184 protein-coding genes and 2 tRNA genes (1 of these 186 only partly in view) are annotated in these 214459 nt (G+C 46.0%); 115 read left to right on the top strand and 71 right to left on the bottom strand.

The genetic code is table 11. The features are described 5' to 3' along the window. Positions 1 to 114 precede the first annotated feature (114 nt). From I5M27_RS11995 to I5M27_RS11975, 5 genes are all read left to right on the top strand, one after another. A complete protein-coding gene (locus tag I5M27_RS11995) occupies positions 115 to 564 on the top strand; it encodes a hypothetical protein (protein WP_200506455.1) in 450 nt (149 codons plus the stop codon). Between the two features lie 135 nt (positions 565 to 699). Then, complete coding sequence (locus I5M27_RS11990) at positions 700 to 1488, top strand: alpha/beta fold hydrolase (protein WP_200506454.1); 789 nt, start codon at positions 700 to 702, stop codon at positions 1486 to 1488. 394 nt (positions 1489 to 1882) lie between these two features. Then, a complete protein-coding gene (locus tag I5M27_RS11985; RefSeq protein WP_200506453.1) occupies positions 1883 to 2857 on the top strand; it encodes a T9SS type A sorting domain-containing protein in 975 nt (324 codons plus the stop codon). Between the two features lie 85 nt (positions 2858 to 2942). Beyond that, complete coding sequence (locus tag I5M27_RS11980) at positions 2943 to 3302, top strand: hypothetical protein (protein ID WP_200506452.1); 360 nt, start codon at positions 2943 to 2945, stop codon at positions 3300 to 3302. A 191-nt stretch (positions 3303 to 3493) separates the two neighbouring features. Continuing rightward, on the top strand, positions 3494 to 4141 hold the full coding sequence (locus tag I5M27_RS11975) for a hypothetical protein (protein ID WP_200506451.1): 648 nt from the start codon (positions 3494 to 3496) through the stop codon (positions 4139 to 4141). A 29-nt stretch (positions 4142 to 4170) separates the two neighbouring features. Here I5M27_RS11975 and I5M27_RS11970 read toward each other — a convergent pair whose 3' ends face one another. Together I5M27_RS11970 and I5M27_RS11965 are read right to left on the bottom strand one after the other, a co-directional pair. Further along, entirely contained in the window at positions 4171 to 5079 is a 909-nt protein-coding gene (locus tag I5M27_RS11970) for an NAD(P)/FAD-dependent oxidoreductase (RefSeq protein ID WP_200506450.1), read from the bottom strand. Continuing rightward, positions 5052 to 5366, bottom strand: a complete 315-nt coding sequence (locus tag I5M27_RS11965; RefSeq protein WP_200506449.1) for a hypothetical protein — start codon at positions 5364 to 5366, stop codon at positions 5052 to 5054. The genes I5M27_RS11970 and I5M27_RS11965 overlap by 28 nt, the downstream gene beginning before the upstream one ends. 31 nt (positions 5367 to 5397) lie before the next feature. Between I5M27_RS11965 and I5M27_RS11960 the strand changes: the two genes are divergently transcribed. The 4 genes from I5M27_RS11960 to I5M27_RS11945 all read left to right on the top strand — a co-directional run bounded on the left by I5M27_RS11960 (position 5398) and on the right by I5M27_RS11945 (position 13751). After that, positions 5398 to 6630, top strand: a complete 1233-nt coding sequence (locus tag I5M27_RS11960) for an OmpP1/FadL family transporter (protein WP_200506448.1) — start codon at positions 5398 to 5400, stop codon at positions 6628 to 6630. Positions 6631 to 6645: 15 nt separating this feature from the next. Next, positions 6646 to 7956, top strand: a complete 1311-nt coding sequence (locus I5M27_RS11955) for an SGNH/GDSL hydrolase family protein (RefSeq protein WP_200506447.1) — start codon at positions 6646 to 6648, stop codon at positions 7954 to 7956. A 654-nt stretch (positions 7957 to 8610) separates the two neighbouring features. Then, positions 8611 to 12831: a T9SS type A sorting domain-containing protein gene (locus I5M27_RS11950; protein ID WP_200506446.1), complete on the top strand. Its 4221-nt coding sequence runs from the start codon at positions 8611 to 8613 to the stop codon at positions 12829 to 12831. A 440-nt stretch (positions 12832 to 13271) separates the two neighbouring features. Beyond that, positions 13272 to 13751 (top strand): DUF5004 domain-containing protein, encoded by a 480-nt coding sequence (locus I5M27_RS11945; protein WP_200506445.1) that lies wholly within the window; start codon positions 13272 to 13274, stop codon positions 13749 to 13751. A gap of 539 nt (positions 13752 to 14290) precedes the next feature. Here the strand turns inward: I5M27_RS11945 and polA are convergent. From polA to I5M27_RS11915, 6 genes are all read right to left on the bottom strand, one after another. Next, positions 14291 to 17128 (bottom strand): DNA polymerase I, encoded by a 2838-nt coding sequence (gene polA, locus I5M27_RS11940; protein WP_200506444.1) that lies wholly within the window; start codon positions 17126 to 17128, stop codon positions 14291 to 14293. Between the two features lie 126 nt (positions 17129 to 17254). After that, entirely contained in the window at positions 17255 to 18715 is a 1461-nt protein-coding gene (locus I5M27_RS11935; protein ID WP_200506443.1) for a hypothetical protein, read from the bottom strand. A gap of 294 nt (positions 18716 to 19009) precedes the next feature. Beyond that, positions 19010 to 19636, bottom strand: a complete 627-nt coding sequence (locus I5M27_RS11930; protein WP_200506442.1) for a c-type cytochrome — start codon at positions 19634 to 19636, stop codon at positions 19010 to 19012. Between the two features lie 219 nt (positions 19637 to 19855). Beyond that, positions 19856 to 20626 (bottom strand): TPM domain-containing protein, encoded by a 771-nt coding sequence (locus I5M27_RS11925; protein ID WP_200506441.1) that lies wholly within the window; start codon positions 20624 to 20626, stop codon positions 19856 to 19858. A gap of 63 nt (positions 20627 to 20689) precedes the next feature. Beyond that, positions 20690 to 21124, bottom strand: coding sequence for a TPM domain-containing protein (locus I5M27_RS11920; protein ID WP_200506440.1), 435 nt, complete (start codon positions 21122 to 21124; stop codon positions 20690 to 20692). A gap of 152 nt (positions 21125 to 21276) precedes the next feature. After that, positions 21277 to 21855: a LemA family protein gene (locus tag I5M27_RS11915; RefSeq protein ID WP_200506439.1), complete on the bottom strand. Its 579-nt coding sequence runs from the start codon at positions 21853 to 21855 to the stop codon at positions 21277 to 21279. A gap of 297 nt (positions 21856 to 22152) precedes the next feature. Between I5M27_RS11915 and I5M27_RS11910 the strand changes: the two genes are divergently transcribed. Then, positions 22153 to 23154 (top strand): sugar phosphate nucleotidyltransferase, encoded by a 1002-nt coding sequence (locus I5M27_RS11910; RefSeq protein ID WP_200506438.1) that lies wholly within the window; start codon positions 22153 to 22155, stop codon positions 23152 to 23154. A gap of 136 nt (positions 23155 to 23290) precedes the next feature. Here the strand turns inward: I5M27_RS11910 and I5M27_RS11905 are convergent, their stop codons facing one another. From I5M27_RS11905 to I5M27_RS11895, 3 genes are read right to left on the bottom strand one after another with little or no spacing between them, the layout of a single operon-like run. Continuing rightward, entirely contained in the window at positions 23291 to 25276 is a 1986-nt protein-coding gene (locus I5M27_RS11905; RefSeq protein WP_200506437.1) for an OmpA family protein, read from the bottom strand. 21 nt (positions 25277 to 25297) lie between these two features. Next, on the bottom strand, positions 25298 to 26242 hold the full coding sequence (locus I5M27_RS11900) for a PorP/SprF family type IX secretion system membrane protein (protein WP_200506436.1): 945 nt from the start codon (positions 26240 to 26242) through the stop codon (positions 25298 to 25300). 33 nt (positions 26243 to 26275) lie between these two features. Then, positions 26276 to 31279: an ice-binding family protein gene (locus tag I5M27_RS11895; RefSeq protein ID WP_200506435.1), complete on the bottom strand. Its 5004-nt coding sequence runs from the start codon at positions 31277 to 31279 to the stop codon at positions 26276 to 26278. A 659-nt stretch (positions 31280 to 31938) separates the two neighbouring features. On the opposite strand from I5M27_RS11895, the gene radA reads away from it, so the two are divergent. The 5 genes from radA to I5M27_RS11870 all read left to right on the top strand — a co-directional run bounded on the left by radA (position 31939) and on the right by I5M27_RS11870 (position 37861). Further along, complete coding sequence (gene radA, locus I5M27_RS11890) at positions 31939 to 33318, top strand: DNA repair protein RadA (RefSeq protein WP_200506434.1); 1380 nt, start codon at positions 31939 to 31941, stop codon at positions 33316 to 33318. A gap of 253 nt (positions 33319 to 33571) precedes the next feature. Further along, complete coding sequence (locus tag I5M27_RS11885) at positions 33572 to 34999, top strand: TlpA family protein disulfide reductase (RefSeq protein ID WP_200506433.1); 1428 nt, start codon at positions 33572 to 33574, stop codon at positions 34997 to 34999. A gap of 260 nt (positions 35000 to 35259) precedes the next feature. Then, complete coding sequence (locus tag I5M27_RS11880) at positions 35260 to 36282, top strand: SPASM domain-containing protein (RefSeq protein ID WP_200506432.1); 1023 nt, start codon at positions 35260 to 35262, stop codon at positions 36280 to 36282. A 194-nt stretch (positions 36283 to 36476) separates the two neighbouring features. Then, entirely contained in the window at positions 36477 to 36713 is a 237-nt protein-coding gene (locus I5M27_RS11875; protein ID WP_200506431.1) for a putative signal transducing protein, read from the top strand. Between the two features lie 146 nt (positions 36714 to 36859). Then, a complete protein-coding gene (locus tag I5M27_RS11870; protein WP_200506430.1) occupies positions 36860 to 37861 on the top strand; it encodes a mechanosensitive ion channel family protein in 1002 nt (333 codons plus the stop codon). Positions 37862 to 38120: 259 nt separating this feature from the next. Here I5M27_RS11870 and I5M27_RS11865 read toward each other — a convergent pair whose 3' ends face one another. The 6 genes from I5M27_RS11865 to rsmI form a co-directional block, all read right to left on the bottom strand. Then, positions 38121 to 38456: a hypothetical protein gene (locus I5M27_RS11865; protein ID WP_200506429.1), complete on the bottom strand. Its 336-nt coding sequence runs from the start codon at positions 38454 to 38456 to the stop codon at positions 38121 to 38123. 196 nt (positions 38457 to 38652) lie between these two features. Next, positions 38653 to 38826 (bottom strand): FeoB-associated Cys-rich membrane protein, encoded by a 174-nt coding sequence (locus I5M27_RS11860; RefSeq protein ID WP_200506428.1) that lies wholly within the window; start codon positions 38824 to 38826, stop codon positions 38653 to 38655. A 46-nt stretch (positions 38827 to 38872) separates the two neighbouring features. Continuing rightward, entirely contained in the window at positions 38873 to 40165 is a 1293-nt protein-coding gene (locus I5M27_RS11855; RefSeq protein ID WP_200506427.1) for a carboxypeptidase-like regulatory domain-containing protein, read from the bottom strand. Positions 40166 to 40920: 755 nt separating this feature from the next. Continuing rightward, positions 40921 to 41712 (bottom strand): inositol monophosphatase family protein, encoded by a 792-nt coding sequence (locus I5M27_RS11850; protein ID WP_200506426.1) that lies wholly within the window; start codon positions 41710 to 41712, stop codon positions 40921 to 40923. After that, entirely contained in the window at positions 41690 to 43345 is a 1656-nt protein-coding gene (lnt, locus tag I5M27_RS11845) for an apolipoprotein N-acyltransferase (RefSeq protein WP_234462502.1), read from the bottom strand. Before lnt ends, I5M27_RS11850 begins: the two co-directional genes overlap by 23 nt. Beyond that, complete coding sequence (rsmI, locus tag I5M27_RS11840; RefSeq protein WP_200506425.1) at positions 43323 to 44003, bottom strand: 16S rRNA (cytidine(1402)-2'-O)-methyltransferase; 681 nt, start codon at positions 44001 to 44003, stop codon at positions 43323 to 43325. The genes lnt and rsmI overlap by 23 nt, the downstream gene beginning before the upstream one ends. Positions 44004 to 44222: 219 nt before the next feature. Between rsmI and I5M27_RS11835 the strand changes: the two genes are divergently transcribed. From I5M27_RS11835 to I5M27_RS11825, 3 genes are all read left to right on the top strand, one after another. Then, positions 44223 to 45080, top strand: a complete 858-nt coding sequence (locus I5M27_RS11835) for an SDR family oxidoreductase (RefSeq protein ID WP_200506424.1) — start codon at positions 44223 to 44225, stop codon at positions 45078 to 45080. Between the two features lie 128 nt (positions 45081 to 45208). Further along, the gene (locus I5M27_RS11830) at positions 45209 to 45601 is read left to right on the top strand and encodes a hypothetical protein (RefSeq protein ID WP_200506423.1); all 393 of its coding nucleotides are present in this window, start codon (positions 45209 to 45211) and stop codon (positions 45599 to 45601) included. A gap of 112 nt (positions 45602 to 45713) precedes the next feature. After that, positions 45714 to 46295, top strand: coding sequence for a sugar O-acetyltransferase (locus tag I5M27_RS11825; protein ID WP_200506422.1), 582 nt, complete (start codon positions 45714 to 45716; stop codon positions 46293 to 46295). Between the two features lie 54 nt (positions 46296 to 46349). Here the strand turns inward: I5M27_RS11825 and ligD are convergent, their stop codons facing one another. Next, positions 46350 to 47261, bottom strand: coding sequence for a non-homologous end-joining DNA ligase (ligD, locus tag I5M27_RS11820; RefSeq protein WP_200506421.1), 912 nt, complete (start codon positions 47259 to 47261; stop codon positions 46350 to 46352). 196 nt (positions 47262 to 47457) lie between these two features. Here ligD and I5M27_RS11815 point away from each other — a divergent pair, with 196 nt between their 5' ends. The 7 genes from I5M27_RS11815 (at position 47458) to I5M27_RS11785 (ending at position 60662) form a co-directional block, all read left to right on the top strand. After that, the gene (locus tag I5M27_RS11815; RefSeq protein ID WP_200506420.1) at positions 47458 to 47694 is read left to right on the top strand and encodes a hypothetical protein; all 237 of its coding nucleotides are present in this window, start codon (positions 47458 to 47460) and stop codon (positions 47692 to 47694) included. A gap of 455 nt (positions 47695 to 48149) precedes the next feature. Then, positions 48150 to 50204 (top strand): T9SS type A sorting domain-containing protein, encoded by a 2055-nt coding sequence (locus I5M27_RS11810; protein WP_200506419.1) that lies wholly within the window; start codon positions 48150 to 48152, stop codon positions 50202 to 50204. Positions 50205 to 50386: 182 nt separating this feature from the next. Next, a complete protein-coding gene (locus I5M27_RS11805) occupies positions 50387 to 51664 on the top strand; it encodes a serine hydroxymethyltransferase (RefSeq protein WP_200506418.1) in 1278 nt (425 codons plus the stop codon). 172 nt (positions 51665 to 51836) lie between these two features. Next, positions 51837 to 52649 (top strand): twin-arginine translocase subunit TatC, encoded by an 813-nt coding sequence (gene tatC / locus I5M27_RS11800; protein WP_200506417.1) that lies wholly within the window; start codon positions 51837 to 51839, stop codon positions 52647 to 52649. Further along, positions 52639 to 53076 (top strand): ribose 5-phosphate isomerase B, encoded by a 438-nt coding sequence (gene rpiB, locus I5M27_RS11795; protein ID WP_200506416.1) that lies wholly within the window; start codon positions 52639 to 52641, stop codon positions 53074 to 53076. Before tatC ends, rpiB begins: the two co-directional genes overlap by 11 nt. Positions 53077 to 53841: 765 nt before the next feature. After that, positions 53842 to 57012 carry an InlB B-repeat-containing protein gene (locus I5M27_RS11790; protein WP_200506415.1) on the top strand — a complete coding sequence of 1057 codons (3171 nt, stop codon included), beginning with the start codon at positions 53842 to 53844 and terminating at the stop codon, positions 57010 to 57012. A 776-nt stretch (positions 57013 to 57788) separates the two neighbouring features. After that, positions 57789 to 60662 carry an InlB B-repeat-containing protein gene (locus I5M27_RS11785; RefSeq protein ID WP_200506414.1) on the top strand — a complete coding sequence of 958 codons (2874 nt, stop codon included), beginning with the start codon at positions 57789 to 57791 and terminating at the stop codon, positions 60660 to 60662. 99 nt (positions 60663 to 60761) lie between these two features. On the opposite strand, the gene ymdB is transcribed toward I5M27_RS11785, so the two are convergent. The 5 genes from ymdB to gpmI all read right to left on the bottom strand — a co-directional run bounded on the left by ymdB (position 60762) and on the right by gpmI (position 68606). Next, on the bottom strand, positions 60762 to 61301 hold the full coding sequence (ymdB, locus tag I5M27_RS11780) for an O-acetyl-ADP-ribose deacetylase (RefSeq protein ID WP_200506413.1): 540 nt from the start codon (positions 61299 to 61301) through the stop codon (positions 60762 to 60764). Positions 61302 to 61338: 37 nt separating this feature from the next. Further along, positions 61339 to 62826, bottom strand: a complete 1488-nt coding sequence (locus I5M27_RS11775; protein WP_200506412.1) for a M43 family zinc metalloprotease — start codon at positions 62824 to 62826, stop codon at positions 61339 to 61341. 179 nt (positions 62827 to 63005) lie between these two features. Then, positions 63006 to 66131, bottom strand: coding sequence for a PKD domain-containing protein (locus tag I5M27_RS11770; RefSeq protein ID WP_200506411.1), 3126 nt, complete (start codon positions 66129 to 66131; stop codon positions 63006 to 63008). A gap of 206 nt (positions 66132 to 66337) precedes the next feature. Continuing rightward, positions 66338 to 66925 (bottom strand): hypothetical protein, encoded by a 588-nt coding sequence (locus I5M27_RS11765; RefSeq protein ID WP_200506410.1) that lies wholly within the window; start codon positions 66923 to 66925, stop codon positions 66338 to 66340. A 154-nt stretch (positions 66926 to 67079) separates the two neighbouring features. Next, positions 67080 to 68606 carry a 2,3-bisphosphoglycerate-independent phosphoglycerate mutase gene (gpmI, locus tag I5M27_RS11760; RefSeq protein ID WP_200506409.1) on the bottom strand — a complete coding sequence of 509 codons (1527 nt, stop codon included), beginning with the start codon at positions 68604 to 68606 and terminating at the stop codon, positions 67080 to 67082. A gap of 140 nt (positions 68607 to 68746) precedes the next feature. Here gpmI and I5M27_RS11755 point away from each other — a divergent pair, with 140 nt between their 5' ends. Next, positions 68747 to 69151 (top strand): DUF4783 domain-containing protein, encoded by a 405-nt coding sequence (locus I5M27_RS11755; RefSeq protein WP_200506408.1) that lies wholly within the window; start codon positions 68747 to 68749, stop codon positions 69149 to 69151. Between the two features lie 121 nt (positions 69152 to 69272). Here I5M27_RS11755 and I5M27_RS11750 read toward each other — a convergent pair whose 3' ends face one another. Continuing rightward, the gene (locus I5M27_RS11750; RefSeq protein ID WP_200506407.1) at positions 69273 to 70373 is read right to left on the bottom strand and encodes a T9SS type A sorting domain-containing protein; all 1101 of its coding nucleotides are present in this window, start codon (positions 70371 to 70373) and stop codon (positions 69273 to 69275) included. A gap of 484 nt (positions 70374 to 70857) precedes the next feature. On the opposite strand from I5M27_RS11750, the gene nadC reads away from it, so the two are divergent. The 9 genes from nadC (at position 70858) to I5M27_RS11705 (ending at position 79885) form a co-directional block, all read left to right on the top strand. Continuing rightward, the gene (nadC, locus tag I5M27_RS11745; RefSeq protein ID WP_200506406.1) at positions 70858 to 71721 is read left to right on the top strand and encodes a carboxylating nicotinate-nucleotide diphosphorylase; all 864 of its coding nucleotides are present in this window, start codon (positions 70858 to 70860) and stop codon (positions 71719 to 71721) included. Positions 71722 to 72751: 1030 nt separating this feature from the next. Continuing rightward, positions 72752 to 73252, top strand: a complete 501-nt coding sequence (locus tag I5M27_RS11740) for a YcxB family protein (protein WP_200506405.1) — start codon at positions 72752 to 72754, stop codon at positions 73250 to 73252. Between the two features lie 43 nt (positions 73253 to 73295). Continuing rightward, entirely contained in the window at positions 73296 to 73643 is a 348-nt protein-coding gene (locus I5M27_RS11735) for a hypothetical protein (protein WP_200506404.1), read from the top strand. 94 nt (positions 73644 to 73737) lie between these two features. Next, complete coding sequence (locus I5M27_RS11730) at positions 73738 to 74037, top strand: heavy metal-binding domain-containing protein (RefSeq protein WP_200506403.1); 300 nt, start codon at positions 73738 to 73740, stop codon at positions 74035 to 74037. Between the two features lie 133 nt (positions 74038 to 74170). Beyond that, on the top strand, positions 74171 to 74905 hold the full coding sequence (locus I5M27_RS11725; protein WP_200506402.1) for a class I SAM-dependent methyltransferase: 735 nt from the start codon (positions 74171 to 74173) through the stop codon (positions 74903 to 74905). Between the two features lie 105 nt (positions 74906 to 75010). Next, a complete protein-coding gene (locus I5M27_RS11720) occupies positions 75011 to 75784 on the top strand; it encodes a ZIP family metal transporter (RefSeq protein WP_200506401.1) in 774 nt (257 codons plus the stop codon). 804 nt (positions 75785 to 76588) lie between these two features. Next, positions 76589 to 77089 (top strand): RNA polymerase sigma factor, encoded by a 501-nt coding sequence (locus tag I5M27_RS11715; protein ID WP_200506400.1) that lies wholly within the window; start codon positions 76589 to 76591, stop codon positions 77087 to 77089. Then, positions 77073 to 78998, top strand: a complete 1926-nt coding sequence (locus tag I5M27_RS11710; protein ID WP_200506399.1) for a hypothetical protein — start codon at positions 77073 to 77075, stop codon at positions 78996 to 78998. The genes I5M27_RS11715 and I5M27_RS11710 overlap by 17 nt, the downstream gene beginning before the upstream one ends. 158 nt (positions 78999 to 79156) lie before the next feature. Beyond that, entirely contained in the window at positions 79157 to 79885 is a 729-nt protein-coding gene (locus tag I5M27_RS11705; protein WP_200506398.1) for a hypothetical protein, read from the top strand. Between the two features lie 234 nt (positions 79886 to 80119). On the opposite strand, the gene I5M27_RS11700 is transcribed toward I5M27_RS11705, so the two are convergent. The 4 genes from I5M27_RS11700 to I5M27_RS11685 all read right to left on the bottom strand — a co-directional run bounded on the left by I5M27_RS11700 (position 80120) and on the right by I5M27_RS11685 (position 85400). Next, positions 80120 to 83692 carry a DUF7948 domain-containing protein gene (locus I5M27_RS11700; protein WP_200506397.1) on the bottom strand — a complete coding sequence of 1191 codons (3573 nt, stop codon included), beginning with the start codon at positions 83690 to 83692 and terminating at the stop codon, positions 80120 to 80122. Between the two features lie 229 nt (positions 83693 to 83921). Next, on the bottom strand, positions 83922 to 84287 hold the full coding sequence (locus I5M27_RS11695) for a hypothetical protein (RefSeq protein WP_200506396.1): 366 nt from the start codon (positions 84285 to 84287) through the stop codon (positions 83922 to 83924). A 172-nt stretch (positions 84288 to 84459) separates the two neighbouring features. Beyond that, the gene (locus I5M27_RS11690) at positions 84460 to 84840 is read right to left on the bottom strand and encodes a septal ring lytic transglycosylase RlpA family protein (protein WP_200506395.1); all 381 of its coding nucleotides are present in this window, start codon (positions 84838 to 84840) and stop codon (positions 84460 to 84462) included. Positions 84841 to 84896: 56 nt separating this feature from the next. After that, positions 84897 to 85400, bottom strand: coding sequence for a thioredoxin family protein (locus I5M27_RS11685; RefSeq protein ID WP_200506394.1), 504 nt, complete (start codon positions 85398 to 85400; stop codon positions 84897 to 84899). Positions 85401 to 85805: 405 nt separating this feature from the next. Between I5M27_RS11685 and I5M27_RS11680 the strand changes: the two genes are divergently transcribed. The 3 genes from I5M27_RS11680 (at position 85806) to I5M27_RS11670 (ending at position 87750) form a co-directional block, all read left to right on the top strand. Beyond that, entirely contained in the window at positions 85806 to 86090 is a 285-nt protein-coding gene (locus tag I5M27_RS11680) for an SH3 domain-containing protein (RefSeq protein WP_200506393.1), read from the top strand. A 595-nt stretch (positions 86091 to 86685) separates the two neighbouring features. Beyond that, on the top strand, positions 86686 to 86952 hold the full coding sequence (locus I5M27_RS11675) for a hypothetical protein (protein WP_200506392.1): 267 nt from the start codon (positions 86686 to 86688) through the stop codon (positions 86950 to 86952). A 531-nt stretch (positions 86953 to 87483) separates the two neighbouring features. Then, on the top strand, positions 87484 to 87750 hold the full coding sequence (locus I5M27_RS11670) for a hypothetical protein (protein ID WP_200506391.1): 267 nt from the start codon (positions 87484 to 87486) through the stop codon (positions 87748 to 87750). 8 nt (positions 87751 to 87758) lie between these two features. Here I5M27_RS11670 and I5M27_RS11665 read toward each other — a convergent pair whose 3' ends face one another. The 4 genes from I5M27_RS11665 to I5M27_RS11650 all read right to left on the bottom strand — a co-directional run bounded on the left by I5M27_RS11665 (position 87759) and on the right by I5M27_RS11650 (position 89818). Continuing rightward, positions 87759 to 88073, bottom strand: coding sequence for a hypothetical protein (locus tag I5M27_RS11665; RefSeq protein ID WP_200506390.1), 315 nt, complete (start codon positions 88071 to 88073; stop codon positions 87759 to 87761). Between the two features lie 65 nt (positions 88074 to 88138). Continuing rightward, the gene (locus I5M27_RS11660) at positions 88139 to 88444 is read right to left on the bottom strand and encodes a hypothetical protein (protein WP_200506389.1); all 306 of its coding nucleotides are present in this window, start codon (positions 88442 to 88444) and stop codon (positions 88139 to 88141) included. Positions 88445 to 88604: 160 nt separating this feature from the next. Continuing rightward, positions 88605 to 89132, bottom strand: coding sequence for an Hsp20/alpha crystallin family protein (locus I5M27_RS11655; protein WP_234462500.1), 528 nt, complete (start codon positions 89130 to 89132; stop codon positions 88605 to 88607). 305 nt (positions 89133 to 89437) lie between these two features. Next, positions 89438 to 89818, bottom strand: coding sequence for an Hsp20/alpha crystallin family protein (locus I5M27_RS11650; RefSeq protein ID WP_200506388.1), 381 nt, complete (start codon positions 89816 to 89818; stop codon positions 89438 to 89440). Positions 89819 to 90025: 207 nt separating this feature from the next. On the opposite strand from I5M27_RS11650, the gene I5M27_RS11645 reads away from it, so the two are divergent. Further along, positions 90026 to 90496, top strand: a complete 471-nt coding sequence (locus I5M27_RS11645) for a thioredoxin family protein (RefSeq protein WP_200506387.1) — start codon at positions 90026 to 90028, stop codon at positions 90494 to 90496. Between the two features lie 206 nt (positions 90497 to 90702). On the opposite strand, the gene I5M27_RS11640 is transcribed toward I5M27_RS11645, so the two are convergent. Then, positions 90703 to 91701, bottom strand: coding sequence for an NADP-dependent oxidoreductase (locus I5M27_RS11640; RefSeq protein WP_200506386.1), 999 nt, complete (start codon positions 91699 to 91701; stop codon positions 90703 to 90705). Positions 91702 to 91961: 260 nt separating this feature from the next. Here I5M27_RS11640 and I5M27_RS11635 point away from each other — a divergent pair, with 260 nt between their 5' ends. From I5M27_RS11635 to ygiD, 3 genes are all read left to right on the top strand, one after another. Beyond that, on the top strand, positions 91962 to 92369 hold the full coding sequence (locus tag I5M27_RS11635) for an RrF2 family transcriptional regulator (RefSeq protein WP_200506385.1): 408 nt from the start codon (positions 91962 to 91964) through the stop codon (positions 92367 to 92369). A gap of 70 nt (positions 92370 to 92439) precedes the next feature. After that, complete coding sequence (locus I5M27_RS11630) at positions 92440 to 93093, top strand: NAD(P)-dependent oxidoreductase (protein WP_200506384.1); 654 nt, start codon at positions 92440 to 92442, stop codon at positions 93091 to 93093. A gap of 226 nt (positions 93094 to 93319) precedes the next feature. Next, complete coding sequence (ygiD, locus tag I5M27_RS11625; RefSeq protein ID WP_449500869.1) at positions 93320 to 94153, top strand: 4,5-DOPA-extradiol-dioxygenase; 834 nt, start codon at positions 93320 to 93322, stop codon at positions 94151 to 94153. 73 nt (positions 94154 to 94226) lie between these two features. On the opposite strand, the gene I5M27_RS11620 is transcribed toward ygiD, so the two are convergent. Continuing rightward, a complete protein-coding gene (locus I5M27_RS11620) occupies positions 94227 to 94718 on the bottom strand; it encodes a hypothetical protein (protein ID WP_200506382.1) in 492 nt (163 codons plus the stop codon). 235 nt (positions 94719 to 94953) lie between these two features. Between I5M27_RS11620 and I5M27_RS11615 the strand changes: the two genes are divergently transcribed. The 4 genes from I5M27_RS11615 to I5M27_RS11600 all read left to right on the top strand — a co-directional run bounded on the left by I5M27_RS11615 (position 94954) and on the right by I5M27_RS11600 (position 99188). Next, positions 94954 to 95631, top strand: coding sequence for a response regulator transcription factor (locus I5M27_RS11615; RefSeq protein WP_200506381.1), 678 nt, complete (start codon positions 94954 to 94956; stop codon positions 95629 to 95631). Positions 95632 to 95640: 9 nt separating this feature from the next. Further along, positions 95641 to 96912 carry a sensor histidine kinase gene (locus I5M27_RS11610; protein ID WP_200506380.1) on the top strand — a complete coding sequence of 424 codons (1272 nt, stop codon included), beginning with the start codon at positions 95641 to 95643 and terminating at the stop codon, positions 96910 to 96912. Positions 96913 to 97765: 853 nt separating this feature from the next. After that, positions 97766 to 98203 carry a PepSY-like domain-containing protein gene (locus I5M27_RS11605; RefSeq protein WP_200506379.1) on the top strand — a complete coding sequence of 146 codons (438 nt, stop codon included), beginning with the start codon at positions 97766 to 97768 and terminating at the stop codon, positions 98201 to 98203. Between the two features lie 85 nt (positions 98204 to 98288). After that, the gene (locus tag I5M27_RS11600) at positions 98289 to 99188 is read left to right on the top strand and encodes an SdiA-regulated domain-containing protein (protein ID WP_200506378.1); all 900 of its coding nucleotides are present in this window, start codon (positions 98289 to 98291) and stop codon (positions 99186 to 99188) included. 88 nt (positions 99189 to 99276) lie between these two features. Here I5M27_RS11600 and I5M27_RS11595 read toward each other — a convergent pair whose 3' ends face one another. The 11 genes from I5M27_RS11595 to I5M27_RS11545 all read right to left on the bottom strand — a co-directional run bounded on the left by I5M27_RS11595 (position 99277) and on the right by I5M27_RS11545 (position 109059). Then, the gene (locus tag I5M27_RS11595; RefSeq protein ID WP_200506377.1) at positions 99277 to 100584 is read right to left on the bottom strand and encodes a T9SS type A sorting domain-containing protein; all 1308 of its coding nucleotides are present in this window, start codon (positions 100582 to 100584) and stop codon (positions 99277 to 99279) included. A gap of 252 nt (positions 100585 to 100836) precedes the next feature. Then, a complete protein-coding gene (locus I5M27_RS11590; RefSeq protein ID WP_200506376.1) occupies positions 100837 to 101241 on the bottom strand; it encodes a hypothetical protein in 405 nt (134 codons plus the stop codon). Between the two features lie 207 nt (positions 101242 to 101448). Next, positions 101449 to 101754, bottom strand: a complete 306-nt coding sequence (locus tag I5M27_RS11585; RefSeq protein WP_200506375.1) for a type II toxin-antitoxin system RelE/ParE family toxin — start codon at positions 101752 to 101754, stop codon at positions 101449 to 101451. Further along, the gene (locus tag I5M27_RS11580) at positions 101736 to 101972 is read right to left on the bottom strand and encodes a hypothetical protein (RefSeq protein WP_200506374.1); all 237 of its coding nucleotides are present in this window, start codon (positions 101970 to 101972) and stop codon (positions 101736 to 101738) included. The genes I5M27_RS11585 and I5M27_RS11580 overlap by 19 nt, the downstream gene beginning before the upstream one ends. A gap of 152 nt (positions 101973 to 102124) precedes the next feature. Beyond that, a complete protein-coding gene (locus I5M27_RS11575; RefSeq protein WP_200506373.1) occupies positions 102125 to 104023 on the bottom strand; it encodes an ATP-dependent nuclease in 1899 nt (632 codons plus the stop codon). A 134-nt stretch (positions 104024 to 104157) separates the two neighbouring features. After that, the gene (locus tag I5M27_RS11570) at positions 104158 to 106551 is read right to left on the bottom strand and encodes a ribonucleoside-diphosphate reductase subunit alpha (RefSeq protein WP_200506372.1); all 2394 of its coding nucleotides are present in this window, start codon (positions 106549 to 106551) and stop codon (positions 104158 to 104160) included. Between the two features lie 198 nt (positions 106552 to 106749). After that, complete coding sequence (locus tag I5M27_RS11565; protein WP_200506371.1) at positions 106750 to 107100, bottom strand: hypothetical protein; 351 nt, start codon at positions 107098 to 107100, stop codon at positions 106750 to 106752. Continuing rightward, positions 107097 to 107423 (bottom strand): hypothetical protein, encoded by a 327-nt coding sequence (locus I5M27_RS11560; RefSeq protein WP_200506370.1) that lies wholly within the window; start codon positions 107421 to 107423, stop codon positions 107097 to 107099. Before I5M27_RS11560 ends, I5M27_RS11565 begins: the two co-directional genes overlap by 4 nt. Next, complete coding sequence (locus I5M27_RS11555; RefSeq protein ID WP_200506369.1) at positions 107420 to 107752, bottom strand: hypothetical protein; 333 nt, start codon at positions 107750 to 107752, stop codon at positions 107420 to 107422. Before I5M27_RS11555 ends, I5M27_RS11560 begins: the two co-directional genes overlap by 4 nt. Before the next feature lies 1 nt (position 107753). Continuing rightward, positions 107754 to 107933, bottom strand: coding sequence for a hypothetical protein (locus I5M27_RS11550; RefSeq protein ID WP_200506368.1), 180 nt, complete (start codon positions 107931 to 107933; stop codon positions 107754 to 107756). A gap of 166 nt (positions 107934 to 108099) precedes the next feature. Further along, positions 108100 to 109059, bottom strand: a complete 960-nt coding sequence (locus I5M27_RS11545) for a ribonucleoside-diphosphate reductase small subunit (protein WP_200506367.1) — start codon at positions 109057 to 109059, stop codon at positions 108100 to 108102. Positions 109060 to 109449: 390 nt separating this feature from the next. On the opposite strand from I5M27_RS11545, the gene rplU reads away from it, so the two are divergent. Together rplU and rpmA are read left to right on the top strand one after the other, a co-directional pair. After that, the gene (rplU, locus tag I5M27_RS11540) at positions 109450 to 109755 is read left to right on the top strand and encodes a 50S ribosomal protein L21 (protein WP_200506366.1); all 306 of its coding nucleotides are present in this window, start codon (positions 109450 to 109452) and stop codon (positions 109753 to 109755) included. Positions 109756 to 109831: 76 nt separating this feature from the next. Further along, a complete protein-coding gene (gene rpmA / locus I5M27_RS11535; protein WP_200506365.1) occupies positions 109832 to 110104 on the top strand; it encodes a 50S ribosomal protein L27 in 273 nt (90 codons plus the stop codon). 860 nt (positions 110105 to 110964) lie between these two features. On the opposite strand, the gene I5M27_RS11530 is transcribed toward rpmA, so the two are convergent. The 5 genes from I5M27_RS11530 to hemW all read right to left on the bottom strand — a co-directional run bounded on the left by I5M27_RS11530 (position 110965) and on the right by hemW (position 115115). Next, positions 110965 to 111312 carry a hypothetical protein gene (locus I5M27_RS11530; protein WP_200506364.1) on the bottom strand — a complete coding sequence of 116 codons (348 nt, stop codon included), beginning with the start codon at positions 111310 to 111312 and terminating at the stop codon, positions 110965 to 110967. Between the two features lie 13 nt (positions 111313 to 111325). Further along, positions 111326 to 111802, bottom strand: a complete 477-nt coding sequence (locus tag I5M27_RS11525) for a hypothetical protein (protein ID WP_200506363.1) — start codon at positions 111800 to 111802, stop codon at positions 111326 to 111328. A 571-nt stretch (positions 111803 to 112373) separates the two neighbouring features. Continuing rightward, the gene (locus tag I5M27_RS11520; RefSeq protein ID WP_200506362.1) at positions 112374 to 113132 is read right to left on the bottom strand and encodes a cyclase family protein; all 759 of its coding nucleotides are present in this window, start codon (positions 113130 to 113132) and stop codon (positions 112374 to 112376) included. A gap of 61 nt (positions 113133 to 113193) precedes the next feature. Next, entirely contained in the window at positions 113194 to 113946 is a 753-nt protein-coding gene (locus I5M27_RS11515; RefSeq protein ID WP_200506361.1) for a hypothetical protein, read from the bottom strand. A 32-nt stretch (positions 113947 to 113978) separates the two neighbouring features. After that, positions 113979 to 115115 (bottom strand): radical SAM family heme chaperone HemW, encoded by a 1137-nt coding sequence (gene hemW / locus I5M27_RS11510; protein ID WP_200506360.1) that lies wholly within the window; start codon positions 115113 to 115115, stop codon positions 113979 to 113981. A 254-nt stretch (positions 115116 to 115369) separates the two neighbouring features. Between hemW and I5M27_RS11505 the strand changes: the two genes are divergently transcribed. The 5 genes from I5M27_RS11505 to I5M27_RS11485 all read left to right on the top strand — a co-directional run bounded on the left by I5M27_RS11505 (position 115370) and on the right by I5M27_RS11485 (position 118392). After that, the gene (locus I5M27_RS11505) at positions 115370 to 117310 is read left to right on the top strand and encodes a BamA/TamA family outer membrane protein (RefSeq protein WP_200506359.1); all 1941 of its coding nucleotides are present in this window, start codon (positions 115370 to 115372) and stop codon (positions 117308 to 117310) included. Between the two features lie 71 nt (positions 117311 to 117381). Further along, positions 117382 to 117454, top strand: a tRNA-Met gene (locus I5M27_RS11500). 76 nt (positions 117455 to 117530) lie between these two features. After that, positions 117531 to 117602, top strand: a tRNA-Glu gene (locus I5M27_RS11495). Between the two features lie 256 nt (positions 117603 to 117858). Next, positions 117859 to 118050 carry a cold-shock protein gene (locus I5M27_RS11490; protein ID WP_200506358.1) on the top strand — a complete coding sequence of 64 codons (192 nt, stop codon included), beginning with the start codon at positions 117859 to 117861 and terminating at the stop codon, positions 118048 to 118050. Between the two features lie 114 nt (positions 118051 to 118164). Then, positions 118165 to 118392, top strand: coding sequence for a hypothetical protein (locus tag I5M27_RS11485; protein WP_200506357.1), 228 nt, complete (start codon positions 118165 to 118167; stop codon positions 118390 to 118392). Between the two features lie 844 nt (positions 118393 to 119236). Here the strand turns inward: I5M27_RS11485 and I5M27_RS11480 are convergent. Beyond that, positions 119237 to 119590, bottom strand: a complete 354-nt coding sequence (locus I5M27_RS11480) for a thioredoxin family protein (RefSeq protein ID WP_200506356.1) — start codon at positions 119588 to 119590, stop codon at positions 119237 to 119239. A 62-nt stretch (positions 119591 to 119652) separates the two neighbouring features. Further along, positions 119653 to 119970, bottom strand: coding sequence for a thioredoxin family protein (locus tag I5M27_RS11475; RefSeq protein ID WP_262896450.1), 318 nt, complete (start codon positions 119968 to 119970; stop codon positions 119653 to 119655). A gap of 330 nt (positions 119971 to 120300) precedes the next feature. Here I5M27_RS11475 and I5M27_RS11470 point away from each other — a divergent pair, with 330 nt between their 5' ends. The 7 genes from I5M27_RS11470 (at position 120301) to fumC (ending at position 127286) form a co-directional block, all read left to right on the top strand. After that, the gene (locus I5M27_RS11470) at positions 120301 to 120612 is read left to right on the top strand and encodes a YMGG-like glycine zipper-containing protein (protein WP_200506354.1); all 312 of its coding nucleotides are present in this window, start codon (positions 120301 to 120303) and stop codon (positions 120610 to 120612) included. Positions 120613 to 120912: 300 nt separating this feature from the next. After that, positions 120913 to 122016 (top strand): hypothetical protein, encoded by a 1104-nt coding sequence (locus I5M27_RS11465; protein WP_200506353.1) that lies wholly within the window; start codon positions 120913 to 120915, stop codon positions 122014 to 122016. Positions 122017 to 122130: 114 nt separating this feature from the next. Then, positions 122131 to 122658 (top strand): hypothetical protein, encoded by a 528-nt coding sequence (locus tag I5M27_RS11460; RefSeq protein ID WP_200506352.1) that lies wholly within the window; start codon positions 122131 to 122133, stop codon positions 122656 to 122658. Positions 122659 to 122884: 226 nt separating this feature from the next. Then, a complete protein-coding gene (locus I5M27_RS11455) occupies positions 122885 to 123721 on the top strand; it encodes an outer membrane beta-barrel protein (RefSeq protein WP_200506351.1) in 837 nt (278 codons plus the stop codon). Between the two features lie 125 nt (positions 123722 to 123846). Next, complete coding sequence (locus tag I5M27_RS11450) at positions 123847 to 124635, top strand: outer membrane beta-barrel protein (protein WP_200506350.1); 789 nt, start codon at positions 123847 to 123849, stop codon at positions 124633 to 124635. A 177-nt stretch (positions 124636 to 124812) separates the two neighbouring features. Next, positions 124813 to 125688 (top strand): outer membrane beta-barrel protein, encoded by an 876-nt coding sequence (locus I5M27_RS11445; RefSeq protein ID WP_200506349.1) that lies wholly within the window; start codon positions 124813 to 124815, stop codon positions 125686 to 125688. 203 nt (positions 125689 to 125891) lie between these two features. Continuing rightward, positions 125892 to 127286: a class II fumarate hydratase gene (fumC, locus tag I5M27_RS11440; protein ID WP_200506348.1), complete on the top strand. Its 1395-nt coding sequence runs from the start codon at positions 125892 to 125894 to the stop codon at positions 127284 to 127286. A gap of 90 nt (positions 127287 to 127376) precedes the next feature. Here the strand turns inward: fumC and I5M27_RS11435 are convergent, their stop codons facing one another. Further along, entirely contained in the window at positions 127377 to 128183 is an 807-nt protein-coding gene (locus I5M27_RS11435; protein WP_200506347.1) for a hypothetical protein, read from the bottom strand. Positions 128184 to 128323: 140 nt separating this feature from the next. On the opposite strand from I5M27_RS11435, the gene I5M27_RS11430 reads away from it, so the two are divergent. Then, positions 128324 to 129010 (top strand): hypothetical protein, encoded by a 687-nt coding sequence (locus I5M27_RS11430; RefSeq protein WP_200506346.1) that lies wholly within the window; start codon positions 128324 to 128326, stop codon positions 129008 to 129010. Between the two features lie 54 nt (positions 129011 to 129064). On the opposite strand, the gene I5M27_RS11425 is transcribed toward I5M27_RS11430, so the two are convergent. Beyond that, positions 129065 to 129865, bottom strand: a complete 801-nt coding sequence (locus I5M27_RS11425; protein ID WP_200506345.1) for an alpha/beta hydrolase — start codon at positions 129863 to 129865, stop codon at positions 129065 to 129067. Between the two features lie 209 nt (positions 129866 to 130074). Between I5M27_RS11425 and I5M27_RS11420 the strand changes: the two genes are divergently transcribed. From I5M27_RS11420 to I5M27_RS11410, 3 genes are read left to right on the top strand one after another with little or no spacing between them, the layout of a single operon-like run. After that, entirely contained in the window at positions 130075 to 130476 is a 402-nt protein-coding gene (locus tag I5M27_RS11420) for a diacylglycerol kinase family protein (RefSeq protein WP_200506344.1), read from the top strand. A 46-nt stretch (positions 130477 to 130522) separates the two neighbouring features. Next, positions 130523 to 130927, top strand: coding sequence for a DUF6970 domain-containing protein (locus tag I5M27_RS11415; protein ID WP_200506343.1), 405 nt, complete (start codon positions 130523 to 130525; stop codon positions 130925 to 130927). 5 nt (positions 130928 to 130932) lie between these two features. Continuing rightward, positions 130933 to 131406: a DinB family protein gene (locus I5M27_RS11410; RefSeq protein ID WP_200506342.1), complete on the top strand. Its 474-nt coding sequence runs from the start codon at positions 130933 to 130935 to the stop codon at positions 131404 to 131406. A gap of 107 nt (positions 131407 to 131513) precedes the next feature. On the opposite strand, the gene I5M27_RS11405 is transcribed toward I5M27_RS11410, so the two are convergent. Continuing rightward, positions 131514 to 132326 (bottom strand): DUF4382 domain-containing protein, encoded by an 813-nt coding sequence (locus tag I5M27_RS11405; protein ID WP_234462499.1) that lies wholly within the window; start codon positions 132324 to 132326, stop codon positions 131514 to 131516. 470 nt (positions 132327 to 132796) lie between these two features. Further along, the gene (locus tag I5M27_RS11400) at positions 132797 to 135772 is read right to left on the bottom strand and encodes an AsmA family protein (RefSeq protein WP_200506341.1); all 2976 of its coding nucleotides are present in this window, start codon (positions 135770 to 135772) and stop codon (positions 132797 to 132799) included. A 232-nt stretch (positions 135773 to 136004) separates the two neighbouring features. On the opposite strand from I5M27_RS11400, the gene I5M27_RS11395 reads away from it, so the two are divergent. Both I5M27_RS11395 and gldJ read left to right on the top strand, forming a co-directional pair. Continuing rightward, positions 136005 to 137021 (top strand): PorP/SprF family type IX secretion system membrane protein, encoded by a 1017-nt coding sequence (locus I5M27_RS11395; RefSeq protein ID WP_200506340.1) that lies wholly within the window; start codon positions 136005 to 136007, stop codon positions 137019 to 137021. A gap of 65 nt (positions 137022 to 137086) precedes the next feature. Continuing rightward, a complete protein-coding gene (gene gldJ / locus I5M27_RS11390) occupies positions 137087 to 138271 on the top strand; it encodes a gliding motility lipoprotein GldJ (RefSeq protein ID WP_200506339.1) in 1185 nt (394 codons plus the stop codon). A 133-nt stretch (positions 138272 to 138404) separates the two neighbouring features. Here gldJ and I5M27_RS11385 read toward each other — a convergent pair whose 3' ends face one another. Next, positions 138405 to 139094, bottom strand: a complete 690-nt coding sequence (locus tag I5M27_RS11385; RefSeq protein ID WP_200506338.1) for a ComF family protein — start codon at positions 139092 to 139094, stop codon at positions 138405 to 138407. Between the two features lie 104 nt (positions 139095 to 139198). Here I5M27_RS11385 and I5M27_RS11380 point away from each other — a divergent pair, with 104 nt between their 5' ends. From I5M27_RS11380 to I5M27_RS11330, 11 genes are all read left to right on the top strand, one after another. Then, the gene (locus I5M27_RS11380) at positions 139199 to 139540 is read left to right on the top strand and encodes a carboxymuconolactone decarboxylase family protein (RefSeq protein WP_200506337.1); all 342 of its coding nucleotides are present in this window, start codon (positions 139199 to 139201) and stop codon (positions 139538 to 139540) included. A gap of 55 nt (positions 139541 to 139595) precedes the next feature. After that, entirely contained in the window at positions 139596 to 140246 is a 651-nt protein-coding gene (locus I5M27_RS11375; protein ID WP_200506336.1) for a hypothetical protein, read from the top strand. A 167-nt stretch (positions 140247 to 140413) separates the two neighbouring features. Beyond that, positions 140414 to 140785 carry a hypothetical protein gene (locus I5M27_RS11370; RefSeq protein ID WP_200506335.1) on the top strand — a complete coding sequence of 124 codons (372 nt, stop codon included), beginning with the start codon at positions 140414 to 140416 and terminating at the stop codon, positions 140783 to 140785. Next, on the top strand, positions 140766 to 141530 hold the full coding sequence (locus I5M27_RS11365) for an exodeoxyribonuclease III (RefSeq protein ID WP_200506334.1): 765 nt from the start codon (positions 140766 to 140768) through the stop codon (positions 141528 to 141530). Before I5M27_RS11370 ends, I5M27_RS11365 begins: the two co-directional genes overlap by 20 nt. A gap of 153 nt (positions 141531 to 141683) precedes the next feature. After that, positions 141684 to 145004, top strand: a complete 3321-nt coding sequence (locus I5M27_RS11360; RefSeq protein ID WP_200506333.1) for a coiled-coil domain-containing protein — start codon at positions 141684 to 141686, stop codon at positions 145002 to 145004. A gap of 43 nt (positions 145005 to 145047) precedes the next feature. After that, positions 145048 to 145455 carry an ATP-binding protein gene (locus tag I5M27_RS11355; protein ID WP_200506332.1) on the top strand — a complete coding sequence of 136 codons (408 nt, stop codon included), beginning with the start codon at positions 145048 to 145050 and terminating at the stop codon, positions 145453 to 145455. After that, positions 145448 to 145879 carry an rRNA maturation RNase YbeY gene (gene ybeY / locus I5M27_RS11350; RefSeq protein ID WP_200506331.1) on the top strand — a complete coding sequence of 144 codons (432 nt, stop codon included), beginning with the start codon at positions 145448 to 145450 and terminating at the stop codon, positions 145877 to 145879. The genes I5M27_RS11355 and ybeY overlap by 8 nt, the downstream gene beginning before the upstream one ends. Before the next feature lie 50 nt (positions 145880 to 145929). Continuing rightward, positions 145930 to 147792, top strand: a complete 1863-nt coding sequence (gene mnmG / locus I5M27_RS11345; RefSeq protein ID WP_200506330.1) for a tRNA uridine-5-carboxymethylaminomethyl(34) synthesis enzyme MnmG — start codon at positions 145930 to 145932, stop codon at positions 147790 to 147792. Then, positions 147793 to 148680 carry a class I SAM-dependent methyltransferase gene (locus tag I5M27_RS11340; protein ID WP_200506329.1) on the top strand — a complete coding sequence of 296 codons (888 nt, stop codon included), beginning with the start codon at positions 147793 to 147795 and terminating at the stop codon, positions 148678 to 148680. A 229-nt stretch (positions 148681 to 148909) separates the two neighbouring features. Continuing rightward, entirely contained in the window at positions 148910 to 150514 is a 1605-nt protein-coding gene (locus tag I5M27_RS11335) for an Ig-like domain-containing domain (RefSeq protein WP_200506328.1), read from the top strand. A 528-nt stretch (positions 150515 to 151042) separates the two neighbouring features. Further along, on the top strand, positions 151043 to 151501 hold the full coding sequence (locus I5M27_RS11330) for a hypothetical protein (RefSeq protein ID WP_200506327.1): 459 nt from the start codon (positions 151043 to 151045) through the stop codon (positions 151499 to 151501). A gap of 248 nt (positions 151502 to 151749) precedes the next feature. Here the strand turns inward: I5M27_RS11330 and I5M27_RS11325 are convergent, their stop codons facing one another. Beyond that, positions 151750 to 153153 carry an inorganic phosphate transporter gene (locus I5M27_RS11325; protein ID WP_200506326.1) on the bottom strand — a complete coding sequence of 468 codons (1404 nt, stop codon included), beginning with the start codon at positions 153151 to 153153 and terminating at the stop codon, positions 151750 to 151752. Positions 153154 to 153363: 210 nt separating this feature from the next. Between I5M27_RS11325 and I5M27_RS11320 the strand changes: the two genes are divergently transcribed. From I5M27_RS11320 to I5M27_RS11220, 21 genes are all read left to right on the top strand, one after another. Further along, entirely contained in the window at positions 153364 to 154863 is a 1500-nt protein-coding gene (locus tag I5M27_RS11320; protein ID WP_200506468.1) for a glycine--tRNA ligase, read from the top strand. A gap of 721 nt (positions 154864 to 155584) precedes the next feature. After that, the gene (locus I5M27_RS11315) at positions 155585 to 158077 is read left to right on the top strand and encodes an efflux RND transporter permease subunit (protein WP_200506325.1); all 2493 of its coding nucleotides are present in this window, start codon (positions 155585 to 155587) and stop codon (positions 158075 to 158077) included. Further along, positions 158067 to 161414, top strand: coding sequence for an isoleucine--tRNA ligase (gene ileS / locus I5M27_RS11310; protein ID WP_200506324.1), 3348 nt, complete (start codon positions 158067 to 158069; stop codon positions 161412 to 161414). The genes I5M27_RS11315 and ileS overlap by 11 nt, the downstream gene beginning before the upstream one ends. A 131-nt stretch (positions 161415 to 161545) precedes the next feature. Continuing rightward, the gene (locus I5M27_RS11305) at positions 161546 to 162169 is read left to right on the top strand and encodes a lipoprotein signal peptidase (protein WP_200506323.1); all 624 of its coding nucleotides are present in this window, start codon (positions 161546 to 161548) and stop codon (positions 162167 to 162169) included. 243 nt (positions 162170 to 162412) lie between these two features. After that, positions 162413 to 162826, top strand: coding sequence for a hypothetical protein (locus tag I5M27_RS11300; protein WP_200506322.1), 414 nt, complete (start codon positions 162413 to 162415; stop codon positions 162824 to 162826). Positions 162827 to 162869: 43 nt separating this feature from the next. Continuing rightward, entirely contained in the window at positions 162870 to 164678 is a 1809-nt protein-coding gene (locus I5M27_RS11295; RefSeq protein ID WP_200506321.1) for an ABC transporter ATP-binding protein, read from the top strand. Positions 164679 to 164832: 154 nt separating this feature from the next. Beyond that, entirely contained in the window at positions 164833 to 166248 is a 1416-nt protein-coding gene (locus I5M27_RS11290) for a phosphoribosyltransferase-like protein (protein WP_200506320.1), read from the top strand. A gap of 1 nt (position 166249) precedes the next feature. Further along, positions 166250 to 166846: a leucine-rich repeat domain-containing protein gene (locus I5M27_RS11285; protein WP_200506319.1), complete on the top strand. Its 597-nt coding sequence runs from the start codon at positions 166250 to 166252 to the stop codon at positions 166844 to 166846. A 3-nt stretch (positions 166847 to 166849) separates the two neighbouring features. Next, positions 166850 to 167680, top strand: a complete 831-nt coding sequence (locus tag I5M27_RS11280; RefSeq protein WP_200506318.1) for an NADAR family protein — start codon at positions 166850 to 166852, stop codon at positions 167678 to 167680. A gap of 129 nt (positions 167681 to 167809) precedes the next feature. Further along, a complete protein-coding gene (locus I5M27_RS11275; protein ID WP_200506317.1) occupies positions 167810 to 168136 on the top strand; it encodes a hypothetical protein in 327 nt (108 codons plus the stop codon). A gap of 162 nt (positions 168137 to 168298) precedes the next feature. Then, entirely contained in the window at positions 168299 to 168733 is a 435-nt protein-coding gene (locus I5M27_RS11270; RefSeq protein WP_200506316.1) for a DUF1801 domain-containing protein, read from the top strand. Between the two features lie 74 nt (positions 168734 to 168807). Beyond that, complete coding sequence (locus tag I5M27_RS11265) at positions 168808 to 169392, top strand: zeta toxin family protein (RefSeq protein ID WP_200506315.1); 585 nt, start codon at positions 168808 to 168810, stop codon at positions 169390 to 169392. After that, positions 169379 to 169525 carry a hypothetical protein gene (locus I5M27_RS11260; protein ID WP_200506314.1) on the top strand — a complete coding sequence of 49 codons (147 nt, stop codon included), beginning with the start codon at positions 169379 to 169381 and terminating at the stop codon, positions 169523 to 169525. Before I5M27_RS11265 ends, I5M27_RS11260 begins: the two co-directional genes overlap by 14 nt. Positions 169526 to 169583: 58 nt before the next feature. Then, positions 169584 to 170060, top strand: coding sequence for a VOC family protein (locus I5M27_RS11255; protein WP_200506313.1), 477 nt, complete (start codon positions 169584 to 169586; stop codon positions 170058 to 170060). Between the two features lie 249 nt (positions 170061 to 170309). Then, entirely contained in the window at positions 170310 to 172778 is a 2469-nt protein-coding gene (rnr, locus tag I5M27_RS11250) for a ribonuclease R (protein WP_200506312.1), read from the top strand. A 102-nt stretch (positions 172779 to 172880) separates the two neighbouring features. Then, positions 172881 to 173243: a hypothetical protein gene (locus I5M27_RS11245; protein ID WP_200506311.1), complete on the top strand. Its 363-nt coding sequence runs from the start codon at positions 172881 to 172883 to the stop codon at positions 173241 to 173243. Between the two features lie 350 nt (positions 173244 to 173593). After that, entirely contained in the window at positions 173594 to 174856 is a 1263-nt protein-coding gene (locus tag I5M27_RS11240; protein WP_200506310.1) for a PAS domain-containing protein, read from the top strand. A gap of 32 nt (positions 174857 to 174888) precedes the next feature. After that, positions 174889 to 175248, top strand: coding sequence for a histidine kinase (locus I5M27_RS11235; protein WP_200506309.1), 360 nt, complete (start codon positions 174889 to 174891; stop codon positions 175246 to 175248). A gap of 112 nt (positions 175249 to 175360) precedes the next feature. Continuing rightward, entirely contained in the window at positions 175361 to 176332 is a 972-nt protein-coding gene (locus I5M27_RS11230) for a polyprenyl synthetase family protein (RefSeq protein WP_200506467.1), read from the top strand. A 269-nt stretch (positions 176333 to 176601) separates the two neighbouring features. Continuing rightward, on the top strand, positions 176602 to 177225 hold the full coding sequence (locus I5M27_RS11225; protein ID WP_200506308.1) for a rhomboid family intramembrane serine protease: 624 nt from the start codon (positions 176602 to 176604) through the stop codon (positions 177223 to 177225). A 107-nt stretch (positions 177226 to 177332) separates the two neighbouring features. Further along, the gene (locus I5M27_RS11220; protein WP_200506307.1) at positions 177333 to 177794 is read left to right on the top strand and encodes a fasciclin domain-containing protein; all 462 of its coding nucleotides are present in this window, start codon (positions 177333 to 177335) and stop codon (positions 177792 to 177794) included. Between the two features lie 577 nt (positions 177795 to 178371). Here I5M27_RS11220 and I5M27_RS11215 read toward each other — a convergent pair. The 4 genes from I5M27_RS11215 to I5M27_RS18810 form a co-directional block, all read right to left on the bottom strand. Further along, positions 178372 to 178980, bottom strand: a complete 609-nt coding sequence (locus I5M27_RS11215) for a DUF2939 domain-containing protein (RefSeq protein WP_200506306.1) — start codon at positions 178978 to 178980, stop codon at positions 178372 to 178374. A gap of 154 nt (positions 178981 to 179134) precedes the next feature. Continuing rightward, positions 179135 to 180118, bottom strand: a complete 984-nt coding sequence (locus I5M27_RS11210; RefSeq protein WP_200506305.1) for a T9SS type A sorting domain-containing protein — start codon at positions 180116 to 180118, stop codon at positions 179135 to 179137. Positions 180119 to 180295: 177 nt separating this feature from the next. Continuing rightward, on the bottom strand, positions 180296 to 180850 hold the full coding sequence (locus tag I5M27_RS11205) for an acyl-CoA thioesterase (RefSeq protein ID WP_200506304.1): 555 nt from the start codon (positions 180848 to 180850) through the stop codon (positions 180296 to 180298). Positions 180851 to 180932: 82 nt separating this feature from the next. Further along, positions 180933 to 183851, bottom strand: a complete 2919-nt coding sequence (locus I5M27_RS18810; protein WP_200506303.1) for a T9SS type A sorting domain-containing protein — start codon at positions 183849 to 183851, stop codon at positions 180933 to 180935. A gap of 302 nt (positions 183852 to 184153) precedes the next feature. Here I5M27_RS18810 and I5M27_RS11195 point away from each other — a divergent pair, with 302 nt between their 5' ends. After that, positions 184154 to 184549 carry an SET domain-containing protein gene (locus I5M27_RS11195; RefSeq protein WP_200506302.1) on the top strand — a complete coding sequence of 132 codons (396 nt, stop codon included), beginning with the start codon at positions 184154 to 184156 and terminating at the stop codon, positions 184547 to 184549. Positions 184550 to 184553: 4 nt separating this feature from the next. Here the strand turns inward: I5M27_RS11195 and I5M27_RS11190 are convergent, their stop codons facing one another. The 3 genes from I5M27_RS11190 to recF form a co-directional block, all read right to left on the bottom strand. Then, entirely contained in the window at positions 184554 to 185288 is a 735-nt protein-coding gene (locus I5M27_RS11190; RefSeq protein ID WP_200506301.1) for an energy transducer TonB, read from the bottom strand. A gap of 125 nt (positions 185289 to 185413) precedes the next feature. Then, a complete protein-coding gene (locus I5M27_RS11185) occupies positions 185414 to 185743 on the bottom strand; it encodes a DUF721 domain-containing protein (RefSeq protein ID WP_200506300.1) in 330 nt (109 codons plus the stop codon). A 565-nt stretch (positions 185744 to 186308) separates the two neighbouring features. Beyond that, positions 186309 to 187424 (bottom strand): DNA replication/repair protein RecF, encoded by a 1116-nt coding sequence (recF, locus tag I5M27_RS11180; protein WP_200506299.1) that lies wholly within the window; start codon positions 187422 to 187424, stop codon positions 186309 to 186311. Positions 187425 to 187558: 134 nt separating this feature from the next. On the opposite strand from recF, the gene pdhA reads away from it, so the two are divergent. From pdhA to ribH, 3 genes are all read left to right on the top strand, one after another. Continuing rightward, on the top strand, positions 187559 to 188599 hold the full coding sequence (gene pdhA, locus I5M27_RS11175; RefSeq protein ID WP_200506298.1) for a pyruvate dehydrogenase (acetyl-transferring) E1 component subunit alpha: 1041 nt from the start codon (positions 187559 to 187561) through the stop codon (positions 188597 to 188599). Positions 188600 to 188663: 64 nt separating this feature from the next. Next, on the top strand, positions 188664 to 189413 hold the full coding sequence (locus I5M27_RS11170; protein ID WP_200506297.1) for a tetratricopeptide repeat protein: 750 nt from the start codon (positions 188664 to 188666) through the stop codon (positions 189411 to 189413). 341 nt (positions 189414 to 189754) lie between these two features. Beyond that, the gene (gene ribH / locus I5M27_RS11165) at positions 189755 to 190231 is read left to right on the top strand and encodes a 6,7-dimethyl-8-ribityllumazine synthase (protein ID WP_200506296.1); all 477 of its coding nucleotides are present in this window, start codon (positions 189755 to 189757) and stop codon (positions 190229 to 190231) included. Between the two features lie 668 nt (positions 190232 to 190899). Here the strand turns inward: ribH and I5M27_RS11160 are convergent. Beyond that, positions 190900 to 191814 carry a hypothetical protein gene (locus I5M27_RS11160; protein WP_200506295.1) on the bottom strand — a complete coding sequence of 305 codons (915 nt, stop codon included), beginning with the start codon at positions 191812 to 191814 and terminating at the stop codon, positions 190900 to 190902. Positions 191815 to 192270: 456 nt separating this feature from the next. Between I5M27_RS11160 and I5M27_RS11155 the strand changes: the two genes are divergently transcribed. The 11 genes from I5M27_RS11155 to recJ all read left to right on the top strand — a co-directional run bounded on the left by I5M27_RS11155 (position 192271) and on the right by recJ (position 207249). Next, the gene (locus I5M27_RS11155; RefSeq protein ID WP_200506294.1) at positions 192271 to 192654 is read left to right on the top strand and encodes a TraR/DksA family transcriptional regulator; all 384 of its coding nucleotides are present in this window, start codon (positions 192271 to 192273) and stop codon (positions 192652 to 192654) included. Between the two features lie 143 nt (positions 192655 to 192797). Continuing rightward, on the top strand, positions 192798 to 193364 hold the full coding sequence (scpB, locus tag I5M27_RS11150) for an SMC-Scp complex subunit ScpB (protein WP_317193587.1): 567 nt from the start codon (positions 192798 to 192800) through the stop codon (positions 193362 to 193364). A gap of 59 nt (positions 193365 to 193423) precedes the next feature. Continuing rightward, positions 193424 to 195382 carry a pseudouridine synthase gene (locus tag I5M27_RS18585; protein WP_234462497.1) on the top strand — a complete coding sequence of 653 codons (1959 nt, stop codon included), beginning with the start codon at positions 193424 to 193426 and terminating at the stop codon, positions 195380 to 195382. A 745-nt stretch (positions 195383 to 196127) separates the two neighbouring features. After that, on the top strand, positions 196128 to 196847 hold the full coding sequence (locus I5M27_RS11140; RefSeq protein WP_200506293.1) for a type III pantothenate kinase: 720 nt from the start codon (positions 196128 to 196130) through the stop codon (positions 196845 to 196847). Then, complete coding sequence (locus I5M27_RS11135) at positions 196840 to 198120, top strand: hypothetical protein (RefSeq protein ID WP_200506292.1); 1281 nt, start codon at positions 196840 to 196842, stop codon at positions 198118 to 198120. The genes I5M27_RS11140 and I5M27_RS11135 overlap by 8 nt, the downstream gene beginning before the upstream one ends. A gap of 84 nt (positions 198121 to 198204) precedes the next feature. Then, positions 198205 to 198771, top strand: coding sequence for an LPS export ABC transporter periplasmic protein LptC (lptC, locus tag I5M27_RS11130; protein WP_234462496.1), 567 nt, complete (start codon positions 198205 to 198207; stop codon positions 198769 to 198771). Positions 198772 to 199020: 249 nt separating this feature from the next. Beyond that, a complete protein-coding gene (locus I5M27_RS11125; RefSeq protein ID WP_200506291.1) occupies positions 199021 to 199209 on the top strand; it encodes a hypothetical protein in 189 nt (62 codons plus the stop codon). A 15-nt stretch (positions 199210 to 199224) separates the two neighbouring features. After that, entirely contained in the window at positions 199225 to 200505 is a 1281-nt protein-coding gene (locus tag I5M27_RS11120) for a hemolysin family protein (protein ID WP_200506290.1), read from the top strand. 89 nt (positions 200506 to 200594) lie between these two features. Continuing rightward, complete coding sequence (locus I5M27_RS11115) at positions 200595 to 202703, top strand: peptidylprolyl isomerase (RefSeq protein ID WP_200506289.1); 2109 nt, start codon at positions 200595 to 200597, stop codon at positions 202701 to 202703. A 187-nt stretch (positions 202704 to 202890) separates the two neighbouring features. Further along, a complete protein-coding gene (locus tag I5M27_RS11110) occupies positions 202891 to 204723 on the top strand; it encodes a tetratricopeptide repeat protein (protein WP_200506288.1) in 1833 nt (610 codons plus the stop codon). 810 nt (positions 204724 to 205533) lie between these two features. Further along, a complete protein-coding gene (recJ, locus tag I5M27_RS11105) occupies positions 205534 to 207249 on the top strand; it encodes a single-stranded-DNA-specific exonuclease RecJ (RefSeq protein ID WP_200506287.1) in 1716 nt (571 codons plus the stop codon). Positions 207250 to 207956: 707 nt separating this feature from the next. Here recJ and I5M27_RS11100 read toward each other — a convergent pair. From I5M27_RS11100 to I5M27_RS11085, 4 genes are all read right to left on the bottom strand, one after another. Beyond that, complete coding sequence (locus I5M27_RS11100) at positions 207957 to 209174, bottom strand: right-handed parallel beta-helix repeat-containing protein (protein WP_200506286.1); 1218 nt, start codon at positions 209172 to 209174, stop codon at positions 207957 to 207959. Between the two features lie 173 nt (positions 209175 to 209347). Continuing rightward, positions 209348 to 210229, bottom strand: a complete 882-nt coding sequence (locus I5M27_RS11095; RefSeq protein WP_200506285.1) for a T9SS type A sorting domain-containing protein — start codon at positions 210227 to 210229, stop codon at positions 209348 to 209350. A gap of 133 nt (positions 210230 to 210362) precedes the next feature. Continuing rightward, on the bottom strand, positions 210363 to 211283 hold the full coding sequence (locus I5M27_RS11090; protein WP_200506284.1) for a hypothetical protein: 921 nt from the start codon (positions 211281 to 211283) through the stop codon (positions 210363 to 210365). A gap of 394 nt (positions 211284 to 211677) precedes the next feature. Continuing rightward, positions 211678 to 212385 (bottom strand): YebC/PmpR family DNA-binding transcriptional regulator, encoded by a 708-nt coding sequence (locus I5M27_RS11085; protein ID WP_200506283.1) that lies wholly within the window; start codon positions 212383 to 212385, stop codon positions 211678 to 211680. Between the two features lie 205 nt (positions 212386 to 212590). Here I5M27_RS11085 and I5M27_RS11080 point away from each other — a divergent pair, with 205 nt between their 5' ends. Beyond that, positions 212591 to 213640, top strand: coding sequence for a hypothetical protein (locus tag I5M27_RS11080; protein WP_200506282.1), 1050 nt, complete (start codon positions 212591 to 212593; stop codon positions 213638 to 213640). A gap of 64 nt (positions 213641 to 213704) precedes the next feature. Continuing rightward, on the top strand, positions 213705 to 214085 hold the full coding sequence (locus I5M27_RS11075; RefSeq protein ID WP_200506281.1) for a VOC family protein: 381 nt from the start codon (positions 213705 to 213707) through the stop codon (positions 214083 to 214085). Positions 214086 to 214375: 290 nt separating this feature from the next. On the opposite strand, the gene I5M27_RS11070 is transcribed toward I5M27_RS11075, so the two are convergent. Continuing rightward, positions 214376 to 214459, bottom strand: partial view of a GreA/GreB family elongation factor gene (locus I5M27_RS11070; RefSeq protein WP_200506280.1) — the 3' end only. Its footprint extends 435 nt past the window's final position; only the last 84 of its 519 coding nucleotides appear in the window; the start codon falls outside the window, past its right edge; its stop codon occupies positions 214376 to 214378.

The following is a 214459-nucleotide window of genomic DNA, read 5'->3' as shown; positions in this document are numbered from 1 at the left end:
ATAGAAAAACACACGCCAACAAGGTATAAAAATCATTATTCGGCCGACGGCCTCACACGCTTTTTATACTAGCCGTTAGGTATAATTGTAACCATTAATAGGAACAAAAAAGAAATGAGCTTGAGACGAAAGGGAATATTATCTTCTTATTTAATTGGTACACCTTTAGGCCTAATTACCATTTTCTTATTTTTTTCTATACCTGCAATGCTGACAGGTGAAGGACTTGCAACAATGTCTTTGTTTGCGGTTTATGGCAAAGCTGTTGTAGGTCTGATAATATCATTTCTGATAGCACTTGGACTTGCAGGATATTCAGCCGCAGTTGACCTTGAGAATCAAAAAACACTTTTAAAATCCTCCTTCAAATTCTCACTAATTGTAAATTCAATAATCTGGTCGGTTTTTATCTTATTGACTATTTTGGATAATGATGGTAAAAACTTCTGGTTATACTTAATACCGCCAATCATTGCATTTTTGGTTTGCACAGCGATTACAACCTTTACAATTGGACTGTTAATTTGTAACTCAATTAAACAAAAGATTAACAACTTAAATTAAACTTCAAGCGTCCAAAGAATAACAATTGGTAACCAAAGCTAAAAACCATTAAAACGTTTGTTAGCCCAGACGTTACCTTTTTTAAAACCGACAATCAAAATTTATATTCAAGCAATTAATAAAGAAAATAAATAGATGGAGAAAAGTATTTTATCTACTGACAAGGTAAACATTCATTATAAAGAAACAGGAAACGGAAACACCTGTATTGTCTTTGTACACGGTTGGCTCGGCAACCTAAACTGGTGGAATGATCAGGAAGCTTTTTTAAAAGAAAAATACAACATTGTTCAAATTGATCTTGGTGGTCATGGCAAATCAGATAAAACAAGAAAAAATTGGACAAGTGAACAATATGCCGATGATATAAAAGCCGTTATAAATCAGATTAACGCTTCCGAAATCATACTTGTTGGTCATTCTATGTCGGGAGCGTATGTGCTCGAAGCATTTACGGATCTGCCTAAAGTAAAAGCTATTATTCTGGTGGACACGTTAAAAGACTTAGACCAGGATTTTACCCCGGAGCAGGCAGAAGCGCTTATGTTTAGTCATTATCGTGAAGATTTCAAATCTGCAGTAGAAAATATGCTGCCGCAATACCTTTTTGCAGAAGAAACGCCTGCCCTTATAAAACAGCAACTTCAAAACGAATTCCTTCAGAATGATGCTGAACTAGCTATAAATGCGCTTAAACCTCTATATGAAATGGATATCCGCAAAATAGCTGCCCTTGTAGATATTCCGGTAAGGGCAATTAATTCTGACGCAAGCCCAACCAATTTTGAGAGCAACCGAAAATATTTTAAGGACTATAATTACAAAACTATAAAGGGAACAGGCCATTATCCGATGCTTGAAAAACCTGCGGAATTTAATAGTTTGTTGCGTGAATTTCTTGAGGAAGTAACTATTAATGAATAAAATATAAAGCACGGAAGTTAAAAACCGCCTGGCAGGGATTATAAATATCAAATTAAAAAAAGCTACGGTAATGCGTAAAGTTAGCACAGCGCTTTACGCATTACCGGTAAGCCAACCTCCCGATGAGCGTAAACCTGCGGCGAGATTGGTCTTCCGAAAGTGCATAGAAACGCTTCGCTTCATTCTATGCATTACGAATTTATTCTACGCACAACGAAGGAATACCGGTCTGGAGAAAGCTTAAGTGCAATTTTGAGTTTTCCGGGCCAAAACCATAGCGTTTTTATTATTTTTTTGATTGCGCAAGCAACGGATAAGCATTGTCTATACGTCCTGTAAACAGGTGCGTACATTCCTGAAAATCACACCTTTTCAAGACAAAAAAAATAATGCAATGATCAAAGCGCTACTCATCTTCCTGCTTTTTTTCGTGACAACTTTTGCACAGGCACAAACGGTTTCTTCTACTTGTTCGGCGCCCGATAGCATTATTGGCTTGTACCACGAAGATGCCAGCCGGCTGGCTTTAAGAAAGATACAGGCAAATAATCTGCCTGAAAAGGATTCGGTAGCCATACCGGCAACCCATGCAGACACGGTATTGCATGCGCTGCTTGCGGTTTATAATGCAAACTTGGCCGCCCGCGATACGGTGGTTTCGCTTCTGAATATTCATACTTTCCCGAGCCCGGTAATGAATTCTATCGTGATCTCTGCCTATGGTAATTTACCCTGGATGCAACAACTTCAGCTTGGGAACATGAATACCGGGGATGCTTACGTTGATCATCTGATAACCCAATACCAGCTAACTTTTGACCGGACATTCACGATCTTCAACCCGATCGTTGTTTTAAAATCTGGCAGCAATTACAATATTCGCGCTTTGAGCAATATGTTTGAAACCCTTAACGGCGTACAATATGCAGTACCAAACAGCTATGCCGGCGACGGCAATAATATTCAGGATTCCATTTATGCCGATCACGTGGAATTGACCTATTCTCTTGGCTGGGGAGATTGCCCGAGCGGTTGCATTAACAGGCGGTTCTGGAAGTTTAAAGTGTATTATGATTGCACGGTTGAATTTGTGGGCAGTTACGGCGATATCTTCCGCTATTTTGGAATAAAGGAAACAAATAGCCCATCTTTATCCCTTTACCCGAATCCTTTTAAAGACATGCTTTCGGTTGAAGGTGTTGAAGGCCCTTTTAATTACACCCTTTCAAACGTAACCGGGCAGGAACTTATAAAAGGATCTGCTACTGATAACCAGATAGAAAACCTGGATAAATTGCGCGCCGGGCTATATTTATTGACTATCCAAACCAAAAGCAAAACCTCCCGATTCAGAGTTTACCGGCAATAAATACTGCACCCGTAACTGAAAAATCAGTAATTATGAAATTAGGCGAAGAATAGGTAATTTACCTTTTCAACCTAAACCTATACAAATGAAAAACCTTCGCCTGTTCCTCGTATTCTTTGGTCTTGCCTTTTATTTCAGCAGCTGCGATGCCCTGGAAAAAACCGACCGGGTACGCAGCGAGGTAATTACCGAAGTGAAAGGCAAAAACCTGGTTTACGAAATGTGGCTGACCGGCACCGAAAAATTCCATTACAAGTTTATGTTGGCCGGCCCGCAGGATACCACGCAGCTTTTTGAAGCCAAATTTCAGGACCCTACCGCCAGCGAAGCCATTATGGAAATTGAGCAAACCAATTCCGGCCTGAAGATCGTGCTCGATAAGCAGATTGAAAAGCAAACCAAAACCGTGGACGGCGTAACTTATGAACTGGAAGGCAAAAAGTAAAGCCTGGTTTCTGCAACAGCTCCATGTAAATTGTAGCCGGCTATACTTTTCGGCCCTGAAAACATAGCGTTTTTCAGGGCCATAAACCTGAAGGCATGCCAACAAAAAGCATCGGTCATTTTCATAAAAGCCTTTGCCAATTCTTATATTTAAAGCCTCATTTGCATATAGATCCCAAATCCATCTTCTTTATGAAAAATGCATTTCTGCTTTTCCTTTTTTGCTTCCTGATGCAGGCAGCCTCCGGGCAAAGCAGGAATGTGAGCAAAAGCTATTGCAACTGCCTGGAAACCGAAACCGGTGTAGATTCGGTGAAGTTTAAGCGGTGCTTTACCAAGGTGCTGGAAAAATCTTTTGTCAGGGCCGAAGATGAAGCCGAAAAACTGGAACTGGCCCGCAACCTGGATATTGAACTGCAAAAGAGCTGCGCCGCATACGTAAGCATGCTCGACCGCCTAAAGCCGGTAAAAGGCGACTGGGTGTTGCTTAAAACCAACCCGGAAACCAAATTAACGAACGATGTTTGTCAGCAACTTACCGGCCACCGCCAGTTATTTTACATAGAAGGAAACGGCGATACCACCCGGGTGGCTTTATCGGGTGGCACCTGGCAGGAAACCGTGGGCAAAGCCAAACACGTTTCCCGGCTCGATTTTAAACCCAAAGACAACTGCGAATTCGTTTTAACCTTCCAGGAAAGCACTGACCCCAACAAAGGGAAGTTCAGCCGGAAAGGCGACCAGTATAAATACCGCATCCTGGACAAAACCGCCAGCTATTACGTGGCCACGGCCTCGTATGGCGAGATCGTTTACCAGTTCAAATTGTATTTCAACTAAGACTTTTTACCCTTCAAACCCTACCGTTTTTACTTCCGGCTTTCTTCCTGAAGCTCCATGTTGATGGCTACGGCGGCTTTGGTTCCTTCGGCGGCGGCCACAATTACGAGCTGCACATCGCGGGCGGCATCGCCGGCTACAAAGAGGCCTTTCACGTTGGTTTTCTGCAGTTTGCGGGTTTTCACTACGCCCCGGTGGGTAAACTCACAACCCAGCATTACGCCCAGTTCGCATTGCTGCTCGGTGCCGGTACTGAAGAACATCGCTTCGCATTTTTCGGAAGTGCCGTCGGCTAAAACAATTTGCTGCAATTGGGCTCCTTCCCCCTCCAGCTTGGTGATCTTTTTCGTGTTCAGGGAAATGCCGTTGCGCTGCAGCTGGGCAATATCGGCGCTGGTAAGTTTATTGGTGCCGTCGGTGAAAAGCGTTACGTACGGGCTCCAGCTTTTCAACGATAAAGCCAGGCCTACGCCGTTGCGGTTTTTGCCGTAAGCCGCCAGCGATTTGTCGCGGCTTTCCCAGCCATCGCAATACGGGCAATGGTGCACGCTTTTGCCGTACATTTCTTCAATGCCGGGAATTTCGGGCACGCGGTCTTTTAACCCGGTGGCCAGCAGCAGTTTCTTCGACCAGAATTTTTCGCCGTCTTCGTCTTCGGCCTCAAAACCGCCTTTAATGTGATGCACTTTTTTAATGGCGCAGGCGCGTAAAACCACGTCGTATGCGGCCAGTTCTTCGCGGGCAATCTCTATGAATTTCGAAGGTTTAATGCCGTCGCGGGTAATAAAACCGTTCATGGCATCGGAAAAGCGGTTGCGTTGTTTGTGGGTATCGAAGAGAATTACTTTGCGGCGGCAGCGGCCTAAAACCATGGCTGCGCTCAAACCAGCCGGTCCGCCGCCAATGATCATTACGTCGTATTGATGTTCGTTTTGCATAGCATTCGCTTAACGGAAATTCCTTTTTTTTGGCCGAGTTTTTCAGGTGAAAATGATAGCGTTTTTGATCGCGGATTTAAAGGATTTTGAGATTTCGTGGAGTTTTGATGGCTGAAACCATAGCGTTTTTTATTTGGGAAAGTCATAAAGAAACAGTTGCAATCAGGCCGCATACTTTTTTGCGCCGAAATCATAGCGTTTTCAATTCTTCCATGAAAAAAATAAACATCGGCAAGCAGCATAAATTCAGGGAAAGCATATGGAAATGCAGAAATAGTTTTATACATTTAGCGGACTACTTTATCATTATTCTTAACTATGAAACGAAAATTACTCACCTTTCTGGGTTGTGCTTTGCTTTCGGGTATGGTGCAGGCCGGCGGTTTCCAGGTAAACCTGCAGGGGCAGAAACAAATAGGCATGGGCCACACCGGCACCGGCCTGGCATTAGACGAGGCCAGCGTATTTTTTAACCCTGGCGCCATGAGCCATCTGCGGCAAAACGGCTTTCAGCTGGGCGCCAGCGCCATTATTTCTAAAATTGCCTACCTGGAAACGGCGCCCGGCAACACCACCGCCAAAAGCGATAATCCTACCGGTACGCCTTTCGCGGCTTACGGCGTTTTTGGCAAAGAAGAAAGCAACCTCAGGTTCGGCCTGGGCGTGTACACGCCTTTCGGCAGCAGCGTGAAATGGGGCGAAGAATGGATAGGGCGTTATGGCTTGAATGAACTGAGCCTGCAGGCCATTTTTATTCAGCCTACGGTTAGTTATAAAATCGGCGATAAGATCGGGATCGGGGCCGGCGTGGTTTACAGTACCGGCGGGGTAAATCTGCAGCGCAGCATTCCGGTGCAGGACCAGCAGGGCAACGACGGCCACGCCGAACTGGACGGTAACGCCAGCGGCTGGGGTTATAATGCCGGTATCTATTTCAAGCCTTCCGATAAGTTTTCGGTGGGTTTAACCTACCGTTCTAAAGTAGAAATGAAGGTTGACGACGGCGATGCCACTTTCCGGGTGGCTTCTTCGCTGGCTTCGCGTTTTCCCAACACCAGTTTTGAAGCAACCCTGCCCCTGCCAAGCAACATTACGCTGGGTTTAGGCTTTATGCCCTCCGAAGACCTGACCATTGCGGTTGATGTGCAGCGGGTGAACTGGAGTGCTTACGACAAACTGCGCTTTGATTACGGTGCAGCCGTGAACGGCAGCACGTTTACCGAAAGCGCGCGTAATTACGAAGATGTTTTTATTTACCGTTTAGGTGCCGAATATAAAGTTACCGATGCGTTTGCCTTGCGCGCCGGCGGCTACTACGATAATACGCCGGTGCAGGAGGGTTATTTAACCCCGGAAACGCCGGATGCGAACGCGATCGGAATTTCCGGTGGATTGGGTTACGCGATCAGCGAAAATTTCCAGATAGATGCCTCGTTCCTTTACATCAGCAAAGAAGAACGTACCGATCTTTCCAACCTTTCCGGCGGCATTGGCGGCACGTATAAAACCAACGTTTATATTCCGGGCCTGGCCGTTAGTTACAAATTTTAATTGCAGCAGAAAACCATGAAAAAATACTTTAAAACCTCAGGATTAGCCGTTTTGGCAGCCGCAGCTTTTTTAACGGCCTGCGACCCGGAAATTGACGCCCCGGAAATTAGCAAAGGCGACGCCGATTTTACGCGGTACGTAGCTATTGGCAACTCTTTAACAGCGGGCTTTGGCGACGGCGGTTTGTACCGGGAAAGTCAGTTGAATTCTTTCCCTAATATTCTGGCCGGGCAATTTAAGCTGGCTGGCGGCGGAGAATTTACGCAGCCTTTATTTTCGGAAGACCAGAAAAACGGCTCCGGCTACCTGAAACTTACCGGTTTTACCGCAGGTGGTTCACCAATAATTACCAGAATTCCTGCCGATGCGGAACGGCCTAATACACCTGCTTTGCCGGGCGGAAAGGCGCTTACAAAATACACCGATCCGGTAAATAACCTGGGGGTGCCGGGCATGTCGGTAAAAGGCAGCGCAACTCCTTTGTTTGGCGCCATAAACCCTTATTTTGAACGCTTACTGGAGCCAAACGAGGTAGGAACAAAAAGCTATCAGCAGGTTATTGGCGAGTCGAACCCAACATTTTTTACCTGCTGGCTGGGCAATATCGACGTACTGACCTATGCTACTTCCGGCGGGGTAGCTAGTCCGGCCAACCCATTTTCGGGCATAACCGATCAGCCGACCTTTAATGCCGTGTATAACAGCATGATCACCAATCTGGTTAAAAATGGCGCAAAAGGTGTGGTAGCAACTATTCCGAATGTTACCCTAATTCCGTTCTTCACTACTGTTACCGTGCCATTGGTTCGGGCTGCAGCCAACAATGCCCCTTTATATATCACCACTGACACCGGCGTAAGAGAAGCTGACAGCAACGACCTGATCTTGCTGACCACCCAGGCAGCGATTGGCCGCCCTGACAACGTGGGTGGTAATACTATTCCGCACGGTTTTCACCCGGCTAACGCCCTGACCGATGCCGAAGTGCTTGATAAGGCTGAAGTAGGCGAAATTAAAGATGCTACTATTGCTTTTAACAACATTATTATTTCGGCCGCCAATGCTAATAACCTGGCTATTTTCGATGTGAATGCCTTCTTCCAATCCATTCAACCGGTTGATGGCAAGGCTGTTCTGGTGGTTAACACTGTAAATTATACCCCTGCTTTTATTTCCGGCAACCTGTTCAGCCTCGATGGCGTACACCTGACCCCGCGCGGTTATGCATTGGTAGCCAACGAATTCATTAAAGTGATCAATACGAAATACAACGCCAAAATTCCGACCGTGAATGTGAACGCTTACAACGCGGTGCTTTTCCCGTAAGCTGCAAAAAAACGGTATAGTTTTACCTTTAAAAAGTCGCTCTTAACGGGGCGACTTTTTTGGGTTTAAAGGGTAGCGTCTTTCCCCCAAAAAGGGTTTAAAGAAAAATAAAAATATGGCCTGGCTTACCATAAAGGCCACTTACCTGGTTGCAAATTGATTAATTAAGATTATTTAATATATTTGGAGGCTTGTTATAAGATTTTCAAAAGAATTAACAAGATAAATCTGATAACACAACTTGCATTTGCAGCGTCCTGTTAACCAACCCTAAACAAGTATGGAAACATAGTTACACCCTTATTTTTACGGGCATATGCCCCGGGAAATTACGCGTTTGGGAACAGTCACTTTTCAGCGAGCGGACCAGCAGCTAAAAATAAAGCTGATTACAGGTTTAAAGAAAAGCTGGTTGTTTTACAAAACTAACACCCCGTTAAATTCAGATCATTCATAACCCTGCCCAGGAAACTTTATTCAGGTTTTCTTTTTACCAAGCCTGCCTGCAATCTCAACCGCGCAGCAGCTTCAGTTACGCTCCGATACGCCGGGGTTTACCGGAACTTTACTACGAATGAACTTCTGACAAGGAAGTGCTCCATTTCCGCGAACGGGTTCATCATCAATCTTCTTTTATCACTTATCCAAAACAAAATGAACAAACTTCTATCGCTTAGCAAATTATTGCTCCTGCTACTAACCGTGGGTTGGGCAAGTTTTATGCAGCAAGCTCAAGCCCAGCAACAGGTAATAGTTGGCACTGGTACGACATCGAGCACAACTGCTTCTATCTTTAGTACCAGCACAACCACAAACAAGTATTCCAAGAACATTGCCATCTATTCTGCAGCCAATATTCTGGCCGCGGGCGGCATGCCCGGAACAATCACCAAATTAGCCTGGCAAAAAGGCGGAACTGGTGAATATACAACAAATGATATCGCTTTAACGGTTTCTATAAAGCCGGTTTCCTTTACCCAACACGCTGCCTCCCCCATTACTTACGCAACCGAAATTACCGGCGCCACGCAGGTATTTACTTCCACCGCTTATTCCTTTATGACCGGAACCGGCTGGAACGAGATAACGCTGCAAACGCCATTTGTGTGGGACGGAACCAGCAACCTGGAAATTTTCGTAGAATTTTACCGCCCTGGAACCCCAACAGGCTCCATTGATTGGTTTTACACTGCTACTACCGATGCCAATGCTTCGCAGGTTAGCGGCACCGCCCCAACTACTGCGGCCCGCAACAGCAATTTACCCAACCTGCGGTTAGCCATTATTCCGGCGTTTCCTTGTACGGCACCCCCAACTTCCGGCACCGCTACCAGCAGCGTGAGCACCATTTGCGCCGGCTCCAGCTTTAACCTGAACGTAACGGGTTTAACCTTCGGCTCCGGCCTGACCATTCAGTGGGAAACTTCCGCTAACGGTACTACCGGCTGGGCACCTGTTGGAGCAGCTTCTACCTCGCCTTCTACCACCACTTCGCAAACTGCGGGCACGCATTACTACCGGGCAGCCGTTACCTGCAGCGGTCAGACGGCCTATTCTACTTCTGTGTCGGTAACTTCGCCGGCCCTGATAACCGGTAATTTTACAATTAATAAAAACGCACCGGCCAGCGCTACCAACTTCCAGACGTTTGCCAATGCCCTCAGTTCGCTTGCATGCGGCGTTGGCGGACCGGTAACGTTCGATGTGGTTACCGGCAGCGGCCCTTACGCCGAGCAGGTAGTAATTCCGGAAATTTCAGGCGCCAGCGCAACCAATACCGTTACTTTTAACGGCAACGGCAATACCGTTTCTGCAAATCCGGTTTCTGCTACCCGTGCCATGTTTAAACTGGACGGCGCTGACTACTTAACCCTGAACAATTTTAACATTGTAACTACCGGAACAGGAACTACAGATTTTGGCTGGGGAATTCATTTTATAAACGGTGCCGATAATAACACGATCAGCAACAATACCATTACTATTGGTTCTACCAGCACAACAGAATCAAATTCCGTTGGCATTGTATTTTCGAACTCTACCACCGCTGTAACTTCCAACGGCAACAATGGCAACAACAACCTGATAACCGGCAACACCATCTCTGGAGGCCATAAAGGTATTCACGTGAATGGCAACGCTTCGGCGGCAACGCCAGGCGCCGGCGGCAACCAGATCATTAACAACACCATTCAGAATTTCTACGGTACGGGCATTGAACTGGATCAGGCTAATAACACGGTAATTCGCAGCAACAATATCAGCCGGCCGGCAAGAGCTACCGTTACCACCTTCTACGGCGTTTACATGGGCGATAACTCGACTGGTGTGACTGTAGAAAATAACCGCATTCATAATACGCACGGCGGAGCAACTTCGCTTACGGGTATTGCTTATGGTATTTTTACCACCGGCAGCGATGCGGCGGCTGGTTCAGAGAATATTATCAAGAACAACCTGATCTACAATTTCAACAATACCGGCGCTGCTTACGGCTTACACAATACCGGCAGCGATGGGGCTTATTATTACCATAATACAGTTTATTTTAATAATGCAGCCAGCACCGGTATTTCCCGCGGTTTTCATCAAACCACTGCTGCTACCAACATCAAGTTCATTAACAATAATATTGCAATAAACACCGGCAGCCCTTTTGCTGACCAGCGGGCATTATTCTTCAACACGACTGCATCTGTTATTCAAAGCAACAACAATAACCTGTGGGTACCGAAAGGCACCATAGGCATTTACGATGGTACTACTTACGCTACGCTGGCGGCCTGGCAAGCAGCAAATGCTACTACTCCATTTGATGTAAACAGCGTTTCTGTGAACCCGCATTTCGTAAACGCAGCCACCGGCAATCTGCAACCAACAGCCTATGCGCTGAATAATACCGGCCAGCCTTTAACTACTGTTACCACCGATATTACCGGAGTAACCCGTAATACCACCACCCCGGACCCGGGCGCGTATGAATTTACTTTACCAGCCAACGATGTAGGAGTAACTGCTATTTCGGCACCGGTTTCCGGTTGCAGCTTAACTGCCCAGCAAAACGTAACCATTACCGTTTTCAATTCGGGAACAGCTTCGCAGACCAATATCCCGGTTCGTTATAGATTGAACAATGGCACGCCGGTAACGGGTATTGTACCGGGTCCGGTGGCTTCCGGCGCTTCGGTTAGCTTTACTTTCCCTACAACGGCTAACCTGTCCGCTACCGGAACTTATACCTTGTCAGCAGTTACCACGCTTTCCGGCGATGCTCTGGCGTATAACGATTCTGTAGTAACTACCATTCAATCTGCACCGGTGATAGCTTCCTTCCCTTACACCCAGAATTTTGATGGCGGTAACGGTGGCTGGACAGCAGGCGGCAGAAATTCTTCCTGGGCTTTAGGCACTCCGGCCGCTACCATTATTAATTCGGCAGCTTCCGGCACGAACTCGTGGGTTACCAACCTTACCGGCAAACATAATGCTTATGAAAGTTCTGCCGTAACCAGCCCATGCTTCAATTTTACCGGCTTAACCAACCCCGGAATTTCGATGAAAGCCTGGTGGAGCGTTGAAACAGACTGGGATGGTGCCATATTGCAATCTTCTATTGATGGTGGCACAACCTGGCAGACTGTAGGGGCATTCGGGGATCCGAACAACTGGTATAATGCCGACAGCATTGATGCAAATCCGGGCAATCAGCCAGCTTCGCTTAACGGCAACTTTATTGGCTGGTCCGGCACGGCCACGGCCAGCAGCGGTGGTTGGGTTACAGCGTCACACGCTTTAACCGGTCTTGGCGGCCAGGCGAACGTGCGTTTACGCATTGCTTTCGCTTCGGACTTATATACCGAAGAAGAAGGCTTTGCTTTTGATGATGTTATGATTTATGAGCTACCGACTACTCCAACGATTACAGCCGGCGGTCCTACTACTTTCTGCCCTGGTAGCTCAGTAGTTTTAACAGCTGCTTCTCCTACGACAGGTGTTACGTATCAATGGTTAAATAATAACGTTGCCATTACCGGTGCTACGGCCTCTACCTACACGGCAAATGCCGCCGGCAGTTACACAGCTGTTGCAACTTTGGGAATAGCTACCAGCGCTCCATCGCCGGCTATTACGGTAACTTTATCGCCTGTACCAGCCAAACCTACTATTTCTGCCAGCGGCACTACCAGTATCTGCGCCGGCGACTCAGTAATACTGACGGGTGCAACCACCACTACCGGGGTAACTTACCAGTGGTTACTGAACGGAACAGCTGTAACCGGCGCGACTGCGGCTAACCTGAACGCCAAAGCTGCCGGTAATTACAGATTGGTAGTATCAAACGCTTCTGGCTGTACCGACACTTCTACCGTAACTGCGGTAACCGTAAATCCGAAACCGGCTACGCCAACCATTACCCAAGGCGGTAACTCGGGCCAGGAGCTGACTTCTTCTGAAGCTACGGGCAACCAATGGTTGCTGAATGGTACGGCCATTACAGGCGCAACAGCTCAGACCTACCAGACTACTGCCAACGGTAACTATACTGTTGTGGTAACCAATGCCAACGGTTGTACTTCTGATACTTCCGCCGTGGTAAACATTACCAACACGGGTATAAAAGGAGCAATGGCAGGCATGAGCGTGAGCGTTTACCCGAACCCAAGCAAGGGTAAATTCAACGTGAAGCTGGTTGGCTACAAGCAGGATGCTGCTTTAGAGCTTTATTCGCTGACTGGTCAGCTGATCGCCAAGGAAAACGTGAAAGCGGGCCAGGAAATTACCAAAGTGCAGGTGAAAAACCTGGCAGCCGGTACTTACCTGCTCAAAGTAGTTTCCGAAAAAGGCGTACAGATCAATAAACTGATCGTGGAATAACCTGATTCTGAATTAAAATTGAAAAGCCCCGGCAAATTGCCGGGGCTTTTTTTATGTCCCTACTTTTTCAAGCTGAAACCATAGCGTTTTGAACCGGGCTGTTTTCAAGGTGAAAAGTATAGGGTTTTTCAGTTGAATTGATGGCAAATGTGCCGTTCGTACAGAAACGCTCCGGTAGGCCATCTCTACTTTTCAGGCGGAAAACCATAGCGTTTTGAACTATGCAGTTTTCAAGATGAAAAACATAGCGTTTTCTGACTTTTAAGGCCTGATTCCATAGCGTTTTCTATTAGTAAAAATTAGCGGGAACGTTAAAAAGCAAGCCAACTGTACTGCTTAACTCCGCGCAAAACAGCGAACAAACATTCTTTTAGCAACCTTGTTCTTAATCAAGAACATTCGTTGTGAATGCATTTTCAACCGGTTTCTTAAAAAATATTATGAAAAACACTTTCCGTTTGCTGACAGTTGCCTGTGTATTTCTTTTTGCGGCCTGCGATGATGAAGATGAAGAGGCAAACCTAAACAGAACGCAGTTGCTGACTTCAGGAGCCTGGCAGATTTCGTCGTCTACCGTAAATCCAGCCCGCGATTTTAATGGCGATGGTACCCCTGAAACCGATCTTACGCAATTTATTAAACCCTGCAACCTGGACGATATTACAATTTACAAAACCGATAAAACGTATTCGGAAGAAGAAGGCGCTACCAAATGCAACCCGGCCTCCCCGCAGGTTTATGGCACCGGAACCTGGAGTTTGGGAAACAACGACACGGAACTGACCACGACAGCCACCGGTGCTTCTTCTTCCATAACCTACAAAATAGAGGAAATATCTGCCAATTCTTTAAGGCTTAGCCAGGAGGTTACAGATAGCAGCGGCGCGACCTATACGTTTACTTCCACCTGGAAACATTAAGTACAATTATGCGGCTTTTAGCTGGTACTGCGGTTCGTTGCGGTTCAAAAAGCAGAAGACTGGCCTTCGCTTTTCTGTTTATCGGCCAAAAACGGTACCAAATAAAGGGCAAAAACTATTTACCCGAATTTTAAGAAGTGAACGGCGGGAAAAAGTGAGCCAGGTTTGATCTATAGCCAAATGCGATTTCGTATTTATTACTATAAATTATGTACAAGCTCTTAAACCAACAAACTTATGAAAAACCTAATATTTACTTTAGCGGGCATCGCGTGCCTCACGCTTTCGGGTTGTGTTCATGACAACGAAAGCAGAACGCAAAACCAAACGCAAGGCGTTTGGAATTAATTAGCGGCCAGAAATGAATGCGGAAAAAGAATAACGATACCCCGTTTTATTGGCACCATTGAAGAACGAACCATTTCTGAATCGCTTTAATTGAAACCCTGTTTTTTTGCAATACCAGTGAATTAAAAAGCGAAGGTCTAGGCCTTCGCTTTTTTGTTTACTGACTTTTTAGGCTCAAAACCATAGCGTTTTTAATGCGCTTCGAGCCAGTTAGAACCGGTACCGATGCCGATTTCCATGGGTACGCTCAGCGGCAAGGCGTTGCGCATCAGTTCTTCCACTTTGGGGGCTACAAGTTCCACTTCCGGCAACGGCACATCAAATACCAATTCATCGTGTACCTGCAAAATCATGCGGGTTTGCAGCTTTTCTTTGTCGAGCCAGTCCTGGATGTTGATCATGGCAATTTTAATAATGTCGGCGGCCGTGCCCTGAATCGGAGCATTGATGGCGTTGCGTTCGGCGTACCCGCGCACGGTTTGGTTCCGGGAATTGATGTCGCGCAAATACCGGCGGCGGCCTAGAACGGTTTCTACGTATTCCTGTTCGCGGGCCTGGTTTATCACTTCATCCATGTATTCTTTAATGGCAGGAAATTCCTGGAAATAGGCTTCAATGATATCGGCAGCTTCGCGGCGCGGGATTTTCAGGCGTTCGGCCAGACCGAAAGCCGAGATACCGTAAATGATGCCGAAGTTGATGGTTTTGGCTTTGCGGCGCATTTCCGGATCAACTTCCGAAGGTTTCACGTGGTACACTTTGGCGGCCGTACTGGTGTGAATATCCATACCGGTCCGGAACGCTTCTTTCATGGTAGCATCGCCGGAGAAATGGGCAATGATCCGAAGTTCGATTTGGGAATAATCCGCGGAAAGCAGCACGTGGTTTTTATCGCGCGGCACAAAGGCTTTTCTGATCTCTTTGCCTTTATCGGTCCGGATCGGAATGTTCTGCAGGTTCGGGTTGGTGGAACTTAAGCGCCCGGTAGCAGCCACCGCCTGGTTGAAAGACGTATGCACGCGGCCATCCAATTTGCAAACCAGTTGCGGCAGCGCATCGATGTACGTGCTTTTCAGTTTGGAAAGTTGCCGGTAATCCAGGATCAGCTGCGCGATTTCGTGTTCGGCTGCCAGCTTGGAAAGCACTTCTTCGCCGGTGGCCGCCTGCCCGGTTTTGGTTTTCTTCAGTTTCGCGCCGCCCAAACCCAGTTTATCAAACAGAATTTCGCCTAACTGCTTGGGAGAACCGATGTTGAATTCCTGGCCGGCGATGTCGTAAATGCGTTTTTCAATTTCGGCAATGTAGCCTTGCAGTTCTTTCGAGCTTTCGGCCATGGCTTTGGAATCGATGGCGATACCCTCTTTTTCGACTTCGGCGAGTACCGTTATCAAAGGCATTTCCACTTCGTCGAAAAGCTTTTTGAGGTTATTTTTCACCAGCAGCGGCTCGAAATAATGCTTCAGCTTTAAGGTTACATCGGCATCTTCGCAAGCATAATCCGAAATCTCTTCCGGCGTTAATTCTGCCATGGTGATCTGCTTTTTCCCTTTTTTCCCGATCAGCTCCGTAATGGAAATGGGTGTGTAGTTCAGGTAGGTTTCCGAAAGCAGGTCCATGTTGTGGCGCATGTCCGGCTCGAGCAAATAATGCGCGATCATGGTGTCGAAAATGGGCTTTTTCACCGAAATTCCGTACCGTTTCAGCACCAGGATATCGTATTTAATATTCTGCCCGATCTTTAAGATCGTTTCGCTTTCCAGAATTTCACGGAATTCATTTACTACTTTTTGCGCTTCTTTTTCGTCCTCCGGAATGGCTACGTAATACGCTTCGTTGGGAATATAACTGAACGACATGCCCACCAGCCGCGCCGTGATCGGATCGATGCTGTCGGTTTCGGTATCCCAGGAAATTTCGGTTTGCTGCTTCAAATAATTGATCAGGCTTTTTCGTAATTCCGGGGTGTTGATCAAATGGTAATCGTGGGGGGAATTGGTAATGTCGCGGCGGAAAGTTGGGGCTGTTTCTCCATCTTCTCCAACTTCCATTTCAGCCGTTTCCGGCGAATCGAAAATGGACATTTGCTGGTCCGATTTCTGGCCTTTCACCAGTTTTGCCGGTGCCGCTTTGGGAGCTTTTGGCGTAGCAACCGTAGCGTTTCCGAAGATGCGTTGGGCTAAGGTCCGGAATTCCAGTTCATCGAAAAGCGCTTTCAGTTTCTCTTCGTCGGGGCCGTTGTATTCAAATTTTTCTTCGTCGAAATCTACCGGAACGGTTAAATGGATCGTGGCCAGTTCCTTTGACATTAAGCCCTGTTCCGCGTATTTAATCACGTTTTCCTGCTGCTTGCCTTTCAGCTCGTGTGCATTGGCAATCAGGTTTTCTACCGAGCCGTATTTCTGAATTAAGGTCTTCGCGGTCTTCTCGCCAATGCCTGGAATGCCGGGAATATTATCCACCGCATCGCCCTGTAAACCCAGAATATCGATAACCTGCTTTACGTTCGAGATCTCCCATTTTTCCAGCACTTTCGGCACATCAATAATATCGATGGCATTGCCTAAAAACGCGGGTTTGTAAACAAAAACGTGTTCGGTAACGAGCTGGTAATAATCCTTATCGGGCGTCATCATGTACACATCGTAGCCGGCTTTTTCAGCCTTGCAGCTCAGCGTTCCAATGAGGTCGTCGGCTTCGTAACCCGGCAGAATGATCATGGGAATATTGAACGCTTCCACAATCTTTTTCACGTACGGAATAGCAACGCCAATATCTTCGGGCATAGCCTGGCGGTTAGCTTTGTATTCGGTAAAACTTTCGTGCCGGAAAGTCTTTTCCGGGCCATCGAAGCAAACGGCAATATGATCGGGTTTTTCGCGGTTCAGAACATCTACCAACGTATTGGTAAAACCGAGCGCGGCGCCCGTGTTCATGCCTTTGGAATTGATGCGCGGATTTTTGCTGAACGCAAAGTGTGCCCGGAAAATAAGGGCCATTGCATCGAGCAGGAAGAGTTTTTTACGTGCCATTTCCAAAGGTAACGAATAATTAAAAATTAGAAATTACGAATTAGAAATTGGTTGGAAAACGGTAGGGTTTTGGGGTGAAAAAGTCGGGTGCGTGGTTGGCAACGTAGCGAAGGCAATGCCTTGTTTCTATAGGTTATTTTTTCTGAAAAACTTCCGGTAGGAAATGGTAACAGCAGCGTTTTGCAGTCTAGCCGTTGAAACGATGGTTGGTTGCGGAACACCGTTATAATCGTAAGCGATTTCATGTAAAGCAAAAGGCTTGTTACTGAAATTATCCGAAAAACGGTAGCCAATTCCAAGCTCGGAATGTTTGCCGACTCTTCCGAGAAGACTTAAACCCCCATGATAGCCAATATTATAATCCTGACCGAGGCCTTTTAAATGCGATATAATATTACTATAAGGGCCGCTTGTATTAGGAGAACCATAATAATCTGTTTCGGCCACCTTATGGATATAACTCATCCAAAAGCCGGTTTCCGGTACCAGGTGAATTTTATCTTTTAGCAGTGGCAACGCATATTTTACCGAAACCGGGGCAGTAAGCATTAGTAAAGACCAGCTGGAACCTAAACCTAAAGTTTCTATGGCATCTACAGAAACGCTGCTGGCTCCTAAACGCAAACCTCCTTCCAGCATCAGTCGGTTCTTAAATTGATAGCCCTGGAAATATGTTAAAGAGGGCGTTACGTGAGAAGGTTTCATTCTAAGGGTATGATCCGGAAATTCCTGCACCTGATTAGAGTAAAAATTTTGCCCGCCAATTTCCAGTCCCCAATACTTACCATTAAACCGGCTTTGCTGCATATAATCCGGCTCAGGATCAGGCTTAGGCTTGGGATTTTTTATGGCCGAATACAGGTTTACAAATTTCTGCAGCGGCATGCGGTAACCAAGCCGGAGTTCCAGGTAATCGCCTTTGGTTTTTAAAGAAGATTCGTAATGTATCTGGTATGGAGCCTCGTCTATTTCCGCGTCCATCTGGAAATCGAACTGCCAGAGCGTACTAAATCCTTTATAATAAGCAAGCTCCAATAAAAAGGCATTATCGCGCCTGGTTTTATATTCTAACCCAATAGCGCCATTCAGTAAAACTGACCTTTCTTTTACCTGATCTACGCTTACCGTTACATCGTAGGGGCCGGCTTTGCTTGCTTTCTGAACAGGCAAGTTCCATCTTTCAAAATCAATAAAAGTTGCTCCTAAACTACTGGTAAAACGCAGTCCTTTGTAAATTTTTTTCCGGTAGCCAGCACTCAGTTCCAATTGTTTGTTATCGGGCCCGATTCCGTAAGTATATCCTTCATAAAAAGAGGGCTGGTAATTATGCTCTAAACTAAGCGCTGCTTTTTTAAATGAACTTCTCGCATAAAAATTCTCAGTCAGCTCGTATTGCAGGAAAACTCCTTTAGAAAGATCGTGGGTGCGGATCGGTTCTAAAGTATTGGGTTGTTGGCCTTCAACCTGAAGGCCCCTGGCAGTAGTACGGCCGGCTTGCAAACCAATACTTAATTTCTCCGGGAATTGGGTCTGCGCATTTGCCGAAAAACTCAAAGCTGCGGCAACTAAAAATAAGATGCGTTTCATTTGCTCAAAATAAAGAGCAGGCATGTTTGTACCTGCTACAATCGAAATTTCTCTTTGTTTCAAGGTTACCGGAAATACCCTCCTGATCGGCTGCTTTGATGCAGAACCGTTTTGCTGCCTACACGATAAAACAAAAGATAACGCAAGATAAAGCAAATGTTTCCACCGGCAATAAAATGTTATTCACAAAAAAAAGCATTCGGGTGAACAGGCATTTTTAGAAGGTAAGCACAAGTAGAACAAATACAGCAGCCAGCCAGCATCTAAAAACGCTATCCTTTCAGCCTTAAAAACTCAGGCCCCTTTTGGCGGAATTGGGGCCGGCACGGCATTTTTCACGGCCGGAACAGATTTCAGGTACGTAAAAATTGCTTTAAGCTCTTCGTCGGTGAAGTGTTTAAAATTTGGCCAGGGCATAGGCGGCAGGATCATACGCCCATCTTTCAGGCCATGGTACTTCCCTTCGCGCATAGCCAGGAAAAATTGTTCTTCGGTCCAGTTGCCAATGCCGGTGGTGGCATCGGGCGTAAGATTCGCGGAAAAAGAAGTGCCCCAGGGGCCCACCCAGGCGGTAAAATGTTCGTTGCCTAGTACCCAGCCGTTCTTTACCGTTTTGGCATCGTAAGCCGGCAGTTTCAGGTTGGCCGGGTGGCCGGATAAACGCTTGTCTTTGTCGGGTTCGGGCATGCCGTTTTTGTATTTTTTTGGCGAATGGCAATCGTCGCAGACACCAACCGTTACCAGGTGTTCACCTTTTGTAACCAATTCTTCGGCACTCAGCGTTTTTTCGCCGGAATCTGCTAATTGAACGGAAGCATTGTTGTCATCTGTTTCTGCCTGGTTACCTGCATTATTACAGGAATTCAGCAATACTGCGCCGGAAAAAAGCAGCCCTGTGATTGGTAAAAAAAGCTTTTTCATAGAAAAGGATCTTTTAAGTTTTGAATGCATTTCTTTTTCCAGCCGGCGCTTCATTTATATTTTCACCGCAAACCCTCCGGAACCAATAAAACCATTTCCTTTTCCTGAAGTTTTGCCATCAGCCCTTCCGCAACTCAAAATTTAAGGCAGTTGGCATAAAAAAAGCACCGGAAAAATCTTCCCGGTGCTTCTGCATAGCAATAGTTTCAACCCAGAATCTTACCAGTCGCCGCTGGCACCGCCGCCGCCGAAGCTGCCACCGCCGAAGCCGCCAAAACCGCCACCTCCGCCAAACGGACCGCGTCCGGAAGAGAAATCACCGAAGGTACCAAAGCCGCCGTACGGATTCATGAGGGTACGCATGCCGCCTCCGCGACGCCCGCCGCCTTTTCCGCCGCCAAACATGCGGGAGAGAATGAAAATTACCAGAATAGCAATGATCACCCAGAAAAGCAAGGGGGAACTGCCGCCGTTTCCGTATTCTTTCGGTTCGGCTTTGTATTCGCCGCTGGCCAGCAAAATGATCTGGTCCGAAGCGCTGTTAAGGCCATGATAAAAATCGCCACGGGCAAAAGCCGGTTTTATGATCTGCTCAATAATGCGCTTGGCGTAAGCATCGGGCACCACGTGCTCCAGGCCATAACCGGTAGAAATATTGACTTTCCGCTCGTTTTTCGATACCAGTATCAGGATGCCGTTATTCTTGCCTTTGCCGCCGATGCCCCAGGTTTCGCCGATGCGGTAAGCAAAATCCGCAATTTCATAAGGCCCTAAAGACGTAACGGTTACAATGGCAATCTGGGTGGAAGTAGAATCGTTGTAGCTTACGAGTTTCTGCTCCAGCATCTGCACTTCCTGCGGATCGAGCATATTAGCCAGGTCATTCACCAGTTTGGGCGGGTTCGGGCGCGGCGGAATATCGCTTACATCCTGCGCAAAACTCAGTAAAGCCAGAAACAGGAAACAACAAAAAAGGAAATACTTTTTCATAAGGTACTTGTTGGCAACTTCGCCTGAAAAAAGGAAGTTACGGGTAAAAAACTGCAGGTCGGTTTATTTCCCGAAGGAAACATCGTTGTGCAGCTCGTTGGTATCGGTTTCGGGATCGTGCGGAAAAAAGGTGCGGAGTTGTTCGCCGGCCATTAAAATGCCTTTTACCAAACCTGCGCCGTAATTCCCGTTCTTAAACTCGGAAAGCACGGTGGTTTTGGTTTCGTCCCAGAAATTATCGGGCACGGCCGCGTTTATGCCGGCATCGCCAATTACGGCAAATTTATGGCTTTTCAGGGCTACGTAAAACAATACGCCGTTGCGCAGTCTGGTCTGGTGCATGTGCAGGCTCGCAAAAACCTCCACGGCCCGGTCCAGCGGATCTATCGCACAATTGTTTTCGATATGCACCCGAATTTCGCCGGACGTATTGGCTTCCGCCTGCGCAATCGCCTCCACAATTTCCTTTTCCTGCTCTTCGGTTATAATGTCGCGCATGTTTTTTTTAATGTATAGTGATTAATGAATAATGATTAATACTCGTTAAAAGCAAAATTACAAAAGTACTTTTCTGGCTTTGAACCATAGCGTTTAACCTGGCTATCTTTCAAAAAACAACGGTTATCAATCATTATTCATTAATCATTCAGTTAAAATTGAACCGCTGGCGCTTTCTGGGCGGCGGCATCGGCGGCGAACGGCGTTTTGCGCTCAAAATCGAACCAGCCGGCTATAATGTTACGCGGGAACGAACGGATGTAGGTATTGTAATCCTGCACGGCCTCGTTGTATTTCATGCGTTCTACCGAAATGCGGTTTTCCGTACCTTCCAGCTGCGCCTGCAATTCCAGGAAGTTCTGGTTCGCTTTCAGTTCCGGGTATCTTTCCACGGTTACCATTAAACGCGACAGCGCGCCGCTTAACTGCGCCTGGGCATCCTGAAATTTCTGCAGGTTTTCCGGGGTTAAGTTTTCCGGGCTTATCTGCATGCTGGTAGCTTTGGCCCGGGCCTCGATTACCTGCGTAAGGGTTTCCTTTTCAAAGTTGGCGGCGCCTTTCACCGTATTCACCAGGTTGGGCACCAGATCCGCGCGGCGCTGGTAAGCGTTCTGCACGTTAGCCCATTTTCCGGCCACATTTTCGTCTTTCTGCACCATTTCGTTGTAGCCACACGAAGTCTGCGAAAGCAACACCACCAGGCCAAAAAAGTAAAGCAATAATCGTTTCATAGTTTTTGAGTTGATTTGAATATTTTAGTTCTGCAATATACTCAAACGGTAGGGTTTTCGGGCAAAAAAGTACCCGGCCCGCCGTTCTGCGCTTAACGTACGGATTTGTGGGTTTGCAGTTATTTTAAAGTTTGCGGAGCAGGTTTTCAGCTATTAAAAAACGGTAGGGTTTAAGGTCTGAAAAGTGTAAAAGCCGGTTAGCGCAACGGCCGCCCCATATTAAAAGAAGGCAAAATCCTGCCAATGTACCATCGAAACACATTTTAATTGTTTATATTGCGTAAAACCCTGAATTGTATGAAGGCTGTAATTCCGGTGGCTGGCAGCGGTAAAAAACTTCGCCCGCACACCCACACCCAACCTAAATCGCTTATCCCGGTGGCCGGCAACACCATTCTGGGCCACATTATAGAAAGGCTGCAACAAGCCGGCATTCAGGATTTTGTTTTCATTATCGGCTACCTGGGCGGTAAAGTAGAAGCCTACGTAAAGCGGAATTACCCCAACATCCGCGCCGAATTTGTGGTGCAGGAACCGCGCGAAGGCCTGGGGCATGCCCTTTGGGTTGCCCGCGAAAATTTCCGCCACGAAGAAAGTATGCTCATCATGCTCGGCGATGCGATCATAGACGTAGATATGCAGAAGATCCTCGATTCGCCGCAATCGGTGCTGTGCGTAAAAAAAGTAAACCAGCCATCCCTGTTCGGCATCATCGAAACCGACGAAAATGCCTTTGTTACCAAGCTGGTAGAAAAACCAAGTTTCCCCAAATCGAATTACGCGCTGGTAGGTTTGTATAAAATTGCCCACCCCGAAAAACTGGCCCAAAGCCTGGAATATATTATTCACGAAGGTATTAAAACGCAGCACGAATACCACCTCACCGATGCGCTCGCCCACCTGATCGAGCACGGCGAAAAGATCAGCACCTGCGAAGTGGACCATTGGTACGATTGCGGCCGCAAATCAAGCCTGCTGCAAACCAACGCCATTCTGCTTAACCGCCCCGAATTCCTGCAGGCCGAAAAGCCCGAATTCCCGAATACGATCATCATTCCGCCGGTAAGCATCGGGCCGGGCTGCACCATTTCCAACTCCGTGATCGGCCCGAACGTAGCCATCGGCCAGAATACCATTATAGACTATACCGTACTACAAAATTCCATCATCGGCGAATACAGCGAACTCCGCAATACCGTTATGCACGATTCCATCATCGGCAACGATTCCAGTCTCAAAGGCCTGAGCCACAGCCTCAACATTGGCGACAATACCGAGATCAATTTCAGCGAACGGTAAAATTATTTATCAAAACAAAAGCGCCTGCTATATTAAAAATAGCAGGCGCTTTTGTTTTGATAACGGTATGGTTTCCGGCCGAAAAACTGCAGAACGACCTGAAAAACGCTATGCTTTTGGCTCCTAAAACTCAGGTCTATTTAATAAGCTTGAATTCAGTACGGCGGTTAAGCTGGTGTTCATCTTCCGAACAGTTCACCCCGTCTTTACAGCGGTTACGCAACTGGCTTTCGCCGTAGCCTTTGGCCGTTATGCGTGTGTAATCAATTCCTCTGGAAATAATATATTTCACGGCCGCATCGGCCCGCAACTGCGACAACATCTGGTTATAATGGTCGGTCTGGCGGCTATCGGTATGCGAACTGAGCTCAATTTTCACTTCCGGGTTATCCTGCAGCATCACCACCAGCTTATCCAGCTCGCGGGCCGCATCCGGCCGGATCTCGCTCTTATCCAGATCGTAATAGATATTCTCTACAATGTAAGAGCTGTTCACTTTGTTCTTGTTCAGCGTCAGGGCCAGCTTGGCCAGGTCCAGCACGCTTTTACAGTCGGCCATCACCTCTACCGATTTGGTTAAATAACCCTCTTTAGAGCCTTTTACCATGTATTTCACGCCCCCCTGGATCGGAAAATTGAACTTGCCTTCTTTATCGGAATAAGAAACCAGCGCCGATGTATCGCCAGCCCGGTAAAGGCGCAACGTTACGCCGCTCAGAGGTTTGGTAACGGTTTGTGCCTGTTTGGCTTCCGGCTGCTCAACGGTTAAACCCGCCAGTGTACAAGGTACCCGGCTCGATTTGAACGAATAAATATTATCGGTGCCGTTTTCGCTGCCGCGGTTCGAAGAAAAATAACCGGTTTCGCCTTTGCCTTCCGGATCAAAAATGATCCCGAAATCGTCGCCGCCCGAATTATAAGGGGTTTCGAGGTTCGTGATAGCCTGCCATTTCGTTTTAGCGCCTTTTGCCGAAAACAGATCCAGTCCGCCCATGCCCAAATGTCCGTCCGAAGAGAAATGCAAGGTACCATCCGGGGAAAACGTCGGGAAACATTCTTTACCGGCCGAATTTACGGCATTGCCGCAGTTTACCGGCTTGCTCCAGCTGCCATCGGCTTCTTTGGTGCAGTAATACAAATCCGTTTCACCAAATCCGCCCGGCATATCCGAAGCAAAGTAAAGCACATTACCATCGGGCGAAAGCGCCGGATGCCCCACTGAATATTCCCGTGGTTTATTATAAACAAACGCTTTGGGTTTGCTCCATTCGTTATTTTTAAACTGTGAAATGTAAATTTCCAGGCGGCTTACCGGCATATCTTTAATAGGCGGGTTAGCCCAGCTGGTAGGATCGGTATTTACTTTCTTCAGTTTGAATTTCTCTTTGTTGGTGCGGGTATAAAAAACGGTATTCCCATCGGCCGAAAAAACCGCGGCGCCGTTGTGGTACGTGCTGTTCACAGGCTCCGGGAGCGGCTGCACCTGCCCCCAGTTCTTATCTTTGTCTTTTTCTAAATAATAAAGCTGCAGATACGGTTTACCGGTCCAGGCATAAATCTCATTATCTGCTTTTTTTTCCTGTTTGCCACGGTCTGAAGTGAACACCAGGCCGTTTTTATAAAACACCGGGCTGAAATCCGAATTTGTTGAATTGAACGTTTCGGCGGTTAAAGCTACCGGCTGCGGATTTTTGGTCCAGTATTGTGCCTGGTCGCAGGCGTAAGCCAGTTTCATAGCCATGGCCTGGTCCGATTTTACCTGGTTGCCGTATTGCAGATAAAGTTGTTTCGCCTTTTCGTAATTCCCGTTCCGGCGCGCCGCTTCGGCATAAAAGAAAGTGTTTATGCTGGCTGCCCCCGGAAAAGCAAGTACCTGGGCATACCAGAATTCGGCTTCCTTACTCACATTCATCAACCGGTAGCCATGCGCAATCCGCTGAATAATTTCCAGGCTCGGCTCATTTTTATCAAGCAGCTGTTTGTATGCTTCAGTAGCCTGCGCAAAGGCCATTTCATCGTAAAGGCGGTCGGCAGTTTTCAGATCGGCCTGCCCGGAAACCGGCCGCGATAAACCAAGGCAAAAAAGTAAGGTAAAAGGCAGAAAAAGTAAGCGTAATTTCATGTTTAATGGCACAGGGGAATTTTAGAAATAGCGCGGCGAAAGCATATTGGTCTCTTCTTTTTTGAGGAAGAAAAAGCCCAGCGAAATTTCGTGGCTGTCGTAATTATTAAGGCCGGTCAGGGTAACATCATAAGCGTATCCCAGTTTCAGCTTTGGGGTAACATACAATTCCACAATGCCTGCCCAGGCGCTCGAAAGGTTTACTTTATCTTCGGTAGAAACTTTATGGATCAGGTTCAGACCGGTGCGGTACGAAGACCCCACCCAGATCCGCTCGGCAAAAAGCACAAAGGCATTCAGGTCGAGGTTGGTAGGGCCTTTAAAATCTTCTTTCAACAAAAAGCTCGGTTTGAATTTCATGTGCTGGCCCAGGTTAAACACGTAACCCGAAGTCAGGAAATAATGCCGCGTGGGCGTGAGCACATAATCGTTTTCAACCGGTATTAAATTTGCCGCGGAAAGGCCTGCATAAAACTGTTCGGTATGGAAATAAACCCCGGCTTTCAGGGTTGGCGAAATAGCCGTTTCCTTCGTGCCCGGGTTAACCTGGTCGTTCATATCGGTCATCTTGATTTTGGTCCAGTCGCGGGAATACTGCGTTACGCCCCCCGAAATGCCAAACCGGAATTTACTGGTTTCATTTACATCCAGCTTTACCGCCGCACTTCCCATCAGGCTAAGTTGCCCGTCGGCCCCGATGCGGTCGTTAATGGCCTGAAAACCCAGCCCGATCTTATTATCTTTTATGCCGCCATCCGCACTAAAAGTCTGGGTAGTAGGCCGGCCTTCCAGCCCGGTCCACTGATCCCGGTAAATCGCGTTCACATTCCAGATCTCCTTGCTCCCTGCATAAGCCGGGTTCACGATCAGACCGTTAAAAATATACTGGGTATACTGGGCACTCTGCTGCGCGTATGCACTCCCTGCTACCAACCAGATCCCTAAAACTACTATAATACGGCGCATTTTTTCAGTAATATTTAATACCATTTTCCTGGGTTAACGAACAATCATCACGTAACCCTTCATCGTTTTTTCTGAATTATCGCAAACTTTCACTTGCAGAATATAATAATACGTTCCCGGGCTCAGGCCCTGACCGTCCCAGTTATTCTTATAATTCTTCTGCCGGAAAACCTCATTACCCCAACGGTTAATTACGGTCAGTTCGTTTTGGTCGTAATTCTCCAGATTTTCTACCACCCATTTTTCGTTCACCCCATCATTATTCGGCGAGAAAGCGTTTGGAATTTTCAGTTCAGGATCTGAGGCACTGGCTTTCATGTTTGCTTCTATTGGCAAGCCCTGGCAGGTAGCTGTTTGCGCTACTACCGAGATCTGCCCTTCCGCCGAGCCTGCTTTTACCGAAATGGATGTTGTACCAGCACCGCTGAGTATCTGCCAGCCGGCCGGCACAGTCCAGTTATAAGCCACCGCTCCCGGAATCGGATCTACGGTGTAACGCAAGCCAATGCATGGGGAGCTTTCATCTTTAATTTCAGTTGTGAAAACCAACGGCACCTGAACCGTTACTGTTAAACGGCTTGCTACGCTGGCGCCGCAACCGTTCATTGCAATTACAGTTACTTCACCGCTGTTCGTACCGCCATTTACCACAATCGAATCAGTACCCTGGCCGCTTACAATATTCCAGCCCTTCGGCACGGTCCAGGTATAAGTATCGGCATTGGTAGCGCCGGATACACTAAAAACAACTCCCTTAGCATCAGCACAAAGTATTGTATTTCCAGCTATATTCCCAGCCATAACCGGCGGTTGGTTTGTAGGATTAACATTTAACTCACTTGGCGTACCGGCTCCGCAACCATTGTATGCAACTACGCCTACATTCCCGGTTTTCGTGCCGGCAATAACCGTAATTTCTGTAGTTCCCTGCCCGGAAGTAATCTGCCAGCCTAACGGCACGGTCCAGGTATAGCCTGTTGCACCATTAACGCCCGAAGTTTTATAGGTGGTAGGAATATTACCGGTACATGGGAATGCAGGACCTTCTATTACTCCGGAGGTTAATGGCGTGCTGGTAGTAGGCGTAGTAGCCAATACACTAGCGCTTCCGCTACCACAACCATTAGAAGCCACTACAGAAACTAATCCGGAAGAATTGCCGGCCGTTACCTCTATAGAAGTTGTTCCTTGCCCGCTTACAATGCTCCAGCCGGTTGGTAAGGTCCAGGTATAAGAAGAAGCGCCGACTACCGGACTAATGGAATATACTAACCCGGTTTGGCCGGCACAAGGACTTCCGCTGAATGGAGCCGTGATTTGCCCCGGCATTGGAGGTGCTGTAGTAGAAATCATTACATTCAGGCTTGAGGCAGAACTAGTGCCGCAACCATTTGTCGCTGTTACGGTAATAGCGCCGGCACTACTGCCCGGCGTTACGGTTATACTATTAGACCCCTGCCCGCTCACAATGCTCCAGCCGGTTGGTACCGTCCAGGTATAAGCATAGGCACTATTAACAAGCAACACGGAATAGGTTAAATTCCCTCCCGTAGCGCAAGGCACACTGTTCCCGATAATATTACCCGGCGCAACCGGCGGAGTAAAGGTTGGTTGCACGGCCTGAGTGCTGGCAATACCGGTTCCGCAACCGTTGGCTGCCACTACCGAAACATTACCGGCTACGCTTCCGGCCGTTACCTGAATGGCTGTAGTACCCTGGCCGCTGGTAATAGTCCAGCCCGCTGGCACCGTCCAGTTATAGCTGGATGCTCCCGCTACTGCCGTAATGGAATAGGTTAATCCTGTCTGGCCAATGCATGGAATGGCAATACCGGTAATCGGGCCGGGGGCAGGGGCAGCGGTTGAAGAAGGAGTAATGTTCAGGGTGCGGGGAGATCCAGGACCGCAACTATTGGTGGCACTTACACTCACATTACCCGAATTATTGCCGGTGGTAACAGTAATGCTGGTAGTTCCCTGGCCGCTGGTAATGGTCCAGCCGGCAGGCACCGTCCAGGAATATCCGGTTGCCCCGGTTACTGCAGCGATCGTGTAGGTTACATTCGATTGGCCGGTACAAGGCACCAGGTTACCGGTAATGGCGCCAGGCGTGCCCGGCGGATTTGAAATTGGCGTTAAAGCTAGTGCCGTTGAAAGGCCACTGCCACAGCCGTTGGAAGCAACTACCGAAATATTGCCCGGAGTTGAGCCAGCCGTAACGGTAACAGTATTAGTACCCTGACCAGCAGTAATATTCCAGCCGGCAGGCACAGACCAGGTATAACCAGATGCATTGGTTACCGGTGCAATAGAATAGGTAATACCTGCTTGGTTAACGCACATATTAACATTACCGGTTATAGGTCCGGGAACCGGAGGTACACTTGTGGCTGCAATTACCAGCGAAGTACTGGCCGATCCGGCGCCACAGGCATTAATAGCCGATACACTGATACTTCCATTTGAATTTCCGGCGGTTACGGTAATTGTGTTGGTCCCTTGTCCGGAAGTGATCGTCCAGCCGGCTGGCACCGTCCAGTTATAAGAAGAAGCGCCGCTGACTACCGGTATACTGTAAACATTCAGGGTACTGCCGGCACACGGAACGTTGTTACCAGCAATATTACCCGGCACTGGTGGCGGAGTAGTAGTTGGGGTAAGTCCTAAGGTACTGGCAGCACTCGAGCCGCAGCCATTTACTGCTACTACTGAAATTGGCCCGGAGGCAGAGCCGGCAGTTACGGTAATTGAAGGCGTTCCCTGGCCGGAAACGATCGTCCAGCCGGCAGGAACGGTCCAGGTGTAAGTAGAAGCACCGCTTACAGGCACTAAAGTATAAACCAGATTGGTCTGGCCGGCACACGGGTTGCCACCACCACTGCTTACAATGGCTCCCGGAGCTGGCGGAACAGTAGTAGCCGGGGTAACCACCTGGGTAACGGCCGATCCGGTTCCGCATCCATTTGTAGCAGTTACGCTTACCGCGCCGGCATTACTGCCGGCAGTAACTGTAATGCTGTTCGTTCCCTGACCGGCAGTAATGGTCCAGCCAGTAGGCACGGTCCAGTTATAGGAACCAACCCCGCTTTGAGCCGGTACAGAATAAGTAATGGAAGTCTGCCCGATACAAGGAACAAACTGACCGGAGATCGGACCGGTTACAACCGGAGGGGCAGTAACCGGGTTTACAATATAAGTAGCTACCGGGCTGTTGCCGCAACCATTAGAAGCAAATACCGAAATTACTCCCGGATTCGCGCCGGCCGAAACAGTAATGCTGTTGGTTCCCTGGCCAGCGGTAATGGTCCAGCCAGTGGGAACGGTCCAGGAATAGGTAGCAGCATTTGCCAGTACAGGCACCGAATAAACCAAACCGACCTGCCCTACACACGGATCTCCGGCATTGGTACTGGTAATCGGACCGGGAAGTGCCGGTGGGCCGAGAGCAGGATTTACGTTCAGGGTTTTCGGCCCACTGGTTCCGCAATCGTTACTAACCGTGAGGCTGATCGTGCCGGCCAGGCTGCCCGCTGTAACAGTAATGCTGTTGGTTCCCTGGCCAGCAGTAATGGTCCAGCCGGCAGGCACAGACCAGGTATAATTATTTACTGCCATTAGCAGCGGGATACTATATATATTACCGGTAGAATTACGACACGGAAAAGGATTGCCGGCAATGGGGGGAAGAACCGGCGGGGGCGGCGGAATAGCCCGGATGCGTTTCGTACTTGGCTCGCTTTCACCGCAGGAATTTACGGCCGTAACCGAGATAATGGCAGAAGCGGTATCAGGGCCGGGCAGTAAGTTTATGGAATTCGTGTTTTGCCCGTTGGTAATGATCCAGCCGGTAGGCACACTCCAGTTGTAACGGGTAGAGCCCGGAACGGCAGCAATAGAATAGGTATTTCCGGTGCCGCCAATGCAAAGCACCGCAGGACCGGTAATAACGCCGGGTTTGGTAGGAACCGCGCAGATCGTTACGCTGGAAGCATTGTTGCTTTGGTTATTATCGATCGCATCGCCGGCTACTGTGGCCGTATTGGTAATAAAGTTAGGCGAAGTAATAGTGGCTACAATGGTAAGCGTATCGGAATCGCCGTTGTTGAGTTCATCTACCGACCAGAAACCGGTTGTTTTACTGTAAGGGGTATTATTGGTAGTAGTAGCGCTGATAAAAGCAAGGCCTGGCGGCAACAGATCGCTTACCAGCAGGTTGGTTTCGTTGTTCGGGCCTAAATTCTTTACTACAATTGTGTAGGTAATTTGGGATCCTACCGAATAGGGACCGGGAGTTTTGGTTTTTACAACAGAAATGTCGGAGTTAAAGCGGGGCGGCGGAATGGTGATCGGGTTATTGTTCAACGACACAAAGCTGTTGAGTGACATGGCCCGACCCTGCATAATGCTACCGTTGCCCATGGTAATACTTTGACTTGCAAAAACAGAACCTTTAATGTTGGTGCCCACGCCCAGGGTTACCGAGTTACCTACCTGCCAGAAAATATTGGGCGAACGTGCTCCCTGACGCATACTGATCAGGGCATTGGGCAATGAGGTAAGATTTCCGAGAACCTGGAAAATGAATACGGCATTCGGATTTCCCTGCGCATCGAGCGTTAGGGTATCGGAAAGTGTGGCATTCCCGTTGAAACGGTAAACGCCCGGCGTAACCGATTTTACCTGCCCGCCCAACGTCTGACCACTGAGGTTTTGAGTAAATGCCTGCGTGGCAACCTGGTTGTATGCGGTTGTAAGATCTGCCATAGCCGACTGATAGGCAGTATTATTAAGATGCTGGGCACCGGTTATGAGTCCGGGGCCGGTTGGCGTGCTTTGGGGCGGAGTGGTAAAAGTAAAACCACTGAAGTAAGTTCCGGCGCCAATGTTATCGTAAATAATGGTATTACCGGTACTGGTAATGTGCGTTCCGGCCAACACGGTAAAATTACCCATTGTACCCAGGTTCGGTTTGGTTTGACCGAGGGCGTTAAAAAGGGTAAGAACAAAAAATAATTTTATGAGTACAATTTTATTCATAAAAGCTACTAGCTACATTTCTTAAATAACTGCAATTCCGGCCAAACAAAACACAAGAATGCCTCAGGCGGAATTTCGTCAATCAAATATCCGCAATTTTCAAATAATTTAAACTACTTCTTTTAAAGTATTTAAAAACTTAACAATATATTTCCTTTCAAACTCAGAAAAGTGAAATTCAATCAGTTAAGTCACCAAACATAAGCAACACGAAAAATTAATTACCATAAACCGACCCGCATTCAGGTAAAAGTTACTGCCGCTTAAAAATTCCGGGACTTTTAAAACGTCCTTAAAAACCGGAATTTATAAAACATCCTGAGGGCATTTTCAGGGATTTTGAACCAGCCACAACAAAGGAAACGCTATGCTTTTTCTGTTAAAAACTGCCTGTTGCGTGTCATACAAAAATTATAAATTCATAATTCCATCTGCCGGTTGAAAATTTATTCGTTGCCCGAAAATTTCAATTTTTTATTCCTGATAGCATTTTCCTTATTCAGAACACAAGAACAACACAAGCGGTTTTTTGTTTTAAAAGCATAGCGTTTTTAAAGCAAAGCCCTCAGAAAAGCAGACAGAAAACTGGCTGTAACCGTTGCCTGGAGCGGCGGCGAAAAAAGGCTGCGCGGCGGCATAATAAATTGTTAAATTTGTGAATGGCTAAGATCAAAACTTCTTATTTCTGTCAGAATTGCGGCGCACAATCGGCAAAGTGGATCGGGCGCTGCCCGGCTTGCGGCGAATGGAACACTTACGTAGAAGAAGTGATTCAGCGGGAAGAAGCCAACACCGTAGCCACCTGGAAACCCGTTTCCACGAGCCGGCAGGTGGCAGCCAAACCCAAACCGCTGGCCGAAATAAGCTACCAGGAAGAACACCGCATCGAAACCTCCGATCAGGAACTGAACCGGGTTTTGGGCGGCGGCATTGTCCCGGGCTCTATGATCCTGATTGGCGGCGAACCGGGCATCGGGAAATCTACCTTAATGCTGCAGATCGCGCTTTCTCTTAAAAACCAGCGGGTACTGTATGTGAGCGGCGAAGAAAGCGAACTGCAGATAAAAATGCGCGCCGAACGTCTTGGCACGCCGCCTAATAATTGTTTTATTCTCACCGAAACCGGCACGCAGAATATTTTCAAGCAAATTGAGCAGCTGCAACCCGAACTGCTGATCGTAGATTCTATTCAGACGCTGCATTCTTCTTTTATTGAAAGCGGCGCGGGCAGCATCTCGCAGGTGCGGGAATGCACGGCAGAACTCTTAAAATACGCCAAGGAAAGCGGCACGCCGGTATTTTTAATTGGCCATATTACCAAAGAAGGCAACCTGGCCGGCCCCAAGATCCTGGAGCACATGGTAGATACGGTGCTGCAGTTCGAAGGCGACCGCCACATGACCTACCGCATTCTGCGCACCACCAAAAACCGCTTCGGTTCCACTTCTGAACTGGGCATTTACGAAATGCAGGGCAGCGGTTTAAGGCAGGTAAGCAACCCTTCGGAAATCCTGATCTCACAGCGCGAAGAAAATTTAAGCGGCATTGCCATTGGCGCTACGCTGGAAGGAAACCGGCCATTTTTAATTGAAGTACAAAGCCTGGTGAGCCCGGCAACTTACGGCACGCCGCAGCGCTCGAGCACTGGTTTCGATGCCAAACGCCTGAATATGCTTTTAGCGGTGCTGGAAAAACGCGGCGGCTTTAAACTGGGCACACAGGACGTTTTCCTCAACATTGCCGGCGGCCTGAAAGTAGAAGACCCGGCCATTGACCTGGCGGTTTGCGGCTCTATTTTATCTTCTTTCGACGATCTGGCCATACCAAGCACCACTTGTTTTGCGGCCGAAGTTGGCTTGAGCGGCGAGATCCGCGCCGTGAACCGGATCGAAAACCGGATAAGCGAAGCAGAAAAACTTGGCTTTAAGGAAATTTATATTTCTAAGTTTAACGTTAAAGGATTAGACCTGAAGAACCGGAGCATTAAGATTCACACAGTTAGCAAACTGGAAGAAGTGTTAAGCGGCTTGTTTGGCTAAGGTTTATTTTCGAAATTTCTTTAAATAATAACATAAGTTCCTGCCAAATTTCCGAAAACGCATTTGGTTCTTAATTTATTTTCTAAACAGAAGAAATAATCGAATTTTTTTAAAAATATTTTGTCTGTGTTTCAATATCTTTAGGAAATAATTTCAGAATACCTTCGCCGCAAACTGCTGAAGCACACTGAATAACAAGGCTCTGAAAATGCTTCCCAGGATAAAGACAAAGCAAAGAGAAAGGCAACGATTTATGAGAAAAGGATTACTCTTCACTATTTTTACAGGCATTTGTTTTTCAGCGACGGCCCAGAACGTAACGCTCACCGGCAAAGTAAGCAACGCCGAAACCGACAGCGTTCTTTTACAGATCCCCGACAATCCCTTCGACGCCCGCACCCACAAAACCTACGCGGCGCTAAATGAAAAAGGCGAATTTAAACTGACCCTGCAACTAGATAAACCCGTATTGGCCGACCTGACCAACGGCGAAGACGGCATTACGCTTTTTCTGCAGCCCGGCGATAACCTGGACCTGAAATTCAGTGCCGACGACGTGGTGAAAACCATAAAATTCAAAGGCAAAGGCGAAGCCGAAAACGTTTATCTGCGCGAACAGGAAAAGAAGTTTGAAGAAAACGAAGATTACCAGGTGCTGCCCGACAATATTTACATGCGCGAAGAGCAGTTCTCAAAATTTATAGACGCCAAGAAAGAAGACCAGGAATATTTCCTGGAAAAATACATCTCCAAAAGTCCGCTTTCCGAAGCCTTTCAGAAATACGCCAAAGCCCAGATCGACTTTACCTGGGCCAACGACCGCTTAACGTTCCCGGACCTGCGCGAAAAGATCGTGTTTGCCGAAAAACGCCTGGTCATGACGCCAGCTTATTATAATTTCCTGAAAACGCTCGATCTGAATAATCCGGCCGCTTTTATGAGCCCGGTTTATAACGATTTTGCAATGAATTACCTGCAGCACCTGGCTACCGAGAAAAATTTCAAAAAAACCGATCAGGATTATTTCTACCAGCTTTTTGAACTGGCTAAAAACAAACTGAGCGGCAACGCCCTGAATTTGGCTCAGGCCCGCATTATTTTTGAATCGTGCAAAACCGGCCACATTGGTTTTACCGACCGCATGCTCCGCGATTTTAATAAAACGAACACCAATCCGAAATTTGCTGCCCTGATAAACGAAGCCTACGAAGCCAACAAGAAATTTGCGATCGGCAGCCCCGCCCCGGACTTTGTAATGACCACCGTAAACGGCGATACCGTGCGCCTGGAAGATTTTAAGGGCAAACTGGTTTACCTGAGCTTCTGGGAAACGAATTGCGGTTTGTGCCTGATGGACATGCCGTATGCGCAGGATCTGGCCAAGAAAATGGAAGGCCGCGAAATTGTTTTCCTCAACATCGGCATGGATAAAGATGAAAAAGCATGGCGCAGTATGGTCACCAAAAAGCAGCTTTTAGGCGTGCACGCTTTCGGCAAAACGGCTTCGCAAGACCTGAAAAAGCTCTACGAGCTGAAAGAAAACCCGGCTTATTTCCTTATTGCTGAAGACGGCACGTTCCTGAATACCAAGCCAAAACGCCCTAGCAGCCACGGCTCTACCGACGAAATTGCCCAGAGCTTTGGCAAAGCGGCTAACACGGCTACAGCGCTGAAAAAATAACCTTAATGGTTAAATGGCTTAATGGTTAAATGGTTAAGGGTATTAACACGTATTCATTAAATCAAAAATTCACCTTGGTCTGTGACGCACAGACAAAGCAGTATTGGAAGAAAACGGCCTAAATAAAACAGAAAGCCTGCCACAAAACGGTAGGCTTTTTGGCTTAAAAAGTATAGCGTTTCAGTAACAACGCCTTGATCAGGATAACGAATTGGGTGCGGCATCTTTTTCTGCTTACATTTACGTAGAAAGCCACTCAGATGAATCCGAAAGTACGCGACGGTTTTAATTTTCTCTCTAAGCTTACGCTGAAACGCAGCTTTAATGCTGCGCAGGTGGTGGGCAGCTACCTGCTTTCTAAAATTACCGGAAAAGCCAACCATTATGGCAGTCCGCTAAGCATTTCTTTCGAACCGACTACGAGCTGCAATTTGCGTTGCCCGGAATGCCCGAGCGGTTTGCGTTCGTTTACCCGGCCTACCGGCATGCTGCAGGACGAGCTTTTCAAGAAAACGATAGACGAACTGCATCAAAAACTGTTGTACCTCATTTTCTATTTTCAGGGCGAACCGTACCTGCATCCGCGGTTTTTAGAACTGGCCAAATACGCTTCCCAAAAAGGCATTTATACCGCCACTTCTACCAACGCCCATTATTTATCCGATGAAAATGCGCGCAAAACCGTAGAATCCGGCCTCGACAGAATTATTATTTCCATAGACGGCGCCACGCAGGACGTTTACCAGAATTACCGCGTAGGCGGCAAACTGGATAAAGTACTGGAAGGAACCCGCAATCTGGTGAAGTGGAAAAAAGAACTGAAATCGCAGACGCCGTTCATTATTTTCCAGTTCCTGGTAGTAAAACCGAACGAGCACCAGATAGAAGAAGTAAAAAAGCTGGGCAAAGAAATTGGCGTGGACGATGTGTGGTTTAAAACCGCGCAGATCTACGATTATCAGAACGGTTCGCCGCTTATTCCTACCATCGATTATTATTCGCGCTACCAGAACAATGGTAACGGAACCTGGTCGTTAAAGAATAAGCTGATAGACCATTGCTGGAAAATGTGGCATAGCTGCGTAATTACCTGGGATGGCCTGGTGGTGCCCTGTTGTTTCGACAAAGATGCCGAATACCGGTTGGGTGATCTGAAAGATCAAAGCTTTAAGCAACTCTGGCAAGGCGAAAAATACCGCAACTTCCGGAGCTCGCTTTTAAAAGGCCGCGACCAGATAGAAATGTGTAAAAACTGCACCGAAGGCACCAAGGTTTGGGGGTAGCTAAATTGTTAAATGGCTGAATGGTTAAATGGTTAATTGTTGATTGCTAGTTGTTAGTTAGTTAAGTAAAACGCTATGATTTAGCGCTGAAAAACTGCCTTGTTGTAAAATAATAATTCATAAATCCTGATCAATCAGGAATTAACCATTCAGCCATTTAGCAATTTAACCATTAAACAATTTAACAATTTAAAATGCAAGACGAACTGGTTACGTTGCTGAAATATTTAATGCCTATGGAGGCGCACATTCTGAAAGGAAGGCTGGAATCGGAGGGCGTTCCGGCGTACGTGATCGGGGAAAACTTCTCTAATATTTATCCGTTTGCCGCGCAGCTTACCGGTGGGGTAGAATTAAAAGTAGCCGCTACGCACCTGGAAAGAGCCCAGGAAATTCTGGCCGATAAACCCCGGCTTTCGGAAGAAGAATAAATGCCGGGGCAGTTTTAAAGCACAAAACGGTAGCGTTTTTGCTATGAAAAGTAGCCGGCCAGTTGCACAGAAATTTACGATGCCGTAAAATCAATTGCCATAAAGCCGTATAGTTGAAACCGCCATTGCGGGGAATTTACCTTATTATGAACGAACTTAACAGCGCCTTAAACCTGGTTTCGGAAAAGCTGAATATGTGGTTGCAGTATTTTATTTTAATGCTGCCCAATTTTATCATGGCCCTGGTGGTGCTTATCATCACCTTTCTAATTGCCAAGCTGATCCGGAAGGGCTCTGAAAAACTACTGATCAGGTTTTCGCACAGCGTTCCGCTCAACAACCTGATCGCCACGCTGGTTTACATGAGCGTGATCCTGATGGGCGTTTTCTTTGCCCTCGGCATCCTGAAACTCGACAAAACGGTTACTTCGTTGCTGGCCGGGGTTGGTATTTTGGGTTTAGCGCTCGGCTTTGCCTTTCAGGATATTGCGGCCAATTTTATTTCCGGGGTAATTATTGCCGTGCGCAAGCCTTTTGGCGTGGGCGATGTAATTGAAACCAACAGTCATTTCGGCACCATCGAACGCATCAACATGCGCACCATCGACATCCGCAGGCAAACCGGCGAACTCGTAAAAGTACCTAACCGCAAAGTATTCGAAAGTGCTATGATCAATTTCACGTACTTTGGGTTGCGGCGGATAGACCTGAATTTCCGGGTTTCTTATCACGAAGACCTCGACAAAGTAGTAGCCGTTACGCTTGAAGCCATGCAGGGCATTACCGGCCAGATAGAAAGCAAGGAAGTAGAAGTTTTTTTCGAGGAATTCAGTGAAAGTGCCATTATTGTGCTGGTGCGTTTCTGGGTGCATTACGCCCGCCAGACCGACTATGTAACTGCGCGCAGTGAAGCCATAATGAAGATCAAAAAGGCTTACGACCTGCACCAGATCAAATTTCCGTTCCCAATTCAGATCCTCGAACTCGATTCCAGCCGGCAACAGGCGGCGTCTTCTTTTGCCGCTTTTACGCCGTCACCGGCACCGCCAACCATCGAGTCCTTTCCTACGCCCGATTCTAACCCCAAAACCGCCAGCCAGACGACCACTACTTTTGAAGAAGAAACCGAAAAGCCGAACGGAAAATAATGGGCGAATGGTTTAAAGTGCTGATTTTTTTGAATGATTGAATGATTGAATGATAGAGTGAGTGAATGAGTAATGATAGCGCTATGGAATATCATGATTTGCAAGGTGAAAATTCAGACGTTTGAAATCAATATTTGAGTTTTCAGCTTGAAAACCATAGCGTTTCCAGCATAAAAAAAACCGGTTCAGCTTTTGCCAGACCGTTTTTTTTATGAAATGCGCTGAAAACAGCACATCAGCAGCTTAAATCATTCGCCCATTATTTATTTCTCTTATCGAGGTTTTTGCCCAGGTCTTCTACCTGCTTCAGGAACTCATCTACTTTGCTGTCGGCGTAGGTGCCGTAAGAATTGGAAATGGTGCCTCTCACGCCATCGGCCGTTTCAATGGCGTATAAAATGCTCATGTCATCCGGGTTGCTTTCCCCTTCAAAACGGTAAAAGTCTACGATCTGCACCTGATCGGCGGGATAAGTTTTGTCGGTGCCCATTACGCAAAGCCGGCCTTCGGTAACTTTAAAGTCAGCAGTGAAGCCTTCCTGGTCCAGGCGCTTTTCTACGTTTATCAGCGAGCGTTCTTCTTCTTTGTCTTGCATAGTTTTATAGCTATTTAGGTTTTACATCGGATAGAATATAGTATGAAAGCTATACGTAAAAACGCGCCGAAGTTTCTAAGCCGGATCAAAAAAATCTAAACTGCCGAAAAACCTATGCTAAAAGCGGTACGTCAGCCAGGCAAAACCAAAGAAAAACGATAGGGTAAAGGCTTTAAAAAGTCGGGGTGGGAATAAATTATTTGCGTTGCGCCGCCTTGATCTGCTTTTCCAGTAAGTCGGGGTTAATGGTACTGCAACCGCCGCAGCCTTTGGCACAGCTTTTCTCGTTGCTGGTAGCCTGTTGCCAGAACATGCGCACCAGGTACGCTACGGCCGCCAGAAAAATAAGAAGTATCAGTATCTCCTGCATCGTAATTCCTTAACGTTTACAAAGGTACAAAAAGTTTATGGGCCGTTTAATTTTGCAGCGGGCTCAAAGGACTTTTGTATAAAAACTGCCGGTCATTTTTCGCCGGGTCTTTGTAAAGAAAATAAACCTGCCCGTTATGCACCGAAATATTTCCGGCAAACGGGTTGGTAAGTTTATAACTATTCAACAGTTCGCCGGTTTGCAGGTTGAGCAGTTTTAACTCCGGAAGGCCGTTTTTGCGGAACAGCACATAGGTTCTCTCCTGCGCCTTGTCTACCACGATCTGCTTATCCCAATTCGGCTGCAAATGATAATTCACCGGCAAAACCCGGCGCAAACTGTCATTTTCATAAAATGAAATTTCCCCGTTCACGTGATCGAACAGACAAATCTGCTTTCCGATCTTCACCAAAGGCACATACGGCGCTTCGAACATGACTTGCCGGGCAAAAAGCGCATTGTTTGCAGCGCTCCGGGGAGTCCGATACATACCGGACAGCATTTTGCTTTTCTGATAATACTTTTCTTCCTTTTGCATCGTTATAACCGCTTCGTCTACTACGGTACGGAATAATCTGGTTTCGTGGGTTTGCTGGTTTACTGCGTAAAAAGACACAATAATTCCCTTATTGATATTCTGCCGGAAGTACGCATTTTTCTCGTCGGTTGTCAGGCAAGGCCGTAGGTATTGCTCAAAAGCAGCTTTAGGTTCGGGCGGATACAAGGCTAAAGAAGCGGAATCGGAGAGGACCTGGTAAACAAAGTTCTCAGTAAGCACGTGCAGGTTTTCCAGGCAATCTACAAACAGTTTTTCGGCAGTAACCGGCAGGCGGCAATTCATGATCAGGCTGTCGTTGTACAGATTCAAAATCTGCAGCGAAGGATTTTTCTGCCCCGTTTCCCAACCCAGCACAAAAAGTTGGTTTTGGGAAATGGCAAAATCCAGCACCGTTTCCGGACGCACTTTTGCCGGTTTCAGTTTTTTGGAAGCCGTAATTTTTACTTCGGAAAGCGTACTGGTTTTAGGCGTTAAATTCACCGTAATTTTCGTTTGCCCGGACTTAAGTTGCAGCGTGAATTTCTCGTAGCCCAGGTGTGAAAAAGTAAGTATTGGCGGCGCAGAAACGGTATCAATCTGCATAGAAAAACTACCGCTCGCGTTCGTAACCGCCGTTTCACCGGAATCATTGAGCTGAATACTTACGCTTTCTACCGGCAAAGCAGTTTTGGCATCTAAAACCCTACCGTTTAGTGTAACCTTCTGCCCATAAGCAACCTGCCCTGCCAAAAGCAGGAAACTAAGCAATCCCCAGAAAGCACTTCGTTTTAAAACCGGCATCGTTTTTCTTTTCTGAACCGTGTTAAGTTACGATTCTGAATGGGAAAACGCTATGTTTTGAAAGGAAAAAGTCAGGATCAGAAAGCTCCAGCAATAATCTAACAGCTAAAGCAAAGGGCAATTGTCTGAACACGATTTTAAGGATTAAGGGAGTGACAGGATTATGCATGTATTTGTCTGTTTCAGATTTCGCAATCAGCAGTGCAAGTCAACCACCCCCAACCCCCTCCTTTTCAAGGAGGGGAGCTTTTCTCCCCTGTAGTACCGTCAGCTGAAGCAAACGGCAATGAATGTTTGTCAGAATCAGGATTTACAGAATTTTAGAATTATCAGAATTCATTTCCTATTTTCCTTTCACGTAAACCGCCAGCGCAGCGAAGCCCGAAAACCACGTATTGAAGAAAACTAAACTAAAAAGAAGCCCACGACGAAGGAGCATGATACCAGTTTCTGTGAGAGCGGCCTCCAAGCTTACCGGTGCCTTCAGGCAGCCCGGTAGGGCAGGTAAGGTTGCAGCCGCGAACGCAGAAACGAAGCCACCCGGCTCGAGGGAGAACGCTTATTTGAAAGTAAAAAGTTAATAGCTAAGAAAGGAAGCCAGCTATGAAAACGGTATCCTTTCAGGCATCAAAAGTCAATTTCAAACTTAACTATTAGCTTAAATAGATCCCTCCTGACGTCGGGATGACGAAAAAAGTGGAATGACGAAGATTCGGGATGACTGAGAAAAAACGCTATGCTTCTCAACTAAAAAGCTACCAGTTACTTTCTTTAATAACGTTCAACATTTCCCCATGCACCGCAGTATTACTCGCTACAATTTCCCGGTCAAAAACGGGATCACCGGCTTCTTTAAACGTGGTAACTTTTCCGCCCGCTTCCTGCACAATTAAAACACCGGCGGCTACATCCCAGGCATTGAGGTTAAATTCAAAGAAACTTTCAAACCTTCCGCAAGCCACATACGCCAGATCTACTGCCGCCGAACCCATACGCCGCACGCCGTGCGATTTGGCCATGAACCCGCCCAGAATTTTCAGGTATTTTTCCGCCTGCCCGAAATTGGTATACGGAAAACCGGTGGCTACTAATGAATCGGCCAGTTTTTCAGCTTTGGAAACGGAAATGGATTTATCGTTCAGGAAAGCGCCGCCGTTTTTCCAGGAAGAAAAGGTTTCGTCGCGGTTTATTTCGTAGATCACGCCCAGCACAATTTCGTTTTCCTGCATCAGCGCAATACTGATCGAGAAGACCGGCAGCGCATGCATGAAATTGGTAGTGCCGTCCAGCGGATCGATGATCCAGTTATAGGTTTGCTGCCGGGTAGTTTCGGTGCCTTCTTCGGTTATAAAACCGGCTTCGGGCAACAGCTTTTTCAGGGCCACTACCAGCTGTTTTTCCGCTTCTTTATCTACGTACGAAACCAGGTCATTAAAGCCTTTGTGTTCGATTTTAGAAGTGTCGAACTTCAGGCCTTCTTCTCTGATAAAAGCGCCAACGCAACGGGTTTCGGAAATAACGTGCTTACAAAGATTTTCTAGGTTCATAATGCGGGTGATGCGGTTTGCGAAGAAGAATTTTATGCAGCAATACGTAAAAGATCAGCGCTAAGGTCAGCCACTGCGCCGCCGGACCAATCAGATCGCCGGTGCGGCTGAAAACGGTTAATTCGGTGTTCAGTTTTACAGTTTCGCGCAAAGCTGCCTGTTTCCACCATTCCGATTTTTGCAGGAAATCGCCGCGCTGGTTTATAAAGCCCGAAATGCCGGTGTTGGCCGAACGCGCAATGCTGCGGCGGTTTTCGATGGCGCGTAACGTAGCGTATTGCAAATGCTGTTTATAACCTGGCGAATCGCTCCACCAGCCATCGTTGGTAATAATGCAGATCAGCGTAGCGCCGTTTCTTATATATTCGCTCACGTAGCCGCCGTAAACCGATTCGTAGCAGATCACGGGTGCCGAAGCTGGTTGCCCGGTTCCGGAATGCGGGAAAACGGTGCGTTCTTCCTGCGTGCCATGCGTGCCCACCATGCCCCCCAGATCAATGGCCAGCGGACCTAAAAACTTGAAGAATTTGGGGTATGGCAGTTTCTCTACGCCCGGCACCAGTTTCGATTTGTGGTAGAGCGAAATTTCGCCTTTATTCGTCAGATACATGCCCGTATTGAACACATCGTAGTAGCCCAGGTCTTCCCGGAAACGCGCCGAAACCGTGGCAGACTTTTCATCCGGATAAAGGGTGTACGAATTAATGCCGGCTAACAGATCCAACCCCGGACGACTGCCTACAAAACTTTTCAGCGTATTAATATTCGGGTAAGAATGGATCTGGTCTTCCTGAAAATTCTCGCCGATCGCCGTTTCCGGCCAGACTAATAATTGGGTTTTGGGCGTAATGGTCTGCTCCGAAAGGGTAAGCAAACGCCCTAGTTGCTGGTCTATAGGTAAGTAATTTTTTCCGTCGCGGAATTTTTCTTCGTAGGGATCGATGTTCGGCTGCACCACCACTACTTCCGCTTCGGCGCCTTTTTCTTCGTAACTGAAATAAATGCCGTAGGAAATCGCTATGGGAATGACCACCAAAAGTGCAGGCAGCAAATACGGTTTCCAGGTTTTAGTTGGGTGATCTACAAATGCTTTGAAGAACAAAATATTCACCACCAGCAACCAAACCGAACCACCCAGAAAACCGGTAAATTCGTACCATTGCACCCATTCCGGCCGCTGCGCAAAACCATTCCCCAACGTCAGCCATGGCCAGGTTAAGTCCCAGCCCAAGTGGAAATATTCGAACGCGAGCCAGTAAACGATAAAACTCGGATAACCGATCTTCGGGCCTAACCGGCGTTTGGTAAAAAAGAAGAGCATGGCCGGAATACACATGAGCAGCGCGTTGCAAAGCACGGCCGCAATGCCGCCCGGCAAGGTAGAATACGATACCCAATAGGTTACAAACGCATTCCAGAGCACAAAAAACAGATACGCGTATTTGAAAAACGTAGCCGCCGGCCTTGTAAAAGAAGGATGCTCGATGATGCGCTCCATTAAAAACAGCGGCACCAGCCCGAAGAACAGGAACAGCGGCAGGGGTTTAACCGGCCAGCCGAGCCAAAGTAAAAACGCGCCGGCAATAGCCAGCAACGGTAAATATTTGCGATTATTTGCAGCCTTCCACAACAAGAACAAACTCTCCTTTTATAGCTTTAGTGGTGAAAATTTTAACCAGTTCTTCCAGGCTGCCGTTCAGCGTTTCCTCAAACATTTTGGTGAGTTCTCTGGAAACCGAAGCCTGGCGTTCCGGCCCGAAATACTCGGCAAACTGGGTTAAGGTTTTTAAAATGCGGTGCGGCGATTCGTAAAAGATCATGGTGCGCTCTTCGTTTTTCAGACTTTCGAGCCTGGTTTGCCTACCCTTTTTCACGGGCAGAAAGCCTTCGAACGTAAACCTTTCGGAACTGAAACCCGATTTTACCAAGGCCGGCACAAAGGCGGTAGCGCCCGGCAGACATTCTACTTTTATGCCTTCCTGCAAGCAAGCCCGCACAAGCAAAAAGCCCGGATCGGAAATACCCGGCGTGCCGGCATCGGAAACCAGCGCCATTTTTTCGCCGCCTTTCAGCCGTTCTACCAGATGTGCCACGGCTTTGTGTTCGTTGTGCAGATGGTGGCTGTGCATGCGTTTATCAATGCCGAGGTGGTGCAGCAATTTACCGCTGGTGCGCGTGTCTTCGGCCAGCACTACGTCTACTTCTTTCAAAACCCGGATAGCCCTTAACGTAATGTCTTCGAGGTTACCAATGGGCGTGGGCACTAAAAATAAGCTGGTTTCTTCCTGCATAGCTGCCAAAGTTACGAAATCTGCGGGAACTGCGTTCAGCGGTTTTTGCCGCTAAAAACCCTGGCGTCTGGAATGGAGGTTTAAACCGGCAGAAAGCAGGAATATTGTTATTAATGTTATTCTTAAAACATTATCCGGCCGGCGGCCTAAACAAACGCGGCTGTAAATGGTTCGTATAGCACATGCAGGTTTCAAAAATTAACAATAAAGAACCACGTTATGGCCAGACCAAAATCTATTTCTAAACAGACGCAAAATACCCAGCCGGGCAAAGAATATAAAATGGAACCAGAACCGGAAGTGATCCGCCGGAATTACCGGGGAAGCGGCAAACTGGAAAATAAAATTGCCCTGATTACCGGCGGCGATAGCGGCATTGGCCGGGCGGTGGCGGTGCATTTTGCCCGCGAAGGCGCCGACGTAGCCATTATTTACCTGAATGAAAATAAAGACGCCGAAGACACCAAAAAGATGATCGAGAACGAAGGCCGCGAGTGTTTGCTGATTGCCGGCGACGTAGGCGACGAGAAGTTCTGCCAGCAGGCCGTAAAGCAAACCATCCGGGCCATGGGCCGCATCAACATTCTGATAAATAATGCCGCCGAACAACACGAACAGGAAAATCTGGAAGATATAACCGAAAAACAACTCGAAAAAACCTTCCGCACCAACATTTTCGCTTATTTTTTCCTGACCAAAGCGGTGCTCGACAACATGAAAAAAGGCGACTGCATTATCAATACCACCTCGGTTACTTCGTTTCGGGGCAGCGATCATTTAATGGATTATTCGGCTACCAAAGGCGCCATTACCACGTTTACGCGGTCGCTTTCGCAGAATTTAGCCGAAAAAGGCATCCGGGTAAATGCGGTGGCCCCCGGCCCGATCTGGACACCGCTGATCCCGGCTTCGTTCGATGGCAAGCAGGTGAGCAAATTCGGCAAGAGTACGCCCATGAAACGCCCGGGCCAGCCGGCCGAAGTTGCCCCGGCCTTTGTGTTCCTGGCTTGCGAAGATGCCTCCTACATAACCGGCCAGGTAATTCACGTAAACGGCGGCGAAATGGTGGGCAGCTAAACTACTTTAGCAAAAATTCAGTACAAGCTAAAAACGCCAGGGTTTCCGGGGTAAAAACTCCGGTAGGCATTTTCAGCCCGAAACCCGGCAATTTAGTTTCACGAATTTTTACTCACTAAAGCAGCATTATGGCAACCGATAAAAAAGACCTCGACAAAACCGGCAAAGAACGCCCGGTACGGATAATTGACAGCACCGGCGAAGACATGGCAGAAATGAAGGCCGGGCATTTGGTACCCGGCGCCGATCCGCCGAAAAACGAACACGCCCGCGGTGGTTTCGGCGACCGCGACGGCAAAACCGGTTTCGGCTCCGATTCCGGCAATGGCCCGAGCGCGGTAACCGTAAACGACGATTCTGCCGAAAGCAGCAATATTATTCCTGACGGAATTCCAACGGCAGAACACGAGCAGGAAGTAGATGAGCCCATTGTGCAAATGCCCTCTACGGAACACATGCAACAAAGCGTTGAGGATATTACCGATGAAATGCTGCGCAACGACGAAGAACCGAACCGCTAAATTCTCATCTTCGCATCGCGCAAAAAGGCCGTTCAGTTCGCTGAATGGCCTTTTGCTTTTTATACTTTTTGTGCGTAAAACCATAGCGTTCTTAACCTAAAAAACAGCAGCCATGATAACCGAGAAAGAAAAAATGCTCCGCGAAGAATTGTATAACGCCACCGATCCGCAACTAACCGCCGAAAGGCATAAAGCCCGGAATTTACTGCAGCAATTCAATAATACGGGGCCGGGAGACTCCGATCTGCGTTTTTTTCTTTTACAGGAACTGTTTGGCAAATGCGACAAAAGCCTGCAAATTGAACCACCTTTTTACTGCGATTACGGCTACAACATTACAGTCGGCGAAAAGGTGTTTTTCAATTTTAACTGCGTAATTCTGGATGTAATGCCGGTTACCATTGGCAACCAGGTTCTTTTCGGGCCCAATGTGCAGCTTTATACTGCCACCCATCCGCTCAACTGGCAGGAACGCGCCAGCGGCCTCGAATCCGGGAAAGCGATAACCATTGGTTCTCATGTGTGGCTGGGTGGTGGCGTTATTGTCTGTCCCGGGGTAAGCATCGGCGACCGGAGTGTGATCGGGGCGGGGAGCGTGGTAACCAGCAATATTCCCGCCGATGTTTTTGCTGCCGGAAACCCCTGCCGCATTATCCGCGATCTGAGCCCCGAGGCACGCACCCTGACTGTTTAACGCTTCAGCATAGTTAAAGCTCCAGACTTTTTAAGCCCTGAACCCTACCGTTTTTCAAGCTTTTTTTTGCTGCATTTCACTTTTTTGTTTGGCAAGTGCTTTGGTTAAACTTATTGCGTTTTTCCGGAAATCCTGCCACGGGTTGCCTCCGTTTTTCAAACGCTCAGGCATAGAAACGATGTTGAATTGCTGGGCTTTCAGGTTTTTATCTGCCAGCTCTTCCCAGAAAAGCGGCGCGGCTACCGGTGCACCCGGCAAAGCTCTTACCGCATAAGGCGCCACGGCGGTTTGCGCATACGAATTCCGCAAATAATCTACAAATAATCTGCCTTTCCGATCTTCTATGCGTTGCTCGGTGGTAAATTCTGCAGGGTGCAAGGCCGAAAGCTGCTCAGCTACCATCAGGGCAAATGGCCTTACTGCATCAAAATCGTGGTTTGGTTTTATGGGAATGGTAACGTGCAGGCCGCTGGAGCCCGTGGTCATTACAAAACAGGTAAGACCGTATTCTTTTTCCAGCAATCCGCGCAGCAGCAAAGCCCCTTTAACCGCCGTTTTAAAACCACCTTCGGCCGGATCCAGATCGAAAATAATTTTATCGGGTTTGTGCAGATCTTTTACCGTGCTGAGCCAGGGGTGGAGCACCACCGTATTCTGATTAATGACAAAACGCAGCGCGGCTTTCGTATTGATAACGGCCTGTTCAATGGGGTCCTGTTTTTCGCGCGCCACCAAAACCCTGGAGATCCAATCCGGGAAAGCATTACCGATATCTTTCTGATAAAAACCGTGGTGGCCTATGCCCTGAGGAAACCGGTGCAGCATGATCGGCCGGTTTTTCAGGAAGGGTAACAAGGAGCCGGAAACGGCCTCGTAATAGTCTGCCAGGTGCTGCTTGGTAAAACCCGCTTCGGGGAAAAGCACTTTGTCGGGATGCGTAATAATTATCTTCTTATCAGCGTTCATATTAAAGAAACGTAATGTTGCCGATTTTTACGGCGAATGGGAATTTTCAGATAAAAACGCTATCCTTTAGCAGGAAAAAAGTGCTTAAACTCAAATATAGAAAACTCAAAACCCTGGAAACGAGTATGTAAGAAGCCCTGCCAGCATAAGGTCGGGGAAATTATTAATCAATTGTTTAACAAAAAAGGAGGTTATTATGCCATACAAAAGTAATTCCACCAACAAACAATCGCGCAGCAATTTAGGCAACCCGGCCGGCAAAGGCACAGGCACGATGAAAGATGCTCACATCGAAAATTTTGATGATCAATATAATGAACTGGAAGCCCGGTACACCGATGATGTAGATGAACCTACGATCGATACCCGCTTAGGCAGTCACCCGAACCGCAACACAAACAAACCTAATATCGATAAACCCCGCTATAGTTAAAATATTAAGCAATAAATCCTGAAAAAAAGCACCTCCAGCCAGAGGTGCTTTTTTATTTCCCTTCAAGCTTTGCCTTTCTTTCCCTGGTGCCAGCCATCTTAAAATATTCCCATTTAAAAAATTCACCCGTAAAAATACGCCAATAGCAATATTTTTAAATAAATTATAAATAAAATAATAATAAATCGTAACTTTTTAAAATCCCATCAGTATTGGAGTTTATAAAGATTGGAATAAGAATATTTAATTATCCAATATTCATATTCACAACCGCAATTTTTAGATTTATTATATTAACCCCAATCCTACAAGTACCTGATTACCAAGCCAAACCTCACAAACCCGATAAACTTCCATTTTATGCCCCAATGCTCCCGGTTTTGATGGAACTGGCTGCATAAGAACGCATAATGGTAGCAAAAAAAAAGCGTCTTTCAACTTTAAATATTACTATTATGCAGAATTCTACCAAACATCCGAGAAAAATCTATCAACAAAACGCAACCAATTACCAACAGAAAAAACACATGCGGTTTTCGTATCGAATTTATCTGCTGCTTGGCCTGTTTTTAAGCTTTACTGCGGTGCAGGCCTGGGCTACAACGTTTGTTTCAAACGGAGGGGGTACCGTCTGGGGTAGCGCAGCAAGTTGGACACGCTCAAACATAGACAACGGCAATACTTCCCCTGGTGCCGGGGATATCGTTACGATCCAGGCAGCGCATAAGATAAAACTAACTTCTGATGCCGTCTGTGGTTCCTTAACGATTGAGAACAGCGTTAATAACGACACATCAAGACTTAAACTTGCTGGTTTTGATTTAACGTTAAGCAATATTACCTTCAGCCCGGGCATGGGTAACCGGAGAGTACGTTTAATATTTGGTTCAGGAACGTTAAAAGTTAGCGGAGCTATAAGCGTAACGGGCACTCCAGGCAATCTGGCGCTTGATTACACGCCAGCCAGCACTATAGAATTTAACGGCACAACCGCTCAGACCTTAAGCTTTAACACGAGCCTGAGATACCCTAACGTTGTTATTAATAATGCATTCGGAGTAACTTCCAACGGAGCCATTACGGCTGCTAATGTGAGTGGCAACTTTATAGTTCAGGGTGGGAAGTTTAGTAATGGCGGCTTTGATGTAACAGGTGCACCAGGCAAAACATTTGAGGTTAGAAGCGGGGCCACCTACATCGCTACAGGCGCTACTACCTTCCCAACCGGATTCACAAACTATACCTTGAGCTCGGGCAGCACGTTTGAATATGCCGGCACCGGCCAGACCATCGCATCCCGGCAATACAGCAACCTGAAAGTTAGCGGCACCGGCACCAAAACCTTAGCCGGCTCCATAGTTCTGGATCGGGCCATGACCATTAGTAACGGCAATGTGATCAATCTGATCAATGGCAGCATAACCTTAGGCGACCACCCGCTTACTGTGGAGCCAACCGGCTCGATCATAAACACCAGTGCTACCAATTACATCAAACAAACCGGTTCCGGCAAACTGATCATAGAGGGAATTGCCGGCGGAAGCACTACGGAAGTAATGTTTCCGGTGGGCTCAGCGAATGCGTATACGCCAGCATATATCATAAATACCGGCGATATCGGCGGCTCAGGAAATTACTCGGTACTGGTAACGCCCGGCATAAACGGCACCAGCGGGCAGGCGGTATCAAACCTGGTTGCAAAGCGAACCTGGAACGTAGACAGAGTTACCGGCTCCGGCTCCGCAGACATAACGCTTCGTTTACAATGGGATCCCACTACTGACGAAGGCATTGATTTTGTTCGTACCAATGTAGGTATTGCTCACTTTACCGGGGGCACCTGGCAACAACCGCCTTTAAGTTCTTTCTCCGATGGAAGTTTGACATATAGCGCCACATTACAAGGCATTTCAAGCTTTTCGCCTTTTGGCGTTGTAAACCCCAACAACCCGCTACCGGTAGAGCTGATCTCGTTCAAAGCCACTAAAAAAGACAACGCGGCTTATCTGCAATGGGTTACGGCTTCAGAAAAAGAAAACCAGGGTTTTCACATTCAGCATAGCAACAACGGCCGGAACTTTGAAGATATTGGGTTTGTAGCCAGCCAGAATCCGAACTCCGCCACCCGGCTGCAATACGATTTCCTGGATAAAACCACTACCCAGACCGGCCTGCGCTATTACCGTCTGAAACAAGTTGACCTTAACGGAACGGTATCGTTTTCGGACATAAAAGTGGTGAATTTCGAAGCACAGCCGAATGCGCCGGTAGTTTATCCGAACCCGTTCACCCAGGAAATCAACTTCAGCATCCAGGCCGGCAGTAACGAAGAAATAAGCTACCAGATAATAGACCTGACCGGCAAAACGTTATATAAGAACACGCAAAAACTCATAGAAGGCAACAATTCCTTACAAATTAATTTTGATAAGGAACACCCGGCAGGTTTTTACCTGCTTCGCACTCAAACAAGCAGCGGTACTACCAGTACCCGGCTTATCAGACAATAATCGGAAGTTTAATACTATAAAGGGGGGAGGCTTTGCTTCCCTTTTTTATTTCCCTTCTGCGTAGCCCAACCCGCCAAACAAGCTTTAAAACCCCGGAAACGCTATGCTTTGAGCCCCGAAAAGTAGTTTAGCAATTTTAGCAACTTTCGTGTAATTTTGGGGAAATTGTGTACAGACTTATCATGCAGAAAGATACCGCTATATTCGACCTTATTCAAAAGGAAAAAGAACGCCAGATGCACGGCCTCGAACTTATTGCCTCCGAAAACTTTGTTTCCGACCAGGTAATGGCCGCCCAGGGCAGCATCATGACCAATAAATACGCCGAAGGCCTGCCGGGCAAACGCTATTATGGCGGCTGCGAAATTGTAGACCAAAGCGAACAACTAGCCATAGACCGCGCCAAAGAACTTTTCGGGGCTGAATGGGTGAACGTGCAGCCGCACTCCGGCGCGCAGGCAAACGCCGCCGTTATGCTGGGCATTCTGAATCCGGGCGACAAAATTCTGGGCTTTGACTTAGCGCACGGCGGACATTTAACGCACGGCTCGCCGGTAAACTATTCGGGTAAATTATACCAGCCGAGTTTTTATGGCGTAGAGCAGGAAACCGGTTTAATTAACTGGGAAAAAATTGCCGAAACGGCCAACAAAGAAAAACCCAAACTGATCATCTGCGGGGCTTCGGCTTACTCCAGAGACTGGAATTATAAAGCCCTGCGCGAAGCAGCAGATGAAGTTGGCGCCTTATTAATGGCCGATATTTCGCACCCGGCGGGTTTAATAGCCAAAGGTTTCCTGAATAATCCGTTCGAGCATTGCCACATTGTAACTACCACTACGCATAAAACCCTGCGCGGCCCGCGCGGCGGCATGATCATGCTGCCGAAAGATTTCGAAAACCCGTACGGCTTCAAAACCCCGAAGGGCGAACTGAAAATGATGTCGGCGGTATTGGATGGCGCGGTATTCCCGGGTTCGCAGGGCGGACCTTTGGAGCACGTAATTGCGGCCAAAGCCGTAGCGTTCTTCGAAGCCCTTACCCCGGAATACAAAACCTACATGGAACAGGTGCGGAATAACGCGCAGGCCATGGCCAAAGCTTTTGTTTCCAAAGGCTACCAGATCATTTCCGGCGGAACGGATAACCATTTAATGCTGATCGACCTGCGTTCTAAAGGCTTAACCGGTAAAGTGGCCGAAAACACGCTTGTAAAAGCCGATATCACGATCAACAAAAACATGGTGCCTTTCGACGATAAATCGCCATTTGTAACCTCTGGTATGCGCGTAGGCACGGCCGCTTTAACTACCCGTGGCCTGAAAGAAGCCGATATGGAGCGCATTGTGGGCCTGATTGACGAAGTGCTGATGAACAACGACAACGAAGCGAAAATTGCAGCCGTGAAACAGGAAATAAACACCTGGATGGAGCAATTCCCGCTTTTCAGCAGCAAGTAAATTAATTATGAATGATTAATGGATAATGATTAATTGAAAATTTACGATGGCCTATAAGCCAGGAGAATCTTACAATCAATTATTATCCATTAATCATTATTAAAACGGTATCAATTTTAGGTAAAAAAGTCAGTTGGAAGCAAAACGAATAGGCACAGGGGAAGAACAGGAGATGAGCTTCGTTGACCACCTGGAGCTGCTCCGGTGGCACATTATCAGGGCGGCGGCTTCTATTGTGGTTTTTGGCCTGGTCGCATTTTTTTCGAAGGATTTTATTTTTCATGATATTATCCTGGCACCCAGCCGCCCCGATTTCTGGAGCTACCGCATGTGGTGCAAACTGGGCGAGCTGGTAAACGCCCCGGAGATCTGCATCGATAAAATAAATTTCACGCTGCAAAGCCGCGAAATGAGTTCGCAGTTTACCACGCACATGTCGGTTTCGTTTACCATTGGCCTTATTCTGGCTTTTCCGTACGCGTTCTGGGAATTGTGGCGTTTTATTAAACCAGGTTTGTATCCGCGGGAACGGAAAAATTCACGCGGGGCGGTATTCTTCGTTTCGGTGCTGTTTATAATTGGTTTGCTGTTCGGGTATTATGGCGCCGCACCGCTTTCCATCAATTTCCTGGCTTCGTACCAGGTAGATGCCAGCATTGCGAACGAGTTCGACCTGAATTCTTATATTTCCACGCTCACTACCATGGTTTTTTCGTGCGCGCTGATGTTCGAATTACCGATGGTGATCTATTTCCTGGCTAAAGCCGGTTTGATCTCTTCCGAATTCCTGTCGGTTTTCCGCCGGCACGCCATTGTAGTGATCCTGATCATTTCGGCTGTGGTTACGCCACCCGACGTGTTGAGCATGAGCTTGTTTGCCATACCACTTTATTTGCTTTACGAAGCCAGTATTATTATTGCCAAAACCGTTAGAAAACGCGACATAGACCGTTTAAATAAAAACCTTACCCGAAATGAAGCTTAAAATTGCCATTGGCGGCGACCACGCCGGTTTCGAATACAAAAAACTGCTCACCAGTCAGCTGGAAGAAAAAGGCCACGAAGTAAAAGATTTCGGCCCGTTTTCCGATGCCTCGGTAGATTACCCGGACCACGTACATCCGCTGGCCAAAGCCATTAACGAAAAAGAATACGATTTCGGGATCCTGATCTGCGGCAGCGGCAACGGCGTAGCTATGACGGCGAATAAATATCCGCAGGTACGCGCTGCTTTGTGCTGGCTTCCGGAACTATCCAAACTTTCGCGCGAACACAACAATGCCAATATCCTTTGCATTCCGGCGCGGTTTGTTTCCGAAAACCTGGCAGCTGAAATGACCAGGCTCTTTTTAGAAACCCCCTTCGAAGGCGGCCGGCACGCAAACCGGGTAAACAAAATTGCCTGTCAGTAATATTTTTACTGAAGAACCTGAAACAAAAAGCGGAGCTGCCGGAAGGTAGCTCCGCTTTTTGTTTTATAGACTTTTTGCGCTTAAAACCATAGCGTTTTCAACCAAAGCCCGCAGCCACAAAAGCTGACCTGAGTTTTTCTTGTTAAAAGCATAGCATTTTTCTTCCCTGAAAAACCAAATATTCACATTTGAGATGTGAAGAAGGCTTTTACTCTTCGGTTAAAAACCCAAAAACTACTCCGTATAAAAATCCTTTCCAAGCAGCGCTGCAGCTTAAAAAGCCAGGAATAATAATATTTACCGCCTTATTCTTTTATAAATACTGCCAGTTTCTTCGCCCTTCAGCCCGAGATTACAATTCCCATATAAACAACAATTTCATAAAGATTAAATAATTGCAATTTATTATATAAATAATTACAAATACAGCATCTATTTTTAAAAACCCAACGTATAACTTTTTCTAGATTAAGATGTAGTAATTTTTATAAATAAAACACGAAAAACGCATACAAAAAAAGCCAAAGAACGCTTTATCTCCTTACGATAAGCTTTCAGGAGGCTACACAAATGTATGGCAGCCCTTAAAAAACGCCTGGCATGCATCATAACTTAAAATAGTAGAGCCGCTTCTGCTGGAACCGGTTTTATAATCCATCGGCTTTTAAACACAGCCGGTCGCTGCACGATTTACCCTGAATTGTTGAGATCAATTGAAATCCCCTACACTGTCTTTCCATCATTAACTTTTAAATAACTTCCAAAATGAGAAATAAGTACGCTATTAAGCAGGGTTTGCTGGCTCAAACCCGGAAAAGTAACAAAAACAAAATTCCAGGAAACGGCAGCTACCTGGCAAAATGCTTATCTGCTGCGGTGTTCCTCTGGCTGTTTTCAGCTTTACCGGGCCGCACACAAGGAACCATAACCGGCTTTAGTTTAATTAATGCAAATACCGATAAGACGATCCAAACCTTAACTCCCGGGGCTGTTTTAGACCTGACAACCTTGCCAACCACAGACCTTAATATCCGGGCGCTGACGGGCTCAACAGCGGTAGGCAGCGTAGTTTTCACTTTAAGTGGCCAGGAATCAAAAACCCTGACCGATAACGGCTCGCCTTATACCTTGCAGGGAGACGACAACTCAGGAAATTACTATGGCTGGAACCCGACCGTTGGCAACTATACCTTAACCGCCCACCCGTATGCAAAGGATAATGCCGGCGGAACAGCAGGCACCCCGGTTACGATCACCTTCAGCGTTACGAATGGCCAAACCAATCCACCGGCCCAGTATACATTAAATTTAAATGCTGTAGGAAACGGAACCGCAGCAGCCAGCCCAAACCAAACAACTTATAGCTCCGGAAGCACTGTTACCATTACTGCTTCTCCCGGCACAGGCGCTACCTTCAGTGGCTGGACCGGCGACGTTAACAGCACGAGCAACCCGCTTTCCATTACCATGAACGGTAACAAAAGCATTACGGCTAATTTTACCACCTCAACTGCAACGCAACCAATAACCGGCTTGTTAATAATGAATGCCATTACGAACCAGGTAATCCAACCGCTTAATTCGGGAATGGTAGTAAACCTGGCTACTTTGCCAAACCAAAAGATCAATATTCAGGCAGTAACTAACCCGGCAACGGTGGGCAGCGTGCTGTTTAATTTAAGCGGGGCAGAAATCAAGACCCGTACGGATAATTCTACCCCGTATTCCCTGACCGGCGATAACAGCGGCGATTATTTCAGCTGGATTCCCACTTTAGGAAATTACACCTTAACTGCCCAATCATTTTCCGGGTCTAATGGTGGCGGTACAGCTTCTCCACCCGTTACGCTCACCTTCAGCGTGATTAATCAGATCTCTCCTCCCACGCAATATACTCTGAATTTAAACGCAACGAATGGCGGCACTATTTCCGGAAATCCGGATCAGGCAACCTATAGCGGTAACAGCCCGGTGGTGCTTACTGCAACTCCCGAGCCCGGCTTCGAGTTCAGCGGGTGGAGCGGCGATACTACCGGGAATACCAACCCGCTTACCATCACCATGAACAGCAATAAAAGTATTACGGCCAACTTCACGGCTTCGGCTGTACGCTATAGCTTAAATGTTATTTCTCCAGGAGGCGGCATTGTAACAGTAACGCCTGATCTTCCAGATTACCCAATTAATTCTATTGTGAATGTGGCAGTTTTGCCAGACAGCGGATACTTATTTTCTGGTTGGAGCGGCGACGCTATTGGAAACATGGAGCCATTGGTTATTAAATTAACCCGCAATATGAATATAACTGCGAACTTCACCCAGTTTAACCCTTCAGGATATTGCGGCCCGAATAATTCAATGAATATCGGCTGCTTTACATCGGTAAGACCCAGAGGCCAAACCGAAATAATTACTTATCCTGCCAGCCATGCTATTCAGCTATTAGCCAAATTTGACCAAACCAGATACACAGCAGGCTCAACGGGCTTACTACCAAGCAATTTCGATTTCTCTGCGTATGTACCAAGAAGTGGCAGCAGCCGAAAAGGCTATTTGTCTTTAAACCATGAAACGACGCCGGGCGGGGTTTCCATTTTCAATTTAGCGTTTAATGATTCTACCAACCTTTGGGAAACTGATTCGATCAGGAAAATAAACTTTGCTCCGGTTGTTAAAACTGAGCGGAATTGTGGCGGTGTTGTTACGCCCTGGGGAACCGTTATCTCTTCAGAAGAATCTTATACAGCCGGCGACTCTAATAAAGATGGCTATCAGGATGTAGGCTGGCACGTAGAATTTAACCCGGCCACCGGGAGCCTGATGGATTATGACGACGATGGGAAAGCGGATAAACTCTGGGCAATGGGCCGCATGCGCCACGAAAACCTGGTTATTAAATCTGACCGCGTGACTACCTATCAGACAGATGATGCCCAAACGAACTGCCTGTATAAATTTGTGGCCGATCAACCGGGAAATCTCTCAGCGGGTAAACTTTATGTATTAAAGCGCAGCGCCTCTGATCCTAAAACGGGACAATGGGTCCTGGTTCCTAATACTAGCAAGGCAGACAGGAATAAAACAGCGGACCTTGGGCCATCATTAGGCGGAACGCAGTGGGATAAACTGGAGGACATTGAATTAGGCCCGGATGGCAAGCTTTACTTTGCCGAAACAAATACCGGAACGATCTGGCGCTTTAAAGACGATGGTGCCGGGATATCGGAACTGGAGCCCTGGGTTATTAAAAAATATTACCCGATCACGTATAGCGGTGGCGTAAATAACGAAGACTGGGGGGTTGGCGCCGATAACCTGGCTTTTGACGGCGATGGCAATCTATGGGTATTACAGGATAAAGGGCGGCATAATGTCTGGGTGGTACGCCCGGACCATACCACTGCCAGCCCTAAAATAGAGCTGTTTATGACTACCCCGAAAGATGCTGAACCTTCAGGACTAACCTTCACCCCCGATTACCGGTATGGTTTTATTTCCTTCCTGAACCCGAGTAACGACAATACGAAAACGATTAAAGACGTAGCCGGCAATACCATACGCTTCGAGCAGGATGTTACGATTGTTTTTGCCCGCAAAGAATTTTTAGGCCCGCAAACGCAACCAGCAGCCAGAGTAGCCCCGGTTAACCTTACCCCATCAAACCTGATGCTGGAGGTGTTCCCAAATCCATTCGATGCAGCAACAACTATTAAAGTAAATTTACCTGAAAAAGCCCGGGTTAAACTTGAAGTTTATAGCACCGATACCGATATCAGGCAAACATTTACCCTTGTTAATGAAGAAATGGAAGCCGGCACCCATAATATTGAATTTAAACCTGCTGAAGACCCAGGTCACCGCTCCGGAATTTACCGGGTACGGCTGAAGGTAAACGACCAACAAATAGAGAAAAGTATTCTGCAAATGAAGGAGTAGCGTTTTAATTTAAACCCCTTATTAATTTCAGAATAAACCAAAAAGCGGGGATGCCGGAAGGTAGTTCCGCTTTTGTTTTACAGACTTTTGCAGTCTGAAAACATAGCGTTTTAAATAAAAATGTAAAGCCGCAAATCAGATCAAGGGTTTTTCTTGTTAAAATCATAGCGTTTCCCTTACCGGGATGGCAGAAGTTTCACCTGAAAATTAAATAGACCGGGCTTTATTTGCTATTAGAAGTCATGCTGTTACGTCTGGGTAGCATAAATCTCGTTTTGAATTTTGCCTCCAAATAATTATAAAAATATCTCCAATACATTTTCATTTTTTGTATAACTTTTTCATGTTTTTTCTGTACTATAATCAACACTCCAATAACAAACTGCTCCCTTTTCTCCTTCCGTCCAACGCAACAAGTGAATTATTTATTGAATCAGCAATTAAAGCGCTGACCAGAAGACTAATCCAAACAAACACAGCAGTTCCTGCTATTACTGTACTTCATAAAATTTCAGAAGTTTAGTACTTGCCGCAGGCCCCAGTTTTGAAAGCATGGCATCGCAGACAATATCTGAAATTTTAACTGCGATTCCCTGATGTATTAAAACCCCATTTTAAAACTTCGTTGGCGCATTTTCAGGTCTTTACATTTTAAAAATATCTTTATGAAAAACAAGTATGAAATAAATTTACTCTTTCCTTATGCAACCTTAAAAATAAACAGGGAAAAAACTTCCGCAAGCCACTACCAATTGGTAAAGCTGTTAATTGTTTCAGTGTTTTTTTGGTTTATAGGCCCCACGTCTGCCACGGCGCAGGGAACAATAACGGGGTTTAATCTTATCAATTCCAGTACCGATACCCCAATCCAGCCATTAAATGACGGTGACGTTCTGAACCTGGCTACACTTCCAAGCCAAAAACTCAATGTTCAGGCGGTAACCAGCCCTTCAACGGTGGGAAGTGTGTATTTTACGCTTACCGGCGCGCAATCGAAAAACCGTTCCGATGATAGCGGCCCGTACTACTCGCTACAAGGCGATAACAGCGGCGATTATTTCAGCTGGACGCCCTCACTCGGCTCTTATACTTTAACGGCACAATCGTACTCGGGCCAAAACAGGCAAGGCACCCCAGGCACCCCAATAACCATCAGTTTTACGGTAATAAACCAAGCCCAGGTGAGCTTAAACGTTACCGTAAACGGTAGCGGAACGGTTAACAAAAACCCGAACCAGACCTCTTATGCTACCGGCGCCACCGTAACGCTAACGGCTGTACCCGATCCCGGCTACCAGTTCGATGGCTGGACCGGCGCCGCCACCGGAACAACAAACCCGCTGACGGTTACCATGAACACCTCTAAAAATATTACGGCCAATTTCTCGCAGATACCCGCGCAGTACAGCCTGACTATAACTGAAAACGGTAGCGGAACAGTAGCCAAAACGCCAAATCAGGCAACGTATACCAGCGGCTCGGTGGTAAGCCTCACCGCTACTCCCGATCCAGGTTTCCGGTTCGATGGCTGGAGTGGAGACATTACCGGAACGACCAATCCGGTAAACGTTACCATGAATGGCAATAAAAGCATTACCGCTACTTTTTCAGCTTTGCCGGTTCAATACAACCTCAACATTACCGTAAACGGTAGCGGAACTGTTGCCAAAAGTCCGAACCAGCCTACTTACGATGCCGGCTCTACCGTAACGCTTACAGCTACTCCCAATCCCGGCTTCCAGTTCGACGGGTGGAGCGGAGATGCTACCGGAACGACCAATCCGCTTATGGTTACCGTGAACAGCAATAAAAATATTACGGCTACCTTTTCACAAATACCGGGGCAGTTTATTTTGAACGTTTCAGTTACCGGCAGTGGCACGGTTTCAAAAAACCCGGATCAAGGTTCGTATTCCGGTGGCTCAACAGTAATGCTTACCGCCAACCCGGCTGCTGGTTTTCAGTTCGACAGCTGGGCCGGCGATACAACGGCAACCACCAACCCGCTTGCAGTTAAAATGTACCGCAACAGGAACATTTCAGCTATCTTCAGCCAGATTCCGGTTACCGGATACTGCGGCCCAAGCAATTCGGATAATATAGGCTGCTTTATTTCGGTTAAACCAGTTGGTCAGACTCAGGTAATTACCTATCCTACAGCCACTCATAGATTCCAATTATTGGCGAAAAATACCGTAACCCGTTACACGGATGGCTCTGGAGGCACTCTATTAAGCAATGCTGATTTTACGGGATACGTTCCAATAAATGGCAGCAGCAAGCACGGATACCTTTCCATTAACCATGAAAAAGACCAGGGCGGCGTTTCTGTATTGAATATGACGCTTAATGAAACAACTATGCTATGGACTGTTGATGCAACCCGCAGAATTAACTTTGCACCCATAGTAAGAACCGAAAAGAATTGCGCCGGCGCGGTTACTCCCTGGGGCACAATTATTTCTTCTGAAGAATCCACAACAGCCGGAGACGCTAATAAGGATGGTTATCAGGATGTAGGCTGGCAGGTAGAGATCGATCCGGCAACCGGGCTCATCCGGGATTATAACGGCGATGGCAAGCCTGACAAACTCTGGGCTCTGGGCCGCATGAAGCACGAAAATATAGCCATCAGAGCTAATGGCATTGTTGCCTACCAGACCGAAGATGGCGGCACTAAATGTATATATAAGTTTGTGGCCGACCAGGCAACCAACTTTTCTTCCGGCAAGCTTTATGTCTTGCAACGCAATGCCAGCAATCCAACCATTGGCCAATGGATACAAGTACCCAATACCACCCAGGCTAACAGGAATAATACAGCCAACCTGGCTGCATCTTTAGGAGGCACCACTTGGGGGACTTTAGAGGAAATTGAACTTGGATTGGATGGGAGAATCTATTTTGCAGAAACTACTACCGGAACGATCTGGCGTTTTAAAGACGACGGCAACACGGTATCCGGAATTGAACCCTGGGTTACCAGAAAATCGTACCCGATAAGCTATAATGGTGGGGTACAAAACGAAGACTGGGGGGTAGGAGCCGACAACCTGGCTTTTGATGGCGACGGCAACTTATGGGTTATGCAGGATAATGGCCGGGCAAACCTATGGGTAGTACGCCCGGACCACACCCCCACAATACCGAAGATAGAATTGTTTATGACTACGCCATTTGAATCCGAACCAACAGGGCTCACTTTTTCCCCGGATTTCCGGTATGGTTTTATGTCGATCCGCGACCCAAAAAGTTCTAATTCCCAAACAATTACAGACGCTGCCGGAAATGCTGTTCGCTTTAATGAGGACCTCACCATCGTTTTCGCCAATAAAAAATACCTGGGTTCGCAAACTCAGACAGCAGCAAGGTTTGCTCAAAACAGCCCGGCAACTGAAATTATGGTACAACCCAATCCGTTTGGCATCTCTACCAACCTGAGCTTTACTTTATCGCAGGCAGGAAACTACAAAGTGGAATTGCTGGATCTGAAAGGCGCTCTAATAAAAGTAATTGACGAAGGCATTAACATAACTGAAAAACAACATGCTTATGAGATCGACGGCCGCAAATTACCCGCAGGCATCTACCTGATACGCCTGGTAACCGCCACCGAAGTAAAGCTGACAAAGATCGTATTGAATAAATAATTTGGAACCAGTATACAAAACGTACTCCTGCATTCATAAAAAATGCCCGGCCATTACAGCCGGGCATTTTACTTTTTCAGCTTAAAACCATACCGTTTTTCAGGGCAATTTCTGCAACAGATCCTGGTAAAGCTGTAAATTCTCTTCATCGAAACAAACGAACGTAACGGTTTCCGGCTGCGGATTTTGCTGTAAGAACGCTACCGTTTCTTTCAGGGCGATCTCCGCGGCCTCAGCTTTGGGATAACCGTAAACGCCGGTGCTCACGTTGGGAAAAGCAACGGTTTTGCAGGCATTTGCCTGCGCCAGCTTTAAACTGTTGCGGTAACAATTAGCCAGTTTTTCGGCTTCGTTCCGGCTGCCGCCATGCCATACTGGCCCTACCGTATGAATAACGTATTTGGCAGGCAGGTTTCCGGCCGTGGTAATCACCGCTTCACCGGTAGGGCAGCAACCCTGCTTTTCCACAATTTGCCGGCAGGCTTCCAGAATTGCCGGACCGCCGGCCCGGTGAATGGCACCATCTACGCCGCCACCACCCAGCAAAGAAGTATTGGCCGCATTTACAATGGCATCGGTCCGCACTTTTGTAATATCGCCTTGTAAAACGTTTATGCGGTTTTTAACTGAATTTTCCATAAAAAAACGGTAGGGTTTTAGGCTTTAAAAGTGTGGCTTAGCGGAAGATCAATAAAAGCTGCCCGAAATTTTCGTTCCGGTTGGTAACGCCGCGCACCACGTATAAACCTTTGGGCAGATCACGCACCTCTATTGTAAGCGTGCGTTCTTCCGCCGGATACTTTCTGATCAGCTGCCCGATTGAATTAAAAATACCTACTTCGGTAAGTTTTTGATCGGCGGGCGCGCCAATGGTAAGCGTCCGGTCGGCCGGGTTCGGGTAAAGCTGCAGCTCATTTTCCGTAACTTTCAGATAGCCAATTTTGGTTTCGGTATCGGAGCCGAAGGCATCGGTAACGGTGAGCGTAACAGTATAAGCGCCGGGCGCATCGTAACGAATATCCTGCGGGTTTTTCTCGGTGGAAGTCCGCGGAGTGCCGCCTTCAAAAACCCAGCTGAAAGTGGTAGGTTGCCGGCCGTTGGAATAATAGAAAAAATCGGTGGTTTCGCCGGGAAAAATCGCATCGGGCACTGCCCGGAAATCGGCGTTCAGCACATTGCTGCAGGTGTTGGATTGCAGCAAAGCCGTACGCGAAGTATGCAGCACCGCATTCATCCTGTCTACCTGGCCAAGGGTAAATAAATTCATGCAGGCATCGTTGGTATAGTCCATGTAATTCATGAACATATCGCCGTTGGGCCCGTTATTGCAGGAAATTCTTGGAAAAACCGGGCAGCCCGAAGATTTGCCATCCTGATTCGGGGTATCTTCAATCAGATCGGAATCGGTGCAGCTGTTATCGGCTTCGCCCCAGATGTGCCGCAAACCCAGCCAATGCCCCACTTCGTGCGTACCGGTGCGGCCGCGGTTATAAGGCCCCGGAAACGGATTGAGCGGCGTGCGCCCTACGGCCCGGTACAGCAGCGTTACGCCATCGGTAGCGGCCGGCCCGCCGGGGAATTGCGCAAATCCTAAAATATTGTTCGTCAGGTTACATATCCAGATATTCAGGTACAGGTTCCGGTCCCAGGCATCGCGGCCACCCTGCGCCGTAAACTTCATTTTGTTTTCGGTGTATTCAAAGGAAGCCTGGTTGGTTTGCGTGCGGGTAATGCCGTTGGTTGGCTTGCCTTCCGGATCGAGCGAGGCTAAACAGAAATATACCTGCGGGTTACCGGCCACATTCAGAAAAGCAGCGGGCGTGTTACTGGCATCAGGGTTGCGGCGGTTAAAATCTTCATTCAGCACATCGAGCTGCGAGAGGATCTGCAGGTCGGAAATATTTTGCTGCTGGTTATTATAAAGCACATGAAAAACCACCGGAATGGTATCGCCGAGGCTATTGGTACGCTGGCCCGGCCGGTTCTGCAGATATAGGGCCGCAGCCTTTTCTATTTCCTGCATGGCTTTTTTATATTCGGGCTGGTTGCGCCAGAGCAGGGCATTTACTTCGTCGGTAGCGCAGTTGCGGCCTTGTTCCTGGGCATGCGCAGCAAAACTGAAGGCAAAAACGGTAGCAAAAAGCAGCGTAAAAGTCTTTATCATAATGGGGCAATATTGGGTGGCTTCCGCCGGTTTTGATACGCGAAAATTACGGCTTTAGCTGAAATGCCTTTCAAAAAAAACCTAAAATATTGCGGTATCGCTTTTCCCGGAAAACTATGTTTAAATAAAACAAAAAAGGCAGCCATATGGCTGCCTTTTTTACTAAAAAACAATAGCGTTTATTGCTCTATGCTTATTTTCTTTATGATACTGCCTTCGGCGTTCGAAATTTTAACGAAATAGATGCCAGCCGGCAGGTTTGCCACATTAAAGCGGGTTGCTCCGGCATCCGGTTTCTGCTTCGCGATCACCTGGCCGATGGCGTTGGTCAGCTGAATGGCAGTTACTTTTTCAGTAGCCGGAATTTCAACCTGCAGGTAGTTTTTAGCCGGGTTCGGGTAGATCTTGATCAGACCGTTTTCGAAGGCTTCATTCAGACCGGTAGTATTGCGTACTACAATGGTATCGCGGTGAATTTCCGTACAGCCGTTTGCCGAAACTTCGAGTTTTACAATAAAGGTACCGGTGTAAGGATACGTAACCGGCCCCGGGTTATACAGGGTAGAGGTATTGGCAGTGCTCAGGCCCGGCTCACCGAAGTTCCACAGATAGAAGGTTCCGTTGGCAGAGTTGTTGGTAAACGTAACGGTAGCAGCCCCGTTGCGGTGATCGAAGTATTTACCGCTCGGCGTAAAATCTGCCGTAATGTTCGGTACAATTACCCGAACGGTATCGGTAGAAACGCAGCCCGCCGAGGTTGTACCGGTAACGGTATAAACCGTGGTTACACTTGGGTTGGCCGTTACAGTGGCACCGGTAGTAGCGCTCAGCCCTGTAGCCGGCGACCATGTATAAGTAGATGCACCTGAGGCAGTCAGTTGCGTTGGGTTTGTACATATCACTGCTGAAGCCGGTGTAATATTTACATTTGGCAACGCTACCACGTTTACGGTCATGGTTTTTGCATTACTTAATGCACACGGACCGGTACCGGCATGCGCCGTTAACGTTACGTTATAAGTACCCGGGGTATTATAAGTAACAGTTGGGCTCTGCAGTGTAGAACTGGTTTGGGAACCACCCTGGAAGAACCAGGCATAAGCAGTTGCCCCGGTAGTAGAAGTCCCGTTAAAGGTAACCGGGCTGCCTACGCAAATGGTAGTGCTTGGTACGGTAAAATTGGCAACCGGCGGGCCTGGCGGCGGAGTGACTACGCTAATAGCATTGGTTTGGGTTACTGTGGTTGTAAGGCTGCAGTTAGAATTTCCGGCCGTAAGCGTTACATTGTAGTTACCCGGCGTGTTGTAGGTAACGGTAGGGTTTGGCTGGGTAGAAGTAGCCGGCGTACCACCCGGGAAACTCCAGTTATACGTATTGGCTCCCGTAGTAGCATTGCTGTTGAAAGTTACCGTATTGCCGGAGCAAATGGTATTCAGGCTGGAGGTAAAACTTACCACCGGCGCACCGCCCGCCACGATCGGGAATACTGCGTTCGAAAGATTCAGGCTCCAGCCGTTCGGATCGGAGTAAGGGATCCAGGCATTGGTAGACAATTGTTCCCAGCCTTTTCCTGCAGGTGCAGTGGTACTGTGGGTATTGGTAATTAAAGCAATGGTATCGCCGGGAGCAGTTGGCAATACCACGCCCATGTAGAAGTTACCCGTTACGGCTACCGGCGTAGTAAAGGTTACTGTAGTAAGCTGGTTGGCAGCAATATTCGCGGCAATGGTGTTGATCGGAACGACCTGGGAAGCGATGATCGTGCCCGGGGCGCCGTTCGTGCCGGTGGCGTTCCAAACGGCCACCGTTACAGTAGAAGCGGCAGTGGCAAATTTAGCGCGGCCAAAGGCAAAAATACCGCCGTTAATGGTTGTAGTATTGCTTACGAATTTTTCGGCTTTGGCTTTGTGGCCGTAAGCGTTATTCCCCGACACATAACCATTTTTCGCTCCGGTAGCAGTCTGGCTTACATAAATTACCGGCGTACCTGCAAATGGCAGATTCAGCGTATCTACGCAGGCAACCGAATTGCCAACGGTAATGAAATTGTTAATGGTGCGCGTATCGGTGGCGGTTCCTTTGGTTACTGTAAGCGTTACGTTGTAAGTACCCGGAGCGCTGTACTGAATGCTTGCCGGGTTCTGGGCAGTAGAAGTGCTTGGTGTACCACCCGGGAAAGACCATGACCAACCGGTAGGTGTACCGGTAGAATTGTCGAAAAAGTTAACTGCGTTACCCGCTGTAATAGTGGTGTTGTTAGCCGAGAAATTAGCCCGTAAGGTATTGGAGCAGGCAGTAGAAGTTAACAGCGAAGCCCGGGAAGTAGTAAGGGCTGCAATCATGCGGGCTTTTTGGCCGTGAGTAAACATGTTCATACAGTTATCATCTGTATAATCCATATAGTTCATGTACATGGCACCCGGACCGGTTGTAGCGCAGGAAGCGCCAGGCCCGGTAAGCAGCGGGAAAGTAGGGCAGCCCTGATTTTCAGCCTTCTGTTGCGGTGTATCGGTTACTAAATCGTCAGCAGTGCAACCAGGTTCATCACCCCAGATGTGTTTCAGGTCCAGCCAGTGGCCTACTTCGTGCGTGGCGGTGCGGCCGCGGTTTATCGGCGCCGGAAAGGTATTGTGCGGAGGTTTCCCTACAGTGGTATAAAGCAATACGACCCCATCTGCGGCTGCCGAGGCACCCGGTGAAGTTGCATAACCCAGAATTTGACTTCCTGCCGGTCCGCCACCGATATTACCGATCCAGATATTCAGGTATTGCGTATTCGGCCATGCGTCTTTACCGCCTTGCGAACCCGTTTTTATTTGGTTTGGGCTGGTATAATAATCAAAAACTGAAACTGTAGTAGCAGTACGGGTAATACCGGTTGTTGGCTGGCCGCTTGGATCTACACTGGCCAGGCAGAATTCGATCTCCGTATCGGCAGCTAATTGTTTGAACGGACCGGGAATAGAGGTAGTATCGGAATTCATTTTCCGGAAATCCTCATTCAACACGTCCAGCTGAGACATGATCTGCGCCTGCGAGATATTCTGGGTAGCATTGGCATAAACCACGTGAAATACTACCGGAATGGTGCGGGTAACGTTGGTACGGGCGTTTGGCTGATTGCTGAAGAACTGCTGAATAGCGCGTTCGTTCTGCGCCCGCCGGGCTTTATATCCCGGGTCGGTTCTTTCAAGATATTTATCTACTTCTACCGTTCCGCAGGTACGATGGGTTGGCACCTGTGCGTTAGCCGTAGAAAAAAACAATGCGCCGAGGGCGGCCCATAGCGTAAAAGTTTTCCTCATTTGTGAGTAAAGGTTAGGGTGAAAGTTATAACTGTTAAAAAAATTCCAGATGATGCAGCACTTCTTCCGTTTTACCTGATACATTCAAATAAATCCGGTTTAAAGCACTTTAAGCCATTGACAGCATGCAATATAGCAAATTGCCAATAAAAAAAATATGAAAGCTGAGGCAACTGAATATAAAAAGAAGGGAAAGGATTAGCGTGTTATTTTAGTTCCCCGGTAGTGGAAGCTTTCGCGGTATAATGCAAAGAATCGAATAAAAGCACTTTCTGGACGCCGGAAACATAATATTTCTGCAATATTTGATCCGTGCCAAGACTCAGGAAGCGTTCTTCACGGTTAAAAAAAAGTGCGTTTTTTTCTTCCGAAACCGCCCGTAATTCTTTTACCGCATTTGCTTTATCGGTAAAGATCTCCAGGGTTTTAATCGGCGTGTTTACGTCGGCTTTGCGGGTGTAAACCGTACGTTTGCCAGCAGCAGTATTATGTTCAGAAACTTCGTAGCCACCCTGCAACGCTTTTTTATTCAGGTCAATTTCCAGGAAATGCTGCAGTTCTTTTTCCCAGTTAATATTTTGCAGTTGCTGCGTTTCGGGTTTTTCATGGTTTACCCATACCGTTTTCTGCAAAGCGGGCTGCTGCTTTTTTAATAAAACCAGTTGCTGCTGCATAAATCCCGGCACATCAAAATACGCGGCTTCGGAAACAGGTTTCACCGGCGCAGAATCGGAGCAGCCGGCCAGCCCTAAAAACGGTATCAGAATGCCGCTAAAAAGTAGTTTCCGAAGCATAATTTTAATGGTTGAATCAGGAAATTGGAGAGTGAGAAAATGACTGAATGGGAGAATAATTGAATAATTGAATGGGAGAATGAGTAATGAAGGATTGCATGAAAGTTCATTTCCACATTTCCTCATTCAATCATTCTCTCATTCAATAATTCCTTTACAAACCCAGCAATGATTCGCCGGTCATTTCAACTGGTTTTTCAAGGCCCATCAGTTCTAAAACCGTTGGAGCAATGTCGCCGAGTTTACCGTTTTTCAGGGTGCCTTTAAAATCGTTATCGGCTACAATAAACGGCACCAGGCTGGTGGTATGCGCGGTATTTGGCGTGCCATCCGGGTTTATCATGCAATCGGCGTTTCCGTGGTCGGCGATGATGATGCAGGCGTAATTATGAGCTAAAGCCGTAGTCACCACTTTTTCGGCGCATTGGTCTACCGTTTCGCAGGCTTTTACGGCGGCTTCGAATACGCCGGTATGGCCTACCATATCCGGGTTAGCGAAGTTCAGCACCACAAAATCGGGCTCCTGCGTTTCAAGTTCCGGCACCAGCGCGTCGCGCAGTTCAAAGGCGCTCATTTCCGGTTGCAGGTCGTAGGTAGCCACTTTGGGCGAAGCGCATAAAATACGCTTTTCACCTTCAAAGTTGGTTTCGCGCCCGCCGGAGAAGAAGAAGGTTACGTGCGGGTATTTTTCAGTTTCGGCCGCGCGGATCTGCTTTTTTCCGGCTCTGGCCAGCACTTCGCCCAGTGTATTGTTCAGGTTATCTTTATCGAAGATCGGTTTTACGCCTACAAACGTATCGTCGTAATTGGTGAGCGTAACGTAGTGCAGGTTCAGCTTGTGCATGTTCTGCTCGTGGAAATCCTTCTGTGTGAGTGCCTGCGTAATTTCGCGGCCGCGGTCGGTGCGGTAATTAAAGCAGATCACCACGTCGTCGTCTTTTATTAAAGCGATCGGGTTGCCGTCGTTATCTACTTTTATAATGGGCATGATAAATTCGTCGGTTACGCCTTCGTTATAGCTTTGCAGCACCGCGTTCATCAGACTTTGGGTGTGGAAACCAGTACCGTTTACCATGGCATCGTAGGCTACTTTTACGCGTTCCCAGCGGTTGTCGCGGTCCATGGCATAATAACGGCCAACTATGGTAGCAATCTTGCCGGAATTTTTATCCATGTGTTCCTCCAGATCACGCATGTATTTCACGCCGCCTTTCGGGTCGGTATCGCGGCCATCGGTAAAAGCATGCACAAATACGTTATGCACGCCTGCGTCGTGGGCAATGGTGCAAAGCGCCTTCAAATGATCGATGTGCGAATGCACGCCGCCATCGGAAAGCAGCCCGATCAGGTGCACGTTCTTTTTATTGGCTTTAGCATACTCCAGGGTTTCTACCAGTACCGGGTTTTTATCGAGCTGGCGGTCGCGGATGGCTTTGTTGATCTTCACCAGATCCTGGTACACTACGCGGCCGGCACCAATGTTCATATGCCCCACTTCCGAATTCCCCATTTGTCCATCCGGTAAACCAACCGCCTCACCGGATGCCTGCAGTTTGGCGTGCGGGAACCGGGTGTAAAGCGAATCGATGAAAGGGGTGTGAGCTTTATCTACAGCCGAAACATTTTTATCGGCGGCAATGCCCCAGCCGTCCAGAATAACGAGCAGTACTTTTTTATTCATGAAACAAAGATAGGCAAATTCAGAAAATAGCGGAATTATTCTTAGTTTCGGCCGCTAATATGCGTAAACAGATCAGGCTTAGAACAAAAGACTGGCATCATTTTGGTATTAAGCCTTTCAACATCACGCTATTAAATAAAATGAAAGTTTTCAAGTTTATATTTTTAACCACTTTCCTGGCATTTTTTGCTACCGTTTTTGCCTTTGCCCAATCCGGCGACGATGCCTTGAACGGAGTAAGATCAGCCATAAAAGCTGGTTCGGCAAAAGAGGTGGCACGCTACTTCAATAACTCCGTAGAAGTTGGCTTAAACGGCGACAAAGCGAGTTACAGCCAGGCCCAGGCCGAGTTTGTTTTAAGAGATTTCTTCAGCAAAACCCCGCCCGCCAGTTTCGAATACCTGCACCAGGGTTCTTCCAACGAAGGCCAGAAATACGCCATCGGTAAATACACCTCCAAAGCCGGTTCGTACCGCGTTTTTGTAGTAGTAAAACAGTTTGGCGGCAGTTATAGAATTGATACCATAGACTTTACCAAAGAGTAATGCTGTTGCCTTCTCTGCAGCTCTGAAAACAAGCTAAGCAAACGGTATGGTTTTAAACCCAAAAAGTCGTTCTGAAGCAATTCGGAACGACTTTTTTTGTGGTTTGGGATAGCGTTTTGGTTTAGCGCTGAACAATAAACTTTTGATTGAAAATCTTTCCTTTGGAGGAAACTTTGATGATGTACAAACCAGCCGGCCAGCTTTCGGTTAGAATGCTCAGATCGCTTCCTGAAAAATAAACTTTTTCCAGCATTTTCTTCCCGGCAACATCAAATATTTCTACGCTTGCATTCCGGAAATCCGGGTTGGAGAGGGTTACTTTGGAAGTTGCAGGGTTTGGATAAAGTTGAAAATGCGTGGAGGCGCCGTTTTCAGAAATTCCCAGCAAAGTAGTATTAAGTTCAGCTAAGAAAAATCCGTTTCCGGTAAAAATATGCTGGTCAAAACTGCTCCCGGAATTAAAATCACCGGCAATCACACAATTCCCGTTCGGTAAACTCACAATGGCGTCGCCGGAATTCCACCCCAAAGTGCCGGCTTGTTTTGCCCAATTGGCGCTTCCATCTACTTCGTAAAACTGGGCTACAAAAAGCGTTGGCCCTGCTGAAGTAGAAATAAGATCTGGCACGCCATTTCCTAAAATCAAGCTCCCGAAAAAGGCCCCGGTTACAACAATATTGCCGGAATACGTGAAAGCAAGATCTCTTCCGGTAACATTCTTTATCCAGGCCAAGGTGCCATTGCTGTTGTATTTTGCCAGCTTATTGCCAACTACAAAGAGGTTGCCCTGGGCATCGGCTACAAGTTTATTGTGAAAAATATATGGAACAGATGAATTAAATGTCCCGGAAAAGTTCTGTTGCCAGATCAAAGAATCATTCACCCCATATTTCTGGAAATATGTTCCGGATTCTATGAAATAACTACCCTGCGGGCCACAGGCGATAGCATAAACCGGATCGTTGAAGAACTTCAGCCATTGAATTTTGCCGGCACTGTTATATTTCGCTAAAAAATAATTATGAGGCGCTAAGTTGCTTAAAGGAATTGTATCGAACTGCGTTAATCCCGATATGGACTCAATATCACCGGACATGTACGCATTACCGGCAGAATCTGCGGCACTGGCAAATAGCGTAATAGTCGGAAGATCGATTGGTGAAATGTATGCAGATACACCTTTGGTCCAGAGACGATTTCCGGCACTATCTAACTTGGTCACAAAATGAGAGGTTCGGGCGGTGAGAGCACCGCCAGCTTCAGCGGTTATATATAAATTGTCATTAACATCAATAGATAACCCCTGTATTGCTCCAATTGAATCCTTAGACCAGATCATAATACCGTTAGGCCTATATTTCGTTAATTTCCCTCCCGCGCTATCAATTCCCGATGCATAGATATAGCCATTCTGGTCAGCAACCACATTTATTAACTCCCGTGGGCCGAAATTGTTGTGGCTTACCCAATTCCAGGATTGCGCATTTCCATAAAGTCCTGAAAAGCACAGCAGAGCAAACAAAAGCATTTTAAAACGGTAGAGTTTCATAGTAAAAAAGTGAGGGTTGTAAATAGAGGTCGCAGAATGTTAGCTTATCGTTGCCTAGCCTTTCGCTGAAAATTAAAAATTTCCCGTATAAAACCCCGTTGCCCGGAAATTCCGGAAAACTTCTTCAGAAACCTGTAGCTTTTAATATCTTTACCCCGTGAAACCTTTCTACCTAACCCCGGAAAACCTGACGAACTTTATTCAGGCAGCGCTGCGCGAAGACATCGGCGACGGCGATCATTCATCTTTAGCTTCTATCCCGGCCGAGGCCCAAAACCAGGCGCGCCTGCTCGTGAAAGGCAACGGCATTTTAGCCGGCGTAGAGCTGGCCGAAATGATCTTCCGCGAAGTAGACCCGAACCTGCAGGTAGAAACGCTATTGAAAGACGGCCAAAAAGTGCAGATCGGCGACGTAGCCTTAACCGTAACCGGCAAAGCGCAATCCATTCTTACCGCCGAACGTCTGGTGCTGAACTGCATGCAACGCATGAGCGGCATTGCCACCTACACCAAAAGCCTGACCGACTTAATTGCCGGGACCAACGCCAAATTATTAGATACCCGCAAAACCACGCCGAACTTCCGGATCTGCGAAAAATGGGCGGTTTTAATCGGCGGCGGCGTAAACCACCGCTACGGCTTGTTCGACATGATCATCCTGAAAGACAACCACGTAGATTACGCCGGCGGCATCGAGAGAGCCGTAAAAGCCACCCAGGAATACTTGAAGCGCCTGGGAAAAGACCTGAAAATTGAAGTAGAAACCCGCAACCTCGACGAAGTAAAACAGGCATTAGAAGTTGGCGGCATCCACAGAATCATGCTCGATAACATGACACCGGCCATGATGAAAGAAGCCGTACAACTCATCGGCTCCCGTTTCGAAACCGAAGCCTCCGGCGGCATTACCGAGCAAACCATCCGAGCCGTAGCCGAAACCGGCGTCGATTATATTTCCGTTGGCGCCCTCACGCATTCGGTAAAAAGCATAGACCTGAGTCTGAAAGCCACAAAACTGTAACCCCACCCCAGCCCTCCCCTGAATCAGGGGAGGGCGTTTTTCCTCCTGTAGTACCGTAAGCTAAAACAGACGGCAATGAAGTCTGAACACGATTTTTAGGATTTATGGAATGGACAGGATTATTTGTCTGAATCTGAATTTTCTGAATTTGCAGGATTTTCAGAATGTAATACAACCACCCCAACCCCCAATATCGTCAACTTAAATAATTATTGGGTCATCCCGAGCATTCCTGAGACGAGAGTCGAAAGGACCACTGCGTAGCAGCCGAGGGAACTAAGGCGTACCGAATCTGCAAGGAATTCACTGCTTCGCTCGAATTCCCTTGTATTTCCGCGTAAGTTTCTTCGACAGGCTCAGAATGACCCAATAATTTTCTATGGATTCTCTTAAGTTGACGGCATTACCCCTAACCCCTATCCCAAAATTCTCCGGGATCTGCGACTTAAAAAGGAGGTGAACTTTTACGCATAATTGATCTTCCGCCTATCGCCAGCGCAGCGTAACTTGAAAATCACGTCATCCAGATAACTAAACTAAAAAGAAGCCAGCTACAGAGGGAAACTGACACCAGTTTCTGTGAGAGCGGCCTCCAAGACTTCCGGTGCCAACGCAGGAGGCAGCCCGGCAGGGCAGGAAGGGTTGCAGCCGCGAACGCAGAAACGAAGCCACCCGGCTGGAGGGGGAAAGCTCAATTGAAAGTTAAGAGCTAATAGTTAGGAACTAAAGCAAGCTATGAAAACGCTATCCTTTCAAGTATAAAAAGTCAATAGCAAACTTTTGTATTCGCTTAAATAGATCCCTCTTAACATCGGAATGACAAAAAGAGTCGGGACGACAAAAAAAACGCTATCCTTTCAAATCAAAAAACCTTCCAAACGCACAAACACCTTTCCGCCCCTTTAATTCAAAAAGAATCACCCCACGAAAAAAACCATATTTTTATTCCGTAGAATTTTTTAACTACTTTTGTGCGCTGAATTTCCGCAGCCGGGCTTCCGTGCCCGAAAAATTTTAGATTTATTACAACGTGCTGATCAAAACCAAAAAGTACAAATTAGAACCTGCGCTTTACATTAAAACCGCAATGCTGGAGCTGCTCAAAAAACAGTGGTGGTACATTGTCGGCCCGGTTGCGCTGGCTTGTTTAGCCTTTATCTGGCCAAGCTGGTGGTTCATTTCCATTGCCATTTTAATTGTAGTGCTATACTTGCTTTTCTGGGCCGTACAATTTGCCGGCGTAACCCAGCTGGAACAAAACAAAATGCTTTTCCAGAAAATGAACTACGAAATAGATGGCCGTCAGATCCTGATGAAAATAAGCGAGCGCCAGGGCATGCCCGTAAACTGGGACATGATCAAGACCGCCAAGAAAACCAAAGACCATTATTTATTAAGTCTTTCCAAAGCCCAGTTCATTTACCTGCCCTTCAACATTTTCACCAACCCAAACGATCTGAAAATGATGGACACGTACCTGAAACGCAAAAACCTTTTAACCGATAATGCGCCTAAAACCGCTGTTAGTTAACTCCTGAAAAACCGTATCGAAAAACGCTATAAAACCTACCATCATGAATAAATCGCTTTTAGTAGCTTTTGCTTTCGCAGGCATCCTTTCGGCTTGCAGCAGCCAACCATCCGATTTCCGTCCGGGCAACAAAGTTTCTGTAAACGAAGTTGCTCCCGGAACCCGCGAAACCGATATTTACAACCTGAACGGTCAGGTAGCCCCGCACCCGGAGCACGGCCATGAAGCAACCGGCCACCAGACCACCGGCCCGGATGCCGGCGGCACCAATACCACCCGCCCGGACGTAATGCTGAACGCGGATGAGCACAAAAGCGACATCGGTGGCAAAAAACAAGTACCAGCCGAAGAAAAAACCACAGACGCCGAGCAGGTAGAAAACCACCAGTAAGCTGGTTAAGCGTTTCAGGTTTGTTGCCAACTGAAAAACGGCAGGAAAAACGACCTGAAAAGTGCTGAGTCGCTTACGATTATATAAACAGAATATGAAGATCAGAAATATTTTCAGCGCATTGGCCCTAGGATTAAGCCTTGCCGGTTTTACCGCCTGCACGAGCCAGACTGCCAGCGATGAAACTCACCAAACTACCGAAACCACCCGCAAAGTAACCGACAAGGCTTATACTTGCCCGATGCATTGCGAAGGCAGCGCCAGCAACCAACCCGGCAAATGCCCGGTTTGCGAAATGGACCTGGAGAAAAATCCGGATTACGTAGCCCCGGTTTCAACCTCGGCCGACATTACGCAGCCAGCTACTATTACCGATACTGCCGCTACCAAATAATTCCTTTGGGAAACGCTATAGAAAAAGGCAGAAAAAGTATCTGCCTTTTTTTGTGCCTTCCGTAAAGTCTTTTTACGCGCGCAAATCCGCTTATTTTTGCACCGCATTAACCGCCCTGTAAACCCCGCAAACTATGTCCCAGCCAGAAGAATGGTTCAGTACCTGGTTCGATTCGCCGTATTACCACATGCTCTACAGCAACCGCAATTACGCCGAAGCCGAGCAATTCCTGCAAAACCTGCTGCAACACCTGCACCCTAAACCCGATGCTAAGATCCTGGATCTGGCCTGCGGCAAGGGCCGCCACGCAATTTACCTGAACCAGCAGGGCTATAACGTAACCGGGGTAGACCTGGCGCCGCAAAGCATTGCCGCCGCCAAACAATTCGAGAACGAAAAGCTGCATTTTGAAGTGCACGATATGCGCGAACCGTTCAAACCAAACCACTTCGACTTTGTGCTGAATCTGTTTACCAGCTTTGGTTATTTTGCTTCCGAAACCGAAAACGTAGTAGCGCTAAAAGCCATTGCTGAATCGGTAAAACCCGGCGGAAAACTGGTGATCGATTTCCTGAATGCTGAAAAAGTAGTGGCCAATTTAGTGCCGCAGGAAACCAAAGTTTTAGAAGGCATTACCTTTCACATCACCAAACGCATGGAAGGTAAGCTGATCGTAAAAACCATCGATTTTGAGGCCGAAGGCAAGCCATATCATTTCCAGGAAAAAGTATGGGCGTTAACCACCGAAGATTTCCACGAATATTTTAAAATGACCGATCTACGGTTGCACGAATGTTTCGGTAGCTACAAGCTCGAACCATTTGACGCGAAAACCAGCGACCGCCTCATTTTCATTCTGAAGAAATAATAACCCAGCATTGCTTAAACCGGAAAAAGTGCGGGCAGAAAACAATTTTATTCGCTTATTTTACCCTGATGCCGGTGTGCTGAAACCGCTGTCTAATTTACTGCCATGATCTTAGCCATTCTGATCCTGTTTTTCACGGTGCTTTTTGCCGGCTGGCTCGTACGCTTTCTGCCTAAAGACAACCAGTATTTCCTCAAGATCCTGCTGGCTTTCAGCGGCGCGTACCTGTTTTCCATCACCATCCTGCACATCCTGCCCGATGTATTGCTGAGCACCGACGATCCGCACCAGGTAGGCTATTACGTGCTGGCCGGTTTCTTTCTGCAATTGCTTTTAGAACTCTTTTCCGAAGGCATAGAACACGGCCACGTACACAAACACGCCCACGACAAAAATACCGGCTACGTGCCTTTCATGCTGCTTTTCTCGCTGATCATGCACTCTTTCCTGGAAGGCAGCATTCTGGTAGAAAACGACCACGGACATAACCACGCCGGCCATAATCACGGCCATAACGATTACCTGGGCAATAACTTTTACAGCGTACTGGTGGGCATTGCCATTCACCATATACCGGCAGCGGTAGCGCTGATGTCGGTTTTAATGTTCCGGCTGAATAATTTTAAGAAAGCATTCGGCTACCTTTTTCTGTTTGCCATTGCCTCGCCGCTCGGCATTCTGTTCAGCAATTACGTAATTCTGGACCAGCTGCAAAACACCAATTTATTCATGATCCTGTCGGGTTTGGTAGCCGGTAATTTCCTGCACATTTCCACCACCATCCTCTTCGAAACCAGCCCCGACCACCGTTTCCATAAAAACAAAATTATTGCCACCGTTGCCGGCACGCTGCTGGCCCTGGCCAGTAATTTTGTTTAACCCCCGGATCAGCATTTTCAGGATTAAAGTTTTTTTGTCTGAACACGATTTCAAGGATTTATGGGATGGACAGGATTATTTTTCTGAATCAGAATTTGATAATTAACAGAATTACACTCCTAAGTTTCATTTCACGCCTATCGCCAGCGCAGCGTTTCCTGAAAATCACGCTATTTGAGAGAGTAAACTAAAAGAAGCCAGCTACGAAGGGAACTGATACCAGTTTCTGTGAGAGCGGCCTCCAAGACTTCCGGTGCCACAGGCAGCCCGCAAGGGCAGGAAGGGTTGCAGCCGCGAGCGCAGAAACGAAGCCACCCGGCTTGAGGGGGAAAGTTTAATTGAAAGTTAAGAGCTAATAGTTAGGAACGAAAAGCAAGCTATAAAAACGGTATCGTTTTAACCTTAAAAACTGCTTACCACCGACGAGATCCTTCACTAACGTTCAGGATGACAGGGTGTAAAACGCTATACTTTCAAACTCAAAAACTCAATAGCAAACTTACTTATTCGCTTAAATAGATCCCTCCCCACGTCGGGATGACCAAAAGAGTGGAGATGACGAAAAGAGTCAGAATGATCGAAAAAACGCTATCCTTTCAACCCAAAAAACTACATAAACCATCCCTTCACCCTTCCCAAAACCCCTTCCCTTAAAATAATTTCAAAAACCCTGCAACAATCCTTAAATTCCGGTAGTCATACCTGTGAACGAAACAATACTACCATAACCTTTTGCGGATCTTCAGGAAAAAATCGGTCAGCGAAGCTGAAATGATTCAGGGCTGCGCGGCTGGAAACCGGGAAATGCAGAAACTACTTTATGAACGCTTTGCCGCCACCATGAAGGGAGTTTGCCTGCGCTACTCGAAAACCAGCTTCGAAGCCGAAGACATCATGCACGACGCTTTCCTGAAGGTCTTCAAAAACATCGACAAATTTAAAGGCGATTGCCCGCTGGAAGGCTGGGTGCGCCGCATTACCATAAACACCGCGTTGTCGCATTTACGGAGCCGCTTGCATAAAACCGAAGCTTCCGAAACCGACGAACTCGTAGAAATTGCCGAGCCCGAAACTGCTTTCAGCACGTTTGCCGCCGAAGAACTGATGGAACTGGTGCGCAGTTTACAACCAAAATACCAGGCCGTTTTCAACTTATTTGCCATTGAAGGCTATTCCTACAAAGAAATTTCGGAAATGCTGAACGTGCCCGAAGTAACCTGCCGCTCGCATTATTTAAGGGCCCGGAACATGCTGCGCGAAATGGTGGAAAAATCTAATAAAATTTATCATGAAAAAATCAGCTGATCCAAATTCCGATAAAATGCAGGCGGAGTTCCGGCAAAAGCTGGGAAATTACCAGGCAGCGCCCACCGATAACCTCTGGGATAAAATTGAACTAAGCCTGGATAAAGAAGAAGCCCTGGTCTACAAAAACCGTTTCCGGGTTTATTCGCGTCTGGCGGCGGCTTGCCTGTTGCTTTTGCTGGCTTTTAGCGCGGTTCTAATTCCCAAAGAACTCAGGCACCTGCAAGAAGAAAGCGCCGAAATGGCAACTACCCAAAAACCTGCGGCAAACGGAAACTCCAACGCGCCGGCCCCGCAGCAGACTGAAAACATGGTTCCGGAAACGGCTATTGCTTCAAGCCCGAAAACTTCCGAAAATGCGCTGCTTCCAAGCGAAAAAACTGCCCGCGCTTATTCCGGAACCGAATCAGCAGAAACAGCTAAACAACTTGCTTTAAATACCGGAACCGCGCAAAATGCGAACGCTGAAAACGAGTTTACCTCAAAAAATGCTGCAGCAGAAAAAACGGTAGCTTTTAATGCTACAAAAGTAAGACCCCAGGCTTCGCAACCCGGAAACGCAGCATCCGGAGCTCCGCAAAACGCTATGCTTTCAGCAGCTAAAACTGCTCCGGCTGGCATTCCCGCTTCAGAAACGGTGGCTAAGGTAACTGAAATTTCCACTCCGGAGGTTACCATTGCAGCAATTTCGGAGCCTATAAATGCAACCCGCAGCGCCGCGCCGGAAACTGCCAATGCGCATCAGGAATCTGCCGCAGCAAGTAAAACAGCTCCTTCCCCAACAACACTAACCGCTCAGCATGCTTCTGTTGCGGCGGCCTTCCAAAACCCAATGACCACTGCCGAAGCGCCGGGTGTTTCGAAGGCAAGCACTTTTACGTCGCAGAATCATAGCGTTTCTCTTAAAAAAGCGAAATTCAAGCCACTGCCTTTTCTGAAACTTAATAACCCCGAACTGCCAAAAGCCGAACAGGGAAAATCAATCCTTCCGGACTCTAACCTGCTGGCTACCATTCCGGTACCCGAAAACCTGACAGAAACAGAAACGAAAGAGAAAAAAACGTCGCAATCCGGCAAATGGCTGCTGGCACTTGCCTATTCCGGCAGCCGCTTTGAGGCGGGCATGCGTCTGGCGAACCAGGTTGTGGCCCAACCCAACGCCAGCCTGATAAGCCAGCAGCAACAAGCCGAAAACATTGCCCAATACGAAGAAGCTATCCGGGAATTTAACCAGGAAACCCGACCGGGCTATTCGCAGGGCGGCGCGCTGCAGGTGGCGTATAAACTTACTAAAAACTGGCTGCTGCAAAGCGGTTTCCGGTATTTCCGCAACCAGGCCCAGACCGCTTCGCATTATGCTTTTTCTACCCGGGAAGTTACCAACACGGGCATAGGATCAGGATTACCCACCCAGCAACATGCCCCGCAAACCGTGCTGGAAACCGTACTGGAAAACAGTTTCGACCCAGACAAAACGCAAATCCTTAATACTCCCGAAAACAAAACCAGCTACGTTTTCCAGCAGATCGGCGTGCCGGTAAACCTGCGTTACCAAACCAACGGCAAAACGCTTTATTACTTTGGCGCAGCCGGTTTTACCATGAATTTACTGACGACTGCCGCCATCGAAACGAAGCATGAACAAACGGTTTATACCAATTCCCGAACCAAAGATGAGGCCGCAACGATGAGCAGCGCGCCGCAGGAACAGGCTTTCCGGAATTGGCTGCCGGCCGTGGGTTTGCAAACCGGTGTGGGCTACCAGCTTTCCCAACATTGGCAACTGGAAATGGCGCTGGAAGGCGAACAATATTTAAAGCCGCTTATTCAGGCTGAAAGAACTGCCGGCGCGAAACAGAAAAATCCGCGGAGCGTGGGCGCCTCGCTGAAACTGGGTTATAGTTTTTAAGCCCGGAAGCCTAGCCTTTTTAACTAAAATTTCTGCCCGTGTTGCAACGTCAGAAAACTTTCCGAAGTCTTCTTTAAAACCGCCGGACGCGGAAAAGACTGCAGCTTTTTCTTTTTTCCGGCCATTACTTCTAAAAAAAATCTTAAAACCGAATTACTATGAAAAATTATGAATGGCTGCGCCGGAACCCGGCAAAATTACAAAGCAGCTTCCGCCCGAAAAACACAATTTACGGTTTCCTGGCTTTGCTCATGCTCGGCCTTTCAGGTTGCGATATAACCCGATGCGGCGAAGACCCGGAACCTAAAGGCGTTTGCAACACCCTGGTAACGGTAGAGGAAGATGGCTGCTGGCAGAGTTCAGAAGGCAATTTCTGGTTCCGCACCGAGCAAGGCAAACTACTCATGCCAACTTCCAGCCTGGTAAACCTGCCCGAACTGAAAAAAGGCATGCAGCTGAAAATTGCCTACGAGGTGGTAGAACAGAATCCCCAAAACGCTATTATCTGCAATTACCTGGTGGCTACTGAATTGCCGGAACAAGCCATAAAAATTACCTGCGCCGAAGCACTTCCTTTTTGCGGCGCCGAACCAGGCCCGCAAAACTGCAGCATCTACGCCACTGCCGAAACCGTAATTTGCGGCGCCGGTGTGTGGGCTAATATCTGGCTGCGCCTGGACGATGGCACCTTGCTGCAGCCCTGGGAAACCAATGTGCAGGGTTTACAGCTCGTGAATGGCCAGCGTTACATAATTGGCTACGAACTGATGCAACGCGACAACCGTTACCAGAATGCCGTTATCTGTCAGGCGGTTCCGCCGGTTGCCAGCGTCGCGCGCATTAACTGCATAGAAGCGGATCTTTCCACGACCAATGGCGGCAAGTAATTATTGGCTGGGGTAAGTTTTTAGCTCGTACCAGCCAATAAGCCAGAATATGAATTCCTTGCTCACGGCGGCATTTGAATTTAGGCAAGCAGATATCCTGGCCTAATGCTGTTTCATAAAAAACCCTCCGGCAAAGCTTTGCCGGAGGTTTTTCTTTTTCAGATCGAGTCTTTAATACGTGATCAACATTTCGGTTTTATAGTTTTAGCGCTGAAAAGCATAGCGTTTTAACGTTTATTTCAGGATTTCGAGCCAGCCTTTCCAGTTGCGGCCCTGCGTATCCAGGATGTGGTAATAGTACGTGCCACTGCTGATCTTATCGGCGTTGAATTCGCCGTTGTAATTTTCGTTTTTATAGATCACGTGACCCCAGCGGCTGTAAATGGTAAGGCTGGTTGGGTTACAACTCACCTGGGGTACAAAGTTATCGTTCAGTTTATCGCCGTTCGGGGTAATAATATTCGGGATCTTTTCTTTTATTACTGTTACCGTGTTTACCGTAGATTCGCGCACGCAGCCCCGGCCAAAATCAGTGGTGAGTTTCACTACATAAGTGCCCGGCTGGGTATAAATATGTTCCGGGTTTGGTTCAGTAGACTTGGTGCCGTCGCCGAAATCCCAGGTATAACTTTTGCCGATCGGCGTATTATTCTGGAAGTTTATTTTTAGCGGGGCAAAACCTGTGGCAGCAGTGTCGGTACCGCAATTCCCGAAATCCAGTTTCGCAAAAACATCCGGAACCGGGTCTACCTGTATCTTTTTGGTAGCGATGTATTTACAAGTACCCAAAGTAATGGTATAGGTAAGGGTTTGCGTACCGATCAGGTTAGGGCTTGGCGTAAAAATTCCGTTTGCCGAAACGCCGTTACCGCTCCATACTCCGCCCGCCGGCGTGGCCCCGGTTAACTGGAACGGATCGGAAATGGCGCAAATACCTTCGTCAGGCCCTGCATTTGGGGTAACCGGCAGCGCTACCCGTACATTTTTGGTAGCGGTAGAAATGCAGCCTACCGTGTCGGTAAAAGAATAGGTTATAATGTGATTTCCCGGCCCGGCCGTAGCAGCCGACCACTGGTTTCCGTTCTTCACGCCGGTACCGCTCCAGCTTCCACCAGTTGGGTTGCCATTCAGGGTTATATCGGGCGAATAAATACAATAAACTGAATCTATCGGATCGATCACGGCTGGCGTTTCGGGCACCACTGTTACAGTTTTAGTAGCAAAACTTACGCAGGCCCCCACAGTAGTGGTGTAGGTGAGCAAGTGCGTTCCGATCAAAGCCTGCGAAGGCGTAAACACGCCCGCCTGCGTAACGCCAGTCCCGGTCCAGACGCCACCTGCCGGGCTGGCGCCCGTGATTTGCGTTGGCCCGGCATTGGCACAGATTTTCTGCGTACCGCCAGCAATGGCACTGGTTACTGCAAAATCGAATTTAAACGCGGCATTGTTGCAGTTGGTGCTGCCATTGGTTGTAGACCAGGCATTTGGCGTTGCCGGGAAATTGCTATTCCCACCACAACCGGCACAAAGAGAATGGTAAACAATGCCGCGTTTATCGAAACGACAGGTTCCGCCATCTACGTGTTCGCCGCTTGTACCGGCTTGATTTCCTCCGAAAAATGTAGCGTATTCCAGCTGAGCAAGATTCTGCGAGAACTGCGCCAGGTAAATATCATTTCCATCGGTAGTCATTTTCATCGCATTCGGGGTTACCGGTAACCCTACAGTGGTGCCTCCAACATAATTTAAACTTAAATTATTGGTTCCACCTCCCCAGCCACAAATAAAAATACGTTCGCAATTATCTACCAGAAAAGCAGTTGGCGAAATATTGAATTGTCCGTTCGGGGAGCCGAAACGGGTAGAGAAAAGAGATGTCGTGAGGTCGGCAGATAATTTCTGAATGAACTGATGCCCGACAGTTGTAGAGAAAAATGTAGCCGGGGCGGGCGTTGGCGGTACTACCGGATAATTTCCGGCCGATTGGCCCAGCAGGTACACATTATTAGCAGCATCGAGCTGTAAGAAATAAGCCTGGTCGTAACCGGATAAGGATCCCGATTGCCCAACCGTAGTGCCTATATAAGATGTACGGAATAAAGCAGGCACGTTGTTGGTCACCGTAATTTTACTCACAAAGCCATCTACCGGAAGAATGCCCATACCATTGGTGGTTTTCCAGGCTCCGGCCGTTTGCGAAAGATTGGTACTTGTAGTTCCGCCGCAAACGTATACGTTATTTTGAGTGTCTATCTGAATAGAATAGGCAGCGTCAATGCCAGAGCCACCCAGGTAAGAGCTCCAGAGCAAATTATTCAGGCCGGGCGAAAGTTTACATACTACCGCATCGTTAAAGCCATTTTGCATCCCCTGAAAGGCATTTTGCAAAGGGAAGTTTAATGAATTAGTAGAGGAAGCAATATAAACGTTGTCGAAAGCATCTACCGTAATGTCGCCGCGAAACTGGTCGCCGTAATTTTTTACCAGCGGCGAAGTGATGGTCAATAAGCCGTCGTTGCCACTCCCGCCCAGGTAAGTAGAACCAACCATTGCCGTTCCGTTAGCATTCAGCTTCGAAACGAAAATATCTGAACCGGTCTGGTATAGCAGGTACTCAGCAAGGCCATTATCCAGCGGATCGATTAAAGTGCCCCCGTTATAACTGGTATCGAAGCCATTGGGGGTTGGAAAGTTATTGGAACTGGTAGTACCCAGGATCAGAAGCTCACTTAAGCTATTCGTGACCAGACTATGCGGCGCTTCAATGCCATTACCACCTAAATAAGTAGCCCAAACACGGCTGGCCGCTCCGGATGCGTTCGGGTTAAATTTCATGAGGCCGATATCAGACATCCCAGACTTCAAGACCTGATAAGCACCTGTAGTTACCGGGAAGTTTCCTGGGCTCGGGCCTCCCCCGAATGGCTGTACGTGAAATACCACGCCACCGGAATAAATATTGCCGGCATTATCGTAGGTAGCCGTAAAGCCCCAGTTATCGCTCGTAGAAGCGCTGTAAGAAGAATAAACCAGGGTCGGGTCAATAACCAGCGGTATTTTTTTGCGGTAGCCTTTCGGGAAAACGAAGGTTACAACATTATCTTTCAGCTGAAATTTGCAGGGTACTTCTTTTTGCTTGCCGTCTACGATTTGGTAAGCATAGGGCTTTTGCTCGGTTACGGTGTTCACGGAAGTTTTAATAACCAAGTCGCCGTTTACCAGCTGCATGTGTTCCGGGCCGTCGTACTGCATCCGGATCTGTTTCGGGTCGGCACCGGCTTCCAGCACAAAATCGTATTTCAGCTTTTGCTCGTGTTCGTAGATTTTGGCGGTGATGCCTTTATAAATTTCCTGGTACTGCACTTCTTCAAACGCCTTTACTTCGGAAGCCCAATGCGAAATATCGTTGCCAATAAAATAATTGCGGTAGCCGGGCGTAGGTCGTTCGGTAGTCAGCTCAGGGTTAGCGTTGCCGCCCAGAAAAGAAACCGTATAGGCATGTGCGCGGATATATTCGCTGGTGTGGCCTACTTTTTCTTTTTTAGGGCCGCCGTGGCTGTGATTGCCTAATTCGGCTCCATCGTAAAAACTATAAACCCACTGGTTTTGCAGCAACAGCAGGTCGCCGCCCCGCAGAGCTGCCCGGTATTTTATGGCGCTATTCCACTGGTTGCGGTTCTGAATGAATTCCAGGCTTTTGGTTTCGCCGAAATCGCCGGAAGGAAGATTGCCGGCAAGGGCTGCCGGATTAATGAACGCAGCCAGCGCAAAGACCAGCAAGCTTAAGCGTGTAAGTGTTTGATACATAAAGGAGGCAGTTTTGTAACAACTAAAGATAGCGTTTTTAAATAAAAATTTCCAGATTAACATATATATTTCGCAGGTTTGGCCGCAACCGTTGCCTGCAACTGTAAACAAAGACACTTTTTAGGGCCTGAACCCTAGCGTTTTTCTGGAAACCGCTCATAAAAAAACCAGCCCTTTCGGGCTGGTTTATGTTTCCAGCAATTACAATTGCTGCGTTACTCTTTTTGCTTTACTCCAGGGGCATACTGGTTAAAACCGATTCAGCTTCTTCGTGCCGGGCCAGGTATTGTTCTACCTGCCTGGCGCTTAAAGCGTGGCGGATCTGCCGCTGGTAAGCATTTTCCGCTTCTTCCAGTTTCAGGCTGCGCAAGGTGGGGTTGTAAGCATAGTTTTCTATGATCTCATTCACGGTCCGCAGTTTTTCTAAGGTCAGGCTTTTTATCTGAATATATTCCTGCTCGTTCAACTGCAGCTTTTTTGCCATTACCCGGCTGATGGTGGTAGCATTGTGGGCCAGTTCAGATTCTGAAATACTGGTTTGGGCGGCTCCGCTAAGGGCCACTCCTAAAAAAACAAGCGTAAATAACGTCTTCATACTCCAACCTCTGATTAAAATAACTTCCTTAAATAACAAGACACCGATTCGCCTCCGGCAGTTGCCCGCCGTATTTATTTTTTAATTTTTATGATAATTTCAGGCAAGCGTTAACCTGCTGAAAAAAAACAACTCCGGGAAAACCTGGCCGGGCAGCCGCAGCGTTGTCAGATCAGGATTCTTTCTTCTTCCCGATCACTTTAATTTTCACCGGCGCCACGCCGGCTTTTATCATATCAACTTTATCGGCCGCTTTATAAGAAAGGTCTACCACCCGGCCCGGAGAAAACGGACCACGGTCGGTTACTTTCACTTTCACCGATTTCTTAGTGTCGAGGTTGGTAACTTTTAAGCGGGTGCCAAAGGGCAGGGTTTTGTGCGCTGCAGTCAGCTTGCCCGGCCGGTACTTATCGCCGTTGGCCATTTTCCGGCCCTCCAGTTTGCTGCTGTAAAAAGACGCTTTGCCGGTTTCGGTATAGGTGCTTGCGCAGCCAGCCAGCAGGAACATTAAAAAGCATGCAGCGGCGTAAAAAAAAGATCTGATAAAATGCATAAGGTTGTTTATTTCGGGCTTAGCGTGAAAGTAAAGGACTTTTGAAGGCATAAACCCTAGCGTTTTTTATAGCGTTCGGGCTCCAGCGCTGGTTTAGACCAATGGCCCAGAAACTCCAGCACCTTTTTTTTGCTGTAGCCTTTGTCTTCTTCCAGGTAAGCCGAATTCTGGGTATGCAAACGTTTGCCTTCGCCATCTAACACTACAAAAACCGGAAACCCGAACCGCTGTGGATAATCCAGCTTCTGCAACACCTCCAGGTTCTGGTTTTCTTTGCTGTGGTTTACTTTCAGCACCACGTAATTTGCCCGCAACGCCGAGTCGAGCTGTGCATCGGTGGTGGTAAAGTTGTGAAATTTAATGCACCAGGAGCACCAGTTTCCGCCAATTTGCAGCAGCACGTGTTTATTCTGGGCTTTGGCAGTTTTTATGGCTTGTTGCATTTCGGCAGCGGCGTTGGCCTGCGGATTATAAATGTTAGGCTTGGCAGTCTGCGCCGAAACGCCAGAACCTATGAACAGAAAAAATAAGGCCGCAAATAATGTTCGTTGTAAAAGCATAATTCTTAAAAATATCAATTCTTTTTGGTGCCGGCTCCGGAAGATTCCTTGTCAGGCAATGTTTGTTTCCGGACACGCTTTTGTTCGCAAACAGTACAACCACAGGACGCTGAAAATAAAAAAACCGCTTTTTTAGCGCGTTTAAGCAGTTTTTAGCTACTGGCACAATGGTTGAATTTCTGGTGTCAGGGCCCTGAACAATAACCGGGTTAAGAACCTGACAAAACCGGGAAGGCCCCGCAATTTTCAAACCATAATACTGCGGAAAGAAAATATTACTGAAAAAATTTACACCCCGGGCAACCTGAACCAGACTGCCGGCATCTTTTAAGCAGGAACCGGTTCAGCTGCCAATTACAGAAAACGAAACATAAATATTATAAAAATTTTTAAAGCCATTAGATTATGAAAAAGTTAGTTGTTGCCTTCGCCTTATCATTACAAGCCGCTTTTGCCTTTGCCCAGGAGCCGGTAAAATTAAAATCAGACAATGTAAATCTTTATCGTCAGCCGAATCCCAAAGGCGAAGTGGTGAAAGTGCTGAATAGCACGGAAGACGTAATGCTGGTGCGCAAATTTGATGCGAACTGGTCTATTGTAACGGCCGGCTCAGAAAGCGGCTACATCCATAACACACATTTACCAAAAATAAAGAAACAACCAGTTACTGCTACGGCTGCCAAACAATAAGACATCCCTGCAGTGAACAGTTAGTAGTGGGTGAAAGTAAAGGCCGTTCTTTTTAGGATGGCCTTTCTCATTTCCGGCATCTTAACCCTTATAGATCTGCATATATAACTTTATCTATATCATGGCAAGATCTGAGGCTCCTGGCACCCGGTTGCTTGCCTATCCGGGGTTTGCCTCTATACAGTTGTTTGTATTTCCGACATCGGGACTTTTCCAGGTGTACTGAAATAGCACATACTTTGCCTGTTTTCGGTACAGTAAAAATTCCAAAACCCATCAAAATACACCTAATAAGCCATTCAAAGCATTTTTATTTTATTGGCATGCCGCTTGAACATCATTAATCAGCTAAAACGGAATTGAAATTCAACCAGATTTAAGAAGTTAATCCGTTTCCGGCTTGGTTCATTTATCTGAAAAACGCTATGTGTTTGGGCAGGAAAACCCGAAAAAACTTAAAAAATATTATTTATAAAAAAACCAAGAAATAATATTCTAACCTCAGGCAACCCAAGGCCCCGGCTTTGCATCTTCTAAGTAATCGTTCCGGATAAAAAAAGGAACCCGTTTTTTTAACACTTTAATGATCACAACTATGAAAAAGCTTTTATTTCTTCTCGCGGCGCTGCTGCAAACTGCCCTGGTAATGGCCAACCGCCCTACCGAACAGCAAATGCCCAAGCAAAAATTCACGGCCGGCAGTGCGCAGCCCAGCTTAAAAAATACCACTCAGCCGGCCAAAAAAGCTATCCGGTCCTGGTTTATTATTTCCGATCAGGATGAAGTTTTGCGGCCTGACCGGGGGCCTTTGCCACAGGGAGTTAAAACGCCGGTGCAGCATATCTTTTACCAACACAAATAACTTTGCCGTTTTGGAAAAATGAATTCCGGAAAGCCGCCCCTAATGGGAGCGGCTTTTTATTTTGCCGTTTCTTCGTTAATTTATTTTCTGAAACGGGCGCAAAATTGCAATATTTAAAGTAACTTATTTGATTTAATTTGAAATAGAAACTTATATGTAGCATATAACCGTTAAAGCCGTATATCCCTGAAAGCGAATATGTGCAATGAATATGGAAATGAATAAAAATATATCTTACCGGCTTTCCCGGATACGTAAAAGAGCAAAGCGGATCTTTAAAATAACCTATGAAGATCTGACCGCTCAAATCTTTTACGATCCCCGGAATACGTTTCAGCTACAGCTCTGCCGCGACGCCCAGTGCCGGGAAGAAATATTATTGACCAAAGAAATTACGCGGGCGCAAGCCTTTCATATTATGAATACGCGTAATTAATTTAAGTTTATGAATTACGGCTTCTAAATTCCCTTTAAAAGCTTCTGTATGATCCCGGTAAAAATGCCGTTCTGTTAGCAGTAAATTTATCCCGCATGTCAGCAACTTCAGAATATATTTATAACGAGAACGATATTCAGCACATGTTTCTGCAGGTAGAAAGCAGCGACTCCATTTGCATGCTGAATGTGGCCGGTCATCCGCTGCGTATCCGCGAAGTGATCTTCCTGATGATCGAGAACGGCTGCCGGGTAATGAAAACCACCGCCGACGCCTACAATGTTTTTATGTTCGATAAAGAAGTTACCGAAGTGTACGATTACCTTTCGACCATTATTAAAGCCCGTTTTCTGAAAGATTAAAAGCTTTTTCAGGCGCTTCGTACCAATTCGCTACCTTTTGCGTTTCCAAAAACCCAGAAAAGCCAGCCTCCGGCAGCGTAGCATATTACGTCAAAAAAATCGGCGGTATAGCGGCTCACAAGCAAGGGAATGACCGCTTCAAACATTACCGAAAAGTAAATTACCACCCACCCGATCTGCCAACCCGTAAGCGCATAGTCAGGCTGCCGGAGCACCAGGTTGCGCTGCAGGAAAACGGCAGTGCCTAAAACCAAGGGCAAACAAAGCAGGTCGTTCAGGTAATTATTCAGAAAGGCGTTCTCAATTTCGATTAGCTTCCGCAAAACGGTATGCAAAACGTATAAAAAACTGAAGCTCTGCAAAAGCGGGTTCCGGAAAACGGCAACATTCAACCGGCTAAAATTGTAACCACCCATATTATAAACGAAATAATGGCCATCAGCGAGATCTGAAAAGCCTGTACAATGCGTTTCCAGAAACGGGTAAACCCCGAATCATACGAATAGATTTCGATCAGGCTGATATTGAACTGGTCTTTTTGCCGGAATTCGTCTTCTTCGCGCGCCTGGCGGGCTTTTAGCCCTTGCGGATCGAGCACGTTACCGCAATATTCGCATTTGTCGTCGGGGTGCTGGTGCCATGCCGACCATTGGCCGCAGCTGGGGCATTTCCTGGAACTGGCGGGTTGTTCCATAATTTTAAAAAGGGTATGATTTTCAGGTATAAAAGTATAACCGAAAACCCGGAATACCTGCATTTTAGCAAAATACTTTTACGGCCTTTGCGGTTAAAGCATAAAACAAAAAGCGCTTTTGCAGCGCTTTTTGTTTTATCTGGTTTTCAGCTTGTAAAGCCTACCGTTTTTGTTTGCCGTCGCCGGAATTGCTTTTACCGGCACTTTCATTTTTACCGGTATTTCCAACATTCTTTTTATCGGAGGCCCCTTTGATCTTGATCTGCTGCCGGGAAATTTTGCGGGTTTCTTTTGGTACAGTGATCCGCAGTACGCCGTCTTCAAACTCTGCATCTATGGCTTCGGAATTTATGGAATCCGGCAGGTAAAAAGACCGGGAAAAGGAACCATACTGGCTTTCGAGCATGTGGTATTTCTTCGTGCGCTTTTCATCCGAAAATTTCCGTTCGCCGGAAATGGTCAGGCGGCCATCCTGAAAATCGATCTCGATCTCTTCTTTTTTCAGCCCCGGCAACGAAACCTCAATCTCGTAACTGTTATCGGTTTCGGAGGTATCTACGTGGGGCGTAAAATTGGCCATAGCCTTACGCGAATTTAAAGAATCGTTGAAGAAACGGTCCAGCATAGTGCTAAAGCTCGACGGGGTCATTTCATCGGCTAAAGGGTTTTGGAATTTTTGAATTGCCATAATTATATTCTCCTTTTTGGGTATAATGAACTAAAAATTACACGCCGGAACTTCTGCCCGGAATAAATTTTATACCCGCAACAAAGCTTAAGGTTTCAGACCAAAACCGCCTTGTAAAGCTTTACCCGGCAATAAGTTGTGAAGCGCACCAAATTTTTAGTGAAGTAGTTTACACCCTTTAACCAGCCCCAAATCCCGGAAACCCAAATCCGGAAATTAAAATAAAAATCCCCTTCTCTATACCTGCATAAAAAAAAGAGGCGCTGTAAAACGGCGCCTCTTTTTCCACTTTAAACAATAAAAAATTACTCAAATTCAATATCTATCTGGCGGATATGGTTTTCCAGATATGGTAGCCGCACCTGCAATTCGCCACCCTCATAAACTGCTTTAATCCGGTCCAGGGCTACGTGCTGCGGCATAATAAATTCCTGGTAGAAAAGCGGGATCTGCAGCTCGTTATTTTCGTTACCTGGCAGGATGGCGAAAACGATAAGCTTGTTCTGGTTCAACTGTATCTGGAAGGCTTCCGGATTTACCGATGGTGCCGAAACGTGAATAATAGCGCCTTTTTTGCGTTTTTCTATCTCTACCTCAGTTCGCACTACACCTCCTCCAAGCGTATTCCAAATGTCGATCTGGCGGGCAATGGTTTGTAAAAATTTCTTATCTTTAAAAAGCTTCATGGCTTAATTTCCTTTCTTTTTGTCTGTGTATTACAAACTATATACCAAACGTACTGCATGCAGCTAAAATTCCCTTCATGCAGCATTCCAGACAGAAAGGCAGTAAAAATAACTGTCGAAATCAACCTTTAAAGCCAAAATGTCGGGATTTCTGAGCCAATTTATGGCGGATTGAACCGTTATGGTGCAAACCCGTATCTTTACGCCATGAAACATTTGCTTGCCCTTCTTTTCACGATTATAACTTTTGCCACCATGGCCCAAACCACCCCGCTTTTAGGTACCACCGATGCCAAACTCTTAACCTTAGAAACTACCTGCACCTGGTTCAACCCAACGTATGAAAGCTACAAACCTGATGCCGCCTCGGTTGCCGGACTAAAAAAAGCCTTATCAGCCAATGCTACGTTCCTGGTTTTTGGCGGCATGTGGTGCTCCGACACGCATAACCTGCTCCCGAAATTCTTTAAAACCATGGATGAAGCCGGTGTTCCCCGCAAGAACATTCAACTCTATCTGGTAGATGAACAGAAGAATTCGCCGGAAAAACTGGAAAAACAATACGGCGTGAATAACGTGCCTACTTTCATAATCCTGCAAAACGGCGAAGAAAAAGGCCGCGTAGTAGAAACTGTGCGCCAGAGCATAGAAGCCGACCTGCTGCAATTGCTGCCATAAAAAAACGGTATGGTTTTAGCCCGAGAAAGTAAAAGCCCGCCCCGGAATTCCCGGAGCGGGCTTTTTTCTATTGAGGATTAACATATGCGTTTACGGTCATGCCAGCAATGACCTGCTCCCTTTTTTAAAAGGTTTGGTTAATCTGAACGGTATGATTTTGAACCGAAAAAGTCGCATTTTGGCAATAAGAACAGGAACCAGGCTTATCAGATCTTCACCAGCATTTTCCCTTTATTTTCGCCCGAAAAAAGACCCAGGAATGCTTCCGGCAGTCTATCGAAGCCTTCCAGAATGGTTTCCTGGTAATGCAGTTTGCCTTCTTTTACCCACTTTACTAATTGCTGAATGCCTTCCGGAAACCGCTCGCTGTAATTACTCACTATAAAACCCTGAATTAAAGCGCTGCGGGTTAAGATCATGGGCAGGAAACGGGGGCCGGAAGATGGCGCGGTTTCGTTGTAAAGCGCGATCTGGCCGCACAAAACAATGCGGGCGTGAAAATTGATGTTCCGGATCACGGCATCGGTAATTTCCCCGCCCACGTTATCGAAATAAACGTCTACGCCGCTGGGACAGGCCGCTTTCAGGGCCGTATCCAGATCTTTGGTCGTTTTGTAGTTTATCACCTCGTCATAGCCGAATTCCGCTTTCAGCAAGGCCACTTTTTCTTCGGAACCCGCCAAACCTACCACCCGGCAACCCTGGATCTTAGCCAGCTGCCCTACCACCAAACCTACCGCTCCGGCTGCCCCGGAAACCACCACCGTTTCACCGGCTTTGGGTTTGCCAATATCCAGCAACCCGAAATAAGCCGTTAAGCCCGGCATACCCAGAATTCCCAAATAATAACTGGACGGCGCCAGCGAAGCATCTATTTTCTGCAGTTTTTCGGCGCTCGCAATGCTTTTGGTAGCCCAGGGAAGCGCGCCTAAAACCATGTCGCCGGCGCGAAGCAGCTCGCTTTTACTCTCCAAGACTTTGGCAACCGCTCCGCCTTCCATCGGGGCATTTACCTGAAACGGCGGCACATACGATTTGGCGTCGCTCATCCGGCCGCGCATGTAGGGATCTACTGAAGCGTAAACCGGCTCCAGCAAAACTTCGCCTTCCTTTAAAGCGGGCAGGGCAATATTTTCAAACCGGAAATTATCCTTCGTGGGCGTGCCCTTCGGCCGGCTGGCCAATACGATCTGCGTTGCTTCCATTTTTGATTTTTAGATTGCTTAACTATGTTTTCAGAAAAATTACCCACGTTACGCCAGGCCAATTCTAAATGCTTAAACTCCGGAATTCCTGATTTGTTCAAGCCTTCTTATTCTAATCACGTTGCTTGTAGCTGCTAAAACGCTATGGTTTTGTCCTGAAAAAGTGCGAATAAACTTCCTGAAAATTTTCTTTTGAAAACAGATTTGCTTTTGAACTTCCCGATCCGTTACTTTGTACTGTAATAAAAACAATTACAGTTATGAATAACGTCCGGTTTGCCACGGCTTTGCACATTTTAACCCTGCTTCATTTGCAGCCGGAAGAACTGTTGCCATCCGAATACATTGCGGGCAGCATTAACGTGAACGCCGCCGTGGTGCGCAAAGAACTCAGCAACCTGCGCAACTGCGGCCTGGTAGAAAGCAAAGAAGGCAAAGGCGGCGGCAGCACCTTGGCCAAACCGGCCACCGAAATTCTACTTTCGGATATTTACCTGGCCGTGCGTCAGCATTCGCTTTTAGGCCGCAGCAACGATCCGAATCCGGCTTGCCCGATCGGGAAACAAATAAACGCGCACCTGGAAGACCTCTTTACCGAAGCTGAACAAGCTATGATCCAGAAACTGGGCAAAAAAACGCTGGCGCAATTTGCCCTGCAGTTCAGCTAAAATTTTTTATCCATAACTGTAACTATCCTTATTACAGAAATAAATATAAAACACGAAACCCTTAAAAAACATGAAAGTAGCATTAATTGGAGCGTCCGGCTTTGTAGGCACGGCCATTTTAAACGAATTACTCGAACGCGGCCACCAGGTAACGGCGCTCACCCGCGATAACGCCAATATTAAAAAGCAGCACGAAAACCTGCAGGTTGTACAAGCCAACGTGGTAAACGAAACCGAACTGGCCGAAAAAGTGAAAAGCCACGACGCCGTGATCAGTTCATTCAACGCCGGCTGGACTAACCCGAACCTGTACGAAGATTTCCTGAGCGGTTCCAAAGCCATTCAGCAAGGCGTAAAAAAGTCGGGCGTGAAACGGCTTATCGTAGTAGGCGGCGGAGGAAGTTTATATACCGCCGAAGGTGTTCAGATTGTTGATACTCCCGAATTCCCCGAACAAATAAAGCCCGGCGCCACCGCAGCCCGCGATTATTTAAACGAAATTAAAAAAGAAACCGACCTGGACTGGACGTTCCTGAGCCCGGCCCTGGAAATGCACCAAGGTACCGCCGGCGTTCGCAAAGGTACTTACCGCAAAGGCCTGGAAAATCCGGTATTCGATGAGAATGGCCACAGCGTAGCCTCGGTAGAAGATACCGCCGTAGCCCTTGTAGACGAACTGGAAAACCCGCAGCACATCCGCGAGCGCTTTACGGTAGCTTATTAATTTAAGCGCAGCGAAGAAAAGTCCCCCTTTGGAGGGGGTTGGGGAGAACATCATGCATTGCTGATAATAATCAGATAAAGTAAAATCCTCCCCCAACCCCTCCAAAGGGAGACAAAAATCGCAACTGTTGGCATTATCACAAATTGCAAGAGCAAAACCATTAACCCGAACAAGAATCATGGATCGGAAACATTTTATTAAAACCTTACTTTTAGGAACCGTGGGAATAACCGGCTTTTCAGCATTCAATAAATTTACCGGCGAGCTTAAAGACGATGGCAACCTGATGCCCGTGCTATTCATCGGTCACGGCTCGCCCATGAACGGCATCGAAGACAATCCATTCAATCAGCGTTGGAAACAGATGGCCAAAGAAATTCCTACGCCCAAAGCCGTTTTAGTTGTTTCCGCGCACTGGCTCAGCCGCGGCACCCGCATCACGGCCATGGATTTCCCCAAAACCATCCACGACTTCGGCGGCTTCCCGCAGGAATTGTTTAACGTGCAATACAAAGCGCCCGGCGATGCGGCCTTAGCCAAAGAAACCGCTTCGATCATTAAATCTACCAACGTTGTAGAAGACCACGACTGGGGCCTCGACCACGGCACCTGGACGGTAGTGCGCCACATGTACCCGAAAGCCGATATCCCGGTTCTACAGCTGAGCATCGATTATTACAAAGATCCGCAGTACCATTACGACCTGGCCAAAGAACTTTACGACCTCCGCAAAAAAGGCGTCCTGATCATCGGCAGCGGGAATATGGTACATAATCTGGGCATGGTAGCCTGGGATAAAATGAACGAACCCGAATACGGCTACGATTGGGCAATCACCCTGAACGCAAAATTCAAAGAGCTCATTGCCAACGGCGATCACAAACCGCTTATCAATTATAAAACGTTAGGCAAAGAAGCGCTGTTAGCCATCCCAACGCCCGACCATTACCTGCCGCTGCTTTACACACTCGGTTTAAAAGGCAGCAAAGATCCCGTTTCCTTCTTCAACGATAAAGCCGTGGCCGGTTCCTTAACCATGACTTCGGTGAAGATCGGGTAAGCTGAAAAGGGTTAAAACGGTAGGGTTTAGACCTGAAAAAGTAAAAGCCCGGTGCAAACGCGCCGGGCTTTTTTTAGTGCAATGCTTTTACCTTCTTTTCTATTTCCTCCAATTCATCTTTATTATAATCGCAATAGCAGAATTGAAAATTGGGATAGGTTTTATTGCGGAGATCAATCCAGGATAAAACCTTGTTATCAGCAATTAAAGCTACATTTTTATCAGAGATTCCATTCGTCTTGCTTCTCCACTTTTGTAAAGCTTTTTCAGACAGTTCAAGTTTAGCTAAAGCAAATGTGTCAGCGTAGATTAAGGAATCATAGCGAAAATTTATAATAAACTCATTTGCGGTTAAAATTGGCTCTTTCTCTACAAAATATTTATCCTGATCGAATACCTTAAATTGCTCGACTTTAATGCCTTTAGCTGCATCCATAAAATATAGCCCATCAGCTAACTTTTCTGGCATTACTTTTTCTTGCTTGGTTACGACTTTCTGCTCTTTTCCTGTTTGGGAACAGCTAGCAGTAAAAATGACAAGTAAAAAGAAAGGGATTTTATTCATGGTTTAAAGATAAATTATCAATACAAAAGCTGAAGGCTTCAACCCGAAAACTCAGAAAGACTCCTATCAAAACTTCCGGTACAGACTTTTTCAGGCCCAAAGCCTACCGTTTTATAGCTTTTTCATTCTTTCATCTTGATACTTATGTCCTGATACTTGCGTCTTTTTCCAAAAATTCCCACATCTTTCCCGATTTCTGCGTTTACTTTACCCAAACTGAACTCCCGAACCCGAAATGAAGATCCTGATCATAGAAGACGAACCGGACATGCTGCAAAACATGGTTACTTCTTTAGAAAAAGAAAAATACCGGATAGAAACCGCCACCAATTTCAACGATGCGCTGGATAAGATCGGAATTTACGAATACGACTGCATTTTATTAGATATTTCACTTCCCGGCGGCAACGGCCTGGACATTCTAAGCGAACTCAAGAAACTGCAGAAAACTGACGGCGTGATCATCGTTTCCGCCAAAAATTCGATAGACGATAAAGTAGCCGGCTTAAATTTAGGCGCCGACGATTACTTGCCAAAACCGTTTCATATGGCCGAGCTGCACGCGCGGGTAAAATCGGTGCTCAGGCGGAAGAAATTTGAAGGCAGCCACGAAGTAATTCTCAATAACGTAACCATCGATCCGGAAAGCCACGCGGTAAAAGTGAACGGAAAAGAACTGCCTTTGAACCGGAAGGAATTCGACGTATTGCTTTACCTGGTTACGAATAAAAGCCGGCTGGTAAGCAAAACCGCGTTGGCTGAACACGTGTGGGGCGACCAGATCGACGAGGCCGACAACTTTGAATTTATTTATTCCCAGATCAAAAACCTGCGCAAAAAACTAAAAGACAGCCAGGCCGAAATCGAGATCCAGGCCATTTACGGCATCGGGTATAAACTGCTGGCCGAATAAATTACTGCAATGAAACTGCTCAACTACACCTCGGCGTACTTTGCGGGCATTCTGCTGCTCATCATTTCCATCTGGGCCGGCTTGTTCTATTTTTCCATGCTCGACGAAATTTACGACAGCATGGACGACGGCCTGGAAAACCAGAAAATCCTAGTGATACGGAAAGCTTCTGCCGATACCACCATATTAAACCAGCCCGAATTCGAAGCCGGCTACTTTACCATCAAAGAAATTCCCTTTCCTAAAGCGCAAACCTACACCGATACCTACCAGGACACGCTCATGTACATGGAAAACGAGGAAGATTACGAGCCGGTAAGGTTACTACGCACCGCGTTCCATCACCCCAACGGCCGCTACTACGAGCTGCAACTCATCACCTCCATGGTAGAAGAAGACGACCTGATCGCAGACCTGCTTTATTCCCTAGTTTGGTTGTACTTAGGCCTCGTAGCCAGCATTTTACTCCTGAACAACTTCCTGCTGCGCAAGATCTGGAAACCGTTTTACCGCCTGCTGGAGCGTTTGCAGAAATTCCGGCTCGAAGATCAGCAACCGCTTAAAACCACCAAAACCAACATCGAAGAATTCAAGCTCCTGAACGAAACCGTGCAAAAGCTCATCAAAAGCAACATCGCCGCCTTCAACAGCCAGAAACAATTCATCGAAAACGCCAGCCACGAACTCCAAACGCCTTTAGCCATCAGCCTGAACAAGCTCGAACTGCTGGTAGAAAACAACAATTTAAGCGAAGCCCAACTGGAAATTTTAGCTTCCATCATCAATAACCTCGAACGTTCCACCCGCCTGAATAAATCGCTGTCGCAGCTTTCCAGGATCGAGAACCGCCAGTTTCCGGAAGTTGCCGCCACAAATTTCAACGACCTGATTAAAAAGCAGCTCGAAGACCTTACTGACCTGGCCGAACACCGCGAAGTAACCCTCCACCTGGAAGAACAAGGAAATCTGCAAGCCCAGGTGAACCCCGACCTCGCAAATATTCTAATTACAAACCTGCTCAAAAATGCCATTTCGCATAACATTTCTGGCGGCACAGTAAAGGTGCAGGTAAAACCAGAAAGCTTAACCGTGCAGAATACTGGCTCCGGAAACGCTTTAGACCCACAGCAGATCTTTAACCGGTTCTACAAAGGCGAGCAAAATTCCGGCAGCACCGGCTTAGGACTTGCCATCGTAAAAGCCATTACTGATCTGTATGGTTTCCGGATCGAATACAGTTTTCAGGATGGGAAGCACCGGTTTACGGTTTATCTTACCTGAATAACTGAGTTGATGGTTTTACCTGGCAACGAGATTCAACCACCCAGCCCTCAATGCCGTCAACTTAAGAATTTATTGGGTCATCCTGAGGGAAGCTGAGGAAACTAACGCGTATCGAACCTGCAAGGAATTCATTGCTTCGCTCGAATTCCCTTGTAATTCCGCGTAAGTTTCTTCGACAGGCTCAGAATGACCCAATAATTTTCTATGGATTCTCTTATGTTGACGGCATTGCCCCCTGCCCTCCTGGAAAAGGCGGGTAACTCTGAATCCGTCAGCTGAAGCAGACGGAAATGAAATCTGAACACGATTTTAAAGATTTGTGGGATGCACAGGATTTTTTGTCTGAATCAACAGATAGAATTTATCTGTAGGGCGCCTCTTGTGGGTGTCCTTCTCAGATTTTCTTCCATCACGCCAATCGCCAGCGCAGCGTAACCTGAAATCAAGGACTGAAGAAAAGTAGACTAAAAAGAAGCCAGCTACGAAGGAGAATGACACCAGTTTCTGTGAGAGCGGCCTCCAAGACTTCCGGTGCCACAGGCAGCCCGCAAGGGCAGGAAGGGTTGCAGCCGCGAACGCAGAAACGAAGCCGCCCGGCTTGAGGGGGAAAGTTTAATTAAGAATTAAGAATTAAAAACGAAAGCAAGCTATAAAAACGCTATCCTTTCAAGTATAAAAACTCAATAACAAACTTTTGTATTCGCTTAAATACACCCCTCCTCTCGTCGAAATGACAAAGAAAAGTGGAGCTAACAAAAAAAATCTTAAAAATCCCAATTCTTCCCAATTCCTTCCCAAATCCCTCCCGACCTTTGAATCAGAAATTAACGATAAACCAAAACATACCATCATGAAAGCACTAACCTTAGCGTTGTTTTTAGGCACTTCTTCCCTGTTTGCTACTGCACAGGATATCAAAGAAACCGAAGTACCCTCGGTGGTGATGAACAGCTTTAAAAGCCAGTTCACCGATGCCCAGAAGCCCGAATGGGAAAAACTGAACGACAAGTACGAAGTAGAATTTGAACAAGGCACTGCCGAACGCTCGGTGGTATTAGACGCTTCCGGCAAAGTGCTGATGCAGAAACTGGAAATTGAAAATACCGAAGTTCCGGCCGCCATTGCCAATGCCCTTAAACAAAACTATAACGGTTATGAGCTCGACGAAGCCGAAAAGATCGAATACAACGGGCAGACGTATTATGAAGTAGAATTGTCGCGCTGGTTCGTTTTAAGCAAAGAACTGGTTTTCAGCGCCGACGGCAAAGAAACGACCCTGCCGTTTTAAGGCTTGGTTTTTGAAAAGGCACGTAAATAAAATTCAGGCTCCGGAATACATTTTCCGGCTGGCTTCCAAATAAAGAAATACAAAGATGAAAAAGATAGCAGCAGGCATTGTAGGATTAGGATTATCGGCGTTTTTTCTGGTAAGCGAAGCTTCCGAAAAACTGCAACCGGAAGCCCTTTGGGAAAACGCTACAGATAAAGGCAAAAAAAGTAAAGCCGCCAAAGAAACAGCTTCCCGCGACGTAAAAGTAATTTCTAAATGGGAAGTGCCCGACGTTTTACGCGAAGTTTCCGGCATTGCTTACCTCAGCCCGAATCGTTTTGCCTGCGTGCAGGACGAACGGGGCACCATTTTTATCTACAACACCGCCACTTCTAAAATAGAGCGCGAAGTAGATTTTGCCGGCCCCGGCGATTACGAAGGCATTACGCTGGTAGGCAAAACCGCTTACGTGGTGCGTTCCGACGGGCATTTGTTTGAAGTAGCCGATTTCGAAAGCACGAAGCCCAAGGTAAGTGAGCACAAAACCGATTTCACCGAAAACAACAACATTGAAGGTTTGGGTTACGATGCTAAAAATAACCGCCTGCTGCTGGCCGTAAAAGACCACGACAGCAACAGCACCGCTTACAAAGGCATTTACAGCTTCGATCTGGAGACCAAAAAGCTGAACCCCGCCCCCATTTACAAGATCGATTTCGGCCATAACGTTTTCGCCGATATCCGGAACGACGAAGAAACCATGATGCCTTCCGAAGTGCAGGTGCACCCGCTCACCGGCAACATCTACGTAACCGACGCCAAAAACTGCCAGATCGTGGTGCTGGATGCCAAAGGCAACATCAAAAACCGCTACCCGATCAGCAAATCCGAATTCTACAAAGCCGAAGGCATCGCTTTCAGCCCCACCGGAGAACTGTTCATTTCCAACGAAGGCAAGAAAACCAAAGGCAACATCCTGCGAGTAAATATTGCCGGTTTGTAAATCTTTAAAAACGGTAGGGTTTTAGCCCGAAAAAGTCAAAAGCCCGGTGCAGCAGCATCGGGCTTTTGACTTTTCCATTTAAAGCAACTTATTGCAATACCAGTTTCCTCGTTAAAGCTTGGTGCCCATTACTCAGGATCCTGAAATAATATATACCTTTCCGTTGCCCGCTAAGGTCTATTCTGGCTGGAATAAACGCAGCATCCTTTGTTTGAAGCACCTGTTTCCCGGCCATATTATAAACCTCCACAGTAAAAGGCTCCAGCGAATTTCCCGAGATGGTAATATTGCCACTGCCAGGGTTAGGCGAAATCAGGAAATCAATCACCGGTTTCGTCTTTGCATTTGCAGTTTCTATCGCATTGCTGCTGAATTTATAAACGATGCTATCGGCCAGGCTGAAACCGGCGCCGTTGTTTACAAATTCAATATCGTGGTGCTTAAGGGTATTTTCTACGCTTGTCCAGCTAAGGCCGTGATCCATGGAAAACGAAGAACCGGATTTGCCGGCACTGATATACACGCCATTATTGCCCGGTATTGCTTCCAGCTCAGAGCCGGCAAAAAAACCGGTATAGGCAACGGTCTGCCAGGTTTTGCCGCCATCAGAAGTACGTTTTAATACCGGGCCGGCACTAACCAAACCATTTTGCAGATCTTCAAAAGCAATGGCCGTGATAGGTACATTTGCCGGCAAACCCGTGTGGCTGATAGTCCAGGTTACTCCTTTATCAGTGGATCTTAAAATGCGGTTACCTTTTACGCACACCCAGATGGCATTGCCCGCCGCCGCAAACTTATGGCCAATTCCAGCATAATCGAGCAACATATCCGGCGCTGGCAAGTTGCCGGCAGGAACCAAAGTCCAGGTTGAACCGCCGTTGCTGGTGGTATAGATCTCGAAATAGCCGGTAGCGTTTGCCCGGTCGGCCACGGTTACGCCATGATCGGGATCGAAAAAATGAATGAGACAAGCCCGGCTGACCCCATACGTGATCTGATCCGGATATACCTGCACCTGATGAACCCAGGTAAGCCCGCCATCGGTGGTTTTGTAGATGCGGTTTACGTAAGAGTGTGTGCGGTAAAATTCGGCCAGAAAATAAGCAGTATTGGGGCTGGTTGCGTGAATAGAATTGATCTGCGTAAGCAAAAATTGCGGATCGTTGATCGCCGGGGTTACGTTAGCCCAGGTGTTGCCGCCATCGGTGGTCCGGTAGATATGTTTCCCGGCATTTACCCAAACCACGTTCTCATTTACAGCCGCTATATTATTGGGAGTGCTGGAGCCAAAATACGTGCCGGCAGGAACCGGAAGCGCCTGCCTGAGCCATTGCCCCTGGGCTGCCAGAACGTTGCACCAGGCAAAAAAAAGAATAAAAAAGAAGCACTTCATTTTAAATATCTTTTCAAAGCTACCCAAGCTTTCAAACCTTTATAGCATACGAAAACCCAGCCACCAATAACGCAACCGGCATAAATAGTTTTTGTTCAATTTAAGCAGGATACTCTGAAAATCAGACATTACTTTTTAGTTTTTACAATCAGGGTTAATTTATGGTGATCGAAAACGCTATGGTTTAGGCCTGAAAAAGTAAAAGCCCCATGCGCTAGCAGGAGCTTTTCGGATTCAGCAGGTCAGAAAAGTTTAACGGCTCAGCAACCATTTTCGGGCTTCTTCTGCCGTATCGAAAAGCATAAACTCCAGTTCGGGCGGAAAGGTAACTTCCAGTTTCTTTACCGTTTGCGGATTACCAATTGCTGGCGGCGTTACATAAGCAAAATACTTTAAGCCGTAAGAAATAGCCTTTGGAGCAAATTCGGTCAATATATAATCATAACCGAAATCTTTGCCGCCAAGCATTCCGGAGTTATCGCTTAAAATTTTGGTACAGCCTTTTTCCCGGATAATTCTGAGTGCTGCCTCGCAGGCCTCCTTTAATACCGGCAACGATTGAAAATCGGTAAACGCGGCATAAATATACCTTTCAGCTTCGCAGTATTCTAAATGAACAATAGTTTGCTTTAAACCATTCTGAAAATCGCGCTGCATAAGAATAAAGTGGTAACGCCTGATACTTTTTAAGTAGTACGCATACGCAGCTTCAAGTGATGGGTATTTTGTTCAGGGTTTTATTTGGTGAACTGGTTTCAGCTTATAGCCAAAGAAGAAAAATGACCTGAAGTTCAGCAGGAAAAACGCTATGGTTTAGACCTTAAAAAGTGAAAGCCCGGTGTAGGTGCGCCGGGCTTTTTACTTTTATTTGATATAATCTGCTAATTCATCCGGATTTCTTCTACCATCCCAAACCATCAGGATCACAATTTCAGCATCTTTCACTTCGTAGAAAATGGAGAACATGCCTTTTACCAAAAGCCTTACATGCGGATCTGACGTTTCACGGCCTAAGAAATTATTGGCTGGAAGCTTTTCTATTAAAGTCAGGATCTCATCGGCCAGTTTGCGGCTGTAATCAGGGCTGCCATTTCTCTTGGTGTAGAATTGAAGCGTGGCTTTGAAATCTGCTTTTGCTTCTTTTGCCCAGACTATGCGCTTTTTAACCATGAGTCTATTTCGCCTTTTACTTCATCGTGGCTGGAAGTTTCACCGTTGGTGTGTTGCTGCCGGGCTTTTGATATTTTCTCCTGTTCGAATTGGCTTAACTGGTAATGGTCGTGTTCAATTTTGGCATCGGTCATAACTTTAAGGGCGTTGAGGAAAGCTTCGTCGTTTATGGACTGGATGCGTTGGATCAGAATATCTTTTAGGCTTTGGGCTGGCATAACGAAAGAAAAGGTGCTTTTAAATTTACTGCCTTTCCAGTAATAAAGTTAACGAAAAATAATTGGGCTTTTGTGCGAAGGAAAACGCTATGGTTTTGGCTCGAAAAAGTAAAAAGCCCAGTGCCTAGGCATCGGGCTTTTTACTACTAAGTCTATTGTTCTTCTTGCGCTCCAGGATTCATCAAAGTAATTTCAGAAACATTACTTAAAATTGATGGCTCGGAATTAGACATAAGTTTTGCTTTTATCTGATTATAAATATCAAGAAACTCATCACCACCTTCGTATTCAAAAGATTCTCTTAGTTCTTCAAAGTTCTGGCTTGTAAAGTGAGTTCTTGCAATTTCACTACCTCCAAGCTTTATTGTCTTTGGATGAGTTTTGCATAAACTCTTTACGTTTGTCCAAGAATCAAATTCGATTTCTAATTCGGTAATCTTTCTTTTTAAGGTTCTTATATTGATGTAATTTTCAATGCTCCTCTTTTTCCAAATGGTAAAATCTATATTTTCTTCGAAGTTTAATTTCAAAAGTTTCGTCAGGTTTGGAGATACTTCATCCTCACAGTTCTTGTCAGAATCTAAAATAATATGATATGGCTTATTAAATTGTTGCAGTAAACTGAAAGTAACCCAGTGCTTAATACTATCACAACCGCCGGCTGGAATTAAAATTACCTTCAAGGCAGCAAAGGTTTCTGTTACTAAGTTATTTTGGCTATAGATTTCTGAAGTGTAATTCATTGCCCTTACATCATCAGGTCCTTCAACCAAAAGTAATAATTGGGCTTTATCAAACTCTGAGATTAACTGATTTTTAAGATTTATTCCTAAATCATTTACTATTTCTGTAAAATCAGAAATGGATTGGTAAACAAAATATTGGCCATCTTCTTTTCGAATATGAATTATTTTGTCCCTATCTGAAAATGAAACTATGGTAGGAGAATGTGTCGTTAAAAATACCTGATAGCCATTTTCACTTATTGATTTAAGCTTCTCAAATAGACCTTCTTGAGCAGAAGGATGAAGAAAGCTTTCAGGTTCTTCAAATCCAAAAATTATATTCTGATGTTCATTTCGAGATTCTTCAGCTAAATATTCAAAATAAGCCATCATTGTAATTCTTCTAAAACCATCACCACGAAATTTTAGCGGAATACTTTTATCTTGATTGGCGCTTTTGAAATTTGTTGTAATTAACTTTGACCAGTCAAATTTAATTTCAGGTTCTACTTTTTCATCTTCAGAAAGTACTTGGTTAATCTTGCTTGAGATCTGGTTCAACACACTACCAATTGAATCTCTTATAGAACTTTCAATTGCATCAGTATCCAATTCCTTAATCTTATTTTCAGAAAGCTTCTTAAAATAATTTTGAATGGCAGTATCTGATTCTGAAAGAGATGCATCTGCTTTAAAGTATTCAAACCTTGGTAAGATTTTTTTTATTGTATCCCCTATAAGCTTTAATCTACTCGTGCCCGATGTAGGAAGCTTTTCATATTCGTACACATAACTTTCTTTTGGCTCAAGGGTAACTAAATGTTCTCTTATTTTAGTCCTTTTTTCAACATTATTAAATGCTTCTCCATTGCCTTTCGATGTTTCAATATCAAATTTCTTGCAGATTGCCATTAAATCTTTTTCAGAAGATAAGACAAAATCATTTGTTAAATATTTCTTCCGTTTTAAATAGGTTTCTGCTGAAACTTTGGAGAGTTGAGTATTCCAAACCTTCTTAATATGTAGAAATCCTTCTTCATTTACCAATTCTTCTTCTTCAAAAGTGGTTTCGACAGAATCATCAATCAGAATTTTCTTTAATCTCGGATCAAATATCAATTCTATATCTACTAAGGTAGAATCAGCATGAATATTTATTATGTCTTTACTAGCTTCAGAATCATTTAAGAATAAATCTAGAGCTTTAAGAATAGTTGATTTGCCTGCATCATTTTTCCCAACAATTACATTATAATCATCAAAATGAATTTCTCTTGGTTCTCCAATTCCTCTAAAATTTGAGATGATAGCTTTTATTAATTTCATAGTTTCAGATCTCTAAAATTTGGACAATAAATCTCCTTTCTGCCGTTTTTAAGCAGTTATATTCAACATTAAATAAATGGTTATTTTGTAAAAAAAAGGAGGCAACTAAGCCTCCTTTTTTCCTTTAATGTAAATTAGCTACCACAAGCCTCACAGCTATCCGGATCATCCAAACTGCATTGCATATCGGAATACCCTTGGCTGGCTTCAACTTTGGCGTTGATCATCGGCGTCAGGGTTTCGGCGGCTTGTTTTTCTACCGTAAACTTGATAGCATCTACGGCGGCTTTGGTGCGCAGGTAATACATACCGGTTTTCAGGCCGCGTTTCCAGGCGTGGAAGTGCATGGAGGTCAGCTTGCCGAAGTTCGGGTTCTGTACGTGCAGGTTTAAGCTCTGGCTCTGGCAGATGTACGCCCCACGGTCAGCACTCAGATCGATAATGGTTTTTTGCTTGATCTCCCATACCGTTTTGTACAGATCTTTAATGTTCTGCGGAATGTTCGGGATGTTCTGGATCGAGCCGTTCGCTGCAATGATCTGGTTCTTCATATTGTCGTTCCAGATGTTCAGCTTGATCAGGTCTTTCAGCAGGTGTTTGTTCACCACCATGAATTCCCCGCTCAGTACGCGGCGCACGTAAATATTAGAAGTATAAGGCTCGAAGCTTTCGTTGTTGCCCAGGATCTGCGCCGTAGAAGCAGTTGGCATTGGCGCTACTAATAAAGAGTTGCGCACACCGTGCTCCATTACTTCGTTCCGCAACGCTTCCCAGTCCCAGCGGCCGCTTTCCGGTTTCACGCCCCACATATCGAACTGGAAGATACCGCGCGAAATTGGCGAACCTTCAAACGTCTGGTACGGACCATCTTTCTTGGCCAGGTCTTTCGAAGCCGTCATGGCCGCGAAGTAAATGGTCTCGAAAATATCTTTGTTCAGTTGCGCCGCTTCTTCGCTTTCAAAAGGCATGCGCAAATGAATGAACGTATCCGCTAAACCCTGCACACCCAAACCAATTGGTCTATGGCGCATGTTCGAGTTTTTCGCTTCTTCTACCGGGTAATAATTAATATCAATTACCTTGTTCAGGTTTTTGGTAGCGTGGTAGGTTACGTCGTACAGTTTCTTGTGGTCGAAATGTTTTTTACCGTTTGCATCTTCCACCACGTAGCGTGGCAAGGCCAAAGAAGCCAGGTTACAAACCGCAATTTCGTCCGGTGCCGTGTACTCGATAATTTCGGTGCACAGGTTCGACGACTTGATGGTACCTAAGTTCTGCTGGTTCGATTTCGCGTTGGCGTGGTCTTTAAACAGCATGTACGGCGTACCGGTTTCGGTCTGGCTTTCCAGAATAGCAAACCAAAGTTCCTGCGCTTTAATGGTTTTCCGGCCGCGGCCTTCCCGCTCGTATTTTTCATACAAACGCTCGAAATCTTTGCTGTGCGAGGTTTCCAGGCCCGGGCATTCGTGCGGGCACATCAGCGTCCAGTCGCCGTTGGCTTCCACGCGCTTCATGAAAAGATCCGGGATCCAAAGGGCGTAAAACAAATCGCGGGCGCGCATTTCTTCCTTGCCGTGGTTCTTGCGCAGATCCAGGAATTCGAACACATCGGCGTGCCACGGCTCTAAATAAACCGCGAAAGCACCTTTACGCTTGCCACCGCCCTGGTCTACGTAGCGGGCGGTGTCGTTGAACACTTTCAGCATGGGTACCAGGCCGTTGGACGTGCCATTCGTGCCTTTAATATAAGAACCCGTTGCCCGGATAGAGCTGGCCGATAAACCGATACCGCCCGCACTTTGCGAGATCATGGCGCAGTTTTTCAGCGTGTCGTAAATACCGGCAATGCTGTCTTCTTTCATGGTTAACAGGAAGCAGGAAGAAAGCTGCGGCTTGGGAGTTCCGGCGTTGAATAACGTTGGCGTAGCGTGCGTAAACCAACGCTCCGACATCAGGTTGTAAGTCTCAATGGCCGAATCGATATCGTCTTTGTGAATACCCACGGCTACGCGCATAAGCATGTGCTGCGGACGCTCTACGATCTTGCCGTTCAAACGCAGTAAGTAAGAACGCTCTAAGGTTTTGTAACCGAAATAATCGTAGGAATAATCGCGGTCGTAAAGGATAGAAGAATCCAGCACGGCAGCGTGTTTCTTTATTACTTCGAACACTTCGCGGGAAAGCAGCGCAGCATTTTCGCCGGTCTTCGGGTCTACGTAGGTGTATAGTTGCTTCATGGTGTTGAAGAACGATTTGCTCGTAACCTTGTGCAAATTAGAAACCGCGATCCGCGCTGCTAAAATGGCGTAATCGGGGTGCTTGGTGGTAAGCGAGGCAGCGGTTTCGGCAGCCAGGTTATCCAGCTCCACGGTAGTAACGCCGTCGTAAATACCATCAATTACCTTTTTGGCCACCTCGATCGGTGACACATAGGTCATATTCAGGCCGTAGCAGAGTTTTTCTACCCGCGCCGTTACTTTATCAAACTTAACCGACTCGCGTCTGCCGTCTCTTTTTACTACTAACATATTTTTCCTTTTTTATTGGTTTTCGCAGGCTGGAAAGGCCTGTTTCTACAATTATTTCGTTTTTGGTGGTTAAAAAGCAATTTGCTATATAGCTAAAAGCTTTTACGGAGATTTTACTTTTTTGCTTTAAAACCCTATCGTTTTTGGTGCAATTATTTTTGTGGAAACGGTAGTGATTTGAGGGTGGAAAGTGGTGGTTTATTTGGTTAGGATGTAGGTGGTTATCATAAATGTTGCAGCCGCTTCACTTGTAAAAGCTGAAATCTTGTAATCTTTCTTAATATATTCTTCTAAAACAGTATTTATCGTTTCCAGATTTTTACTCAGCTCAGGCTGTTTAGGCTCAAATTTTTCAAGTGCGATAATTCTGGAGTTTCCATCTTCTACTACCTGAATTTTAGGTGACCAGCTACCACATAGTTTACAGGTTTCATAAACTCTAATTGTTACTACTTTCCCTTCTCCAGCTATTGCATTTGTAAAAGATAGCAGTGAGAAAAGCAGCGGCGCTCCCAGGCTCAGGAGTATAGATTTCTTCAGTAGTTTCATTTGGTTAGGATGTAGGTGGTCATAATACCTGTATTAGTGCTTCCTGTATGAGCTGAATTAGAAGTTTCAACTTTAAACCCTGCTTTTAAATATTGCTCAAGAGTTTGCGAAATAGTTGTCACAACTTTATCTCTGGAACTAGTATCAAGTTTGGTTTTAGAAGTAGTCCCATTGGAATAAATAATAATACTGCCCGTTGCTCCTTCTTCATAAACTCTTATAGTTACTACTTCTCCTCCGCCAACTGCATTTGTAAAAGACAGCAGTGAGAAAAGCAGCGGTGCTACCAAGCTCAGGAGTATCGATTTTTTCAGTAGTTTCATTTGGTTAGGATGTAGGTGGTAGCTATATGCCCGTTAAAATCAGCACTACTAGTTGCTTGAATTTTATAGCCTTCTTTTAAGTACTGTTCTATAGTCTTTGAAATAGTTGCTAGATTTTTATCTCTAGAAACATTGTCAGATCCATTTTCAAGCTTAATTTCAGTAACCTCTTCATCTGCATAAATGGCAATTCTATCCTTACCACTTTTTTCATAAACTTTAATTGCTACCAAACTTCCCTCTCCAGCAACAGCATTAGTAAAAGACAGCAGCGAGAAAAGCAGCGGCGCTACCAAACCAAGCAAGGCAAATTTCTTCAGTGTTTTCATCTTAGTTTAAAGAGAAATTGAACTGTTGTTTTACTTCTGCAAAAGGAACGGTTTTGCCTTCCTTTACTTCCTGCACGCCTTTCTCCACTTGTTCCAGGAATAAAAGTTTCTCGATCAGTTCTTCGGTTTTGAATTCTTCCGGAAGGCTGATGAGCGTGGCTATTACTTTGGCTTTATTCATCGTTTTATTTTAAGCGGTTAAGAGGCAGTTTTTCGGGTTAAAAGCCTGGCGCTTTGTCGCAATGTGCCTGCGCACAGGTCGCAACCTGTCCCTACGATCGCATTCAAAAATCCTGGCAATCTTAAAAATCCTTAAATCGTGTTCAGACTTAAAAAACTTCCGAACCTTAAAAATCTTCGTCCAAAGAGAACAGGTTGTCGCCGCGTTCGCTCATCACGCCGGCTTTCTGGTATTCGCCCACGCGTTTTTCGAAGAAGTTGGTTTTGCCTTGCAACGAGATCATTTCCATGAAATCGAACGGATTGGTGGCGTTGTAGATCTTGGAGGCACCCAAAGAAACCAACAGACGGTCGGCTACGAACTCGATGTACTGGTTCATTAAAGCGGCGTTCATACCAATTAAAGAAACCGGCAGCGCATCAGTTACGAATTCCTGTTCAATGGTTACCGCGTCTTTAATGATCTCGTGCAGACGGCTTTCCGGCAGCTTGTTTTCCAGCATGGAGTACAGCAGGCAGGCGAAATCGCAGTGCAGGCCTTCGTCGCGGGAAATAAGTTCGTTAGAGAAAGTGAGACCCGGCATTAAACCACGTTTCTTCAGCCAGAAAATAGAGCAGAACGAACCCGAGAAGAAAATGCCTTCTACGGCCGCAAACGCAATTAAACGCTCGGTAAAGTTTTCGGAGTTGATCCATTTAAGGGCCCACTCGCCTTTTTTCTTCACGCAAGGCACCGTTTCCAGCGCGTTGAATAAATAATCTTTTTCTTTCGGGTCTTTGATGTAGGTATCGATCAGGAGCGAATAGGTTTCGGAGTGAATATTCTCCATCATGATCTGGAAACCATAGAAACAACGCGCTTCCGGGATCTGCACTTCCTGCATGAAATTGATGGCCAGGTTCTCGTTCACAATACCATCGGAAGCGGCAAAGAAGGCCAGCACGTGCGAGATAAAATGACGCTCGCCATCGTTCATATTTTCCCAATCTTTGGTATCCGAAGAAAGGTCTATCTCTTCCGCCGTCCAAAAGCTGGCCTGGGCTTGTTTATACATCTTCCACACGTTGTCGTACTGAATCGGCAGCAAAACAAAGCGGTTCGGGTTTTCTCTCAGAATGGGTTCCATAGCAGATAATTAATTAATTTTCAACAACTTACACATATTTAAAACAACAAAACCAAGACCGGGGTTCGGGTTTTGCGGTTCTTTCCACTTAACAAAGCTACTAAAGCCTTGCTGAAAAAGGAGTTCAAATATAGGCAGGTTTCCGGAAGATAGGGCTTGAAATTTATCCACAAAAAACGGTATTTCTCCACAGCTTTCAGAAGCTTAATTTTCAGCTGCTTAAAGTTCTATACACAGGCAAAAAATACTAATTTGTGGATAGCGGGAGAACATATCAATATATAGATTGATGCATATAGAAAGCCTGAAAGAAAATATGTCTGACTGGGTTTGGTTATTTACCTGCAAGTGAGTACTTTTGCAGTCTTAAACAAATTTACATAGAAGCTGATGTACGCAATTGTAGAAATCGCAGGTCGCCAGACCAAAGTAGAGAACGGCAAGTTCATCTACACTAACAAGCTTTCCGGCAAAGAAGGGGACGCCGTTGAGTTCGCCAATGTATTACTTACTGACAATGATGGTAAACTGAGCATCGGTGCACCATTCCTGAATCTGAAAGTGACTGGCAAAATTTTAGGGCACGTGAAAGGCGATAAAATTATCGTTTTCAAGAAAAAGCGCCGTAAAGGTTACAAGAAGAAAAATGGTCACCGCCAGGATTACACCAAGGTGATGATCGAGAAGATCGGTTAATTTTCCGGAGATCTTTCAGTTAAAAAAATTTAAAAACCTTTCTGACCTTACCGGTTAGAATAAATTGTAAAAGAAAATGGCACACAAAAAAGGAGCTGGTAGTTCGAACAACGGCCGTGAGTCGCATTCCAAACGCCTGGGCGTTAAAATCTACGGTGGTCAGCAGTTAATTGCTGGTAACATCATCGTTCGTCAGCGCGGTACTGCGCACCACCCGGGCCTGAACGTAGGCATGGGCAAAGACCATACATTATTTGCAATGGTTGATGGTGTGGTTGAATTTAAGAAAGGTCGTAAAGACCGTTCTATCGTTTCGGTAATTCCATTTGAAACCGAAGCGCAAGCTTAACCGTATAAGATAATGTAAGTAATTTAAACCGGTTTTCGAGCTGGTTAAATTACCGAGAGAAAGCCCTGTAGAAATGCAGGGCTTTTTCATTTTACAGGCTGTTTGATTTTATATTTTTTTGGTTATTCTGAACGAGAGGACCTCGTTGGCGGATAGTAGTTTTTTAACTATAATGCATACCGTTTTTCTTCGTCATCCCGACGAGAGGAGAAACCGCAGGTTCGGCGGAGCCAAACCTCATTAGCTTAGTAGTTGGCTTGCTATTGACTTTTTGCCTTAAAAGGATACCGTTTGACCCCACCTAAATCCTCCCCTAAATCAGGGGAGGACTTTTAGGCATTTTTTTCATAGCTTGCTTTAGTTCTTAATTATTAATTAAACCTTCTCCCTCAAGCCGGGTAGCTTCGTTTCTATTCCAAAGCCGTGGAGGCAAACTGGCCTCAGGCGGCCTGCCTGCGGCACCGTATTCCTCTAAAGTCTTTGGAACAGAAACTGGTGTCGGTTTCCTCCGTAGCGAGCTTTCTTTTATTTTAGTTTTCCGGATAGCGTGATTTTCAGGGACGCAGCGCTGGCGAAAGGTGGCAAATCTGCTTATTTGAAATATAATGAAAAAGGGCACCCACAAAGGTGCCCTTACAAAAATCCGATCCTGTTCATCCCTGAATCTTAAAAATTGTGTTCAGACAAAAATCCTGATCTAAAACGCTATGCTTTGCAACCTGAAAAGTAAAACGGCCGTTTAAGAATGTATAGCCATTTAATAAAAATTTAACAGATATTCGTTTCTGCCGTAAGTGGCAGGATAGATAGAAAAGGAGAGCCTGTAAGCTCTCCTTTTTGTTTGTATGCGTCAGCAGGTTTTAATTCAGCGAAAGCGTGGTGAACACGGCAATGTTTTCGGCTATTTCTTCCGGGAAGAAGTTGCTGATGGGCATCCGGATAAAATTGAGCTGCGCGGTTAAAACCCCCGAAACTTCTCCCGAAAAGCTGCGCTGCCGGATCGTGATCTTCATGGCAACGTTGGCTTCTCCGGCTTCCAGGATCTGCGGCTCAATAATTAGGGTGTTGCCGGAAAGCTTCAGAACCGATTTATCCTGCGATTCTTTCAGGTTGAGGCCTGCATATTTCAGGTTTAGTTGCTGGCGGCCCAGGGTTTTGGCAGCGGCATTATCCATGGCTTCCAACAATTCATCTATGGCTATTTTCATGATCTTTCTTTGGTTAAACTAATTGCTTCCGGCTTACAAACTCACCGAATCTTTCTCCCGTCTGGCGGGCAATTTTAAAAAACGACAATAATTCGCTCAGTTCGTCCAGGATTGTATTTTCCGGAACGTTGATGCTGTAAATTTTATTGAGCTGATCGCCCTTGCGGTTGCCGCCAACGTGCAGGTTGTAAAAACCGGGTGTAGTGCTTACCAGGCCAATTTCAGCTAAGTGCGTTTTCACGTCCCCGAAACCGGTAATTCCTATCCGGAAATCACGTTCAGAAAACCCATGACTTCGGAGCAGTTGTATTACCTGATCGAGTATAGGTGGTTTTTCCGGGGCCTGCTGCAGGCGGAAAAGGCGTGTTTTAGCAACTTCGGGTACCATAATATGCTGTTTACACTCAACGTGTTTGGGTACAGAATTAACGGAATTTACAGAAACTAATGCTTGCGGATAGGTTTGATTGGTGAGGTTTGCAGTGTTCATACGGGTAAATGGTTAATGGTTAAAAAATTTAGTTGAAAAAAATAAAAAAGCCCTCCGGCGGTGGCTCGAAGGGCTTGGTTGGTTTTAATTTGTATGCATTATTTACAAATATGCCAGGGTAAGGCTTCGAGCCGGGATACAGCACTTTTTCATGCAATGCATTTGCTTGCAGATAAAGCGGAAACGGACAATATTTGAGTAAATCTTCATTCTAAGGTTTATTAATAAGAAATAAAAAAAGCCCCCCGGGTTCACCGAAGGGCTTCTGTATGCTTATCGAATTAATTCTTTTTCGTTACGCAATAAGGTTCCCTTCGGCAGCCAGGTAGTGGCGCTTCATGCAAATCACACAGAACATATTTTGCGAATAGTTGATCATAATGTTACAAAGGTAAGCGGCATTTAAACGAAAACAAAATTTATTTTCAAAACCGCTTTATTTACAGGATGTTACGCTAGGAAATAAGGGCAGTTTTCAGGTTGAAAAGTATAGCGTTTTAGATCGGAATTTTCAGGATCAAAGGATTTGCAGGACAATTGTTCAGATCAAAATCTAGCTAATTTAAAAGCTCTAAACGGCACTCAGGGTATATAAAACGGGTTTGCCGGGGCTTGCATCCAAGGTTAAACTTGTCACCTGCAGGTTCAGCAAATACAGGCCGTCTTTTACGGAGTCGGGCACAAAAATAAGTTCGGTGATGGTGGCATTTCTGCGGGTATTATGCGGGTATTGCCAGAACGCATGGTGCGCCAAAAGCTCGCCGTTGTCTTCTTCGCGGTCTACGCTGGGCAGGTCTACAAGCAAGTGTTCTATGCCGTTCTCAACCAGGAATTGCGCCAAAGCCGGTTCTAAATACGTGGGGTTGGTGCCGGAATATTGCGTGGTTCTCTTGGTGTCAGTATTTGGCAACGTCCGGATAATGAAAGCTTCCGGGTTTTCTGGGCTGAAATATGGTTTTACGTCTTCCAGCATCACAACCAGGTCGCCGTTGGGCTGCTTTTGCGGGGTAACCGAAAGCAGCTGGGCCATGAATAAGAAGCGTTTCAGGCAGTTATAGAGCGTAGCTTCCGGGTCGGGGGAAATATGGCCGAAACATTCGGTGTGGGTGCCGTTGCCGTGCGGCGTAAGGTGCACGCGCTGGTAATTGGTACAGCCACCTTCGGCCACGCTGCCTACAAAACTACCCATTCTAATGGTATCGAAAGCTACCGGCTCGGCCCAGAAACAATTTACATTTTCGGGCCCGGGTTTTAACGGCAGCGAAATATCTAAGGGGTTTTCCGGCGAGAACTGGTATGGTTTTCCGTGGTGCGTGATGGTGGCCTGCATTTTTCTTAATGAGAGAATGATTGAATGAGAGAGTGATAGAATGTGAAGATGGGGAAGTTTTTTAAAGAATGGAAGCCTTTATTCTTTGGGCGAATTTCTCCAGATCGGGCGTTATGGAGGTACCGTCGTAACGGGAACCTACTTTATCGATCACCTTTCCATCTTTATCGATGGCAAATAAAAAATATTTTTCGATATCGTCTTTCTCGGTGGCGTAGCATTCGGGGCAAAGCTCGCGGTTAAAGAAAATTTTCTTAATCGAAATTTTCTCAGGGTAAACCGGTGAGGGAATGATATAGCTTTGGTACGGGAATCTCAATTTATTGAAATATTGATCAATGTAATAGAAATCATAAGAAATACTTCCCATAACCAAGCCCACCTGCTTTCCATTAAATACTATTCCGTCTTTCTTGAGCTGGCTCAGCATTTTTATTGTCGGATTAATATTGGACTGCATGCTTGGCCCGCACGCCGGATACCAACTCACAAAAAGGGTAATCTGATTTTGAGCAGCGATCTGCTTTAAATCGTTAACCGTAAGCTCCATGTGCTTCCGGTTCCGGGCTGTAGTGTCGTGCAACAAAATTGCACTTACATCGAACTTTTGGAGGTGAATACTATCTGCTTTTAGCTTAGCCTTTCTGTCTTTGGCCAGATTCCAGTAGCGGTTGGTGGTGCCATCGGCGCTGGTAAAAACGTAATCGTCGGCAAACCATTTTTCGCCGGCAGCATTTATTCCGTCCAGCAAAATACTGCAACCAGTTAAAGAACCAAAGAGGCAAAAAATAAACAGGCTCCGGAAAAAATTCATACGTTCAGCGTTTTTCAGCCTCTAAATATAAGCTAATCCTTCGGTAACACAAACAGATCGAGCGCGATCTGGTCGGCTAGTAATTTTCCGGTGTCGGTGAGCTTGAGTTTATTATCAACAATTTCGGCTAAGTTCTTTTGCTGTAATTCGGCTAAATAGGCCTGTTGCGAAACCAGCAGATCGAGCCCGAACTGATTTTTCAGATAACCCAAATCGGTGCCCCAGATGGTGCGTAGCGTGGTGAGTACGTATTCGTTGGCCTGGTCTTCCAGGGAAAGTTTTTCGAGCGTGAAAGGCAGTTCATTTTTTTCTAAAGCGGCCATGTACTGGAAATTATGCGCTACGTTGAACTGCCGCGAATTTCCGTTGAACGAATGCGCGCTGGGCCCGATGCCGAGGTATTTCACGCCCTGCCAGTAACTGCTGTTGTGCTTCGATTCGAAACCGGGCTGGCAGAAGTTGGAAATTTCGTACTGGATGTAGCCGTGCTTTTTCATTTCTTTGAGCAAGATCTCGAATTGCTGGGCGGTAAATTCGTCTTCGGCGGGTTTGAATTTACCTTTTCTGGTCCAGTTGCCGAGTACGGTTTGCGGTTCTATGGTTAAAGCGTAACAGGAAATATGCTGCACATTGAGCGCGAAAAGTTGTTCCAGGTCCTGTCGCCAGAGCGTGTGTTCAGGCGCGGGAATGCCGTAGATCAGATCGATGGAGATGTTGTTGAAACCGGCTTTTTGCGCTTCGCGGATGCTTTGCAGGGCTTCCCGGGAATTGTGTGCGCGGTTCATTAAGCTTAAATGCGGCCCGTGAAACGATTGTGTACCGATGCTCAGGCGGTTGATGGAAAGCTGTTTCAGTTCCTGGATCTTGGCAGAAGTCAGGTCGTCGGGGTTGGCTTCAAGGGTTATTTCGGCGCCGGGAATTACGTTATAATGCTGGAAAACGGTATCGAAAATGGCTTGTAAACTCGTGGCGGGCAGGAGGGAAGGCGTGCCTCCGCCGAAGTAAATGGTTTTGATCGCTTCGCCGGCTAAGTAACCTTTGCGCAGTTCCAGTTCTTTACAAATAGCCGAAACCATTTGCGGCAGTGCGGTGGTATTGGTGCTGAAATGAAAATCGCAGTAGTGGCAGGCTTGCTTGCAAAACGGAATGTGAAAATAGATACCGGCCATGTTTAATGTGCTAATTTTTTAATGTGCTAATGTGAGAATGATTGAATGAGAGAATGAGTGAATGAGTGAATGTAAAAATCAGGGAATGTTGAAATTTATTTCTGCGTTTTTTGGCTGAAAACCATACCGTTTTCTTGACTTTTTCAGACCAAAACCATAGCGTTTTTGTGAGCAGTTTTTCAAAAAACGGTTCCCGGAAAACGAAAACTAAGGTTTTTATCGTTTAATTGCTTATTGGTTCCATTGGTTTTAAAATGCAGGCTTTTTTTTCGTTTCTCTTCTTACGCCAAACTTCTTTCCGGAAGCTGAAAACTGCATTTTCCAATTTCCCGAACAACCAGCAACCAGCAACCAGCAACCAAACCGCACAAAGGTACAAAGTAATTGCGGCGTTTCTGGTTTTTGCACTCATTTTGCCGGCCGCGCAGGCGCAGAATCCCGCCAGTCTGCCTACCCAACCTTCCGGCCTGCCGCCGGCGCAGCCTAAACCGCCCAACGTGCCGGCCAAGAAAATTCCGTTGAAACTGCGCGCTTCGGAAGCCGACCGGATGGTGCTGAAAAAATATAAATTCAGACGCGATGCCCCCGATTCTTTAAGCGCTTTGCAGGAAATTCGGGGTTTGATTTTAGCGCTTCAGAAAGATGCTTATTTAACCGCTTCGGCCGATACTTTTTTCCTGAAAAACGATACCCTTTTTGTGGATATGTTCGTGGGACAGCCGTTTAAATGGGTGGCTTTAACCAACGGCAATATCAGCGAAGGTTTGTTGCAGAAATCGGGCTTTAAAGAAAGATTTTATCGCAACCGGCCGTTCAAGCCCGACGATTTTGTAAAACTGCAGGAGCGCGTGGTGGAATATGCCGAAGACAGCGGTTATCCGTTCGCTTCGGTAAAACTCGATTCTATTCGGCTTTACAACGGGCAGATCCAGGCGGTTGCCAAAGTAGACCGCGGCCCGCTGATCACCTTCGATTCTATAATGGTGGAAGGCCGCACCAAGACAAAAGCGAAATTTCTGAGCCGCTATCTGCAGATCCGGCCGGGCCAGCCTTACGAACACCGGAAAGTGGAAAGCTCCTACCAGTTGCTGCGCCAGTTACCATATTTAAACGTTTCGAGAAGGCCGCAGGTACGTTTTGCCGAAAATAAAGCGCGTTTGTATTACTTTATCGAAGACCGCAATGCCAACCAGATCGATGCGCTGATAGGCGTTTTGCCGCCCGACGAAGGGGCAGCTAACCAGAAACCGCTTCTAATCTGGGAAGGCAATATCAACATCCGCAATATTAAGGGCACGGGCATTCAGCTGGGCTTGCAGGCGCGCAAAGTAGACCGCAATTCGCAGATCCTGGATGCCAATTATTTGCAGCCGAACATTCTGGGTTCGCCGCTGGAAATGGGGTTTAATTTCAACCTCTATAAGCAGGATACTACGTTTATCAACATCAAGCCGCGGCTGCAGTTTTCGTATTATACCACGCGCTACGGTAAGATCACGTTCTTCGGCGAAACCCGGAATTCGCGTTTGCTTTCCACCGAAAACCTGAAAAACCTGACGGCCATTCCGGAATTTGCTGACGTGAAATACACGGCTTTAGGCGGCGCTTATCTGTGGAATAACCTCGACGATTTTTATTTTCCCAGAAAAGGGTTCCTGGCCACGGGACAAGTGGCGCTGGGCAACAAAGTAATTTCGCGCAACGCCGCCATTGAACCGCAAAGCATTTACGACAGCCTCAAACTCCGGAGCACGCAGTTTACCGGTAGTTTGCGGCTCGAAAATTATTCTCCTATTGGCAAGAACGGCGTTTTACTCGCCCGCCTGCGCAGCGAAACGGTGCAAAACGACCAGATCTTCCGCAACGATATGTTCCGGCTGGGTGGCTTGAATCTGCTGCGTGGCTTCAACGATTTTGAGTTTTATGCTTCCACTTACTTTTTAGGCACGCTGGAATACCGTTTTTTTACCGCCGAAGATTCTTACCTGCTTTTATTTTACGACCAGGCATATTATGAACAGAAACTACCCGGTTCGTATAACGATGATCTGCCGCTGGGATTTGGCGCCGGCGTGAGTTTCGGCACCCCGGCGGGGGTTTTTCAGTTTATTTATTCAGTTGGAAAATCGGAATTACAGCCTAATCTGAGCCTGAGCAATTCGCGGGTGCACTTTGGCCTGGCAAGTAAATTTTAACTTTTTGGAAAAATATTTCGTAAGATATTTGCAAAGTCAAAATCTTTATCTACTTTTGCATCACCAAACAGTGCGGGATGGAGCAGTTGGTAGCTCGTTGGGCTCATAACCCAAAGGTCACAGGTTCGAGTCCTGTTCCCGCTACCTAGAGTAAAGCCTTACTTCGAAAGTGGTAGGGCTTTATTTTCCCTACAAACGTTTTGGTTTTGAACGTTTTGATGGTCCATTCGTCTAGGGGTTAGGACACCAGATTTTCATTCTGGTAACAGGGGTTCGATTCCCCTATGGACTACAAAAGGCCTTTATCGCAAGATGAAGGCCTTTTTTTATTTTATTCCGCACAGGCGTTATCCTTTGAAAAGAAAAGGCAACCAGCTCGGCCTTTAAACCAATACAAAAGATACCAATCAAAATTTTAATAATCAGGATAATGCTCAACCTTTTTAGTTGGGAATTATACCAATTGTAAAATATTTATTGTATATTGTATAAAATTATGAACGTATATACCTGCAGCTTTGTAATAGGTATATAATAAGAAACCCCATATGAATAACGGAACAGTAAAATTCTTTAATGACCTGAAAGGATTCGGTTTTATTAAAGAGCAAAATTCAGATCAGGAATACTTTGTACATGTATCTGGCCTTGTAGATGAGATCAGAGAAAATGACTTGGTAAGCTTTGACCTGCAAGAAGGAAGAAAAGGACTAAACGCAGTGAACGTAAAACGCGCTTAGTTTAAAATATAACTATTGAAGAAAGCCTTACCGCCGGTAAGGCTTTTTTTATGCTGCCACAGCCATCGGGGCTTTATCAGCACATTCATAATTGTCAAATTTACCTCTCCAAAAATGAACAGAAAATATTTAGTTGATACTAAAACCAATGAGTACTTATGCATTGCACTTAAAAAAGGGCAGGATTGGGTACCTAATAATCAAAACCATCTTGCTGGCTTTATGAACACCCGTACTCCTGAAACAGAAAGTGATTCTGTGTTGGTTTCCGGGGAATTCCAGGACAATGCCTTTTATGAAAAGTGGATCCGGAACGGCACAAATATCATATTCAAGTACTAGGTCTTCTTATTAAAGTAATTAACAATTTATTATTCTGATAAGTTATTAATTGAAAACTACTTTAAAATTAAAACCTTTAAATCTGATTTCTGATAGTTTAAAATTATAGATAGCCTACATCTGCTAAAGCAGCGTGGAGAAAGTCCGATTTTTAATTCTTAGGTATATTAATTTTCAAAGCCCCTGTTTGTCAATAACAAACAGGGGCTTTAACTTTTATTGGTAATCAATGCGGTTTCATAGTTATTAAAACCAGTTTATTTAAACCCAGAAAGTATGCTAACGACACTTAAGGTATAAGGCGTTGATTTTAAAAAGAAAATTTTAATGACTGGTGCTTTGATCGCGTTTCCTTTTTTTCTCTTAATATGTATACACATACCATCAATATAATGAAACCGGGTCTGGCGCACCAGGTACCTGCACCTTAATTTCTTTCAGGCACTAATCTATCCGGAATACTTTGAAAACAGGCAAATAGCAAGGAAAATATGGTAGCTATGCATCAGGAAAAAAGCTAAGAAATTAAAAATGCTCAAAGCCGCAACGTTGACTGATGAAAAGTAAGCCCGTAAGCTTATGGAATTGAAAAAAATGCAAGGAATAACCTGCTTAAAAGGCACCAGGTTGTTTATTCCTAAATTTCTTTAACCTCTAAATTTAAAAACTGAATTGTTTTTAGCCGGGTGAAAAAAGTTAAAACGGCAGTGATAATAAAAAAAGAACTTTGTATGATCTGGGGGGTAAAAAAGAAAATATAAACGACTACTTTATACTCAACCTTTTGGATTTTTACTCTGGTAAAAGGATAAACCAGTAAAGATCTGCACGAAAAAGATTGATTTTAAACTGGGTAAGAGGTTTTAAAATTATGACTATTGGAAAGCAGTTCGTGCAAAAAGTCAATTAATTCATCTTCAACGGAGATTAGTTTGCACTTGGTTAAAAAACCTTTCTGATAGATGGCAAAGAAAGGGGTTCCGGTTAAATGTACTTCTTTCGCTGAAACCGGGTTTTCTATAGCATCCATAAGTAGAAAAGTAATGTCTTTAAATTCCTTTTCTTCAGAAAGCCTGCTATAAGTTACCCCCATGCGCTCGCAAATAACACAGTCTTTTTTTGTGAACTTTACCACAACCTTTTCATTTGCGTGAATAAGGATGCGCAGTTCAGCGTCTGTTGCTTTTCTTACAGCCATAAAACTAAGAAATACGTTAAAACTTTAAATTACTATAACCTTTAAAAGGCAACTATCTTACTTTAAAGCAGGCTATTAAGCATTTTTATCATGTCAGCCTTAGAAGCAGCCAATTGCTGGCCTATTAAATCACCGTTACGATAAGCGGCAATAAAAGGAGTACCGTGCTGGCTTACCTCTTTACTTGCAATCGGGTTATCTTCGGCGTCCAGTTTTAAAAATCTGATACCACTGTAATCTTCCTGTTCAGAAAGGTCTAGATAAGCCGGGGCAAGTTCTTCACATTTTGCACATTCTTTGCCGGTAAATTTTACAATTACCCGCTGATTATTGCAGACAAAATCAGGCAATCTGGCATCGTTTGTTTCGTGTATAGCCATAATAAAGGAGAAGATAGGGTTAAATTTAGGTAACAGGAAAAAACAAACATTGTTTAATGTTGCAGTTATCTACGGCTGTTTCTCAAGAATAGCTATTTTTAAGAATGTTTAACCGGCTTGGTTTTAACGTAAATTGTTCAATCAAAAATAATGGACTGGCTTGACTCTAGAGATATAATAGCCTTTTAGTAAATAATTTTACCAAGCCACTTTTTCTACTCCAAACCATAGCATTTTCCGGCTATCGTGAAATCACGAACTAAACCAGCAGGTGTTTCCAAACGTTTAATAGCTGAGTAAACTATTATTAATCAGTTAAATACCTGAGCTATGAAAAACTTAAGAATATGCCTTTCGCTGGTGCTTACCGTTTTATTTCTGAATACCGGTTCGTTACAGGCGCAGGGCAAAGACGACGATAACCCGAAAAATGAGAAAAAAGGCATGAGTAAAAAAGGCAAAGGCGCGATTATTGGCGGTGGAGCCGGAGCGGTTGGCGGCGCGATTATTGGCGGCAAAAAAGGCGCGGTTATTGGCGGCGCGGCCGGTACCGTGGGTGGGGCCGCCGTAGGTAAAAAGAAAGACAAGAAGAAAGACCCGGAACGCTACGAGCAATATTCAGATAAAAAGAAGAAAGACTAAAACTGAAGTTAAACAGTGATCAAATTCCTGCGGCTGAAAAAAGCTGCAGGAATTTTTTTTTGCGTTAAACCTGCTTTGTCCTGCTTCAGCATTCATAAGGGAATAGACCCGGTAGTTTTAAAGCAAAATACGATACCATTTCAGTCGAAAAAAAGCAAAAAAGCCGGGAATAAACTTCGATTCGGCCGGTAAAGAGCTTAAACAGAAATTCGTGCTGTAACCTGCGGTATTCCCTGATATATTTGCAGCTTAATTCGTTTATTCTGCGTTTATACTTTTTCAGCAAATTCACATACCGTTTTGAAAGCACGTTTTACTTTTCCGTTGGTCTTACTTTTCATTGCCTGGCAGTTGCCGGTTTTAGGTTTTGCCGGGCCAGATGCCATTACTGTAGCCGATCTTACCTTTACAGTACCGGGCACGCGCGCGGCTACCGACTGGGAGAAAAACAATGCCGGGAAAAGCTACAACTGGCCGAATTACTTTTATGGCTTTCAGGAAGGAGACAAAATGGTGGTGGAGCTGAAAATGGAAGAAGGAAAGGGCAAATACGAAGTAGATATCAAAGAATTTGCTTCGGGTTCGGTGCTTTATGCGGGACGCAATATTTCCAAAATCAAAAAACAGGAATTCCATATCCCAACCAGGGCCGTTTACGAGTTTATTATCCGGAGTACCGGCGAAGCGTCTAGCACCTGCAAGATGACCATTAAACGGATCCCGGCTTCGGCGGCCACAGCGCGTTTTAATGCCAACGTAACCTGGAAAACCCAGGAAGATACCGTGTTTACTTTTGCAAACGAAAAAGTGCTGGTTAAAACCGATTTTCAGCCGCAGATCCTAGTAGATAAAACGTTCCGGGTATTCTCGCAGGCCAGCATTGGCAAACCGAGCCGCGTTACCGTTCCGTTTAAACTTCCGGCCAATACCGCGCATTGGGTTTACTGGCTGGGCGTGGGGCAGGAGAGCGTAAAAGAAATGGAAGCGCTTACCAAAACGCTGGCCAAAGGCGGGGCTGCCATTGCTTCGGGCATGAACCCGGTAGTAGCTTTCGGTATGGGTTTATTGCCGGAACTGCCGCAGGTAAAATCGAGCGGTTATATTGACTTTCTGTTCATGAACAAGCAGGCTGCGGCTGCCTTCGAAAAAGACGGGGAACGCAAACCGTTCAGTTTTGCCCAGGGCGATGCCATTATAAACGCCTACGGAAAAATTGCCGCTTCGCAAACTCCTAAAACGCAGGATGGCTCACTTTACCTAGGCGTGGAAAACCACAATACCGTAACCGGGCTGGATGTGGCGGTAAAAATAGTAGCGTTTCAGGCCGAGCCTAAATATGAGACCCGGAAAGTGAAAAAGGTGGCGAAAATAAACCGCACCCGTATTCCGGTTTTTGGCAACTAAAAAGCTTAATCTATTTTTGAGGTATTTATTTTACCGAAAAGTAACCGAAAAGGCGCTAGTCAGTATAGGGAATTGCTATCTTTGCATCGATACTTTTTTATTTTTAATTCTATTATGAGAAAATTTACTAGATTGAAAATGGCTTTGGCTACGCTTAGCATGGCATTTTTAGGTTCCTGCTCCAGCCAGATGTACACGTTTGCGCCAAATTCGGGCGGTTACCACGGTACTGAGAAAAAAACCACGGCAGTAGCTATTGCTGAAAATACTCCGGCTGCAGAGCCAACTGCGGTTGCCAGCATCGGCGATGAGCCGGCCAATTTAGCCCCGGCCCATACCCAGGCAGCGGCGGCTTTAGCGCAAACTTCTGCGGCAAAATCTACGAAACAAACTTCTACAGAAAATACGGTTACCGATAAAAAAGCGGCTAAACAGGCGCTCAAATTAGCCAAAGCTGATCTGAAGCAACTGAAAAAAGATATTAAAGACGGCAAAGACGTAAAAATTGATGCTACCGTAAAACTGCTGATCGTATTGGGTCTGATCTTCCTCTTACTCGGTATCATCGTGCCGATCATCGGTTACATTGGTGTGATTTTGATCGTGATCGGTCTGATCCTGCTTATTCTGGGAACGCTGTAGATAAAACAACTGCCCATATTAACCAAACGGCTGCCACAACCTGGCAGCCGTTTTTTTATGTCCTTGCCTGGCTTTTTCCGGTCAAAGGCATAGCGTTTCAGTAGTTTTTTAGGCCGGAAAACCTAGCGTTTTTAAAAGCTATTAATAAAAATAACAAGAAGCAAAATTGCAGGTCACGTTTTCTGTTAACATCTTTGCGGCTTCAAAATTTCCCCCAAAACCTTATATGCGTAACTTTTCGTTTTTAAAACTGGCCTGCGTTACCACCTTCTTTTTTTCTTTTGCTGCAATTTCTTCGGAGGCCCAAAACAAGTATATAAAGCTCAGCGGTTCTTATCATTTAGGGCTTGACTCTAACCCGGCAAATGCTGGTTCGGGCAATATTAATAGCGGCGGGTCAACCACCAGAAACGAGCGCGTAGGCATAAATTATGGGAAAGGCGCAGTTTATAATGTCGCGCTTGGGTATATGTTTAACGGGAATATAGGAGTAGAAATGGGCCTGGGTTATTTAAAAGGCAGAAAATTAACCACTGAAAGCCGTTATTATTATCCGGAATATTACATTACCGAAACCAATAACTACGAGACGTATTCGCGGATGACGCTGCTGCAACCCGCGGTGGTGCTTACCACAGGTAGCGGCAAATTGAAGCCTTATGCCAAACTCGGTATGTTACTGGCCTTCGGCACGATCTACGAAAAACAGTATGATGCGCTTTACGATCTTTCGCGGGAGATCTCGGCGGAATATAGCGGCGGATATGGTTTTGGTTTCCAGAGCGCAGCCGGCCTTACCCTGCAGGCAAACGAGAACATCGATTTTTTTATGGAATTTACGATGCACAACCTGAGCTATGCGCCTGAGAAATGGATGATAACCGGAGCAAAGGAAAACGGCGCCGATATGATGTATAAATATGAAAGGGAAGTATCGTTCAGCGATGAGTTTTTCCAGGATTATAACGCCAAAGGCGAGCCCACTAAAATTACCGAAGCGCACCGTATTCATTTACCCATGAGCACTGTGGGCCTTGGCTTCGGCATGAAAGTGAACTTTTAGTTTTTCAGGTTTAAACCCTACCGTTTTTTTCAGGCCTAGTTTTTGATAACGTGGAAAAAGCGGCGCCGCAACTTTTTACAGATTTTGCGTATGCTTCTTACTTCAGTTAAAATCTTTAAACATTTATGAAATTAGGTAACATTAAAAAGGTAGCCCTGGCTGCAACACTTTCTTTAGGATTATCGGTAGCGGCCCAGGCGCAGGGCGCTTATGCGAAATTAGGCGCAGGCTACCAGTTTGGAATGGGCTCCGCCACCGTAACGCAGACTACGGGCAGTCAGATCGAGCGTATCAAGTTAAATTACGGAAAAGGTGTGGTGGGCAATTTAGCGTTGGGCTATATGTTCAACCCTAATATTGGCGCTGAACTGGGCTTTGGCTACCTGGCCGGGGCAAAAAATGAATCCAAAAATGTATATGGCAACCGGGTGGAAGACGATACTTATTATTCCCGGATGCTTTTAATTCAGCCTTCTATCGTGATCTCGGCTGGTAAAGAAGGCCTGAACCCTTACGCGAAATTTGGCCTGGTGGCTGCTAAAGGCAAACTGGTGCACGAACTGGAATACACGCAAAACGGGGTAGCCGAGATGGAGATTGAACAAAATGGCGGCTGGGGCTTAGGTCTGCAAGGTGCTTTGGGGGTTGAATTTGGCCTGTCCGATCAGCTGGCGTTCTTTTCTGAACTGAGCATGAGCAACCTGAGCTATGCGCCCGAACGCTCTGAAGTAGTTGCTTACCGCTATAACGGCACCGATGCGATGCATTATCTTACCGTTCGCGACCGTGAAACGGTTTACGTAGACAGTTATGTAGATAGCAACAAAGGCGAAGCAATGCCAAGAGAACGTCTGAAAGAAAACGTGCCTTTTAGCAGCGTAGGCATAAACCTGGGCGTGAAATACAACTTTTAGTTTTTCGGGTTAAAACCTTAGCGTTTCTAAAAGCTTTGCTTCTGAAAAGGAGCAAAGCTTTTTTTATTTAATGCACTGTAGGAATTGCTATAAAGTTGAAGGATTATCTGAAGCAGGTTTGCAAATCGCGCATATTGTTATCATATTTATGGCATACCCTTATTAGCTTCAATAAATATGATCTTATCAAAAACATTAAAGGCTGCAGCAGCCTTCGGCCTTATGATTTGTCTGTCGGTAGAGGCACCGGCCCAAAGTTTTTATGCAAAACTGGGCGGTGGGTACAATTTTGGTTTAAACTCAGGTATTATATTTAAGTCAACTGAAAATACGCATTATTCTGATGTCGCTAACCCTGCTAATTCCCAGAAATATGAACGAGTAAATTTAAAACTTGGCCAAGGCGGCATTTTTGGAGGGTCGTTGGGGTATATGTTTAATAACAATGTTGGTTTTGAACTTGGTATAAATTATCTGGCAGGCGAAAAGACTACATATAAATCGGAAGTTAATTATACCAGTGATAATCCCAGTGTTTTACCTTATTCATATTCCCTAACAAATACCTATCAAAGCCAGATAGTTTTAGTACAACCATCGCTGGTTATTGCTACTGATTTGCCAAAACTTAACCCCTACACGCGCATCGGTTTAGTTATAGCCAATGGAATCATAAAACACACCCAATCGTTTTCCAATTCTAAAGGCGAATCCGAAGAAAATAAATTTAAATACTCTGGTGGTGCTCACTTGGGCCTCCAGGCAGCAATTGGCTTAAATTTCAAGCTGAATGATAAAATCTCAATATTTACTGAAGGCACTTTCAATAACATAAACTTTGCCCCAGAAAAAGGTATGCTAACAAAATCAACCCGCAATGGAGTTAACCAGCTACCTACCCTCAATACTTCGCAAAAAGAAATAAAGTACGAAGATGATCCTACTTTTAACTTCCCTACTCAGCAATCTCCTTCAGAACCCAGAACCGAATTCAGACAAAGGTTTCCTATTAGCAGCATAGGCCTGCAGACAGGCATTAAATACAACTTCTGAGTTTTTCAGCCCAAAACCATAGCATTTTTCCACGTGGAAAATTCTGCAAAAGCTTTGTACTCTCCGGTGCAAAGCTTTTGCTTTTTAAGCGGCTTTCTAAATAATTGTTTAGTTTTACGCCCGAAAAGCCTACCGTTTTACGGCCGGAATTTCGCCTGAACATTCATTTTCAAATTTTCTCATTTCCAAATTTTCAAATTTATATGAGTATCCGGATCGAAAAAGACACCATGGGGCCGGTTGAGGTTCCAGCGCATCGTTACTGGGGCGCCCAGACCCAACGTTCTAAAGACAATTTCACCATCGGCGGCCAACTGATGCCCAAAGAAGTTATTTCGGCGTTCGCCATTTTAAAGAAAGCTGCCGCGTTTGCCAATGCGGAATTAGGCGTGTTGCCACAGGAAAAAGCAGAAATAATCGGTAAAGTTTGCGACGAGATTTTAACCGGCAGCTTAGACGATGAATTCCCGTTGGTAGTGTGGCAAACCGGTTCGGGCACGCAAAGCAACATGAACGTGAACGAAGTGGTAGCAAACCGCGCGCACGTTTTACTGGGCGGCGATTTAATGGATGAAAAGAAGAAAATTCACCCGAACGACGATGTAAACAAATCACAATCTTCCAACGATACGTTCCCGACGGCGATGCACATTGCCGCTTACAAAGCTGTAACGGAAACTACCTTGCCGATGGTGAAAAAGCTGCGCGACACGCTGCACGCCAAAAGCCAGGAATACATGAACGTGGTAAAGATCGGCCGCACGCACTTGATGGATGCCACGCCGCTTACCTTGGGCCAGGAACTTTCCGGTTATGTAAGCCAGTTGGATCACGCCATGAAGGCCATTAAAAACACGCTGGATCATTTAAGCGAACTTGCTCTTGGTGGCTCGGCGGTAGGAACCGGGCTGAATACGCCGAAAGGTTACGATGTATTGGTTGCCAAGAAAATTGCGGAATTCTCTGGGTTACCAATGCGCACTGCCGAAAACAAATTCGAAAGCTTAGCCGCGCACGATGCGATCGTAGAAACGCATGGTTCTTTGAAACAACTGGCCGTTAGCTTAATGAAAATTGCCAACGATATCCGTTTGCTGGCTTCCGGTCCGCGTTCTGGTATTGGCGAAATTATTATTCCGGAAAACGAGCCGGGTTCTTCTATTATGCCGGGCAAAGTTAACCCAACACAGGCCGAGGCCATGACGATGGTTTGCGCCCAGGTTATGGGTAATGACGTGGCGATCTCCGTAGGAGGTATGAACGGCCATTTCGAGCTGAACGTGTTCAAGCCGGTTATGATCTTCAACTTACTAATGAGCGCAAGATTATTAGGCGATGCCTGCGACAGCTTTGATAAGCATTGCGCCGTTGGTATTGAGCCGAACCACGAAGTGATCAAACGTCAGTTGGAAAACTCTTTGATGCTGGTTACGGCTTTGAACCCGCACGTAGGTTATGACAATGCCGCGAAAATTGCGAAGAAAGCGCATAAAGAAGGCTCTACGTTACGTCAGGCGGCGCTGGATCTTGGTCTGTTAACCGATGAGCAGTTTACCGAATGGGTTCGTCCCGAAGACATGATCGGTTCTTTGAAGTAGGACACAAGTATCAGGATATAAACAAAAAAGCAGCTTCGGATTCCGGAGCTGCTTTTTTTGTTTGCTTGACTATGAACCAATTACTGGTACTTATTTACAAGAGTATTCAAATTTAGTAGTTGAAGGAGCAGATGCACCATTAGTAAAAGTTCGCGTTACCTGGGTTGTCAACTGCTGATCATTATACTCATAAGAAAAAACAAGGTGATTATCATCTATTACTGTCCCATCAGGATTTCTGCTGGTAAAAGTGGCCTTTACCGGGTTATTAGCAGACGAATTATTTTCTGAAGGATTAAAAAACCTGAATTCATAATAAGGATTTTCAGAAGAATTGTACTCATAAACAGTGATTGAATGAACGGTATCGGTCTGGGAGGTACCTCTTACATAAACCGCGGTATTAACTTTTTCAATGTTATTATTCCGGTATTCATAGCTAAAAGAAGCAATATGTTTTAAGGGGCTAGAGGCACTCATTTTTGAAAACAATTCACTTTTAGAAAGCTGCATATTCGCATTGTATTCAAAAGTAGATAATGAATAAGCATCAGGGTCTTCGCCTTTAATCTGAGTTACAAAACCAGCGCTGTTAAAAGTAAAGCGCGAAGAGCCAATAATTGGGTCATTATAAGTCTGCCTTCCATCCGTTAATTTCCCGTTGGCGTCGTAAGTCAAGGTTAAGGTACTGCCTGGTTTATCTGCACTACCACCAGAAGGATAATATGCTGTAACGAGCTGGTTCTTTGAATTGTAAATAAACTCAGCATCTACTTCACCGGTTTCGCGCATCGTTTTGCTTATCCGGCAATCGTTTTTCGGTTCAGTTTCTTTATCTTTTTTACAGGCCACCAGCGACAGAAAAGAAACTGCTACTAACAGATTAAGAATTCTCATACGTTTATATCAAGTTTGTAAAGTAAATATACACCATTAAATAACATGTTTTTAACAAATATAAAACTTAATGCTCCGTGTTCACTAAGAACTAAAACTTCGCGAAAGCAGTAAAACAGGTAATACCATTAGAGATCGTGATGCGGAAAATTTGCCTGCTTTTTATTTGTTTTGGTTGGCTCAGCGCCTGTACAACTGACCAATCGGAAACTTCCGGTACAGAAAGTAATGGTTCGCAAAACGCTATTCTGAAAGGAACCGGAAATAGCGCAACAGAAACTGATTCGGATGAAACAAATAGAGAACCCGTCGGGCAAAACCAAACGATTGTTCCTGGTAAAAGCATTGGCTTGATTAAACTGAACGAACAGGCAGAAGTGGTTTATAAACTGCTGGGCCAACCAGCTGCCACTGATGCGGCCATGGGCAAAATGCTGGCCACCTGGCTTTCGGAACCTAAACTTTCGGAACCCAGGCGGGAACATTACCAGACCAATATTTTCTTTGCCCGGAACATGGGCAGCGCCGAGGAAAGCAGCCAGGCCAAACAGATCCGCGTTACTTCGCCGGAATATAAGTTGGAAAACCGGATCGGGGTTGGGTCAGACCTGAAAACCATTCAGGCGCATTTTCCGGAAATGAAAAAAGCTGCTGTTTATACTACAGACCAGACAAAGGAGAAGATCACCATTTACCACGATAAAAAAGCCGGCATCGCTTTCGAGATAGACCGGACCGGCAAATGCACCGGCATCGGGATACAGGAACCTGGGAAAGCTAATTTCGAAGTTTATTCGGCGATTAGTGCTGATCTGAAAAAAGTTTAATTTTAATTGCTGCTACTTTTTACCGGCTTTTGCCTACCGTTTTTCACCCGGAAATCAGTTCGTAACCGGGGCTTCCTGCCATTTTACTTTTGCCAATTGTGTGGCTAAAACAGGGCTGATCTCAGCGGCTTTGCTATGAACCATCATGTGACCGCCATCCTTTATCAACACGTTAGCGTTCGTTCTTTTATGTGGAAAAACGCGGTCGGCGGAGCCGTTTATAATAAAAATATTTTTCGGAATAAATTCGTTCCGCCAGCCAACTACCTGATCTATAGACCAAACCAATAACGTACGCGAAGCTTTTTCCATGAAAGATTTTACCAGTTTTTTCTGGGCTTTGGTGTGGGCATTGAAAAACCAGTGCGCGGCCGGGTAGAAATTCTTGTAAATAAAGCCAGGAACCAGTTTATGCAGATGCAGCAGATCTACCGTTTTCAGAAATCCCGAAAGTCCGTTGCGGGTGGCAATGCTGGAAATAAGAATGGTTTGCTGCGGCTTCAGGAATTTGTTTAACTCCACGGCTACCATTCCGCCAAACGACATGCCAACGAGCACGAATGGCGCCGTGGTATCGATCTGGGCAGCTAACCGATGGCAATAACTTTCGAGGTCTTCGTGTTTAAGCGGATCGATCCATTTTACGTGATGGATCTTATATGTTGTGGGCAAAGCCAGGTTTTCGAAAAGGCGCTCATCGGCGGCCAGGCCACTAATAAAATAAACGTTGCGGGTAATATGCATTTCAGGAATTTTTCGGGCAGCTACATCATAATATCCAACAGGCAGCTTTGGTTCCGCGCCTGTGGAAAACGGTACCGAAAAGGCCATCAAAAGTATGAATAGCGGCTTCAAAGCGGGTTTTTAAAGTTCAGCGTTTGTATTTATTGCAGAAAAAGGTCTGGAGGCTTTCGCTCTTAAACCAATCGTAGGGTTTATGCTTGCTGCGCAGGCAATTTAGCGGATTTTAAGGGGAATTCTGGCCGGGAAAATTCAAAAGCCGTAATATAGCGTTCAACTATTCTTTTACATTTGAAGCATCTCAATTAAAAACGAATCCGGAAATGCCGCGCAAATACATAAAAAAAAGACTCAATAGTTTTGGTTACGCTTTTAAAGGGATAGGAGCGGCTTTCTGGTACGAGCCCAACATGAAGCTGCACTTGTTAGGCGCTATTGAAGCAATTTTCCTGGGTTGGTTTTTCGACATAAAAAACTCAGAATGGACCTGGATAACGCTGGCAATTGGCCTGGTCTGGCTGGCGGAGATCTTTAATACGGCTGTGGAAAAACTAACGGATCTGGTATCGCCGGAATACAACGAACTGGCTGGGAAAGTGAAAGATCTGGCGGCCGGCGCAGTACTGATTGCGGCCCTTACCGCGCTAACAATTGGTTTACTGATCTTCTGGCCATATGTGGAAAAGCTGCCGGGTTACCACGAGCTGCTACAAAAATATCTGTAAAACCGTTTCGGAAACTCTGAATGCTTTTCTACTTTTGCAGTTAACTATGATGCTTGCATACCAAAAATCCCGGGCACTTTTGCTGCTGTTTTCTATAGCGTTTTTCATGGGTTGCCAGAAACCAAATGCAGCCAGCCAAAACGGTAGGGTTCCCGAGGCAAAAACTGCGGAGCCTGAAGTTCCGGCATGGCTGAAAGAAAAAATTTTGGGGTTCGAAAATGAAAAACCTGCCAACCCGCCGGTTAGCATTTATAGCTACCGTTACCAGAACCAGACAGTTTATTTCATTACTGGCCGCTGCTGCGATATACCCAGCGAAGTTTATTCCGTAAAAGGGCAGCAGTTATGCCAGCCGGATGGCGGCTTTTCGGGCAAAGGCGATATGAAATGCCCGGACTTTTTTAATGCCCGAACAAATGAAAAACTGATCTGGGAAGACCTTAGAAAGTAGAAATTATGTGGAGTACCTTACAAAAATACGCCGAATACAATATTTGGGCGAACGACCGTTTACTGAATCACCTGAACCAGCTTCCCGGTGAAGCTCCGGCCCAGGCTTTAAAATTATTCAGCCACCTGCTAAACGCCCAGGCCATCTGGATCGCGCGCATGACCGATACCGTTTCCCCGGTGAAAGTGTGGCAGGAGCATAGTCTGGAGCAATTACGCCAGTTGCACGAAGATACATCCAATAAGCTTTACGATTTGTTGAAAAATGCCGACATTGAAGAATTCAACCGCGAAATAAAGTACACCAACTCGCAGGGCCTGGAATATACCAACCGCGTTTGCGATATTTTTACCCACGTTTTCAACCATTGCACGTATCACCGCGCCCAGGTGGCAACCAATTTGCGCCAAAATGGTTTCGAACCGATCAATACCGATTACATTACCTACGTGCGCATTAAAACCGGCCAACCGGTTTAGAATTTCTGATTCTTCGATATTCGATTCTTCGACTAAAAGTAAATAAAAAGTGCCGCCCAGAAATTGATTCGGGGCGGCACTTTTTTTGTGGAAAACGATAGCGTTCTCTAGTTCATATCTACATTTACAGTAGTAATGGCCTGATTCGTAACGATCACACCGTCAACGGTTTTCTTCTTGTTTGGTGCGTAGAAATCCACATTGTAAATGCCACCATTCAGGCCTTTTACCAGGTAGTTACCATTAGCATCGGTAAAACCGCCTACCGTATCGATCCGGCCATTTGAGCCTGGTACCGTTTCAATTACGTGAATTTCGTTGTTTGCCATAACCGGCGTTACGTTACCGCGAATGCCACCCGCTACTGCCTGGGTAATGGTACGGATAACCGGTTTCAGGTTAAAGCCGCCGTTGCCTTTGGCCACAATAGATTTAGAAGCATCAAAGTCCAGCAGTACTACATACGTTACGTCCGGAACCAGGTCAGCATCGATCTTTACTTTCAGGCCGGAAGTCTGGCCGCTTGGCGTTTTTAAAGCGTGGATAGAACTATCTTTCAGCACCAGTGAATTATCAGGGCCTAAAACCAAACGGATCTGCGAAATACGGCCGGCAGGCAGGTTAGAAGCCGCTAAAAGTGTGTCTTTGCCGTTCGAAAAATCGAGCAGATTATAAACACCCGGATTTATGTTGCTTAAAGTGGTCCAACCGCCGGAGGTATTGCTGGCATTGGCATCGGTGTGAATTTCTACGGAACGAATATCGATCAAAACTTTTTCGTAATCGCCCGGCGCATCGGTCAGACGTACTTCCATGCGGGAAGTTCCGGTGGCTTTGTCGTCATCTTCTTTGTCGCAGGCGCTAAAGCCTAACGCTAAACCCAGCAGCATGGCCGGCAACATAAATTTTGTTCTTTTCATTTTTCAGTTTGTTTGGGTGAAATAAATTTCGGGAAGTAACCGCTATACGTAAAATCAGAAAAAGGTTATAAAACCGTCCTATTTCGGTACCAGCAATTTCTGAAATGGAACTAAACAAAAATTCGGCCGAAATTGTGCCATAAAGATTTGGTGCGAAAAATATTTTTAGCGCTGGCATTTAAAACCACCAAAACATAACACACTGATTACAATAGCATTAATTGAATATTCCAGTTTTTAAGCTTAAAAGCATAGCGTTTTAAAGCTTGGCAAACGCTTCCGGTAGCGCTGCGCTGCTAAATCCGAAACCAAGCCTGTTATGTAGTACAATCTGAAAGCACACTTTTTGAGGTTGAAACCATAGCGTTTTTTTATACTACCTTGTGGAAAAACAATAAAAAAACCCCGGAATAGTTTCCGGGGTTTTTACTTTTTAAGGCTGAAAGGCTAGCGTTTTTACTGTGGAAAACCTAGCGTTTAAAGATTCCCTTTAATTTATTTTCCGCCTCTTTTTTAAGTTTATCTTCCGCTTCCTGGCGTTTTTTCTCCATTTCCTGGCGGGCTTTATCTTCCGCTTCTTTTTTGCGGCGGTCTAATTCGCGTTGCAAACTATCCTGGGCAGCCTGGCGTTTTACGTTCAGTTTTTCTTTCTCCGTATTCAGGCGCGAAGCCACCACATCTTTTACCATGTCTTTGGCTTGGGCCTTGGCGCTGCCACCGGCCAACGCTACTTTCGGATCGTCCATGGTGCCGCCAACTTTCAGGTTTAAGGTTACGCGTTCAGCGCCTTTGTAATCTTTCATGCCGGCAAAAGAAGAAAGTTTATTATTCAGGGCACTGCCTACTTTCCCGGTTGGCACATCCAGGGCTACGCCGTAGTCGATGCCACCGCTTAGGTTATTGGTACCGCCCACGAGCATGTTTATATCACCAACCTTCACATCGAAAGGTTTTACCACCAGGTTACCGTTCAGGATCTCGGCGGCAATGTCTTTGTTTTCGATAATGAAGTTCTGTACCTCTTTAAAATTGGTGGTTTCGCCAATCTTGTTCAGCACTTTTATGTTCTTTACTACGGCACGCACCACCTCAATAACGCCTTTCCCGCTCATGGTTCCCATCACCGGCATCATATCCTGGCCCAGTTCACCAGCAAAAGCAAAATTGGTAGAGAATTTACCTTCCAGAAATTTAGAGATCGGCGCCAGTTTCTGAATGGTCTCAAAGGCGTTGAAAGCTTCTTTGAATTCGAGGTTCTTAATATCCAGATCGAAGGTGAATTTCGGCTGCGAAAGGCTCTGCGTGTTGTAAGAACCGTTCGTTACAAACGAACCGCCAAGCGTGTTGAAAGCCAGGTTCTGCAGTTTCGCGGTTTTGTCTTTAATAATTACGGCGCCTTTCATGTTCTGCAGGTTCAGGTTATCATAAAGTACTTCTTTCACCGTGGCGTTCAGCACAAAATCGATGTTGCCTGGCACTTCCACCACTCCCGTAGCTTCCGTTGGTGTTTGCTGCGCTACCGGCTGGCCGGAATATTCGTCTACCATCCATTCGTTCACGTTAAAGCGGTTGGATGAAACGTTCATGGTGCCGCGCAGGGGTTGGTTTTCGGCGAACATATAACCCATATAATTCGAGATCACGCCGTTCATCTGCACATCGCTTTTTCCCACAAAACCGCTCATATTCTGCACGTTGATCTTTTCGTTGTTGAAAGAAGCATTGGCAGTGGTAACTTTCATGCCCTGAGGAAGATCGGTGCTTACAAACGTAAGTTTATCCACATTCATAGAGCCGCTCGAAGTAATGTTGGCGTATTTACCGGCTTCAATATCGGCCATCTTGCCTTTGGTTTTAATATCGGCTTTAATGCGGCCGGTTAACGTCATACCTTCCAGCGGGAAGATCTTGGTCATCTTCGTCAGATCGATGGTGCCTTTTACATCGGCGTCGAAGATCGGCTTATCGATACCTTTCACGTACACGCGGCCGGCGAGCGGTTCACCTTCCAGCAGCATTTTAAAGTTCTCGATCTTGATCTCGGTATCGTCGGTATTACCGGTGGCGTTCAGCACATTTACCAGCGCGCTCAGATTTTCGATAGGCGCGGGGAAGTCTTTTGATTTTACGTAGCCGTTAGCCAGGTTCAGGTTGGCCGTCATTACCGGCATTTGTTTGGCCGAATAGGTTCCTTTGGCGTTGGCATCTACTTTCAGCAAACCGCGCAACGTCATGCCTTCTACCGGAAACACTTTGGTAATTTCATTCAGGTCGATGCTGGCTTTCAGGTTTCCGTCTACTTTCATCGGGTCCAGGCCGTTGATAACGGCTTTGGCATCTACCGGATTTTTACCCAGATCTAAGTGAAACTTACGCACTTCCACGTTGGTGTTGTTGATGATGCCATCTTTATTATCCACAGACATGTCTACGTTAATGTTGGTAGCAGCCTGCGGCAGATCAGGGTATTTGAACATGGCGTTGGTCACTTTCAGATCAGTGCCAAAGCCCGGCATAGAGGTTTCGTTGAAGCGGCCTTTTACGTACCCGTTAAAGGCAAGCTTGCCTTCGGTTTTCACGTCTTTAAATTGCTCAGTGTACATGCCCGGCACCAAAGAAAGAATGGTTTTAAAATCGGTATCGAGGGCTTTAAACGTCAGGTCCAGGTCAATATCTTCTTTCGGCATCAGGATCGTGCCGGCAAAATCCATGGCGAAATCGTTGATCTTGAATTTATTGTCTTTGAAGGTGTAAAGCGATTTATCCAGGTCCATGGCCAGCGTTACATCGGCATCCAGCTTTTTGTTGGTAATATAATTCACGCCGTCGTAGGTCATGGTAAAGCCTTCGGAAGTAGTTTTAGAAACCATGTCAAACACGCTTTTCTCGAAATCGCCGGAGCCGGTGTGGTTCATTTTAAGCAATTGTACCGAGAACGGTATGCTTAAGTCTTCATAAACCAGCTTGCCGTTTTCCACTTCCCATTTTTCCATGGCCATGCTGAAGTCAGACTGCACCGTATCGGGTTCGCCTTCGGTGGGAACGGCTTTGTAAATATCCCAGTTGGCTTTGCCGCTTTTCAGCACTTTGAGCTTAATGTTGGGCTGGGTAAGTTTTATGGATTTGATCTTCAGCTGATCGCCGGAAATTACGCTCATCAGATCCAGGCCCATGCGGAACTGGGGCAGGTAAGCCAGCGTGTCGCGCTGAAACGAATCTACGCCTACTACCGCTAGGTTATCGATGTTCAATCCTAAATTCGGGAAGGTGCTGAAAATGCTTACGCCAATATCATCGGCATTATAAATTACTTTGGCTTCTACGTTTTTGGCAATTTCCCTGTCTACTACTTCCTTGATCTTATCTTTAAACAAAACCGGAACCAGGGCGGCTGCGGCCAGTAAGATTACCAGGAAAATGGCAAAACCAATAAATACTTTTTTCATCTTTTTAGATAGCGTTTGCTTATACTTTGCGAAAGTGTGAAATTAGCTAAAATTTTAGCACAACAATTTATCCGGAAGCCTTACGAAAAAAAACGTTTTTGTTTCGGATTTTAAATACGAAACCACTTTTTAGCTTCGTTTTGATACCGTTTCCCGGGCTTTCGCTTTTGAAAATTTTGGTGGCTTTTAGTTTTCTATTCAATTTATATACCGTTTTTTAAAGGGTTTTAGTATGCGCGTGTGGCGGAAGGTGAAAATATTTCTGGGAATGCTGCTTTTAACGGGCAGTGCGGCTTCCGCCCAGGATGCGCATTTTTCGCAGCAATACGCTACCAAACTGCGCCTGAACCCCGCTTTTGTGGGCCTTACCGGCGAAACCAATATTACGGCTGCCTACCGTAGCCAATGGTCTACTTTACCGGGCGCTTATATTACCAATCACCTTTCCGGCGAAATGCGGTTTGGCGAAAGCAAAAGTTCGGGCGGCCTTTTACTCATGCACGACAAAGCCGGCAGTTCGGCCTTTACAACCTTTGAACTCAGCGGTATTTATGGTTACCATACCCGAATCTCGAAAAATTTTGCGGTAAGCGCGGGCATGCAGGCCACGTACGGTTCCCGGAAAGTAGCTTTCGGTTCCTTAACCTTCGGCGACCAGCTTTCTGATGATGGTTTGCAAAATGAAACTTCCCAGGAAAGCACTATTTTTTATGATCCGGTAAAATACCTGAGCGTGGGCGCCGGCGGCATTTTATATAACGATCAGCTCTGGCTCAGCATCGGCACGCAGCACCTGAACCAACCCGACTTGGGCTTTACCCAGGAATCGCGTTTGCCCTTAAAGGTTACCGTAAATACGGGGTATAAATTCTATGCCAGCACGCGGGTTTCACAGAATAAATTTTACGAGTTAAGTTTTACGCCCACCGTTACTTACACCCGCCAGGAACCTTTCAGCAAAATAGATCTGGGCTTTTATACTTTGTACACGCCCGTAACCGTTGGAATTTTATACCGGGGCCTGGAGCTTGGCGGACAATATGAGCAAAGTGCAGTTTTTATTACCGGCCTGCAGTTGAACCAATTTAAGTTTGCCTACAGTTATGACCTCGGATTGAGCGGTTTAAGCGCAAATGCAGGCGGCACGCACGAAATTTCGCTGGCCTTTGAGCAGAACGATCTGACCAAAATTTTCCGGGCACGGGCAGCAAATAAAAAATACCTGCAAATTGCTTGTCCGGCGTTTTGATTTTTTGTATAATTGCAAATTATATTCTGTTAGAAAACTTTTTATTATCAGGTACCTTTAATTTTATGAATCTTTTCAAGTATCTAACCATCGCAGCGACCGGCGTAGTGCTGTTGTCTTCCTGCAACAAAGGCGGCAATCCGACCAGCACCAATCCGGGTGATGCCAGTACCGCAACCGGTATTGCGTATAACGAGGATGAAGGCTTCCAGGTAGCAGATTATGCCGGTCAGCCTGAAGGCCCGGGTCTGGTATTCATTGAAGGTGGCCGTACCACGCTGGGTTCCATGGAAGAAGACATGGGCATGACCCGCGACAACATTGAAAGAACCGTAACCATTGCATCTTTCTACATGGATGAGGCAGAAGTTGCCAACATTCACTGGTTAGAATATCTTTACTTCATTAAGAAAGACTCTTCAGAAGAATTTTACCGTTCTTCTTTACCCGATACTACCGTTTGGGCCCGTCAGTTATCCTTTAACGACCCTTACGTAGATCATTACCTGCGTTACCCTGGTTTCCGTTTCTTCCCGGTTGTAGGCGTTAGCTGGGAACAGGCAAACGACTATTGCACCTGGAGAACTGCCAAAGTGAACCAGAACCTGGCTAAAGAAGCTGGGGTTGAAGTTCCGGAAGGAACCGGCCGTATTCCATTGGAATCTGGCGTGGTACTTCCAAACTACCGTCTCCCAACAGAAGCAGAGTGGGAATATGCTGCTATTGCCATGATCGGTACGCAATATACTGACGACGAAAACCAGGCGAACAAACGTATCTATCCTTGGGATGGCCACCAGGTTCGTAACCCGTACGGCAAAAACATGGGTCAGTTCCTGGCTAACTTCAAACGCGGCCGTGGTGACTATGCCGGTATTGCCGGTTCCCTGAACGATGGTGCGATGATCACAGAATATATCTACAACTACCCTCCAAACGATTACGGTCTGTACAACATGGCTGGTAACGTAAACGAGTGGGTACAGGATTTATACCGCCCGAACTCATTCCAGGATATGGAAGACCTGAACCCTTTCCGTCGTAATGGTTACTTAGATGAATCCAAAAACTACGACAAAGCTGGTTTCCAGTCACTGGTAGATGATAAGGTTCGCGTTTACAAAGGCGGTTCCTGGAAAGATGTAGCTTACTGGTTATCTCCGGGCACGCGTCGTTTCATGGCCCAGGATTCAGCAACTGCAACCATCGGTTTCCGTTGCGCGATGATCAACGCTGGTTCTAACAAATAATAAAAAGCATTCATAAATAGAAAAGCCTGGCCAATTGGTCAGGCTTTTTTTATGCGTTATAATTTCTGATCAGAAAGCAGGAACCGTCCGGAAAAATTCTTGCTGACTTTTCCAGCTTTAAACCCTACCGTTTTTAAGCTGCCGCAATAGTGGCCACCGACAGGCTTTTACAACCATTTTGCAGGAGTTCCTGCCCGCAGGCCTCTAAAGTAGCTCCGGTAGTGAGCACATCGTCAACAAGCAAAATACGTTTCTGTTGTATCTCTTCCGGTTTCGAAACACTAAAAACTTTATCTACGTTTTTCCAGCGGGCGAAGCGGCTCTTCTTCGTTTGAGTAGTACTCTCTATATTTCGCTTGATCACCTTATCGCTCCAGGGAATTTCCAGGGTTTCACTCAGGCCTTTCGCAAATCTATCCGATTGATTATAGCCTCTCTTTTTAAGTTTCCGGTGGTATAAAGGTACCGGCAGGATAAGATCAAACCTTTCCTGATAACCTGACTTTTGAAGCTCCGAACCATACCATTTTCCGAGCAATTCGCCAATTTCGGGCACGTTGCGGTATTTCAGATTATGGAGCAGATTCTGAACCCGGCCGGCTCGTACAAACGTTAAGTAAGACAAGGCATTCTCAATTTCGATCCGGCCATAAAACCGGTTAGAAAGCGGGTTATCCGAAGAAGGAAGCAAATGATAATTGGTATAAGGAAGTTTAACGCGGCAGGTAGTGCACACCATCTTTTCGCCGTGCGCCAGCGTTTCGCTACATGCGTAGCAAAATTCGGGGTAAACCAGCGCCAAAAGATCCGACCACGCTTTCATAAAATGCTACTTTAGAGGCTTCTTTTTCAGAAACATATTTTTTTAACGTATCTTTATTAGTTAGCGAAATTCCTTTCGCTTTTACATTTAATCTCACCAAAATTATGAGTCAGGTACAGGAATTTAACGATTACCGGCAGAAAATGAATGAAAAAATCATGCAAGCCGACAATAAAGTTATTAAACGCTTTTTCAACCTCGATACCAATGCTTACGCGGAAGGCGCCATCGATGTTAAAACCAAAGAGATGCTGGGCTTGGCCTGCTCGATGGTTTTGCGCTGCGACGATTGCATAAAATACCATTTGGGCAAATGCTTTGAGTGCGGTTTATCCGACGAAGAAATTTACGAAGTTTTTGCCATTGCCAACCTTATTGGCGGCTCCATTGTAATCCCACACTTCCGGAGAGCTGTGGAGTATTGGGAGGAATTAAAAACAGTTTAAAAGCATTGTATTTAATGCTGCGATATTACTGTTTCAGCTAATATAAAATCACCACTTGAGACATTCTGTAACCTTAATTTTTGCTTTATTTCTTGCTTCCTGTTCTTCAAGCAAAACCTTGAAGTCTGAGAAACTAATTGGTAAATACAGTTGGAAACTTATGGATGTAGGTGGTGAAACGATTGAGCTAAAAAACGACAAGACGTTTGAATACACTTGGGTGACTGGATTAGCAGGCGGTGAAACAAACGGAAGTTGGAAAATAGAGAAGAATCAAATTATATTTAATAGTGAGCTTCAACCTTTAAAAGAATCCGAAAAATATGAGGTTCTAGAAGGCTTTGCTCAAACTGATGATTCCTTATTGATTAAAGTAACTGATCAATATAATTTACCACTTCCATATGCTTCTTGCGTTTTAAAAAGCGATACAACAGTAATAGCTTGGGCAAATACAAACAGTAAAGGCGAAGCTAAATTACCAAGGGTAAATGCTGACAGCTTAATAATTCCTTGGATTGGCTTTTATACAATTAGGCATTCGTTAGATAAATCTTTTTCTCAATATGAATTCAAAATGAAGGATAAACCTGAATTTTATCAATACTTCACAAATGAGATTTGGACTTACAACTATGGAAGACTATATCCGCCAGTAGAAAAGCTAAGATATAGTAAGAAAGATTCTTTCAAAAGAATAAAATAAATAACCGGACTTTATACTGTTGAAATCATACCATTTTCGAAATTCAAATAAGTAGAAACGCTATGGTTTTCAGACAGAAAAGTTAAAACAAATTGTGGAAATCAGGAAGCTTATAAACAAAAGCATTTTCAAATTTCCACAACTTCAAATTTTCAAATTTTAAACGAATGGACTTTTTCGAAACAAAATCGGATGTAGATCTGGATGTGCGCTGGCAGGACCTGCGGCTCGATCTGCAACAGAAATTCGGTAAACGTCCGGACCTGAACGCGATCCTTTTTCTGATCGGCATTCAGGAGTTAGGGCAGGGGATCACCGAATTCACCAAAGAACAAAAACAGGACCTGATGCACATTGCAACCTGCAAGGTTTTCAGTTTGTCGGGTTTTTATGAATTAGAGCGCGTAGACGAAGATGGCTGGCCGCATTACAAATCGGTGAAGCCAATTCCGCCGGGACATTTAAAAGCGCAGGAGCGGATGCTCAAATGGCACATTGTAGAATATTTTGATCAGTTAAATGAAGATTATCAGTTATAACGTAAACGGAATTCGCTCCGCGTTGAGCAAAGGTTTTTTAGAATGGCTGCAAGCCACCAATGCCGATGTAGTTTGCCTGCAGGAAATTAAATGCTGCGACGACAAGATCGATAAAGCTATTTTCCACAACCTGGGTTACGAAGTGCATTGGCATCCGGCAGTTAAAAAAGGCTACAGCGGCGTGGCAATCTTATCGAAAGTTCAGCCTAAGAAAGTAGAAGTTGGGTGCGGGATGGAAGTTTATGACAACGAAGGCCGCGTGCTGCGTATCGATTTCGACGGCTTCTCCGTTCTGAACGTATATATGCCGTCCGGCTCGAGCGGCGATGAACGCCAGGGCTTTAAAATGAAATGGCTGGCCGATTTCCACCACTACGCTAACAAACTTAAAACCGAATTACCGGGCCTGGTTATTTGCGGCGATTACAATATTTGCCACCAGCCGATCGATATCCATAACCCGAAATCGAATGCGAACAGCTCGGGCTTTTTGCCGGAAGAACGCGATTGGTTTTCGAAATTCCTGGCAACTGGCTTTACCGATACTTTCCGGCACTTTAACCAGGAACCGCACAATTACACGTGGTGGAGTTACCGCGCCGGCGCAAGAGGCAAGAATTTAGGCTGGCGAATCGATTATCTGCTGGCAACCGATAATCTGAAAGATAAACTGAAACGCGCCGCTATTTTACCGGAAGCCAAGCATTCGGATCATTGTCCGGTTATGCTGGAGCTGGAACACTAAGAACTCTAAGCTGTGGAAAACGGTATACTTTCAGGGCTGAAAAGTCGTTTTAATTAATGTGGGAAATCGCGCCAGTTAACCGATTTCTGAAAGTAGCAAAATGCTGATTATCAGTTTAAAATTAGTTTTAAAATCTTCTGAATTTATAAAGTTATGCAACCTGAAGAAAGCCTGAACAATTTGTTGTTTCAGCTGCAGGCCTTTAAGAAAAAATTCTACCTGAATCTGTTGATAAAGGGTGCGATTTTTTCGGTGGGCTTGCTGGCTACATTTTTCCTACTGTATAACCTGCTCGAATATTATTTCTACTTCCCGAATTTCGTCCGGGCGTTTTTACTTTTCAGCTTCATTGGCATAGCGATTTATTCAGCCTGGCGCTGGCTTTGGGTACCAACGTTGGCTCTAACGAACCTGAAGAAAGTATTATCAGATGAAGAAGCGGCGCGCAAAGTAGGAGGCTTTTACCCGGAGATCCGTGACAAGCTTTTAAATACCATTCAGCTGCGGAATTTAAGCTTAACCAACGATCTGATTGCGGCGAGCTTAAACCAGAAGGCTTCACAGTTTAGAGGTGTAGAATTCAAGGAAAGCGTAAAGCTGAGCGAAAACCGGCCGTTGCTGAAATATGTACTGGTGCCAATGGCAGTGGTGCTGGGCATTTTATTGATCTACCCTAGCATTTTTGTGCAGGGCACCGAACGCATCGTGAATTTCAAGCAATTCTACGCGCCGCCAGCTCCGTTTGAATTCGTAATTGAAAACCAGGAACTGAAAGCGTATAAGAACGAAGACTTCCAGCTAAAAGTAAACGTGAAGGGAAAAACGCTGCCGAACCAAGTTTCGATTGTGTATAATGGCCGGGAACAGCTGTTGAAAAAGGTAAGTGCCGATGAGTACGTTTTCGACTTCCGTAACCTGCAAAAGCCTGTGGATTTCCAGCTGGCTGGCTCTGGTTTTTTCTCTGATGAATATGAGCTGGAATTGCTGGCACGGCCAAACCTGAAAGATTTTAAAGTAGTTATCAACTATCCGACCTATCTCAAGAAAGCTGCCGAAACAGTAGAGAATTCTGGTAACTTAACTGTTCCGGAAGGGAGTTTATTAACGTGGAATTTCGATGCCGATGAAACCGAGAAGTTGACTTTGGCTTTCCAGAATCCGAATCAGGTTGTAATGGCCGAAGAAGACGATGACCAGTTTCAGGTTACAAAGAAGATTATGCAAAGCCAGGCGTACCAGGTTCAGTTGCAGAATCAATACGGCAAGAATAAAGATGAGATCAGCTACCAGTTAACTACTATTCCGGATCGCGTACCAGATATTTCTTTAGAGAATTTCAACGATACTACGCTTTATCAATTTTTAGTAGTGGGCGGCAGCATTTCCGACGATTATGGCTTAACCCGCCTGAATCTGAATTACCGCATCACCAATCCGCGCAATGCTCAAAGCAATTCGGCTTATAAAGCCAAAGCCATTCATTTCGATCCGCAGCAGGTGAGCCAGACCTATTTCCATAAGTGGGACATTACGAATCTGAATCTGCAGCCCGGCGACCAGTTAGAATACTTTGTGCAGGTGTGGGATAACGATGGCATTCACGGCAGCAAATCGGCAAAAACGCGTACGCAGACCTTTAAATTGCCGAACCGCCAGGATATGAAAGAGGAAATTGCGGCCAACGCCAAATCAGTGCAAAGCCAGCTTTCCCAGACATTAGAAAAGACTTTGAAGCAGAAAGAAGAACTGAACAAGTCCGAAGATAAATTCAAGCTGAAGAAAGAACTTACCTGGCAGGATAAAAAGCAGCTCCAGGATTTGGTTGACAAGAAAAAACAACTGGAAAAAGACCTGGAAGCGCTTCAGGAAATGAACCAGCAATTAGCCAAGCAGGAAAACCGTTTCGACGAAAAAAGCCAGGAATTAGCGGAGAAAAGCAAGGAACTGCAAAAGCTGATGAACGAACTGCTGGACCCGGAAACGAAAAAACTATACGAAGAGCTCGAAAAACTGCTGCAGGAAAAACGCCAGAACGACCCCGAACTTCAGAAACTATTAGACCAGCTTAATAATAAAGAGAATACCTTAGAGAAAGAACTGGAGCGTGCTTTAGAGCTTTTCAAGCAACTGCAATTCGAGCAGAAACTGGAAAGCACTCAGAAACAGCTTGAGGAAATGGCGAAAGAGCAGGAGAAGCTCGGGGAGAAATCTGAAGAAAAGAATGCCGATTCGGAGCAATTAAAGAAAGAGCAGGAGCAACTGAATAAGGAATTCCAGGACGTAAAGAAAGATATCGACGAACTGCAGAAGCTTGATAAAGACCTGAAAGGCGAAAACGAGATGGACCAGTCCGATCAGGATCAGGAAGATATTGAAAAAGATCAGCAGGATTCAAAGGAATCGTTAGAAAAGAATCAGAGCAAGAAAGCTGCGAAATCGCAGAAAAGTGCTGGTCAGAAAATGGATAAACTGGCCAAGAAGATGGAGCAAAGCAAAAAAAGCCAGGATATGGAAGAAGCCCAGGAAAACCTCGATGACCTGCGTGCTATCCTGGAAAACCTGCTGAAACTTTCCTTCGATGAAGAAGCCCTGATGAAAGATTTCCGCGCCGTAAACCAATCCGATCCACGTTTCGTGGCCTTGGGCCAGCAACAATTAAAGCTGAAAGACGATGCCAAAATGATCCAGGATAGTCTTTATGCTTTGGCTAAACGCGTATTCCAGATCCAGTCTTTTGTAACGCGCGAAGTGGGCAATATGAACCAGCACATCAATTCGGCGGTGCAGGAAATTAAGGAACGCAACGTAGGCAAAGCCGCCGGTCACCAGCAAATGGCAATGACCTCTATAAACAACCTGGCGCTAATGCTTAACGATGCGCTAAAGCAAATGCAGCAGCAGATGGCGCAGCAGATGAAAGGCGATCAGACCTGCAGCAAACCGGGCGGAAAGAAGCCGAAAAAGGGAAATATGGCCCAAATGCAGTTGGAACTGAACCAAAAGATCGAAGATTTGAAAAAAGGACAGTCGCCGGGTAAATCTATGTCGGAAGAATTAGCTAAATTGGCAGCCCAACAGGAAGCTTTGCGGCAGGCATTGAAAGAACTTCAGAAGCAAGGGCAGGAGAAAGGCGAAATGCCTGGGAATGGAAAACTCGGAGATCTGGCAAAAATGATGGAACAAACCGAAACCGATCTCGTTAATAAACGACTTACGGAACAAACGGTAATGCGCCAGCGGGAAATTATGACCCGTTTGCTGGAAGCAGAGAAATCGGCGCGGGAAAGAGAACTTGACAATAAGCGCGAATCGCAGACGGCCCAGGAAAAACAAACTCTGGTTCCGCCTTCGTTCGAGAAATACTTGAAACAAAAACAAAAACAAACTGAAATTCTGAAAACAGTTTCGCCGGCCTTTTCGCCATATTATAAGCAAGAGGTTAACGAATACTTTCAGAAACTTGGCAAGAATTAAACATTAAAATTACCTTACTGCTATTACCAACTCCTAAAAAATTATGAATCAGGTTAAAATTCAGATTCCTTCCATTATCGAGAATATCCGCATCGTGGAAAGCTTTATAGACAACTCTAAAGACAAATTCCAGATCGAAGACGATATCTATGGTAATATTATGGTTGCCGTTACGGAATCTGTAAATAACGCAATCCGCCACGGTAATAAATTCGATAAAGACAAGAACGTTTACCTTACTTTAGTTGTAAGCGAAGACCAGTTGAAATTCGAAGTGGAGGATGAAGGCCACGGTTTCGACACCGAATCTTTGCCGGATCCTACTGCTGTGGAAAACCTGGAAAATCCTGGAGGAAGGGGTATCTTTTTAATGCGCAATCTATGCGACGAAGTTAAGTTCTCAAACAACGGCAAAACCGTTCAGTTAACGTTTTTCCTGAACAATGCTTGAGGAAAACATTTCTTTCGAAACGGAAGATATCCACTTCGAATTAACGAATTATCAACAGGTTTCAACGTGGATAAAACAAGTTATCCACAACCATGATTACCAACTCGGCGAACTAACTTTTATTTTCTGCTCAGACGATTATCTGCACAAAATAAATCTCGAGTATCTGGACCACGATACGCTAACTGATATTATCACCTTTGATAATGCCGACGAAGAGGGCACTATTGAAGGTGATATTTTTGTTAGTGTGGAACGCGTGAAAGAAAATGCTGTTGAATTAAAAATTCCATTTGAAGATGAATTACACCGGGTGCTTATCCATGGGGTTCTACATTTGTTGGGGCACGACGATACTACTCCGGAGTTAAAAGTAGCCATGCGCTGGGAAGAAGATAAATGTTTATCTTTGCGTAATTTTTAAGAAAGAGCAAGAATGTTTCACGTGAAACAATTTCAACCATTACAGTTTTAATGTTTACAGAATACGATATTATAGTAGTTGGCGCCGGTCATGCAGGTTGCGAAGCTGCGCACGCCGCAGCAACAATGGGTTCTAAAGTTCTATTGGTTACCATGAACATGAACACCATTGCGCAGATGTCGTGTAACCCGGCCATGGGAGGGGTGGCAAAAGGCCAGATCGTAAGAGAAGTAGATGCCTTGGGGGGCATGAGCGGGATCATCACGGACAAGTCCATGATCCAGTTCCGAATGCTTAATCTTTCCAAAGGGCCGGCCATGTGGAGCCCGCGCGCACAAAGCGACCGGATGCGTTTTTCCGAAGAATGGCGTACCGCTTTAGAAAACAATTTAAACATTGATTTCTGGCAGGATATGGTTTCCGAAGTGATCGTAGAAAACGGTAGGGTTTGCGGCGTCAAAACCAGCATGGGCATCGAAATCAGAGCTAAAGCGGTGATCTTAACCAACGGCACTTTCCTGAATGGTATCATCCATATCGGAGAGAAACAGTTGGGTGGGGGCAGAGCCGCCGAAAGATCTGCTAAAGGCATAACCGAACAATTGGTTTCATTGGGCTTCGAAAGCGGCAGAATGAAAACCGGAACACCGCCACGGGTAGATGGCCGTTCCTTGGATTATTCTAAAATGGAAGAACAGTTCGGTGATGCGGAACCTTCGAAGTTTTCCTATACCGATACTGAGCCACTAAACAAACAGCGCAGCTGCTATATTACCTATACCAATTCCGAAGTACACGAGATCCTGAAAACCGGCTTTGAGAAATCGCCGATGTTCCAAGGACGCATCCAGGGATTAGGCCCACGCTATTGCCCATCGATTGAAGATAAGATCAACCGCTTTGCGGATAAAGACCGTCACCAGCTATTTATTGAACCAGAGGGATGGAGCACTGTGGAAATTTACGTGAATGGCTTTTCCAGCTCGCTGCCGGAAGATGTACAGTTCAAAGCATTGCGTAAAGTTGCTGGTTTCGAAAATGCGAAAATGTTCCGTCCGGGCTACGCGATCGAATATGATTTCTTCCCGCCAACCCAATTAAACCACACGTTGGAAACGAAACTGGTGGAAAACTTATACTTCGCCGGACAAATAAACGGAACGACCGGTTACGAAGAAGCTGCGTGCCAGGGATTAATGGCAGCGATTAATGCGCACCAGAAGATCAATGAGAAAGAAGCGATAGTACTAAATCGTTCGGAAGCCTACATTGGCGTATTGATCGATGACCTGGTAACCAAAGGCACCGACGAACCATACCGAATGTTTACTTCCCGGGCCGAGCACAGAATTTTGCTGCGCCAGGATAATGCCGATGTTCGCCTGACGAAGAAAGGGTATGACCTTGGTTTGGCAGATGCTTCACGGTTAGAAAAAGTAGCAATCAAAATCAAAGAAACTTCTGAAATCGCTACTTATCTGCGCAAGAAAAGTATGGAGCCAGCTGAAGTTAATACCGTCTTGCTGGCTTTAGAATCAGCACCAATTTCGGAAAAAGCAAAAGCGGCTAACCTGCTAAAACGCCCGAATATTGAAATTGAACACCTGGCTAAAGCTGATGCAGAATTAGCGAAGTTCCTGGAGCAATACGGTAAGGAAAGCATTGAACAAGCCAGCATCGAAATTAAATACGAAAGCTATATCGAGAAAGAAAACCAGCATGCCGACCGCATGAAGGAACTCGAGAACTACGTAATTAAAGAACGGTTGGATTACACCAAAATGCCGGCGTTGTCGCATGAAGCGCGGCAGAAATTACTTAAAATAAATCCGGAAACTATTGGTCAGGCATCGCGCATCAGCGGGGTTTCTCCGGCCGATATTTCAGTTTTAATGGTATACCTTGGAAAATAAATGGCCTACGAACGCCTCGAAAATTGCCCGGTTTGCGGGAAAACAGAGTTTAAGAATTTTTTAGTAGTAAAAGACAAGTCGGTTTCGCAGGAAAGCTTTGTAATTGTGCAATGCGAGAACTGCAGCTTTAAATTCACGAATCCGCGACCGGATCAGGCAAGCATTGGTGCATATTACGAATCGGAAGATTATATTTCGCACAGCGATACCAAAAAAGGGCTGATCAATAAAGCCTATCAGGTTGTAAGATCAATTGCGGTTAAAGATAAAATGGAACTGGTAAACCGGCTGGCACCCAAAGGTGCTATTCTGGATTATGGTTGCGGCACAGGTTACTTTCTGGCAGCATGTCAGAAAGATGGCTGGCAGGTAGAAGGCTTCGAACCGAACGCGACGGCAAATAAGCAATCGGAAAAAAAGCTAGGGAAAATGATTGAAAAAGTAGACCTGGACCGGTTCGAGAAAGAAAGCTTTGAGATTATTACCATGTGGCACGTGCTGGAACATATTCATACGGTAAACGAAACGTTCCAGAAACTCCTTACTTTGCTTAAACCGGGCGGCGTAATGTTGGTTGCCGTTCCGAATGCAGATTCCTTGGATGCTAAGAAATACGGCGAGAATTGGGCCGCTTATGATGTTCCGCGGCATTTGTACCATTTCAACCAGGCAACCATGAAACGTTTCCTGAAAAAGCATAAACTGGTGCTGGAAGAAACGAAGCCGATGAAATACGATGCTTATTACGTAAGCATGCTGAGCGAAAAATATAAAGCCGGAAAAACCAATATGCTTACCAGCGTATTAAACGGCTACAAATCAAACAGTTACGCAAATAAAAACGATAAAGATTATTCCAGCCTGATTTATATTGCACGCAAAAAATAAAATATGCTCCGGATAAAAAGGTTCGCGCTTGCAGGAATGCTGCTTATTAGCATCCCGTTCTTTCAAACGGAAGCGCAAACCGATACCACCCGGGTTAAAACCGAAGAAATAATATTAACCCAGCAACCTGATCTGAAACTGGATCAGGAAAAAAAGAGGCAGAACAAAACTGAGAAATTAGTTTTCGTTTCGTGCCTCTTTATTGTTTTAACTACTTTACTACTATACAATGTGCGCTCAAAATAGACTTTTTGCCGCCTTTTCCCTACTGTTTTTAAGCGGGTGCGCAGCTATAAATGCTCCGGAAGGTGGCCCGCGGGATGAAAAAAAGCCAAGCCTCACCAGTATTTCGCCGGCCAATGGTACTACTAATTTTAAAGGAAAAACCATTACCATGGCATTCGATGAAGATGTCCGGCCCAATGACCTGAATAAGCAACTCATCATCAGCCCGAATACCGAAAATACCTACACGGTAAGAAACGACCGGAAAACCATAACTGTGGAATTTGATAAGGAGCTGGAAGCCAATACTACCTATTTTCTGAATTTCAGGGAAGCTGTTGAGGATATAACCGAAAGCAATAAGGCCGCACCAATAACCTTATCGTTCAGTACGGGAGCCTTTCTCGATACCGGCAGCGTTACGGGTACCGTAATGGATTACATCACTTCTAGGCCGGAAAGCGATCTGACGATTGCCATGTACCCGGAAAGCGACACGAACAATATCCGCGACCATAAGCCATATTATTTTACCAAAAGCAATTCCGACGGCAGTTTCCAGCTAAAAAATATTAAGGCAGGCAACTACTGGATCTTCGCGCACGGCGATAAAAATGCAAACGAATATTATGACCAGCAAAAAGAGAAGATCGGTTACCTGTTAAAACCGGTGGCAGTAAACCCGAGAGCAGATTCGGTAGTTTTAAAAACGGTATTGCTCGACACCCAAAAACCCTTTGTGCTGAAAACCGAAAATTTCCTGGATCAAAATACCATCGAATTTAACGAAGGCATCAAAACGCTTTTATTCAGAACAGTGGCCCGGCCTCCAAAAGAAATGAAACTAACATACCTGCAGTCACCGGACGGGAAAAAAATAACTGTTTTCCCGGAAAAGGGATCTTTAACCACGCAATTAGTAGCCCTTTCTACCGATAGCGCAGGGAACGCCGGAATTGATACGGTAAAATTTAAATTAACGGGTTCTAGAGGTATTGCCGAACGATTAAACTTTAAGGTTGAGCAGAACGAACTTCAGGCGGAAGTAGAAAATGATATTAAGATAATATTCCCTATACCAGTGCAAATAACTGGTATTCAACCGTTTACTTTAATAGAAGATACAACCAGGAAAATTACCCCCAACTTTCCTAAAAACTATAAGCTCAGCCAAAACAATACCGAGCTTACGCTCAAATATACCCCGAAAGCCTTAAAGCAAGTGGAATTACAAATAGATACTACGCAGATAGTGGCTATAAACGGCAAGGCTTTGCAGAAACAGAATATCAGTTTTACCATCAGCCGTAAAGCTACCACCGGGAGTATTTCAGCCATTATTAAAACGAATTACCAGGCTTACAGTGTAGAATTGCTAAACGAACAAGGCAAAGTGCTCGACGTAAAGCAGAATGTACGCACTGTGAATTATCCGCAATTGGTACCGGGAAACTATAATATCCGGGTTAAAATAGATGAGGATAAAGACGGTAAGTGGGAACTAGGCGATAAGCATCTGAAAACCAGCCCTGAAAAAATTTACGTTTATCCAAAACCAATCAGTGTACGAGCGAACTGGGAAATTGCGGATCTGATACTTACTTTTTAAGGAAAACCCGGGTATAACCTGTGGATAAATATGAACGAAAGTGTATAATATTTCTGAAAACGGGTCTTATTCTAAAAATTCAGCTCAGAAGCGAGCTTAAATGTGAATACCGGTTCAAAAACCCACATCATAAAAATGGCTTTCCACGTAGTTCATAAACCAAGGTTGAAAATCAAAGCGGATATCAAGAAAAGTGGAAAACTCAGGTAAGTTCTTGTTTTTCAGAAATCAGAAATACACATGACGCATTTACTCTGTGGAATACCAGCAAACTAATACACAGAAAAGGAGAGAGGAGCGGGAAAACAAAAACTTATTCACTTATAAACAGCCCTAACAAACAAGTATAAAATATTTAAGCTTTAATTTTTTTTTATTTAAAATATTAGCGCTGTGGAAATGTGAATTGGCGGTCAAAAAAATTTTAAAAATCTAAATTTCGGGTTTGCGAAGAATTTCTGAAAAGAAAACGGTATACTTGAAGTAGTAAAAAGTAACAGCAGCATTTAAACAAACAGAAAAATCACAATGCAGGAAAACGAAATAGTTTTAGGCCAGGGAATCGGCGATATAAAATTCGGTTTAACGATGGAAGAAATAGAAACCATTATGGGTAAACCGGAGGAAGTAGAAGAATCGGAGGAAGACGAGGAATTTGAATACCAGGTTTGGAATTACTGGGAAGAAGGTTATTCATTTTATTTCGACGAAGATGATGATTACCGCCTGGGCCTGATCGAAACGGCTAATGAAGAAGTTACGCTTTTCGGGCAGAAGATCTTCCAGATGAAGCAATCGGAAGTGGAGACCTTGCTGAAAAGCAAAGGTTTATCGAACCCGGATAAAGAAACGTTAGAAACCGGTGAAAGACACATCACCTACGAGAAAGAGATGCTGGATATGTATTTCGAGAACGATGCGCTGGTAACCGTTAAATTCGGTGTTCTGGTAACCGACGATCTGGAAGTACAGTGGCCAAGCCTATAACGCGACTTTTTTAGTCCGAAACCATACCGTTTTTAAAAAGAGAAACCGTCCGGATCAATTCGGGACGGTTTCTCTTTTACTAAGGCCTGCTGAAGGCAGGGAAATCTAAAAGGAATGAAACGGGTGCTGAATTTACGAAAAACGCTTAAATCGCTTTAAAATGGGTTTTTCAGTCTGAAACCATAGCGTTTATCCACAAAAAAAGCCCCGTAGCAATACGGGGCTTTTTATTAGAGAAAATATCCAGCTTAAATCATCCAGCGGAAAAGAAGGAATAAGGATCCGGACAAGAACATAGAAACCGGCAGGGTAAGTACCCAGGCCAGTGCAATGTTGCGGATGGTACCCGCATTCAGGTTTTTAATACCCCGGTTGGCCACCATAGAACCCGCAATACCCGAAGATAAAATGTGGGTGGTACTTACCGGAAGCTTAAAAATGAATGTGGAAAAACCGATAACGCCGGCAGCCATTAATTCGGCAGAAGCGCCTTGGGCGTAGGTTAAATGCTCTTTTCCGATCTTTTCACCAATGGTTTTCACAATTCTTTTCCACCCGATCATGGTACCAATACCCAGGGAAAGCGCTACGATCATGATAACCCAGTCAGGCGCATAATCAGTATAGCTTCGCATGGTAGCAACACTGGCTTTAATTTCATCACGGTCTTTCTGGCTTAGGGAGATATCCGGGCTTTTCAACAATTCTTCGGTATCTTTATTAAGCAATAAAATGTCTTTCCGGATCAGGAACTTGCTTTTATCTTCTATCTGGTGAAGCGATTCTGCGCCCTGAAAGATCCGGTGCATATCGGCTGCTTCGGCCTTGATTCGGCTTACAGTCGCAGCATCGGTTCTCGATAAAACCGACACATCGATGCGATTCATTACCTGTTCGGTGCGTGCCAGCGATTCCCGGATCTCAAAAGGATCTTTGGTATGATCTAAAGCAAAATAAACCGGTACGATGGCAATCAGGATCAGCATCATCAGGCCAACACCTTTCTGGCCATCGTTCGAGCCGTGGAAAAAGCTTACTGCAGTACACGTGAAGATCAGAATTAAGCGGATCCAAAGGGGAGGTGGTTTACGTTTATGAGGCTCTTTAAAAATGGTTTTACTTTTCACGAAGCGCTTCAGAATAAACATGAGCATTACGGTAAGCGTGAAACCCAAAATCGGCGAAACGATCAGCGACAGTCCGGTTTTACCGGCTTCGCCCCAGTTTACCGCTGCGCCACCGGTTTCTGGTAACGCTGAGAACGCAATACCTACGCCCAGAATGGCCCCGATAAGCGTATGCGAGCTGGAAGAAGGCAAACCATAATACCAGGTACCCAGGTTCCAGATGATGGCGCTCAAAAGCAAAGCCCCGATCATGGCAATACCGTGGTAAACGTCCTGGTCAATGAGCGCTTCGATGGGTAGCAAATACACAATACCCATGGCTACCCCGATTCCCCCGGCAAAAACACCGATAAAATTCCAGAAAGCCGACCAAACTACGGCTATCCAGGGCCGGAGCGTGTTCGTGTAAATAACCGTGGCCACGGCGTTCGCGGTATCGTGAAAGCCGTTCACGAACTCAAAAGCGCAGGCGGCGAGCAAGCACAGAATGAGCAGAAAAAACAGTTGTGGATCTAGTCCAAACATAAAAGTTTGTTGGTAAGGTTGAAAAAAATCAGGCAAAATTACGGCTATTGCCCGGTGCCAATGTTAAGGAATTGTTAAATTAATGTAACGCAAAGTACACCGCCTACGGAAAAGAACAAAACCATTGCTGAAAAACGGTATACATTTCAGGGAAAAAACTATAAAATCTGGTTTGGCTATAATTTAAAAGCTATGCCTATATTTGCACTCATGGCAAAAGAAGAAAAAAATACCCTCGAAAACACGCAGTTAAAAGATATAATTTCCCACGCCAAAGAATACGGTTTCGTGTTCCCGAGCTCCGAAATTTACGATGGCCTGCAAGCCGTTTACGATTACGGCCAGATGGGCGTGGAACTGAAAAACAACCTGAAGCAGGTTTGGTGGAAATCCATGACGCAACTGCACCAGAACATTGTGGGGATCGATTCGGCCATTTTCATGCAGCCCGATACCTGGAAAGCTTCCGGCCACATCGATTCTTTCAACGATCCGATGATCGACAACAAAGATTCGAAAAAACGCTACCGCGCCGACGTTTTAATTGAAGACAAAGCCGCCGAATATGAAAAAGCCGGTGACAAACCTAAAGCGGATGCTTTATTAAAACTCATGGGTCACCTGCTGGAAAAAGAAGATCTGGTTGGCGTTCAGGAATTAATTGTAGCCGAAGGCATCAAATGCCCGATCTCCGGCACTGCTAACTGGACCGAAGTGCGTCAGTTCAACTTAATGTTCTCTACCCAGGTTGGTTCCGTAGCCGAAGACAGCACTACGATATATTTAAGACCGGAAACGGCGCAGGGAATTTTCGTGAACTTCCTGAATGTGCAGAAAACCGGCCGCATGAAAATTCCTTTCGGCATTGCCCAGATCGGTAAAGCCTTCCGGAATGAGATCGTAGCCCGCCAGTTCATTTTCCGGATGCGCGAATTCGAGCAAATGGAAATGCAGTTCTTCGTGCGCCCCGGCACCGAAATGGAGTGGTACAACAAGTGGCGCGAAAACCGCAAGAAATGGCACGAAGTAGTAGGCGTTCCGGCCGAAAAACTCCGTTTCCACGACCACGAAAAACTGGCCCATTACGCCAACGCCGCCGTAGACATCGAGTTCGAATTCCCGTTCGGTTTCAAAGAAGTAGAAGGCATCCACTCGCGCACCGATTTCGATCTGAAGCAGCACCAGGAACTGAGCCGCAAAAAAATGCAGTACTTCGACAACGACCTGAACGAAGACGGCAAACCATTCGGCAACTATGTTCCTTACGTGGTAGAAACTTCCGTTGGCGCGGACCGTCTGTTTTTGATGACGCTTTGCAATGCTTTTCAGGAAGAAGAAATTACGGAAAACGAGCAAACCAAAACCCGTACCTTCCTGAAATTCCACCCGGCCATTGCCCCGGTGAAAGCGGCTATTTTCCCGCTGGTGCGCAAAGACGGCCTGCCGGAAAAAGCCATGGAAATCTTCGACGACCTGAAATACGATTTCAACATGATCTACGAAGAACGCGATGCGATTGGTAAACGGTACACCCGCCAGGACTTAATTGGTACGCCTTTCTGCATTGCTGTAGATTACCAGACCATGGAAGACAACACGGTAACCGTTCGCGAACGCGATACCCGCGAACAGAAACGTATGAACATCTCCGAACTCCGTCAGTACATCGGCGATGCGGTGAGCATGAAGCGGATTTTTGAAGCTTTGTAATTTTCTGAATCGCGGATTAAGCGGATTTATAGATTTCGCGGATTTTAAAGCAGGGCGACCAAAAGGTCGCCCTTACTTTTTTACGTGAAAAGGATAGCGATTTTGTCTGAACACGATTTTCAGGATTTTTAAGATGGACAGGATTTTCAATTGTCCGAATCAGAATTTTCAGAAACGAAGTTCAACGTAGCCAATTATAGAATTTACAGAATCAGAATTTATATAAGGGCATCATCCCCTGTAAGTGCCCTTCTCCCTTTTTCAATTTCATGCATATCGCCAGTGCAGCGTCGCGCGAAAATCAAGGTCTTCTGATAAGAAAAAAGTAAAGCCTAATCGAAGGAAAACTGACACCAGTTTCTGTTCCAAAGACTTTGGATTAACCGGTGGCTTTAGCCAGCCCGGAAGGGCAGGTGAATCCACGGCTTTGGAGCAGAAACGAAGCCACCCGGCTTGAGGGAGGAAGCTCCTTCAGAAGTTAAAAGTTAGGATTAAAAGTTAAAAGTTTATTTGAAAACGCTATTCTTTTAGGCTTAAAAAGTCAATAGCCAAACATTCTAGCTACCTTATGAAATCTCTCCTCACGTCGAGATGACGCGAAAAAACGCTATGCTTTCAACCCTAAAAAGTCAAAATAGAGAAAAATAACCCCCAAATTTCCCCAAAGAGAATAAAAAAAATCTAAACCATTCCCCTTACCTTTGCTCAATTGTAGCAACCCATGTGGAAGAACATTGCCCTTTTTATTCTTAAGAACCGGATCGCGCTGATCCTTGCCCTGGCAGTAAGCACGGCCTTTATGGCCTGGAAAGCGAAAGACGTGGAAATGTCTTACGATTTTGCCAACGTAGTTTCCAAAGACGATACCGATATGGTATACTTCCAGCGGTTCAAGCAAACCTTCGGCGAAGACGGCAATGTGCTGGTAGTGGGCATGCACGACAGCGCCGTTTTTGATCTTAAAAACTTCCGCGAACTCAAAAAACTTTCCGATGCGGTAAGCCACGTGGAAGGCGTAAAAGCGGTCATTTCCCTGCCGGGTCTGGTAAGCATTCAGAAAGATACTACTGCAAAAACGTTTGCCCCAAAGAAAATTTTTGAGCCTTTTCCACAAACGCAGAAAGAACTGCACGCGCTGCTGCAAACCGTAAAAGACCAGAAATTCTACGAAGGTTTAATTATAAACGAGCAAACCAGTGCCACACTGCTGGCCATAACCGTAGACCCGAAATTCCTCAATTCAGCCAGAAGGGTAGAAGTGATGGACCATATCACGAAGCACACCGAAGTTTTCAGCCGGAAAACCGGTATTAAAATGCATTATGCCGGTCTGCCGTTCGTGCGCGCTGTAATGACCACCAAAGTGGCAGGCGAAATGAAATTGTTCCTGGCTTTGGCCATGCTGGTTACTGCCGTTACCCTTTTTCTTACATTCCGGAGCTGGTCGGCCGTTATTTTTCCACTGTTGGTAATTAGCGTGGTGGTGATCTGGACCTTGGGGACAATTGCGTTGCTGGGCTATAAAATTTCGCTCTTAACCGGGTTAATTCCGTCCATCATCGTCGTGATCGGAATTCCCAATTGTACCTATCTCTTAGCGCATTACCACCTCGATTACCGCAAACACGGCAACAAAATGCTGGCCATGGCGCGGGTACTGAGCAAGCTCGGTCTGGTAACGTTTATCAACAATGCCACCACCGCTATCGGCTTCATTGTTTTCATGTTTACCGATATTGCGATCTTGTATGAATTCGGGGTGGTTGCAGGTATCAACACCTTTGTAACCTACCTGGTTTGCGTGATCCTGATTCCGGTGGTGTTCTCTTATCTGCCGCCGCCAACCGAAAAACAGCTTCGCCACCTCGATGCCAAACCGTTAACCAAACTGCTCGAGTTCTTCCAGTTCATAGTCCTGCAGAAGCGCTACCTCATTTATTTCTTCACCATCCTGATTTCCGCACTTTCGGTGTGGGGAATTTTTAAGATGAAAACGGTAGCGTACATGGTAGACGATCTGCCGGCCGAAAGCAGCGTAAACGCCGACCTGAAATTTTTCGAACGTCATTTTGCCGGGGTTATGCCGCTGGAGATCGTGATCGATACCGGCGTGAAGCAAGGCGTAATGAAGTTGAACAACCTGAAAAAGATCGATCAGCTCGAAAATTTCCTCCGGACCCAACCCATTCTTTCGGCGCCTATTTCCGTGGCCGGCCTGGTGAAAACCGCCACGCAAGCCTTTTATAACGGCGACCCGAGTTCCTTCCGCTTGCCCGACAATACCGAACGAAATTTCATTTTCAGTTACTTGGCCAAGCAAGGCGGCGGCGAAAACAAACGCTTATTGCGAAGCTTCGTAGACTCTACCGGCCAAAGCACCCGCATTTCCCTGCGCGTAGCCGACGTAGGTTCCCGGGAACTCGATACGCTACTTATCAACAAGCTGAAACCGGAGATCCGCAAGATCTGGGGCGGCGAAGGCATTGTGGAAACCGAAGAAGGCAACACCATGACCTTCCAGCGGGAAGGGTCTGATAATAAGCAAAGTGTAAGTTTAACCGGCACCACGTTGTTATTCATAAAAGGAAATAATTACCTGATCGATAGCCTCGGCGAAAGCTTGGTACAAGCGTTTATCATGGTTACCATCATCATTATTTTCCTGTTCCGAAGCTCCAGCGCCGTGGTGATAACTTTAATCCCGAATATCATTCCGCTCATTATGGTAGCCGGCTTGATGGGTTTTTTAGGAATTCCGCTTAAGCCAAGCACCGCCCTCATTTTTACCATTGCCCTGGGGATAACCGTGGATAATACGGTCCATTTTCTGGCCAAGTACCGCCTCGATCTGGCCGCCAACGGTTTTAACGTGCGCGAAGCCATTATTTCAGCCATCGGCGAAGCCGGAACAAGTATGATCTACACCACCGTTACATTGTTCTTTGGTTTCGTTATCTTCGCATTTTCGGAGTTTGGCGGAACGAAGGCCTTGGGAATATTAATGAGTTTAACCCTGCTCATTGCCTTATTTACCAACCTGATCGTGCTACCGGCCCTGCTGGTAAGCTTCGATAAAGGACGATACACCTACGAACCGAACGCCCCGATCCAGGATTACGACGAGTACAGTGAAGAAAACGATGCCGATGTTGACCTGGATATGCTGGAAATTAAACAAGAATTAGAGCCTGTAAGTAATAGCCGTGAAGTATAACGAATACAAAAACCTCGACTACGCCCGCGTGGGCGAAGACATCTTAAAATACTGGAAAGAAAACCGAATCTTCGAACAATCGGTGGAAACCCGCGAAGGCCAGCCAACTTTCGTGTTTTACGAAGGTCCGCCGTCTGCTAACGGCACGCCCGGCATTCACCACGTAATGGCTCGCGCCGTGAAAGATATTTTCTGCCGCTACAAAACGCTGCAGGGTTTCCAGGTAAACCGCAAAGGCGGCTGGGATACGCACGGTCTGCCGGTAGAATTGCAGGTAGAGAAAGAGCTTGGTATTACGAAGGAAGACATTGGGAAGAAAATTTCGGTGGAGGAATACAATGCCCGCTGCCGCGAAACCGTAATGCGATTCAAAAGCCAGTGGGACGACCTGACCGAAAAAATGGGTTATTGGGTTGACCTTGACCAGCCGTATATCACCTTCGAAAACGACTACATCGAATCGGTATGGGCGCTGCTCAAAAAACTCTACGACAAAGGCTATCTCTATAAAGGCTACACCATTCAGCCATTTTCTCCGGCGGCAGGTACTGGCTTAAGTTCCCACGAATTAAACCAGCCCGGAACTTACAAGGATGTTAAAGACACCACTATTGTCGCCCAGTTCAAAGTTAAACAGAACGAAGCTTCAGAGAAGTTATTCACAGCTGCTAACAGCGATGATGTTTACTTTTTAGCCTGGACGACCACGCCTTGGACGCTGCCTTCCAACTCCGCTTTGGCGGTTGGCAAAGGAATTCGCTACGTTCAGGTAAAAACATTCAATCCATATACCCATCTTCCGGTTCAGGTAATTCTGGCGAAGGACTTAATCGGCAGGTTTTTCTCCGAAAAAAGTGCTGGTCTGAAATTCGAAGATTATAAACCCGGCGACAAACAGATTCCATTTGAAGTTGTGGCTGAATACGTTGGTTCTGACCTGAACGGAATTGAGTACGAACAGCTGATGCCATACGTGCAGCCGGACACCCCGGCTTTCCGCGTGATCATCGGTGATTTCGTAACTACGGAAGACGGAACCGGGATTGTCCACATTGCACCCACCTTTGGGGCTGATGACTTTAGAACTGCAGCTCAACAAAATATCCCGGCTATTACGGTGGTGGATGATATGGGAAAAGCTGTTCCGCTTGTTGATAGACAAGGCCGTTTCGTACCAGAAGTTACCGATTATGCGGGCAAGTACGTGAAGAACTATGACGGTCAGGATGAAAGCCACGCCGATTACAAAACCGTTGACGTTCAGATCGCTATCAAACTGAAAGAAGAAAATAAAGCCTTCAAAGTAGAGAAATACGAGCATACTTACCCACACTGCTGGCGTACTGATAAACCGATCCTGTATTATCCATTAGATAGCTGGTTTATCAAGACGACTTCGGTTAAGCACCGGATGATCGAGCTGAACAATACCATCAACTGGAAACCGGAAAGTACCGGTGCTGGTCGTTTTGGTAACTGGCTCGAAAACCTGGTTGACTGGAACCTGTCGCGTTCCCGTTACTGGGGCACGCCGCTGCCGATCTGGCGCACCGAAGACGGAACCGAAGAGATCTGCATTGGTTCTATTGAGCAGTTGGCTGAAGAAATTGACCGTGCGGTAGACGCTGGTTTAATGGCTGAGCCCTTGCCGGCAAGCTTCGACTTGCACCGTCCCTTTGTGGATAATATTATCCTGAAAAGCAACCACGGCAAACCAATGTACCGCGAAACCGACCTCATCGACGTGTGGTTCGATTCTGGCGCGATGCCGTATGCGCAGTGGCATTACCCAATTGAAAATAAAGACCAGTTCAAAAAGAACTTCCCTGCCGACTTCATTGCGGAAGGCGTGGACCAGACCCGCGGTTGGTTCTTTACGTTACACGCATTGGCGGTAATGCTGGAAGATAGCGTAGCGTTCAAGAACGTAATTGCCAACGGTCTGGTGCTGGATAAGAACGGCAACAAGATGAGCAAACGCTTAGGCAACGCCGTCGATCCATTCGAAACCATTGGCAAATTTGGTCCGGATGCCACGCGTTGGTATATGATCGTGAATGCGCCGCCTTGGGATAACCTGAAATTTAATACCGATGGCGTAACCGAAGTGCAGCGCCGTTTCTTTGGTACGCTGCAGAACACATATTCCTTCTTCGCGCTGTACGCAAATCTGGATAACTTTACGTTTGCAGAAGCCGAAGTGCCGGTAGAACGCCGTACAGAAAGCGACCGCTGGATCATTTCGAAGCTAAATTCGCTCGTAAAAGTTGTGGAAAACTACTTCGACGATTACGACCCGACCAAAGCTGCCCGCGCCATTCAGGACTTCGTGACCGACGACCTGAGTAACTGGTACGTGCGCCTGAACCGCAAGCGTTTCTGGAAAGGCGAATACAACGAAGATAAAATGGCCGCTTACCAGACCCTTTATACCTGTCTGGAAACCGTGGCTAAACTTGCTTCGCCGATTGCGCCGTTCTATATGGATCAGCTTTTCCTGGATCTGAACAAGGTTTCGGGTAAGAGTAATTCACAGTCAGTACATCTGGAACGGTATCCGAAGGCGGTGGAAAACCTGATCGATGCGGACTTGGAAGAACGGATGGCCTTGGCCCAAACAATATCTTCGTTGGTGCATTCGCTCCGGAAAAAGCATACCATTAAAGTGCGTCAGCCGCTGTCAAGAATTATGATGCCGGTGCTTACCGATAAAATGCGTGAGCAAATTGCTGCCGTTGCCGACCTGATCCAGACGGAAGTGAATGTGAAGAATATCGAATTTATGGATGATTCTTCGGCGGTGCTGGTGAAAAAGATCAAACCGAACTTCAAACGTTTAGGCCAGATCTTCGGTCCGAAACTGAAAGTGGTAGGCGCCGCAATTCAGGGAATGAGCCAGGAAGACATTGCGACTTTGGAGCGCGAAAACGGATTTGCTTTCATCTTCGATGAAAAAGAAGAAGTGATCATTACGCCGGAAGATGTGGAAATTTCTTCGGAAGATATCCCGGGTTGGCTGGTAGCTTCAGAAGGAAAAATTACGGTGGCATTAGATACTACCATTTCGGAAGAACTGAAGCAGGAAGGTATTGCCCGCGACCTGGTAAACCGGATCCAGAATTTACGGAAAGATGCCGGCCTGGAAGTGCAGGATAAGATCAATTTAGAGATCGAATCTGAGAACGCCGACGTGAAAGCGGCGGTGGATTACTTCCGGAATTACATCTGTGAAGAAACCCAAGCCGTAAACTTCGAAGTGAAAAACGGTATCGAAAATGCGACTGAAATTGACCTGGACGGAATGTTGCTAAAACTGGGTTTAACGATTGCGAAATAAGTGAGGAAAACATTCGGCTTTTGGCTGAAAAAACTAATTTAAAACAAACGGGTGAAGTTTTTACAGCTTCATCCGTTTCAGTTTTTAATAGGAAATCTAGGTTTATCCACACCAAATACGAAACACAAAATATGAAATACGGAAAATATTACCTGATTGCTTTATTGGTTATCCTCATCGATCAGGCGGTGAAATTCATTGTGCATTACAATATGGAAATGGGCCTGCCTGGTGAGATCAAGATCTTTGGCGATTGGTTCAAGCTGCATTATACCTTAAATCCGGGAATGGCCTTCGGGGTAGAACTTGGTTCCGATTATGGTAAAATTATCCTGACTACATTCCGTTTGGTGGCAATGTTTGGAATTGGTTATTATCTGTATCATCTGGTAAAAACCCGCGCGCATTCCGGTTTTATCTGGTGCATTGCGTTGATTTTAGGCGGCGCAATCGGTAATTTAATTGATAGTATTTTCTACGGAGTTTTATTTGATAACGCACCGTATGGCTCCCATTCGCCTTGGTTCCACGGGCAGGTAGTAGATATGTTTTTCGTGGATCTTTGGGAAGGAATTTTACCAAAATGGATCCCGATTCTTGGTGGAAAACCAATGTCGTTGTGGCCGATTTTTAACGTTGCCGATGCAGCGATCTTTATGGGCGTGGTCTTTATCCTGTTCAACCAGAATAAGTTTTTCGGGCACGATGAAGTAAAAGCAAAAGACGAAGTACATACCGAAAGACCGGTTGTTTAGTTTTTTCTCATAAAAGCATAGCGTTTCTGATAAGCTGATATACTTCTTATTTCTGAATCTTATTATCTGGTCATCCCGAACGAAGTTGAGGGATCTAACGCGTACCGAACCCGCACGATTACTAATCTCAAATTCTAATTGAGAGGAATTTATCGCTTCGCTTAAATTCCATAGCAGTACGCGTTAGTTTCTTCGACCGGCTCAGAATGACCAAATAAAGTAATTCCTTCAAAGCTCAACTCAATGCGCAATCAACCTTTTCTAATCCTCATCTTCTTCATAGCCAGCTTCAGCTTTGCCTGTAATCGGGAAAAAGTTAATTTAGAAGGCCGGTGGGAAATTGCGCAGGTGAGTGGGCCGAAAGCCAATGTGCCGAAGGATAGTGTAAGCCATTTGTTGTTGCATTGGGGAGTTGGGAACAAATTAGATTTTACGGCTGGTGAATTAACCGCAAATCGCAAAGGCGCCGACGACAGCACGTATTATGGTTTGGCCAGTTATAAAGTAGCTAAAGATGGCAAAACGGTTGTGATCGATGCCGGAAGTTACAAGCCTTTGAAATTCGATTTGCGAAATGCCGACGATGACCAGGTTGAATTAAGCTATAAACGCCAGGAAGTAAAAGTGCTTTTAAAGCCTTACGAAGCAGAAGATTAGATTTTAAGCCCGACTTTTTCCACACTAAACCATACCGTTTCCCTTGTCAATAAAGCCTCTTTTAAGCGTCCGTAACCTCGAAACGCAATTCCGTTCGCAGCACGGTTTTGTGAAAGCGGTGAACAATATTTCGTTCGATCTGATGGCCGGCGAAACAGTGGCTATTGTGGGTGAATCAGGTTCCGGGAAATCGGTTACTTCGCTTTCTTTGATGCAGCTGATCAACGATCCGCCGGGGAAAATTACGGGTGGTTCGGCGGTATTGCAGTCGAAGAAATTTGGGGAAGTTGATCTGCTGAAGCTGCCGGAAAAGCAGATGGAAAAGCTGCGCGGTTCAGAAATTTCGATGATCTTCCAGGAACCGATGACCTCGCTGAACCCGGTCTATACCTGTGGACGGCAGGTGATGGAAGTGCTGCAACTTCACGAAAATCTTAGCCGGAAAGAAGCAGAAGCCAGAACGCTGGCGCTTTTTCAACAGGTAAAATTGCCGCGGCCGGAGAAAATGCTGAAGGCTTATCCACACGAAATTTCCGGCGGACAAAAGCAGCGCGTGATGATCGCAATGGCAATGGCCTGCGAACCTTCGGTGCTGATTGCCGACGAACCAACTACCGCGCTGGACGTTACCGTGCAGGCGCACATCCTGGAACTGCTGAATGAACTGCGCGAACGCAAAGGCACTTCTATTTTATTCATCACCCACGATCTGGGCGTGGTTGCCGAAATTGCCGACCGCGTGATGGTGATGTACAAAGGCAACATTGTGGAGCAGGGAAACGTGCTCGATATTTTTACCAATCCGCAGCACCCGTACACCAAAGCCTTGCTGGCCTGTCGGCCGAAGATCATTACTTTTCAGCCCGTTTTGCCTACCGTTTCCGATTTTATGGAAGTTTTGCCGACCGGCGAAATTGTGGAAAAGCCTTTTGTAAAAGACGATTCGCTGCCGGGTGTGGTTAATAATTATATTGATACAATGGCGGAGCTGAAGCGGAAACAATTAATGCAGCAAAGTACCAAACCGCTGGTAAAAGTAGATGATCTGCGCGTACATTTCCCCATTAAAAAGAACTTCTTCGGGAAGGTAAAAGAATACGTGCGGGCTGTAGACGGCGTAGATTTTGAGATATTTCCCGGCGAAACGGTGGGTTTGGTAGGCGAATCGGGGTGTGGAAAAACGACATTGGGGCGCACGCTTTTACGGTTGGTAGAACCTACTTCGGGCCGCATTATTTTTAACGATATCGATATTGCCGGTTTGAGCCAGGAAGCGTTGCGCAAAAGCCGGAAGAATTTCCAGATGGTTTTTCAGGATCCGTACGCGAGCCTGAACCCGATGCTGACCGTGGGCGAAACCATTATGGAGCCGATGAAGGTGCACAACATCCTGAAAAACGGGAAGGAACGGTGCGAAAAAGTAAATGAACTTCTTGAAACTGTTGGACTTACGGCGGCACATTTCGATCGTTATCCACACGAGTTTTCTGGCGGACAGCGGCAGCGCATCAGCATTGCCCGGGCGTTGGCGCTTAGTCCGAAATGCATAATCTGCGACGAATCGGTTTCGGCGCTGGATGTTTCGGTGCAGGCGCAGGTGCTGAATTTGCTGAACAAACTAAAGCGCGAAATGGGCATAACCTACCTGTTCATTACGCACGACCTTTCGGTAGCCAAATATATGAGCGACCGCATTTTTGTGATGAACCAGGGCCGGATCATTGAAAGCGGTACGCCGGAGCAGATTTTCAACCAACCCCAAAACGATTACACCCGCGACCTGATCGCGGCCATTCCCAAAGGCGATGTGGCGGATATCCGGAAGGCGCAGGAGCGGAGGAAGGGTTTGTAAGCTTGGGAGTTTTTGGGGCTGAAAGGATAGCGTTTTTCTAATGCTTTACTAATATATTTTGTTAAATTTGATACACATCAATTCCAACTTCAGTTAGTTGGAGGAGCATCGGTGTTTATAAATTTTACTACTTGATATTTCTAAAAAGACAACTATGGAGGTAGAAACAATCATTGGAACCAAATGGAATATGACTCAAACGGCGAAAGATTTAGCTGATTGTATTTATGAGTTTTTGCCTAATGGTATTTTAAGACACAACTCTAACCTTTCAAAATGGGATATAAAAGGTGACAAAATAATTATTTCTCATAATAATGGATATGCCGTTCTAGAAGGCCAAATAGTAAATAATATTTTATCGGGAACTGCTTCGAACAAAGTTGGCACAAAATGGACTTTTAAGGGCGAATTGATTTCAAACTCTCAAAGTCTAAAGAACACAATCAATGCTTTAATATTAGATGGAGCAAATGAAAATCTTGATAAGTTAATTGAAGCCGTTTTCTCCACTATTAAGGATTATAGAACTGACGAAAACAACCCTCTAGTTCATATCACACCAAACAGAATTAGAAATTGGATTAATCAATTTGATAACAATCAAAAAGCACCTATTCTTGTAGAGCTTGACAACATTTTTAAGAAAAGATATTGCTCAAAATCTAAGGTAAAAGGTTTTTTAGATGACGTCATTAATGTCCTGACGAAGGACTTCGGCTTTACAAGTCCTATGGAATTTCTCAAAAACTCAGACTTTCTTAATCTTCAACCGGAAGGGAAGAGCCAAAGAATAATGCTCTCATTATTTAACGACCATATCCAAGAAAAATATCGCCTTTCACTTGCAGATTGTGGAACAAGTTCTAAAAAATATTCAATCTATATTGACGATATCCTCTGTACAGGGCTAACGCTAATCTCAGATACAAAAGAGTGGTCGGAAAAAGAATTTTCTAGCGGTAAAACAAATAAACAAGCAGTTTCTGATGGCTCGACTATTTTGGTCTTTGCATATGTTTTCATTCACGAAAAGAACTACCACAAAAAGAAAGCAGAAATGAGATTTAAGATCTCAAATGAGGTTTCTAACAACCACAAAATGTATCGAATGAGTGAAATAGAAAATGGAATAGGACAAAGCTCAAAAATTGACTTGATATATCCACTTGAAGATGGGCAACCACAGAGCGTTATTGCTTATAAAGATGAAATAATTGAATTGGTAGACAATCATACCCAGCAGTATGATAGAACAAGCCCTGAAGAATTTTATAGGCCAGAAGGGCTTCCAATTAATGAACAATTCTTTACAAGTCCACAAAATAGGGTAATTGTTGAAAATGCTTTCCTTCATAAAGGAATTGAAATACTGCAAAATGCTAATCCAAATAATAGAAATATGAGGGCACTTGGTTATTCTATTCCTTCTTTAAAGAATTTTGGGTTTGGCGCATTATGCTTTACTTGGCGAAATGTCCCAAATAATGCGCCTTTAGTCTTTTGGTATTCTGGTGGTGGCTTTACACCACTTTTCAAGGTGACAAGAGGGGGCAATTTTTTTTTTTAGCGTGAAGAATGAAAACGAAATATATTATAACAGTTTAAATGATGAATGGAAGGAAATAATAAAGTGCAACCTCATAGGATTGGACACGGTAGAAAATAGAGAAAAAGTATTTAATAAGGAATATGTGCCAAATGAATATGAGTTAGGTAAAATTGAAAGCATAGATGAACTTTGGATAAATTGGTGGGAGAATGAGCCTCCATCTGAAGATTACGGGGTTAGCGATTTGACTCCATTATTAAAATTTAAAAATTTGAGACATCTAACAATTAGAAGTTTAAACCTAAGCAGTATTAGACCTTTAGCATCATTACATAATATAAAAACCTTATTTATTGATTATTCTCCAATTAGCGATTTGTCTCCACTCTCACAATTATCAGAACTTGTTGAATTAAGGCTAGGAAATAATCTTGTTACAGATATTAAACCTTTATTTTCATTACGCAAATTAAAAATATTACATATAAAGAGAATGAAAATTAATGAGGCTGATTTAAAATTATTTTCCACTAAAAATCCTACTTGTGAGATTGTTTATGAAAAACTCAATTCCTTGGAATTAGAGTTTGATTATAATGATGATTTACCTTTCTAAATTATGGAAGCAAGAAAGCACGAACATAAAATCTATAATGCATCTGAGTGTTGTGTATTTAGAAAGACTAAAGAACTGTATGGAGGGCTTTCTAATATGGCTTCAGGTTTTCCATTGAAAGTGAATGGTGTTCATATACTTACTTCTGAAGCAATATATCAGGCCTGTAGATTCCCTCACTTACCAGACATACAAGAAAGAATAATTAAGGAGAGAAGTCCAATGTCAGCTAAAATGGTGGGTAAACCATTTAGAAACAATTCCAGAGTGGATTGGGAGGATACTCGTATTAAAATAATGCGATGGAGTTTAAGAGTTAAACTTGCACAGAACTTTATTGAATTTGGAAAACTATTGGAAAGTACTTTTGACAAGCCAATAGTTGAAGATAGTAGTAAAGATGATTTTTGGGGTGCAATTAGGGATAAAAAAGATGAAAAAATATTAAAAGGCACCAACGCTTTAGGGAGACTTCTTATGGAGCTAAGACAGTTTTATAACGAAAAAAGGTATAGCTATGAAATGTTTGTTGTTGAACCATTAAATATTCCAAACTTCAAACTTTTCGGACAAAACATTGAGACAATTGATGAACGAGAAAGTTTCATTTCAGCAATTAAGAAATCAACGAGATATTTTGAAATTGAAAACCTTAAAACGTGGGCACCAAAAGAAAAGGTATATCCAGAGGTGGAAAACGGATATACAGTTGTAAAAGAACCAGAAATCAAGCAAGAGAAAAAAGAAATCAAGGAAAAAACCGCCAAAAAGAAAAATACAAAACCAACCAAGACTAAAAATAAACACGATGGACAAGCTACATTACCAATTTGAAAAAGAAATCTTTGTTGATGCCAGCTTGTATCCTGTACTTTTTCCCTCCAAAACCATAGCGTTTTCAACCAACCCAAAACGCTGTAATGTTGTTTCTCCGGAAGTTAGCAAACATTTAAACTAAGATATATGAAACAGTTAATTTCAATCTCATTACTCTTATTTATTCTTGCGACTTCCCTGAATGTCTGCGCTCAAAGTAAAACTTCAGAAACGTTGACTATTTTGATCGACTGGGAGCCAAATGGAAAAAACAAAGTATATATAAGTGAGGCAGGAAAAGAAACGATTCAAAAAGCTTTAGAAGGTAAATTTCAAGAGAAAGGATTGGCTTTGGTTTCGAAGTCCCTGAACGATCTCCTAAATGAATTCACAATGAAAGGGTGGAGACTTCAGTCTTCCTTTACAATGAATGAAACAGACAATATTCAGTGCTTCATTTTTATAAAAGAATAACATTTAAAATAAGCAACTTTTGCCAACAAAGAGCATCATTCAGGCTTCGGCGATGCTTTGCCCAATTTATGCACAAGGCCGTTAGCGGCAAGTTTACAGCACCGGCACCCGAGCGACAGCGAACTGAGCGAAGCTAAAGCAACCTCTAATTTTATATTTTAGATGAACGTTCAGGAACAGATCGAAGCGTATATTTCCAGTCAACCTGAACCAAAACGCAGCGATCTGCAAGCGTTGCACCGCCTTATTTTACGCGTAAAGCCAGCCTGTAAATTATGGTTCTTGGATGGTAAAAACGATGAGGGTAAAACGGTTGCTAATCCGAATATCGGCTATGGACTTCACACCATAAACTATGCCGATGGAAAAACCAGGGAGTTTTATCAGATTGGCCTCAGTGCAAACAAAACCGGAATCTCGGTCTATATTCTTGGCATCGATGATAAGACCTACTTAGCCAAAACGTATGGCGAAAAAATAGGCAAGGCGAGCGTGACCGGGTATTGCATTAAGTTCAAATCGCTGCAGGCTATAAACCTTGAAATACTTGAAGCGGCAATCCGGGATGGGTTTGAAGCGCAGGAGAAGGGCTTGTAAACCTGGGAGTTTTTAAGGCTTAAGGATAGCGTTTTAAAAATGAACAAAACTTTGAATTTGCTTATCTTTGAATAATGGCTAAAAATCTTTACATAATTGCAGGTTGCAACGGAGCCGGAAAAACCACTGCTTCCTTTACCATTCTGCCTGAAATTCTGAATTGTAAAGAGTTTGTAAATGCCGACGAAATAGCCAAAGGCTTATCGCCTTTCCAGCCCGAAAAGGTTTCTTTTGAAGCAGGCCGCATTATGCTTCACCGGATATACGAACTGCTGCAAAGCAATATAAACTTCGCTTTCGAGACAACTTTAGCCACCAAAAGTTATAAAAATAAAATTCTTCAGGCGCAGCAGCAAGGCTATAACGTTACCTTGTTGTTTTTCTGGCTGCAAAATGTTGAACTAGCTATAGAACGCGTTAAAACCCGGGTTTTAGAAGGCGGCCACAATATTGAAACCGACGTAATAAAACGCAGGTACCATAATGGTATTAAAAACCTTTTTGAGATCTATCTGGCTATTGCGGATGAGGTAATGATCTTCGATAACTCCGAAGGGAAGCCCGATCTGATTGCTGAAAAGACATTAGTGAGCGAGATCGATATTTTAGATGAAATTAAATTCAGCAAATTAAAAAGCTACTTCAATGGCGAAATATAAAAGAACATCCAACCAAACCAAGATTCTGGAAGGAATGGATAAAGTTTACGAGAAGCTGATCGAGTTTAAAAGAAAAATGAATAGCGAACTGGTTATTCTCAAAGAAGATAAAATCGTGAAAGTAAAACCGTAAACGCCGGGTTACTTATCTAACCCCCCTCTCAGGCCAACCTTTCCTTAACCAGCGAGCTATGTCAGAAAATAAATTACTTCGGATGGACAATGTGGGCATCGTGGTAGAATCTTTAGATAACGCTATCGCCTTTTTCACGGAAATAGGCCTCACGCTGGAAGGTCGCGCCACCATAGCAGGCGAATGGGCTGGTCGCGTTACCGGACTTGGAAACCAACAGGTAGAAATTGCGATGATGGTTACGCCCGATGGCCACAGCCGTCTCGAACTTTCGCGGTTTATAACCCCGGCTACTATCTCAGATCACCGCACCGCTCCGGTAAATGCCTTAGGTTATCTGCGGGTTATGTTTACCGTTGCAGACATCGATGAGCTGGTTTCCAGGCTCATAAAACACGGCGCCCAGCTCGTTGGCGAAATTGTGCAGTACGAAAACTCCTACCGGCTCTGCTATATTCGAAACTCCGAAGGACTTCTGATCGGTTTGGCGGAGCAGCTTGGTAACAATCAAAAACGAAATAACGCAATAAAATAGAAAACCATCCTTTGAACTAAAACCCCTGCCAAAACCTTTTACAATGCTGCCCCATCCCAAACGGCAGTAGTCTTGGCGAAAACGCTATTAATTTTATTTCCAAAACTCCTTTCTTTCAGGCTTTATTAGCCTAAAAAATCTCCTTTCACCGCAATTTTTCACAAACAATTAAATTTAACTTTCTCTTAATCGTAACCTTTATAGAAAAAACAGTATACTTAAGAGATAAAAAAGTATAGACATTAGTAAATGCAAAGAAATAGAAAAGGAAGAAACGCTTCCGAAGAACCAAAAGAAGACGCAAGACGCAAGAAAAAAGGCGGCTTGTCTGAAGATATTTCAAAACACCGCGTTGCCAGTATTTTCTCTAAAAACATAGGCAAAGTATTTTCACCCAAGCAAATACTCCGCAGGCTGAGCGTAACCACGCAGGCCGGTCGCGAACTGGTATACGAGCACCTGAAGCAATTGAAGAAGGAAGGCGACATTATGCTGCTCGACAACGGCGACTATATCTTCAACCCGGAAACCAAAATTGTGATCGGTAAAGTTGACCTGGCCACGCCTAAGTACGCTTTCGTTATAACCGAAGAGCTCGAAACCGACATTCGCGTATATACCGATAAGCTGAAATTCGCAATGGACGATGACATTGTGAAGGTAAAAGTAAGCTTTGGCCGCGGCGATAAAGCCGAAGGCGAAGTGCTGGAAATTTTAGAGCGCAAGCGCGAAGAAATTGTGGGCCGCATCGAGGTGTCAGAGCGCTTTGCATTCCTGGTGCCCGATTATAAAAAGCTGTACTTCGATGTATTCATCGGCGAAAAAGGCATAAACGGTGCGCAGAACGGCGATAAAGTGTTGGTAAAAGTAACCGAATGGCCGAGCCACCCCGATAAAAAACCGATCGGCGAAGTAATTCGCGTGTTTGGTCCGGCCGGCGATCACGAAGCGGAGATCAACTCCATTATGGCCGAATTCGGCTTGCCGTTCGAGTTTCCCGAGGATGTGGAAGCCGAAGCGAATGCCATTCCGGACGAAATTAACCGCGAAGAAATTGGCCGCCGCCGCGATATGCGGAATGTAACTACGTTTACCATAGACCCGGTAGATGCCAAAGATTTCGACGATGCGCTTTCCATAGCAAAACTGGAGAACGGTAACTGGGAAATTGGCGTGCACATTGCCGACGTTACCCACTACGTGCAACCCAATTCGCGCCTGGAAAAAGAAGCGTATCACCGCGCTACCTCGGTTTACCTGGTAGACAGAACCATCCCGATGTTGCCGGAGAGGCTGTCGAATGGTTTGTGCTCGCTTCGTCCGAATGAGGATAAATTAACGTTTTCGGCGGTGTTCGAAATGGACGATAACGGCGGCATTCACCAGCAGTGGTTCGGAAAAACCATTATCCATTCCGACCGCAGATTTGCTTACGAAGAAGCCCAGGAACGCATTGAAACCGGCGAAGGCGACTTTGTGGAAGAAATTCTTACTTTGAACCGGCTAGCAAAGATTTTGAAAGACCGCCGCTTTAAAAATGGCGCCATCAGTTTCGAAACGATAGAAGTGAAGTTCAAACTCGACGAAAACAACAAGCCGACGCAAGTGTTCATAAAAGAACGCAAAGACGCGCACAAGCTCATCGAGGAATTTATGCTCCTGGCTAACCGCAAGGTGGCGGAGTTCGTGTTCAACCTGAAAAAGAAAGGTGAGCGCCTGACCATGGTGTACCGCACGCACGCCGCCCCGGATCCGGAAAAGCTGGAGAACTTCTCGAACTTTGCCGGCCGTTTTGGCTATCGCTTAAACATCCAGGAAAACAACGTAGCCGAAAGTCTGAACAGCCTGACCGAGCAAATGGAAGGCAAGCCGGAACAAAGCATCCTACAAAACCTGGCCATTAGAACCATGGCAAAAGCCATTTACACCACCGAGCCGAAAGGGCACTTTGGTCTGGCTTTTCCACATTATTCGCACTTCACTTCGCCAATCAGAAGGTACCCTGATATGATGGCGCACCGCCTGATAGAAATGTACCTGGCCAAGCCGAATTCAGCGCCGAAAGAGGAATTTGAGGAACGTTGTCAACATTCTTCGGATATGGAAAAACGCGCCGCCGATGCCGAACGGGCTTCCATTAAGTACAAGCAGGTAGAGTACATGCAGGATACCATTGGCCGTCAGTTCAAAGGTATTGTTTCGGGCTTAACCGAGTGGGGCTTGTACGTGTTGATTGAAGAAACCAACACCGAAGGCATGGTACGCTTAACCGACCTGGAAGACGATTTCTACGAATTGGATGCGAAGAATTTCCGGGTAATCGGCCAGAAAAACAAACGGATGATCACCTTCGGCGATGAAGTTACCGTGGAAGTGAAAGCCGTAAACCTGATGGACCGCAACATAGACCTGTACCTGGTAACCGAAACCAACTCCAGCCGTTATGCCCGCGACGAAGACGACGTTTACGAAAGCCGCGGCCGTAAGGGCAAAGGCGGAAAAGGCGGCGGTAGTAAAGGTGGACAGGGCAGAGGAGAAGACCGCGCGAAAGTAGCGCCCAAACCCCGCGTAGGTAAAAGCGGCTACATTCCCGATAAACCGGCCGTTACCCATGAAGGCCCGGAACGCTCCGGCGCCAACGAAGAAACCCCGGATAGCTCCGAAGCGCCGCACGTTCCGATTACCAAACGGAATATCCGGGATTTTTATGGGTTTTAATTTGCCTATGGAAAACGCTATGCTTTAAGACTGAAAAACCAGCTCCAGAGTTTTGGGGCTGGTTTTTATAGCGTTTGGGGAAATTTAAATGAAGCTTTTAATATGAATGAGAAAGGTGAAGAAATTAAAGTAGTTCAGACTGAAAAGCTTTATGAAATGCTTGACTTAATAAGAAGAAAACCTAATATGTGGCTAACTTCAAAATCAATCACGTCACTTCAGGATTTTCTAAATGGTTATCTAATGGTTAGGTGGAATGATGAAAGCCTTTACAATCCAGGTGATTCAAGTTTTGCTGATTTTGTGCTTTGGATTTTAGAAAAGGGTGAATGGAAATTTACAAAGCACAACGTTTTTAGCTCAATTTTATTGGATGAAAATAACGGAGATGAAGAAAAAGGATTTGATAAATTCTTTGAATATTTGGAAACTTTCATCAACGGAAAAGGAAAAAGTATTCTTTAATTACAGCACTTTTTGGGCAGAAATTGATAGCGTTTTTAGTTTATAAGTGCTGTAGCCAAGATGCACTGCTTTTCCTTTTTTCTTCTAAACCGCTTTGAATAAACCATTCTAAACAGCTTTGCGGAACAAGGAACAAGCGACGTTGCCTTATTTGCCAAATTGGATCTAATAGCACCGGGAACGCAGGGATTGCTAAACGCTACCTTTAAAATTTCTACTGGATTATAGCGATAAAATTTGGATTATTTTTTTCAGGGTTTCCCTTTAATAAACTAAATTTGAAACCTTGCATAAGCTAAATGGCTATATGCTTAAGCCAAATTTAGCTTATCATCATTAAAATGGAACATATGGATTTTTTTGAATTGTTTTCTAATGTTCCGGAGAGCCTTGTTGTGGTTTCGCCGGAGTATAAAGTTTTAGCGGCTACCGATGCTTACCTGAAAGTAACCATGCGGACCCGCGAAGAAATAGTTGGATTGCATTTTCTGAAAGAAGCCTTTCCGGAAAAGGATGTTCCTTATGAAGAAAACCCGGTTAAAATTGCTTTAGACAAAACCCTGCAATCCAAGGAAGTACTGGTTATGGATGTGATCCGCTACGACCTGGTAATTCCGGAAGAAGAAGGTGGTGGTTATAAAGAACTGTATTGGGAAACCTCCTATATTCCGGGCCTGGATAAAGACGGAAACGTAAAATATATTATTCAGAAAGCGGTAAACGTAACTGAATTGGAATTAGCCAGACAGGCCCGAAAAACAAGCGAAGAGAAATTTAAATTCCTGACCGATGCGGTGCCCTTAATGATCCATACTGCCGATGCCGAAGGGAATTGTACCTACGTAAACCAGCGCTGGCTCGATTATACCGGCTTAAACGAAGATGCTTTAATGGGCAAAAACTGGTTTAAAGTTTTTCATCCCGAAGATCTGGAAGCAATTAAAACACGTTCGGAAGAAGCCCTTGCCAATAATACCGAGTTACAAGCCGAATTACGGGTGAAAGATAAAGAGGGCAATTACCGGTGGCATTTAATGCGCAGCACGCCCATGAAAGATGAAAGCGGCAAAGTACTCCTGCGCGTAGGCAGCACTTACGATATTCACAGTACTAAACAAATGGTGCAGGAACTGCTGGAATCGAATGAGCAGATGTCGGTTTTATCAGATCAGTTGCAAACAGCTTTTCAGGAAGTGGAGGATAAGCGGCAAACGCTGGAAAACCTCATTATGCAGGTGCCGGCGGTTATCAACATTCTGAGAGGTCCGGAGCACCGTTTCGAACTGGTAAATCCGCAGTACCAACGCTTGTTCCCCAACCGGCAGTTACTCGGCAAAACTACCGCCGAAGCCTTGCCGGAAGCAGTGGAGCAAGGTTTTATTCAGATCCTGGATAATGTATATAATACCAGAAAGCCGTTCATTGCCCTGGAAATGCCTTTTGTTTCTGATTGGGAAGATAATGGTAACGTACAGGAACACTATTTTACTATTTCTTACCTTCCCTTAATTGAAAAAGGCGAAGTTGCCGGCATTATCACGTTTGGCTATATAATAACCGATAAGGTAAAGATCAGGAAAGAACTGGAAGCCCTGAAAAGCAGCCTGGCTTAATTGGCGCAAATCTGCCTGTTATCTCACAATTTATGAACGAAGCAAATATAGACTTTCAACAATTACGGATTAAACACATCCTGTTTAAGTCTAAGGTGCGTTCGGTGCTTTACGGGGGTAACCTGGATACGGAATTCTTTTCCTCAAACGGACCCATAAACACCTGGTTTAATTCCACCGGCATATCTAAATACCGCAACCTGGCTGAAATGAAAGATCTGATAAAGCTGCAGCAGGAATTAAATGCTTCTGCCAACAGCCTGTTTAGTCTTTACAAGAGCGGCCAAATTGAAGAAGCGCACCGGGGTTTAGTAGAAATCGAAAATCTATCTGACCAGTTTTTAAGTTTGTTATTAACCTTAGATAAAAAACTTACTGCTAAGGAAATTTAAGCCGCTTGATCTCACCGGCCGGAATGCAAATTCTTTCATTCCCCAAAAGAATTCCGGAAATCTAAGAAAGCTGTTGTAATTTAGCAGTTGCACAATTCTATTTTACGTTTTGATTCCAATAGCTACTTTTTCGGAGAAGATCGCGCATACGTTATCCACAATTAAATACGGCGAAAATCCCCCAGAACTTTACGAACCCATCCGGTATATGATGGACCTGGGTGGTAAGAGAATCCGGCCGTTGCTTACTGTTTTAGCCCATCATTTGTTTGAAGATGAAGTAGATAAGGTTTTAATGCCGGCTGCCGGGGTAGAGGTTTTCCACAACTTCACTTTAATGCACGACGATATCATGGACCAGGCCCCGTTGCGCCGCGGCCAGGAAACCGTGCACGAAAAATGGAACGCCAACACCGCCATTTTAAGCGGCGACGTGATGCTGGTTAAAGCTTACGAATTATTCTTCGGTGTGCAGCCTGTTCATTTGCCGGTAGTTTTAAAGTTGTTTTCCAGATGCGCTGCCGAAGTTTGCGAAGGGCAGCAACTGGACATGAATTTTGAAACCCGTACCGATGTCAGCATTCCGGAGTACCTGAAAATGATCACGCTTAAAACAGCTGTGCTCTTGGGTTTTGCTTTGGAACTGGGTGCCGTTTTAGGAAATGCTTCGGAAGAAGACCGCAAAAACCTGCAGGAATTTGGCATAAAAACCGGCATCGCCTTCCAGCTCCGCGACGACCTTTTAGACGTTTACGGCAACGCGGCTGAATTCGGGAAACTGGTTGGCGGCGACATCCTGGCTGGTAAAAAGACGTTTCTGCTGCTTACGGCTATGGAAGATGCAAACGAAATGCACCGCACCGAACTGAAAAACTGGCTCGGCAAAACGGTAGCAGATCCGGAGGAAAAAGTGAAGGCTGTAACCGCTATTTATGATCTGCTGGAAGTAAAAGCCAAAACCGAAACCAGGATCAATACCTATTTCCACGAAGCCTTGCAGCACCTTGATAAAGTGAATGCGCCTTTGGAACGGAAAGAATACCTGCGCGCGCTGGCGTTGAGCTTAATGGAGCGGACGAGTTAAATTGCTGAATGGCTTAATTGTTAAATGAGTTTTTCGGGTAAAAAGGATAGCGTTTTTTAACTGTTCTGAATCTCACTTTAGTCAATTTAGCCGGGCATCCCGAACCTGCGAGTTAACTAGCTTAGATTATAAACTGCGCTAGAACCCTCCTAAAGTTGGGATGACGTTCATAAGTCGACTGGCAAGACCCGCAGTAACCCTGCCTCCAAACGGGACAAACGAAATACGATATCTGATTTTCTTATTCCCTCATTTTCAAATCTGAAAACATGTCTTTAACTTTTATATTGATCGGGTTGAACGTTGCCATTTCGCTTTATGCCTGGAAAAGCCCGGATTTTATGCAGAGCTGGGTTTTTCATCCCTACACCGTAAAGCGCAATAATCAATGGTGGCGTTTTTTAACTTCCGGTTTTCTGCATGCTGACTGGGGGCATTTATTTTTCAACATGTTCTCCTTGTTTTTCTTTGGCGCGGCCGTAGAAGGTTTATATAAAGCGTATTTCGGGCCGGAATTAGGGGCTTTCTGGTTTCTGGCTTTATTCGTGATCGGGGTAATTATTTCGGATATTCCTACTTATTTCAAGCACAAAGACGACTACAATTATTACTCTCTGGGCGCCAGCGGCGGGGTTTCTACCATTATTTTTGCCAGCATTTTGTATGATCCTATGAATGAAATCTGTCTATATGGATTTATATGTTTAAAGGGTATTATTTTAGGTGTGTTGTATCTCATTTATTCTTACTACGAAGCCAAGAAAAGCCGCGACAACGTAAACCACGATGCGCACTTTTATGGTGCTTTGGTTGGGGTGGTATTGGGTTTAGTTCTGGTGCCGCAGGCGGCCGGTAATTTTATGGGTGAAATTCTGGCCAATTTGCCTTTTTAATGCTATCAGCTTCAGCTTAAAAGCCAAAAGTATTTAGTGTTAAAATTAGCAGGATTATAGTGGTATTCGTATATTTAGAAACACGCTTACCGCTAATTTATCCGGCTATGAAAACAACCTTGCATTCTTTTGCGCTGGCTTTGCTGCTACTGTTCGTTTCGGCATTTACGCTGCAAAAACCGGCTTCCGGCAAAATGCTTATGGAGCAGATCTGCCTAACGCGCCCTTTGCTGAAAGAAACCCTGATGCAGGCCGGCCTTTCGGGAGTGCTAATGGATACCGGGCCTTACACGTTTTTTGCCCCTTCTGATGCTGCGCTGGGAAAATATAAAAACACCGACCCCGGGAAACTGAAAACTATTTTAATGAGCCATGTGGTAGCAGGCCGGCTGCTGCAGGAAGATTTTAAGGACGGTTCTAAATTAACAACTTTAAGTGGCAAAGAGGTTACCGTGTTCCGGAAGGGTAACCAGTTGCTTATAAACGGCGTGCGGGTTACCAGCGGCGACGAGACGGCTCAGAATGGTGTAATGCACCAGGTAGAAAACTGGCTTGTAACCCCCAATTAAACCGGAATAAAACGCTATGCTTTTACAATAAAAAACCCGGGCCGAAATATTTCGGCCCGGGTTTTTTATTGTATGTCAAATAAAGTCTGAACAAAGTGTTTTAATGCCTGACGCGTGCGGGGTTACCGGCGGTTGCGAAGGTTAGGAAGGTTAAAAATTTGACTAAGCCCCTGGCGCTCAAATAGCAGAAGGATAAAATGCTCTCACCCAATTCTCACCTCCGTATTGTAAGAGGCCAGGAGGATTAGTCAAACGTTTTAACAAAACAACATCAAAAACAAACAACATGATCCGGTTCAGCTTTCCCGAACCGTTACTAATTTCTTAATATCCGTTTTCCCTGAAAGGTTAGCGGGTTCCGAAATTATTTTTGCGTCTTTAATATCTATAGGTCGTTAATTTAGTGCAATTCGTTGCCTGGGTCCTTAAAAATAATTGCTTTTTTTCGACTGGTTTTTGTTAGCAATTGCCCGGTTTTAAAATCCCGGATAACAGCCTTTAAGGAATCGGGTTTTATTCATGGTAAAAACAGCCTTAACAAAGCAGTAATAAAGCATTTTTGAAAATTTTGTTAGAATTAACGATTTGCGGCCTGTTTGTTTTGTAAGCGGATAATATGTTGCAACAATTCGCCGGCATTGGTAAAATCTGTTGCCTGCCAGTAATTGCCCTGGTCTATCATTTTTACTTCCAGCACCACGGTAGTATCAAATTTGGGCTGCGTGAATTCTAACCCAACCAGTGCTACGTCGTTTTTTTCTTTTACATAAGCAATACTTTTAAACTGGCTGTCGTCGCTTACAAGGGTGCCGGCAATGGCAGCCAGGGAGAAAAACATTTCATTGCCTTCGAAACGGGTATTGATGCGGCCGGTTTCTACGTAATTTTTAACTTCGGTGCGGGCCGCTCTGGCCAGGGTTGGTTTCAGAAGATCGATCATGCCTTTGCCCAACTGTAAGCCCGGAATAAAGTTTTCGGCCAGGCCGGGCGTTCCGGTTACCTGGTCCACCAGGCTGTTGGTTAACGATTCTACGTTCACGTATTTTTCGAACGCGGCCATGTTGTGGTTTTGAACCGCTTCTTTGGCCTGCAGTAAGGCGTACTTCGGCCCCGAAACAAAACTGCGGTAATACAAATAACCGAGAAGCAAAGCCAGGGCCAAGCCAATAAGCACAATTTTCTTCATAAAAACGCTAGTATTTCAGAGGTGAAAACTACTCTTACCGGAGTAGAACGGCCTGCGGTTTATACGGCTCCGAAACCGTTATGGGAAACAAAAAAAGTCCCGGCCGCAATGAAGCAGCCGGGACTTTACAGGAAAATGTGCCTGCGCAAGTTAATTATTGCCTGATGATCTGCTTAAAGCTGCGGCCTTCTTCCGAAGCCACCTCTACAAAGTAAGCGCCTTTTTTGAGGTTGCTAACGTTAACTGATACGTTCTGGGAAGCTGCTACTTTTTCGGTTAAAACTACTTTGCCTAAAACATCGGTAATGGTTACGGTTGCCTGGCCTTTTGCCGTTAAACCTTTAATGGTCATTACGTTGGCAACCGGGTTGGGGTAAACGGCAATATTGGTTTGGTTTAATTGTTTGGCAATGCCGCTCACTACCCGGTTAAAGGTATAGATCGTTCCGGATGCCGGTATGTTATCCAGGCCCATGTACGTGCTGGATTGGTTAAGTACCGTTACGGTTGGGGCAGTAGCCAGGCCTTCGAGAAAGAAGCCGGAAATGCCGGTGCTGCTTATCCCGGTAACGACTGCTACACTAGGGCCATCTTCGCCAAAGAAAACGCCTTGTACGTTGGCGGCGCTTACAGTGCCGTAACGAACTTCAATTTTGTTAGAACCTTCGTAAAGCCATACTTGGAAGTTAGCCACGTCGTTCGGGTTAAGGGTTGGCGTGCCAAGCGGATCGGTAACCAGGCCTGCATTTTTAAATTCAACCTTCAGAATGCGGCTGCCGGCTGTGCCGCTAAGCAAATAACTGATCGGCGATAACGTGCTGGTAGTAGAAGGATACGATTTGTCTATTATAACGGCATCGAAAGGATAAATATATTTATCGTTCGTGCCATCGGTAAAGTAAAGGTCGCCCAGGCCATCGGTTTCCATGGAGGTATAGGTAATGCCATCGAGCACAAAGTTGAAACCAATGGGAATAGTGAAGTTGGCAGTGTTCGGATCCCAGCCGGAAGTGCTTACTACCGTAGCGCCGGTAAGATCGGCGTACGTGCCGGTAGTGGTGGTTACGGTGTAACCCTGCGCAAAAGCGCTGCATTGTGCAGCAACGGCAACTGCTAAAGCAAGTAAAAGTTTTTTCATGGATTTTAAGGTTTAGATTTATGTTGGTGGTGAAGAATGATTGCCTGAAACCGATCTGTTATTAATAATTTACGGAAGCAAAAAAAGTTTTACGGAAACCAGAATAATTTGGGTATTCTGAATAAAATAATTTGGCACGAAGCACTTTTTAAGGCTGGAACGCTACCGTTTTTCTTTTCAGAAAGCAAGTTTGCAGCGTTCGGTGCGGAGAAACGCCAGGTCTTCGGCAAGAGTCTGGCGGTTTTTTTCGTTCTGAAAGGCCTGGCGGGAGTGTTCTTTAATTTCGCGGCGCTTTATAGCTTCCAGAAAACGGCGGGCATCTTCCGGGGTTTCCAGGGTCAGGCCGGGCACCTGGGTAGGTTTATCGTCTTCGCCTTTGGCTACCAGGGTAATATAAGAAGTGTTGGTATGTTTTACGATTCTGGTTTTCACGTTTTCGGCAATTACTTTTATGCCTACCATTAAAGAGGTATTGCCCACATAGTTTACCGAAGCCATTAACGAAACCAGTTCGCCAACTTCTACCGGCTGCCGGAATTCCACACCATCTACCGTAACGGTAACGCAATAATTGCCGGCATGTTTGGCCGCGCAGGCATAGGCCACTTTATCCATGAGCGAAAGCAGAATGCCGCCGTGAATTTTGCCGCCGAAATTGGCATAGGACGGAACCATGAGTTCGGTAATGGTGGTACGGGAGTACGAAACCGGGCGGAAATCGGGGAGGTGCATGGAGTCAGGTTTTTCGATGGCACTCTATACGCACAGAAAATAAATATCGCTGCCGCGCACGGCGGTTTTTACCCCGAAATCCCTACTGTTTTATAAACTTTATCTGCTGCGTTTGCTCTTTGCCCTGTACCGAAAGAATATAGAAGCCGGCAGGCAATTTTTCAATTTCGCAGGTTAGTTTGTTTGGGCCCGCCTGGAGTTGTTTTTTAAGGCTCAAAACATCGCGGCCGGCCAGGTCCCGGATCTGGATCTGCGCATTTTCAGGTTGGCTGGTTTCAAGTTCCAGATGCAGGGTTTCGGAAGCGGGGTTAGGGTAAAGGCGCAAAGCAGCAGGTGTTTGCTTCTCTAGATTCACGACTTTTATATCCGAAAACGATGCCGTTCCGTCCTGATCTTCCTGGGTTAAGCGGTAGTAAACCAAACCAGAAAACCCGGGCGCATCGGTGAATTCATAACTCGTCAGGTTCGAAGAATTTCCCTGGGCCATTTTTTCGGCAACAGTTTCCCAGTTTCCGGCATCTGCAGAACGTGCTATCCGGAAAAGTTTGCTGTTGGTTTCAGAAGCCGTTTGCCAGCGAAGTTTTACCTTTTCGTTTAGTTTTTCCGCCCAAAACCCTACCATTTCTACCGGTAAGGGGTTGGAAATTACTTTATAAGTAAAATCGGATGGCTGCGAAAAGGTGGCCTGCAGCGTTTGGGTGGTTGCATTGTAGGTCCAGGAACTGAGGTGCTGCCCGGTTACGGTGTTGGGTTGATGGGTTACACGCACAGAAAGGGTGGTAGCTTTATTTACGTAGCCCTGGAATTCGCCCGGCGCCCGTTGGGTCCAGGCGAGATTGGCGCGTTTGCTGCTGCTCAGAATTTGTTCGGTGCCGTAAAAAAGCGTGGTGCCATTCTGTAAAAATAGCTGCGCAAAAGCCCCGGCATGATCCAGCGAAAACAACGTAAAACTGGCGTCGGCTTTTATCGGGTCCGGGAGGTTATTTACGGTTACGGTTTTCAAAATTGTATCGGCCTGGGTAAAAACTACGTCGGTAAAATGAGCTGAAACGTGCGTTAAACCGGCCATATTCGGGAGGGAAAGGGTAGAAGTTACCGCATTAGGAACCGTGTACGGGTGCAGCGCAGCTAAGAACTGGGTGGCCGAAACGCTATTCTTTTGCACTAAAAAAGTGGTATGGTTCTTTGCCTGGTTATAGGTTATTTCGTGGGCGGAAGTAGTTTTGCTGTATGCGCTTGCGCCCCCGGCTGCTGTAACGTGGGCTTTTAGCGAAACGCCGTTTTTCTGCCAGATGCCTTCGTGGTTTGTTGCCTGATCGGTAAAGGTGCCTTCCGCAGCCGTGCCGTTTTCCAGCCCGAAACCGTGTAGTTGCCAGGTGAAATTATGCGGCGCGGCGGCAGAAATAAAATCGGCCATCAGGAAGTATTCGCCGCGCACCTGCAAGGTTTTGCGGGTAATATTGGCGCCGGAATAGGCCGTTCTCACTTCCCCGTAGGTTAGCGCTTCGGTTTCAAAGGTATTTTCGATGTAGGCAGCGGCATCGTTGGCTGCACCGGCTGTCCCGATCTTCGGGCCGGCGCCATCTACTAAAACCAGGTTGTGGTTATTGGCATTGCCCACTTCGGCGCGACGGTTGTAATTTAAATAACCGGCATCTAAAGCTAATAACTGACCTTTGGCGTACAAAATAAAACTGCTGGCATCGCCCTGGTTGTGGCCGCCGGAATTGTTGAGCGCCCGCCCGTTTTTGCCATACACGTGCAGGTAATTGCTTTCAAAGCCATTTCCGGAACGAAAAATCAGGTTGCCGGCCGCAGGTAAAGTGGTGAGCGCTTTTTCGGGTTGCGGGAGCGGATTCAGGTTGGCTGCCAGGTAATTGGCGCGCAGATCTACGGTGCCATCCAGTTGCTGATTCAGGCTCGTAAGCTGGGCTGCTTCCATTTTTTGGGGGTGGAAGGCTTTTACGAACTGCGGTTTACCGGTAAGCGCCAGTTCCGGCATCGCCATATCTGTATATGAATCTTCCAGCGCCGGAAAACGGCCGTCGGGCATAGCAATATCGGTCATCCATTGGTAAAGCAGGTCGTAATTCGGGTCGAAGTAGGGGTTGCGGATCTGGCGGGTGGTGTTGTTCCACGTGAAGCTGTAGGTGCCGTCGGGCAGAAAATTACCGAATGCCCGGAAAAAAGGCAGGCAGTTTTCCATGGCATATTTAAAATAAAAAGGTCCTTCGGCGTAGCCCGCTACAATTCCCGGGTCCGATTGCCGGCCGGCGTTGCGCCACATGGCGTTATCGAGGTTATACATGCCGATGTTGATCCAGCTTTGCGGTTGCTGGGAAGTGGTAGAGCTGGTCAGGTCGTTTAGCACAATGCCGGCCATGCCCAAAGCTGCGGCGGTCATGAATAAATGGTTGTTATTGATCGAGCCTACAAACCCCGAACCGTTGGAATACAGGTTGCCGGCAAATTGCTGCAGTTTGGTTCTGGTGGTTGCTAATCGGGTTACCGGCACGTTGGCGCCGCGCAAAAGATCGTAAGCAATTAAATAATCAAGGAGTTCTTTGCTTCGCCACTGCCATTTTTCGTAACTCCAGACCGCATCCACAGCCGGGTTCAGGTTGTCGAGCAGCGAGATGATGTTGGTTTCGATCTGGGTTTTTTCCGCGGCTGTTAAGGTGTCTAAAGCCGAATTGCCAGTCGGTTTTAAGTTGATAAGCCGCGAAAAGGCCATGTTCTTTGCGGCCCGGGCGCGCAAACGGCGGTCCGGGTCGGAGACGTTGGTGGTGGGTGCTACGGTGTAATAAACCGAAGTGTAAAGTGCTTTCCGGGCAGAATCCTGTAACGATACCCGAACGGCCGGAATTTCGGAAGCTTTCAGCAGGGTGCGCGGAAAACCCAGGTTAGCGCCCGCCGGTTGCCAGCTACCGCTTTGCGCCAGCAGTAGCCCCGAAACGGTATGCAAAAAGAGGAAAAAAGTAAGAAGGGTAAAGTTTTTCACAGGCGTTTAACACGTTAAAGCAGGCGCGTAACGGATTCCGAACAGCTTCAATACAGAAAGAGTTCGAAATAGTATTTGACTGCTTAAGCTACTTTTCAGGCAAAAAACTATACCGTTTTAAAAATGTTTTCAGCAAGGAGGATCTTCTGAGTAGGAGATATGTTCAGGAAGGGTGAATTGTATTTATTTAATGATTTAAGGGCGCCGGAAAATGGTATTGCGGGGCAGGTAATATTTTAAATAAAAATGGCAGCCTTTATGCAAAGTTTCCGTATTGGCAGTACGATTTTAAATACTTCAGCATGTTACTCGTAAAAACGAAACTTGGCCAAAGCCAGATCAGCGGCGTTGGTTTGTTTGCCGATCAGTTTATTCCTAAAGACACCGTTATCTGGAAATATACCGAAGGCGTAGACCTGAAAATTTCGGACGAAAAACTGGCCGAGTTGGAAAAAGAATACCCGCTCGATGACCTGAAAAAATACTTGTACCGCAGCAAATCAAGCGATTTGCACATTCTTTGCGGCGACGACGGGCGGTTCATTAACCATTCTTTTGAACCGAATACTCTCGATACTTCCGAAGACGACGAAGGTTTTACCGTAGCCGCGCGCGATATTGAGCCCGGTGAAGAAATTACCTCCGATTATAACGGGTTCGATCGGGATTTTGAGTTGTATAAAGCTATGTTGAAGTAACAGGTTAGTGCATAAAGCCGATTGGCAGGGTATATTCAATGGTCGCTTTTTCGCCATCCTGCAAACCCGGATTCCATTTGGGCATATGTTCTACCAGGCGCATGGCTTCCCGATCGTATTTCTCGCTCAGGGAACGGCTGATCATTATATCGGTTATATTGCCTTCGGCGGTAACTACAAATTTCACGAGCACATAACGCCAAAATCCGCGTTTGATCAGCATATAATCTATCGGGGTGATGGGAATGCGGCTGTTGTTGATCAGGTATTGCACCACAGCTTCTTTGCCACCCGGAAACTGCGGTTCGGTCTGAAAAGCAAAATACGTGGTGTCGTAGCCGGCGGGGGTAAAGCATTTACCGCTTACAAAGGTGCCGTTTTCATAAAGTTCGGCTCTTTTCATGCGCTGGCTCGGGTAATACGTTTTCAGGGGACCGTGGAAAACGCCGTCTTTAAAAGCTATTTCGGATTTAAGTTTGCCATTCCCGTAATAGTTTCGGGTCAGGCCATCGCGCCGCTGGTAACGGAGGTTAGAGAAAGAGTCTTCCGAGAACAATTGCCCGTTCATGAAATATGTTTTAACAATCCCGCTGGAAGGGCCGGTTTTAACGGTTTCGGTATAATAAGTAGCTTTTTCTTTAAAGTTTATCTTCGTGAAGTGCTCGTTTAAATAATTTACCTTCTGGCTGAAAGCGGAAAATGATAGAATAGTAAACAGAACAGTAAGCGTAAATTTCATGATTTGCGATTTTGTCGCAAAAATAACAAAATATACAAAAGCTGTTGCGGTTTATTGTAAAATATGTTCCGGAATTTTTAGCGCCATGAAACTGCCCGGTAGCAAGGGTATTTTTAAGAGCTGTTTTAAAGAAACACTACTTCTTCAATCGCTTTTACGCCTACTTGGGCATTTATCAGGTCTATAACTTTGGTTTTGGCCATTACGAGTTCGTGCTTGAGCGGGGCGGAAGAAATGCGCACGAATAATTTGCCGTGACGGAAGTAAATCTCCTGGGTTTTGAGGGCAATGGCACGGCCCATAATTTTCTCCCAGCTTTCAACAATGGTTACTTCGTTTAATTTGCCCTGCAGTTTATAAGCATTCACCAGCGCCTGCAACGTTTCCTTCAGCGGCTGAATATCGGCTTTGCGGCTGTTGAGGGTTTTGTCGGTGTTGTAGCGAGGTCTTAGCATAGGAGCAAACGTTAAAAGGTTGTACGGGTAGAAATGGGATTGAGGCAAAGGTAAAGGGCTTTGGGCAGAAGTTATCGGCAATTTGTCCACAGTATAACGTTGGGTTTTTGTGGATAAAAGCATAGCGTTTTTTTGTCATCCGGACGAGAGGAGGGATTTCATCGGGTTGGTAGTTTATTTAACTATTAAGTTTTTGTGCTTGAAAGGATAGCGTTTTCATAGCAAACTTTAGTTTTTAATTCATAACTTTTAACTTTCATAGGTAGCTTTCTCCCTCCAGCCGGGTGGCTTCGTTTCTGCGTTCGCGGCTGCAACCCTTCCTGCCCTGGCGGGCTGCCTGTGGCACCGGAAGTCTTGGAGGCCGCTCGCACAGAAACTGGTGTCAGTTCCCTCCGTAATGAGCTTTCTTTTATTTTAGTTTTCTGGATAACGTGATTTTTGTGAACGCTGCGCTGGCGATATGCGTGAAATCCTGTCCATCCTATAAATCTCTTAAAATCGTGTTCAGACTTCCTTGCCGGCTGCTTTAGCTGACGGTACTACAAGAGAAAAAGCCCTCCCTGAATTAGGGGAGGGTTGGGTGGGGAGAAACGGTACCGTTTTTCACTCCAAAAGTCCTGATATCTTCGGAAAGGTCTTTGAGGAAAAGCTGCGTGCGCTCCGCGTGTGAATCGGTGATGAAAAGCTGACCGAAGGTGTGATTGGCAACCATTTCAAGGAGTTTGGCAATGCGTTTTTCATCGAGGCGGTCAAAAATATCGTCGAGCAGTAAAAGCGGTTTCTGGCTTTTGGCGGCGGCAAACAATTCGAACTGGGCCAGCTTTAAGGCAATTACAAAACTTTTCTGCTGGCCCTGCGACCCGTAATTTTTCACCGAATTTTCATCCATCAGAAATACGAAATCGTCTTTGTGCGGGCCTACCGTGGTGCGCTGCAAAATGCTGTCTTTGCGTTCGGCTTGCTTTAATAAATATGCCAGATCCTGGCCGGGAAGCTGACTTTTATATTCAATGCGTACTTCCTCGGAGCTCTCGCTTAAGAACTGGTATTGCTTCTGGAAAACGGGTTCGAATTCCTGCAGAAACTTAAAGCGCACTTTCGAAATTTTCTTCGCAAACGGTATCATTTCTTCGGTTAAAACCTGCAGGTAATCCGAGTCATAATAATTACGGTCGGCAAATTGCTTGAGTAAACTGTTGCGCTGTTTTAGTAAATAATTGTAACGCAGCAGGTTATCTAAATAATCGTGGTTGAGTTGCGAGATCAGGCTGTCGAAATACTTGCGGCGTTCTTCGCTTCCTTCGCGCACCAGGTCGGTATCGTAAGGCGAAATTAAAACCACCGGGAAACGACCGATGTGTTCGCTCACTTTTTCGTAAGGCGCTTTATTATTCGTTACGATCTTCTTCTGGCCGGTTTTGAAGGTGATCTGGATAGCGTTTTTCTGCGTTTCCTGCAGAAATCGGCCTTTCACCATAAAATAATCTTCGCCCTGTTTTACGTTCTGCAGATCGGAACCTGAGAAAGCGCTTTTGGTTAAGGCTAAATAATGAATGGCATCCAGAAGGTTGGTTTTGCCGCTGCCGTTCGGGCCGATAAAGCAGTTTATATGAGGAGAGAAAGTAATGTCCGCTTCTTCGTAATTCTTAAAAAAGAGCACCTGCAGATTTTCGAGCGTCATTAATTTCGTTGTAAGATTCTTTTTAGTTAATTTCGCGTGTTGTAAGCATTTGTCAGGAACCGTTTTGGCTGTTTTCAGCTTGTTCCGGCGGTGGTTACAGATCCAAAACTAAGAAAACACGAGCAATTCCAGCTATGGCAGTTACGAAAGACGCGAAGGAAAAGAAGGCAACAAAGGTACAGGCTGAAACAAAATTTTCAAAAGAAACCTACATGCGCTGGTACGAGATGATGGTTCTCATGCGCAAGTTCGAAGAAAAAGCTGGTCAGTTATACGGTCAGCAGAAAATTAAAGGTTTCTGCCACTTATATATTGGCCAGGAAGCCTGCGCCGCCGGTGCCATTACCGCCCTTACCAAAGACGATAAATGGATCACGGCTTACCGCGACCACGCCCATCCGCTGGGGTTAGGCACTTCGCCAAACGCCGTGATGGCCGAATTATTTGCGAAAGCTACCGGTTGCTCGAAAGGCAAAGGCGGCTCGATGCACATTTTCGATAAAGAAGTGAATTTTATTGGCGGTCACGGCATTGTAGGCGGACAGGTTCCGCTTGGTGCCGGTATTGCCTTTGCCGAAAAATACAGCGGCACCAAAAACCTGTGCATTTGCTACATGGGCGATGGCGCCGTGCGTCAGGGTGCTTTGCACGAAGCCTTTAACATGGCCATGCTGTGGAAACTGCCGGTAATTTTTGTAGTAGAAAATAACGGTTACGCCATGGGTACTTCCGTGCAGCGGACCTCTAACGTACACGATCTGTATAAAATTGGCTTGGGTTACGACATGCCTTCGGAGCCGGTAAACGGCATGCGCTGCGAGGATATTCACGAAGCGGTGGCCCGCGCGGCCGAACGCGCCAGAAACGGCGAAGGCCCGACTTTCCTGGAATTTAAAACGTATCGTTACAAAGGCCACTCTATGTCTGATCCGGCCAAGTACCGCACCAAAGAAGAGCTGGAAGAATACCGCAACCAGGACCCGATAGAAAGCGTGCGCTACACCATTCTGGAAAATAAATACGCTACCGAAGAAGAGCTTCAGGCCATTGACGACAAAGTAAAAGCGCAGGTGCAGGAGTCGGTTGAGTTTGCTGAAAACTCGCCTTATCCGGACCCAAGCGAATTATTTACCGACATTTACGTGCAAAAAGACTACCCTTACATAATGGAATAACAAAACGGTAGCATTTTCAGAACAAAACCCTTATCTTCGATTTTTTTAATTCAGTAATATATCAATGGCAATTAAGAATACCACCGATCCGGACGCAGCTAAATCTCAAAAAGCGGCTGAGGCAGCTAAGCAGCACGAATACGATCTGTTACAGGATCCGGATGCCCTCGCAGAGCGTTTAACCAGCGGATCGGAAGATTTTGTAAAGAAGCATAAAAATACGCTGCTCGGCGTTTTTGTAGCCATCGCACTGGTTATTGCCGGTAGCTTTGCTTACTACGGTTTTAAAAAGAGCCAGGAAGAAGAGGCGCAAATTGCTTTGTACCCAGCGGTTTACGATTTCGAAGCTGACTCGCTGAACAAAGCTCTGAACGGCGATGCCCGTTACAAAGGCCTGAATTACATTGCCGAAGAATACAGCGGAACCAAAGCCGGAAATTTAGCGAAATTCTACGCCGGTGTAGTTTATTTAAAGCAAGGTAAATTTCAGGAAGCAATTGATAAACTGGAAGATTTTAGCTCCGACGACCTGATCTTGCAAGCCCGCGCCTACAGCCTGATCGGTGATGCGAACATGGAACTGAACAAGCCGGCCGAGGCCTCTGAAATGTACATGAAAGCGGCTAACTACAAAGCCAATGAGTTTTTTGCACCGCAATATTTAATGAAAGCGGGCATGGCTTACGAAGCTGCTAAAAATTACAAAGAAGCCGCCGATGCTTATAACAAGATCATTTCTACTTACGCTACGGCTACTGAAGTAAACGACGCGAAAAAATACAAAGCCCGCGCCGAAATGCTGGCTTCAAACTAATTACCAATCTATTAAACTTCCGAAAGTCTTAAACGACGCTCAGGCTGGAAAACTTTCCGGCCGAAGCGTCGTTTTTGTTTTTAGCAATATGGGTTTTCGTATTCAGATCAAAAGAAGAACCTTATAGCGCTCTCATAAACCTGTATTGTAATGGTTGCGGATAGTTTATGACCGGCTTCATATTTAATATTGACTTCGTTGGAAATTGGAAGCCTTGCTCTTTCGCTTTTTCCCGAACCCAGAATGATAAAATGACTTTTTTACCCCGAAAGCATAGCGTTTTCCAGATCTAATTCACACCTTCGTATAACCAATTCTTAATTATCAATTATTAATTACCTATGGCCAGCGCCCTGAAAAACTTAAGCGAATATAATTCTGAAAAACTGATCGATGCTTCCGGCAAACGGTTCGGGATGGTAGTAGCAGAATGGAACAAAGAAATTACCGATGCTTTATGCAGAGGGGCTTACGACACTTTGCTCCGGCACGGCGCCCTGCCGCAAAACATTCACCGCAATACCGTACCGGGAACATACGAATTGCCGTTGGGAGCCCAGTTCTTAGCATCGAGCCAGGAAATAGACGCCGTGATCTGCCTGGGCGTAGTAATAAGAGGAGAAACCAAGCACGACGATTACATTAACCACGCTGTAGCCAAAGGCCTGATAGACGTAAGCCTGAAGTTCAATAAGCCGGTAATTTTTGGCGTAGTAACTACCAACGATCTGCAACAAGCCTTAGACCGCTCCGGCGGCAAACACGGCAACAAAGGCGTAGAAGCCGCCGTGGCAGCCATTCATATGCTGAGTTTTTAAGCTTAAATGCATAGCATTTACCCCATCCAACCCTCCCCTAATTCAGGGAGGGCTTTTTTTGATCAAGATTTTTAGAATTAAGGGATTTTCAGGACAATTGCCTGAATCAGAATTCACAAAAACGAAGTTCGGCGTAGCCAATTTAGAATTTCCAGGATTTATCCCACCTAAATCTTTCCCTAAATCAGAGGAGGGCTTGGATCGGAAAGAGTACCGTCAGCTAAAGCAGATTGCAATGTTTTGAACACGATTTTCAAGATTAAAGGAGGGAAGTTTTTCCTACCCTTGATTAGATTTTCTGCCATCACGATATCGCCAGCGCAGCGCCCCTTGAAAATCAAGTTATCTGAGAAACTAAACTAAAAAGAAGCGAGCTACGGAGGAAAACAGACACCAGTTTCTGTGCGAGCGGCCTCCAAGACTTCCGGTGCCACAGGCAGCCCGTAAGGGCAGGAAGGGTTGCAGCCGCGAACGCAGAAACGAAGCCACCCGGCTTGAGGGAGAAAGCTCAATTGAAAGTAAAATGCTGGAAGTTAAGTACAGAAGCAAGCTATAAAAACGCTATCCTTTCAGCCTCCAAAACTCAATAGCAAACTTTTGTATTCGCTTAAATACACCCCTCCTCACGTCGAGATGACGAAAAAACGCTATATTTTTAGCAGAAAAAACTACCTTCCTTTACCAAACTGAAACTGCAGACCCAGCGAAGGAATAACCGTCAGACCTTTGAGTTCCGTTTTATTCCCGCCCAACAGCTCATACTCCCCGTAATTCTGGAAATAAATAGCCAGCGCCGGTAAAAAATAAGCGTACTTATAACCGATCTTCGCGTTTACAAAAGCCCCTAAAGAGCCGTAATTATTCTTCGCCGAAAGCGGCTTTACCGGAATTACATCCTGGCGGTCTGCCTGCTTTTGCACAAAATTAGACGGGTTGAAGTTATATTTGATCCAGGTATGCGAATAAGCTACCCCGTACGAAATATTTCCCATTTCCTCTTCCGGCCCAAACGAGGTGCTGAAAACCAGCGGAATAAGAATATCAGTGCGGGAAGCATTGTATTGTAGCAGGTCGTCTATGTTTTGCCATAGAATTTTTCCCGGCAGCTTCGAGTCACGGCCCGAATACTGCAAACCGATGCTGCCATACGTGCCGGCCGGGCCCGGGTTTTTAGGCGTGCCGGTAGAGCCCATAAACTGGTACATGGCATCGAAAACGTGCGAACCGAATGCGTATTTATAGCCCACATCCACGCGGTCTACCAAACCATAACGTACATAAAAATCCCAGCTCGGCGCAACCGGATCCAAAGTATAAGCCACCGCTGCCCTGGAAACGCCGTTTACCTGGTCGTCTAAAACCACCGTATCGCGGTTTTTCAGATCTTTTACCAGTCCGGCGGTTACATCGGCTAAGGCACCAATGGGCTGCGTAGCCACGTTGAAAGCGTAATTGGTACCCACCTTAAATTCACCTTTGGGCGTAACTTTGCCCGAATGGATAACCGAACGCGGCGCCGTGCAACCGGCCATAAAAAACAGGCCCAACAGCGCGGCGCCTAAAGAAGTACGTAGAAATTGCATGTGCAGGAAAATAAAATATGAAACCGCAAACGGCCATTCAAAGATAGTTCCAGACTTTCAGATTATGTGAAAAAACGCGAAGATCTTAGGGCTGAAAAGTGGCCGGGAGCAGCAATTTAAAAGTAAAAGTTTAATTACAACCTTTTTCCGGACTTCGGGTAAGGAGTTTCGGAAAGATTCTGCTTCCTTTTTGGGTCGTTTGCCTCGGCGGAAATTAGCGCTCAGAATAAAAAACCGAAAATAAACAAAGCAGAATAGCAACTTCGGGATTAATCCGTTAATTTTGTGACAAATTTCAGCTTGCCTAAGTATGTGTTTGCGAAGCCGATATAGTTAATAAACTATTTAAGCAAACCGTGTGTTACCAAGCTGAACTGCCACCACGCACCAGAACCGGCGAAAGCAGCTAAAAAAGAGTTAAAAGAAATTTTAAATAATATTTAAAGGGTACCCAACATGAGCGAGGAAAAACTGCGCTATTCACGTGAAGAACTGATCGAGTTTGAAGACCTGATTACCGAGAAACTTAACAACGCCAAAAAAGAAGTAGCTTTTATTAAAGAAACCCTGAGCCGCCGCAACGATTCAGGCACCGATAATACCGCTTCTTCTTCTAAATTACTGGAAGACGGTGCCGATACGGCCGAAAAAGAAAGCCTGAACCAGTTAGCTTCCCGCCAGCTGAAATTTATTCAGCAGCTTGAAAACGCCCTGATCCGGATTAAAAACGGTACCTACGGCGTTTGTATTGCCACCGGTAAGCTGATCCCGAAAGAACGTCTGCGCGCTGTGCCGCACACCCAGCACACCATCGAAGCTAAAAACCAACGCATAGACTAATTCTTTTTCGTTGTTCGTTATTCGTTTACCGTTGCCCGGATTTTAATTCTGAATTACGGAACGAAACAGTATCTTTTCAGGGTTAAAAACGCTGAAGACTAGAATTTTAATCACGAACAACGAATAACGATCAACGAACAACGATGTTGAATCCACTGGTATCGCATATTCAGGCGCTGGTTTTTTGCGCCCAGGCTCCTGTGGCAATCGAAGAAATGCAGAAATGTCTTTCCGAAGCCCTGCAGGTGGAAGTTACTGTAAGCGACGTGCTGGAAGCCATTGAAGAAATTCACCAGCTTTTCGTTTCCGAAGCGTTTGCTTTCCAGATCTACGCCATTGGCGGCGGTTACCAGTTTTTAACCAAACCCGATTACCAGGAAACCCTGGCCTTGTTCCTAAAGCAGAAATCGAAACGCAAACTTTCGGCTTCTGCTTTAGAAACTCTGGCCATTGTAGCTTACAAACAACCCGTTACCCGAACTCAACTCGAGCAGATCCGTGGCGTGAGCTGCGATTATGCCCTGCACAAACTCCTGGAAAAAGAACTGGTGGAAATTAAAGGCAAAGCCGATACCATTGGCCGGCCGGTACTTTATTGCACCACCCAGAAGTTCATGGAATATTTTGGCATCAACCACCTCCGCGACCTCCCGCAATTAAAAGATTTTGCCCTGGAAGAAAATACCATCGGCGAAATTTCCGAAAACTAGCATTTCATATATATTATATACCGATCCAGTAGCGATACTGCATCACCAATCCAATTTAGATGGCATACAATAATTCAAGAGGCGGCTCTGGCGACAGACCAGCCAAACGTTCTTTCGGTTCTGATCGCCCAAGCAGCGGCGAAGGCAAAAAGATCTTCAACCGCAACGACAAAGGCCGTTCCTCCGATAGCCGCGACCGCAAGCCTTACGGCGACAGCCCTAGAGGCGATTATGGCGGCAAACCGCGCACCGACAGACCGTACAATGCCGATCGTGCTGACCGCCCGTTCAACAAAGAGCGCGGTTCCGATCGTCCGTACAACGCAGACCGTTCCTTCAATAAAGACCGTTCGTCTGGTTCAGATCGTCCTTACAATAAAGATCGCGCATCGGGTTCTGACCGTCCATACAATAAAGAACGTGGCTCGGATCGTCCGTACAATAAAGACCGGGCTTCTGGTTCCGACCGTCCTTACAATAAAGACCGTGGTTTCAAAAGCGACCGTCCATACGAAAACCGTTCTTCCGACCGCCCGAGCCGTTCGGAAGGTGGCGATAAAGAATTCCGCCCATACCGGCCGGCCAGCCGCAAACCAACCGACGATCGTCCTTGGGTAGCGCGTGCCGAAAGATCAGGCCAGGGTTCGGTGCCGCGTGGTGGCAAAGGTGAACGCAACCGCAGCTTTAAACCGGAGAAAGAAGAATACCGCAAACGTCAGGAAGAAAAAGGCCCGGTTCCGCACATTGGCAGCAAGAAAAGCTACTACGGTCAGAAACCAAACCCGGCCGATATGCAGGGCGACGTGCGCACCCCGTACGTGAAAAAACGCTATGATGCTGACGATAAAAAGTCGTCTGGTTCTTCAGACCGTGGTTTTTCCAAAGACCGTGGCTTCAACAAAGAAGAGCGTGGCGGCAACCGCTTTACGCCGGGCATGCGCGCATCCCGCGAAGGTCAGGGCAGAAAAGAAGGATTTGTTCCACGCGAAACCCGTGCCCCGCGCGAAGAGCGTTTCAATAAAGAAGAAAATTTTAATCCGGAAGCTGAAGGCGAGTTCCGTCCGTACCGTCCTAAAAACGATACCAGCTTTGGCGAAGAGCGTTCATCCAGAGACGATCGTTCTGCAAGAGAAGACCGACCAGCCAGAACTGAACGCCCAGCGCGCGAAGAGCGTGGTGGCCGTCCGGATCGCTATGCCGACCGTCAGAACCGCATGTCGAGAGAAGATGTAGGAGAGGCGCCTAATTATGCAGGCCTGAAACGCTATGCCGGCCGCGATAAAAACCGTTCGGAAGATCTTTCGGCCGATGGTCAGCTGCGTTTGAACCGCTATATTGCCAACGCCGGTATCTGCTCGCGCCGCGAAGCCGATGAACTGATCGCTGCCGGAGAGATCCGGGTAAACGGCGAAGTAGTTACCGAGCTGGGCTACAAAGTAAAACCAACCGACAGCGTTCAATACGGAAAAAAAAACTTAAGTCGTGAAAAATTAGTCTATGTGTTGCTGAATAAGCCGAAAGACTTTATTACCACCACCGAAGATCCGGAAGGCCGCAAAACGGTGATGGACTTGGTGAAAAATGCCTCGAAAGAACGTATTTTCCCGGTTGGCCGCTTAGACAGAAACACGACGGGCTTGTTGCTTTTCACCAACGATGGCGAACTGGCGCAGAAATTAACACACCCGAGCCACAAGAATTCGAAGATCTACCAGGTTGAATTGGATAAGCCGATCACCAAAGACGATTTCCAGAAAATTTCGGAAGGCCTGGAACTGGAAGACGGCAAAGCCATTGTAGACGACCTGGCCTTGATTGGGAATACAAACAAGTTCCTGGGCATCGAAATTCACATTGGCCGCAACCGCATTGTGCGCCGTATTTTCGAAAGCTTGGGCTACGAAGTTGTAACCCTGGACCGCGTACAATACGCCGGCCTGACCAAGAAAGACCTGCCACGCGGCAACTGGCGTTTCCTGAGTGAAAAAGAAGTGATCCGCCTGAAATATTTCTTATAGCATTCTGAAAATCCGGCAATTGTAAAGTTGCCGGATTTTTTTGCTTTGATTGAAAAGGAGATAATACAAAGATTGGTTTTATAGCCAACTATTTCGTTTTTGCTGTGACAATATTTTAAATAACAATTGACTAAAATATTTCTATAGAACAAGGCAGCTATAAAATTTAATACCGTTTACAGCAAATCATAAATATTGAGAATGAGATTCTATCCAATTCATATTTTCATTAAAGATGTATCAATTTTCATAGTCTTCTCCTCTGCCACTAAGATAAAAGCATTGAATACCTCAGAAATTTATGATGGACTATTAAGTTGGGGGGATGTAATCATCTCATCTTTGTACTTTAGTATACCAGTAATTATTATTAACCTCATTTTACAGACAGTTATTTATTTTGGATTTAAAAGCCGAATTAAAATAATAGAATGGAATAAATTTCTGGTAGGAGCTTTTCTTCACATTCCGACACTAATAATCTGGATGGTAAAATTACAAATGAGCGATTTTTGGATAGGTAGTATCTTAGCTGTTTTTCTTAGTACAACTATTTCAGGAGTCCTGTATTATTTCCTTAATAGAAGTAGTGAAAATAAATTCAGATTGGCTTAGTTATTTTCCAGATATTTTATCTGAGAATAACTTATAAGTTAAAAATGTGGGTTGAAGCCCAATAAATACTACAAAATATACTTTCCCGATGTCGCTCTTCGGAGCAAGGTTTTAACTACAGAATAACTCTATGCGCAACCTGATCATCGACATCGGTAACACCAACACCAAATTCGGAATCTTTGAAAATAACCAGCTCAAAAAGCAGGGGGTAATTTCGGAGATTTCAGCTTTGCAGCAATTGGTAGCCGAAGAAAAGCCGGAGAATATTGCGTTGGCTTCGGTAGGAATTTCGGGCGAAGAAGTGCTGAAAACGCTATCGGTTCCGGGTAAAAAAGTCGAGCTTACGCATAAGACCAAACTGCCCATTACCAATCTTTACCAAACTCCGGAAACTTTGGGGAAAGACCGTCTGGCGGCGGTTTTAGGCGCAGCGCATTTATTTCCCAAAACCGATTGCCTCGTAATTGATGCCGGAACCTGCATTACTTACGATTTCCTGGATGCTGAAGGAAATTACCACGGAGGCCTGATCGCACCGGGTTTAGCTATGAAATTTAAGGCCATGCATACGTTTACCAGCCGTTTGCCGTTTTTAGAGCAGCCGGCGTTTGTGCCCGAAATTTCGGGCAAAACCACGGCGCAGGCCATGCAAAGCGGCGTATATAACGGTACGCTGGCCGAAGCCGAAGGCATTATAAAACGCTATGAAAAACAGGCTCAAAACCTGCACATAATCCTTTGTGGCGGCGACGCTACATTTTTTGAAACTAACTTAAAAGGACGCATCTTTGCAATTCCTGAATTGGTTTTGCTCGGGCTGAATAGTTTATTGATTCCACATGCATAAGTTTTTAACGATATTTTTAGTATCTGCCGGTTTGCTGGCTACCAACACCGCCACGGCGCAAAGCCTGGGCAACTCGCCTTATTCCCGCTTCGGCATCGGCGATCTGAGCACGAACAACGGCAGTATTCGCAACTTCAGCATGGGCGGCAGCGGCGTAGCATCCCCAAACAGTTACCAGATAAACGAACTGAACCCGGCGCTGCTTTACTTCAACAACAATGTGATTTTTGAGCTGACCGTAAACAGCCAGCTTAAAACCCTGAAAGAAGACAGTCGTTCGCAACGCGACGGCAGCACCAATTTAGGCACGATTGGTTTGGCTATTCCGGTAAGCAAACGCTGGTCGGCCGCATTTGGCCTGAAGCCTTACAGCACGGTGCAATACGAAACCAACGCCGTACAGCCGGTAATAAACGACCCAGGTACGCAAGCTTTAGTGAAATACAGTGGCGAAGGCGGCTTATCGGAAGTGTATTTCGGCCACGGTGTAAAAGTTTTTAAAGACCTGACCATCGGCGCCACCGCATCATACATTTTCGGAACCATCGATAATATGTATACCACGGCGCTGCAGCGGACTAGTGGTTCCCAAACCCTTACTTCGCAGCAATTGCGTATCCGTCAGGAAACCAGCTACAGCGATTTTGCTTTTAAAACCGGTGTGGCGTATCGTCGGAAAATGGGTAAATATAACGTAGGAATCGGCGGGGTTTATAATCTGGCTACCGATCTGAATGCGGAGCGCCGCACGTATATCGAGCGCCTCAATACCTCCGGTCTGGATCAGACCCACGCCGACAGCGCCAATAAAAAAGTTACGGTTCCGGGTGGTTTTCAACTGGGCTTAAGCCTTGATAATGCCCTGAACTGGAGCGTAAGCGCCGATATTGCGCTGCAAAACTGGTCGGAATTTAAAAACTTTGAAGGCAACTCTCCGTTCGAAAATACCACGCGTTTTGGTTTAGGCGGTGAATTTGTGCCGGAACCTGCTTCGCCGAAATACCTGCGCCGCGTAACCTACCGCGCCGGTTTCAGCTACGGGCAAACGCAATACGTAATAAACAACGAGCAACTGAACGAAGCGGCTGTAACCTGGGGCTTTACTTTGCCACTCGGCCGTTCGCTTATTACCGAAAGTTCGTTCCTGAACCTGGGTTTTGCGCTGGGTAAACGCGGTACTACCGATAATAGCCTGGTGCAGGAAAACTTTATCCGGGCGCAGGTAGGGCTTTCGCTCAACAATAAGTGGTTCATTCAGCGGAAATTAGATTAAAAAAACGGTAGGGTTCGGGCAGTAAAAAGTCAGGTTGATTTTTTTTAAACCTGAAAACCCCAACGAAAGCACCAATAAATATAAATGGGCCTGATGCAGAAAAACGTTCCGGATAAAAGCTGGCAGCTTGGTTTTTGGCTGCTGAGCCTGGTTTTGCTGCTGAACGCCGGTTGCGGCCCGGCTACGCAAGACCCGGACAAGCAGCCCAAATATACCGGTCCGATCATGGAAACGGCCGACGTAAAAACGCTTTATTCCGATTCGGCGCGCCTGAAAATTAAGCTCAACGCGCCTTTGCAGCAGCAATACGAAAGCGGCGACGGCATTTATCCGAAAGGATTTAACTTAACCTTCCTGGATGAACTGGGCCGCATAACCACCACGCTGCAGGCCAACTACGGCAAATACGATAAAGAATCCGATTCTTACCTGGCCCGTGGCAACGTAGTAGTTAAAAACATAGCCAAAAACGAAACGCTGGAAACCGAAGAATTGCGCTGGCACAAGCAACAACAGAAGATCCGCACCAATAAATTTGTAAAGATCCGCACCGCCGACGAAATTCTGACCGGCCACGGCCTGGAGGCCAACCAGGATTTTTCGCGCTACCGCATTTTAAAACCATCCGGCATTTTCTCGGTGAAAGAGTAACTTAATTGTTGAATTGTTGAATTGTTAAATGGCTGAATGGTTAAATGGTTTTTTAATTAAATTCTTGAAAGAAAGGATGAATGCATAAAAGAATCACTGAATCTTTAAATGCCGCTATTTGCTCTTTCAGCCATTCAGCCATTCAACCATTCAGCCATTTAACCATTCAACCATTTAAAAAAAACGCTATTCTTTTTCACTAAAAAAGTAAAGCCGGTAGCCAATAACCATTAACCAATTACCAAAATCGTGTCGCTTAAACAAACTATATTTATATCTTTAACCATTGTTTCCTTTATTATCGGGGTGCACCGCGTACTGATCGATATGCAAACCGTATCCGTTTCTGAAGCGATCGGGTATAACTACTGGATCTTTATGATCTCCATTGCCTTTATTACCATTTTCCGTTACAACAGAAAAAAACAGAATTCTTAAGCCCATTAATAATTTATGAGCGACCCCGGTCCCATTTTGCTGCTGATTTTTTTCTTTCTGCTGATAAGCTTTTTCACCACCGCCGAAGTAGCCTATCTGCGGCCGGCTAAATTTTCCTTCGATCTGGGTTCCAAACGCACGTCCTGGTCTGAGCGCCTCACCGACTGGCTGCTTGACCATCGGTTGCGCGTAGCCGCTATTTGCCTGGTAGGCCGCCTGATTGCCATGGTAGGCTCCGGCGTTATTCTGGCTTCCTGGCTTTATTACCGTTTGTGGCAAAACCCCGAACTCTCGGCCATTGGTTATTCGGCAATAGCGGTAATTGTGGCAGCAATTATCCTTTTCTTATCGCGCTGGCTTATTCCTAAAGTTTTTATTGGCATTTACGGCCACGAATTGCTGCAGGCTTTTGCGCTGCCCTTAACCGTTTTCTATTACCTGTTTTACCCGCTGGTGCAGTTCGTAACCGGGTTTAACCGCTTTGTAACCGGCAAAGTAGCCCGCGTAAATTATTCCAAAGAAAAACCGGCTTTTGCGGCTACCAACCTGGAAGAACACATTCGTCGCAGCGCCGACCCGGCCCAGACCGAAGAAATGCCGGAAATAGATACCCGCATCCTGGAAAATGCCCTGGAATTTAAAACCGTAAAAGTGCGGGAATGCATGGTGCCCCGCACCGAAATTGAAGCGGTGGAAATTTCTGACAGCATTGAAGACCTCCGCCAACTTTTCATTGAGAGCGGGCATTCCAAAATCCTGGTCTATAAAGAAACCATCGATAATATCATCGGCTATTGTCACCAGCTTTCGCTTTTCCGCAAACCAGCTGCTATAGAAGAAATTCTGACGCCGGTAACCGTTATTCCGGAAAACATGCTGGCCAATGAGCTGCTCGTGAAATTTATTAAAGACCACCGCAGCATGGCCTTAGTGGTAGATGAATTTGGCGGAACCTCGGGTATTGTAACTGTAGAAGACGTGATTGAAGAGATTTTCGGCGAAATTGAAGACGAATACGACAAAGACGAACTCGTGGAGCAAGTGTTGCCGGAACCGAATACGTATCTTTTCAGCGCGCGCCACGAAATAGATTACCTGAACGAAAAATACGGTTTCGAGCTTCCGGAAGGCGATTATGAAACATTGGGCGGCTTTATTTTATCGGTAAACGAAGATATTCCGAATGCCGGCGATGTTATTCCGGTGCCGCCTTTTACCATAACCGTGCTTACCATGGATGAGAACCGGATAAACACCGTGCGGTTCACCATGCACCCGGAGCAGACCGAAGCCTGATAATCAGCGTTTACGGGGAAATTTCGCAAAATTTTGAACTTACGGGATATTCTCATTATTTTGCAATTCTTTTACAATTTAACTTATCAATGGCAGTAATTAACAAAATCAGGGAGAAGTCTGGCTGGGCAGTAGGTGCTATTGCCGTAGGCTTGCTTATTTTCATGGTATTAGGCGATTTGCTCGGTCCTAATTCCAGATTGTTCGGGCGTGGCGATACCATCGTTGGCGAAATAGCCGGCAAAGAAATTACCATTCAGGAGTTCGACGAAACTTTGGAAGGTATAAAACGCAATTATGCTGCCCAGAATGGCAAACAGCCCGGCGAAGAAGAAATGGCTCCACTACGGGAACAAGCCTGGAACCAGCTGATCTTTAAAGTAGCTTTTCAGAAGGAATTTGAGCGTTTAGGCTTAACAGTTACCGAAGAAGAACTGGTAGACATGGTACAGGGTAACCACATTCACCCGGCCATTCAGCAGGCATTTGTAAACCCGCAAACGCAGCAGTTCGATCGTGCGTCGGTTATCGATTACCTGAGCAAGTTAGACCAGCAGCCAGCCGAACAGCAGGCCGCCTGGCACCAGTTCGAACAGGGTTTAGGCCCGGACCGGATGCGCATTAAATACGATAACCTGATCAAACAATCGGCTTACGTAACTACTCAGGAAGCGAAAAACTTTAACGACGAGCAGAATGCAGCTGCCAGCGTAAAATACTTATACATTCCATATTTCACCTTATCCGATTCGGCTTTTAAAGTAACCGACGAGGAGCTGAAAGCTTACCTGGATAAAAACAAAGACAGATACAAATCGGAAGATGCCCGCAGCTTCGAGTACGTAACCATCCCGGTGCGTCCTTCGGAAGAAGATGCGAAAGCGGCCAAAGAAGAAATTGCTGAATTAACCAAGCAGTTTCAGGCTTCCACCAACGATTCGGCTTTTGCCGTAGCCAATTCCGATGCGCCTTTCAACCCGGCTTATGTAAACATTGGCGAGCTTCCTGAAAAACTGAAAAACGAAACCTTAACCGAAGGCCAGGTTTTTGGTCCTTACGAAGAGAACGGCGTTTATACGATTCACAAAGTAACCGATATTAAAGATGGCGGTGCAGCTTCTATCCGGGCAAGCCACATTCTGTTCAAGCCTGCTGCCGAAACGCCGGAAGCAAAAGCAGAAGCCAAGAAAAAAGCTGAGGATGTGCTGGCGCAAATTAAAGGCGGAGCTGATTTTGCCGCTATGGCCCGTCAGCACGGTTCCGATGGGACGGCTTCACAGGGCGGCGATTTAGGCTGGTTCCGCGAAGGCAATATGGTTCCTGAATTCGAAAAAGCAGTTTTTGGTGCTAAATCTACCGGCTTGCTGCCAACCCTGGTAGAAACCAGCTTCGGTTACCACATTGTAAAAGTTACCGAACCAAAAACTACCCGCAGCTACCAGGTCGCTACCATTACCCGCAACATTTCTTCGTCTGACGATACCCGCGATGCCGCTTACCGCAAGGCCGATGAACTGGCTGGTTTAAGCAAATCGCCGGAAGATTTCAAAGCGAACATCGAGAAAGATAAGTCGCTGATGAAAGCAGAAGCGAAAAGCATTAGAGCAAACGATCGTTTCGTAAATAACCTGGCCAATGCTCGTGAATTAGTACGCTGGGCGTTCCGCGAAGACACCAAAGTAGGCTCCGTTTCGCCGGCTTTTGAAGTAGACGACCAGTTTGTGGTAGCAGTTTTAACCGGCAAAACCAAAAAAGGCGAAGCTAATATCGATGCCCGCCGCGAGGAACTGACCGCTGCGGTTCGCAACGAAAAGAAAGCCCAGCAGATCATGGAGAAACTGAAAGGCGCCAGCGGTTCTTTAGAGCAGATTGCCTCTAAATACGGTCCGGAAGCGCAGGTTCGTACTTCAGAAAATGTAAACTTTGGCTCAGGCGCAATTGAAGGCGTAGGGCTGGAGCCGGTTGCTGTAGGCCAGGTATTCGGTCTGAAACCAGGCAAACGTACCGGTGCTATTGAAGGCCAGTCGGGCGTAATGATGATGGAACTGCAGAATATTACGCCTGCCCAGGCGCCTGCAGACCTGAACATGCTGAAACAGCAAATGCTGGTTGGTCGCAAAGGCCGTTTAGACAATGCCGTTTACGAAGCAGTAAAAGCCAGTGCCGATATTAAAGATTCCCGCGTAAAATTCTTCTAAACCGCAAAACGGTATGGATTTTACCTCAAAAAGCTGCTCCCGAAAAGGAGCAGCTTTTTTATTTGTCTGCAGGCTGCACAGTTTCGAAGGAAATTGCGTTATATTGAATAGTAAATTTTGCTTCTTTCGGTTACGGCAAGAGATTCTCTGAAACGAACAAAGAGCAACGAATAACGAACAACGAAAAATGATGCGAGCACTTTTTTGCCCGAAAATGATAGCGTTTTTGCTGCTGCTGCTCTGTAGTTTCGGCGCGGTTGCGCAGCAGAAAAACCGCAGCGAAGAAAAGCTGGCCAAAGAATATTTTGAGCAGCGTGATTTTGCCAAAGCCGAAGCGATCTACGAAAAACTGATAGAAGATAACGCGCGGTTTACTTACCTGTACCCCAATTACCTGCAAACCCTGCTGGCGCTAAAGAAATTTAAGCCGGCCGAAAAGCTGGTGAAAAAAGCCATAAAAAAAGTGCCCGATAACCCCGATTATGAAATTGACCTGGGTTTGGTTTATAAAGCTGCCGGCAAAACCGAAGACAGCCAGAAGCAATTCGATAAAATGATCAGCCAGCTTACCGCGCCCAAAGTGCGGGCAACGGCAGCCGCCTTCAGTGAGAAAAATCTGCCCGAATACGTTGAGAAAACCTATTTGCAGGGCCGCAAACTGGAGAACAACAACCTGGCTTACTACAGCGATCTGATCCAGCATTATACGGTGCAGAAGCAAACTGATAAAGTAATGGGCGAGGTGCTGGGTTTGGTAGAAGTGAATCCGGGGCAGGCGGGTTACGCGCAAAACATGCTGCAAAACAGCCTCAAAGACGAAAAGGAGTTTGAAGCCCTGGAACGCGTGCTGATCTCGAAAGTGCAGAAAAACCCGGACCAGAAGGTATTGAGCGAATTACTGCTTTGGGTTTATCTGCAACGGAAAGACTTTGGCAGCGCACTGATCCAGGCCCGTGCCATGGACCGCCGTAACCGTGAAAACGGGGTGCGCATTTTTGAACTGGGCGCGATCAGCCTGAAAAACGGCGATTACGAAAGCGCGATCGAAGCCTACGAATACCTTACTAAAGAATATCCTTCGGGCCAGTATTACGCCATGGCGCGCCAGCGCTTACTCAATGCCCGCGAAGAACAGGTTAAAAACAGCTTCCCGATCGAGCCGCAAAAGATCAGGACCCTGATCACGGAATACCAGCAGTTATTAACTGAATTCGGGAAAAATCCGCAGACGGCCGAAGCCATGAAAAACCAAGCCATGCTGCATGCTTTTTACCTCGATGAAAAAGATAAAGCCATTGTTTTGCTGGAAGAAGTGATCAATACTCCCCGCGCCAATGCCGATCTGGTAGCACAGGCCAAGATCAGCTTAGGCGATATTTATTTGCTGAAAGGCGAACCCTGGGAAGCAACCTTGCTTTATTCGCAGGTAGAAAAATCGCATAAGGAAACTACCATCGGGCACGAAGCCAAACTGCGTAACGCCCGGCTGAGTTACTACAAAGGCGATTTTGAACTGGCGCAGGCCCACCTGGACATTCTGAAACTGGCTACCAGCCGCGAAATAGCCAACGATGCCATGGAATTAAGCTTGCTCATTACCGACAATACCGGCCTCGATACTTCTACAGTTGCCATGGAAGCTTACGCGGAAGCTGATCTGATGCTTTTTCAGAATAAGTTTGCGCAAGCCATTCAGAAACTCGACCAGATCCTGAAGCAATACCCAAACCACAACCTGGCCGATGAGATCTATTTTCAGAAAGCGAAGATATTTTTGCGGCAAGGCAATTACACCGATGCGCTTTTCAGCCTGGCTAAAATCACGGCCAACTACAGCGACGATATTTTAGCCGACGATGCCCTGTTTCTGACCGCCAAAATCACCGAGGAAAACCTGAAAGACACAGCTACTGCCCAGAAACTCTACAACGATCTGCTCCTGAAGTTTCCGGGAAGTACCTATTCAGTAGAAGCCCGCAAACGTTTCCGGAAACTCCGCGGCGATGCAGTGGTAAATTGAACCCATCCCAACAGCTAAATCAGTGGAGGACTTAAAACCGTCAGCTAAAGTAAGCGGCAATCAAGTCTGAACTATGATTTATTGATTATGGTGATTTTTGTCTGAATACGATTTTAAGGATTTTTGGGATGGACAGGATTATTTTTGATTTGCTTTCCCGCATTCCGCCAGCGCAGCGTATCCTGAAAATCACGCTATCCAGAAAACTAAACTAAAAAGAAGCTGGCTACGAAGGCAAACCGATACCAGTTTCTGTGAGAGCGGCCTCCAAGACTTCCGGTGCCGACGCAGGAGGCAGCCCGCAAGGGCAGGAAGGGTTGCAGCCGCGAACGCAGAAACGAAGCCACCCGGCTTGAGGGAGAAAGTAAACTATGGAAGTAAAATTCTGGTAGTTAAGAACAGAAGCTAGCTATGAAAACGGTATCCTTTCAGGCTCAAAAACTCAATAGCAAACTAACTTATTCGCTTAAAGAGATCCCTCCTATCGTCGGGATGACGGAAAAAGCCGAGATGACCGAAAGGAAAACGCTATGCTTTCCGCTTTAAAAACCCTGAAAAGTTAACGGAAGAAAACAAAAAGAATGATCAGGAAAATGATAAACGACAGGTACATCAGCACATCGGTCTGGGCATAATCTTTATATTTCTCGTAAATTCCTTTAAGCTTCTTCACTTCAAATTTTCGTTTATCTGCTGCAAAAATACGCACATTTTACCGCAAAGTCCATGGCTCGCCAAAACCGGATTGATGTTTACCGGAACTAATTTCTTATTTTTGTATTCTATAGTCTAAATAAAAGTACCGGAAGGATGGAGAAAAGATGGGTTTATAAAGCGGCGCCGGCCCCTGAAAAAGTGGAAAGTCTGGCAAAGAGCCTGTCTATTCACGAAAAGATCGCAACCATACTTTGTCAGCGCGATATCTGCACTTTCGATGAAGCCAAAGCTTATTTCCGCCCTTCTTTAGAAGACCTTCACGACCCTTTTCTGATGAAGGACATGCACCTGGCTGTAAACCGGCTGAACGATGCACTTCATAACGGCGAAAAGATCCTGATCTACGGCGATTACGATGTAGATGGCACCACTTCCGTAGCCATGGCTTACAAATATCTGCAGCCGTATTTCCAGGGGAAAATAGATTACTACATTCCCGACCGTTACAAAGAAGGCTACGGCGTTTCTACAGATGGAATAAACTGGGCTGCGGAAAATGATTTTAAGCTCATCATCAGCCTCGATTGCGGCATAAAATCAGTAGATAAAGTAGCGTACGCCAAAGAAAAAGGCATCGATTTTATTATCTGCGACCACCATTTACCTGACGACCAGATTCCGGCGGCCGTAGCCGTGCTCGATCCGAAGCAAACGGACTGCCCTTATCCTTATAAACACCTTTCGGGTTGCGGCGTTGGGTTCAAGCTCATGCAGGCGTTCAGCATGCAGAATAATTTAGATACCGACGAACTTTACGCCCTGCTCGATTTTGCCGTAATTTCTATTGCCGCCGATATTGTGCCGATTACCGGCGAAAACCGCATTCTGGCCTATTTCGGTTTGCGTTTACTGAATTCCGGTGCGCCTTTACGTCCGGGTCTGGAAGCGCTGAAAGAACTGGCGGCTTTAAAGGAGGACCTCGATATTAACAGCATCGTGTTTGGGTTTGCGCCGCGCATAAACGCTGCCGGCCGCATGGGCGATGCCAAGCGTTCGGTGGCCATGCTGCTGGCCAAAACCAAAGAAGAAGCCTTCGAGGAAGCCAAAAGCATTAACGAATCGAACCAGAACCGCCGGGTGCACGACACCAATATTACCAAGGAAGCGCTGGAAATGATTGAAGGCGATAGTTTTCTCCGGAAATCGAAATCGACGGTGCTTTACAAGGAAACCTGGCATAAAGGAGTGGTAGGCATTGTGGCTTCGCGCTGCATTGAACGTTATTACCGGCCCACCATTATTCTTACAGCTTCTAACGATGGCATGGCTTCCGGCTCCGCGCGCTCGGTACACGGCTTCGATGTGCACAGCGCGATTGTGGAATGTTCGGATCTGTTAGAGCAATTTGGCGGGCACATGTATGCGGCCGGCTTAACCATGAAAGTGGAAAACGTACCGGCTTTCCGGGAGCGTTTTGAGGAAATTGTGGCCCGTACCATTACCGAAGAGCAGCAAACGCCGCAGGTAGAAATAGATGTGCCGCTTAATTTTAAAGAAATTACCCCATCGTTTTTCCGGATCCTGAACCAGATGCAGCCTTTCGGACCGGGCAACATGGCGCCGGTATTTTCTTCGGAGTGCGTGTACGATACCGGCAGCTGCCGTGTAGTAGGCGATACGCATTTAAAGTTGCGCCTTACGCAAGATGGTTTTACTGAATTTGATGCGATCGCTTTTGGCATGGCCGACCATTACCCGAAAATCCTGAAAGGCATCCCTTTTGATGTGTGCTACTGCGTAGAGCAGAATGTTTTTCGGGGAGTGATTTCGTTGCAGCTGCGGATTAAGGATATTCGGTTTCAAAGTTGATTTTATAGAGTTTTTAAGGTCTTAAGCATAGCGTTTTTCTTTCGGTCATCCCGGCTTTTTCTGTCATCCCGACGATAGGAGGGATCTCTTTAAGCTAAGAAGAAGGTTTTTTTATTGAGTTTTTGAGCTTGAAAGCATACCGTTTTCATAGCTAGCTTCTGTTCTTAACTACCAGCATTTTACTTTCAATGAAGCTTTTTCCCTCAAGCCGGGCGGCTTCGTTTCTGCGTTCGCGGCTGCAACCCTTCCTGCCCTTGCGGGCTGCCTGTGGCACCGGAAGTCTTGGAGGCCGCTCGCACAGAAACTGGTGTCAGCTTGCCTTCGTAGTTCGCTTCTTTTTAGTTTACTTTTCTTCAGTCCTTGATTTCAGGAAACGCTGCGCTGGCGATTGGCGTGAAATGAATATGTAAAAAGGACACCCACAAGGGCTGTTCCTAGCGATACATTCTGTTTGTTGATTTTGTAAATTCTCAAATTGGCTACACCGAACTTCGTTTCTGTAAATTCTGATTCAGACAAAATCCTGCAGTCCCACGAATCCTGGAAATCATCATTCAGACATATAATCCTGTCCATCCTATAAATCTCTTAAAATCGTGTTCAGACTTCTTTGCCATTTTCTTTAGCTGACAGCTTAAAAAAAATCCTCCCCTGAATTAGAGGAGGATTAAGGTGGGGTTAATCCTGAAAGTCAGCGATTGCAGCGATTATATCTCGTAATAAACGTTGCCCTGGGTATTGCCGGTAAACGTGTTTACTGTTTCCACATCGGCGTTCAGCACGCCTTTATTACCGAACACGTGAATGCCGTAGCCGCCACTCTGGCTGATCTCGGAGTTGCGCACTTCCAGGCTGGTGGCCGAAGTTCCGAAAAGCCCGATGGCTGCTTTGGTGCCGCCAAATAAAGCTTTTCCGCCGGCATGCTGGATTTTAACGTGGTCTAAGACATTGAGCGCGCTGCGGGTATAAACTACCAGGCCATTCCAGGTGCCGGTGGCTTTTACGGTGCCCGTAAATACGATCTTTTTAGCAGCTGTGCCTACGGCATTCAGGTAACCATTGGTTTCAATATTTATTTGCTTGTCTTCCGCCATTTCTATGGTAGTACCGGGTTTGAGTTTCCAGCCGGTGCGGATGCCCACAGTTGCCAAAAACCGGATCGGCGTGCCATCGGTAAAAGCCGGCCAGGTAATTTCGTTGTTGCCGGTTAAAAGCGAACCCCGCACTTCTACTGCGTTGCGACCGTTATTATTGGTATAAATACTGGCTTCATCGAGAACGGCTACGTGGTTGGCCGCTACCTGCAACGGTGCTTCCTGGTTATAGCTGAAAACATTGTTGGCAAACGTAACCGGAATGCTGTTGTCGCGCAGGTACATGCCAAAACCGCCGCTCTGCGAAACCGTGGAATTGCTTACCGAAACGCGGGCATTTTCAAATAAGGCGACGGCCGTTTTCTGGTTGTCGAGCATGGCTTTGCTGCCGGCGTGCAGAATTTCGGCGTGCGAAATTTCGTTGACGCTGGCGGCGGAATAAATAATAATACCGCTCCAGAAACCCTTCTGCGCCGTCTGGCCAATAAAGCGGATCTTCTTTTCGGCCGTGCCTTTGGCAATCAAGCTGCCGGTAGTGTTCAGGTCAACGCGGGCATCCTGCGCAAAACCGATCACCACGCCCGGTTTTAGGGTAAGTTTGGCATCTATCCGGATGTTGCTGTTTACCAGGTAATCGGCTTTGGCTGGGTCGGTGTTGCGGTCTTGTAAAACAGTATCAGCCAGTACATTGGTCAGCACCAGCGCCGGCAAATTATTTACTGGCTGGGTGCCGGGATTTGGGTTTGGTTTCGGAGCATCTTCCTCTTTGCAGGAAGTGAAAATTAAGGCGGCGGGAAGGACGAATAAGGCTAATTTTTTAAAAGAAAACATAGTTTTAAGTTAAGGTTTAGAATAAAAAACTGAATAAAAAAGCGTAAAGCGGTACCATGCCTGCCAAATGCGTAGGGACAAATGGCAGGCTGTTTGGGTACTGATTCAGAAGTTTTAGAGAAAAAGGAGAGAGGCGGAAAATCGTGTTTGCAGGAGTTTTAGGGCTTAAAACCCTAGCGTTTTACAAACCGGAAGGTCTGGCTGCCGCTGGCTGATTCTAAAGTAGCCAGGTAAAGGCCGGTCTTAAGTTCATCGGTGTTTATTGCAATGGTATTGGCGCCGGCTTGCAGCGTGTTCAGCGGCATGGTTTTTACTTCTTTGCCTACCATATCGCGGATGGTTAACGTAGCTTTTTCTGCTTTGGGCGCCGTAAACTTTAACGTGGCTTGCTGGTTGCCGGAAACCGGGTTGGGATAGAAAGTAAGCTCCGGGAAAGCTGTATTTTCTTTGGTGCCAAGCAGATATATAAACGAAAGATCATCGATTAACACGTGGGTATTGGCTTCCTGCGGAAAGTACATGAAATAAATGATCGCCGAATCGGGGGTGACATTGCTGGTATATTGAATGTTGGCGGTAAAGGGTTTGAAGCTGTTCGGGGAGCTATCGAGTTCTGCCATGCCAAAGCCAATGGTGTCGGTTTTAGTGCCGTTCCATTTGGTCATGAAAACGAAAGTCTGGCCAAAATCATTCGGGTCGGTAACTACGCCCGAGGTCTGGAAAAAGCCGGTAAAACCCTGTGGCTGCGCATTCGGGCCCATATTAAAGGTGGTCATTAAATCGACGCCCATACTATCGGAGTTGCTGGAAAGCTGAAGCGCAAAGCTGCCGCTGTTCTTGGTAGTAGATTTGTCAACGTTGGGTTTAACCCCGATGGTGGTCAGTAGCCCTGAAAGAAAGCCTAGTTCCCATTTTTGGGGAATCTGGTAAGTATACGGTCCGGACATGCCAACACCGGCTTTGGTTTGCCAGTTTTCCATGCTGCTGTTTGGGGTCTGGGCAAAAGAAGTTGCTGCAAACGCCATTGCGATTGCGAGGGTAAATAGTTTTTTCATGGTTTTATTAGACTAATAAGATTGGTGATTGGAACTTGTAATAAATTGTAAAATAAAGGGTTAATGTAATTTCTGGTTTCTGAAAGCCTTTCGGCAAACATTACTTTTTAAAGCCAAAAGCATAGCGTTTTTACTATAAGCCCGCGTTAGACTGGGTGAGCATGCGGGTAAGATTTTTTGCGGCGATCTGCCAGTTTAAGGGTTGGTCTGGCAGGTCGGTGCGGCGCAGGTCGTTTTCAATGGCGTTCAGTTCAGCTTCCGAAAATTCGTGGGCAATATTTACGGTCTGCTCCAGGAAACTGGCTTTGGATGCTGCGGTAATGCCTTCGGCGCCGTAACGAACTGCTTTGCCTTCTTTATCGATCAGCATGCCTTTCAGGAAAAGTACGTCGATCGGTTTGTTCGTAGCCACCAGTTTCTGCGACATTGGCAACCAGAAACCGGTGCCCATATCCAGGCCGGCCGGTGGCGCTTTGCGGGTTTCTACCAGCGCGTTTACTTTTTTCATCTTCCCGTTCGGGTAAATATAGCCTTCGCCTAATTGGTACACGATCACGTAATTGAGCTTTTGGCTAACCATCAGGCTTTTGAGTTGCTGCATCCAGGCTTTGCTGCCCAGTTGCCCGGCCAGTCGCACGCAATATTCCGGATCTTCTTTTTCCTGCGGGCAATCGGCCAGTACATACAGCGGTTTTTGCGGCCCCAGTACCGAACCTAAAAACAGGTCCGGGAAATATTTTTCGTTGTAAAGCTCGTTATGAACCGGCATTTGTATCTGAGCCATTTGCAGGCTGTCGCCTAAAAATTTATTGATCGCCTGCTGCAGTTGCGGGATTTTAGCATCGGCGAAAGTAGGGTTTTGCCGGGCGCGAGTATCTAAAGTAACCGCTACGTAACCAATTTTAGCGCTGGCGGCCGGCAGGTTTTTCTTCAGGGTTTTATAATAAGGCGAACTGAAAATTTCGTAGGAAAAAGACTGCCGCAGATCCAGACCCACAAACCCCGATAACACCGCGCTGCAAATCAATAAGGCGCTCAATAAAACTCTTTTCATTTTTACTGCATTCAATTTTTAAGGCCGGAACAAATCAACATTTCCGGGTTTCTGAAGCTAAGACAGGGAAAGAAAACCTGACCCTTAGCCGGTCGATAATTTTTTTTATTATTTTTCAAACCGGCTGCCCCAGGCTTTGTTCGCGGTTTTGCAAAATTATGATCCTGGGCACCGGCAAACCTTGATGCCCATCAAGGTTTTTGAAATGCAAAAATTTCCGGGTTTAATGCTAAGATGCAGAAATAGGCTCAGGCGTTGCTCTGACAGTGAAATATTTTTAAAAAAATCCGGGGAACCGCAAAAAAAAGCGTTTCCGCGGCTCGTAAAAGCTACCGGAAACGCTATGGTTTGGAAGGGAAAAAGTGCTTAAACGGCCTCAAAAGCCGGAAAAGCATTAAGCCATGTTGTGGTAAACGGCCTGCACGTCGTCGTCTTCCTCTATTTTTTCGATCAGGTTTTCAATGTCTTCGGCCTGTTCGTCGGTCAGTTCGGTGCGGGTGTTTGGTATGCGCTGCAATTCGGCAGAAGTTACCGGCAAGCCTTTTTCTTCCAGCGCTTTCTGCATCGGGCCGAAATCGGCAAAGGCCGTTTCAATAATGATCTCGCCTTCGTGCTCGTAAATATCTTCGGCCCCAAAATCGATCAGTTCCAGCTCCAGTTCTTCCAGGTTAAGCCCTTCGGCCGGTAAACGGAAAATGCCTTTGCGGGTGAAAATAAAATCCAGCGAACCGGTTTTGCCTACGGCGCCACCTGCGCGGGAGAAATATACGCGCATGTTGGCAATGGTGCGGTTCAGGTTATCGGTAGCGGTTTCTACTAAAATAGCAATGCCGTGCGGACCGTAGCCCTCGTACACCACCTCGTCGTAGTTGTTTTCTTCTTTGCTGCTGGCGCGTTTAATGGCGGCTTCCACGCGGTCTTTGGGCATGTTTACGCCTTTCGCGTTCTGAATAGCTGTGCGCAAACGGGCGTTGCCTTCCGGGTTCGGGCCGCCTTCTTTTACCGCCATCACAATCTCTTTGCCCAAGCGCGAAAACGCTTTCGACATTTTATCCCAGCGTTTAAATTTCCGGGCTTTTCTGAATTCAAATGCTCTTCCCATTACTATATACTTCCTGGAGGTTTATTTCTTCCTAAAAAGTGCAAGTTACGTTCATTTTGGCTTATTGGTCAAGAATCGCGCTTTATTAATTTAGGCGGAAATTAAATTAATCTGCTACAGGCAGAAGCAATTGCGGCAGAAGATCGGGGTAAATTTTGTCGGTTGCCGGTTATTGCTTAATCTTAGTGAAAATATTGATTTGGAAATGAGTGTAAATCCGGGCCGGGTGCAGAAAGAATATTGGTTGGTCTTTGCGTTTTCGGCAGCGATTGTGTTCGGCAACGCCTACCTGATCTTAGTAAACCACGATGCTGCTTTTTCGAGCGACGAAGCCAGTTACCTGGCGCTGGGCAGTGGCAACTGGGATGTAAATATTACCCACCGCTACCGGGTCATTATTCCTTTTCTGGCCCGGGGCCTGGCAGAAATCTTAAGCCTGTTAAGCGGGAAAAGCGGCACTTTACCTTTGGGCTTTTCTTTCTTTGTTGTGAACAGCACCCTCATGGCTTTGGCCGGAACGGTACTTTACAGCCTGGCAAAAACGGTGGGCGCCGGCGTGGCGGGGCGTTTTATAGCGGTGCTGGCGGTGCTTAGCAGCGGTTATTGCAGTTATTTGGCCGGTATTGCGCTGGTAGATAGTTTGTATTTTTTAGCGCTGGCGCTGCTGTTCTACAGTCTGGTTTCCCAAAACGAAGCGGCCCTGTTTGGTTGTTTGATCCTCGGGCCGCTGGCCAAAGAATCGTTCTGGTTGTTTGTGCCGTTGACTTTAATTTTTGGCCGCTTTATTCCTTTGCACCGATTGGTTTTTTATTTAGTTCTGGCCGGCTGCATTTTTATAGCCAATAACAGCCTCGTCGATTCGCTGAGCGGTTTGCCGGTACCGGCGCGGGCGGCCAACGCTTTCGAGCACCTGCACAACGCCGGGCGCACGTTCCGGAAATTCTTTTCGCTGAGCGGATTCATGAGTTGGTTCAGCGCCTTCGGTATCTTCAACTTTTTAGTGCTGGCCGGTTTGCTTAGCAGAAAGCTCCGCTTGAAACCAGGAGCGCGGCTTACGCAAATGCAGGTGTTATTTCTGCTGATCGTTGCAGCGCACGTTTTGCTTTCCGGCGATATCGGAAGGATGTGGTATCTGGCAGCGCCTGTTTTTGCCGTGGCCGTAGCCCTTACTACCGATCGGTTATTGGCCCCGTTTTTCCGCCGGGAGCAGATTTCATTAAACGAACCCGAATTGGCCGAACAGCAAAGCAAGTAAGCAGTATTTTAATTTTCGAATCTTCAAAAAACGGTATCCTTTTCAACCCAAAAACTCTAAAATTATGAAACGTGTGATCGGCATTGGCGGCGTATTTTTCAAAAGCCAGGATCCGGCAGCTTTGCGGGCCTGGTATCAGAAACATTTAGGCATCGACTCCGAAACCTGGGGCGCCACCTTTAACTGGAATGCTCCCGAAACGAAAGCCCAGCACAAAGAATTCTCCACTGCCTGGAATCCGTTCCCGGAAAATACCACCTATTACGCGCCCAGTCAGAAGCCCTTCATGATCAATTACATTGTGGCCGATCTGGCAGCTTTGGTTCAGGCTTTAAAAACCGAAGGCGTGGAACTGGTTGGCGAAATGGTGGAAGAAGAGTACGGAAAATTTGCCTGGATCATGGACCCCGAAGGCAATAAAATTGAACTCTGGGAACCGGCCTGAGTTTTTCAGGTTTCGGGTTGAGGGTTTTAAACCTGCTTAAAACGCTAGGTTTACCGGTTGCAAAACTGCTTTCATTCAAAACCGGATTCCGTAGAGTTGTAGTTTGTTAAAAATATAAAATAACTACTGAGTACGACCTGGCCTTGAAATGGTGAAAACGTTTCCTGACTGCGTCCGCCTTTAGAAAGCCGAAGTAAAAACGCTATCCTTTTGAGTAAAAAAAGTCCGGCCTGAAACCGGGCTTTTTTATTTTCTGGTTGTTGCGGAATTCTGATATTCGATATACAAGTTCATTGATAAACGATCTCTGTAACTTCCACGGTTTCCGTATTCCGGCCCAGTTGCAAGGTAACCGTTTCACCTTTCTTAGCGCC

It is taken from the genome of Adhaeribacter terrigena, assembly GCF_016623615.1.
GTDB classification, from domain to species: Bacteria; Bacteroidota; Bacteroidia; order Cytophagales; family Hymenobacteraceae; genus Adhaeribacter_A; species Adhaeribacter_A terrigena.
The sequence above is the reverse complement of the archived record's forward strand: the minus strand, read 5'-3'. Positions and strand labels throughout refer to the sequence as shown.

Coding starts and splice junctions, on each gene's coding strand:
- I5M27_RS11995 (WP_200506455.1), top strand. CDS start 115: ATGAGCTTGAGACGAAAGGGAATATTATCTTCTTATTTAATTGGTACA.
- I5M27_RS11990 (WP_200506454.1), top strand. CDS start 700: ATGGAGAAAAGTATTTTATCTACTGACAAGGTAAACATTCATTATAAA.
- I5M27_RS11985 (WP_200506453.1), top strand. CDS start 1,883: ATGATCAAAGCGCTACTCATCTTCCTGCTTTTTTTCGTGACAACTTTT.
- I5M27_RS11980 (WP_200506452.1), top strand. CDS start 2,943: ATGAAAAACCTTCGCCTGTTCCTCGTATTCTTTGGTCTTGCCTTTTAT.
- I5M27_RS11975 (WP_200506451.1), top strand. CDS start 3,494: ATGAAAAATGCATTTCTGCTTTTCCTTTTTTGCTTCCTGATGCAGGCA.
- I5M27_RS11970 (WP_200506450.1), bottom strand. CDS start 5,079: ATGCAAAACGAACATCAATACGACGTAATGATCATTGGCGGCGGACCG.
- I5M27_RS11965 (WP_200506449.1), bottom strand. CDS start 5,366: ATGTATAAAACTATTTCTGCATTTCCATATGCTTTCCCTGAATTTATG.
- I5M27_RS11960 (WP_200506448.1), top strand. CDS start 5,398: ATGAAACGAAAATTACTCACCTTTCTGGGTTGTGCTTTGCTTTCGGGT.
- I5M27_RS11955 (WP_200506447.1), top strand. CDS start 6,646: ATGAAAAAATACTTTAAAACCTCAGGATTAGCCGTTTTGGCAGCCGCA.
- I5M27_RS11950 (WP_200506446.1), top strand. CDS start 8,611: ATGAACAAACTTCTATCGCTTAGCAAATTATTGCTCCTGCTACTAACC.
- I5M27_RS11945 (WP_200506445.1), top strand. CDS start 13,272: ATGAAAAACACTTTCCGTTTGCTGACAGTTGCCTGTGTATTTCTTTTT.
- polA (WP_200506444.1), bottom strand. CDS start 17,128: ATGGCACGTAAAAAACTCTTCCTGCTCGATGCAATGGCCCTTATTTTC.
- I5M27_RS11935 (WP_200506443.1), bottom strand. CDS start 18,715: ATGAAACGCATCTTATTTTTAGTTGCCGCAGCTTTGAGTTTTTCGGCA.
- I5M27_RS11930 (WP_200506442.1), bottom strand. CDS start 19,636: ATGAAAAAGCTTTTTTTACCAATCACAGGGCTGCTTTTTTCCGGCGCA.
- I5M27_RS11925 (WP_200506441.1), bottom strand. CDS start 20,626: ATGAAAAAGTATTTCCTTTTTTGTTGTTTCCTGTTTCTGGCTTTACTG.
- I5M27_RS11920 (WP_200506440.1), bottom strand. CDS start 21,124: ATGCGCGACATTATAACCGAAGAGCAGGAAAAGGAAATTGTGGAGGCG.
- I5M27_RS11915 (WP_200506439.1), bottom strand. CDS start 21,855: ATGAAACGATTATTGCTTTACTTTTTTGGCCTGGTGGTGTTGCTTTCG.
- I5M27_RS11910 (WP_200506438.1), top strand. CDS start 22,153: ATGAAGGCTGTAATTCCGGTGGCTGGCAGCGGTAAAAAACTTCGCCCG.
- I5M27_RS11905 (WP_200506437.1), bottom strand. CDS start 25,276: ATGAAATTACGCTTACTTTTTCTGCCTTTTACCTTACTTTTTTGCCTT.
- I5M27_RS11900 (WP_200506436.1), bottom strand. CDS start 26,242: ATGCGCCGTATTATAGTAGTTTTAGGGATCTGGTTGGTAGCAGGGAGT.
- I5M27_RS11895 (WP_200506435.1), bottom strand. CDS start 31,279: ATGAATAAAATTGTACTCATAAAATTATTTTTTGTTCTTACCCTTTTT.
- radA (WP_200506434.1), top strand. CDS start 31,939: ATGGCTAAGATCAAAACTTCTTATTTCTGTCAGAATTGCGGCGCACAA.
- I5M27_RS11885 (WP_200506433.1), top strand. CDS start 33,572: ATGAGAAAAGGATTACTCTTCACTATTTTTACAGGCATTTGTTTTTCA.
- I5M27_RS11880 (WP_200506432.1), top strand. CDS start 35,260: ATGAATCCGAAAGTACGCGACGGTTTTAATTTTCTCTCTAAGCTTACG.
- I5M27_RS11875 (WP_200506431.1), top strand. CDS start 36,477: ATGCAAGACGAACTGGTTACGTTGCTGAAATATTTAATGCCTATGGAG.
- I5M27_RS11870 (WP_200506430.1), top strand. CDS start 36,860: ATGAACGAACTTAACAGCGCCTTAAACCTGGTTTCGGAAAAGCTGAAT.
- I5M27_RS11865 (WP_200506429.1), bottom strand. CDS start 38,456: ATGCAAGACAAAGAAGAAGAACGCTCGCTGATAAACGTAGAAAAGCGC.
- I5M27_RS11860 (WP_200506428.1), bottom strand. CDS start 38,826: ATGCAGGAGATACTGATACTTCTTATTTTTCTGGCGGCCGTAGCGTAC.
- I5M27_RS11855 (WP_200506427.1), bottom strand. CDS start 40,165: ATGCCGGTTTTAAAACGAAGTGCTTTCTGGGGATTGCTTAGTTTCCTG.
- I5M27_RS11850 (WP_200506426.1), bottom strand. CDS start 41,712: ATGAACCTAGAAAATCTTTGTAAGCACGTTATTTCCGAAACCCGTTGC.
- rsmI (WP_200506425.1), bottom strand. CDS start 44,003: ATGCAGGAAGAAACCAGCTTATTTTTAGTGCCCACGCCCATTGGTAAC.
- I5M27_RS11835 (WP_200506424.1), top strand. CDS start 44,223: ATGGCCAGACCAAAATCTATTTCTAAACAGACGCAAAATACCCAGCCG.
- I5M27_RS11830 (WP_200506423.1), top strand. CDS start 45,209: ATGGCAACCGATAAAAAAGACCTCGACAAAACCGGCAAAGAACGCCCG.
- I5M27_RS11825 (WP_200506422.1), top strand. CDS start 45,714: ATGATAACCGAGAAAGAAAAAATGCTCCGCGAAGAATTGTATAACGCC.
- ligD (WP_200506421.1), bottom strand. CDS start 47,261: ATGAACGCTGATAAGAAGATAATTATTACGCATCCCGACAAAGTGCTT.
- I5M27_RS11815 (WP_200506420.1), top strand. CDS start 47,458: ATGCCATACAAAAGTAATTCCACCAACAAACAATCGCGCAGCAATTTA.
- I5M27_RS11810 (WP_200506419.1), top strand. CDS start 48,150: ATGCAGAATTCTACCAAACATCCGAGAAAAATCTATCAACAAAACGCA.
- I5M27_RS11805 (WP_200506418.1), top strand. CDS start 50,387: ATGCAGAAAGATACCGCTATATTCGACCTTATTCAAAAGGAAAAAGAA.
- tatC (WP_200506417.1), top strand. CDS start 51,837: ATGAGCTTCGTTGACCACCTGGAGCTGCTCCGGTGGCACATTATCAGG.
- rpiB (WP_200506416.1), top strand. CDS start 52,639: ATGAAGCTTAAAATTGCCATTGGCGGCGACCACGCCGGTTTCGAATAC.
- I5M27_RS11790 (WP_200506415.1), top strand. CDS start 53,842: ATGAGAAATAAGTACGCTATTAAGCAGGGTTTGCTGGCTCAAACCCGG.
- ymdB (WP_200506413.1), bottom strand. CDS start 61,301: ATGGAAAATTCAGTTAAAAACCGCATAAACGTTTTACAAGGCGATATT.
- I5M27_RS11775 (WP_200506412.1), bottom strand. CDS start 62,826: ATGATAAAGACTTTTACGCTGCTTTTTGCTACCGTTTTTGCCTTCAGT.
- I5M27_RS11770 (WP_200506411.1), bottom strand. CDS start 66,131: ATGAGGAAAACTTTTACGCTATGGGCCGCCCTCGGCGCATTGTTTTTT.
- I5M27_RS11765 (WP_200506410.1), bottom strand. CDS start 66,925: ATGCTTCGGAAACTACTTTTTAGCGGCATTCTGATACCGTTTTTAGGG.
- gpmI (WP_200506409.1), bottom strand. CDS start 68,606: ATGAATAAAAAAGTACTGCTCGTTATTCTGGACGGCTGGGGCATTGCC.
- I5M27_RS11755 (WP_200506408.1), top strand. CDS start 68,747: ATGAAAGTTTTCAAGTTTATATTTTTAACCACTTTCCTGGCATTTTTT.
- I5M27_RS11735 (WP_200506404.1), top strand. CDS start 73,296: ATGAATAAATCGCTTTTAGTAGCTTTTGCTTTCGCAGGCATCCTTTCG.
- I5M27_RS11730 (WP_200506403.1), top strand. CDS start 73,738: ATGAAGATCAGAAATATTTTCAGCGCATTGGCCCTAGGATTAAGCCTT.
- I5M27_RS11725 (WP_200506402.1), top strand. CDS start 74,171: ATGTCCCAGCCAGAAGAATGGTTCAGTACCTGGTTCGATTCGCCGTAT.
- I5M27_RS11720 (WP_200506401.1), top strand. CDS start 75,011: ATGATCTTAGCCATTCTGATCCTGTTTTTCACGGTGCTTTTTGCCGGC.
- I5M27_RS11715 (WP_200506400.1), top strand. CDS start 76,589: ATGCAGAAACTACTTTATGAACGCTTTGCCGCCACCATGAAGGGAGTT.
- I5M27_RS11710 (WP_200506399.1), top strand. CDS start 77,073: ATGAAAAAATCAGCTGATCCAAATTCCGATAAAATGCAGGCGGAGTTC.
- I5M27_RS11705 (WP_200506398.1), top strand. CDS start 79,157: ATGAAAAATTATGAATGGCTGCGCCGGAACCCGGCAAAATTACAAAGC.
- I5M27_RS11700 (WP_200506397.1), bottom strand. CDS start 83,692: ATGTATCAAACACTTACACGCTTAAGCTTGCTGGTCTTTGCGCTGGCT.
- I5M27_RS11695 (WP_200506396.1), bottom strand. CDS start 84,287: ATGAAGACGTTATTTACGCTTGTTTTTTTAGGAGTGGCCCTTAGCGGA.
- I5M27_RS11690 (WP_200506395.1), bottom strand. CDS start 84,840: ATGCATTTTATCAGATCTTTTTTTTACGCCGCTGCATGCTTTTTAATG.
- I5M27_RS11685 (WP_200506394.1), bottom strand. CDS start 85,400: ATGCTTTTACAACGAACATTATTTGCGGCCTTATTTTTTCTGTTCATA.
- I5M27_RS11680 (WP_200506393.1), top strand. CDS start 85,806: ATGAAAAAGTTAGTTGTTGCCTTCGCCTTATCATTACAAGCCGCTTTT.
- I5M27_RS11675 (WP_200506392.1), top strand. CDS start 86,686: ATGAAAAAGCTTTTATTTCTTCTCGCGGCGCTGCTGCAAACTGCCCTG.
- I5M27_RS11670 (WP_200506391.1), top strand. CDS start 87,484: ATGTCAGCAACTTCAGAATATATTTATAACGAGAACGATATTCAGCAC.
- I5M27_RS11660 (WP_200506389.1), bottom strand. CDS start 88,444: ATGGAACAACCCGCCAGTTCCAGGAAATGCCCCAGCTGCGGCCAATGG.
- I5M27_RS11655 (WP_234462500.1), bottom strand. CDS start 89,132: ATGGCAATTCAAAAATTCCAAAACCCTTTAGCCGATGAAATGACCCCG.
- I5M27_RS11650 (WP_200506388.1), bottom strand. CDS start 89,818: ATGAAGCTTTTTAAAGATAAGAAATTTTTACAAACCATTGCCCGCCAG.
- I5M27_RS11645 (WP_200506387.1), top strand. CDS start 90,026: ATGAAACATTTGCTTGCCCTTCTTTTCACGATTATAACTTTTGCCACC.
- I5M27_RS11640 (WP_200506386.1), bottom strand. CDS start 91,701: ATGGAAGCAACGCAGATCGTATTGGCCAGCCGGCCGAAGGGCACGCCC.
- I5M27_RS11635 (WP_200506385.1), top strand. CDS start 91,962: ATGAATAACGTCCGGTTTGCCACGGCTTTGCACATTTTAACCCTGCTT.
- I5M27_RS11630 (WP_200506384.1), top strand. CDS start 92,440: ATGAAAGTAGCATTAATTGGAGCGTCCGGCTTTGTAGGCACGGCCATT.
- I5M27_RS11620 (WP_200506382.1), bottom strand. CDS start 94,718: ATGAATAAAATCCCTTTCTTTTTACTTGTCATTTTTACTGCTAGCTGT.
- I5M27_RS11615 (WP_200506381.1), top strand. CDS start 94,954: ATGAAGATCCTGATCATAGAAGACGAACCGGACATGCTGCAAAACATG.
- I5M27_RS11610 (WP_200506380.1), top strand. CDS start 95,641: ATGAAACTGCTCAACTACACCTCGGCGTACTTTGCGGGCATTCTGCTG.
- I5M27_RS11605 (WP_200506379.1), top strand. CDS start 97,766: ATGAAAGCACTAACCTTAGCGTTGTTTTTAGGCACTTCTTCCCTGTTT.
- I5M27_RS11600 (WP_200506378.1), top strand. CDS start 98,289: ATGAAAAAGATAGCAGCAGGCATTGTAGGATTAGGATTATCGGCGTTT.
- I5M27_RS11595 (WP_200506377.1), bottom strand. CDS start 100,584: ATGAAGTGCTTCTTTTTTATTCTTTTTTTTGCCTGGTGCAACGTTCTG.
- I5M27_RS11590 (WP_200506376.1), bottom strand. CDS start 101,241: ATGCAGCGCGATTTTCAGAATGGTTTAAAGCAAACTATTGTTCATTTA.
- I5M27_RS11585 (WP_200506375.1), bottom strand. CDS start 101,754: ATGGTTAAAAAGCGCATAGTCTGGGCAAAAGAAGCAAAAGCAGATTTC.
- I5M27_RS11580 (WP_200506374.1), bottom strand. CDS start 101,972: ATGCCAGCCCAAAGCCTAAAAGATATTCTGATCCAACGCATCCAGTCC.
- I5M27_RS11575 (WP_200506373.1), bottom strand. CDS start 104,023: ATGAAATTAATAAAAGCTATCATCTCAAATTTTAGAGGAATTGGAGAA.
- I5M27_RS11570 (WP_200506372.1), bottom strand. CDS start 106,551: ATGTTAGTAGTAAAAAGAGACGGCAGACGCGAGTCGGTTAAGTTTGAT.
- I5M27_RS11565 (WP_200506371.1), bottom strand. CDS start 107,100: ATGAAACTACTGAAGAAATCTATACTCCTGAGCCTGGGAGCGCCGCTG.
- I5M27_RS11560 (WP_200506370.1), bottom strand. CDS start 107,423: ATGAAACTACTGAAAAAATCGATACTCCTGAGCTTGGTAGCACCGCTG.
- I5M27_RS11555 (WP_200506369.1), bottom strand. CDS start 107,752: ATGAAAACACTGAAGAAATTTGCCTTGCTTGGTTTGGTAGCGCCGCTG.
- I5M27_RS11550 (WP_200506368.1), bottom strand. CDS start 107,933: ATGAATAAAGCCAAAGTAATAGCCACGCTCATCAGCCTTCCGGAAGAA.
- I5M27_RS11545 (WP_200506367.1), bottom strand. CDS start 109,059: ATGGAACCCATTCTGAGAGAAAACCCGAACCGCTTTGTTTTGCTGCCG.
- rplU (WP_200506366.1), top strand. CDS start 109,450: ATGTACGCAATTGTAGAAATCGCAGGTCGCCAGACCAAAGTAGAGAAC.
- rpmA (WP_200506365.1), top strand. CDS start 109,832: ATGGCACACAAAAAAGGAGCTGGTAGTTCGAACAACGGCCGTGAGTCG.
- I5M27_RS11530 (WP_200506364.1), bottom strand. CDS start 111,312: ATGAAAATAGCCATAGATGAATTGTTGGAAGCCATGGATAATGCCGCT.
- I5M27_RS11525 (WP_200506363.1), bottom strand. CDS start 111,802: ATGAACACTGCAAACCTCACCAATCAAACCTATCCGCAAGCATTAGTT.
- I5M27_RS11520 (WP_200506362.1), bottom strand. CDS start 113,132: ATGCAGGCCACCATCACGCACCACGGAAAACCATACCAGTTCTCGCCG.
- I5M27_RS11515 (WP_200506361.1), bottom strand. CDS start 113,946: ATGAATTTTTTCCGGAGCCTGTTTATTTTTTGCCTCTTTGGTTCTTTA.
- hemW (WP_200506360.1), bottom strand. CDS start 115,115: ATGGCCGGTATCTATTTTCACATTCCGTTTTGCAAGCAAGCCTGCCAC.
- I5M27_RS11505 (WP_200506359.1), top strand. CDS start 115,370: ATGCAGGCTTTTTTTTCGTTTCTCTTCTTACGCCAAACTTCTTTCCGG.
- I5M27_RS11490 (WP_200506358.1), top strand. CDS start 117,859: ATGAATAACGGAACAGTAAAATTCTTTAATGACCTGAAAGGATTCGGT.
- I5M27_RS11485 (WP_200506357.1), top strand. CDS start 118,165: ATGAACAGAAAATATTTAGTTGATACTAAAACCAATGAGTACTTATGC.
- I5M27_RS11480 (WP_200506356.1), bottom strand. CDS start 119,590: ATGGCTGTAAGAAAAGCAACAGACGCTGAACTGCGCATCCTTATTCAC.
- I5M27_RS11475 (WP_262896450.1), bottom strand. CDS start 119,970: ATGGCTATACACGAAACAAACGATGCCAGATTGCCTGATTTTGTCTGC.
- I5M27_RS11470 (WP_200506354.1), top strand. CDS start 120,301: ATGAAAAACTTAAGAATATGCCTTTCGCTGGTGCTTACCGTTTTATTT.
- I5M27_RS11460 (WP_200506352.1), top strand. CDS start 122,131: ATGAGAAAATTTACTAGATTGAAAATGGCTTTGGCTACGCTTAGCATG.
- I5M27_RS11455 (WP_200506351.1), top strand. CDS start 122,885: ATGCGTAACTTTTCGTTTTTAAAACTGGCCTGCGTTACCACCTTCTTT.
- I5M27_RS11450 (WP_200506350.1), top strand. CDS start 123,847: ATGAAATTAGGTAACATTAAAAAGGTAGCCCTGGCTGCAACACTTTCT.
- I5M27_RS11445 (WP_200506349.1), top strand. CDS start 124,813: ATGATCTTATCAAAAACATTAAAGGCTGCAGCAGCCTTCGGCCTTATG.
- fumC (WP_200506348.1), top strand. CDS start 125,892: ATGAGTATCCGGATCGAAAAAGACACCATGGGGCCGGTTGAGGTTCCA.
- I5M27_RS11435 (WP_200506347.1), bottom strand. CDS start 128,183: ATGAGAATTCTTAATCTGTTAGTAGCAGTTTCTTTTCTGTCGCTGGTG.
- I5M27_RS11430 (WP_200506346.1), top strand. CDS start 128,324: ATGCGGAAAATTTGCCTGCTTTTTATTTGTTTTGGTTGGCTCAGCGCC.
- I5M27_RS11420 (WP_200506344.1), top strand. CDS start 130,075: ATGCCGCGCAAATACATAAAAAAAAGACTCAATAGTTTTGGTTACGCT.
- I5M27_RS11415 (WP_200506343.1), top strand. CDS start 130,523: ATGATGCTTGCATACCAAAAATCCCGGGCACTTTTGCTGCTGTTTTCT.
- I5M27_RS11410 (WP_200506342.1), top strand. CDS start 130,933: ATGTGGAGTACCTTACAAAAATACGCCGAATACAATATTTGGGCGAAC.
- I5M27_RS11405 (WP_234462499.1), bottom strand. CDS start 132,326: ATGAAAAGAACAAAATTTATGTTGCCGGCCATGCTGCTGGGTTTAGCG.
- I5M27_RS11400 (WP_200506341.1), bottom strand. CDS start 135,772: ATGAAAAAAGTATTTATTGGTTTTGCCATTTTCCTGGTAATCTTACTG.
- I5M27_RS11395 (WP_200506340.1), top strand. CDS start 136,005: ATGCGCGTGTGGCGGAAGGTGAAAATATTTCTGGGAATGCTGCTTTTA.
- gldJ (WP_200506339.1), top strand. CDS start 137,087: ATGAATCTTTTCAAGTATCTAACCATCGCAGCGACCGGCGTAGTGCTG.
- I5M27_RS11385 (WP_200506338.1), bottom strand. CDS start 139,094: ATGAAAGCGTGGTCGGATCTTTTGGCGCTGGTTTACCCCGAATTTTGC.
- I5M27_RS11380 (WP_200506337.1), top strand. CDS start 139,199: ATGAGTCAGGTACAGGAATTTAACGATTACCGGCAGAAAATGAATGAA.
- I5M27_RS11370 (WP_200506335.1), top strand. CDS start 140,414: ATGGACTTTTTCGAAACAAAATCGGATGTAGATCTGGATGTGCGCTGG.
- I5M27_RS11365 (WP_200506334.1), top strand. CDS start 140,766: ATGAAGATTATCAGTTATAACGTAAACGGAATTCGCTCCGCGTTGAGC.
- I5M27_RS11360 (WP_200506333.1), top strand. CDS start 141,684: ATGCAACCTGAAGAAAGCCTGAACAATTTGTTGTTTCAGCTGCAGGCC.
- I5M27_RS11355 (WP_200506332.1), top strand. CDS start 145,048: ATGAATCAGGTTAAAATTCAGATTCCTTCCATTATCGAGAATATCCGC.
- ybeY (WP_200506331.1), top strand. CDS start 145,448: ATGCTTGAGGAAAACATTTCTTTCGAAACGGAAGATATCCACTTCGAA.
- mnmG (WP_200506330.1), top strand. CDS start 145,930: ATGTTTACAGAATACGATATTATAGTAGTTGGCGCCGGTCATGCAGGT.
- I5M27_RS11340 (WP_200506329.1), top strand. CDS start 147,793: ATGGCCTACGAACGCCTCGAAAATTGCCCGGTTTGCGGGAAAACAGAG.
- I5M27_RS11335 (WP_200506328.1), top strand. CDS start 148,910: ATGTGCGCTCAAAATAGACTTTTTGCCGCCTTTTCCCTACTGTTTTTA.
- I5M27_RS11330 (WP_200506327.1), top strand. CDS start 151,043: ATGCAGGAAAACGAAATAGTTTTAGGCCAGGGAATCGGCGATATAAAA.
- I5M27_RS11325 (WP_200506326.1), bottom strand. CDS start 153,153: ATGTTTGGACTAGATCCACAACTGTTTTTTCTGCTCATTCTGTGCTTG.
- I5M27_RS11320 (WP_200506468.1), top strand. CDS start 153,364: ATGGCAAAAGAAGAAAAAAATACCCTCGAAAACACGCAGTTAAAAGAT.
- I5M27_RS11315 (WP_200506325.1), top strand. CDS start 155,585: ATGTGGAAGAACATTGCCCTTTTTATTCTTAAGAACCGGATCGCGCTG.
- I5M27_RS11305 (WP_200506323.1), top strand. CDS start 161,546: ATGAAATACGGAAAATATTACCTGATTGCTTTATTGGTTATCCTCATC.
- I5M27_RS11300 (WP_200506322.1), top strand. CDS start 162,413: ATGCGCAATCAACCTTTTCTAATCCTCATCTTCTTCATAGCCAGCTTC.
- I5M27_RS11290 (WP_200506320.1), top strand. CDS start 164,833: ATGGAGGTAGAAACAATCATTGGAACCAAATGGAATATGACTCAAACG.
- I5M27_RS11280 (WP_200506318.1), top strand. CDS start 166,850: ATGGAAGCAAGAAAGCACGAACATAAAATCTATAATGCATCTGAGTGT.
- I5M27_RS11275 (WP_200506317.1), top strand. CDS start 167,810: ATGAAACAGTTAATTTCAATCTCATTACTCTTATTTATTCTTGCGACT.
- I5M27_RS11270 (WP_200506316.1), top strand. CDS start 168,299: ATGAACGTTCAGGAACAGATCGAAGCGTATATTTCCAGTCAACCTGAA.
- I5M27_RS11265 (WP_200506315.1), top strand. CDS start 168,808: ATGGCTAAAAATCTTTACATAATTGCAGGTTGCAACGGAGCCGGAAAA.
- I5M27_RS11260 (WP_200506314.1), top strand. CDS start 169,379: ATGGCGAAATATAAAAGAACATCCAACCAAACCAAGATTCTGGAAGGA.
- I5M27_RS11255 (WP_200506313.1), top strand. CDS start 169,584: ATGTCAGAAAATAAATTACTTCGGATGGACAATGTGGGCATCGTGGTA.
- rnr (WP_200506312.1), top strand. CDS start 170,310: ATGCAAAGAAATAGAAAAGGAAGAAACGCTTCCGAAGAACCAAAAGAA.
- I5M27_RS11245 (WP_200506311.1), top strand. CDS start 172,881: ATGAATGAGAAAGGTGAAGAAATTAAAGTAGTTCAGACTGAAAAGCTT.
- I5M27_RS11240 (WP_200506310.1), top strand. CDS start 173,594: ATGGATTTTTTTGAATTGTTTTCTAATGTTCCGGAGAGCCTTGTTGTG.
- I5M27_RS11235 (WP_200506309.1), top strand. CDS start 174,889: ATGAACGAAGCAAATATAGACTTTCAACAATTACGGATTAAACACATC.
- I5M27_RS11225 (WP_200506308.1), top strand. CDS start 176,602: ATGTCTTTAACTTTTATATTGATCGGGTTGAACGTTGCCATTTCGCTT.
- I5M27_RS11220 (WP_200506307.1), top strand. CDS start 177,333: ATGAAAACAACCTTGCATTCTTTTGCGCTGGCTTTGCTGCTACTGTTC.
- I5M27_RS11215 (WP_200506306.1), bottom strand. CDS start 178,980: ATGAAGAAAATTGTGCTTATTGGCTTGGCCCTGGCTTTGCTTCTCGGT.
- I5M27_RS11210 (WP_200506305.1), bottom strand. CDS start 180,118: ATGAAAAAACTTTTACTTGCTTTAGCAGTTGCCGTTGCTGCACAATGC.
- I5M27_RS11205 (WP_200506304.1), bottom strand. CDS start 180,850: ATGCACCTCCCCGATTTCCGCCCGGTTTCGTACTCCCGTACCACCATT.
- I5M27_RS11195 (WP_200506302.1), top strand. CDS start 184,154: ATGTTACTCGTAAAAACGAAACTTGGCCAAAGCCAGATCAGCGGCGTT.
- I5M27_RS11190 (WP_200506301.1), bottom strand. CDS start 185,288: ATGAAATTTACGCTTACTGTTCTGTTTACTATTCTATCATTTTCCGCT.
- I5M27_RS11185 (WP_200506300.1), bottom strand. CDS start 185,743: ATGCTAAGACCTCGCTACAACACCGACAAAACCCTCAACAGCCGCAAA.
- recF (WP_200506299.1), bottom strand. CDS start 187,424: ATGACGCTCGAAAATCTGCAGGTGCTCTTTTTTAAGAATTACGAAGAA.
- pdhA (WP_200506298.1), top strand. CDS start 187,559: ATGGCAGTTACGAAAGACGCGAAGGAAAAGAAGGCAACAAAGGTACAG.
- I5M27_RS11170 (WP_200506297.1), top strand. CDS start 188,664: ATGGCAATTAAGAATACCACCGATCCGGACGCAGCTAAATCTCAAAAA.
- ribH (WP_200506296.1), top strand. CDS start 189,755: ATGGCCAGCGCCCTGAAAAACTTAAGCGAATATAATTCTGAAAAACTG.
- I5M27_RS11160 (WP_200506295.1), bottom strand. CDS start 191,814: ATGCAATTTCTACGTACTTCTTTAGGCGCCGCGCTGTTGGGCCTGTTT.
- I5M27_RS11155 (WP_200506294.1), top strand. CDS start 192,271: ATGAGCGAGGAAAAACTGCGCTATTCACGTGAAGAACTGATCGAGTTT.
- scpB (WP_317193587.1), top strand. CDS start 192,798: ATGTTGAATCCACTGGTATCGCATATTCAGGCGCTGGTTTTTTGCGCC.
- I5M27_RS18585 (WP_234462497.1), top strand. CDS start 193,424: ATGGCATACAATAATTCAAGAGGCGGCTCTGGCGACAGACCAGCCAAA.
- I5M27_RS11140 (WP_200506293.1), top strand. CDS start 196,128: ATGCGCAACCTGATCATCGACATCGGTAACACCAACACCAAATTCGGA.
- I5M27_RS11135 (WP_200506292.1), top strand. CDS start 196,840: ATGCATAAGTTTTTAACGATATTTTTAGTATCTGCCGGTTTGCTGGCT.
- lptC (WP_234462496.1), top strand. CDS start 198,205: ATGGGCCTGATGCAGAAAAACGTTCCGGATAAAAGCTGGCAGCTTGGT.
- I5M27_RS11120 (WP_200506290.1), top strand. CDS start 199,225: ATGAGCGACCCCGGTCCCATTTTGCTGCTGATTTTTTTCTTTCTGCTG.
- I5M27_RS11115 (WP_200506289.1), top strand. CDS start 200,595: ATGGCAGTAATTAACAAAATCAGGGAGAAGTCTGGCTGGGCAGTAGGT.
- I5M27_RS11110 (WP_200506288.1), top strand. CDS start 202,891: ATGATGCGAGCACTTTTTTGCCCGAAAATGATAGCGTTTTTGCTGCTG.
- recJ (WP_200506287.1), top strand. CDS start 205,534: ATGGAGAAAAGATGGGTTTATAAAGCGGCGCCGGCCCCTGAAAAAGTG.
- I5M27_RS11100 (WP_200506286.1), bottom strand. CDS start 209,174: ATGTTTTCTTTTAAAAAATTAGCCTTATTCGTCCTTCCCGCCGCCTTA.
- I5M27_RS11095 (WP_200506285.1), bottom strand. CDS start 210,229: ATGAAAAAACTATTTACCCTCGCAATCGCAATGGCGTTTGCAGCAACT.
- I5M27_RS11090 (WP_200506284.1), bottom strand. CDS start 211,283: ATGAAAAGAGTTTTATTGAGCGCCTTATTGATTTGCAGCGCGGTGTTA.
- I5M27_RS11085 (WP_200506283.1), bottom strand. CDS start 212,385: ATGGGAAGAGCATTTGAATTCAGAAAAGCCCGGAAATTTAAACGCTGG.
- I5M27_RS11080 (WP_200506282.1), top strand. CDS start 212,591: ATGAGTGTAAATCCGGGCCGGGTGCAGAAAGAATATTGGTTGGTCTTT.
- I5M27_RS11075 (WP_200506281.1), top strand. CDS start 213,705: ATGAAACGTGTGATCGGCATTGGCGGCGTATTTTTCAAAAGCCAGGAT.